At 60.9% G+C, this 229674-nt stretch carries 220 protein-coding genes, 4 tRNA genes and 1 pseudogene (2 of these 225 running past the window's edge); 134 read left to right on the top strand and 91 right to left on the bottom strand.

The genetic code is table 11. The annotated features are described in order from the left end of the window. The 7 genes from murG to lpxC all read left to right on the top strand — a co-directional run. A protein-coding gene (gene murG, locus JH15_RS02740) for an undecaprenyldiphospho-muramoylpentapeptide beta-N-acetylglucosaminyltransferase (RefSeq protein ID WP_422730546.1) crosses the window boundary here: on the top strand, positions 1-466 show its 3' end. The gene continues 626 nt to the left of window position 1, outside the view; 466 of the gene's 1092 nt are visible here — the last part of the coding sequence; its start codon lies beyond the left edge, outside the window; the stop codon is at positions 464-466. 55 nt (positions 467-521) lie between these two features. Further along, positions 522-1934: a UDP-N-acetylmuramate--L-alanine ligase gene (gene murC / locus JH15_RS02735; RefSeq protein ID WP_052383952.1), complete on the top strand. Its 1413-nt coding sequence runs from the start codon at positions 522-524 to the stop codon at positions 1932-1934. Positions 1935-1942: 8 nt separating this feature from the next. Further along, positions 1943-2863, top strand: a complete 921-nt coding sequence (locus JH15_RS02730) for a D-alanine--D-alanine ligase (protein ID WP_197053265.1) — start codon at positions 1943-1945, stop codon at positions 2861-2863. A 6-nt stretch (positions 2864-2869) separates the two neighbouring features. Beyond that, a complete protein-coding gene (locus tag JH15_RS02725; RefSeq protein WP_043526765.1) occupies positions 2870-3598 on the top strand; it encodes a cell division protein FtsQ/DivIB in 729 nt (242 codons plus the stop codon). A 196-nt stretch (positions 3599-3794) separates the two neighbouring features. Next, positions 3795-5069: a cell division protein FtsA gene (ftsA, locus tag JH15_RS02720; protein WP_043526763.1), complete on the top strand. Its 1275-nt coding sequence runs from the start codon at positions 3795-3797 to the stop codon at positions 5067-5069. Between the two features lie 34 nt (positions 5070-5103). Continuing rightward, positions 5104-6267, top strand: a complete 1164-nt coding sequence (gene ftsZ, locus JH15_RS02715) for a cell division protein FtsZ (RefSeq protein WP_043526762.1) — start codon at positions 5104-5106, stop codon at positions 6265-6267. A gap of 115 nt (positions 6268-6382) precedes the next feature. After that, the gene (gene lpxC / locus JH15_RS02710; protein ID WP_043528694.1) at positions 6383-7294 is read left to right on the top strand and encodes a UDP-3-O-acyl-N-acetylglucosamine deacetylase; all 912 of its coding nucleotides are present in this window, start codon (positions 6383-6385) and stop codon (positions 7292-7294) included. A gap of 60 nt (positions 7295-7354) precedes the next feature. Here lpxC and JH15_RS02705 read toward each other — a convergent pair whose 3' ends face one another. Continuing rightward, entirely contained in the window at positions 7355-7837 is a 483-nt protein-coding gene (locus JH15_RS02705) for a DUF721 domain-containing protein (protein ID WP_043528692.1), read from the bottom strand. A 102-nt stretch (positions 7838-7939) separates the two neighbouring features. Between JH15_RS02705 and JH15_RS17705 the strand changes: the two genes are divergently transcribed. The 4 genes from JH15_RS17705 (at position 7940) to JH15_RS02690 (ending at position 13358) form a co-directional block, all read left to right on the top strand. Further along, complete coding sequence (locus JH15_RS17705) at positions 7940-8338, top strand: hypothetical protein (protein WP_081948840.1); 399 nt, start codon at positions 7940-7942, stop codon at positions 8336-8338. 67 nt (positions 8339-8405) lie between these two features. Further along, positions 8406-11138: a preprotein translocase subunit SecA gene (secA, locus tag JH15_RS02700; protein ID WP_043526761.1), complete on the top strand. Its 2733-nt coding sequence runs from the start codon at positions 8406-8408 to the stop codon at positions 11136-11138. A gap of 12 nt (positions 11139-11150) precedes the next feature. Further along, positions 11151-12359, top strand: coding sequence for a bifunctional glutamate N-acetyltransferase/amino-acid acetyltransferase ArgJ (gene argJ / locus JH15_RS02695; protein WP_043526760.1), 1209 nt, complete (start codon positions 11151-11153; stop codon positions 12357-12359). Positions 12360-12407: 48 nt separating this feature from the next. Next, a complete protein-coding gene (locus JH15_RS02690) occupies positions 12408-13358 on the top strand; it encodes a Nudix family hydrolase (RefSeq protein WP_043526758.1) in 951 nt (316 codons plus the stop codon). 63 nt (positions 13359-13421) lie between these two features. On the opposite strand, the gene JH15_RS02685 is transcribed toward JH15_RS02690, so the two are convergent. Continuing rightward, positions 13422-14318 (bottom strand): carbon-nitrogen hydrolase, encoded by an 897-nt coding sequence (locus JH15_RS02685; protein ID WP_043526756.1) that lies wholly within the window; start codon positions 14316-14318, stop codon positions 13422-13424. 3 nt (positions 14319-14321) lie between these two features. Then, positions 14322-15377 carry an agmatine deiminase family protein gene (locus JH15_RS02680; protein WP_043526753.1) on the bottom strand — a complete coding sequence of 352 codons (1056 nt, stop codon included), beginning with the start codon at positions 15375-15377 and terminating at the stop codon, positions 14322-14324. 172 nt (positions 15378-15549) lie between these two features. On the opposite strand from JH15_RS02680, the gene JH15_RS02675 reads away from it, so the two are divergent. Together JH15_RS02675 and JH15_RS02670 are read left to right on the top strand one after the other, a co-directional pair. Beyond that, entirely contained in the window at positions 15550-16791 is a 1242-nt protein-coding gene (locus JH15_RS02675) for a lipoprotein-releasing ABC transporter permease subunit (protein ID WP_043526750.1), read from the top strand. A 72-nt stretch (positions 16792-16863) separates the two neighbouring features. Further along, positions 16864-17532, top strand: coding sequence for an ABC transporter ATP-binding protein (locus JH15_RS02670; RefSeq protein ID WP_043526748.1), 669 nt, complete (start codon positions 16864-16866; stop codon positions 17530-17532). A 24-nt stretch (positions 17533-17556) separates the two neighbouring features. Here the strand turns inward: JH15_RS02670 and JH15_RS02665 are convergent, their stop codons facing one another. After that, positions 17557-18102 carry a DUF2062 domain-containing protein gene (locus JH15_RS02665; RefSeq protein WP_043526745.1) on the bottom strand — a complete coding sequence of 182 codons (546 nt, stop codon included), beginning with the start codon at positions 18100-18102 and terminating at the stop codon, positions 17557-17559. Between the two features lie 121 nt (positions 18103-18223). Between JH15_RS02665 and JH15_RS02660 the strand changes: the two genes are divergently transcribed. From JH15_RS02660 to murB, 7 genes are all read left to right on the top strand, one after another. Then, positions 18224-20503: a DNA internalization-related competence protein ComEC/Rec2 gene (locus JH15_RS02660; protein ID WP_052383864.1), complete on the top strand. Its 2280-nt coding sequence runs from the start codon at positions 18224-18226 to the stop codon at positions 20501-20503. A gap of 90 nt (positions 20504-20593) precedes the next feature. Then, positions 20594-22333, top strand: a complete 1740-nt coding sequence (msbA, locus tag JH15_RS02655; RefSeq protein ID WP_043526743.1) for a lipid A export permease/ATP-binding protein MsbA — start codon at positions 20594-20596, stop codon at positions 22331-22333. Beyond that, positions 22333-23367 carry a tetraacyldisaccharide 4'-kinase gene (gene lpxK, locus JH15_RS02650; RefSeq protein WP_052383863.1) on the top strand — a complete coding sequence of 345 codons (1035 nt, stop codon included), beginning with the start codon at positions 22333-22335 and terminating at the stop codon, positions 23365-23367. The genes msbA and lpxK overlap by 1 nt, the downstream gene beginning before the upstream one ends. 6 nt (positions 23368-23373) lie before the next feature. Then, the gene (locus JH15_RS02645) at positions 23374-23583 is read left to right on the top strand and encodes a Trm112 family protein (RefSeq protein WP_043526741.1); all 210 of its coding nucleotides are present in this window, start codon (positions 23374-23376) and stop codon (positions 23581-23583) included. Next, on the top strand, positions 23576-24382 hold the full coding sequence (gene kdsB, locus JH15_RS02640) for a 3-deoxy-manno-octulosonate cytidylyltransferase (protein ID WP_043526738.1): 807 nt from the start codon (positions 23576-23578) through the stop codon (positions 24380-24382). The genes JH15_RS02645 and kdsB overlap by 8 nt, the downstream gene beginning before the upstream one ends. 3 nt (positions 24383-24385) lie before the next feature. Next, a complete protein-coding gene (locus JH15_RS02635; RefSeq protein ID WP_043526736.1) occupies positions 24386-24862 on the top strand; it encodes a low molecular weight protein-tyrosine-phosphatase in 477 nt (158 codons plus the stop codon). Beyond that, a complete protein-coding gene (gene murB / locus JH15_RS02630; protein WP_043526733.1) occupies positions 24859-25884 on the top strand; it encodes a UDP-N-acetylmuramate dehydrogenase in 1026 nt (341 codons plus the stop codon). Before JH15_RS02635 ends, murB begins: the two co-directional genes overlap by 4 nt. A gap of 82 nt (positions 25885-25966) precedes the next feature. Here the strand turns inward: murB and rne are convergent, their stop codons facing one another. After that, positions 25967-29254: a ribonuclease E gene (gene rne / locus JH15_RS02625; protein WP_043526731.1), complete on the bottom strand. Its 3288-nt coding sequence runs from the start codon at positions 29252-29254 to the stop codon at positions 25967-25969. Between the two features lie 592 nt (positions 29255-29846). Between rne and JH15_RS02620 the strand changes: the two genes are divergently transcribed. Genes JH15_RS02620 through sppA form a run of 3 tightly spaced genes read left to right on the top strand, consistent with a single transcriptional unit; the run spans position 29847 to position 32622 of the window. Then, positions 29847-30791: an RluA family pseudouridine synthase gene (locus tag JH15_RS02620; protein WP_043526729.1), complete on the top strand. Its 945-nt coding sequence runs from the start codon at positions 29847-29849 to the stop codon at positions 30789-30791. 21 nt (positions 30792-30812) lie between these two features. Continuing rightward, positions 30813-31496 carry an HAD family hydrolase gene (locus tag JH15_RS02615; protein WP_052383862.1) on the top strand — a complete coding sequence of 228 codons (684 nt, stop codon included), beginning with the start codon at positions 30813-30815 and terminating at the stop codon, positions 31494-31496. After that, positions 31489-32622, top strand: coding sequence for a signal peptide peptidase SppA (sppA, locus tag JH15_RS02610; RefSeq protein ID WP_043526726.1), 1134 nt, complete (start codon positions 31489-31491; stop codon positions 32620-32622). Before JH15_RS02615 ends, sppA begins: the two co-directional genes overlap by 8 nt. Here sppA and JH15_RS02605 read toward each other — a convergent pair. Next, on the bottom strand, positions 32616-33206 hold the full coding sequence (locus tag JH15_RS02605; RefSeq protein ID WP_043526724.1) for a Maf family protein: 591 nt from the start codon (positions 33204-33206) through the stop codon (positions 32616-32618). The two genes, sppA and JH15_RS02605, sit on opposite strands and share 7 nt — an antisense overlap. Positions 33207-33363: 157 nt before the next feature. Here JH15_RS02605 and JH15_RS02600 point away from each other — a divergent pair, with 157 nt between their 5' ends. The 15 genes from JH15_RS02600 to JH15_RS02530 all read left to right on the top strand — a co-directional run bounded on the left by JH15_RS02600 (position 33364) and on the right by JH15_RS02530 (position 46272). Further along, a complete protein-coding gene (locus JH15_RS02600) occupies positions 33364-33891 on the top strand; it encodes a YceD family protein (RefSeq protein ID WP_043526722.1) in 528 nt (175 codons plus the stop codon). 29 nt (positions 33892-33920) lie between these two features. Further along, complete coding sequence (gene rpmF, locus JH15_RS02595; protein ID WP_043526720.1) at positions 33921-34091, top strand: 50S ribosomal protein L32; 171 nt, start codon at positions 33921-33923, stop codon at positions 34089-34091. A gap of 41 nt (positions 34092-34132) precedes the next feature. Then, the gene (gene plsX / locus JH15_RS02590) at positions 34133-35197 is read left to right on the top strand and encodes a phosphate acyltransferase PlsX (RefSeq protein WP_081948838.1); all 1065 of its coding nucleotides are present in this window, start codon (positions 34133-34135) and stop codon (positions 35195-35197) included. A gap of 5 nt (positions 35198-35202) precedes the next feature. Further along, the gene (gene fabD, locus JH15_RS02585; RefSeq protein ID WP_043526717.1) at positions 35203-36165 is read left to right on the top strand and encodes an ACP S-malonyltransferase; all 963 of its coding nucleotides are present in this window, start codon (positions 35203-35205) and stop codon (positions 36163-36165) included. 43 nt (positions 36166-36208) lie between these two features. Then, on the top strand, positions 36209-36952 hold the full coding sequence (gene fabG / locus JH15_RS02580; RefSeq protein ID WP_043526714.1) for a 3-oxoacyl-ACP reductase FabG: 744 nt from the start codon (positions 36209-36211) through the stop codon (positions 36950-36952). Between the two features lie 103 nt (positions 36953-37055). Next, the gene (gene acpP, locus JH15_RS02575; RefSeq protein ID WP_016414620.1) at positions 37056-37289 is read left to right on the top strand and encodes an acyl carrier protein; all 234 of its coding nucleotides are present in this window, start codon (positions 37056-37058) and stop codon (positions 37287-37289) included. A 226-nt stretch (positions 37290-37515) separates the two neighbouring features. Beyond that, the gene (gene fabF, locus JH15_RS02570) at positions 37516-38754 is read left to right on the top strand and encodes a beta-ketoacyl-ACP synthase II (RefSeq protein ID WP_043526709.1); all 1239 of its coding nucleotides are present in this window, start codon (positions 37516-37518) and stop codon (positions 38752-38754) included. A gap of 15 nt (positions 38755-38769) precedes the next feature. Further along, positions 38770-39582 (top strand): aminodeoxychorismate lyase, encoded by an 813-nt coding sequence (pabC, locus tag JH15_RS02565; RefSeq protein ID WP_043526707.1) that lies wholly within the window; start codon positions 38770-38772, stop codon positions 39580-39582. Between the two features lie 26 nt (positions 39583-39608). Beyond that, positions 39609-40610: an endolytic transglycosylase MltG gene (gene mltG, locus JH15_RS02560; protein WP_197053264.1), complete on the top strand. Its 1002-nt coding sequence runs from the start codon at positions 39609-39611 to the stop codon at positions 40608-40610. Between the two features lie 19 nt (positions 40611-40629). Next, on the top strand, positions 40630-41277 hold the full coding sequence (tmk, locus tag JH15_RS02555) for a dTMP kinase (RefSeq protein ID WP_043526704.1): 648 nt from the start codon (positions 40630-40632) through the stop codon (positions 41275-41277). After that, a complete protein-coding gene (locus JH15_RS02550; protein ID WP_043526702.1) occupies positions 41274-42275 on the top strand; it encodes a DNA polymerase III subunit delta' in 1002 nt (333 codons plus the stop codon). Before tmk ends, JH15_RS02550 begins: the two co-directional genes overlap by 4 nt. A gap of 49 nt (positions 42276-42324) precedes the next feature. Continuing rightward, positions 42325-42660 (top strand): PilZ domain-containing protein, encoded by a 336-nt coding sequence (locus tag JH15_RS02545; protein WP_043526699.1) that lies wholly within the window; start codon positions 42325-42327, stop codon positions 42658-42660. An 8-nt stretch (positions 42661-42668) separates the two neighbouring features. Then, positions 42669-43496: a TatD family hydrolase gene (locus JH15_RS02540; protein WP_043526697.1), complete on the top strand. Its 828-nt coding sequence runs from the start codon at positions 42669-42671 to the stop codon at positions 43494-43496. A gap of 35 nt (positions 43497-43531) precedes the next feature. Further along, positions 43532-44080 (top strand): DUF1285 domain-containing protein, encoded by a 549-nt coding sequence (locus JH15_RS02535; protein WP_043526694.1) that lies wholly within the window; start codon positions 43532-43534, stop codon positions 44078-44080. Continuing rightward, the gene (locus JH15_RS02530) at positions 44077-46272 is read left to right on the top strand and encodes an ATP-dependent helicase (RefSeq protein ID WP_043526691.1); all 2196 of its coding nucleotides are present in this window, start codon (positions 44077-44079) and stop codon (positions 46270-46272) included. Before JH15_RS02535 ends, JH15_RS02530 begins: the two co-directional genes overlap by 4 nt. 55 nt (positions 46273-46327) lie before the next feature. On the opposite strand, the gene JH15_RS02525 is transcribed toward JH15_RS02530, so the two are convergent. Then, positions 46328-47992 carry an electron transfer flavoprotein-ubiquinone oxidoreductase gene (locus tag JH15_RS02525; RefSeq protein WP_043528679.1) on the bottom strand — a complete coding sequence of 555 codons (1665 nt, stop codon included), beginning with the start codon at positions 47990-47992 and terminating at the stop codon, positions 46328-46330. A 387-nt stretch (positions 47993-48379) separates the two neighbouring features. On the opposite strand from JH15_RS02525, the gene JH15_RS02520 reads away from it, so the two are divergent. From JH15_RS02520 to JH15_RS02485, 8 genes are all read left to right on the top strand, one after another. Further along, entirely contained in the window at positions 48380-49129 is a 750-nt protein-coding gene (locus tag JH15_RS02520) for an electron transfer flavoprotein subunit beta/FixA family protein (RefSeq protein WP_043526688.1), read from the top strand. A 14-nt stretch (positions 49130-49143) separates the two neighbouring features. After that, positions 49144-50070 carry an FAD-binding protein gene (locus JH15_RS02515; protein ID WP_043526685.1) on the top strand — a complete coding sequence of 309 codons (927 nt, stop codon included), beginning with the start codon at positions 49144-49146 and terminating at the stop codon, positions 50068-50070. A gap of 133 nt (positions 50071-50203) precedes the next feature. Further along, positions 50204-50986 (top strand): DUF3450 domain-containing protein, encoded by a 783-nt coding sequence (locus tag JH15_RS02510; RefSeq protein ID WP_231566358.1) that lies wholly within the window; start codon positions 50204-50206, stop codon positions 50984-50986. Then, positions 50983-52377, top strand: coding sequence for a MotA/TolQ/ExbB proton channel family protein (locus JH15_RS02505; protein ID WP_043526683.1), 1395 nt, complete (start codon positions 50983-50985; stop codon positions 52375-52377). The genes JH15_RS02510 and JH15_RS02505 overlap by 4 nt, the downstream gene beginning before the upstream one ends. Further along, positions 52358-52894 (top strand): MotA/TolQ/ExbB proton channel family protein, encoded by a 537-nt coding sequence (locus JH15_RS02500; RefSeq protein ID WP_043526679.1) that lies wholly within the window; start codon positions 52358-52360, stop codon positions 52892-52894. Before JH15_RS02505 ends, JH15_RS02500 begins: the two co-directional genes overlap by 20 nt. After that, the gene (locus JH15_RS02495; protein ID WP_043526677.1) at positions 52887-53291 is read left to right on the top strand and encodes an ExbD/TolR family protein; all 405 of its coding nucleotides are present in this window, start codon (positions 52887-52889) and stop codon (positions 53289-53291) included. Before JH15_RS02500 ends, JH15_RS02495 begins: the two co-directional genes overlap by 8 nt. Beyond that, on the top strand, positions 53291-54064 hold the full coding sequence (locus JH15_RS02490) for an energy transducer TonB (RefSeq protein WP_081948836.1): 774 nt from the start codon (positions 53291-53293) through the stop codon (positions 54062-54064). The genes JH15_RS02495 and JH15_RS02490 overlap by 1 nt, the downstream gene beginning before the upstream one ends. Before the next feature lie 2 nt (positions 54065-54066). Next, a complete protein-coding gene (locus tag JH15_RS02485) occupies positions 54067-55185 on the top strand; it encodes a tetratricopeptide repeat protein (protein ID WP_231566357.1) in 1119 nt (372 codons plus the stop codon). 13 nt (positions 55186-55198) lie between these two features. Here JH15_RS02485 and xthA read toward each other — a convergent pair whose 3' ends face one another. Together xthA and JH15_RS02475 are read right to left on the bottom strand one after the other, a co-directional pair. Next, positions 55199-56014 carry an exodeoxyribonuclease III gene (xthA, locus tag JH15_RS02480; RefSeq protein WP_043526671.1) on the bottom strand — a complete coding sequence of 272 codons (816 nt, stop codon included), beginning with the start codon at positions 56012-56014 and terminating at the stop codon, positions 55199-55201. Then, entirely contained in the window at positions 56014-56259 is a 246-nt protein-coding gene (locus JH15_RS02475; RefSeq protein WP_043526669.1) for a hypothetical protein, read from the bottom strand. Before JH15_RS02475 ends, xthA begins: the two co-directional genes overlap by 1 nt. Positions 56260-56451: 192 nt before the next feature. Between JH15_RS02475 and rhlB the strand changes: the two genes are divergently transcribed. Next, on the top strand, positions 56452-57726 hold the full coding sequence (rhlB, locus tag JH15_RS02470; protein ID WP_043526667.1) for an ATP-dependent RNA helicase RhlB: 1275 nt from the start codon (positions 56452-56454) through the stop codon (positions 57724-57726). A 30-nt stretch (positions 57727-57756) separates the two neighbouring features. Beyond that, entirely contained in the window at positions 57757-59913 is a 2157-nt protein-coding gene (gene dinG, locus JH15_RS02465; protein ID WP_043526665.1) for an ATP-dependent DNA helicase DinG, read from the top strand. Positions 59914-59973: 60 nt separating this feature from the next. Here the strand turns inward: dinG and JH15_RS02460 are convergent, their stop codons facing one another. Continuing rightward, complete coding sequence (locus JH15_RS02460) at positions 59974-61053, bottom strand: 3-deoxy-7-phosphoheptulonate synthase (RefSeq protein ID WP_043526662.1); 1080 nt, start codon at positions 61051-61053, stop codon at positions 59974-59976. A gap of 287 nt (positions 61054-61340) precedes the next feature. Between JH15_RS02460 and rpoE the strand changes: the two genes are divergently transcribed. The 12 genes from rpoE (at position 61341) to acpS (ending at position 72276) form a co-directional block, all read left to right on the top strand. Further along, on the top strand, positions 61341-61946 hold the full coding sequence (gene rpoE / locus JH15_RS02455; protein WP_043526660.1) for an RNA polymerase sigma factor RpoE: 606 nt from the start codon (positions 61341-61343) through the stop codon (positions 61944-61946). 129 nt (positions 61947-62075) lie between these two features. Further along, complete coding sequence (locus JH15_RS02450; RefSeq protein WP_043526657.1) at positions 62076-62807, top strand: sigma-E factor negative regulatory protein; 732 nt, start codon at positions 62076-62078, stop codon at positions 62805-62807. A 20-nt stretch (positions 62808-62827) separates the two neighbouring features. Beyond that, complete coding sequence (locus JH15_RS02445) at positions 62828-63838, top strand: MucB/RseB C-terminal domain-containing protein (RefSeq protein WP_231566356.1); 1011 nt, start codon at positions 62828-62830, stop codon at positions 63836-63838. Then, complete coding sequence (locus tag JH15_RS17700; RefSeq protein WP_081948834.1) at positions 63835-64332, top strand: SoxR reducing system RseC family protein; 498 nt, start codon at positions 63835-63837, stop codon at positions 64330-64332. The genes JH15_RS02445 and JH15_RS17700 overlap by 4 nt, the downstream gene beginning before the upstream one ends. A 61-nt stretch (positions 64333-64393) precedes the next feature. Beyond that, complete coding sequence (locus JH15_RS02435; protein WP_043526649.1) at positions 64394-65836, top strand: DegQ family serine endoprotease; 1443 nt, start codon at positions 64394-64396, stop codon at positions 65834-65836. Positions 65837-66033: 197 nt separating this feature from the next. Beyond that, a complete protein-coding gene (gene lepA / locus JH15_RS02430) occupies positions 66034-67851 on the top strand; it encodes a translation elongation factor 4 (RefSeq protein ID WP_043526647.1) in 1818 nt (605 codons plus the stop codon). 17 nt (positions 67852-67868) lie between these two features. Next, a complete protein-coding gene (gene lepB / locus JH15_RS02425) occupies positions 67869-68672 on the top strand; it encodes a signal peptidase I (protein WP_043526645.1) in 804 nt (267 codons plus the stop codon). Between the two features lie 81 nt (positions 68673-68753). After that, positions 68754-69443, top strand: coding sequence for a ribonuclease III (rnc, locus tag JH15_RS02420; RefSeq protein ID WP_043526642.1), 690 nt, complete (start codon positions 68754-68756; stop codon positions 69441-69443). Further along, positions 69440-70339 carry a GTPase Era gene (gene era / locus JH15_RS02415; RefSeq protein ID WP_043526639.1) on the top strand — a complete coding sequence of 300 codons (900 nt, stop codon included), beginning with the start codon at positions 69440-69442 and terminating at the stop codon, positions 70337-70339. Before rnc ends, era begins: the two co-directional genes overlap by 4 nt. Before the next feature lie 3 nt (positions 70340-70342). Next, the gene (recO, locus tag JH15_RS02410; protein ID WP_043526636.1) at positions 70343-71053 is read left to right on the top strand and encodes a DNA repair protein RecO; all 711 of its coding nucleotides are present in this window, start codon (positions 70343-70345) and stop codon (positions 71051-71053) included. Between the two features lie 42 nt (positions 71054-71095). Next, positions 71096-71902: a pyridoxine 5'-phosphate synthase gene (gene pdxJ / locus JH15_RS02405; protein ID WP_043526634.1), complete on the top strand. Its 807-nt coding sequence runs from the start codon at positions 71096-71098 to the stop codon at positions 71900-71902. Next, positions 71899-72276, top strand: coding sequence for a holo-ACP synthase (gene acpS / locus JH15_RS02400; RefSeq protein ID WP_043526631.1), 378 nt, complete (start codon positions 71899-71901; stop codon positions 72274-72276). The genes pdxJ and acpS overlap by 4 nt, the downstream gene beginning before the upstream one ends. Here the strand turns inward: acpS and JH15_RS02395 are convergent. Next, a complete protein-coding gene (locus tag JH15_RS02395; RefSeq protein WP_043528673.1) occupies positions 72216-74960 on the bottom strand; it encodes an ATP-binding protein in 2745 nt (914 codons plus the stop codon). The two genes, acpS and JH15_RS02395, sit on opposite strands and share 61 nt — an antisense overlap. A gap of 116 nt (positions 74961-75076) precedes the next feature. On the opposite strand from JH15_RS02395, the gene cysM reads away from it, so the two are divergent. Genes cysM through ppc form a run of 5 tightly spaced genes read left to right on the top strand, consistent with a single transcriptional unit; the run spans position 75077 to position 83200 of the window. Continuing rightward, positions 75077-75973, top strand: coding sequence for a cysteine synthase CysM (gene cysM, locus JH15_RS02390; RefSeq protein WP_043526628.1), 897 nt, complete (start codon positions 75077-75079; stop codon positions 75971-75973). 1 nt (position 75974) lies between these two features. After that, positions 75975-77405 carry a 23S rRNA (uracil(1939)-C(5))-methyltransferase RlmD gene (gene rlmD / locus JH15_RS02385; protein WP_043526626.1) on the top strand — a complete coding sequence of 477 codons (1431 nt, stop codon included), beginning with the start codon at positions 75975-75977 and terminating at the stop codon, positions 77403-77405. After that, positions 77398-79683, top strand: coding sequence for a GTP diphosphokinase (gene relA / locus JH15_RS02380; protein WP_052383860.1), 2286 nt, complete (start codon positions 77398-77400; stop codon positions 79681-79683). Before rlmD ends, relA begins: the two co-directional genes overlap by 8 nt. After that, positions 79680-80507: a nucleoside triphosphate pyrophosphohydrolase gene (mazG, locus tag JH15_RS02375; RefSeq protein ID WP_043526623.1), complete on the top strand. Its 828-nt coding sequence runs from the start codon at positions 79680-79682 to the stop codon at positions 80505-80507. The genes relA and mazG overlap by 4 nt, the downstream gene beginning before the upstream one ends. Positions 80508-80551: 44 nt before the next feature. After that, a complete protein-coding gene (gene ppc, locus JH15_RS02370; RefSeq protein WP_043526621.1) occupies positions 80552-83200 on the top strand; it encodes a phosphoenolpyruvate carboxylase in 2649 nt (882 codons plus the stop codon). A gap of 70 nt (positions 83201-83270) precedes the next feature. Here the strand turns inward: ppc and JH15_RS02365 are convergent, their stop codons facing one another. The 3 genes from JH15_RS02365 to JH15_RS02355 form a co-directional block, all read right to left on the bottom strand. Continuing rightward, positions 83271-83873, bottom strand: a complete 603-nt coding sequence (locus tag JH15_RS02365; protein WP_052383859.1) for a hypothetical protein — start codon at positions 83871-83873, stop codon at positions 83271-83273. 105 nt (positions 83874-83978) lie between these two features. Further along, complete coding sequence (locus JH15_RS02360; RefSeq protein WP_043526618.1) at positions 83979-84842, bottom strand: sterol desaturase family protein; 864 nt, start codon at positions 84840-84842, stop codon at positions 83979-83981. Positions 84843-84854: 12 nt separating this feature from the next. After that, positions 84855-85514, bottom strand: a complete 660-nt coding sequence (locus tag JH15_RS02355; RefSeq protein WP_043526614.1) for a peroxiredoxin — start codon at positions 85512-85514, stop codon at positions 84855-84857. Between the two features lie 164 nt (positions 85515-85678). Between JH15_RS02355 and JH15_RS02350 the strand changes: the two genes are divergently transcribed. Further along, entirely contained in the window at positions 85679-86587 is a 909-nt protein-coding gene (locus JH15_RS02350; RefSeq protein WP_043526612.1) for a prenyltransferase, read from the top strand. A gap of 49 nt (positions 86588-86636) precedes the next feature. On the opposite strand, the gene JH15_RS02345 is transcribed toward JH15_RS02350, so the two are convergent. Both JH15_RS02345 and JH15_RS02340 read right to left on the bottom strand, forming a co-directional pair. Further along, on the bottom strand, positions 86637-87539 hold the full coding sequence (locus JH15_RS02345; protein ID WP_043526609.1) for a ketopantoate reductase family protein: 903 nt from the start codon (positions 87537-87539) through the stop codon (positions 86637-86639). After that, the gene (locus JH15_RS02340) at positions 87536-89482 is read right to left on the bottom strand and encodes a DNA topoisomerase III (protein ID WP_043526606.1); all 1947 of its coding nucleotides are present in this window, start codon (positions 89480-89482) and stop codon (positions 87536-87538) included. Before JH15_RS02340 ends, JH15_RS02345 begins: the two co-directional genes overlap by 4 nt. A 168-nt stretch (positions 89483-89650) precedes the next feature. Here JH15_RS02340 and JH15_RS02335 point away from each other — a divergent pair, with 168 nt between their 5' ends. After that, a complete protein-coding gene (locus tag JH15_RS02335; RefSeq protein ID WP_043526603.1) occupies positions 89651-91474 on the top strand; it encodes an SEC-C domain-containing protein in 1824 nt (607 codons plus the stop codon). A 35-nt stretch (positions 91475-91509) separates the two neighbouring features. Here JH15_RS02335 and JH15_RS02330 read toward each other — a convergent pair whose 3' ends face one another. Continuing rightward, a complete protein-coding gene (locus JH15_RS02330; protein WP_043526600.1) occupies positions 91510-92877 on the bottom strand; it encodes an AmpG family muropeptide MFS transporter in 1368 nt (455 codons plus the stop codon). Positions 92878-93107: 230 nt separating this feature from the next. Here JH15_RS02330 and rfaH point away from each other — a divergent pair, with 230 nt between their 5' ends. The 3 genes from rfaH (at position 93108) to ccoM (ending at position 94462) form a co-directional block, all read left to right on the top strand. Continuing rightward, complete coding sequence (gene rfaH / locus JH15_RS02325) at positions 93108-93656, top strand: transcription/translation regulatory transformer protein RfaH (protein ID WP_043526598.1); 549 nt, start codon at positions 93108-93110, stop codon at positions 93654-93656. Between the two features lie 31 nt (positions 93657-93687). Continuing rightward, positions 93688-94194, top strand: coding sequence for an FKBP-type peptidyl-prolyl cis-trans isomerase (locus tag JH15_RS02320; RefSeq protein ID WP_043526596.1), 507 nt, complete (start codon positions 93688-93690; stop codon positions 94192-94194). A gap of 145 nt (positions 94195-94339) precedes the next feature. Continuing rightward, a complete protein-coding gene (gene ccoM, locus JH15_RS18430; protein ID WP_269319769.1) occupies positions 94340-94462 on the top strand; it encodes a cytochrome c oxidase subunit CcoM in 123 nt (40 codons plus the stop codon). 118 nt (positions 94463-94580) lie between these two features. Here the strand turns inward: ccoM and JH15_RS02315 are convergent, their stop codons facing one another. The 10 genes from JH15_RS02315 to JH15_RS02270 form a co-directional block, all read right to left on the bottom strand. Next, positions 94581-95153: a transglycosylase SLT domain-containing protein gene (locus JH15_RS02315; protein ID WP_422730545.1), complete on the bottom strand. Its 573-nt coding sequence runs from the start codon at positions 95151-95153 to the stop codon at positions 94581-94583. Continuing rightward, positions 95134-96855, bottom strand: coding sequence for a proline--tRNA ligase (locus JH15_RS02310; protein WP_043526594.1), 1722 nt, complete (start codon positions 96853-96855; stop codon positions 95134-95136). The genes JH15_RS02315 and JH15_RS02310 overlap by 20 nt, the downstream gene beginning before the upstream one ends. Positions 96856-97001: 146 nt before the next feature. Then, entirely contained in the window at positions 97002-97907 is a 906-nt protein-coding gene (locus JH15_RS02305; protein WP_043526591.1) for a carbon-nitrogen hydrolase family protein, read from the bottom strand. Continuing rightward, entirely contained in the window at positions 97904-98500 is a 597-nt protein-coding gene (locus JH15_RS02300) for a GNAT family N-acetyltransferase (RefSeq protein WP_043526588.1), read from the bottom strand. Before JH15_RS02300 ends, JH15_RS02305 begins: the two co-directional genes overlap by 4 nt. Before the next feature lie 98 nt (positions 98501-98598). Beyond that, a complete protein-coding gene (locus JH15_RS02295) occupies positions 98599-99339 on the bottom strand; it encodes a DUF3307 domain-containing protein (RefSeq protein ID WP_043526586.1) in 741 nt (246 codons plus the stop codon). After that, entirely contained in the window at positions 99332-99970 is a 639-nt protein-coding gene (locus tag JH15_RS02290; RefSeq protein WP_043526585.1) for a hypothetical protein, read from the bottom strand. The genes JH15_RS02295 and JH15_RS02290 overlap by 8 nt, the downstream gene beginning before the upstream one ends. A gap of 179 nt (positions 99971-100149) precedes the next feature. Then, positions 100150-101328 (bottom strand): vWA domain-containing protein, encoded by a 1179-nt coding sequence (locus JH15_RS02285; protein WP_043526584.1) that lies wholly within the window; start codon positions 101326-101328, stop codon positions 100150-100152. Positions 101329-101332: 4 nt separating this feature from the next. Beyond that, positions 101333-102187 carry an AAA family ATPase gene (locus JH15_RS02280; protein WP_043526583.1) on the bottom strand — a complete coding sequence of 285 codons (855 nt, stop codon included), beginning with the start codon at positions 102185-102187 and terminating at the stop codon, positions 101333-101335. 59 nt (positions 102188-102246) lie between these two features. Then, on the bottom strand, positions 102247-103032 hold the full coding sequence (locus tag JH15_RS02275) for a GGDEF domain-containing protein (protein WP_052383858.1): 786 nt from the start codon (positions 103030-103032) through the stop codon (positions 102247-102249). Positions 103033-103111: 79 nt separating this feature from the next. Further along, a complete protein-coding gene (locus JH15_RS02270; RefSeq protein ID WP_043526582.1) occupies positions 103112-104911 on the bottom strand; it encodes an ABC transporter transmembrane domain-containing protein in 1800 nt (599 codons plus the stop codon). 126 nt (positions 104912-105037) lie between these two features. On the opposite strand from JH15_RS02270, the gene JH15_RS02265 reads away from it, so the two are divergent. From JH15_RS02265 to JH15_RS02250, 4 genes are all read left to right on the top strand, one after another. Continuing rightward, positions 105038-106009, top strand: a complete 972-nt coding sequence (locus JH15_RS02265; protein ID WP_043526580.1) for an XdhC family protein — start codon at positions 105038-105040, stop codon at positions 106007-106009. Between the two features lie 31 nt (positions 106010-106040). Next, the gene (locus tag JH15_RS02260; RefSeq protein ID WP_231566355.1) at positions 106041-106661 is read left to right on the top strand and encodes a nucleotidyltransferase family protein; all 621 of its coding nucleotides are present in this window, start codon (positions 106041-106043) and stop codon (positions 106659-106661) included. A 67-nt stretch (positions 106662-106728) separates the two neighbouring features. Continuing rightward, positions 106729-107232 carry a hypothetical protein gene (locus tag JH15_RS02255; protein WP_052383857.1) on the top strand — a complete coding sequence of 168 codons (504 nt, stop codon included), beginning with the start codon at positions 106729-106731 and terminating at the stop codon, positions 107230-107232. Positions 107233-107410: 178 nt separating this feature from the next. Further along, the gene (locus tag JH15_RS02250) at positions 107411-109120 is read left to right on the top strand and encodes a cation:proton antiporter (protein WP_043526578.1); all 1710 of its coding nucleotides are present in this window, start codon (positions 107411-107413) and stop codon (positions 109118-109120) included. A gap of 28 nt (positions 109121-109148) precedes the next feature. On the opposite strand, the gene JH15_RS02245 is transcribed toward JH15_RS02250, so the two are convergent. From JH15_RS02245 to JH15_RS02230, 4 genes are all read right to left on the bottom strand, one after another. Beyond that, positions 109149-110702, bottom strand: a complete 1554-nt coding sequence (locus JH15_RS02245) for a cation:proton antiporter family protein (protein ID WP_043526576.1) — start codon at positions 110700-110702, stop codon at positions 109149-109151. A 73-nt stretch (positions 110703-110775) separates the two neighbouring features. Continuing rightward, positions 110776-111168 (bottom strand): gamma-glutamylcyclotransferase family protein, encoded by a 393-nt coding sequence (locus JH15_RS02240; protein WP_052383856.1) that lies wholly within the window; start codon positions 111166-111168, stop codon positions 110776-110778. 106 nt (positions 111169-111274) lie between these two features. Next, entirely contained in the window at positions 111275-112180 is a 906-nt protein-coding gene (locus JH15_RS02235; protein ID WP_043526571.1) for a cation diffusion facilitator family transporter, read from the bottom strand. Positions 112181-112337: 157 nt separating this feature from the next. Further along, positions 112338-112910: a hemerythrin domain-containing protein gene (locus JH15_RS02230; RefSeq protein ID WP_043526569.1), complete on the bottom strand. Its 573-nt coding sequence runs from the start codon at positions 112908-112910 to the stop codon at positions 112338-112340. Positions 112911-113046: 136 nt separating this feature from the next. Here JH15_RS02230 and JH15_RS02225 point away from each other — a divergent pair, with 136 nt between their 5' ends. Both JH15_RS02225 and JH15_RS02220 read left to right on the top strand, forming a co-directional pair. Beyond that, positions 113047-113526, top strand: a complete 480-nt coding sequence (locus tag JH15_RS02225; RefSeq protein ID WP_043526568.1) for a GNAT family N-acetyltransferase — start codon at positions 113047-113049, stop codon at positions 113524-113526. A 36-nt stretch (positions 113527-113562) separates the two neighbouring features. Then, complete coding sequence (locus JH15_RS02220; RefSeq protein ID WP_043526566.1) at positions 113563-114174, top strand: class I SAM-dependent methyltransferase; 612 nt, start codon at positions 113563-113565, stop codon at positions 114172-114174. On the opposite strand, the gene JH15_RS02215 is transcribed toward JH15_RS02220, so the two are convergent. Beyond that, the gene (locus JH15_RS02215; protein WP_052383855.1) at positions 114166-114591 is read right to left on the bottom strand and encodes a DCC1-like thiol-disulfide oxidoreductase family protein; all 426 of its coding nucleotides are present in this window, start codon (positions 114589-114591) and stop codon (positions 114166-114168) included. The genes JH15_RS02220 and JH15_RS02215 overlap by 9 nt on opposite strands. Continuing rightward, on the bottom strand, positions 114575-115081 hold the full coding sequence (locus tag JH15_RS02210) for a CIA30 family protein (RefSeq protein WP_043526564.1): 507 nt from the start codon (positions 115079-115081) through the stop codon (positions 114575-114577). The genes JH15_RS02215 and JH15_RS02210 overlap by 17 nt, the downstream gene beginning before the upstream one ends. A gap of 158 nt (positions 115082-115239) precedes the next feature. Between JH15_RS02210 and JH15_RS02205 the strand changes: the two genes are divergently transcribed. The 4 genes from JH15_RS02205 (at position 115240) to JH15_RS02190 (ending at position 119903) form a co-directional block, all read left to right on the top strand. Beyond that, entirely contained in the window at positions 115240-117435 is a 2196-nt protein-coding gene (locus JH15_RS02205; protein ID WP_043526562.1) for an OsmC domain/YcaO domain-containing protein, read from the top strand. 132 nt (positions 117436-117567) lie between these two features. After that, positions 117568-118044, top strand: coding sequence for a LabA-like NYN domain-containing protein (locus tag JH15_RS02200; RefSeq protein WP_043526560.1), 477 nt, complete (start codon positions 117568-117570; stop codon positions 118042-118044). A 70-nt stretch (positions 118045-118114) separates the two neighbouring features. Next, positions 118115-118534, top strand: coding sequence for a GNAT family acetyltransferase (locus JH15_RS02195; protein ID WP_043526557.1), 420 nt, complete (start codon positions 118115-118117; stop codon positions 118532-118534). Positions 118535-118724: 190 nt separating this feature from the next. Next, complete coding sequence (locus JH15_RS02190) at positions 118725-119903, top strand: endonuclease/exonuclease/phosphatase family protein (RefSeq protein ID WP_043526555.1); 1179 nt, start codon at positions 118725-118727, stop codon at positions 119901-119903. A 142-nt stretch (positions 119904-120045) separates the two neighbouring features. Here JH15_RS02190 and JH15_RS02185 read toward each other — a convergent pair whose 3' ends face one another. Further along, positions 120046-121068 carry a hypothetical protein gene (locus JH15_RS02185; RefSeq protein ID WP_231566354.1) on the bottom strand — a complete coding sequence of 341 codons (1023 nt, stop codon included), beginning with the start codon at positions 121066-121068 and terminating at the stop codon, positions 120046-120048. 21 nt (positions 121069-121089) lie between these two features. On the opposite strand from JH15_RS02185, the gene JH15_RS02180 reads away from it, so the two are divergent. Continuing rightward, complete coding sequence (locus JH15_RS02180) at positions 121090-121272, top strand: VOC family protein (RefSeq protein WP_331280861.1); 183 nt, start codon at positions 121090-121092, stop codon at positions 121270-121272. A gap of 20 nt (positions 121273-121292) precedes the next feature. Here the strand turns inward: JH15_RS02180 and fabF (JH15_RS02175) are convergent. Then, positions 121293-122557, bottom strand: a pseudogene (gene fabF, locus JH15_RS02175) (beta-ketoacyl-ACP synthase II). 91 nt (positions 122558-122648) lie between these two features. Between fabF (JH15_RS02175) and JH15_RS02170 the strand changes: the two are divergent. From JH15_RS02170 to JH15_RS17990, 6 genes are all read left to right on the top strand, one after another. Continuing rightward, positions 122649-123293: a TetR/AcrR family transcriptional regulator gene (locus tag JH15_RS02170; protein WP_043526551.1), complete on the top strand. Its 645-nt coding sequence runs from the start codon at positions 122649-122651 to the stop codon at positions 123291-123293. A gap of 111 nt (positions 123294-123404) precedes the next feature. Next, positions 123405-124088 (top strand): DNA-3-methyladenine glycosylase I, encoded by a 684-nt coding sequence (locus tag JH15_RS02165; RefSeq protein ID WP_043528654.1) that lies wholly within the window; start codon positions 123405-123407, stop codon positions 124086-124088. Between the two features lie 574 nt (positions 124089-124662). After that, positions 124663-125277, top strand: a complete 615-nt coding sequence (locus JH15_RS17695) for a DUF1294 domain-containing protein (protein WP_043526549.1) — start codon at positions 124663-124665, stop codon at positions 125275-125277. A gap of 251 nt (positions 125278-125528) precedes the next feature. Next, positions 125529-126368, top strand: a complete 840-nt coding sequence (locus tag JH15_RS02155; RefSeq protein WP_043526546.1) for a hypothetical protein — start codon at positions 125529-125531, stop codon at positions 126366-126368. Between the two features lie 78 nt (positions 126369-126446). After that, positions 126447-127211 (top strand): hypothetical protein, encoded by a 765-nt coding sequence (locus JH15_RS02150; RefSeq protein WP_156105232.1) that lies wholly within the window; start codon positions 126447-126449, stop codon positions 127209-127211. A gap of 143 nt (positions 127212-127354) precedes the next feature. Continuing rightward, positions 127355-127510 (top strand): hypothetical protein, encoded by a 156-nt coding sequence (locus JH15_RS17990; RefSeq protein WP_156105231.1) that lies wholly within the window; start codon positions 127355-127357, stop codon positions 127508-127510. Positions 127511-127703: 193 nt separating this feature from the next. Here the strand turns inward: JH15_RS17990 and JH15_RS02145 are convergent, their stop codons facing one another. The 7 genes from JH15_RS02145 to JH15_RS02115 form a co-directional block, all read right to left on the bottom strand. Next, positions 127704-128603 carry a hydroxymethylglutaryl-CoA lyase gene (locus JH15_RS02145; RefSeq protein WP_043526541.1) on the bottom strand — a complete coding sequence of 300 codons (900 nt, stop codon included), beginning with the start codon at positions 128601-128603 and terminating at the stop codon, positions 127704-127706. A 219-nt stretch (positions 128604-128822) separates the two neighbouring features. Beyond that, positions 128823-129896, bottom strand: a complete 1074-nt coding sequence (locus JH15_RS02140; RefSeq protein ID WP_043526538.1) for an AI-2E family transporter — start codon at positions 129894-129896, stop codon at positions 128823-128825. A 228-nt stretch (positions 129897-130124) separates the two neighbouring features. After that, complete coding sequence (locus JH15_RS02135) at positions 130125-132212, bottom strand: acetyl/propionyl/methylcrotonyl-CoA carboxylase subunit alpha (protein ID WP_043526536.1); 2088 nt, start codon at positions 132210-132212, stop codon at positions 130125-130127. Then, complete coding sequence (locus JH15_RS02130; protein WP_043526533.1) at positions 132209-133030, bottom strand: enoyl-CoA hydratase-related protein; 822 nt, start codon at positions 133028-133030, stop codon at positions 132209-132211. Before JH15_RS02130 ends, JH15_RS02135 begins: the two co-directional genes overlap by 4 nt. A 267-nt stretch (positions 133031-133297) precedes the next feature. Next, the gene (locus tag JH15_RS02125) at positions 133298-134905 is read right to left on the bottom strand and encodes a carboxyl transferase domain-containing protein (protein ID WP_043526531.1); all 1608 of its coding nucleotides are present in this window, start codon (positions 134903-134905) and stop codon (positions 133298-133300) included. 49 nt (positions 134906-134954) lie between these two features. After that, positions 134955-136124, bottom strand: coding sequence for an isovaleryl-CoA dehydrogenase (locus JH15_RS02120; protein ID WP_043528652.1), 1170 nt, complete (start codon positions 136122-136124; stop codon positions 134955-134957). Positions 136125-136293: 169 nt separating this feature from the next. Beyond that, positions 136294-137235, bottom strand: a complete 942-nt coding sequence (locus JH15_RS02115) for a sodium-dependent bicarbonate transport family permease (RefSeq protein ID WP_043526529.1) — start codon at positions 137233-137235, stop codon at positions 136294-136296. A gap of 119 nt (positions 137236-137354) precedes the next feature. Here JH15_RS02115 and JH15_RS02110 point away from each other — a divergent pair, with 119 nt between their 5' ends. Continuing rightward, complete coding sequence (locus tag JH15_RS02110; RefSeq protein ID WP_422730544.1) at positions 137355-138344, top strand: LysR family transcriptional regulator; 990 nt, start codon at positions 137355-137357, stop codon at positions 138342-138344. On the opposite strand, the gene JH15_RS02105 is transcribed toward JH15_RS02110, so the two are convergent. From JH15_RS02105 to JH15_RS02095, 3 genes are all read right to left on the bottom strand, one after another. Further along, entirely contained in the window at positions 138307-139152 is an 846-nt protein-coding gene (locus JH15_RS02105) for an ABC transporter substrate-binding protein (RefSeq protein ID WP_043526526.1), read from the bottom strand. The genes JH15_RS02110 and JH15_RS02105 overlap by 38 nt on opposite strands. Positions 139153-139229: 77 nt before the next feature. Further along, positions 139230-139955: an ATP-binding cassette domain-containing protein gene (locus tag JH15_RS02100; protein ID WP_043528648.1), complete on the bottom strand. Its 726-nt coding sequence runs from the start codon at positions 139953-139955 to the stop codon at positions 139230-139232. 5 nt (positions 139956-139960) lie between these two features. Then, entirely contained in the window at positions 139961-140668 is a 708-nt protein-coding gene (locus JH15_RS02095) for an ABC transporter permease (RefSeq protein WP_043526523.1), read from the bottom strand. Between the two features lie 93 nt (positions 140669-140761). Between JH15_RS02095 and JH15_RS02090 the strand changes: the two genes are divergently transcribed. The 13 genes from JH15_RS02090 (at position 140762) to JH15_RS02030 (ending at position 153046) form a co-directional block, all read left to right on the top strand. Then, a complete protein-coding gene (locus tag JH15_RS02090) occupies positions 140762-141646 on the top strand; it encodes a helix-turn-helix transcriptional regulator (RefSeq protein WP_043526520.1) in 885 nt (294 codons plus the stop codon). 137 nt (positions 141647-141783) lie between these two features. Continuing rightward, positions 141784-142302 carry an ankyrin repeat domain-containing protein gene (locus tag JH15_RS02085; RefSeq protein ID WP_043526518.1) on the top strand — a complete coding sequence of 173 codons (519 nt, stop codon included), beginning with the start codon at positions 141784-141786 and terminating at the stop codon, positions 142300-142302. 228 nt (positions 142303-142530) lie between these two features. Then, positions 142531-142761: a hypothetical protein gene (locus tag JH15_RS02080; RefSeq protein ID WP_043526516.1), complete on the top strand. Its 231-nt coding sequence runs from the start codon at positions 142531-142533 to the stop codon at positions 142759-142761. Between the two features lie 81 nt (positions 142762-142842). Continuing rightward, on the top strand, positions 142843-143634 hold the full coding sequence (locus JH15_RS02075; protein WP_043526513.1) for an AraC family transcriptional regulator: 792 nt from the start codon (positions 142843-142845) through the stop codon (positions 143632-143634). Between the two features lie 168 nt (positions 143635-143802). After that, positions 143803-144879 (top strand): TRAP transporter substrate-binding protein DctP, encoded by a 1077-nt coding sequence (gene dctP, locus JH15_RS02070; protein ID WP_052383854.1) that lies wholly within the window; start codon positions 143803-143805, stop codon positions 144877-144879. Between the two features lie 5 nt (positions 144880-144884). Then, positions 144885-145430: a TRAP transporter small permease gene (locus JH15_RS02065; protein WP_043526511.1), complete on the top strand. Its 546-nt coding sequence runs from the start codon at positions 144885-144887 to the stop codon at positions 145428-145430. Beyond that, the gene (locus tag JH15_RS02060) at positions 145427-146704 is read left to right on the top strand and encodes a TRAP transporter large permease (RefSeq protein ID WP_043526508.1); all 1278 of its coding nucleotides are present in this window, start codon (positions 145427-145429) and stop codon (positions 146702-146704) included. The genes JH15_RS02065 and JH15_RS02060 overlap by 4 nt, the downstream gene beginning before the upstream one ends. A 93-nt stretch (positions 146705-146797) precedes the next feature. After that, a complete protein-coding gene (locus JH15_RS02055) occupies positions 146798-147871 on the top strand; it encodes a histone deacetylase family protein (RefSeq protein ID WP_052383853.1) in 1074 nt (357 codons plus the stop codon). A gap of 9 nt (positions 147872-147880) precedes the next feature. Further along, a complete protein-coding gene (locus JH15_RS02050) occupies positions 147881-148237 on the top strand; it encodes a RidA family protein (protein WP_043526505.1) in 357 nt (118 codons plus the stop codon). Between the two features lies 1 nt (position 148238). Further along, complete coding sequence (lhpI, locus tag JH15_RS02045; protein ID WP_422730543.1) at positions 148239-149189, top strand: bifunctional Delta(1)-pyrroline-2-carboxylate/Delta(1)-piperideine-2-carboxylate reductase; 951 nt, start codon at positions 148239-148241, stop codon at positions 149187-149189. A gap of 11 nt (positions 149190-149200) precedes the next feature. Next, positions 149201-150322 carry a class II histone deacetylase gene (locus JH15_RS02040; RefSeq protein WP_156105264.1) on the top strand — a complete coding sequence of 374 codons (1122 nt, stop codon included), beginning with the start codon at positions 149201-149203 and terminating at the stop codon, positions 150320-150322. After that, the gene (locus JH15_RS02035; protein WP_043526503.1) at positions 150319-151269 is read left to right on the top strand and encodes a branched-chain amino acid transaminase; all 951 of its coding nucleotides are present in this window, start codon (positions 150319-150321) and stop codon (positions 151267-151269) included. Before JH15_RS02040 ends, JH15_RS02035 begins: the two co-directional genes overlap by 4 nt. A gap of 418 nt (positions 151270-151687) precedes the next feature. Next, positions 151688-153046 (top strand): Na+/H+ antiporter family protein, encoded by a 1359-nt coding sequence (locus JH15_RS02030; protein WP_043526500.1) that lies wholly within the window; start codon positions 151688-151690, stop codon positions 153044-153046. Positions 153047-153095: 49 nt separating this feature from the next. Here the strand turns inward: JH15_RS02030 and JH15_RS02025 are convergent, their stop codons facing one another. From JH15_RS02025 to JH15_RS02005, 5 genes are all read right to left on the bottom strand, one after another. Further along, a complete protein-coding gene (locus JH15_RS02025) occupies positions 153096-153818 on the bottom strand; it encodes an RNA methyltransferase (protein ID WP_043526497.1) in 723 nt (240 codons plus the stop codon). A gap of 54 nt (positions 153819-153872) precedes the next feature. After that, positions 153873-155843, bottom strand: a complete 1971-nt coding sequence (locus tag JH15_RS02020; protein ID WP_043526494.1) for an acyltransferase family protein — start codon at positions 155841-155843, stop codon at positions 153873-153875. Between the two features lie 300 nt (positions 155844-156143). Beyond that, entirely contained in the window at positions 156144-157784 is a 1641-nt protein-coding gene (gene groL, locus JH15_RS02015; protein WP_043526492.1) for a chaperonin GroEL, read from the bottom strand. Positions 157785-157844: 60 nt separating this feature from the next. Further along, the gene (locus JH15_RS02010; protein WP_043526490.1) at positions 157845-158138 is read right to left on the bottom strand and encodes a co-chaperone GroES; all 294 of its coding nucleotides are present in this window, start codon (positions 158136-158138) and stop codon (positions 157845-157847) included. 211 nt (positions 158139-158349) lie between these two features. Beyond that, entirely contained in the window at positions 158350-158877 is a 528-nt protein-coding gene (locus JH15_RS02005; protein ID WP_043526488.1) for an FxsA family protein, read from the bottom strand. 153 nt (positions 158878-159030) lie between these two features. Between JH15_RS02005 and JH15_RS02000 the strand changes: the two genes are divergently transcribed. Next, positions 159031-159792, top strand: a complete 762-nt coding sequence (locus tag JH15_RS02000; protein ID WP_043526486.1) for an SDR family oxidoreductase — start codon at positions 159031-159033, stop codon at positions 159790-159792. A 98-nt stretch (positions 159793-159890) separates the two neighbouring features. Here JH15_RS02000 and JH15_RS01995 read toward each other — a convergent pair whose 3' ends face one another. Further along, positions 159891-160157 (bottom strand): ComEA family DNA-binding protein, encoded by a 267-nt coding sequence (locus tag JH15_RS01995; protein ID WP_043526484.1) that lies wholly within the window; start codon positions 160155-160157, stop codon positions 159891-159893. 228 nt (positions 160158-160385) lie between these two features. Here JH15_RS01995 and pyrF point away from each other — a divergent pair, with 228 nt between their 5' ends. Beyond that, a complete protein-coding gene (gene pyrF / locus JH15_RS01990) occupies positions 160386-161084 on the top strand; it encodes an orotidine-5'-phosphate decarboxylase (protein ID WP_043526481.1) in 699 nt (232 codons plus the stop codon). Here pyrF and lapB read toward each other — a convergent pair whose 3' ends face one another. From lapB to JH15_RS01975, 3 genes are read right to left on the bottom strand one after another with little or no spacing between them, the layout of a single operon-like run. Further along, complete coding sequence (lapB, locus tag JH15_RS01985; protein ID WP_043526478.1) at positions 161085-162266, bottom strand: lipopolysaccharide assembly protein LapB; 1182 nt, start codon at positions 162264-162266, stop codon at positions 161085-161087. It lies immediately after the preceding gene. Continuing rightward, positions 162267-162572, bottom strand: coding sequence for a LapA family protein (locus JH15_RS01980; RefSeq protein WP_043526476.1), 306 nt, complete (start codon positions 162570-162572; stop codon positions 162267-162269). It lies immediately after the preceding gene. A gap of 46 nt (positions 162573-162618) precedes the next feature. Further along, positions 162619-162915: an integration host factor subunit beta gene (locus tag JH15_RS01975; RefSeq protein WP_043526474.1), complete on the bottom strand. Its 297-nt coding sequence runs from the start codon at positions 162913-162915 to the stop codon at positions 162619-162621. A gap of 234 nt (positions 162916-163149) precedes the next feature. On the opposite strand from JH15_RS01975, the gene JH15_RS01970 reads away from it, so the two are divergent. Both JH15_RS01970 and JH15_RS01965 read left to right on the top strand, forming a co-directional pair. After that, a complete protein-coding gene (locus JH15_RS01970; protein WP_156105263.1) occupies positions 163150-163413 on the top strand; it encodes an FAD assembly factor SdhE in 264 nt (87 codons plus the stop codon). A gap of 121 nt (positions 163414-163534) precedes the next feature. Beyond that, positions 163535-163834: a hypothetical protein gene (locus JH15_RS01965; RefSeq protein WP_156105230.1), complete on the top strand. Its 300-nt coding sequence runs from the start codon at positions 163535-163537 to the stop codon at positions 163832-163834. Here JH15_RS01965 and nadB read toward each other — a convergent pair. From nadB to uvrY, 8 genes are all read right to left on the bottom strand, one after another. After that, positions 163822-165402, bottom strand: a complete 1581-nt coding sequence (nadB, locus tag JH15_RS01960; RefSeq protein ID WP_043526467.1) for an L-aspartate oxidase — start codon at positions 165400-165402, stop codon at positions 163822-163824. The genes JH15_RS01965 and nadB overlap by 13 nt on opposite strands. Then, on the bottom strand, positions 165383-166549 hold the full coding sequence (locus tag JH15_RS01955) for an FUSC family protein (protein ID WP_052383851.1): 1167 nt from the start codon (positions 166547-166549) through the stop codon (positions 165383-165385). Before JH15_RS01955 ends, nadB begins: the two co-directional genes overlap by 20 nt. Before the next feature lie 44 nt (positions 166550-166593). After that, a tRNA-Leu gene (locus JH15_RS01950) sits at positions 166594-166680 on the bottom strand. Positions 166681-166714: 34 nt separating this feature from the next. Then, positions 166715-166788: transfer RNA gene (locus JH15_RS01945), tRNA-Cys, on the bottom strand. A gap of 24 nt (positions 166789-166812) precedes the next feature. Continuing rightward, positions 166813-166887, bottom strand: a tRNA-Gly gene (locus JH15_RS01940). A gap of 72 nt (positions 166888-166959) precedes the next feature. Next, entirely contained in the window at positions 166960-167508 is a 549-nt protein-coding gene (gene pgsA, locus JH15_RS01935) for a CDP-diacylglycerol--glycerol-3-phosphate 3-phosphatidyltransferase (RefSeq protein ID WP_043526465.1), read from the bottom strand. A 60-nt stretch (positions 167509-167568) separates the two neighbouring features. After that, positions 167569-169383 carry an excinuclease ABC subunit UvrC gene (gene uvrC, locus JH15_RS01930; RefSeq protein ID WP_043526463.1) on the bottom strand — a complete coding sequence of 605 codons (1815 nt, stop codon included), beginning with the start codon at positions 169381-169383 and terminating at the stop codon, positions 167569-167571. Beyond that, complete coding sequence (uvrY, locus tag JH15_RS01925) at positions 169384-170040, bottom strand: UvrY/SirA/GacA family response regulator transcription factor (RefSeq protein WP_043526460.1); 657 nt, start codon at positions 170038-170040, stop codon at positions 169384-169386. Between the two features lie 233 nt (positions 170041-170273). Here uvrY and JH15_RS01920 point away from each other — a divergent pair. Beyond that, positions 170274-170349, top strand: a tRNA-Ala gene (locus tag JH15_RS01920). Positions 170350-170469: 120 nt separating this feature from the next. Here JH15_RS01920 and JH15_RS01915 read toward each other — a convergent pair. Then, complete coding sequence (locus JH15_RS01915; protein WP_043526458.1) at positions 170470-170679, bottom strand: hypothetical protein; 210 nt, start codon at positions 170677-170679, stop codon at positions 170470-170472. A gap of 369 nt (positions 170680-171048) precedes the next feature. Next, complete coding sequence (gene argF, locus JH15_RS01910) at positions 171049-171969, bottom strand: ornithine carbamoyltransferase (RefSeq protein ID WP_043528637.1); 921 nt, start codon at positions 171967-171969, stop codon at positions 171049-171051. Between the two features lie 157 nt (positions 171970-172126). Between argF and grxD the strand changes: the two genes are divergently transcribed. Next, positions 172127-172477, top strand: coding sequence for a Grx4 family monothiol glutaredoxin (gene grxD, locus JH15_RS01905; RefSeq protein WP_043526456.1), 351 nt, complete (start codon positions 172127-172129; stop codon positions 172475-172477). Positions 172478-172719: 242 nt separating this feature from the next. Then, positions 172720-173361, top strand: coding sequence for an HPF/RaiA family ribosome-associated protein (locus JH15_RS01900; protein WP_043526453.1), 642 nt, complete (start codon positions 172720-172722; stop codon positions 173359-173361). Positions 173362-173421: 60 nt separating this feature from the next. On the opposite strand, the gene rnt is transcribed toward JH15_RS01900, so the two are convergent. After that, positions 173422-174087 (bottom strand): ribonuclease T, encoded by a 666-nt coding sequence (gene rnt / locus JH15_RS01895; RefSeq protein WP_043526450.1) that lies wholly within the window; start codon positions 174085-174087, stop codon positions 173422-173424. Positions 174088-174262: 175 nt separating this feature from the next. On the opposite strand from rnt, the gene JH15_RS01890 reads away from it, so the two are divergent. Both JH15_RS01890 and JH15_RS01885 read left to right on the top strand, forming a co-directional pair. Further along, positions 174263-175483 carry an argininosuccinate synthase gene (locus JH15_RS01890; RefSeq protein ID WP_043526447.1) on the top strand — a complete coding sequence of 407 codons (1221 nt, stop codon included), beginning with the start codon at positions 174263-174265 and terminating at the stop codon, positions 175481-175483. Positions 175484-175498: 15 nt separating this feature from the next. Further along, entirely contained in the window at positions 175499-175795 is a 297-nt protein-coding gene (locus JH15_RS01885; protein ID WP_043526445.1) for an HlyU family transcriptional regulator, read from the top strand. A 123-nt stretch (positions 175796-175918) separates the two neighbouring features. Here the strand turns inward: JH15_RS01885 and JH15_RS01880 are convergent, their stop codons facing one another. Together JH15_RS01880 and JH15_RS01875 are read right to left on the bottom strand one after the other, a co-directional pair. Continuing rightward, the gene (locus JH15_RS01880; RefSeq protein WP_043526442.1) at positions 175919-177979 is read right to left on the bottom strand and encodes an exonuclease domain-containing protein; all 2061 of its coding nucleotides are present in this window, start codon (positions 177977-177979) and stop codon (positions 175919-175921) included. Next, positions 177979-178350 carry a response regulator transcription factor gene (locus tag JH15_RS01875; RefSeq protein ID WP_043526439.1) on the bottom strand — a complete coding sequence of 124 codons (372 nt, stop codon included), beginning with the start codon at positions 178348-178350 and terminating at the stop codon, positions 177979-177981. Before JH15_RS01875 ends, JH15_RS01880 begins: the two co-directional genes overlap by 1 nt. Before the next feature lie 180 nt (positions 178351-178530). Here JH15_RS01875 and JH15_RS01870 point away from each other — a divergent pair, with 180 nt between their 5' ends. The 4 genes from JH15_RS01870 (at position 178531) to JH15_RS01855 (ending at position 182261) form a co-directional block, all read left to right on the top strand. Next, positions 178531-180207, top strand: coding sequence for a carbon starvation CstA family protein (locus JH15_RS01870; protein ID WP_043526437.1), 1677 nt, complete (start codon positions 178531-178533; stop codon positions 180205-180207). A gap of 4 nt (positions 180208-180211) precedes the next feature. After that, positions 180212-180514, top strand: coding sequence for a cory-CC-star protein (locus tag JH15_RS01865; RefSeq protein WP_052383850.1), 303 nt, complete (start codon positions 180212-180214; stop codon positions 180512-180514). Beyond that, positions 180511-181518 carry an ArsA family ATPase gene (locus tag JH15_RS01860; RefSeq protein ID WP_043528633.1) on the top strand — a complete coding sequence of 336 codons (1008 nt, stop codon included), beginning with the start codon at positions 180511-180513 and terminating at the stop codon, positions 181516-181518. The genes JH15_RS01865 and JH15_RS01860 overlap by 4 nt, the downstream gene beginning before the upstream one ends. Positions 181519-181583: 65 nt before the next feature. Then, a complete protein-coding gene (locus JH15_RS01855; protein ID WP_043526435.1) occupies positions 181584-182261 on the top strand; it encodes a glutathione S-transferase family protein in 678 nt (225 codons plus the stop codon). Here JH15_RS01855 and JH15_RS01850 read toward each other — a convergent pair. The 11 genes from JH15_RS01850 to metG all read right to left on the bottom strand — a co-directional run bounded on the left by JH15_RS01850 (position 182258) and on the right by metG (position 194115). Continuing rightward, positions 182258-183007, bottom strand: a complete 750-nt coding sequence (locus tag JH15_RS01850) for a YdcF family protein (RefSeq protein ID WP_043526432.1) — start codon at positions 183005-183007, stop codon at positions 182258-182260. The two genes, JH15_RS01855 and JH15_RS01850, sit on opposite strands and share 4 nt — an antisense overlap. Before the next feature lie 41 nt (positions 183008-183048). Continuing rightward, positions 183049-184128 (bottom strand): hypothetical protein, encoded by a 1080-nt coding sequence (locus JH15_RS01845; RefSeq protein ID WP_043526430.1) that lies wholly within the window; start codon positions 184126-184128, stop codon positions 183049-183051. 59 nt (positions 184129-184187) lie between these two features. After that, positions 184188-184826 carry an endonuclease III gene (nth, locus tag JH15_RS01840; protein WP_043526427.1) on the bottom strand — a complete coding sequence of 213 codons (639 nt, stop codon included), beginning with the start codon at positions 184824-184826 and terminating at the stop codon, positions 184188-184190. A 9-nt stretch (positions 184827-184835) separates the two neighbouring features. Continuing rightward, positions 184836-185540 carry an electron transport complex subunit E gene (locus tag JH15_RS01835; RefSeq protein WP_043526424.1) on the bottom strand — a complete coding sequence of 235 codons (705 nt, stop codon included), beginning with the start codon at positions 185538-185540 and terminating at the stop codon, positions 184836-184838. Next, positions 185537-186196: an electron transport complex subunit RsxG gene (gene rsxG, locus JH15_RS01830; RefSeq protein ID WP_043526422.1), complete on the bottom strand. Its 660-nt coding sequence runs from the start codon at positions 186194-186196 to the stop codon at positions 185537-185539. The genes JH15_RS01835 and rsxG overlap by 4 nt, the downstream gene beginning before the upstream one ends. Then, positions 186193-187272: an RnfABCDGE type electron transport complex subunit D gene (locus tag JH15_RS01825; protein WP_043526419.1), complete on the bottom strand. Its 1080-nt coding sequence runs from the start codon at positions 187270-187272 to the stop codon at positions 186193-186195. Before JH15_RS01825 ends, rsxG begins: the two co-directional genes overlap by 4 nt. Then, positions 187269-188996 carry an electron transport complex subunit RsxC gene (gene rsxC / locus JH15_RS01820; protein WP_043526416.1) on the bottom strand — a complete coding sequence of 576 codons (1728 nt, stop codon included), beginning with the start codon at positions 188994-188996 and terminating at the stop codon, positions 187269-187271. The genes JH15_RS01825 and rsxC overlap by 4 nt, the downstream gene beginning before the upstream one ends. Further along, entirely contained in the window at positions 188993-189634 is a 642-nt protein-coding gene (rsxB, locus tag JH15_RS01815; protein WP_043526414.1) for an electron transport complex subunit RsxB, read from the bottom strand. Before rsxB ends, rsxC begins: the two co-directional genes overlap by 4 nt. Positions 189635-189674: 40 nt before the next feature. Beyond that, positions 189675-190256, bottom strand: coding sequence for an electron transport complex subunit RsxA (gene rsxA / locus JH15_RS01810; protein WP_043526411.1), 582 nt, complete (start codon positions 190254-190256; stop codon positions 189675-189677). A gap of 65 nt (positions 190257-190321) precedes the next feature. Then, entirely contained in the window at positions 190322-191905 is a 1584-nt protein-coding gene (locus JH15_RS01805; RefSeq protein ID WP_052383849.1) for a GGDEF domain-containing protein, read from the bottom strand. Positions 191906-192072: 167 nt separating this feature from the next. Next, a complete protein-coding gene (gene metG, locus JH15_RS01800; protein ID WP_043526408.1) occupies positions 192073-194115 on the bottom strand; it encodes a methionine--tRNA ligase in 2043 nt (680 codons plus the stop codon). 151 nt (positions 194116-194266) lie between these two features. On the opposite strand from metG, the gene JH15_RS01795 reads away from it, so the two are divergent. The 4 genes from JH15_RS01795 to JH15_RS01780 all read left to right on the top strand — a co-directional run bounded on the left by JH15_RS01795 (position 194267) and on the right by JH15_RS01780 (position 199322). Then, positions 194267-195391 (top strand): alpha/beta hydrolase family protein, encoded by a 1125-nt coding sequence (locus tag JH15_RS01795; RefSeq protein WP_231566353.1) that lies wholly within the window; start codon positions 194267-194269, stop codon positions 195389-195391. 53 nt (positions 195392-195444) lie between these two features. Beyond that, positions 195445-196281: a penicillin-insensitive murein endopeptidase gene (gene mepA / locus JH15_RS01790; protein ID WP_081948933.1), complete on the top strand. Its 837-nt coding sequence runs from the start codon at positions 195445-195447 to the stop codon at positions 196279-196281. A 70-nt stretch (positions 196282-196351) separates the two neighbouring features. Next, positions 196352-198721, top strand: coding sequence for a DNA polymerase II (locus JH15_RS01785; RefSeq protein WP_043526406.1), 2370 nt, complete (start codon positions 196352-196354; stop codon positions 198719-198721). A gap of 52 nt (positions 198722-198773) precedes the next feature. Then, positions 198774-199322, top strand: a complete 549-nt coding sequence (locus JH15_RS01780) for a DUF421 domain-containing protein (RefSeq protein WP_043526404.1) — start codon at positions 198774-198776, stop codon at positions 199320-199322. Between the two features lie 80 nt (positions 199323-199402). On the opposite strand, the gene JH15_RS01775 is transcribed toward JH15_RS01780, so the two are convergent. The 4 genes from JH15_RS01775 to JH15_RS01760 form a co-directional block, all read right to left on the bottom strand. Next, entirely contained in the window at positions 199403-200680 is a 1278-nt protein-coding gene (locus JH15_RS01775; protein WP_043526403.1) for a M20/M25/M40 family metallo-hydrolase, read from the bottom strand. 73 nt (positions 200681-200753) lie between these two features. Next, the gene (locus JH15_RS01770) at positions 200754-201893 is read right to left on the bottom strand and encodes an LBF_2804 family protein (protein ID WP_043526401.1); all 1140 of its coding nucleotides are present in this window, start codon (positions 201891-201893) and stop codon (positions 200754-200756) included. A gap of 58 nt (positions 201894-201951) precedes the next feature. Beyond that, positions 201952-203454: a tRNA uracil 4-sulfurtransferase ThiI gene (thiI, locus tag JH15_RS01765; RefSeq protein ID WP_043526399.1), complete on the bottom strand. Its 1503-nt coding sequence runs from the start codon at positions 203452-203454 to the stop codon at positions 201952-201954. Between the two features lie 56 nt (positions 203455-203510). Continuing rightward, complete coding sequence (locus tag JH15_RS01760) at positions 203511-206627, bottom strand: transglycosylase domain-containing protein (RefSeq protein ID WP_081948826.1); 3117 nt, start codon at positions 206625-206627, stop codon at positions 203511-203513. Positions 206628-206841: 214 nt separating this feature from the next. Between JH15_RS01760 and JH15_RS01755 the strand changes: the two genes are divergently transcribed. From JH15_RS01755 to JH15_RS01740, 4 genes are all read left to right on the top strand, one after another. Then, positions 206842-207051 (top strand): DUF6494 family protein, encoded by a 210-nt coding sequence (locus tag JH15_RS01755; RefSeq protein ID WP_043526397.1) that lies wholly within the window; start codon positions 206842-206844, stop codon positions 207049-207051. 164 nt (positions 207052-207215) lie between these two features. After that, complete coding sequence (locus tag JH15_RS01750) at positions 207216-207749, top strand: magnesium transporter (RefSeq protein ID WP_043526395.1); 534 nt, start codon at positions 207216-207218, stop codon at positions 207747-207749. A gap of 74 nt (positions 207750-207823) precedes the next feature. After that, complete coding sequence (locus JH15_RS01745; RefSeq protein WP_043526393.1) at positions 207824-208294, top strand: tellurite resistance TerB family protein; 471 nt, start codon at positions 207824-207826, stop codon at positions 208292-208294. Further along, positions 208287-208904 (top strand): exopolysaccharide biosynthesis protein, encoded by a 618-nt coding sequence (locus tag JH15_RS01740; protein ID WP_231566352.1) that lies wholly within the window; start codon positions 208287-208289, stop codon positions 208902-208904. The genes JH15_RS01745 and JH15_RS01740 overlap by 8 nt, the downstream gene beginning before the upstream one ends. Here the strand turns inward: JH15_RS01740 and JH15_RS01735 are convergent, their stop codons facing one another. Continuing rightward, positions 208905-209831, bottom strand: coding sequence for a YihY/virulence factor BrkB family protein (locus tag JH15_RS01735; protein ID WP_052383848.1), 927 nt, complete (start codon positions 209829-209831; stop codon positions 208905-208907). A 157-nt stretch (positions 209832-209988) separates the two neighbouring features. Between JH15_RS01735 and JH15_RS01730 the strand changes: the two genes are divergently transcribed. The 7 genes from JH15_RS01730 to JH15_RS01700 all read left to right on the top strand — a co-directional run bounded on the left by JH15_RS01730 (position 209989) and on the right by JH15_RS01700 (position 218876). Next, positions 209989-212043, top strand: coding sequence for a sensor histidine kinase (locus JH15_RS01730; RefSeq protein WP_043526391.1), 2055 nt, complete (start codon positions 209989-209991; stop codon positions 212041-212043). Positions 212044-212052: 9 nt separating this feature from the next. Then, positions 212053-212448: a response regulator transcription factor gene (locus JH15_RS01725; RefSeq protein WP_043526389.1), complete on the top strand. Its 396-nt coding sequence runs from the start codon at positions 212053-212055 to the stop codon at positions 212446-212448. Between the two features lie 59 nt (positions 212449-212507). After that, entirely contained in the window at positions 212508-213629 is a 1122-nt protein-coding gene (locus JH15_RS01720; RefSeq protein ID WP_197053263.1) for a YaiO family outer membrane beta-barrel protein, read from the top strand. Next, entirely contained in the window at positions 213619-214734 is a 1116-nt protein-coding gene (locus tag JH15_RS01715) for a HEAT repeat domain-containing protein (RefSeq protein ID WP_197053262.1), read from the top strand. The genes JH15_RS01720 and JH15_RS01715 overlap by 11 nt, the downstream gene beginning before the upstream one ends. Continuing rightward, entirely contained in the window at positions 214731-216158 is a 1428-nt protein-coding gene (locus JH15_RS01710) for a glycosyltransferase family 2 protein (protein ID WP_231566351.1), read from the top strand. The genes JH15_RS01715 and JH15_RS01710 overlap by 4 nt, the downstream gene beginning before the upstream one ends. A gap of 116 nt (positions 216159-216274) precedes the next feature. After that, positions 216275-217456: a M24 family metallopeptidase gene (locus JH15_RS01705; RefSeq protein ID WP_043526387.1), complete on the top strand. Its 1182-nt coding sequence runs from the start codon at positions 216275-216277 to the stop codon at positions 217454-217456. Between the two features lie 139 nt (positions 217457-217595). Further along, a complete protein-coding gene (locus JH15_RS01700) occupies positions 217596-218876 on the top strand; it encodes a coiled-coil domain-containing protein (protein ID WP_043526385.1) in 1281 nt (426 codons plus the stop codon). Positions 218877-218983: 107 nt separating this feature from the next. Here JH15_RS01700 and JH15_RS01695 read toward each other — a convergent pair whose 3' ends face one another. Further along, positions 218984-219628 (bottom strand): phosphoribosyltransferase, encoded by a 645-nt coding sequence (locus tag JH15_RS01695; RefSeq protein ID WP_043526383.1) that lies wholly within the window; start codon positions 219626-219628, stop codon positions 218984-218986. Positions 219629-219784: 156 nt separating this feature from the next. On the opposite strand from JH15_RS01695, the gene apbC reads away from it, so the two are divergent. Then, the gene (gene apbC, locus JH15_RS01690) at positions 219785-220585 is read left to right on the top strand and encodes an iron-sulfur cluster carrier protein ApbC (RefSeq protein WP_197053284.1); all 801 of its coding nucleotides are present in this window, start codon (positions 219785-219787) and stop codon (positions 220583-220585) included. Between the two features lie 103 nt (positions 220586-220688). After that, on the top strand, positions 220689-221255 hold the full coding sequence (gene dcd / locus JH15_RS01685) for a dCTP deaminase (RefSeq protein ID WP_043526381.1): 567 nt from the start codon (positions 220689-220691) through the stop codon (positions 221253-221255). Between the two features lie 72 nt (positions 221256-221327). On the opposite strand, the gene purN is transcribed toward dcd, so the two are convergent. Both purN and purM read right to left on the bottom strand, forming a co-directional pair. Further along, positions 221328-222071 carry a phosphoribosylglycinamide formyltransferase gene (purN, locus tag JH15_RS01680; RefSeq protein WP_043526379.1) on the bottom strand — a complete coding sequence of 248 codons (744 nt, stop codon included), beginning with the start codon at positions 222069-222071 and terminating at the stop codon, positions 221328-221330. Then, a complete protein-coding gene (purM, locus tag JH15_RS01675; RefSeq protein WP_052383846.1) occupies positions 222068-223159 on the bottom strand; it encodes a phosphoribosylformylglycinamidine cyclo-ligase in 1092 nt (363 codons plus the stop codon). Before purM ends, purN begins: the two co-directional genes overlap by 4 nt. Positions 223160-223285: 126 nt before the next feature. Here purM and JH15_RS01670 point away from each other — a divergent pair, with 126 nt between their 5' ends. Then, positions 223286-224365: an AI-2E family transporter gene (locus JH15_RS01670; RefSeq protein WP_043526375.1), complete on the top strand. Its 1080-nt coding sequence runs from the start codon at positions 223286-223288 to the stop codon at positions 224363-224365. Then, positions 224362-225063, top strand: a complete 702-nt coding sequence (gene hda / locus JH15_RS01665; protein WP_043526373.1) for a DnaA regulatory inactivator Hda — start codon at positions 224362-224364, stop codon at positions 225061-225063. The genes JH15_RS01670 and hda overlap by 4 nt, the downstream gene beginning before the upstream one ends. On the opposite strand, the gene JH15_RS01660 is transcribed toward hda, so the two are convergent. The 3 genes from JH15_RS01660 to JH15_RS01650 form a co-directional block, all read right to left on the bottom strand. Beyond that, positions 225064-225495 carry a secondary thiamine-phosphate synthase enzyme YjbQ gene (locus JH15_RS01660; protein WP_043526371.1) on the bottom strand — a complete coding sequence of 144 codons (432 nt, stop codon included), beginning with the start codon at positions 225493-225495 and terminating at the stop codon, positions 225064-225066. It abuts the gene before it with no gap. A 45-nt stretch (positions 225496-225540) separates the two neighbouring features. Further along, on the bottom strand, positions 225541-226086 hold the full coding sequence (locus JH15_RS01655) for a carboxypeptidase-like regulatory domain-containing protein (RefSeq protein WP_043526370.1): 546 nt from the start codon (positions 226084-226086) through the stop codon (positions 225541-225543). A gap of 160 nt (positions 226087-226246) precedes the next feature. Beyond that, positions 226247-226606, bottom strand: coding sequence for a phasin family protein (locus JH15_RS01650; protein WP_043526369.1), 360 nt, complete (start codon positions 226604-226606; stop codon positions 226247-226249). A 186-nt stretch (positions 226607-226792) separates the two neighbouring features. On the opposite strand from JH15_RS01650, the gene JH15_RS01645 reads away from it, so the two are divergent. Continuing rightward, entirely contained in the window at positions 226793-228172 is a 1380-nt protein-coding gene (locus JH15_RS01645) for a class II fumarate hydratase (protein ID WP_043526368.1), read from the top strand. 20 nt (positions 228173-228192) lie between these two features. Here the strand turns inward: JH15_RS01645 and JH15_RS01640 are convergent, their stop codons facing one another. Then, on the bottom strand, positions 228193-229257 hold the full coding sequence (locus JH15_RS01640; RefSeq protein ID WP_043528615.1) for an endonuclease/exonuclease/phosphatase family protein: 1065 nt from the start codon (positions 229255-229257) through the stop codon (positions 228193-228195). A 60-nt stretch (positions 229258-229317) separates the two neighbouring features. Next, positions 229318-229674: the 3' end of a glycerol-3-phosphate dehydrogenase gene (glpD, locus tag JH15_RS01635; RefSeq protein WP_043526367.1), read on the bottom strand. The gene runs 1149 nt beyond the window's last position; the window shows 357 of its 1506 coding nt (coding positions 1150-1506); its start codon lies off the right edge, out of view — the gene reads right to left on this strand; its stop codon occupies positions 229318-229320.

Genomic DNA, 229674 nt, shown 5'->3' with positions numbered 1-229674 from the left:
GGCGCGCCTTCCCGAGGCTATACGTCCGGAAGTGCGTCATCAGGCAGGGCGTGACAAAGAGGATGCCACGCGTGAGCGCTACCGCGACCAGGCCGTTGATGCCGAGGTCACCTCCTTCATCGACGACATGGCCGCTGCCTATGAATGGGCTGACTTGATCGTATGTCGTGCCGGTGCGTTGACGGTCGCCGAGCTTGCGGCGGCGGCGAAGCCCTCGCTGCTGGTTCCCTTCCCGCATGCTGTCGACGATCACCAGACGATCAATGCACGGGTACTGGTCAATGCCGGCGCGGCTCGGCTCATGTCACAATCGGACTTGACCCCCGATACGCTCGGCCAGTGCCTGGAGCAGCTGCTCGAGCCCGATACGCTAGCCCGTATGGCTGCGGCTGCTCGACAGGCAGCGCACCTCGATGCCACACGACTTCTCATGGAAGGCTGTATGGAGACACGTCTTGAGCGATAACCGAGAGGCTGGAGCGCCACCGCGCCAGGCCGCAAACGTACCCACCGGGCTGGGCATGCGACGCATTCGCCGAATTCACTTCGTGGGAATCGGCGGGGCTGGTATGTGTGGCATCGCCGAAGTCCTGGCCAATCAGGGTTACCGGGTGAGCGGCAGCGACTTGAAAGCGTCGGCGGTTGTCGAGCACCTACGTCAGTGCGGCATTCGCATCGCCATTGGGCACGATGCCGAAAACGTGCAGGATGCTGACGTGGTTGTGGTATCGACGGCAGTGGATAGCGAGAATCCTGAAATTCGCTGGGCGCATGACCATCGCGTACCGGTGGTAAGGCGAGCCGAGATGCTGGCCGAGCTGATGCGTTTTCGGCATGGAATCGCCGTGGCCGGTACGCACGGCAAGACCACCACAACCAGTATAACGGCCACCTTGCTCGCCGAGGCTGGGCTCGACCCGACGTTCGTCATCGGTGGGCTGCTGACCAGTGCCGGAACCAATGCTCGACTCGGAGAAGGCGACTATCTCGTGGCCGAGGCCGACGAGTCGGATGCCTCGTTTCTTCACCTTCAGCCCATGGTCGCCATCGTCACCAATATCGATGCCGACCATATGTCGACCTATGAAGGTGACTTCGAGCGGCTCAAGCGTACCTTCTTGGAATTCCTGCACAATCTGCCGTTCTATGGGTTGGCTGTGTTGTGTATCGACGATGAAAACGTACGTGGGCTTCTCGATCGATTGCACCGCCAGTTCGTCACTTATGGCTTCAGTGAGGAAGCTGATTACCGCATTGCCGATTTCAAACAGAGCGCCGGCGAGGTGAGGTTCACGGCCTTGCGCCCAGCGGGGCACGAGGCACTGGAAGTACGTCTGGCGATGCCCGGGGAGCACAATGCGCTCAACGCCCTGGCGGCGATTGCCGTGGCCACTGATGCTGGAGTCGATGACGATGCGGTCCTGCGTGGTCTCGCTGGGTTCGCGGGCGTAGGACGAAGATTCCAGGTCCATGGCGAATTTCCCGACCCCAGCGGGCAAGGCAACGTCATGCTGGTCGATGACTACGGTCATCATCCCCGGGAAGTGGAAATGGTCATTAAGGCAGTGCGCGCCGGTTGGCCCGAACGCCGTCTTGTCATGGCCTACCAGCCCCATCGTTATAGCCGCACCCGTGATCTTTACGAAGATTTCGTCAAGGTTCTATCGGGTGTCGATACGCTGTTACTACTGGATGTCTACAGTGCCGGGGAAACCCCCATCCCCGGAGCGGAAGGTCGTACCCTGGCTGGTTCGATACGCCAGCGTGGACTGATCGACCCCCTGTTTGTCGAGACCAAGGCCGAACTGCCGACCTTGTTGTCCAGGGTGCTGCGTCCGGGCGATATCCTGATCACTCAAGGGGCAGGGGATGTGGGAACCATCGCCCTTAGCCTGGCCCAGGCGCATCTGCAACTCGATGAGGTACACCTATGAGCGCCCAAATGTCAGATCCCTCCACCTACGGTCGGGTCGTCGTTGTCTATGGCGGCAACTCTGCCGAACGTGACGTTTCACTGGTCAGTGGTCGGGCGGTACTCGAGTCGCTGAAGCGTAGTGGAATCGATGCTCATGGCTATGACCTTGCCTCGCAGGGGCTGAGTGGACTCGAAGCCATGCAGCCGGACCGGGTGTTTATTGCGCTACACGGTCGGGGCGGAGAAGATGGCACGCTCCAGGGGGCGCTGGAACTGTTCGGCGTTCCCTACACCGGCAGCGGCGTCCTGGCCTCGGCGCTGGGCATGGACAAGATGCGAACCAAGCAGTTGTGGACTGCGATGGGATTGCCGACCCCAGAGAGCGTGGTGCTCGATGACGGCGCCGATTGGGATGCAGTGTGTCAGGATCTGGGCCTGCCCCTGATCGTCAAGCCGGTCCATGAAGGATCGACGCTCGGTATCTCCATCGTGGCCAGCCGGGAGTCCCTTGTATCCGCTTACCGGGACGCGGCGAAATACGACGCTCAAGTCATGGCCGAGCGCTATATTACCGGCCAGGAATATACCGTATCGCTGCTGGGCGAAAAGGTACTCCCCGCGATTCGCGTGGAAGTGCCGAGCGGATTTTACGATTACGAAGCCAAATATCATTCCACCGAAACGCTCTACCATCTGCCTTGCGGCTTGAATTCGGCAGAAGAGTCGGCGCTTGGCTCGCTTTGTCGGCGCGCATTTGCCGTCATCGGCGGACGTGGTTGGGGGCGCGTGGATGTGATGCGCGACCAGGCCGGGCAGTTCTGGCTTCTGGAGGTCAACACGATTCCGGGCATGACCGATCACAGCCTCGTTCCTCAGGCGGCCGCACATGCGGGGATCGATTTTGACTCGCTGGTGTTGACCATCCTGGCGACGACCCGGGGACTCTAACGCGCCATGTCGACATTGCGGTCCTCCCTTCCAGGGCTGATCCTGTTGCTCGTGCTACTGGTAGCCGGTGGACGCGCCCTATGGTTATGGCTTGATCGCCCCATTGAGCGCGTCTCGATACGCGGCGATCTATCGCACGTCAGCGCCGGTTACTTGCGCGAAGCCTTGGCTCCCTTGATCGAGGGAGAGACATGGCTGTCCGTGGATCTCGGTGAACTCCGTCGGCGTGCACGTGATATCGACTGGATGGCGGAGGTCAGCGTATCACGGGAGTGGCCCGACGCACTGGCTTTTGAGCTCTACGAAGAGGAGCCGGTCGCCCGGTGGAACGATACCCTGCTGCTCAATCCTCAGGGTGAACCCTTCTCTTCAGGACCTGTCACTCCGCCTTCGGGATTGGCGGACCTTGCAGGGCCCGAGGGAAGTGGCGCGGAAGTGCTGGCTTATTATGATTATTTGCGGCCACGATTTGTCACACTTGGTCTCGAAATAACACAACTTCGTCTCGAAGCGCGAGGCGCCTGGCGATTGCAACTTAATGACGGTGTTTGGGTAATGCTGGGTCGGAATGACCGCAATGCCCGGCTTTCGCGATTGACTGCTGCCTGGCAAAGACAGTTGGGGGCCCAGGCCTCGCAGATTCGCTATATCGATTTACGTTATCCCAATGGGGTTGCCGTTGCTTGGCATGGAGAAACGGAAACCGGCCTGGAAGATGAAAGCTCGGGTTCGTAACGGCATATTTCTCGTAAGTCACCGTGAAACGCGGCGCTCAGGTATTTCTTTTGAAGTAAAAGGCTCGTATTCTGGCTCCTGTTTTCCATTGGCACTGGAGAAGCGTGGGCAATTGTTCCTATAATCGCCCCAGCATTTTAAGGTGTCGTTTAATGGACCTGAAACCAGGATTAAGTGTAAGGAGTTAACCCGGCCCATGGCAGGACAAAATAACGCTTCCAATATGGTCGTCGGGCTGGATATCGGAACGTCCAAGGTCGTTGCGATAGTAGGGCAAGCGACAGACGATGGCGGCATAGAAATCGCTGGTATCGGCTCTCACCCGTCGCGAGGAATGAAGAAGGGCGTCGTCATCAATATCGAGTCGACCGTACAGTCGATTCAGCGTGCGGTAGAGGAAGCCGAGTTGATGGCGGGGTGCGACATCCATTCGGTCTACGTCGGCGTGGCGGGTAGTCACATCAGTTCCATGAATTCCGATGGGGTCGTGGCGATAAAAGAGCGGGAAGTGACCCAGTCCGATATTGAGCGTGTCATCGATTCGGCACGTGCTCGCGCCATTTCGGAAGGGCAGCGTGTATTGCATGTTCTGCCCCAGGAATTCGCCATTGACACGCAAGAGGGCATCCGCGAGCCGCTGGGCATGTCGGGTGTCCGTCTCGAAGCGCGGGTGCATCTAGTGACGGCTGCGTTGAATGCCGTGCAGAATATCGAGAAATGTGTGCGTCGTTGCGGTCTCGAAGTCGATGCCATCATTCTTGAGCAATTGGCTTCGAGTCATGCCGTGCTGACCGAAGACGAACGAGAGCTGGGTGTCTGCATGGTCGATATCGGTGGCGGTACGACCGATATCGCTGTGTTTACCGAAGGGGCGATTCGTCATACCGCAGTGATACCCATCGCCGGCGACCAGGTGACAAACGATATCGCCATGGCGCTGCGTACACCGACGCAGTACGCCGAGGACATCAAGGTTAAGTATGCCTGCGCGCTGACTCAGCTGGCGTCGAGCGATGAGATGATCAAGGTGCCCAGCGTGGGTGATCGGCCCGCGCGTGACTTGTCTCGTCAGGCCCTCGCCGAAGTGGTCGAGCCGCGCTACGAGGAGTTGTTCACCTTGGTTCGTGAGGAGCTACGGCGCAGCGGCTACGAAGACCTGGTGGCAGCCGGGGTCGTTCTTACGGGCGGGACCTCACGCATGGAAGGTGTCGTCGAGTTGGCGGAAGAGATATTTCACATGCCGGTGCGCATCGCTTGCCCGCAAAACGTACGTGGACTGGCGGATGTTGTCCGCAACCCGATTTATTCAACGGGTGTAGGTTTGCTACATTATGGTATGCGTGATGCCAGGAACGGGCAAAGCCGCGTCGTTTCGGCCCAGCCGAAGCGGGAGGACGTCTCCCGGCGTGGACACAAGGAAGGCAGCTCGACGTTAGACAAGGTCAAGGGCTGGTTCAAAGGAAATTTCTGACAGGGGCCGCCAAGCGGTCCAGGAGACGGGGCTTATGTTCGAACTGGTAGATAACGCACCCTCAAGCAGCGCCGTTATAAAAGTCATCGGCGTGGGCGGCGGTGGCGGCAATGCCGTCAACCACATGGTCGAGAGCAACATCGAGGGCGTCGAATTCATCTGCGCCAATACCGATGCTCAGGCCTTGAAGCGAGTCGCGGCCAAGACCGTGCTGCAACTCGGCAGCGAAATTACCAAGGGGTTGGGCGCTGGCGCCAACCCTGAAGTCGGTCGCCAAGCTGCGATGGAAGATCGTGAGCGGATCGCCGAGCTGATCAACGGCGCAGACATGGTGTTCATTACTGCCGGAATGGGTGGTGGTACGGGTACCGGCGGTGCGCCTGTCGTGGCCCAGGTGGCCAAGGAACTGGGTATCTTGACGGTGGCCGTCGTGACGCGTCCCTTCCCCTTTGAGGGGCCCAAGCGTATGCGGGCTGCCGAAGAGGGTATGAAGGAGCTCTCGCAGCATGTCGACTCACTGATCACCATACCCAATGAAAAACTGCTTGCCGTGCTTGGCAAGAATGCCAGCCTGCTGTCCGCCTTCAGCGCCGCGAATGACGTCTTGCTGGGTGCCGTGCAGGGGATCGCCGAGCTGATTACCAGCCCCGGCATCATCAACGTCGACTTCGCCGATGTGCGCACCGTCATGTCCGAGATGGGGATGGCCATGATGGGTACCGGTGGCGCGACGGGCGAGAATCGCGCTCGTGAGGCCGCCGAGAAAGCCATCCGGAGCCCGCTGCTCGAGGATATCGATCTGCATGGGGCCCGGGGTATCTTGGTCAACATAACGGCAGGTCCCGATCTGTCGATCGGTGAATTCAACGATGTCGGTGCCACCGTTCAGGAATTTGCTTCTCAGGATGCCACCATCGTCGTGGGTACCTCGATCGATATGGAAATGTCGGACGAGTTGCGTGTGACCGTCGTGGCCGCAGGCCTCGAAGGGCGTCAGCAGAAACCCGTACAGCGCGAATCGGTCGCCAAGCGTCCCGAGTCCACCGACTACCGCAAGCTGCAGCAGCCCACGGTGATGCGTCAGCAATCTGCCAAGGCTGAGCAGGAAGTCGCTGCTGCCCGAGCCGATAAGCGCAAGTCCCAGGAGCTCGACGATTACCTTGATATTCCAGCATTTTTGCGTCGTCAGGCCGACTGACCCATGTCATCGATGAAATAGGAGCCGCTGGGGATCATTTTTTTGTCGAAACACGCGTTCAGTGATATAGTGAACGGTGTTTGATAACTACTTTTTTTACCTGGCGGTATTTTTCATGATCAAACAACGTACCCTCAAGAACACGATCCGCGCTACTGGGGTTGGCCTGCATTCTGGCGAGAAGGTCTACTTGGCCCTGCGCCCGGCGCCGGTCAATACCGGGATCATCTTCGTGCGCACCGATCTTGAGCCCGAGGTGCGTGTGGCAGCGCGTGCCGAGAACGTGACCGACACCACCTTATGCACGGCGCTGTCCCAGAACGGGGCCAAGGTGGCTACCGTCGAGCATCTCATGTCTGCCTTTGCCGGCCTGGGTATAGACAACGCCTTCGTCGAGGTCAGTGCCCCCGAAGTGCCGATCATGGATGGTAGCGCCGGACCGTTCGTGTTCCTCATCCAGTCAGCGGGCATCGAGGAGCAGGATGCCGCCAAAAAATTCATTCGGATCAAGCGTGAGATCGCGGTACGTGAGGACGACAAGGAGGCGGTCTTTTTGCCTCACAACGGTTTCAAGGTATCGTTCGCTATCGACTTCGATCATCCCGTTATCGAGCTGCAGAAGCAGAGCGCTGTCGTCGATTTCTCCACGACCTCCTTCGTCAAGGAAGTGTCACGTGCTCGCACCTTCGGGTTCATGCGTGATCTCGAATTCCTTCGTTCCCATAATCTTGCGCTGGGCGGCAGCCTCGACAATGCCATCGTGGTCGACGACTATCGAATCCTGAACGAAGGTGGATTGCGCTATGAAGACGAGTTCGTCAAGCACAAGGTGCTCGATGCTATCGGTGATCTCTACCAGCTCGGCTACAGCCTGATTGGGGAGTTCCGTGGCGTGAAGTCCGGCCATGCGCTGAATAATCAGTTGTGCCGTGCCGTACTTGCGCAGCCGGATGCCTGGGAGATCGTGACGTTCGAAGAGGCCTCGCAGCGCTCCCCCATCTCTTATGCTGCGCCCGCCATGGTTTGATCCTCTTACTCAGGTTTTTGCAAGTCAGGTATTGACGCCGCCTCTTTAAGGCGGCGTTTTTTATGGCTGGCCTTCGGTATCGCTGGGGGAACGTTCGGCATGCGACGCCAGCCGCTCAAGTGCTTGCCTGAGGCGGGGATCGTCGGTATCCCGCGCGCAGCTACTGATTTCGTCCGCCGCTTGGGCGGGTAACTCGCGCACGTAGCGACGCGGTAACTTGGGGGGGCGCACGGGACGCACCTTGAACTGAAAGCCCAGTACGGCCTCGAATTCCGGGAGACGCTGCAATATGGAAAGTAGACGTGCTTGCTCGTAGCGCAGCCAGGTTAGCCAGACGGCCCCATCGGTGATCAAGGTCAACTTGCCCTGGCGATACCCGCCCACGAATAGGTGCGGACGAACCTCTTCGGGGAGATGGTCCCGCAATTCCTGTTGTGCGCGTTCGATGAGGCTGGCCATGCGCATCAAGCCACTCAGCTCGCCTTTGCCGGAAAGCAGTGCCGACATGGGCTGGGCTCGGAAACGCTTAACCTTTATACTCATGTGCTTGCCCTTGGTGTGCCCGAACGAATATTCCTCGGGCCGATGACGACGATGAGCGCAGTTGCGCACAAAGCCTAGCATGGCCGGGAGCCCGTCAACAGCATGACCCACGTTGATCACAAGCCTGCCTCGATCAAGGGGGAGCGCGTCACGTCACCTCGACGTCGGATGCGTTCACGCTGGTGGCTGGCCGGGTTACTGGTCGGTTGCTTGTTGCCTGCGGGGTTGGTCGGGGCCGATGCCGTTCGTCAGGCTGAACGTATCGTACAGATCTGCCTGTTGGCCCCTTGTGCCATACGTGCCGAGTCACGCCGCGCCGCGCTGCATCGACGATGGCCGGGTCGCCGGCGCCTCGCCTGGCCCCTGCCGCGGAGACTCCTGTCTCGGCAATTCGTATACCGCTCTATTGCGGCCAATCTCACGCCCTGTGCCGCTCACGACGTATTGACCCGGCGAGGTCCCCCGTCACGTGCCTGCTCCGTCGCGTCATTGACGCCCTAGTTACCCGCGGTCCTAGCCGTATAAGGCTTTGTTCGCCGCGTCAGGCACAAACGAAACTGGATCTCTCATGCTCAACACATTGCTACGCAAGGTCGTCGGCTCAAAGAACGACCGTGAAGTGAAACGCTTCGGCAAGACCGTGACCGAAGTCAACGCGCTCGAATCCCGCTTTGAAGCCCTTGATGATGCTGCGCTACAGGCAACGACACCTGAGCTTCGCGAAAGGTTTGCCGCGGGCGAAACGCTGGAGGCCCTGCTTCCCGAAGCGTTTGCCATGGTGCGTGAGGCCAGCAAACGCGTCATGGGCATGCGTCATTTCGATGTCCAGTTGATTGGTGGCATGACCCTTCATCGTGGCCGGATTGCCGAAATGAAGACCGGTGAGGGCAAGACCCTGGTAGCGACCCTGGCCGTGTACCTGAATGCGCTTCCCGGCAAGGGTGTGCATGTCGTCACGGTCAACGATTACCTGGCGACGCGCGATGCCGAGTGGATGCGTCCGCTCTATGAATTCCTGGGCCTCTCGGTGGGAACGATTTTCTCGGGGCAGAGCCAGGACCAGAAGCGCGCCGCCTATGCCTGCGACATCACTTACGGTACCAATAACGAGTTCGGCTTCGATTACCTGCGCGACAACATGGCCTTCTCGCTGGAGGACAAGGTCCAGCGAGAACTCAACTACGCCATCGTCGATGAGGTCGATTCGATCCTGATCGATGAAGCCCGCACGCCGCTGATCATCTCCGGGCCGGTAGACGAGAATACCGACCTCTATAAGGTGGTGGATCGACTGGCGCTGACCCTCGCCGAGTGCACCGATGAAGAAGACCCGGCGAGCGGTGATTTCATCCTCGACGAGAAGCAGAAACAGGTCGAGCTGACTGAAGAGGGGCACAACAAGGTTGAACAGTTGATGCGTGGCGAAGGCCTGCTTGGCGATGAAGATTCGCTTTACTCCGCGCAGAATCTCAATTTGCTTCAGCATATGCACTCTGCACTTCGGGCTCGCCATCTCTATCAACCTGACGTCGACTACATCGTCAGCAATGGCCAGGTTGTCATCGTAGACGAGCATACTGGGCGCACCATGCCGGGGCGGCGCTGGTCGGAAGGTCTACATCAGGCCATCGAGGCCAAGGAAGGGGTCACCATCCAGCGCGAGAGCCAGACGCTAGCCTCGACCACCTTTCAGAACTACTTCCGTCTCTACCAGAAGCTGGCGGGGATGACCGGGACCGCCGACACCGAGGCGTTCGAGTTCCGCCAGATCTACGGCCTCGACGTGATGGTGATTCCCACCAATCGACCGCTGGTTCGCCAGGATCTCAACGACCTTGTCTATCTCTCCGCCGAGGAGAAATACGAGGCAATCATCAAGGATGTTCAGGCAGAGACCGAAAAGGGCCGGCCGGTCCTGGTCGGGACGGCATCGATCGACACCTCCGAATACCTGGCAAGCTTGATGAAAAAGCAGGGCATGGCCTTCAACGTGCTCAATGCCAAGCAACACCAGAGTGAGGCCGAGATCATCGCCCAGGCCGGACGCCCCGGCGCGATTACCATCGCCACCAACATGGCGGGTCGCGGGACGGATATCATGCTTGGCGGTAACTGGGAGGCCGAAGTCGCCAAGCTGGCTAACCCTGATGCCGCTCAGGTCGAGGCTATCAAGGCAGCCTGGCAAGAACGTCACGATGGTGTACTGGCTGCGGGTGGCTTGCACGTGGTGGGCTCGGAACGCCACGAGTCGCGGCGGATCGACAACCAGCTGCGTGGTCGTGCCGGGCGCCAGGGCGATCCGGGGTCGACTCGTTTCTTCCTGTCGCTCGAAGATAACCTGATGCGCCTGTTCGGCTCCGAACGCGTTCAGCGCATGATGAAGGCGTTGGGGATCGAACACGGTGAGGCGATCGAGCACAAGATGGTCTCCAATGCCGTGGAACGGGCCCAGAAGAAGGTAGAAAGCCGGAACTTCGATATCCGTAAGCAGTTGCTTGAATATGATGATGTCGCCAATGCCCAGCGTCGGGTCATCTACGATCAGCGGGATGAAATCCTGGGAGCCGAGGATGTATCCGAGAATGTGATGGGTATCCGCGAGGAAGTGCTGGACGCGGCCATCAGCGACTTCGTCCCGCCCCAGAGTCTTCCTGAACAATGGGACCTCGAGGGGCTCGAAGCGCACCTCAAGAGCGAATTCAACCTGGAGGCACCGGTCGCTCAGTGGGCCGAGGAAGACCCGCACTTCCATGAAGAGCAGCTCCGTGAGCGTCTGCAAGCACAGCATCGGGATGCCTACGTAGACAAGGTGGAATCCGCCGGTCCCGAGCTGATGCGTCGCTTCGAGAAGCAGGTCATGCTCCAGGTGCTGGATACTCGCTGGAAGGAGCATCTGCAATCGATGGATCACCTGCGCCGCGGCATTCATTTGCGAGGCTATGCGCAGAAGAATCCCAAACAAGAGTACAAGCGTGAGTCGTTCGAGCTGTTCCAGACCCTGCTGACCAATATCAAGGCCGATGTGACCCGTATTCTGAGTCATGTCCAGGTGCGTCGTCAGGAAGAGGTCGAAGAACTGGAGCGCAAGCGCCGCGAGGCGTTAGAGCGGGAAAAGGCGACTGCGGCCAGTCATCACGATGCCGTGGACGAAACCAATGCCGAAGATGGCGAAGAGAGCCAGGCCGCCGCGGCCGGCGAGAGCCGTCCGGTACGACGCGAAGGGCCCAAGGTAGGACGCAACGACCCTTGCTCCTGCGGTTCAGGCAAGAAGTACAAGCAGTGTTGCGGCAAACTCAGCTGAGGAGAACGCTAGATGGCAGTAGGTAAAGGGGAGTTTCCGGTACTGCCGGCGATCGACGGAGTTCGGCTCGGCACGGCGTCGGCGGGCATCAAGAAGCCGGGACGTCGCGATCTGGTCGTGATCGAGATCGCCGAAGGCGCTACGGTGGCGGGCACCTTTACCCGTAATGCGTTCTGTGCAGCACCGGTGCATGTGGCCAGACGTCATCTGGGCGATGCCACACCACGTTACCTGGTCATCAATACCGGCAATGCCAATGCCGGGACCGGGAACCCGGGCATGCGAGATGCCGAAGCAACCTGTGAGGCCCTGGGGGAACTGGCCGGGGTGCCCGGCACATCGGTATTGCCATTCTCGACGGGGGTGATCGGCGAGCCGCTGCCTATGGCCAAGCTGACCGGGGCGCTGCCGGATGCGTTGAAATCACTGGCCCCCGATGCCTGGCGTGACGCTGCTGAGGGCATCCTGACGACCGATACGCGGCCCAAGGGGGCTACGGCTAATGTCGAGCTGAACGGAGGCCGAGTCACGCTCAGCGGCATCAGCAAAGGGTCAGGCATGATCAAGCCCAACATGGCGACCATGCTGGGCTTCGTAGCGACGGACGCGACGCTCGAGCCCGAGTTACTTCAAACGTTGTTGCGTGAAGGGGTTGACCGCTCCTTCAACTGCATCACGGTCGATAGCGACACCTCGACCAATGATGCATGCATGCTGATCGCCACGGGGCGCGGAGCGCCGGTTGCCACTGACGACGACATCGAGCGGTTTCGAAAGGCCCTTGATGAGGTTCTGGTCTCTTTGGCCCAGGCGATCATCCGTGATGGGGAAGGGGCCACCAAGTTCATTACCTTGGCAGTTCAGGGGGCCAGGCACCGTCAGGAGGCTCTGGAGGTGGGGTTCACAGTGGCTCACTCCCCCTTGGTCAAAACGGCGCTCTATGCTTCGGATGCCAATTGGGGGCGGATTCTGGCTGCGGTCGGTCGAGCGCCGGTCGAGGACTTCGATGTCTCCCGGGTGGTGATCGATCTGGGAGACGTACGCTTGGTGGAGCAGGGCGGACGCGCCGCGAGTTACACCGAGGAGGCAGGCAGCGCAGTCATGGCTGGGGAGGAGATCGAGATCCGTATCGATCTGGGTCGGGGAGAGGCCGAGGCGACGGTATGGACCTCCGACTTGTCGCATGAGTATGTATCGATCAACGCCGATTATCGTAGTTGAGCCTTACCGGGGAGAAAGGCGTTGTCCATTCGAGAAGAGTCACTGAGCATGAAGGTCAAGAGAAGGGTACATGTGGCGGCTGCCGCCATCGTCAGTCGTGACGCAAGCAAGGTATTGATCGCTCGACGCCCGTCGAATGTCGATCAAGGAGGACTCTGGGAGTTCCCTGGCGGTAAGCTGGCGCCATACGAAACGGGCTTCGAGGCACTCAAGCGGGAGCTGCATGAGGAACTTGGCGTCGAGATCCAGCGCGCCCAGCCGTTGATTCGTGTTCACCATGAATACCCGGACAAGCATATTCTGCTCGACGTATGGCAGGTTCTGGACTTTGCGGGCGAACCCTTTGGCCGCGAAGGGCAAGCCGTACGGTGGGTGCCGATGGACGAACTGTTCAACTACCCATTCCCGGCCGCCAATTTGCCCATTCTGCGCGCGGTGATGTTGCCTACCGAGTACTTGATCAGTGACGAGGAGTCGGATGATGACGTCTTTCTCACCAAGCTGGAACGAGCCATGCGGGAAGATGGCATTCGTCTGGTACAGCTACGGGCCAAGTCGCTGTCCAGCGAGGCTTATCTGATCCGAGCCGAAAAGGTATTGGCCCTGTGTCGGGCGCATGGGGCTCGGCTGTTGCTCAATGGTGAGCCGGAACTGCTCACTCAGGTCGATGCAGATGGCGTTCACCTCACCAGTGAACGTTTGATGAGCCTGGAGCGTCGCCCCATCGAACAAGGTAAATGGCTATCGGCCTCGACGCACGATCGGGCACAGCTAGAGCAGGCAGCGCGGGTCGGTTGTGATTTCGTCACGCTCTCTCCGCTACGTACCACGCCTTCGCATCCCGATGTGGCGCCCTTGGGCTGGCACGACTTCCAGCAGTTGACCGAGGTGGCGGGCATGCCAGTCTTCGCCCTGGGCGGCATGACCAGGCACGATGCCAATCATGCCCGTGCCGTGGGCGCACAAGGTATTGCATCGATTCGCGATTTCTGGAAATAACGACAGTCTCCAACAAAAAACCGCCAGCTGATGCTGGCGGTTTTTTTGGAAGGCTTGGTCCTCTTAATCCCGGTAACGCCGGGTCAGATCGCCATAACCGTCGATACGACGATCGCGCAGATAAGGCCACATACGACGGACATGCTCGCTGCGGCTCATGTCGAGCTTGACCAGCAGACGCTCGGGGCCATCGCCGGCATGAGCGAGGAATTCCCCCTGCGGGCCACAGATGAAACTCCCACCCCAGAAGTTGATACCCTCGGTCACGCCGCTGTGGTCGGGCTCATGCCCGATCCGGTTAGCCACCAATACCGGCAATCCATTGGCGACACCGTGCGCGCGTTGGACGATCGTCCAGGCATCTTTCTGGCGGCCTTTTTCGGGGAGATCATCGGGCGGATGCCAGCCGATCGCCGTGGGATAGAGCAGAAGTTCCGCCCCAGCCAGGGCCATGAGGCGTGCGGCTTCGGGATACCACTGGTCCCAGCACACCAGGACGCCAAGACGCCCCACCGAGGTATCGATAGGCTCGAATCCCCGTGCTTCATCCGCTTCACCGGGGGTGAAATAGAACTTCTCATAGAAACCCGGATCGTCGGGGATGTGCATCTTGCGGTAATGCCCGACCCGACCGCGGTCCCGATCGTAAACCACCGCGGTGTTGTGATAGAGACCTGCCGCCCGGCGCTCGAAAAGGGATCCGACGAGAACGATGTCGAGCTCCTTCGCCAGGTGGGGGAGCCGCTGGCCGGTAGGGCCATCGAGCGGCTCGGCAAGATCGAATAGCTCGGCATCCTCGTACTGGCAGAAATAGTGCGTAGCATGCAGTTCTTGCAGCAGCACTAGCTGCGCACCCTGCGCGGCGAGTTCGCGGATGCCGGCCTCGCTCTCGGCCAGGCTGCGCTCCTTGTCGGGCCAGGCAGCCTGCTGAACCAGGCCGACTGTCAGCGTCTTGCTCATTTGCTACTCCTCGATAGCGGAGGAGGCCGTCAGGCTTCCTCGGGGCAATTGCATGGTGAGGCAGTGTAGGCTGCCATGTTGACGAATCGCACTCCGGCAGTCGATGGGTACGATGTCCCTGTCGGGGAATGCGCTGCCCAACGTAGCCAGGGCCTGGCTGTCTGCCGCATCACCATAGGTAGGTACCAGCACCGCACCGTTGATGATGAGAAAGTTGGCATAAGTGGCCGGCAGGCGGTGACCATCCTCGGGATCGCGACAGGCCCGCGGCCAGGGTAGGGGAACCAGATGGTACGGCATGCCATCGGCTTGACGGAATTCCTGTATCTCCTGCTCCATTGCCTGCAGTGCAGAATAATGCGGATCGTCCCGATCATCGCAGCGTACGTAGGCGATGGTCTGGGGATCACAGAAGCGTGCCAGGGTATCCACGTGGCTGTCCGTGTCGTCGCCTTCCAGATGGCCATGCCGCAGCCACAGCACTCGTTCGATTCCCATTAACTGGTGTAACTCGGTTTCGACCGCCTCGCGGCTGAGACCAGGGTTGCGATTGGGGTTGAGCAGGCAGGCTTCAGTGGTGAGCAGCGTTCCCAATCCATCCGTATCGATGGCACCGCCCTCTAGGACCATGGCATGGGTCTCGACCGGCGCTCGGTAAGCGCCTTGCTCGGCAAGCGTTCGCGTGATGGCATTGTCGCGGTCGGCAGGAAATTTGCCGCCCCAGCCGGTGAAGGCGAAGTCGAGCAGCACGGGATGGCCGTGTCGCTCAACGGCGATCGGGCCGTGATCGCGGCACCAGCTATCGTCAGCGGCCACTACGTGCAGGTGCAGGCGCGACTCGGGTACGCCGAGGTGGCGAAACGTTTCGCCAAGGCGGTGGCGCGTCTCGCTATCGGCCACGCCAATCATGACGTGCTGATAACGTACGATGGCCACGACCATCGCTTCCAGGGTGGCTTCGATACGCTCGAGAAACCCGCTCCAGTCGCTGTCGGGTCTTGGCCAAGTCAATTGAATGGCATCTTGGGGATGCCACTCGGGGAACAAGCGGTTTGCCATGCAGTCTCTCTCTGGCCGGCCGTGATCGGACGGGTTTCGTCGCACGTGAGCCGCGCAATTTAGGACCAGTGCTTCGCCGATGCAAGTAGTCTCGCTGCGGCGTGATCGACACCCGTGCAGGACCCTGTAAAAAACCGTACCATGAGCCCCCGCTGACAAGGAACTGATCGCGATGCTCGACCGTCTCCCTTTCCTGATTGGCTTGCGCTATGTCCGTGCCAAGCGCCGCAATCACTTCATTTCCTTTATCTCGCTTACGTCCATGCTCGGCCTGATGCTTGGCGTGGCGGTGCTCATCCTGGTGCTTTCGGTGATGAATGGTTTCGACCATGAGTTGCGTACTCGCATTCTCGGCATGGTGCCGCATGCGAAGGTCGAAGCGCGCCAAGGGCTCAGCGACTGGCAGGCACTGGCCGAGCGTGTCAGCCAACACGAGCGTGTCATCGGTGTCGCGCCCTACATCGAGCAGCAAGGAATGTTCTCGGTGAATGGCAACAACAAGGGCGCGATGGTCAATGGCATCGATCCCGAATACGAAGGACAGGTTTCGATCATCAACGATCATATGCAGCAGGGGAGCCTCGATGCCCTGGTCCCGGGCGAGTGGAACGTCGTGCTTGGCTCCCTGCTGGCCCGTCAATTGGGGGTCAGGGTCGGTGACCGTGTAACGCTCCTGGTTCCCGAGGCATCGATTACGCCCGGGGGGGTCTTTCCACGCCTCAAGCGCTTCACCGTGAGCGGTATCTTCAGCGTCGGGGCGGATCTTGACGCCAACCTCGCCTACGCCAATATCGACGATATGCAGACGCTGGCTCGCCTGGGCGACAATGTGGGCGGCCTGCGACTGGAACTCGACGACCTGTTTGCGGCCGGTACGGTGACCCGCGAAATCGTCGATGAATTGGGCACGGGCTACCGGGGCATGGACTGGACCTTCTCCCACGGCAACCTGTTCCAGGCGATCCAGATGGAGAAACGCATGATCGGGCTGTTGCTGACGGTGATCGTTGCCGTCGCGGCGTTCAATATCGTCTCGACACTGGTCATGGTGGTTACCGACAAGCATGCCGATATCGCCATCTTGCGTACCATCGGTGCCACCCCGCGCTCTATCATGGGAATCTTCATCGTGCAGGGGTTGGCCATCGGCATCATCGGGATCGTCATCGGAGTGATCGTCGGGGTCGGCCTGGCGCTGACCGTCGCCGACCTGATCCGGGGTGTCGAGACGTTGTTCGGGATTCAGTTCCTCGACGCCGGTGTCTACTTCATCAGTGAACTGCCGTCGCGGCTTCACTGGGGTGATGTCGGCAACATCGTGACGGCGGCCTTCGTGCTGACGTTCCTGTCGACGCTCTATCCTGCCTGGCGTGCCGCTCGCATCCAGCCGGCTGAAGTCCTGCGCTACGAGTGAGGTTCGCATGAACAAGGGAATGGATATGACAGATACCATGAGCCCACCGTCGCATCGGCTGGGGGTGAAGTGATGTTGCAGTGCCAAGGGCTGACTCGCGTTTACCGCGAAGGCCCCCAGGACGTAACGGTGCTCCATGAGCTTTCGTTGGAGGTTCGAGCCGGTGAGCGCGTTGCGGTCGTCGGAAGCTCAGGGTCCGGCAAGACCACGCTGCTTAATCTATTGGGGGGCCTGGACCGGCCCAGTGCCGGCGAGGTTCGTATTGCCGGACAGCGCTTGTCCGATCTCAACGAGGCCAACCTGGGCAAGTTCCGTAATCGACATATTGGTTTCGTTTACCAGTTCCATCATCTGCTGGCGGAATTCACAGCGCTGGAGAACGCCGCGTTACCCCTGATCGTGAGGGGACAGGGCCGCAAGACCGCCATCGCGCGGGCACGAGAAATCCTAGAGCGGGTGGGTATGGGGCCCCGGGGCGATCATAAGCCCGGTGAACTATCCGGGGGTGAGCGGCAGCGGGTGGCCATTGCCCGGGCACTGATCACCGATCCCAGCCTGATGCTGATGGACGAGCCTACCGGTAACCTCGATCAGGCGACCGCAGCCAGTATCCTGGGGTTGATGGACGAGTTGGCGCGCAGCACGGCGTGTGCCTTCGTGGTAGTCACTCACGATACCGGACTGGCCGCCCATCAGGATCGGGTGTTGCGCCTGGACGATGGCAAGCTGATGCCGCATTGATAACCGCTGACTGATGACGTGCCGTCAGAATTCGTCTGGCGGTTGCTTGGGCTGGCGGCGGCGCTTTAGGCGACGCCGTTTCCAGTTACGCAGAACATGCCAGCGCCAGGCCAGCCTCACGATGAGATTGCCGGCCAGCCCCGCAGCGATGGCCACGACCAGTGAACCGACTATCAGCGGGGGCAGGATGTGCATCATCTGTTCCGCCACCCAGCGAGTCGAGACATCCTCGGGGGCATCATAGGCGCGCGTTTGCATCAGCCAGGCCCCGACACGATAGTTGCCGTAGAAGATGAGCGGCATGGTCAAGGGATTGGTGATCCACACCAGGCCTATAGACAAGGGCAGGTTGCAGCGCAACAGCCATGCGCCGAAGGCGGCCACGAGCATCTGAAAGGGAATCGGCAGTAACGCGCTGAACAGCCCCACCATGAACGCGTTCGCCACGGTGCGCCTGGAAAGCACCCACAGTGATGGGTTGCCGATCAAATGGCTGACGAACCGCAGGGAGCGTCTGCGCTTGAGGGCATCTGGGTGAGGCATGTAGCGCTGAAGCAGGCGGCGCGGCATTAATTCGGCTCATCGATTCCTGGTGGACGGTATTATCCATACATGACCGACCCCCTGCCATGTTCTGGCACACCCTTGGACAGATACTACATCGATTTAGCGGGCTAGCAGGAGCAAAGGAATGCAGCTGGGCCTGGCGATGCCGATAGCCATCGCCGCCATCGCAGGGACCATCCTAGGCAACTTGGCGTTGCCGGACAGTTTTGAAATGCTGGGGCTAGCAGTTCTGCTGCTGGCCCGTTCTCGCCTGGCGCTCGGGTTGCTTCTGGTCGCCAGCCTGACGGCCATGCAAATCGGGATGGCGCGAGAGGCGCAACTGCCCCAGGGTCTCTCGGGCGTCGATGTACGCCTTGAAGGCCGTGTACTTTCCTATGAAAGACAAGGGATGCAGTCCAGGATGCTGCTCCAGGTCAGTGACTGTCGTCCTCTCGAAGCGTCACGGCTGCCCTGTGACCGCGTGCGTCGTGTCCGTCTCAGTCTTTATGAGTTCCTTCCGCTCAAGTCAGGCGAAGTATGGCGCCTGACCGCCAGATTGCGGCCCCCGCGGGGCTTTTCCAACCCCCATGCCGTCGACTACGGTGCCTGGCTATGGCGAGAGGGGATCGACGCCACCGGTTACCTGCGTAGCGACCCTGCCCCTCGGCGGCTTCAGCCCGCATCTCCCTCGCTGCGTGATGCTGCATTGAACCACCTGGAAGCCCAGCCGTTATCCGATCTGTCGCGGCGCTGGCTGGCGGCCCTCACATTGGGTGAGGGGGAGCGTCTGGATACACAGGATTGGTCGTTGTTGAATGACAGCGGCACCACGCACCTGGTTGTGGTGTCGGGACTCCACGTGGGCCTGGTCGGCACCTTCTCGCTGCTTCTGGCTCGCCTGGCTGCTCGGGCGCTGACACCGAGGCGGTGGCGAATGGCGGTATGGCCGTGGTGGCTGGCAGCACTGGCATGCATTGGCTACGTGTGGCTCGCCGGCTTCGAGCCGCCGGCGCTCAGGGCGTTGCTTATGACACTGGTGGGATTGTGGGTGGCAAGCGGCCGCCATGCCCCGGGGCCCTGGCAGGGTTGGTGGCTGGCTCTGGGGCTGGTCATTCTTGTCGATCCGCTGGGTGTCTGGCGCCCCGGCCTGTGGCTATCTTTCGTGGCGGTCGCGCTGTTGATTCTGGTTTGGCAGCGCCGGCCGCGTCCCCGGGGCGTGCGAGGTTGGGCTTGGGGACTGCTGCGGACGCAATGGCTGTTGGCCCCGCTCATGACGGCGGCTGTGCTACTGGCTTTCGATCGCATCGCCCTCGCCGGCCCCTTGGTCAACCTGCTGGCGGTCCCCTTGGTCAGTTCGGTGCTGGTTCCCCTGGGGTTGTCGGGGTGGTTGCTAAGCTGGATTCCTCCGCTCTCCCTCATGTGCTGGCGTCTCTTCGGCGGGTTGGTCGCGCTACTGCAAGACCTCCTGGAATCCGCTGTCACCCTGTTCCCTTCCTGGACCCCAGAAGCTTGGCTTCGCATGCCGTTGGCCCTGGCGCTGGTAGCCATGGCGCTGGCGTGGGCACTCCCCGGGGTGGCCATGCGATTGCGCCTTGCGATGACGTGTGTTCTCGCTCTGCTGCCTTTCACCATCGTGGCGCCCCGCATCGAGGGAGGCGACCTGATGCTGCGTGTACACGATGTGGGGCAAGGCCAGCTAATCGATATCCGTACGGCATCCCATCGCCTGCTTTTCGACACCGGCCCGCGTTTTCGCTCAGGGTTCATGCCCCTCGAGTCGCTTTGGCCTGATGGTCAGCACTTCGATCGCGTTGTGGTCAGTCATGCCGATCTCGATCACGCCGGCGGTATCGGGGCGTTGGAATCCCACGATGTCACATCCTGGATGGCCCCGGCACGGGAGTCGCTCGAGATATCCACTGAGCCTTGCCGCGCCGGCGAGCGCTGGACCTGGGATGGAGTGACGTTTCAATTCCTGTGGCCTCCCACGCAAGAGGACGCCTTATGGAAAGGTAATGACGCATCCTGCGTCCTGATGGTGCAAACACAAGGACATCGTGTCCTGATCACCGGTGATGTAGGGCGAGACGTCGAGCGGCGTTTCGTCAGGGAGGTCGGTGGTGTGGTGGATCTCCTCGTGGCCGGCCACCATGGGAGTCGCAGTAGTTCAGGACCGCAGTTGGTGCAGATGCTTTCTCCTCGGCATGTCGTGTTCAGCGCTGGACGCGATAATGCCTTCGGTCACCCTCATCCCAGTGTCGTAAGGCGGTTTCGTCGCCAGGCGAGTTGCCTGTGGAGTACAGCGCTGGATGGCGCCGTTACCTTCGAGTTTTCGGCACAACGGGGAGTGCAGGCCGACACGCGACGCGAGCTACCGGGTAGCGCTGTCGATGGGGCCTGTCATCGGGTAAACTTCGGCACTTGATAGGGCAGTCGGCCTTGCCCTGCTGGCGTTGCTCGGGTTCGCATCGCCTCCCGTGAGTTCACTCATTCACCCCACTCGAGTGGAGACACCGTGACAGAGACATCTGGCTGGGCCCTGTACAAACGCCTGCTGGGCTATGTCAAGCCGTACTGGAAGTCGATGGTGCTGGCGATCGTGGGTTATGGCATCTATGCCGCTTCGAGTACCGCCCTGGCGGAGATGATGAAGCGGCTGATCGATGGCATCGAGAATCCAGACGCCGATTTTCGGCTCTTTCTGCCCTTGTTCGTGGTAGGGATGTTCGCTGCCCGCGGTGTGGGCACGTTTCTGGGCACCTACTTCATGAGCAATGTGGCGCGTAACGTGGTTCACGTACTGCGCTGCAACGTTTTCAATCACATGCTCCACCTGCCTGGTCGTTTCTTCGATTCCCATTCCAGCGGACACCTGATCTCCAGGGTCACTTATCATGTGGAACAGGTCACCGGCGCGGCGACCAATGCGATCACCATCATTCTGCGCGAGGGGCTGTTCGTGGTCGGCCTGGTGAGCTACCTGCTCTGGACGAACTGGCTGCTGACCTTGCTGTTTCTAACGGTGACACCGCTGATAGGCGGCGTAGTCAGCTTCACAAGCAAACGCTTTCGGAGCATTTCCCAGCGCATTCAGCACTCCATGGGTGATGTCACTCATGTCGCGTCGGAAGCGCTATCAGGGTATCGGGTGGTTCGCACCCACGGTGCCGAAGAGTACGAGAAGCGCCGCTTCGCTGCGGTCAGTGATTACAACCGGCAGCAGAGCATGAAGGAAGCCTTGACCAAGGCGACCAGTACGCCGGTCATTCAGTTATTGGTCGCGCTGGCCTTGGCCCTGCTGGTATGGCTAGCGATGTCGCCGGCGCTGATGGATAACATGTCGCCGGGCGAATTCGTGGCGTTTATCACCGCTGCGTCGATGATGGCCAAGCCGGTTCGCCAGTTGACAGAAGTCAACAGCGTCATCCAGAAGGGGCTCGCGGCCTCCGCGGAGCTGTTCGGTCTGCTTGAGGTCCCCCAGGAGCGGGACGACGGGAAGCTGGTTCCCCCGCGTTTTCAGGGTAAGGTGACGCTGGAGGGCGTGCGTTTCGGTTATGGCGAGGGGGGCGCTGAAGTCCTCAAGGGTATCGACCTGGAGGTATCCCCGGGTGAAATGATCGCCATTGTCGGACGCTCGGGTAGCGGCAAGTCGACCCTGGTCAGCCTGCTGCCTCGCTTCTATCGCCCCACGGCGGGACGAATTCTCATCGATGACGTGCCGGTGGAAAACTACCGGCTGGCCCCGTTGCGCCGCCAACTAGCCTTGGTGAATCAGCAGGTCACCCTGTTCAACGCCAGTGTTGCCGACAACATCGCCTACGGTGTCCCCGACGCGAATCGAGAGCATATCGAGGCGGCAGCTCGCGCGGCCTACGCCGATGAATTCATCGATGCGTTGCCTCAAGGCTACGACACGATCGTGGGTGATAATGGCGTCATGCTATCCGGCGGACAACGTCAGCGGCTGGCGATCGCTCGCGCGATCTTCAAGGATGCCCCCATCCTGATTCTGGATGAGGCAACATCGGCGCTGGATACCGAGTCCGAGCGCTACATACAACGGGCGCTTGAGGAAGTCTGTCGGGACCGCACGACCTTCGTGATTGCTCACCGCCTGTCCACGATCGAACGAGCCGACCGAATTCTGGTCATGGATCAAGGCGAGATCGTGGAGCGAGGCTCGCATGCCGAACTGCTCGAACGTGACGGTGTCTATGCATCGCTTCACCGGTTGCAGTTCCAGGAAACGGCCTGATGGGTTTTTTGAGCGATCACCTCGTTTCGGCCTGGTATCGGGGGGCGGGGTGGCTGCGATTGCTCGCTCCGCTGGAATGGCTCTACCGAACCGCAGTCGCCCGGCGTACGCGGGCCTATGCCAATGGCAATAAAGCGACTTGGCGTGCGCCGGTACCAGTGATCGTGGTCGGCAACCTGACCGTCGGGGGGACCGGCAAGTCACCGTTGGTGGCCTGGCTGGTTCGCTGGTTGGGCGAGTGCGGCTATCGCCCCGGTATTCTTTCACGAGGCTACGGTGGGCGTAGTCCCGACTATCCGTTACTGGTGCGTGCGGACATGTCGGTGGCGGAGTGTGGGGACGAGCCACTGATGCTGGCGACTCAGACGGGAGTCCCTGTAGTGGTCGACCCTCAGCGCGTGCGAGGCGCCAAGCGTCTTCTCGAAGAGGGTTGTGACGTACTGGTGGCCGATGATGGCTTGCAACATCTCGCGTTAGGGCGAGATATCGAGTTGGTGGTCGTGGATGGTGCACGAGGCTTCGGCAACCGGCGCTGCCTGCCAGCCGGCCCGTTGCGCGAGCCATTGTCACGGTTACGAAGCTCTGATGCATTGGTCGTCAACGGCGAGCCAGCATCGGCGATGCCCGCAACCTATCACACCATGGAATTGATACCGCGGCATTGGCGCCACCTGGAGGATGGGGCGCTTTTACCGCTGACGCCGATACCCTTTGAGGGGGCTGTGCATGCCGTCGCCGGTATCGGTAACCCAGAGCGCTTCTTTCGCACCCTCAAGAGGCTGGGACTTGATGTGATAGCGCATCCCTTTCCCGACCATCATCGGTTCCAGGCGCAGGAACTGAATTTCGATGATACCGGCGCGATAGTCATGACGGCCAAGGATGCCGTGAAGTGTCGTCATCTCGCCGATACGCGCTGCTGGGCACTCGACGTCGAGGCGCAGCCTGAGCCTGGCTTCGTGGCCTGGCTCTCGTCCAGGCTGGCCTTACTGGCGCAACATGAACCCCTCGATTCACCATCGTTCAGGGAGTAACTACCGATGGACAAGGAACTTTTGGCCATGCTGGTCTGCCCGTCATGCCAGGGCAAACTGAAGTACGATCGCCAGCGAAATGAACTCAAGTGTCACTTTGATGGATTGGCGTTTCCCATCCGTGACGATATCCCGGTCATGCTTCGGGAAGAAGCGCGGGTCATGGATGTCGAGGAGAAGCTGAACAAGTCGACGGGAACGCCCGGGCATGAGTGAGTTCATTGCCGTCATTCCTGCACGGTATGCCTCGACACGATTGCCGGGCAAACCATTGCAGGATATCTGCGGCGAGCCGATGGTGGTGAAAGTGTGGCGCCAAGCCCTGCAGAGCCGCGCACGGCGTGTCGTGGTGGCGACGGACGATGCGCGTATTCAAGAAGCGGTAGAGGCCGTAGGTGGCGAAGCCCTGCTGACTGCGGCCGAACACCCCACCGGGACGGATCGTCTTGCCGAGGTGGCCGAAACCCTGGGGCTGGCTGGTGACGAGATCATCGTCAATGTTCAGGGCGATGAACCGTTGCTGCCCTCGACGCTGATCGATCAGGTGGCGGGTTGCCTGGCCGATGATACGCTCGCATCGATAGGGACACTGGCCGAGACGATCGACACCGCGGACGCCCTCTTCGATGCCAATGTGGTCAAGGTCGTACGCGATGGTCAGGGCAGGGCGTTATATTTTTCCCGGGCGCCCATCCCCTGGGACCGAGATGCTTGGCGAGAGCATTCGCCGAGACGCGGGCAGGACTCGCCTGAGTGGCCGGTTTCAGCAACCGACACCCCTTGGCTTCGGCATATCGGCTTATATGCTTACCGGGTCAGTTTCCTGAACGCTTACCGCGGATGGGCGCCGTCGCCTCTCGAGAAGATCGAACAGCTGGAGCAGTTGCGTGCCCTTCACCATGGTCACCGCATTCAGGTGGCCCTGGCCACTGAGCGGCATCCCGCCGGGGTCGATACTGCCAGCGATCTCGAACGGGTGAGAAGACTCGTCGAACGACAACTGGGCAAGGAGTAATTCATGCACGTCCTGCTGGTCTGTCTGGGGAACATCTGCCGATCCCCGACCGCAGAAGCCATCCTGAGACATAAACTGGAACAGGTCGGCCTGGCTGAGCGAGTCCAAGTGGATTCCTGCGGTACAGGCGATTGGCACGTGGGGGCGCCCCCGGACGAGCGGGCGACTGCGGCAGCTTTGCGCCGAGGGTATCGACTCGATGCCTTGCGTGCCCGACAACTCGCGGAACAGGATTTCACCCGTTTCGACTATCTCTTGGCCATGGATGAAGACAACCTTCGCGTACTCGAGGCGCGTCGCCCCCCCGGCTGCCGGGCTCACGTCGGCCTGTTTCTCGATTTTGCCGGTCTCGAAGATACGCCGGTTCCCGACCCCTATTATGGCGGTGACCGTGGATTCGAGGAGGTGCTCGATCTTGTCGAGGCGGGTGCCGATGGGCTCATCGAGGTCCTCAAGCGACGACTCGGAGAGGCACGTTGACCCTCGAGATCCAGACTGAGCATGATCTGAGCGGTTTCAACACGCTGCGACTTCCTTGTGTTGCCGCCCGATATGTCGCGCCTACTGATCCTGGGGTCCTGACGTCTGCCATCGCCTTGGCGCGACGCAACGACTGGCCGGTGCTGGTGTTGGGGGGAGGCAGCAACCTGATTCTTGGTGAACGCCTCGATGGTTTGGTCATTCAACCGGCTTTCCAGCGATGGCAGTTGGAACCAATCCGCAAGGGGCGGGTAAAGCTGACCGTCGAGGCGGGTATGAACTGGCATCGACTGGTGATGGCCATGGCCGAGCAGGACCTCTGGGGGCTTGAAAACTTGGCATTGATACCCGGCCACTGTGGTGCCGCTCCGATCCAAAACATCGGCGCCTACGGTGTCGAGCTGTCCGATATCCTGGATGCCGTGCATGGCGTCGATCTGCAGGAAGGCTGTGAAGTGGTGTTCAGCCGTGATGAATGTGCGTTCGGCTATCGAGACAGCATCTTCAAGCATGCAATGGAAGGGCGCGTTGCGATCACGCATCTCGAGCTTTCGTTGTCCACGCAAGCCCAGCCTAAGCTGGAGTATGGCGATCTTGCCCGGCGTGTGGGAAATGAACCGACGCCCCTGGAAATCGCGAATACGGTGATCGCTACGCGACAAGAGAAATTACCGGATCCTGCGGTGTTACCCAATGCCGGTAGTTTCTTCAAGAATCCTGTGGTGAACGCCGCCAAGGCCGACCGGTTATTATCAAAGTATCCCGACATGCCGCACTTTCCCCAGTCCCCAGGGGAGATCAAATTGGCGGCCGGGTGGCTCATTGATCAATGTGGCCTGAAGGGTTATAGGAAAGGCGCTTTCGGGGTGCATGAAAAGCAGGCGCTGGTGTTGGTACATCGCGGCGGGGGAAGTGCCCAGGAGCTTATGGTATTCGCCGACGGCATTGCTCGTGACGTCCTGGAGCGTTTCGGTGTGGTTTTGGAAAAAGAACCCAGGGCTATCGGGCTGCACCCCACCTAGCGATAGGGTAAAAAAAGCGCCCATCGAAGGATGGGCGCTTTAGTTGTGCACGCCCTTGGCTGGCCAAGGGCGGGTTGTGAGCTTACTTGTTCTCTTCAGCGCTGGCCTGATGCTGTTCGCGGCGGCGAATTTCGCGCGGATCGTTATGCGCACGGCGACGGCGGCGGGTGGCGGCCTGATCCGACGCCTTTTCAGCCTCGGTCTCGCTGTCCGATCCCGCTACCGTCTCCTGTGCCGATTCGCTGCTCTGGCCGTCATTGGCTGTGCTCTCTGAGCTAGCCTCTGATGCAGCCGGTTGCCGCTCAGGTTGAACGTCCGATGCGTCGGTAACCTGGTCAGCCGCCGTTTCCACTGGGCTTTCTGAAGGAGCCGGTGTGCTCGTTTCGTCGGTGACTTCATGAGTGCGTGCTGAGGCCGGGGGCGTCGGCTGCGCTTTCTCACTGGGCTCGACTTCGCTGGGTGCGACCTGTCCTGCAGGCTGTTCCTGGGCCTCGTTCGGCGTTTCGCTGAGCTTGGCTTGGGTGTCAGCAGCCTCGGTGGCGACTGTCTCTGTTTGGCTCGGCTGATTCTGATCCTCGGGTGCCTGGCCTTGCGTACTGTCGGCACGCTCGGTGCGCTTGGCGCTTTCGCTATCATCGGCCACATGCGCCTGTTCTGAGCCAGATTGCTGACTCGCTTCGGCTGTTTTGCCGGGTGCGCTCTGCTCCACATCGCCATTTTTACGATTGCCGCGCTTGCGGTCACCGGAGCGGGGCTTGGCAGGTTTGGCATTACCGTGTGAAGTTGACGACTGTTCTGCCTGAGCCTCGGTCTTGGGCGCATCAGTGGCCGGCTTATCCGCCTCGGGTGCCTGGGCTGCCTTCGTTGGCTCGGTGCCGGTCTGGTCCGTTGCCTTGTCATCAGCGCCGGTCACTTCCTGGTTCGCCAGCGAGGTGTCGGCGTCCTGTGCCGCTTGCGACACGTCGCGTTGGGCGGGAGCATTGGCAGTTTCCTGCTTGGCAGTTGCAGACTCGTTGGCCTGGCTCGAAGCCGCTTCGGTGCCAGCTGGGGCCGCGTCGCTCATGCCAGTCGCTGCTGCCTGGACCGCCTCTTGCTGCAAGCGTTCCTGCTCGGCCTTGGCTTGCGGGTTCAAAGCATGCTTGCGTGAGCGCTGCCGCGGGTTGTTGCGGGTACGCTTGGGCTTGCCGTCGGTGGCCGGCTTATCGGCATCGGTGGGCTTGGCGGCCTCTGCTGCCTTGTCCGCCTGCTGGCGCGATTCGGGGCTGCGCTGTTCGTCGGCATTGCGTGAGCGGCCTCGCGCAGGGCGGCCTTCGCCCTGATTGCGACGCCCGTTATCGGTACGCGCGTCGGATTTGCTCTCGCTAGCTTTGCCTTCGCTGGACTTGGTATCGCCGGGCTTGCTTTCGTTCGCCTTGCTTTCGGAGGACTTGTTCTCGGAGGACTTGCTATCGCTGCGAGAGCTGTCCTGGCGCTTGTTGCGTGACTGGCGGGTATCGTCACGCGACTCGCCGGAACGGCTGCGGCGCTGGCTGCCATTGCGACCGTTCCGGTTGTCGCTCTCCTGAGCGCGGCCGGAGGCCGGTTGTGGCGTAGATTCCTTATTGTCGCTGGCGGGGGAGCCACGTTCTTCGGTGCCGCCCAGCAGCTTGGCAATACCCTTGACCAGCCGGGACAGCGTGCCTCCGCTTTGGGGAGCCGCAGCGGGGGAGACAGCTTGCTTGGGGGCTTGCTGAGGCGCAGGCTCCTGCTTTAGCGACTCGGGCGCGGGGGCATTGTGCACGACGCTCTTGACGGCTGCCTCGGCTCGCTGGACAGGCTTTGCCAATGCCGGATCGGGTTCCTTGCCGATCTCGGTTTCAGTCGAGAGTTCGTAGCTCGACTTTTCTGTTTCGTCCTCTTCGAGGTGGTCTTCCCGCAAGCGCTGCACGTCATAATGCGGGGTATCCATCTCGGGGCTTGGCAAGACGATCAGCTTGACGCCTTGACGGCGCTCGATCTCGGCGAGCATGGCGCGCTTTTCATTGAGCAGGTACGTCGCCACGGAGACAGGCAGTATCGCGCGGATCTGCGCGCTGCGCTCCTTCATGGCTTCTTCCTCGATGAGGCGCATCACCGACAGCGACAAGGAGCGGACATCGCGAATGGTGCCCTGGCCCACACAGCGTGGGCAGACCACGCCGCTGGTTTCGCCCAGCGAGGGACGCAGGCGCTGGCGCGACATCTCCATCAGGCCGAAGCGAGAGATACGCCCGATCTGCACCCGTGCGCGGTCGAGCTTGAGTGCATCGCGTACGCGGTTTTCCACCTCGCGCTGATTGCGCGCCGGGCTCATGTCGATGAAATCGATGACCACCAGGCCGCCGATATCGCGCAGACGCAGTTGGCGTGCGATTTCGTCAGCGGCTTCGAGGTTGGTCTGCAGCGCGGTCTCTTCGATATCGCTGCCGCGCGTGGCGCGAGCGGAGTTGATATCGATCGACACCAACGCCTCGGTGTGGTCGATGACGATCGAGCCACCGGAAGGCAACTTCACCTCACGCTGATAGGCCGTCTCGATCTGCGACTCGATCTGGAAACGCGAGAAGAGCGGTACCTCGTCGGAATACAGCTTGATCTTCTGCTGATACGAGGGCATGACCTGACGTATGAAACCCAGGGCTTCCTGATGGACCTCGGGACTGTCGATCAGCACCTCGCCAATGTCCTGGCGCAGGTAATCGCGCATTGCGCGGATGATGACATTGGATTCACGGTAGATCAGGAAGGGGGCCGGACGCTTGCCAGCTTCATCGGTGATCGAGTCCCAGACCTGCATCAGGTAGTCGAGATCCCACTGGAGCTCTTCCGGGCTACGGCCGATGCCGGCGGTGCGTACGATCACGCCCATTTTGTCCGGCAGGGTCAGGTTGCCCATGGCTTCCTTGAGCTGGGCGCGCTCTTCGCCTTCGATACGGCGTGAGATGCCCCCGGCACGCGGGTTGTTGGGCATCAAAACCAGGAAGCGACCGGCCAGGCTGATGAAGGTGGTCAGGGCGGCGCCCTTGTTGCCGCGCTCTTCCTTGTCGACCTGAATGATGACTTCCTGGCCTTCCTTGAGCACTTCCTTGATGTTCGGTCGACCGTTGGGCTCCTTGACGAAATACTCGCGCGAGATTTCCTTGAGCGGCAGGAAGCCGTGACGATCTGCGCCGAAGTCCACGAAAGCAGCTTCGAGGGAGGGTTCTACACGAGTGATCTTGCCGCGATAAATATTGGCTTTCTTCTGTTCACGGGCCCCGGATTCGATATCCAGGTCGTAAAGGCGTTGTCCATCGACCAGCGCAACCCGAAGCTCTTCTGGCTGGGTTGCATTGATGAGCATCCGTTTCATGTTGTCTCGCTAACTGAATCTCGCCGGAGGGGCGGCAGTACGCGTCGACGAAGGCGAACCTCTGGTGCTGCGTGCTTGTGCTCAGCGCATGTCGCGGATGCGGTTGCGCCCGGACCGGATCGTGCGGTGGTGCCGCGAGGATCCGGTCAAGATCATGTTGAGTACGTGGCGGCGGCAGGACATGTTTCGGTGGACGCTGTGTTGTCCCCCCGGCCCTACGGACGACCGCCAGACACCTGGCATTCATCGATTCGCCAACGCCGGCCTCCGGCACGGTGTCTAATACCCCGTGGCCTGCAGGCCGTCCGGAATCGTGTGGGATCGGCCCGGGGTCCGGGCGTGGCGTTATTACATTGCGTCTAACATTCTTTGAACTACTTACTTGCTACTGGCTGCATGGCATTGCATGTCTTGTCAGCCTGATTCGTCACTCTGGCCCGCGTGTCAGCGGTGCGGGCGCGTCGTCCGGGCAATCGGTGCCCATTTGAGCGAGTCAGAAATATACCAGTATTGCGGGTTAGCAGCAATTGGCGCAGAAGTGGTCACTCTGCGGTAGAATGCGGCTTTTGTCGCATGTGGAAGGGGGAAGTTCATGGCCGAAGGACGCGACGTCCAGTGGATCGAGGTCACCGAAGGGCAAGTCGGCCAGCGTATCGACAATTTCCTCCGCACGCGCTTGAAAGGAGCGCCAAAGACCTTGATCTATCGCATCGTCCGCAAGGGCGAGGTGCGGGTCAACAAGAAGCGAGTCAAGGTCGATTATCGGCTCGTTGCCGGGGATATGGTGCGTGTCCCGCCTCTGCGACTCGCCCCGGAAGAGGCCGTGCGTGAGGTCAGCGACAATTTGCGAAATCTACTGGCGGGCAGTGTCCTGGTCGAGGGGCCGGAGTGGCTTGTCATCAACAAGCCTTCGGGACTGGCGGTGCATGGCGGCAGCGGGGTCAAGATCGGGCTGATCGAGGCATTGCGACAGGTACGTGAGGATCTCGACTTTCTCGAATTGGTTCATCGGCTCGATCGGGATACGTCCGGGTGCCTGCTGCTTGCCAAGACTCGCCCAGCCTTGCTGACCCTCAATGAAGCCTTGATGAAACGTCAGATGAACAAGCAGTACCTGGCGCTCGTGGCGGGTCGCTGGCCGGCGCGTCGTGATTATGTCAGCGCGCGTCTCGATCGCTTCGAGGCGGGCAACGGCGAGCGCCGCGTCCGTGTCGATCCGGCCGGCAAGGTGTCCCGCACCCAGTTCGCGGTGCGCGAAACCTTCGAGGGCGTGACATTGATCGAAGCGGAACCCATTACCGGCCGCACCCATCAGATCCGGGTCCACGCCGCCCACGCCGGGCATCCGCTTCTTGGCGATGACAAGTACGGAAGCCGCGAAGGAGGGCGACTCGCCGAGCGAATCGGTCTCGAACGCTTGTTCCTGCATGCCTCGGCACTGACTTTTCCGGAGCCGCGGAGCGGGCGTCCCGTGCATATCAAGGCTCCCCTTGGCGATGAACTCGAACGTGTTCTGGTGCGAGCGCGCCAGGCCTAGATGGACAGGATGAGATAACGAATGCGTTACCGACTGGTAATCTTCGATTGGGATGGCACCCTGATGGACTCCGAGGCGCGCATTGTCCAATGCATGCAAGCGGCCGGGCGGGAGGTCGGCCTTGGGGAGCTCGGCCGGGAGCAGGTGCGCGATATCATCGGTCTGGGGTTGCCCGAGGCCATCGATCGGCTATGTCCTGGGATATCCGAGACTCAGTCCAGGCAGTTGCGTGAGTGCTACTCTCGCCATTTCGTGGCAGCGGACCGGACCCCGATGCGCTTCTTCCCCGGTGTCGAGGCAGGCATTCAGCGCCTGCGCCGTAATCCGCTCCAGCGGCTTGCCGTGGCTACAGGCAAGAGTCGTCGCGGTCTGGATAGAGCATTTTCGTCCAACGGTAGCGGTGCCTGGTTTCATGCCAGCCGTACGGCCGACGAAACCCGCTCCAAGCCGCATCCGCAAATGCTTGCGGAACTGCTTGAAGAGCTCGACATCGAGGCTGCCGAAGCGCTGATGGTCGGCGATACCGAATACGATCTTGAGATGGCAAAGGCGCTTGGCATGGATCGCGCGGCTGTCACGTATGGCGTGCATTCCGTGGATCGCCTGATGCGCAGTCAGCCGGCCTGTGTGGCCGAACGGTTCGACGATCTCATCGACTGGCTGCATGATGCGGATAAACCTAGCGAGCAGAAAGCCCATGAGTGACGATAAGCGACAGGACGACCCTCGTTCCCCTGGTCCCGGTGAAAACGCCCGTGAATCGGACAAGTGGACACAGGGACCCGAGTTGAGCCCCGATGAAGCCAGGCGCGAGCGAGAGGCCCGGGCGGCAGGTCGCCCCCAAGCCCCCGCCGGCGATGATGCCGAGACCCTGCGCGAACGTCAGCGGCTGGCACAATTGGAAATGATGGATCGCTGGATCGACGGGGTGCTCGTCGAGCAGCGACGATCCCGCCGCTGGAAACTATTCTTTCGTTTCCTGATGGCGGCACTGCTCCTTTCGCTGCTGGCTACCAGCATTTACAGCATCTATACCGCCACGGCCACACCGGCCTCCACCTCGCCCCACTTGGGTGTCGTCGAGGTCAATGGCGTCATCGATAGCGAGTCGCCCGCCAATGCCGAGCGAATTATCCGTGGGCTGGGGCGGGCCTGGGAAAGCGAGACGGCCGCTGCCGTCGTATTGCACATTAATAGCCCAGGGGGTAGCCCGGTACAATCGCAAAGAATCTACCAGGAAATCATGCGCCTGCGGGAGCAAGGCGACAAGCCGATCATTGCCGTGGTCGAGGATCTGGGCGCGAGCGGGGCGTACTATATCGCCTCAGCCGCCGATGAAATCGTATCTGCACCGGCCAGCATGGTGGGCTCGATCGGCGTGATTTTCGCTAGCTTCGGCCTGGAGGATGCCATCGGGCGCTTCGGCGTCGAGCGGCGAATCTTCACTGCGGGGGAAAACAAGGCTTTCCTCGATCCATTCTCGGAAATCAGCCCTGATCAGCAGGCATTCTGGCAGGATGTGCTCGACACCACGCACCGGCAGTTCACCGACGATGTCCGTGCCGGGCGTGGCGATCGTCTTTCCGCGGATGACGAGCAATTGTTTTCCGGCTTGATCTGGACGGGTGAGCAGGCCCTCGAGCTGGGCTTGGTCGACCGACTGGGAAGCCTGAATGGCCTGGCTCGCGAGATGCTGGAAGAGCCTCGTCTACGCGATTACACGCCGCAGCTCGACCCCTTTGAGCGATTCTCGCGTCGGTTCGGACGCATGGCGGCGGAATGGCTCGGCATACCCTCCAGTCAAACCCCTCTTCGCTATCAGCTTTATTGAGTGTCGCCGAGTGGGTCCAGGCCGGCGTCACGCAGCATCTGACATAGCCGGATCAGAGGGAGACCGATCAGGGTATTGGGGTCGTCTCCCTCCAGCTTGTCGAATAGCGTGATGCCGAGGCCTTCCATGCGAAAGCTGCCGGCACTATCCAGAGGTTGCTCGCGGGCCACGTAGTTGGTTATTTCACGGTCGCTGAGCCGGCGAAAGACCACATCGTACTGTTCATGACAGACCGTATGCATGCCCTGGGCGGTATCTAGCAGGGCCAGACCAGTCAGAAAGTGGACGCGTTGCCCCGAGAAGCGAGTCAGCGTCTCCCTGGCCTTGGCCTCGCTTCCCGGCTTGCCAAGAATTTCACCCTCGAATACGGCGACTTGATCCGAGCCGATGATCAAGTGGGAAGGGTAGTCCTGTGCCAGCCGGCTGGCCTTGCTCAGGGCCAGGCGGTGTATCAAGGCTTCCGGCGATTCATCGGGACGCGGTGTTTCATCGATGTCGGGGCTGGCGCAGACATAGGGCAGGCCTAGGCGATCCAGCAATTGACGTCGCCAACGTGAGCTCGAAGCGAGTACCAGGGCTGACATGGGCGTTTTCCTCCTTGATGAACGAGTACCGTCAGGTGGTGACGTCAGCGAGTCTGCCTCGCGCTCCATGGCCTTGTACAGTCAAGGTGTAAAACCCGCGACAAGGCGTCATCCGTGCTTTGACAGAGGGTTGGCGAGTGCCTATCATTGCGCGCCTATGATGACCACACGACTCCCATTACAGGTCGAGCCTTACCGGCTCGCCGCGCAGCGCGAAAGGCTCGAGGGCCTCGTGCCTCTCGACGCCTTCGAGCGGCTGGCTCTAGAGGCCGGGCCGCAGCAGGGCGATTGCCGCGTTCGACTCGACTTCGACATCGATAGCCAGGGCCGACGTGTCATAGAGGGGTGGCTCGAGACAGAGGCTCAATTGCCCTGTCGACGATGTCTGGAACCGATGCCGGTGGCGATCGAAAGTCGCTTCCTGTTGGGGTTGGTCACCCACGATTCACTGGCGGCAGAATTGCCAAGCACGCACGAGCCGGTGTTGGTGGAAAACGAACAGCTGAACCTTCTGACCTTGCTCGAGGATGAACTCATCCTTAGCTTGCCTCAGGTGGTTTACCACGACGAGGCGCACTGCGCTGTCTCTCGCGACCAGCTGACCAGTGGCGAGGACGCCGAAACATCGGCTGAACCCGCTGCGAGTCCCTTCGAGGTGTTGCGCCACCTCAAGGGCAAATCCTGAATAGTCGATTCACTCTGGAGTGATCTCTCATGGCAGTTCAACAGAACCGCAAGACCCGTTCCAAGCGCGGCATGCGCCGTAGCCACGATGCCCTTTCTGCCCCGACCCTGTCCCAGGACAAGGAAACCGGCACCACGCATCGTCGCCATCACGTGGCAGCCGATGGGTTCTATCGCGGCCGTAAGGTCATCGACGTTTGAGTCGATGATGGCTTCGGCGACGCTCGATAGCTGACGCTCCCGTGCGACTCGCCATTGATGCGATGGGCGGGGACTTCGGTCCCCGCGCAACCGTTATGGGTGCAGCCCAGGCATTGCAGGTCCATCCATCGCTCGAGGTTCGACTGTTCGGTCGTCGTGTCGACATGGAGGAGGTGCTTGCTCATCTCCCGTCACGTTTTACGTCCGTTCTCTCTCGCCTCTCCCTCGCAGACTCCCCCACGATCATTGCTGAAGACATGAAGCCCTCGAGCGCTCTTCGTGCGCCGCGTGATTCAAGTCTTGCGATGATGCTTGAATGCGTAGTCGCGGGCGAGGCCGATGCAGCGGTGAGTGCTGGCAACACCGGGGCGCTGATGGCGTTGTCGCGACAGGCCCTGGGCACCGTGGCCGACATACCGCGTCCCGCGATCAGTACGGCCATACCTACGCGAGCTGGAGGACGGTGCTATCTCCTCGATCTCGGAGCCAATGTCGAGGCCAGTGCCGAGCGCCTGGTCGACTTTGCCTTGATGGGAGACGTCATGGCGCGTGAGGTGGATGGCGTCGTGCGGCCCCGGGTCGCCCTGCTCAATGTCGGCGTCGAGGGAACCAAGGGCACGGCCAGCGTGCGTCAGGCCGATGCCTGGCTACGCGATCTGGACGACCTGGGTTATCTCGGTTTCGTCGAGGGGGATGGCGTATTCTCCGGCGAGGTGGATGTCGTCGTCTGCGATGGCTTTGTCGGCAATGCCGTGCTCAAGGCCAGTGAAGGCTTGGCACGCATGCTGATCGAACGAGTTCAGCAGACGTTCGAAGCCCACTGGACCAGTCGTCTCGTTGGGCTATTGGCGCAACCGGCGCTGCGTCGCCTCAAGGGGCAGCTCGATCCGGTGCGCTACAATGGAGCTAGCCTGTTAGGGCTTGGCGGTATCGTGGTGAAAAGCCATGGTGGTGCTGACGCTACCGGTTTCGCTCATGCGGTTTCTCGTGCAGTGCTCGAAGTCGAACAGGCGCTGCCGGCACGGCTAGCCTGTGAGCTTGCCAAGCGGCGGCCGGCCATTCCCTACCGGATGGCCCGAGCCGATAGGACGCAAATAGAAAGGTGAAAGTCATGACTCAATCCCTGGCCCTGGTCTTTCCGGGACAGGGCTCCCAGCATGTTGGAATGATGCGGGAGCTTGCCGAACGCTACAGCGTGGTGCGTACGACCTTCGAGGAGGCCTCGGACGCCCTCGGCTACGACCTGTGGAACGTAGTGCAGGAGGGGCCTGAGGACGCGCTGAATGCGACCGCCTGTACCCAGCCTGCCTTATTGACGTCCAGCGTTGCTATCTGGCGTGTCTGGCAGGAACTGGAGGGGCCACGTCCACTGGCCATGGCTGGGCATAGTCTCGGCGAGTACAGTGCCATGGTCTGTGCCGGAGTAATGAGCTTTGCCGAGGGGGTTCGTCTCGTTCGCTTGCGTGGTGAGGCGATGCAGGCAGCCGTTCCGGCAGGCCAGGGCGCGATGGCAGCCATATTGGGGTTGGATGATGCTGCGGTCGAGAGCGCCTGTTCCGACGCTGTCCCGGATGGCTCGTCTGAGGTGGTGGCTGCCGTCAACTACAATGCGCCCGGGCAGGTCGTGATTGCCGGTAGCAAAGCTGCCGTGGATCGTGCCATCGCGCGTTGCCAGGAAGCGGGTGCGAAACGGGCATTGCCGCTGCCCGTCTCGGTGCCTTCGCACTGCGAACTGATGCGTCCTGCAGCGGATCGCCTGGCGAGTGCCATGCAGGAGATCGACATTCGTCCGCCGCGCTACACGGTCGTCCAGAATGTCGACGCTCAGGCCCATGCGGATGTCGAAACGCTGCGCCTACGCCTGCTCGAGCAGCTATATCGGCCGGTTCGCTGGACATCCTGCATCGAAACCATGCAGGGTCTTGGGGCGGAAGTATTCATTGAGTGTGGTCCGGGTAAGGTGCTCACCGGACTCAACAAGCGCATTGCAAAAGGCAGCAAGGGCCTGGCCATCAATGATCCGGAGAGCCTGTCTGCCGCACTCGAACTGGCGCGGGACACGGCCAGCCAATAGGGCTTCAGGCCTGATAACGATCTAGACGGATTCGGGATGGATTATGACTAGTGAGCGTAGAGTGGCTCTGGTGACCGGTGCGAGCCGGGGAATCGGTCGTGCGATAGCGCATGAGCTGGCACGTCAGGGACGTATCGTGATCGGAACGGCGACGACGGCTCAAGGGGCCGAAAAAATCGATGCCGACCTCAAGGATCACGACTTCGAGGGGGCTGGTCGTCAGCTTGACGTGACCGATCAGGCGAGCGTCGATGCTCTGCTCAAGGCCATCGGCGAAGCGTTCGACGCACCGACCATTCTGGTCAACAATGCAGGCATCACCCGCGACAATCTGTTGATGCGCATGAAGGAAGAGGAGTGGGATTCCGTCCTCGATACCAATCTCAAGTCCGTCTATCGTGTGTCCAAGGCTTGTCTACGCGGCATGACCAAGGCACGCTTTGGCCGAATCGTCAGTATCAGTTCGGTAGTGGCGACCATGGGCAACCTTGGACAAAGCAACTATGCTGCGGCCAAGGCGGGTATGGAAGGGTTCTCTCGCGCTCTGGCGCGTGAAGTGGCGTCTCGCAATATCACGGTCAATTCCGTGGCGCCTGGCTTCATTGCCACGGACATGACGCATGCACTGCCCGAGGCGCAGCATGAGGCTCTTCTGGCGCAGATCCCGCTGTCCCGGCTGGGCCAGCCCGAAGAGATTGCTGCTGCCGTCGGGTTTTTGACCAGCGATGGGGCGAGCTACATTACGGGTGAAACCCTGCAGGTCAATGGCGGCATGAATATGCGCTGACGGCTCGGTCGAGGCTTGTATTGCATCGGCTTGGGGCGGTCTATAAACTACCCCGCAGCATTTTTTGGCTTGCGGATTTCGTACGACTAGGAGTGACGACATAATGAGCACCATCGAAGAGCGCGTGAAGAAGGTTGTGGCCGAGCGTCTGAACGTCAAGGAAGAGGACATCCAGAACACTTCTTCCTTCACCGAGGACCTCGGCGCGGATTCCCTGGATACCGTCGAGCTGGTGATGGCGCTTGAAGAGGAATTCGATACCGAAATCCCTGATGAAGAAGCCGAGAAGATCACCACCGTTCAGGAAGCGATCGACTACGTCAACGCGCATCAGTAAGTCGTGACGTCACGTTCGCATCCCTAGCGAGACGCATCGTCGCCATAGAGCGCTCGCCGCGAGAGCCGTCCTGGTAACAGGGCGGCTCTCGCTTTTTATGGAGCGCGCGAGGCAATACATGACATGACTGGGCACACGTACCGGTTTGATAAGGTATAATGCGCCAAAACGCGGCAGCTTCCGTTGAGTGGAAGGGCATGCCAAGAGTAAGTCGGGAGGAGTACTGATGCCTCGTAAAAGGGTCGTGGTGACCGGGCTCGGATTGGTAACGCCGGTCGGCAACACCGTCAAAGAAAGCTGGGACAATATCCTGGCAGGCAAGAGCGGTATCGCCGCCATCGAGCACTTCGATACCACCGGGTTCAACACCCGCTTCGGGGGATCGGTAAAAGGGTTCGATATCAGCCCTTACCTTAATCCCAAGGATGCACGGAAGATGGATCTGTTCATCCAGTACGGTATTGCAGCCGGTGCGCAGGCGATGCAGGACTCGGGGTTGGAATGCACCGAGGAGAACGCGCATCGCATCGGTGTGGCGATCGGTTCGGGTATCGGCGGGCTGCCGATGATCGAACATAATCATCACGTCATGCTTAAAGGCGGCGCTCGGCGGATCTCGCCTTTCTTCGTGCCTGGCTCGATCATCAACATGATCTCGGGAAACCTGGCGATCCAGCATGGTTTCAAGGGTCCCAATATCGCTATCACTACCGCGTGCACCACGGGCACCCACAATATCGGTTACAGCGCTCGTACGATCGCCTATGGCGACGCCGACGTGATGTTGTGCGGTGGGGCCGAGATGGCTACCACGCCGCTGGGACTGGGGGGCTTCTCGGCCGCACGTGCCTTGTCAACGCGCAACGACGATCCCGCTGCCGCGAGCCGCCCCTGGGATCGCGATCGCGACGGGTTCGTACTGTCGGACGGGGCCGGTGTGCTGGTATTGGAAGAGTACGAGCATGCCAAGCGTCGTGGTGCGACTATCTATGCCGAGCTGACCGGCTTTGGCATGAGCGATGATGCCTACCACATGACAGCGCCGCCCGAGGATGGCAGTGGGGCAGCCTTGGCCATGGAAAACGCCATTCGGGATGCTGAGATCGACGCCTCTCAGGTGCATTATATCAATGCCCATGGCACGTCTACCGCAGCCGGTGATCTGGCCGAGACCCGAGCCATCAAACGGGTGCTTGGCGACGCTGCCAATCACGTTGCGGTCAGCTCGACCAAATCGATGATAGGCCACCTGCTGGGTGCTGCGGGTGCCGTTGAAGCCGTGTTCAGTATCTTGGCCATTCGAGATCAGGTCGCGCCGCCGACGATCAATCTGGATAATCCCCAGGAGGGATGCGATCTCGATTACGTGCCGCATGCGGCACGTGAGATGAAGATCGACGTCGCTCTGTCGAATTCGTTCGGCTTCGGTGGCACCAACGGTTCGCTGATCTTCAAGCGAGTGTGAACGGCGACACGCAACATGGCCCATGACACGGCAGTACCCTTCGACGATCGGGGGCTCGCCTACGGCGATGGCGTGTTCGAGACCGTGCTCGTTCGCGACGGGGTGCCCCTGCTCTGGGAGCATCACCTGGCGCGTCTGACACGAGGCTGCCATCGCCTGGGAATTACCCTGCCAACCCCGGAGGCGCTCAACGCGCCTTTCGCTCACGCGGAACGGGGGTTGGCCGTGCTCAAGCTCATCGTGACGCGGGGGAGTGGTGGGCGTGGCTATGCCCTGCCGGAAGCGCCGGAGTGCCGGTTGCGCTGGCGGATTGTGCCGTTCACACCCAATACCTCCGCCTGGCATGGGGGTGTCCGGATTCGTCATTGCGCCCTGCGCCTTTCCCGTCAGCCCGCCTTGGCGGGGCTCAAGCACCTCAATCGTCTGGAAAATGTCCTGGCGCGGGCGGAGTGGACCGATGACCGCGTTGAGGAAGGGCTGCTGTGTGACGAGAAGGGCTGGATTGTCGAGGCTACAAGCATGAATCTGTTCTGGCAGCGCGAGGGCCGCCTGGAAACGCCTTCGCTCACCGCCTGCGGTGTGGCGGGAACGCTAAGGGCCGCGTTGCGCAAAGAGCTTGCTATCGATGAAGTCGAGAGAGGGCCTGAGGCGCTGTCTCTAAGCGAAGCCTTATGGGTTGGCAATTCCGTGCAAGGCTTATGGCCGGTAACCCGGCTCGACGACACCCAGGGTAACGTTGTGGCGACCTGGTCACTTTCGCCTAGCCATAGACGCTTTCAGAATGTCGGCCAGCGGCTTCTGGGCTACCCGGCACTGCCACTGATTTGAAGAATGCAGTGTATGAGAGGTGAAGAATGCGCGTGGTAAAAGGCTTGCTTCTGGTGGCGCTGCTGTTGGGCGCTACCGCCTTCGGTGCCTATAAATATTGGGACAGTCGCCTGACGGCCCCGGTAGCGCTGGACGAACCCATGCTCTATGAGGTGCCTCGTGGGGCAGGCTATCATCGCGTGATTGCCGAATTGGCCGAGCAGAACGTGATCGAGGATCCCTGGGCGTTTCGGCTGATGTCGCGTCTCGAACCCGACACTGTGCCGCAGCTTCGTGCCGGCGAGTACCGGATAACACCCGGGATGACGGGGCGGGAACTCGTCGCATTGCTGGGTAGCAATGAGATCGTCACGTATCCGTTGACCTTTCCCGAAGGCTGGACCTTTCGCCAGATGCGTGACCATCTCGCCAACGCCCCCAAGCTGGAGCAGCGGGCCACCGACATGAGCGGTGACGAAATCATGGCTGAGCTGGGCCGCGAAGGGATGCATCCCGAAGGCTGGTTTTTCCCCGACACGTATCGCTATCACAAGGGAATGAGCGACTGGGATATCCTTCAGCAGGCCTATCGGCGCATGGTATCTCAGCTTGAAGAAGTCTGGGCCCAGCGCGACGATGATCTTCCCTTCGATACGCCCTACGAAGCGCTCATCATGGCCTCGCTGATCGAGCGGGAGACAGGAGCCCCGGAAGAGCGGCGTGAAATTGCCGGAGTCTTCAAGCGTCGCCTGGAAAGCGGCATGCGCCTGCAGACCGATCCCACCGTGATCTACGGGATGGGAGAGCGATACGAGGGCAACATAACACGAGCCGATTTACGGGAATCGACGCCATACAATACGTATACCATTGATGGACTACCGCCGACCCCGATAGCCATGCCTGGAAGAGCCGCGCTCGAGGCAGCGGTCAACCCCGCGTCCGGCGATACCCTGTATTTCGTCTCGAAGGGGGATGGTACGCACCATTTCTCACGTACGCTGCGCGAGCACAATAACGCAGTCAACCGCTACATTCGTAATCGATGAACGCATCGTCGGGAGCCTCATGACCAGTCGAGGACGCTTCATTACGCTGGAGGGCGGCGAGGGAGTGGGCAAGAGTACCAACCTCGCCTGGGTGTGCGACTGGCTCGAAAGCAGGGACATCGACATCGTTCGCACCCGGGAGCCGGGCGGTACGCCGCGTGCCGAGGCCATCCGTGAGCTTCTTCTCGATCCTTCTTCGTCGGAACCGCTGGACGACGATGCCGAGCTGCTGCTGGTGTTTGCGGCCCGAGCCCAACACTTGTCGCAAGTGATCCGGCCCGCCTTGGCTCGTGGGGCATGGGTCGTTTGCGATCGCTTCACGGACGCCACCTTTGCCTACCAGGGAGGCGGCCGCGGTCTGAATACCGCACGCATTGCTTCCCTCGAGTCTCTGGTACAGCGAGGACTGACACCTGACCTGACACTATTGCTCGATATGCCGGTTGAGGAAGCTCAAGCCCGGCTCGAGGGACGTTTGAGCGAGCAGGGCGGTCAGCGCGATCGCTTCGAGCAGGAGCGATCGGCTTTCTTCGAGCGCGTTCGGGAAGCCTATCTTGCCCGAGCCACTCAAGATTCCTCACGTATCCGCGTGGTAGATGCCTCGCGTGCGCTGTCCGAAGTACGGAGCGAGCTCGAGAAGCATCTCGATAGGTTGTTGAACTCATGAGTACTGCTGGCTCCGTCCCGTATCAGCCCTACCCCTGGCAGCAATCTCTCTGGGATACGCTGGTGTCGCTGCAGGACGAGGGGCGTCTTCCCCACGCGCTCCTGCTGTCCGGGCCGCAGGGACTCGGGAAGCAGACCTTGGCCGATGCCCTGGTATCGCGCACCCTTTGCCAGGCGCCTGGGCCGGTAGCCTGCGGGCATTGCCATAGCTGCGCCATGTTGGCCGCCGGTTACCATCCCGATCTGATGCGTATCAGTCCCACCGAAAAGAGCCGCCAGATTCGTATCGACCCGATCCGGGAGGTCAATACCTTCGTCTCGCAGACCGCGCAGCAGGGCGGCTATCGTGTGATCGTCCTCAAGCCGGCGGAGGCCATGAACGTTGCCGCGTCGAATGCCTTGCTGAAGAGTCTCGAAGAGCCCGGGGATCGTACCCTGTTCATTTTGCTTGCCGATACCCCATCGCGGATGCTGCCGACCATTCGTTCCCGATGCCAGCACTGGAGCCTGGCTGTACCCAGCGAGCCGGCGAGCCTGCCTTGGCTTACCCAGAAATTGGGAGACGGCCAGGAGGGTGCCTTCTGGCTGCGGGTCGCCGGTGGCCGGCCCCTGTTGGCCGTGGACATGGCGGGTGCCGAGGCACGAGGGCTCCGTCAGGAGCTGCACGAATTATTCGATGCCCTGGTGCGTGGCGCTGAGCCGGTCGCCGAGGCGTCACGCCTGACCCGGCATCCCGTCGAGCAGGTCCTGTGGTACGGTATCGCCTGGCTGGAAGATCTGATACGCCTGGGGTTGTCGGGAGACAGCCGGCAGGTGCGTAACACCGATCTACTGCCCCTGTACCGTCAGGCAATCAAGAATGCACGGGTTCGCGACTGGTTCCGTTTGCTCGACTATGCCAGGGAACAGCGGCGATTATTGGCCATTGGGGGCAACCCCAACCCCCAGTTGGTCTTGGAAGCATGGCTGGTTCGTTGGTCGGCCCTGCTGCGTTCATAGCAGTATATTGTCTCGACCCCCATAAGACCGATAGCCCAGGAGGCGTGGCATGGTAGGACAGAAAGCCCTGTCGTTGACCATACAGGACATCCCCACCCTGTTATCAGCCTATATGCCCTCGCTGGAGCGCGGCGGTATCTTCGTTCCCACCAAGGAGCGCTACCCCTTGGGCCAGGAGGTGTTCCTGCTGCTGACCCTGCCCGGCGAGAGTGAACGGATGCCGGTGACGGGACATGTTGTCTGGGTTTCACCCCCCGGTGTGTCCGGTCGCCGTAGGCCGGGTATCGGCATACACTTTCGTGCCGAGGATCAGATCGTGCGCGACCGGATCGAGACATTGCTGGCCGGCCAGCTCGACAAGGGCGCACCCACCTACACGCTGTAAGGTAAGCCATGTTCGTTGACTCACACTGCCATCTCGACCGCCTCGACTTGAGTGCCTATGGGGGTGAGCTAGACGCTGCCCTCGATGCGGCACGTGCGCGAGACGTCCATCAGTTCCTGGCCATTGCCGTTTGCCTGGATGACGTTCCCGGCCTGGCACGCATCGCCAGACAGCATGACGATGTCGTGATTTCCGCTGGGCTGCATCCGTTGCATGTCGTCGAACAGGAGCCCTCGGTGGAGGCGATCGTCGAATGTGCCGAGCAGCACGAGGCCGTGGCGATTGGAGAGACTGGCCTCGATTATCACTATGACGGCGTCTCCCGCGAGGCCCAGTTCGAACGATTCAAGCGCCATCTGATCGCAGCTACCGAATTGGAACTGCCAGTGAGCGTGCACACGCGCGAGGCACGCGACGACACCCTGTCCCTGATCCGCGAGTATAGCGATCCGGCAATCGGGGGTGTATTGCACTGTTTTACCGAAGATCTGGACATGGCCCGGGAAGCGGTACGGTTGGGTTTCTTCATCTCCCTGTCGGGGATCGTGACCTTTCGCAACGCCAATAGCCTTCGCGAGCTCGCACGCCAGATTCCACTAGACCGGCTCCTGATCGAGACCGATAGCCCCTATCTCGCGCCGGTGCCTCACCGCGGCAAGCCCAATGAGCCGCAATGGGTGGTCGAAGTCGCTGACTGCATTGCCCGAGAACGGGGTATCAGCCTCGATGAGGTTGCCATGCAGACGACGGTTAATTTCTACCGGTTATTCCGTGCGGCGGCCCCTCAAGCCAGTGAAGAGATCAGAGCCTCATTGGCGCAGGCCGGTCTAATCTAAGCTCTACGTCGCAAGACCCGTCGAGGAGAGCGCGCATGTCCCTGGAACCCTTGCTCAGTCATATCGATCCGCAGGGCGCGATACCGCCTCTGGAGCGCTGGAATCCTCCCTTGTCCGGCGACATGGATCTAGTCATCGCAGCGGATGGACGCTGGATTCATGAGGGGGCGGCGATCTCCCGGCCACAGCTGGCGCGTCTTTTGTCGACGCTGCTTCGGCGTGAGGACGATGGAGAATACTATCTCGTCTCACCCCAGGAAAAGTGGCATGTTCGGGTCGAGGATCGACCGTTCTTGATCGTGCTTGCCGAATATGAGCACGATGTCTGGCATATGACCACCAATGTTGGCGATCGAGTCACGCTGGATGCGTCGCATGGCTTGCAGTTGAGCGATACACGTCGCGGCGAGCAGATACCTGAGGTCGCCATTCGCTTTGGCCTGACGGCCCGGCTCAATCGCAATGTCTTCTATCGCTTGTCGGATGTGGCTGAAACGCGCCGGATGGGTGCTCGGATCGAGATGGGCTTCATGAGTGCTGGCGCATGGCAGCTGCTCGGTTACCTGGATGACGACGGCTCGTGAAGCTGACCTCAGAGCAGCGTGCCGTCGTCCGGCACGCACAAGGCCATGCACGTGTCGCGGCCGTGGCGGGCGCGGGCAAGACTACCACCATGGTCGCGCGGGTTCTCTACCTGTTGCGCCAGGGTGTGCCGGCGCCCCGCATCCTGATTTTGATGTTCAATCGCGCCGCCCGTGAGGATTTTGCGGGCAAGCTGGCGCGGCTGGCGCCGTCCGGACAGGCGTTACCGGATGTGCGCACCTTCCATTCCATAGGACATCGTCTCACCCAGAGTCTTACTCGCTGGGGGGCCTTGCCGCCCCGCCAGTTGCTGACCCAGGACTGGCAACAGGAGCGCCTGCTTCGTCAGGCTACGCTGACTGCCCTGCAGGGGGACGATCCTGCTGTCGAAGCGGCCCTGGAGGCCGATCGCCTTGAAGCGCTTGGCCACTTCTGTGAATTGGTCAAGGCCGAGATGGCAACGCCCGCCGAGCTCTATGAACGACTCGACTTTGGTGACGACACGGGGTACTTCATCGAGGCCTATGACCTTTTCGAGGCCTACCTCGAGGAGCATGGCCTGATGACCTATGCTGATCTGCTCTATCGTCCCTTGCGCGTCCTAGAGCGTGATGCCGCGCTTCGGTCCCGGGTGCAAGGGTTTCTCGACCATGTCATTGTCGATGAATATCAGGACATCAATCACGCCCAGCAGCGCTTGCTGGCGTTGCTGGCTGGCGAGCGCGCCGATGTCATGGCGGTCGGGGACGCCAACCAGTGCATTTACGAATGGCGCGGTGCGCGGCCCGACACCATGCTCGAGGACTTCATCGCAACCTTCGGCGCCGCCACGGACTTTCCCTTATCGACCACCTTTCGACACGGTCATTCCCTGGCACTGGCGGCCAATCATGCCATTGCCGCCAATCGGCGTCGGCCCGAGCAGTTGTGCCTGGCAGCGCCGGGCAATCCGAACACCCGTGTCGATGTCGGACAGGGTGGGGCGTGCCTGGTCGAAGCCTTGCAGCAGTGGCAGGGCAAGGGGAGGGCCTTGGGCGAGGCATGTATCCTGGTTCGGAGTTGGGCCTTGTCGGTGTCGGTGCAATTGCAGCTGTTGCGGGCAGGGATCCCCTTCCGCCTGACACGAGACGACCGCTTCGTGTTTCGCCTCCCTTTGGTTCAGGCCCTTGCCGGCTATCTGCGCTTGGCCGTTTCGCCTTCTCTGCTCACGGATCCAGGGCATCTTCAGCTGTTGTTGTCCCAGCCCACTTCCTTCGTGGCCAGGGAACGATTGGAGCGCATTGCCCAACGCTTGGCCGCGCATCAGCAGTGGCCCGAACGACATGATCCGATACTCGAGGGGTTGAAACCGATTCAACGACGCAATCTCAAGCGTCGCTGGTCGCTCCTATGCGAATTGCCCCGCCTGGCCGCATGGCCTCCCGCCAGGTTGCTGGCCCATGTGGTCGAGCAGTTGGACGCCGAGAAGGTCTTGAAGCGGGCAGCGGCCAGGCGAGAAAAGGGGGCGGAAGATGTCCGCTTGCTGGATGTGCTCATCGAGCAGGCCGGCGAGTTCGGGCAGGATCCCGAGGAGTTCATTGCCTTGTTGGAGCGCCCGGTGGAAAACCATCATGATGGCGTGCTGATCAACACCGTACACGGGGCAAAGGGCCTGGAATGGCCCTGGGTGGCAGTATGGGGGACCAACGAGGAGGATTTCCCCCATTACAGCCGTGAAAACCCCCTGGATGCCGATCGGCTGGAGGAGGAGAGGCGGCTGTTTTATGTCGCGATCACTCGCGCCCGGGAACAGCTCTGGATCATGCACGATACCGGTGAACATCGCCCCAGCCGATTCATTGGCGAGACCGCCTGGACACACTGCCAGGCGATAAGCGATGCCCTTGAAACGACACCAGACGGAGCCATCGAGGTGCCCCTGCCTGGTCTGGTAGAGACCTATCTGGAGCGAGTGGGTGAACGGCTGACGATCAAGCCGTTGTCTCGAGAGTCCAGCATGGCTGCCGGCGGGCTAGCATCATGGTCGGGGCCGGGCTTCGATGTCGGTCAACGCGTGCGTCATGCCGTGTTCGGGGAGGGAGAAATCCAGATCGTCGAGGGCGATCCTGCCAATCCGGTCATCGAAGTGCGCTTCGACCATGCCGGGCGACGTCGTCTCATTGCCCAGCGGGCGCCCCTGGAAATCATGGGGTGAGAACGAAATGCGCCCCTGTAACAGGGGCGCTCGTTTCTTGTGCCGGGAAAGCCGATTACATATTCGGGTAGTTCGGCCCACCGCCACCTTCCGGGGCCACCCAGGTAATGTTCTGGGCCGGATCCTTGATGTCGCAGGTCTTGCAATGAATGCAGTTTTGGAAATTGATCTGGAACCGTGGCCGGCCCTCATCGTCCTCTACGACTTCATACACGCCGACAGGGCAGTAGCGCTGGGCAGGTTCGTCGAACTTCGGCAAGTTGTCGCGGATCGGCACCTCGGGGTCCTTGAGGCGCAGATGACATGGCTGATCTTCTTCATGATTGGTATTCGACAGAAAGACCGAGGAGGGCTTGTCGAAGGAGAGCTTGCCATCCGGCTTGGGGTAGTCGATTTTTGTGCTCTGTGCCGCAGGCCGCAACGTGGCGTGATCCGGTGTGTTGTCGTGTACGGTCGGCAGCTTGCCGCCAATCAGCTGGTCGAGGAAGTTATAGGCACCACCCCCTACCGTGCCGTATTTGTGGATCGCCGGACCGAAGCTGCGTGTCTCGTCGAGTTCCTGGTAGGCCCAGCTTTTCTCCCAACGACGCGTGTATTCGTCGAGCTCCTTGCCTCCCTCATCGTCCGCTGCAATGGCCTCGAATACCGTCTCGGCAGCCAGCAACCCGGATTTCATGGCGGTATGCAGGCCCTTGATCTTCGCAAAATTCAGCGTGCCGGCATCGCAACCGATCAGCAATCCACCGGGGAAGGTCATCTTCGGTAGGCAATTGAGGCCGCCCTTGGTAATGGCACGGGCCCCATAGGCAACCCGGGAACCACCTTCCAGGTACTGGCGCAGTTGGGGGTGATGCTTCATGCGCTGGAATTCATCGAAGGGCGACAGGTGAGGGTTGCTATAGGCCAGATCGATTATCAGGCCCACCACGACCTGCTGGTTCTCGGCATGATAGAGAAACCAGCCGCCAGGCGCCTGGTTACCCAGCGGCCAGCCCGAGCCATGCAGGACCAGACCCGGCTCGTGCTTATCCGCCGAGACATCCCAGAGCTCCTTGATGCCGATGCCGTAATGCTGGGAGTCGCGGCCTTGCGCCAGGTCGAAGCATTCTATCAGTCGCTTGCCCAGATGGCCTCGTGAGCCTTCGGCAAAAAGCGTATATTTGGCACGTAATTCCATGCCCGGCATGTGGCCATCCTTGGGTTGGCCATCCGCACCTACACCCATGTCTCCGGTAATGATACCGCGCACCACACCGTCATCGTCGACCAGCACTTCCTGCGCCGAAAAACCGGGAAAAATCTCGACACCCAGGGCCTCGGCCTGCTCGCCGAGCCAACGGCAAAGATTACCGGCACTGATGACGAAGCGTTCGTCGCCCCCGGTATTGTGCATGGTCTTTGGGACCAGGGCATTGGGAAGCTTCTGCGCTTTCTCGGCATCCTTGAGTAGGTAGACTTCGTCACGGATGGCCGGGGTATTCAGCGGTGCGCCACGCTCTTTCCAGTCAGGGAAAAGTTCGTTCAACGCCCGAGGCTCGAATACCGCACCTGACAGGATATGGGCACCGACTTCCGACCCTTTCTCGACAACACAGACGGTCAATTCACGGCCAGCTTCCTGCGCCTGCTGCATGAGACGACAGGCCGCTGAAAGACCCGAGGGGCCGGCACCGACGATGACCACGTCGAAGTCCATTGATTCACGTTCTACCTGATCCACGATTGTTATCTCCTCATCCTCGACACCCCGCACGTGGCTGCCGATGCCAGTGATGTAGCAATTGTGCGACATTCCAGTCAGGCTTGATACCCGCCTGGGCGCGTTTCGGGTCTCAAACGGTCGTTTGCTTCAGAAGTTAGCACATGGTATGCATAATAGGTGGCCTAGAATACCCTACCAAGGGCGATTTCAGGGGCGAACACGCCAAACCGAGCCCACAGCACTGCAATGGCCAATCGTGGATTGTTCCCATTTCGGTGCTGTGGCAGATTAACTGGCTGCTCTTATTCCGGCCTGGCCTTCAAGCGCTTGCGATCCGCCTTGATGACCGTTCGGCCTTGATGAACATAGCTTAGCGGTTTCGATACTGAACCTAGCGAGGACACCATGAAAGTACTCGTCGCGGTCAAACGCGTCATCGACTACAACGTCAAGATTCGCGTCAAGGCGGATCACTCCGACGTTGACCTCACCAACGTCAAGATGGCCATGAACCCCTTCTGCGAGATCGCCGTGGAAGAAGCGGTACGGCTCAAGGAAAAGGGCGTAGCCACCGAGGTGGTTGCCGTGACCGTCGGCCCCAAGGCCGCCCAGGAACAGCTGCGCACTGCGCTGGCGCTGGGTGCCGATCGTGCGATTCACGTCGAGACCGACGACAAGGTCGAGTCGCTGGCCGTGGCCAAGCTGCTCAAGGGCGTGGTCGACGAGGAGCAGCCGGGCCTGGTGATCCTTGGTAAGCAGGCCATCGATACCGACAACAACCAGACCGGGCAGATGCTGGCGGCCCTTTCCGGTATGCCCCAGGGCACCTTCGCCTCCGAGGTCAAGGTCGAGGGCGACTCGCTCCAGGTGACTCGCGAGATCGACGGCGGTCTGCAGACCGTATCGCTTTCCCTGCCTGCCATCGTGACCACCGACCTGCGCCTCAACGAGCCGCGCTACGCCAAGCTGCCCGACATCATGAAGGCCAAGAAGAAGCCCCTGGAGACCAAGACTCCGGCCGATTACGGCGTCGACACCGGCTCCAGGGTCACGCTGCTCAAGGTCGAATCCCCGGCTGAGCGCAAGGGCGGTATCAAGGTGGGCTCCGTCGATGAGCTCGTGGACAAGTTGAAGAACGAAGCCAAAGTGCTTTGAAAGGAGCGGATCGCATGAGCATTCTGGTAATCGCCGAACATCACGACGGCCAGCTGGCCGCCGGCATCGCCCATGTCGTCGCTGCGGCCAAGGCCATTGGCGGCGACATCCACGTGCTGGTCGCCGGGGAAAACGTCTCCACCGTGGCCGAGCAGGCCGCCAAGCTCGACAGCGTGGCCAAGGTGCGTGTCGCCGACAATGCCGTCTACGCCTACCCGCTCGCCGAGCCGTTGGCCGACCTGATCGTGAGCCTGGCCGACGACTACAGTCATATCCTTGCCGCCGCCTCGACCCACGGGAAGAACGTGCTGCCGCGCGTGGCCGCGCTCAAGGACGTGTCGCAGCTCTCCGAAGTGCTCGAGGTGGTCGACGCCGATACCTTCAAGCGCCCGATCTATGCCGGCAACGCCATCGCCACCGTGCAGAGTGCGGATAGCCTCAAGGTCATGACCGTGCGCACCACCGCCTTCGATGCGGTCAGCGAGGGCAATAGCGCCGAGGTCGAGAGCGTCGATAACGTGGTCGACAATACCCTGTCGCGCTTCGTCAATGAGGAGCTCGCCGCGAGCGACCGGCCTGAATTGGGGGGCGCCCGGGTGGTCATCTCGGGTGGTCGTGGCATGGGCAATGGCGACAACTTCAAGCTGCTCGAAGGCATTGCCGACAAGTTGGGTGCCGCCATCGGCGCATCACGCGCCGCGGTGGATGCCGGTTTCGTCCCCAACGACATGCAGGTCGGTCAGACCGGCAAGATCGTCGCACCGGAACTCTACATTGCCGTAGGCATCAGCGGGGCGATCCAGCACCTGGCGGGCATGAAGGACTCCAAGGTGATCGTGGCGATCAACAAGGACGAGGAAGCACCAATTTTCCAGGTCGCGGATTATGGATTGGTCGGTGACCTCTTCGAGGTGCTGCCGGAGCTTGAACAGAAGCTGTAACCGCTGTCGTGCCAGACGATGATGCCGGCCCTACGGGGCCGGTTTTTTTATGAGGCGGGGCAAGCTATTATTGATAATTATTATTGTTTGAGATAGCGTGCAGTTCCTATTCCCCTTGTGATTGGAGACCCCTGTGCAGGACAAGCGAAACAGGTTTCGCTGGGCCCTGTTGCTGTCGAGTTGTCTGGCCTTACCGGCCATGGCCAGCGAGCCTTTGCTGGAAGAGACGCAGCAGGCACAGCAACGTCAGGCGGAGCTTCAGGCGCGTATCGATGCGGCGGATGAAGAAACACGGAAGCGCCTGGAGACACTGCGCCAGGCACGACGAGAAGCCCGTCAACTTGAAGCCTACAATGCCGAACTCGAACCCTTGGTCGAACGTCAGGCCGAGACATTGGCCCGGCGCGAACGCGCTATCGAGACCCTGGAATATACGCGTGATGCGCTTCCACCCTTGATGCGTAGCCTGGTGTCTCGTCTCGAGCGTTTCGTCGATCAGGATCTGCCATTCCTGCATGCAGAGCGCCTCTCGCGGGTAGAGAGTCTCGAGGCCATGCTCAGCGACAGCCAGCTCTCCACGTCGGACAAGCTGGATCGCGTGCTTTCCGCCTGGCGTGCTGAGCTCGATTATGGCCAGGAGATGGATGCCTGGAGCGGTCGACTCGATACGGATACGCCTCTGGATGTAGATTTCCTGCGAATCGGCAGGGTGGGTTACTACTACCTGACACCGGATGGGCGTCGAGGGGGCGTCTGGAAATCGGGGGCCAGCGAATGGCAGTCGCTCGACGACGATGCCTTGAAGGAGCTTCGTAAAGGAATTCGAATCGCTCGCGATCAACGCGCTCCTGAGTTATTGGCGCTGCCGGTCTCTATCGAGGTGACGGAAGCGACGGGCGAGGAGAGCGCTTCATGAGACTTACTAGTTTCAAAATGGTGAGTGGGTTGCTGCTGGTCGCGACCGTGCTGATGGCAGGGGCGCCGGTACATGCTCAGGAGCAGGGTGAGCCGAGACAGGGGGTCTCACCCGAAACGCTTCGAATGGAGCGTGAAGCTGCCGAGTCACGCGATCTGCAACGTCTTGCCGAGTTGGCCGACGATGGCGAGGCGTTGGAGGGTGCGTTGGAAGCGGCCATCACCGAGAGGGATGCGGCCCGTGAGCGACGCCAGGCCCTCGAGGCGCGCCATCAGGCGTTACAGGACGACCTGCAGGCACTCGAGGAACGCCGGCAATCACAGGGAGAGGGCCTTGAGGGCGTGATGTCGGTCGTCACACGGCACAGCAGTGAGCTGCGTGATCAACTCGCTCAAAGCTGGCTCACGCTAGGAGGCGCGTCGTTACCTGATCGTGTTGACGAGCAGGAAGTACTCGAGCGCGAGCACATCGAACATTTGGCCGACCGTCTGATGGCCTTGAATGCCGAGAGTGCTCGCGGGGTGCGTGTGACCTATCCAGTGGCCGATCAAGGAGGTGTCGTCGAGCCCCGTGAGGTCATACGCCTGGGCGATGTCGTCGCCTTCACCGAGCGCAGCCTGCTACGGCTGGACGGCGAAGGATCTGAGCAGCGCCTGGCCATGGCAGAGCGGACGCCATCGTCCGTGGCACGTCAACTGGAAGCCTTTCATGCGGGGCAGGGCGATCGGGTCGCCTTCGATCCGACGCGCGGTCAAGTTCTGGATGCCTTGGCACAACAGCCCAGCCTTGCCGAACGCTTTCACCAGGGCGGTGCCGTAGGTTACGTCGTCGTTGCTCTGGGGCTTCTGGGGCTTCTCGTTGCGTTAGGACAGTACGCTTATCTGCTTCGGGTGTCTGCCGCCCTACGTCGTCAAGTAGGCAACCTGCAGCAGTTGCGGGACGACAATCCGCTGGGGCGCGTGCTGGGACGTTTCCGTGCCTTGGGCACCGGTCATGCCCCCGAGGCCCTGGAAGCGCGACTCGATGAGGCGCTGCTCGCGGAGCAGCCGCGCCTTGAGCGTGGCCAGCCCCTGGTCAAGCTGCTGGCTGCCATCGCGCCGCTGCTCGGCCTGTTGGGCACCGTCACGGGGATGATCGTCACGTTCCAATCGATCACCGTATTCGGCACCGGCGATCCACAACTGATGGCCGGGGGCATCAGCCAGGCGTTGGTGACGACCGTGCTCGGCTTGATCACTGCAGTCCCGCTGCTATTTGCGCATACCGCATTGGCAAGCCGCAGTCGCCACCTCATCGGGATTGTGGAAGGGCGCGCCAGTGCCGAGCTGGCCGAGCATCTCGAAGCTCAACGCAAGACGGAGCCACGTGTTCATGATACCGCTCTGGCTTGAGCCACTGGCCCGGTTGATCGATGCCGGGGGCGAAGTGTTGGTCGTCATCGCATTGGTCGCCATGTTGCTGTTTAGCCTGGGACTGGAGCGCTGGTGGTATTTCCGCTTTATCCATCGACCGGCCAGGCATGCACTGATTCAGCGTTGGGCGGCACGTCCCGATCGCACCAGTTGGAGTGCGTTGACGCTTCGCGAGGTCTGGACGCGTGAATTGATCGCCCGATTGCGCATGCCACTGCCCTGGCTGAGGTTGTTGGTGGGCCTGTGTCCACTGTTGGGGCTGCTTGGCACCGTGACCGGCATGATCAGCGTGTTCGACAGTCTGTCCTTGAGTGAGCTCAACCAGGCCCGGGCCATGGCAGATGGTGTAGCGCGCGCCACGTTACCCACACTGGCCGGCATGGCCGTCGCCGTGTCGGGCCTGTTATTCACCACGCGGCTCGAGCACATCATTCGTCGCGAGGATCAAAATCTGCACGACCGCATGGCTCGTGCCGTGGAGGAAGCGCATGCGTAGACGTCGCCTGAATGCCGAGGCCGGCGATAGCGAAGTCAACTTGACTCCGATGCTGGACGTCGTCTTCATCATGCTCATCTTCTTTATCGTGACCACCAGCTTCATCAAGGAAAGTGGTGTCGAGATCGAGCGACCCGAGTCGTCGTCGGCATCGCCGCGGCCCGACGCGCAGGTGATGGTCGCCATCACGCCTGAAAATGCTGTCTGGGTCGATGGGCACCCGGTAGATGTGCACCGGGTCGGTGGTGAAGTGGCCAGCTTGGTCTCGGATAGCGGCGGGGTGGTCATCCAGGCCGATCGGAATTCGACCACGGGCTTGCTGATCGAAGTCATGGACCGTATCCGCGAAGCTGGCGTGGACAATGTCGCGGTTGCCGCTCAACGGGGTTCTTCCTGATGCGAGGGGTATTTGCTGCGTGCGGTGGGGTCCTGCTGACATTGGTACTCTTCTTGCTGCTGGCACTGCTGGTCGCTCCGCCAGAGGCGGAGCGTGAAATCGAGATGACGACCCTATCGATGTCCATGGTCGAAGCGCCTGAGATCATCGAAGAGCAAGCTTCTCCGGCGGCGGCTGAGCCTCCTCCACCGCCGCCCACCCAACCGCCCCCGCCTCCTGCTCCTTCGCCAGCCCCTTCGTTCGAGGCGGATGTCGCGATACCCGAACCGGAACTGCCGGCGATGGATGCACCCGAGGTAGCGCTGGATACGGCACTACCGGAGTTGAGTGAGGTCGAGCCCGAACCCGTTCCGGAACCCGAACCGCAGCCTGAGCCTCAGCCCAGGGAAGAGCCGCTCGAGCCCTTGCCGATGCCAGATGCGCCGGCTCAGGCCGCCGAGGCTCAACCCACTGAGGAGAGCGCGGACACCGCAATCAGTGGGGCGCAGGAAACGCAGCAGGCCGATCAGACCGCCGCGAACGCGACGCGCCCGACACGCCGTGTGCCACCGCAATACCCGGCTCAGGCACAGCGCCGCGGGCTGGAAGGCTATGTCGAGATGCGTTTTACCATCAACGCCCAAGGTCAGGTCGAGCCAGATACCATAGAAGTGATCGAAGCACGGCCGAGAAATGTCTTCGAGCGCGCGGCACGCCAGGCGATCTCCCGCTGGGAGTTTCCCGAGGGCGAGCCCCGCCAGGCCCGACAGCGGCTGGAATTCCAATTGAGGTAGGCATGCGCATAAAGCCCCAGGTCATGCGACATTCACTGCGCGGGATAGTGGGACTGAGCCTGTTGTTGCTCTGGTCCGTTTCAGGGTGGACGGCACCGCCGCCGCTGACTGCCGATCGGATTCGCGATCTGCGAGCGCTCGAGGAGCGCCTGGAGGCGGGGGAGCGTGCGCAGGTGGCGGCAACCGCTCAGCAGCAGGCCCAGCGACTGGAAGGGGGGAATGCTGCTGACCGGTGGGCACGGGCCCTGTACCTTCAACTGGCCTCGGTGGCCCTGGCGAGAAAAGGGCAACTGGAAGAAGCCGCGGAGCGTCTGAGCGAGGCGCGTGCGATCGATGAGGCCGATGAGGCGCAGCAGGTGCGATGGCTGAATCAGGAAGCGCGCCTGAGACTGCGTGCGGGGCAGCTGCAAAACGGTAGCGAACTGTTGGCTCGATGGTTACAGGACAACCCCTCCGAGGCAGAGGCGCTGTGGCTGATGGCTCAAGCCAGGGCTTCGCTCGAGGAGTGGCAAGACGCTGCGACCTGGCTTGATCGCGCCTTGGAGCGCACGTCATCTCCCTCTGAATCCCAGCTCTCTTTGGCCGCCACTATCTATCAACGGACCGAGCGGGACGGGAAAGCCTTGCAAATGCTCGACGCGTTGCTGGACGAAGCCCCGGATGATCCCGCACAGTGGCGTCGGGCTGCGGGCCTGGCACAGCGCATGGGCGCAGATGGCCAGGCTGCGGCCTTATGGGAAGCCGGTTGGCGGCAGGGCGTCCTCAAGGGGGCGGACGATCTGATGAAGCGGGTGCAGTTGCATCTCGCCAGCGGTACGCCCGCTCGGGCGGCTGAAATATTGTCTGCGGCACTTGAAGAAGGTGAACTCGAGGACACGCTGGAGCGCCGGCGACTGCTGGCTCAGGCTTGGACGGCGGCGCGTGATCGGGATCACGCCCTGGCGGCCTGGCAGTACGTGGCCAGGCATAGCGATCAGGGCGAGGATTGGCTGCAACTGGGCCAGTTGGCCCATCGCTGGGGCCGGGATGAAATCGCTCGCGAGGCACTGCTCGAGGCTCAATCGCAGGGGATCGAGGCCGCAAAGGCCTGGCTAGGCACGCTCGATACGGATACCCAGTGAGCCGATATCCGGCTCATGCCTTGAGTTCGACCCAGACCGGGGCATGGTCGGACGGACGCTCCATGCTACGGATACCGTAATCGATATCTGCGGCCGCCACGCGCTCGCCAAGCGAAGGGGTCACGAGGATATAGTCGATACGCAATCCCCGGCGCGGGTCTCGCTCGAAGCCACGTGAGCGGTAGTCGAACCAGCTGAAGCGATCATCGACATGAGGGTGGCAGCGCCGGTAGCTATCCTCGAGCCCCCAGGCCTTTAGACGACCCAACCATTCACGTTCGATAGGTTGGAAGCTGGTTTTTCCCTCCCGCAGCCAGCGTTTGCGGCTGGCCTCGCCGATACCGATATCGATATCTTCGGGCGAGATATTGAAGTCGCCCATGATGGCGACAGCTTCCTCGGGACGATGGCGTTTCTCCAGCATTGCGGAGACGCTCGCATAGAACGCCCGTTTATTGGGAAACTTGGTCGGGTGCTCGATATTTTCGCCTTGAGGAAAATAACCGTTCCACACGGTCAGAACCGATCCATTCGGTGATTTCAGCCGAGCGCCAATCATGCGCCGCTGGGCTTCCTCGCCATCGTCGGGCAAGCCGTAGTACACCTCTTCAGGGGTATCGCGACATAGTAACGCTACCCCGTAATGGCCCTTCTGGCCGTGATAGTAGACGTGGTAGCCAAGTTCGCGAATCGCCGCTTCCGGGAATTCGCTATCCTGAACCTTGGTTTCCTGCAGGCCGATCACTGCGGGGTGGTGGGCTTCGATCAGCGCTTCAAGCTGATGAAGCCGGGCACGTACACCATTGATATTGAACGAGACCAGTCGCATCATTCATCCTTGCCATGTTGCTCGGTAGTGCGGGAGGGATGAAGCTCCAAGGTCTTCGCCTCCTCCTGTCGCGCCATCTTGCGGGCTGCCTGAAGTTTGCGCTGTTGCGCCTTTTTCTGAGTATATCGCCGTGACGAGGTGATCTCATCGGGATGCTCGTGGCGCCACTTCTTGTAGTCCTTGCGCTTGCCGGTGCGTATCGTCACCTTGTCGGCCAGCGAACGGGTCTTCTTCCTGCGCGTCATGGTGCCGGACTCCTGGGGCAATTTGGGGGTATTCTAACAGGGCTGCACAAGGGCACGAAGCGCCATGCGCATCGACGCCACACCCGGGCGCGCCCTCGGCGACAATGACTGGTACAATAGCCGGCTCGAAAACGCCCGGGCGGTTACCGCCAACGCAGTACATCCACTGAAATCGGGAACCAAGCACAGCCTATGAGCGAGTCGGAAAAGACCCCAGCACCGGCCCAGAATCGCAAGCCCAAGCGGCGGCGCCGCAAGCCGCGCAAGTCCCAATCCAATTGGGACCTGCGTCAATTCCAGGTCCCGCCGGTTGCGGGCAAGTGGCGCTTCCATGACTTTGATTTGCCGCTGCCACTAATGCGAGCGATTCATTCCCAGGGGTTCGAATACTGCACACCCATTCAGGCCGAGGCGCTTCGCGAGACCCTGTTGGGTGGCGATGTGGTGGGCAAGGCCCAGACAGGCACCGGCAAGACCGCGGCCTTTCTGATCTCCATCCTGGCCTACTTTCTCGAAGAGCCTGCGCCGGATGGCCAGAAGCCCGGCGCCCCACGTGCGCTGATCATCGCGCCGACCCGTGAGCTGGCGCTGCAGATCGAGAAGGACGCCAAGGCATTGGCACGCTTCACGTCGTTGAATGTCGCCAGTGTCGTGGGTGGCATGGATTATCAGAAGCAGCGCGATAGCCTGGGCAAGTCCCTGGATATTCTCGTCGCCACACCGGGACGACTGCTGGACTTCCATGAGAAGCGGGACGTCGATCTCACCCAGGTCGAGATATTGGTGCTCGACGAGGCAGACAGAATGTTGTCGATGGGCTTCATTCCGGACGTGAAGCGCATCATTCGCCACACGCCAAAGACGGAAGAGCGCCAGACATTCCTGTTCTCTGCCACCTTCACCGAAGACATCCTCAATCTGGCCAGTCAGTGGACTCGCGAGCCCAGTCACGTCGAGATCGAGGTGACGGTTGAGAATGCCGCCAATATCGACCAGCGTGTCTACCTGGTCGGCGATGATGACAAGCAGCGTCTACTGGTCAACCTGCTCCAGCAGGAGAGTTTCGATCGGGTCATGGTCTTCGGTAACCGCCGCGACCTGGTGCGCAAGCTCGAAGAGGTTTTGAAGAAGGCCGGCATCAACGTGGCCATGCTGTCGGGGGACGTCCCCCAGGCACAGCGTATCAAGACCCTGGAACGTTTCCGCGAAGGCGAGATCCAGGTGTTGGTGGCGACCGATGTCGCAGGGCGTGGCATTCATATCGACGATGTCAGTCATGTCATCAACTACACGTTGCCCGAAGACCCCGAGGACTACGTCCATCGCATCGGGCGGACCGGCCGTGCCGGCGCCAAAGGCGTGTCGATCAGCTTCGTCGGTGAGGAGGATGCGTTCTCGCTCCCCGAAATCGAGCGCTACATCAACGATAAGCTGCCCTGCGAACATCCCCCGGAAGGCATGCTGTAAGGCGGTTTTGACCGCAAGGAAACAGGCTCGATGCTCGATGAGGCACTCAAGGGCGAGATTCAGGGGGCGTATCGCCGGGTGCTTGAACGGCTCGACTTGACGCCGCGCTACGGCCAGCGCCTGATGATCGCCGAGATCGCCCGAACCCTGGCCGGAATCCAGACCGATGACGCCGGCCGGCGCACCTCGGATGAGCATGTCTGCGTACTCGAGGCGGGCACCGGCACGGGCAAGACGCTGGCCTATCTCCTGGCGGCGCTGCCCGTCGCCAAGGCGCATGGCAAGCGATTGATCATCTCTACCGCGACGGTGGCCCTGCAGGAGCAGGTGTTGCTGCACGACCTGCCGGCACTGGTCGAACACAGCGGCCTGGATTTCGACTATGCGCTGGCCAAGGGGCGCGGTCGCTATCTGTGTGTCGCCAAGCTCGACCAGGCGCTTGACGGCGTCGAGGACAATCCTACGCTGTCGCTATTCGAGCAGGCCCTCGAATCCCGTGACGGCGATGACTTCCATGGCCTGGTAAAGGAACTTGCCGAGGCCTACGGTAGTGGGCGCTGGGAAGGCGATCGCGATAGCTGGCCCCAGGCCATCGGCGATCCTCAATGGCGCCGTCTCACTACCGATCATCGGCAATGTACCAACCGGCGGTGCGGTCATTTCAATGCGTGTGCCTTCTTTCGGGCCCGACGCCATCTCGATAGTGCCGATATCATCGTCGCCAACCACGATCTGGTCCTGGCCGACCTGGCGCTGGGCGGCGGGATGGTGCTGCCCAAGCCGGCCGAATGCATCTATGTCTTCGATGAAGGGCATCATCTGCCGGACAAGGCGATCGAGCATTTCACTCATCGTTTTGCAGTCAACGGGGCACTACGCTGGCTGCGTACCCTCAAGAAATCCCTGACCGAACTCAACACGGCATTGGGCGTTCAGCCTACCGTGGCGCGCCTGCTGGCCACGCTTCCCGAGGCCATCGCTGCGCTCGAGCCGCGGCTGGGTGAAGCGTTCTCGCTGGGTCACCAATTGGGCGAACTGCCCAATGGCCTGCCCGGGGATGGCAGTGAGGAGAGCCGCCACTTTCGCTTCGATATGGGTTGCGTGCCGCTAGCCCTGCGTGAGCACGCCGGTGCCCTCACGGTCAGCTTTGCCGAGCTCTCGCGTACCCTCGAGACGTTAGCCGATATCCTGCGCGAGAGCCTGGACCCAGAGAAGCACACTGGCTTGCCGCGCGAACAGGCCGAGCCTTGGCTTCCCCTGGTGGCGTTATTGCATGGCCGGGCCCTCGAGGCACACGCGCTATGGCTCGCCATGAGCGAGGAGGATGACCCCAAGGAGCCGCCCCGGGCACGATGGCTCACGTTCGAGCGTTTCCAGGGCGAGCCTGAGCTAACCTTCTCGGCGAGTCCGGTGTCTGCGGCCTCCACCCTGGCACGCTACTTGTGGGGTACCTGCCACGGTGCCGTGGTCACCTCAGCCACCTTGACGGCGCTGGGCCGCTTCGAGCGGCTACAGGAGCGTGCAGGACTGGCCAACCGTTATCGTTACCAGCGTCTGCCCAGTCCTTTCGACTATTCTCGGGCGGTGCTCAGTGTGCCGCGCGAGGCCGTCGACCCGGGGGACCGGGATGCGCATGAGCGGGCCATTGTCATGTTCCTTGAGGGGCTATCTTCCTCTGAGGCCGTACTGATGCTCTTTTCGTCACGCGCCCAACTGCGGGCCGTGGAGAAGGCGCTCCCCAAGGGGCTGCGAGAACGGGTGCTGGCCCAGGACCGGCTACCCAAGCGAGAGCTGATCGAGCGGCATCGAGCGCGCGTCGATGCTAAAGAGGGCAGCATCATCTTCGGATTGGCGAGCTTTGCCGAAGGCATCGATTTGCCGGGTGATTACCTGACCCATGTCGTGATTACGCGCCTGCCTTTCGCGGTGCCCGACGACCCGGTCGGCGCCACTCTGGCAGAGTGGATAGAGAGCCGCGGGGGGAATGCCTTCATGCGAATCGCCGTTCCGGACGCCTCGATCAAGTTGGTGCAAGCCTGCGGTCGGTTGATTCGCAAGGAGGCCGACCACGGACGTATCACGCTGCTGGATCGTCGAGTACTGACTCGACGTTACGGCAAGGCGCTGCTGGATTCGCTACCACCGTTCACCCGTGAGATAGACGGTCAGCGCGTCACGGTGGATTGAAACGCAGGCAATCCAAAACGAAAGCGCCCGCCGATGGCGGGCGCGAATCAGGGGCGGTCATCACTGGATCGGCTTGCGTTCACGAAGCACTGGGGCCAATTTTTCATTCATCTGGTGGAAGGTGCGTTCAGTCGTATCCCAGTCGATGCAGGCGTCGGTAATCGATACCCCATAGGCAAGATCCGCCAGATCGTCGGGAATCGGTTGGTTCCCCCAGCCCAGATGGGATTCCACCATCAAGCCGATGATCGAGCGATTGCCATCGAGTATCTGGTTGGTGACGTTTTCCAGAACCAGGGGCTGTAGCGCAGGGTCCTTGTTTGAATTGGCGTGCGAGCAGTCGACCATGATATTGGGTTGGATGCCGGCTTTGCTCAATTCCTGTTCAGCGAGTGTCACACTCACGCTGTCGTAATTAGGCTTCCCGTTCCCGCCACGCAGCACTACGTGACCGTAAGCGTTGCCTCGGGTCCGTATGATGGCGACCTGACCTGCCTGATCGATACCCAGGAAGTTGTGGGGATGCGATACCGATTTCAATGCATTTACGGCCACATCCAGGGAGCCGTCCGTTCCGTTCTTGAAACCTACCGGACTGGAGAGGCCCGATGCCATTTCGCGGTGAGTCTGCGATTCGGTCGTACGGGCGCCGATGGCGGACCAGCTGATGCAATCCTGTAGATACTGCGGGGAAATTGGATCGAGCGCCTCGGTCGCCAATGGAAGACCCATCTCGGATAGCTCCACCAGCAGGCCTCGCGCGATATGCAGCCCTTCTTCAATTTCGAATGAGTCGTTGATGTGCGGGTCGTTGATCAGACCCTTCCAGCCTACGGTCGTACGCGGCTTCTCGAAATAGACGCGCATGACGATATACAGGCTATCCTTCACCTCTTCGGCCAGGCGCTTGAGGTGTCGGGCATAGTCCAGTGCAGCATCGACATCGTGGATAGAACAAGGTCCGACGACCACGACCAGGCGCGGATCAACACCATCCAAAATACGCTGAATGGTCTCACGACCTTCGATGACCGTACGTTCGGCCGCCTCGGTCAAGGGCACTGCTTGCTTGAGTGCCTCGGGGGTGATCAGTACATCCTGGGCCAGGACGTTGAGATTGTTGACCTGCTGTTGTGACATGCCGCTACCTGTAAAAGTGTACGCGCGTGGACGATGGGGTTGCCTACTATCGCCTGTGAGTGCAAAAAAAATCAACGCCCACCAGGAACCGTCTCGTCTCGGTCGGGTCAGAGCGCATCGTTGCCATCGGCACTGTCGCTTGATGGAAGTCGAAGAAACAGGAACACTGACGCCTATATAACCCTCAAGGGCAGATCAATCGCTATGCATCGTTCATCCCGCATATTACTTGCGTTGTCTTCGGCATATCCCGAGCTCGTTCCGTTTTCCCGGCCCGGGAGGGATTGATGGCGTCCAGTGAGACAGACCAGCAGCTTGTTGAGCGTGCCCAGAAGGGGGACACGCGCGCCTTCGATCTTCTGGTGAAGAAGTATCAGCACAAGATCATTGGCCTGATCGGACGCTACATACACGATCATGCCGAGGTTCAGGACGTTGCCCAGGAAGCCTTTATCAAGGCCTATCGTGCCTTGGGCAAGTTTCGCTCTGAAAGCGCTTTCTATACCTGGATGTACCGCATCGCCATCAACACGGCAAAGAATCACCTGGTTTCGCGGGGACGTCGCCCCCCGGGGAGCGATCTGGATATCAGCGACGCCGAAATCATCGATCACAGCGGCCGGCTTTCCGATATCGAGTCGCCTGAGTCGAGCATCGCGCGAGACCAGCTCGAGGCCGCGGTATTCGAGGCCATTGCGAATCTTCCGGAGGATTTGCGGACCGCCATTACCCTGCGTGAGTTGGACGGCCTTTCCTATGAAGATATCGCCCAGGTCATGCAGTGCCCCGTGGGAACGGTTCGCTCACGAATCTTCCGGGCACGCGAGGCGGTCGACAAGCACATCGAGCCCTTGCTCAGCACGAAGCGCTCGCAGGACACAATCAAGGAATGAACGTGCAATATTTTCATGTCATGAGTGAACTGTCGCGAGCAGTAGACGTCTTATGAAATGGTTGCACTTCAAGCAGGGCACCTTGCCAGCTTTCCGATAATGGCACCAAGTGACGATGAGGGTGTACGAATGAACCAGAATGCACGGGAATCGCTATCTGCGTTGATGGATAACGAGGGCGATGAGCTTGAGCTACGCCGCGTTCTCAAGACGTTGGATGAGTCTCCCGATGATGCCGAGGCCTGGCGTCGCTACCATTTGGCGCGCAGCCTGATGCAGCGAGACCGCTGGCTCGATGTCAGTACCGACCTGTCGGCCGGCATCATGCGCAAGCTGCAGGACGAGCCCTTGCCTGAAATGGAAAAGGTGTCTACGAAACGTTCCGGCACCTTCTCCTTTGCGGGCAGTGCGGCAATCGCGGCTGCCGTATCACTGATGGTGATCACTGGCGTCCAGTTCTATAACGGTGACGGCGATGAACCGGCCTCGATGGCGGGTACGTCAACCCAGGCTCCGCAAACGGGCACGGGGGCAGACGCTTCAGCAACGCTGGCGGCCTCAAGCAGCGGTGCGGCCCGTAGCATGCAGCGTCCGTCGCTGGTAGATCTGCCCTTGTTCCAGACGCCGGCCAACGGCCGTGGCGCCATGACGGTCGGAGCGACGACAGAGAGCCCCATGTTCATGGCGCCAAGCAGCCGTCAAGGTATGGTCAGCCGTGAATCGTTGAGCAATGATCAGGAACAGGCACGGCTGCTTCAATCCTATCTGGATCGTCATGCCGAAGGTGCATCATATCGTAGCGGGGATGCCTGGATGCCCCTGTTGCGGGCGTCCGGTTACGAGACGCTGGGTCAGCGCTGATGCGGGTAGGGGAAGTTGCATTGCGTCTACCGGCATTCATCCTGGCTTTGACACTTGGGGTTCCCGCCCTGGCTCAGGAGGGGCAGGAGCTCGACGAATCCTGGTCCGACGCTGAAGGGTATGATTGCCAGCGACTCGACAATCAACCCATTCCCGAGGCCGCCATCGATTGGTTCGAGCGCAGCTTGTGGGCCAATCACTGTTATATTTTTCAGGCTAGGGCCGTGCGCATCAGTAGTGATGGGGTGCGCACCTTGGCCCTATCCCACGACGTACAGGACGGTGTGGAGCGGGAAGTCGCTCGGTTCCTGGATGGACCCCCCGTCGTTTTCGAGCGCCGAGGGCGCATCGGGCGAGCGGGTTGGTCGGGGGAAGGAGGGCAGGTCACGGCATCCCCGACAGCCATTGTCGAGCATATCGAAAAGCACTACCGCCTGAGCCTGGGAGGGGAAGAGCGTATCGCCGGACGCCGCACGGTGCGTCTGGATATCGAGCCCCTCGATGAGATGCGTTATGGGCATAGGATGTGGCTCGATAAACGCTCAGCGCTTCCGCTCAAGCAGGTGCTCCTGAATGCCGATAACCGAGTACTTGAAACCTTCCAGCTCACGGAACTCGATCCTCCGTCCCTGCATCAGGGGCGCGTCAATCTCGATGAGATGCGCTCACCCCCCACGACACCCTGGCGTCCTGGCTGGCTGCCTGATGGATTTACCGTTCAGCCGGTGAAAACGACGAGTCATATCCACGACGTCAATGTCGGTCACCGCCTGTTCAGCGACGGCCTGTCGAGCATCAGTCTGTTCGTTGAGCCTATCGATGGTCAGCATCCTCTGTTGGCGCAAGGTATGCACCGTCTGGGTATTTCGTTTGCCGCCGTTCGCCATGTCGAACTGGCAGGAAAACCGCTTCAGGTCGTGGTGATGGGGGAGACCCCACCCCAGGTCTTGCAGCGAGTGGCCGAGGCGGTGGAGTGGCGGCCTGACATGGCGACTGAGCCTGCTGGCAATGTTCAGGCACCGCAGCAATGACACTCAGGCGCAACCCACCACCCATTTCCGTTTTATGTGAACGTGGTCGTGTCGTTGACCTCGGGCCGGGCGGTGTCTGGGTCGAGACCGAGAAACCCCGTTCATGTTCCGCCTGTTCCGCGTCCTCGGGTTGCACGACGGCTTTGTTGTCTCGATTTTCAAGAACTACTTCACGTCAGGCCTGGGTGAGTTGCGACACGCCACTGCAGCGTGGCGATGCCGTGACCCTCAGTTTGCCGGCCTCGCGGTTCTTGCAGGGCACGGCCATCGTTTATGGTTTGCCCCTGGGCTCTGCCCTCGTCCTGGGCGGGCTGGCCGATGCCTGGTCAGGGAGTGCGACCTGGGTCGTTACGCTGGCCTTCCTGCTCGGCCTGGCCCTGGGCGCAAGTGGCGCTGGATGGTATGCCCGGCATCGCGGATCACAATTTGTCCTACGCTTGCAGGACGATGCGTCATCCGAAGGGAACCTCAGCACTAATGGCAGGTCTTTCTAGTCGATACTTCTCGCAGTGAACACGCTTTACCGCATCAATTTTGTTGCTCAGGGAGCACCTCATGTCAAACAAGACTCGCTACCTCGCTTACGGGCTGGTGATGCTGCTCAGCGTCCTCGTCGGGCATTCGGCGATGGCGCAGGAGACAAGCAATCAGCGGTTGCCTGATTTCACTCTACTGGTCGAGTCGGCTGCCCCCGGGGTGGTCAATATCTCCTCGACGCGTATGGTGTCCTCGCGCGGGACACAGTTCCAAGGCCCGGGCGGCCAGGAAATGCCTGAGTTCTTCCGCCGTTTCTTTGGCGATCAATTTCCAATGCCTCCCGGTGGCGGTGGTGGCGGCGGCGGCAGTCAGGAGCGCCACTCCCTGGGGTCCGGGTTCATCATCAGTGAAGACGGGTATGTGCTGACCAATGCGCATGTCGTCGAAGGCGCCGAGGAGATCGTGGTTCGTCTGAACGACCGCCGCGAGTTACAGGCTGAGCTGGTCGGTGCAGACGCCAAGACCGACGTTGCCGTGCTCAAGGTCGATGCCTCGGATCTGCCGACATTGAATATCGGTAATTCCGAAGATCTACGGGTGGGTGAATGGGTGGCGGCCATCGGCTCACCGTTCGGCTTCGATCATTCCGTCACTGCCGGTATCGTCAGCGCCATCAACCGTACACTACCCAGCGATGCGTATGTCCCCTTCATACAGACCGACGTGGCCATCAACCCGGGCAACTCGGGGGGGCCATTGTTCAATCTCGAAGGGGAAGTGGTGGGTATCAATTCGCAGATATTTACCCGCAGCGGCGGCTTCATGGGGGTGTCGTTCGCGATTCCGATCAGCGTCGCCATGGATATCGCCGAGCAACTTCGTGAAGACGGCCGTGTCAGCCGGGGTTGGCTGGGTGTCGTCATTCAGCCGGTATCACGGGATCTTGCCGAATCGTTCGGGCTCGATGGACCGCAAGGCGCCTTGATTGCCGATCTCGACCCCGAGGGGCCGGCGGCGAGCTCCGGGCTGGAAGCGGGTGACGTGATACTCGAAGTCAATGGTGAGGAAGTCGATCGTTCCAGCACGCTTCCTCGTCTGATCGGGCGTGTTAGCCCGGGCTCGGAGGTCGAGCTGACGCTCATGCGTGATGGCGAACGTCTCAGCGAGACCGTGCAGGTCGGCGATTGGCCCGACGCAGCCCAGGGGCAGGGCGGCGCGTCCTCCGACGAGTCCGGCAACCAGGAGCGTCTGGGGCTTTCGGTCAGCGAACTCAGTCCCAGCGAGCAGCAGCGGCTGGAGATCGACTCGGGGGTTCTGGTACGTGGAGTGCGTCCCGACGGCGCGGCCGCTGCGGCCGGCATTCGTCCGGGGGATGTGATCGTTTCGGTGGATCATCAGCGTATCGACACGCCGCAGCAGCTTGTCGATATCGTCGAAGGGCTTGGCGAGGATCGCGCTGTGCCGGTGCGTTTGTATCGTGAAGGACGCTCGCTGTTCGTGGCGCTACGCCTGAATCAGTGATCCGATATATCACGCAAGTGGAACGGGGCCTGCGGGCCCCGTTTTCGTTGCGATAGGGTTAACAGCGAGGTTCGCTGTTTTTGCCCGCCGCATCCCGCTACAATAGGCGCAATTTGCACACCCGCGCTCGGCATGTCCGTGACCACGCCTCCCGCAGGCGGCCCCGGCGCTTTTCGCTAAAGGCAGAATCGACCTCAATGGCCAACGACGTATCCCACGACAAGCTCAAGCACATCCGTAACTTCTCGATCATCGCCCATATCGACCACGGCAAATCCACGCTGTCGGATCGCATCATTCAGATTTGCGGCGGGTTATCGGATCGCGAACTCAAGGAGCAGGTGCTCGATTCGATGGATATCGAGCGTGAGCGCGGTATCACCATCAAGGCGCAATCCGTCACCCTCGATTACAATGCCCAGGATGGCAAGACCTACCAGCTGAATTTCATCGATACACCGGGGCACGTCGATTTTTCCTACGAGGTGTCGCGTTCGCTGTATGCCTGCGAAGGGGCCCTGTTGGTCGTGGACGCAGCGCAGGGGGTCGAGGCGCAATCGGTCGCCAACTGCTACACCGCTGTGGAGCAGGGGCTGGAAGTATTGCCGGTGCTCAACAAGATGGACCTGCCCCAGGCGGATCCCGACAAGGTCGCTCAGGAAATCGAGGAGATCATCGGGATCGATGCCACCGATGCCTGTCAGGTCTCGGCCAAGAGCGGCCTGGGCATGGAGGCACTGCTCGAGCGGCTGGTGCGCGACATTCCTCCGCCCAAGGGCGACCCCGATGCTCCGCTGCAGGCCCTGATCGTCGACTCCTGGTTCGATAATTACCTGGGTGTGGTCTCGTTGGTGCGCCTCTTCGACGGTACCCTGCGCAAGGGTGAAAAGATTCGCATGAAATCGACCGGTCGTGATTGGCAGGTCAATGAGGTGGGAATCTTCACGCCGCTGCGCAAGGAGACCGGTATCCTGCGTGCCGGCGAAGTCGGATTCGTGGTTGCCGGCATCAAGGAAATCCAGGGGGCGCCGGTGGGGGATACCATCACCCATGCCAAGACCCCGGACGTACCGCGCCTACCGGGCTTCCAGAAGGTCAAGCCACAGGTCTATGCCGGGATGTTCCCGGTCAGTGCCGACGATTACGAAGACTTCCGCGACGCATTGGAAAAGCTGGCGCTCAACGATGCGTCGCTGGCGTATGAACCGGAAAACTCCGACGCTCTGGGCTTCGGTTTCCGTGTGGGGTTCCTGGGTACCCTGCACATGGAAATCATCCAGGAGCGCCTGGAGCGCGAGTACGATCTCGACCTGCTGACCACGGCGCCTACCGTGGTTTATGAGCTGGCCATGGACAATGGCGACATCATTTATGTCTCCAACCCGTCAAAGCTCCCCGACATGGCCAATGTCGACGAGATGCGCGAACCGATCGTGCGCGCGAGTATCCTGGTCCCCCAGGAGTATGTCGGTAATGTCATTGCCGAATGCGAGCAGCGCCGGGGCAGCCAGCTCGACATGCAATTCCTGGGCAGCCAGATCCAGCTCACCTATGAATTGCCCATGAGCGAAGTGGTCATGGATTTCTTCGATCGGCTGAAGTCGATCTCGAAGGGGTATGCGTCGCTGGACTACAGCTTTGAGCGCTTCCAGGCGTCCAAGCTGGTGCGTCTCGACGTGCTGATCAATGGCGACAAGGTCGATGCGCTGGCCGTGATCATCCATCGCGACCACGCCCATGGGCGGGGCAGGTTACTGGTAGAGAAGATGAAGGAACTGATTCCTCGCCAGATGTTCGATGTGGCCATCCAGGCAGCCATCGGTGGGCAGGTCGTGGCACGTTCCACCGTCAAGGCGCTGCGCAAGAACGTGACAGCAAAATGTTATGGCGGTGACGTCAGCCGCAAGAAGAAGCTTCTCGAGAAGCAGAAAGCGGGCAAGAAGCGCATGAAACAAGTCGGCAAGGTGGAAATTCCGCAGGACGCCTTCCTCGCCGTGCTCAAGGTGAATGACTAGTCGGGACGAGGACTTCGATGGATTTTTCGCTGTTGCTGGTGGTGGCCGTGGCCGTCACGGGACTGATATGGCTGCTCGATGCCGTTTGGCTGGGCAAGGCAAGGCGGGCGCACGGGGCAGGCGGGGAGGCGCACACCGGCGAACGGCCCGAAGGTACGGCCCGCCAAGCGGGGGCTCGGGAACCTTGGTATGTGGATTACGCACGATCTTTTTTCCCGGTCTTGCTGGTCGTGCTGCTGCTGCGCAGCTTTCTGGTCGAGCCCTTCCAGATTCCCTCAGGGTCGATGCGACCCACGCTCGAGGTAGGTGATTTCATCCTGGTCAACAAATTCACCTACGGATTGCGGCTGCCGGTGGTCAACACCCGTTTCGTCGAGGTGGGAGAGCCAGAACGGGGCGATGTCATGGTGTTTCGCTTCCCGCAGGAGCCCTCGGTCAACTTCATCAAGCGAGTGGTGGGGCTGCCCGGTGATCGGATCCGTTACGAGGGTAAGCAACTTTACGTCAATGGCGAGGCCGTCCCCAAATCACTCCTTGCGGAGGGGCCCTTGGAAGCGCCTAGTGAGTGGCTTCTCGAGGAGCAATTGGGCGAGTTCAGCCATCAGATCTACAATAATCCTCGCGATCCTGGCCCTCAGCTGCGTGAGTTGGAAGTCCCTGAAGGCCATTATTTCACCATGGGCGATAATCGGGATCACTCCAACGACAGCCGTTACTGGGGCTTCGTACCGGAGGAAAATATCGTCGGCAAGGCCTTCGCCGTGTGGATGCACTGGGATGGCGGGCTGCCCAGCTTCACCTCGATTCGGCAAATACAATGAACCCCTCCGTACCAGGGCGATGAGGCACGTTTCGTCCTGGTGCGCAGCATCGTTCGCAACACGCAATAGCGCAGGAGTTTCGTGAGCAATCCCTTGAATGCCTTCAGTCGTCGAGTCGGCCATGAGTTCGCCGATATCGGTCTGCTGGAATTGGCCATGACCCACCGCAGCTATGGTGGTCAGAACAACGAGCGACTTGAGTTCCTGGGCGACTCCATCGTCAATTTCGTCATTGCCGAGGCGCTCTATCGCCGTTTCCCTGCAGCTCGTGAAGGTCAGCTTTCCCGGCTGCGTGCGCGCCTGGTCAAGGGCCAGACCTTGGCCGAACTGGCGCGTGAGTTCGAGCTGGGCCAATGCCTGCGCCTCGGCTCGGGTGAAATGAAGAGCGGTGGGCACCGGCGTGATTCGATCCTGGCCGATGCCGTCGAGGCAGTCATCGGGGCGATCTATCTGGATGCCGGTATGGAGGTAGCCAAGGTACGTGTCCTCTCATGGTATGCCGAGCGGCTCGAATCCATCGACCTTCAGGATACCCAGAAGGACCCCAAGACCCGGCTCCAGGAATTCCTTCAATCGCGTCAGTCTCCCTTGCCCCGCTACGATGTGGTATCGGTGGAAGGTGAAGCTCACGCACAGACCTTTACAATCGAGTGCCATATCGAAATGCTCAGTCAACATACCCTGGGCGTCGGCCCGAGTCGGCGCCATGCCGAGCAACAGGCAGCAGCCAAGGCCCTCGAATTGCTTGAAACCAAGGGAGCTCGCCCATGACGCAACGCTGTGGTTTCGTCGCCATCATCGGGCGGCCCAACGTCGGCAAGTCGACCCTGATGAACCGCATCCTGGGTCAGAAGATCTCGATCACGTCGCGCCGCCCCCAGACCACACGTCACCAGGTCATGGGCATCAAGACCGAAGGGGACGACCAGTTCATCTACGTCGATACCCCGGGCATGCACATCATGTCGAAAGATCGCAACAAGGCCATCAACCGCTTCATGAACCAGGCGGCAACGCATGCCTTGCGGGATGTAAATTGCGTTGTCTTGATCATTGATCGTACACGCTGGACCGCCGAGGACCAGGCCGTTCTCGACAAGCTGACACACGTGAAGGCGCCCGTCGTGCTGGCCATCAATAAGGTCGACTGGCTCGAGGACAAGGCCGCCTTGCTGCCCTGGCTGGAAGAGGTCGGCGCCAAGCGTGATTTTGCAGCTATCCTTCCGCTCTCGGCCAAGCACGGAACCAATGTGGACGCGCTTGAAGAGGAAGTGGCCAAGCACCTGCCCGAGAGCATCCACTTCTTCCCTGAAGACCAGGTGACCAACAAGAGTCAGCGCTTCCTGGCCGCGGAATTGGTACGCGAAAAGGTCATGCGCCAACTGGGCGACGAACTGCCCTACCAGATGACGGTGGAAATCGAGGAGTTCCGTGACGAGGGGCGGGTCATCCATATCAGTGCGCTGATGCTCGTCGAGCGTCCGGGGCAGAAGAAGATATTGATCGGCGAGAATGGCGACCGCATCAAGAAGATCGGCCGTGAAGCCCGCCTGGAGATGGAAAGTGCTCTTGGGGCGAAGGTGATGCTCAACCTGTGGGTCAAGGTCAAGCGGGGCTGGTCGGATGATGATCGGGCTTTGAAAAGCTTGGGTTATGACCTCGACTGACGTATGCAGCCTCAACCGGCCTTTCTGCTACACAAGCAACCCTACCGCGAAACCAGCGCTCTGGTTGAGCTGTTGACCCTGGAGCTGGGGCGGATCAGGGCGGTGGCCCAGGGAGTACAACGCCCCAGCAGCCGCTCGCGCTCTCGCTTGCAACCCTTCGCACCACTACATGTCACGTGGACGGGCGAGGGTGATCTCAAACGGCTACGACTGATGGAGATGCATGGCAGCGCTGCCATGTTGGTGGGCGAGGGGCTGTTGTGTGGCTTCTATGCCAATGAGCTACTCACACGAGCGCTTCCCCTGCAATTCCCGGTACGCGATGTCTTTGCCTATTACGGTGCGCTACTCAATGCCTTGCCGCGCCCCGACGCCAGGGCGCCTGCATTGAGGCAGCTGGAATATGCAGTACTCGAAGCGCTCGATGCCGAACCGCGATTCACCGATACCCAGGGCGTTTCGCTGGATCCTCAGCGCCACTATGTCTATCGTGCCGAGCTGCGTAGTTTCGAAGCACAAGCCTCGCCGACCTCCGGCAGTATCGATGGGCGAACCTTGCGCTTGCTGGCCCAGGGGGACTGGGGGGCTCCAGGTCTGGCGGGCCCGGCCAAGGGGATCGCCCGTGCAGCATTGGCGCCACTGCTTGGTGGAAAACCGCTGCGTTCGCGGGAATTGATGCAACGGCTTGCCGCCCGCCGGCGTAGTAAGGAATAGTGTGCCCCTCTCAATTTCCATTTCCTACAGGGAGAGAATCGAATGCATCCCCCCCGGATTCTGCTCGGTGTAAATATCGATCACGTGGCTACGCTGCGCCAGGCACGCAGCACGCGCTATCCGGACCCCGTCCAGGCGGCGCTGCTTGCCGAAGAGGCGGGAGCGGATGGCATCACCGTCCATCTGCGGGAAGATCGCCGTCATATCCAGGACCGGGACGTGCGAATCCTCGACGAGGTACTGGCGACCCGCATGAATCTGGAAATGGCGATTACCGAGGAGATGCTTGCGCTAGCCGAATCGCTGCGTCCGGCTCATGTCTGCCTGGTTCCAGAGAAACGCGAGGAACTGACGACGGAAGGCGGCTTGGATGTGGTCGGTCAACGAGAGGCTATCGAAGCGGCCTGTCGACGCCTGGCTGAGGCGGGCTGCGAGGTCTCGTTGTTCATCGACCCCGACCCCGATCAGATCCGTGCCGCTCAGGCGGCGGGGGCCCCCGTGGTGGAGCTGCATACCGGTGCGTACGCCGAGGCTAACGGCAAGGCGGCGGACATCGAGTACAGCCGGATTGCGGCGGCGGCAGAGCTGGCCGGCGAATTGGGGCTGACCGTCAATGCCGGCCATGGGCTCAACTACCACAATGTCGAGGCGATCGCTGCGATTCCGGGGCTGCATGAACTCAATATAGGTCATGCCATTATCGCCAGGGCGCTATTCGTCGGCTTAAAGGAGGCCGTGGCCGAGATGAAGCGGTTGATCATCGCCGGTCAGGAGGCGGGTTTCGTTGCCGCCCTTGAGTCGCATGATCATGAGCACGACCATGACGCCCCAGGAGGCTGTTGTTCGTGATCGTGGGCATTGGTACCGATCTCGCGCGAGTGGCGCGCTTTGCCGATGCCATGGCTCGCCATGGCGATCGCTTCCCGCGCCGTATCCTGGGCGAGATTGAGTATGCCCGCTTCATGGAGCATCCAGCGCCTTCCGCCTTTCTAGCCAAGCGTTTTGCGGCCAAGGAAGCGTTCGTCAAGGCGTTGGGGTTGGGGCTTCGCCAAGGCATGCGCTGGACCGATATCCAGGTCAGCAACGATACCCTCGGGCGTCCTTCCTTGATGCTAACCGGAGAGGCGGATCGACTGGCCCAGCGTGCCGGTGTGGCCCGGGTTCACTTGTCATTGAGTGATGAAGAGGAATTCGCTTGCGCATTCGTGGTGCTCGAGGCGTGAGCCGGACACACTGACTGCCAGGTGCGTAGGCGATCCATGGCATCGAAAAGTTCGCCAAGCAGTGGCCCCACCTGGGGTAGACCGCGCGTCCGGAGGCGAGTTTCCAGGGTTTCTGCAACCAGCGCCAGTTGGGGAACGCCGCAATAGCGGCAGGCCCCATTGAGTCCATGAACGATATCCAGGAATCGCTCGGTATCCTGTGTTTCCCAGGCGTCGCGTAGATCGGCTTCGCTTTGGTCCAGGCTCTCGAGCAGGCGATCCAGGGTGTCTTCGGCCAGTTTTACATGCCCTCCAGCGAGACTGATGCCCAAACCCATGTCGACGATCGGTAGCTCACTTTCCAGGCTCGCTTCCGGAACGTCAGGCAGGGTATCAAGCGTATGGATTGGCAGTTGCAGCGGCTGATTGAGATGCTGGCTCAGCAACCGGGCGAGCGCATGCCCATCGATCGGCTTGATCAACACATCGTGCATCCCCTGCTGCAGCAGTCGCTTGCGCTCTTCTTCCAGGGCATGGGCCGTCACGGCAATGATTGGACAGTGGCGCCAGCTCCCCCCCAGACGCCGCAGGGCATGGGCCGTGGCGACACCGTCGATCCCAGGCAAGCGGATATCCATGAGCACCAGGTCGACGGGCTCGCTCTGGGCCACCGCCAAGGCTTCTTCACCACTGGCAGCGAGTAGCGGCTCGAGTCCCAGATCGGTCAGCAGCTCCTTGACCAGCAAGCGGTTGGAGACCGTGTCATCGACCACCATGATCCGCAACGAACGCGAAGGGGCGTTGGAATGGCGCACCTCCGCGGCCTCATGCGGCACCAGAAGACGCTTTATCGTTGCGGCAAGTGCAGCCCGCGAAAGGGGCCGTGTCAGGATTTCTCCCCCCTGGGGCAGGCGTAAGTTGGGCAATTCAAGCGAATTGGCATTGACCAGCAGTACCGCGGGGCAGTCGATACCATCCAGACAGGCTTGCCAGTTCTTCAAGGCTTCGCCGTCCAGTTCATCATTCTGCAAGCCGGCGAGTAGCAGGGCAGGCGTCTGCTCTGGATTGGCCGCCGGTGTGTCGAGCTGCAACACCGTTGCACCCCAGCACTCGAGCAAATGCTCAAGTGCATGGCAGGTCGGCGCATGGGTTTCGTAAAGCGCGATCGGTGCCCCTTGCAGCGAGAGTTCGGGTTTGCGTTCTTCGAAGCTCCTCGCGCGTAGGGGAAGCGTGAAAGCAAAGGTCGTGCCCTTTCCCAGCTGGCTGTCCACGTCGATGGTGCCGCCCATCTGTTCGACCAACTGTCGGCAGATCAGAAGGCCCAGCCCGGTACCGCCATATTGCCGCGAATCACTGATACTGGCTTGGCTGAAGGCCTTGAAAAGCCGCTCACGACTTTCGGGATCGAGGCCGATGCCGGTATCGCTGACGCTCACCTTGAGGATGACCTGCGATGTCTGGTACTCCTCGACCATGACCCGCACGATGACCTCGCCGTGCTCGGTGAACTTGATGGCGTTGTGTACCAGGTTGGTCAGTACCTGCTTGATACGCAGGGGATCGCCTTGCAGGTTGGCGGGTACGTCGTCGTACACCAATCCGAGCAATTGGAGCCGTTTCTGGTGAGCCTCGGGCGCCTGGAGTCCCAGCACTTCATCCACCAGGTCCAGAATGTCGAGATCGAGGGCTTCCAATTCCATCTTGCCCGCCTCGATCTTGGAAAAGTCGAGTATGTCATTGATCAAGGACAACAGGCTGTCGGACGCCTTGTGCACGTGCTCGAGCCATTCCTGTTGACGATTATCCAGTCGCGAGCGCGACAGCAATTGGCAGAAGCCGATGATCCCGTTGAGCGGGGTGCGTATTTCATGGCTCATGTTGGCCAGGAATTCGGTCTTGATGCGGTTGGCTTCCAGGGCGCGGCGGTGAGCCAGGTCGAGCTCGATGTTCTTGATCTCGATGGTCTCCATCGACTCCTGAAGGTCCTGGGTCGTCTGCTCGATGTGCCGATGCATATCCTCCTGGGCGTGCTGCATGTGCTCTGCCAGGGTATTGATTCCCGAGGCCAATCTGTCTGCCTCCCTGGGTGCCTGGGGCGTCATGCGGTGGTGGTAGTCACCCTTGGCCAGGCGCTGCAGCGTCTGATTGGCCTCATGGAATGGGCGGACCAGGTGCCGGCTCAGTTGGTAGGCCATCAGGAACAGGACCATGCCCAACACCAGGCCGATGAGGGCGGCCACGATCAGGCGCTGGTAGGTTCCCAGGGTCAACGAGGCGGTATCGACACTGACGATCAACCAGCGTGGCAGGGACGAATCGTAGGCCGAGGTAGGGAGAGGCACCTGGACCTGCCAATGATCACTGGATTTAACCACCTGTGAGGCCGATGTGGGGGGCAGGGCGACATTACCCAGACGTTGGCCGCGCGACAACAGGACCTCACCCCGGTTGTCCTGCAGGCGAAGTCCGCGCACTTCATTGATATCGAGGAGCTGTTGTACCGACCTCTCTACTGCGGGCGTGGCCTGCCGTGACAGGGCATCCGACAATGCAGGTGCCACCAGTTCCGCAGCGGTGACCATACGCGAGGCCAATGCGTTTTCCCTCACCTGCGCATCCTGCCGGATGGACAGGAAGAACAGCAGCATCATTACCAGTAGAGGGGCGCTCAGCAGCATGAGCAGCAGGCGCGTGCGCATCGCCATGGGAACATCCGTCATATCTAATCGTGGGTGCAGTATGCCACAGTCATGGGCAATACCTGTCACCTGCCCCTTGGCGGGGATATAATGAATAAAGGCTATTCCAGAAGGAAGGTTAGATGGATTTTCCAACGCTCGAGGATGTGGTCGGCCACACGCCACTGGTGCGTCTCAAGCGCCTGTCGGCAGGGCGCAACAACACGCTGCTGGCCAAACTCGAAGGCAACAATCCTGCAGGGTCGGTCAAGGATCGTCCGGCATTGTCGATGATCAACGAAGCCGAGGCACGCGGCGAGATTCGCCCCGGGGATACGCTGATCGAGGCCACTTCCGGCAATACCGGTATTGCCATGGCCATGGCCGCCGCGATCAAGGGCTATCGCATGATCCTGATCATGCCTGAAAATGCCTCCAGTGAGCGCAAGCAGGCCATGGCGGCCTTCGGTGCCGAATTGATCCCGGTTTCCAAGGAAGCGGGAATGGAGGGCGCCCGCGATCTTGCCGATACCATGATTGCGAAGGGCGAGGGTAAGCCGCTCAACCAGTTCGCCAACCCGGACAATCCGCTGGCGCATTATCGCACCACGGGGCCTGAGCTGTGGGAGCAGACCGGCGGGCGCATTACCCATTTCATCAGCTCCATGGGTACGACTGGCACCATCATGGGCGTGTCACGCTACCTCAAGGAGCGCAATCCGGCCATCCAGATCGTCGGGCTGCAACCCGAAGACGGCGCGAGTATCGCTGGAATCCGCCGCTGGCCTCAGGAATACCTGCCCAGCATCTTCGATGCGTCGCGCGTCGATCAGGTCCTGGATATTGGCCAGCACGAGGCAGAGGAGTACATGCGTCGCCTGGCTCGGGAAGAGGGCATCCTGGCAGGCGTTTCTTCCGGCGGCGCGCTGGCCGGTGCGCTGCGCATTGCCGAGCAGGTCGAGAATGCCGTGATCGCATTCATCGTCTGTGATCGGGGGGATCGCTACCTGTCCACCGGTCTATTCGCCCCGGAGGCCTGATATGGCCATGCTGGGCAAGCGCCGACCACCCCGGACGGCGCAGAATCGATTGCGTCGCGAGTCCTCCCCACAGGCGAAGCAGTCTGGCGAGGGCGCGGATGATGGCACTGATGTCGAGATCCTTCGTCTGGCCCATGATGGGCGAGGTGTTGCCAAGGACGCATCGGGCAAGACCGTATTCGTCGAGCGTACGCTGCCGGGAGAGCGTGTCGACATCGCCGTCCATCGGTCACGCAAGCGCTTCGATGAAGCCCATCCACGCGAGATTCTTGTAGCCTCGCCGCAGCGTGTAGCGCCTGTCTGCGACCATTTCGGCCTTTGTGGCGGGTGCGACATACAGCACCAGGCGCTCGATGCACAGCGCCGTCACAAGCGTGACGTTTTGACCGATCATCTGGCTCGCCAGGGGATGGAATTGCTCGCCGCGCCCGAGATGCTTGCTGGCGAGGGAACGGGCTATCGTCGCCGTGCCCGGCTTGGGGTCAAGGTCGATGCCCAGGGCGAGGTACATCTTGGTTTTCGCTCCCGCGATAGTCATCATCTTGTCGATATCCTGCATTGTCCTGTCATCGACGTCTCGCTCGAGTCGTTGCTGGGAGCTTTGCGTCAGCTCCTGGCCGGGCTCGATGCGCCGCGGCAGGTGGGACATCTGGAGTTGGTCATTGGCCAGCAGAGCCGTGTCGTGGTGGTGCGTCAATTACGCGACAGCCCCGCCGATGCGGCACGCTGGCGCGCCTTCGCCGACGATCAGGGGGTGCATGTCGCCTGGATGCTGGGCCGGGAGACCCCCGCGCTTTCATGGCTGGGTGATGAGCCCTCCCTGGAATATTCCCTGACGGTAGGCGCCCAAGAGCTCTCACTGGGATTCGCGCCGGGCGATTTCCTTCAGGTCAACGGCGAGATCAATCAGCGCCTTGTCGATACCGCCCTGGCCTGGCTGGCGCCCGTGGGCAACGAATACGTACTCGACTTGTTCGCGGGGGTGGGGAACTTCAGCCTGGCACTGGCGCCACGGGTCAGTCGTGTCTCGGGAATCGAAGGCAATCCGGCCATGGTCGAGCGGCTCCAGGCCAATGCCCGGCGCAACGGGCTGGACAATGTCGAGGCGCATCAGGCCAACCTCAACGCGCCGGATGAATGGGACCCGCTGACCGGCAGCCATCCCGACGTGGTGATCCTCGATCCTCCTCGCGAAGGCGCCGAACGGGTCTGCCATTGGCTCGCCAATGCCGCGGTGCCGCGTATCCTTTATGTTTCATGCGATCCGGCCACCCTCGCGCGGGATGCGTCACATCTCGTCCAGGCGGGCTATCGCATCGAACGTGCAGCCATGGCGGACATGTTTCCCCAGACAGCGCATCTAGAGTCGATGCTACTCTTCGTACATCACGGCACGCGCAATACTCAGGGAGGAGCGCCGGCACATGGTTAAGGTCCGTGAGGAACAGCCGTTGAAGCAGGACGGCAGTATCGATATCGACGAATGGCTGTCGCGTTTGCAAGAAGACGTCACGCTACGTGACGTGACCCGGATGCGTGAGGCGTGTGTCCTGTCCGAGCGCCTGGCGCGCGAAGCCGATCGTCCTCACAAGGCTTGGTTGATGGACGGTTCGAGCTTCCGCACCGGGCTCGAGATGGCCGATATCCTGAGTGAATTGCGGCTCGACCAGGCCACGCTCGAGGCCGCCGTCCTGTATCGCGCGGTTCGCGAGGGGCAGATCGGCATCGACGCCATTGCCAAGTTGTTCGGCGACGAGGTGGCCGGCCTGATCGCCGGTGTCCTGCAGATGGCGGCCATCAGTCACCAGGCGCCCAGTCATGGCCTGTCGCAGCACAATCAGCAGGACAACCTGCGCAAGATGCTGGTGAACATGATCGATGACGTTCGCGTCGCGTTGATCAAGATTGCCGAACGAACCTGCGCGCTGCGCCAGGTTCGCGAAGCCACCCGCGAGAAGCGGCTGCGCGTGGCGCGGGAGGTTTTCGACATCTACGCGCCGCTGGCACACCGTCTCGGTGTCGGTCACTTGAAATGGGAGCTCGAGGATCTCTCCTTCCGTTACCTTCACGAGGACGACTACAAGGCCATCGCCAAGCTGCTGGCCGAGAAGCGTCTGGACCGCGATCGCTACATCAACGATGTGGTAGAGACCCTCAAGACACTGCTCGAGGCCCAGCACATCACGCGCTACGATGTCGATGGCCGGGCAAAGCATATCTATTCGATCTGGCGCAAGATGCAGCGTAAGCGGATCGACTTTTCTCAGGTATACGACGTGCGTGCGGTTCGTATCCTGGTCCCCGAGGTGGCCGATTGCTATACCGCGCTGGGAATCGTGCACTCGCGGTGGCATCACGTGCCCAATGAATTCGATGACTATATCGCCAATCCCAAGAAGAATGGCTACCAGTCTCTTCATACGGCGGTGATGGGCCCCGAGAACAAGGTACTCGAGATACAGATCCGTACCTTCGCCATGCATGAGGAAGCCGAACTGGGCGTATGTGCCCACTGGCGCTACAAGGGGCACGACACCAACGCCAAGAGTCGCAGCTACGAAGAGAAGATCGCCTGGCTGCGCCAAGTACTCGAATGGCAGGAGGAAGTCGGCGATATCGGCGATCTGCGCGAGGGGTTGGCCAGCGATGTCGCCCCCGATCGCATCTATGTCTTCACACCGGATGGCCATGTCATCGACCTGCCCAGGGTGGCGACGCCGATCGACTTCGCCTATCGCGTGCATACCGAGATCGGCCACCGTTGTCGTGGCGCCAAGGTCAATGGTCGTATCGTGCCGCTGACCTACAAGCTCAAGACCGGCCAGCAGGTCGAGATCCTCGCCGCCACCCAGGGCGGCCCGAGCCGAGATTGGTTGAATCCCACGCTGGGCTTCGTGCGCACCTCACGGGCGCGCTCCAAGATCCAGGCCTGGTTCAAGCAGCAGGCACGGGACCAGAACCTGGAAGAGGGGCGGACCCTGTTCGAGCGGGAAATGCGCCGGCTGGATATCGAGGATATCGACCATGAGCGTCTGGCCGCTGCGGTGAACTACACCACGCCCGACGACATGTATGCGGCTATAGGGGCGGGTGACCTGCGTATCGGCCAGGTACTCCACCAGGCCCAGCAGCTGTTCGGTGAGCACGACGACCAGGAGCAGCTCGATCGCCTGCTGGCCAAGCCTCGGCGCCCCGTCGGCAAGGATCCCAGCGACGGTATTACCGTTCTTGGCGTCGGCAACCTCAAGACCAGCATGGCCCAATGCTGTCACCCGGTCCCGGGGGATCAGATCGTTGGCTTCATCACCCAAGGGCGCGGTGTGACCATCCACCGCCAGGACTGCCCCAACATTCTCCAACTGCGTGTTGACGAGCCCCAGCGTATTGTCGATGTCGAATGGGGGGAGCGCGCCCATACCCAGTATCCCGTGGATATCGAGATTGAAGCCTGGGATCGCTCGGGCCTGTTGCGTGACGTCACCAGCGTGCTCAGTCAGGACAAGGTCAACGTATTGTCGGTCAATACCCGGACCGATACCCATGACGGCATTGCACGCTTGAAGATCACCGCCGAAGTCGATGGCCTCGAGACACTGGGGCGGCTGTTTTCACGCATTCAACAACTGCCCAACGTGATCGATTTGAAACGGCTGCGCAATGGCGGGGCCAGTCATGGACACAAGGAAAAACGGCACAGGAAGTCAACATGAGTGACCCCCGACATTCGCTGGATGACCTGTTGACACTGATGGCCGTGCTTCGCGATGCGCGTGAAGGGTGTCCCTGGGACGTCAAGCAGGACTGGGACACCATCGTGCCGCATACCCTCGAGGAAGCCTACGAGGTGGCGGATGCCATCGAGCGGCGAGCCTTCGACGAACTGCCCGGTGAACTCGGCGATTTGCTGTTTCAGGTCGTTTACTACTGCCAGTTCGGGCGTGAGGAAGGGCGATTCGATTTCCATGATGTCGTCGATACGCTGACCCGCAAGATGCTGCGTCGACATCCTCATGTCTTTCCGGAGGGCACCCTGGCATCACGACGCGATGCTCTGACTGCAGCCGAGGTCGAGACCCGGCAGGTGAATTCGCGTTGGGAGCAGCTCAAGGAGGGCGAGCGAGCCGAACGTGACGCCACGTCGGTGCTCGATGACGTACCGCGTGCGCTCCCGGCCCTGTCGCGTGCCGCCAAGCTTTCCAAGCGGGCGGCACGAATCGGTTTCGACTGGCCCGATTCCCGCGGAGTGATCGCCAAGATCCGCGAGGAGCTCGATGAGGTCGAGGAGGCGCTGGCAGCAGGGGATGCCGAGCATGCCAGCGAAGAGGTGGGCGACCTGTTGTTTGCGGTAGTCAACCTGTCGCGCACCCTCGGTGCCGACCCCGAGAAGCGCCTACGTGACACCAATGTCAAGTTCGAACGTCGCTTCCGTCATGTAGAGTCGAGCTTGAAGGCGGAACAGCGGTTGGAGCACGCCGACCTGGACGAAATGGAGCGACATTGGCAACGCGCCAAACAGACTGAAACCAAACGCTGATTGCCACAGGCCGGCTTGCCTGCGGTGCCAAAAGGAGGGATGCCATGAGTCATGACCTGCACGAATCCCTGCGAGACAATGTACGCATTCTTGGCGACAGCCTCGGACGTACCATTGGTGATGACCAGGGGATGGGGTTCGTCGACAAGATCGAGATGATACGCGACTACGCCAAGCGCGGACGACAGGGGGACCAGAAGGCGCGCCGCGAGCTGATCGAGTACTTGCGCCGTCTCCCTGATAGCGAACTTCTTCCGGTCACTCGGGCATTCAACCAATTTCTCAATCTGGCCAACATTGCCGAACAACATTATCGGGCGCGCTTTCGTCGGGTGGAGGACTACAAGCCCGGCTCCCAGCCCGTGCTGGGGGAATTACTCGAGCGTGCCCAGCGTGAGGGTACGTCACCGCGTCAATTGGTCGAGACCCTCGCCGCCATGCGTGTCGAGCTGGTGCTCACCGCCCATCCCACCGAAGTCATCCGACGTACGTTGATCCAGAAATACGATGCCGTCGATGAGTGCCTTACGGCGCTCGAATCATCACTGGATTACCCCGAGAAGGTCGACCGTGTATATAGCCGCCTCGAGGAGTTGATCAGCCAGGCGTGGCATACCGACGAGATTCGGCACGAGCGTCCCACGCCCGTCGATGAAGCCAAGTGGGGCTTTGCGGTGATCGAAAACTCACTATGGCAGGCCGTGCCTGATTTCCACCGTGATCTCGATACCCTGCTACTCGAAAAGGCCGGCGAGCGACTGCCGCTGGATGCCGCGCCACTGCGTTTTGCGTCGTGGATGGGCGGCGACCGCGACGGCAACCCCAACGTCACGGCGAAGGTGACCCGGGAAGTCCTGTTGCTGGGACGCTGGATGGCCGCGGACCTCTACCTCAGGGACCTGGACCAGTTGAAGTCCGAGCTCTCGATGTGGAAGGCAAATAGCGCCTTGCGTGCCGAAGTGGGCGATGAAGCGGAGCCCTATCGGGTCCTGCTCAAGCGCTTGTCGACGCGGGTCGAGGCCACTCGCGACTGGGCCAAGGCCTGCCTGGACGACCGACCGTACGAGGGTGGGCCGATCATCGAAAGTCGCGACCAGCTCTACGCGCCGTTGCTCACCTGCTACCGTTCGCTATGCGATGTTGGCCTGGACACCATTGCCAATGGGGCGCTGCTCGATACACTGCGTCGCGTTGCCGTATTCGGGGTCAGCCTGACCAAGCTCGACATTCGTCAGGAATCGTCGCGTCATACGCAGGTATTCGATGAGCTCACCAGTTTCCTGGGGGTGGGCCATTACCAGACCTGGGACGAGGAGAAGCGGCAGGAATTCCTGCTTTCCGAACTCGAATCGCCGCGGCCGTTGATTCCCCGGCGCTGGGAGTGCTCTACCGAAACCCGGGAAGTGATCGATACCTTCCGAGTCATTGCCCGCGAGCAGCCAGAGGCACTGGGAACCTACATCATCTCGATGGCCGGACAACCCTCCGATGTGTTGGCAGTGGCCCTGTTGATGAAGGAAGTGGGGGGCGATGTCAGGCTACCCATTGCACCGCTATTCGAGACACTCGACGATCTCAACCGTGCCGGTGGCGTCATCGACCGACTGCTGGCCTTGCCGGGGTATCGGCAACTGGCCGGTGACGGCCAGGAGGTGATGATCGGTTACTCCGATTCGGCCAAGGATGCCGGCCAGCTGGCGGCAGCCTGGGCGCAATACCGAGCGCAGGAAACCCTGGTACAGGTATGCCAGTCGCACGGGGTCGATCTGACGCTTTTCCATGGTCGAGGCGGCACGGTAGGCCGTGGCGGCGGCCCGGCCCATGCGGCCATCCTGTCCCAGCCTCCCGGCTCGGTGAATGGCAGCCTGCGGGTTACCGAACAGGGCGAGATGATTCGTTTCAAGTTTGGCCAGCCGGACATTGCGCTGCGCTCGATGGAAATCTATACCTGTGCGGTACTCGAGGCGACGCTACTGCCACCGCCGGCACCCCAGCCCGAGTGGCGAGAAGAGATGGATCGTCTTGCCGACATCGCGCATCGTGGCTATGTCAGTGTGGTCCGTGAGAATCCCGATTTCGTCCCGTACTTTCGGGCGGTCACCCCCGAAGGGGCATTGGGTCGGTTGCCTTTGGGTTCGCGTCCCACCAAGCGGCGTCAGGACGGCGGTGTCGAGACACTGCGAGCCATTCCCTGGATTTTCGCCTGGACGCAGACGCGGCTCATGCTTCCTGCCTGGCTCGGTAGCGGTGACGCGTTCACGACGCGACTCGCTGAAGAAGGGGGGCTTGCGCGTCTTCGTGAAATGCGTGAGCAATGGCCGTTCTTCGGCACCTACCTGGACATGCTGGAGATGTTGCTGGCCAAGGGGGACGTCGAGATCACGGCCTACTATGAGCACCGTCTGGTCGATGAGCCCGCCTTACAGGAGCTCGGCCAGGATTTACGCGATCGGTTCGTCAGGTTGCAGCAGGTATTGCTGGAGATACTGGACCAACCGGCACTGCTTGAGGAGACGCCTTTGATTCGCCAGGCCATCGAGGTGCGTAACCCCTACATCGACCCCTTGCATGGGCTGCAGGCGGAACTGCTGCAGCGCAATCGCGATGCCGATGGGGCGATCAGTCCGGAACTGTCACGGGCTCTAATGGTAACCATGGCCGGGATAGCCGCAGGGCTGCGCAACACCGGATAAGCCATTGGCCCTGGGAAGGCCGGCTGTAAAGCCGGCCGGTTCGCTTGGCGAGGGAATCGCCGGCAAGGTATCAGAAGGGGAAATGAATCGAGGCGGTGATGAGATTCAGATGCGCCATGCTGGGTGCTGAAATTTCCTCGTATTCCAGGCGACTGACCAAACGCCGAAACTGCATTCGGGCGCCTAGCCCCTGTACACGACTGGTGCCGCCGGTTTCCCTTTCCATGCCTTCGGCATGGGTGACGGCGTTGCCCTCCCATTCGGCAAATCCTGACTTGGCATAGACACCAAAGCGTCCTAACCGAAGACCTGCAACCAGGGCACCGCCCATGGTGACGGTATCCACGATAACGCTGTGTCGGCCCATCGAGCTGGGTACATCGTCACTTTCGCGATAGGCGAATTCGGCCCCGAAATCCAAATGAGGGAAATTGTGAGGGCTCATGCCGGCAGTGACTCGAAAGCCCGAGGTATAGCCATCGGGAGAAGCAAGGCCTGCGCCTTCCACAGTAATGCCACTGTCCTGTGCGATGATCTCGGAATCCTTGGCGGCATAAATAGGGAGGGCGGTCTCGCGCTCGAATTCGAACTCACTTGCCGAGACAGCGTGGCTTGCCAACAGAGTCGTCGAAGTGATGGCCAGCCACGTAAAAGAACGGATGAAGTGCGGCATGTTGATGAACCTGCCTACCTGCGTACTTGATTATATCGCCTTAACCTAGCAAGTGTGTGCGTTGACTACCAGCAACGCCGTTGAGTTTCACGTATCGGAGGGTATCTATTTGCTACGTTCGGTGGGTTTCGTGTCGGTGGGTTCGCGTTGATTGATAGGATAGCTGTGAGTCGGTCCGATCATGGGTTGAATCAGCAATCGATCGAGGCGTGATGCAGCGGGATCGCGAAACAGGTTAAGCCCCAAGGTCATGGATTCATGCCCCTCACGCGGCTGCCCCTGGTAAGTCCCGAGCAGGCGGTCCCACCAGGGCAGGTTGAAACCGAAGTTGCTGTTGGTTTCGTTGGGATGCCAGGAATGGTGCACACGATGCATATCCGGCGTGACGACGAGCCAACGCACGACACGGTCGATATGCCTGGGGAGGCGCACATTACTGTGGTTGAACATCGAAGTGGCGTTGAGCAGTACCTCGAACAACAGTACCGCAACGGCGGGTGCGCCGAGCATGAGAATCACGCCCGCCTTGATAACCATCGAGAGCACGATTTCCAGGGGATGGAAGCGCAGCCCTGTAGTAACGTCGAAATCCAGGTCGGCATGATGCATACGATGTAACCGCCATAGAGCAGGCACGGCATGAAACATGACGTGTTGGGCCCAGATGGTGAAGTCGAGCACGATCATGCTCAGGACGACCTTGAGCCAGAAGGGGAACTCCAGGAGATGCCAGAATCCCCATTCCCGCGTTTCCGCGAGCAGCGCCACCCCCACGGCGGCCGTGGGAAAGATCAGCCGAACCGCCAGGGTATCGAGGGCGACGATACCCAGGTTATTGAACCAGCGGTAGGGCTTGCTGATGCTTAAGGATCGTCGTGGCGCCAGGATTTCCCAGATCGCCAGGGCGGCCAACACACCGGTAAAACCGCCAAGGCGAATCCAGGGCTCCTGTTCGAGCAGCCAGTTCATGCCAGGATCAGATCACGAGGGCTGCTTGACCGTACGCAGGTAAGGCTTGAGCGTCGTGAATCCTTCAGGATACTTTTGGCGGGCATCATCATCGCTCACGGACGGTGGAATGATGACATCGTCGCCCGGTTGCCAGTTTACCGGCGTGGCGACAGTGTGCTTGAGCGACAGTTGCACCGAGTCGAGCAGACGCAACACTTCGTTGAAGTCACGGCCTGAGGTCATCGGGTAGATGAGCATGGCCTTGATCTTCTTGTCCGGCCCGATGATAAAGACGGCACGAACCGTGGCATTGTCAGCGGGAGTGCGTCCCTCTGCAGTCGCTTCGAGATCGGCTGGCAGCATGTCGTAAAGCTTGGCGACTTCAAGCTGGGTATCGCCGATCATCGGGTAATTGGGTGCGGTGCCCTGGGTCTCTTCGATGTCCTTGGCCCACGAGGCGTGATTGTCCACGGCATCGATGGAGAGACCGATGATCTTGGTATCGCGCTTGTCGAACTCGGGCTTGAGCTTGGCCATATAGCCCAGCTCCGTGGTGCAGACCGGCGTGAAATCCTTCGGATGGGAGAACAGAATGCACCAGCTATCACCAATCCACTCGTGGAAATTCAAGGTGCCTTGGGTGGTTTCTGCGGTGAAGTCCGGAGCGATATCGCCAATTCTAAGGCCCATGGTCATGACTCCCGGTAGGCAGGGTTAACGTCTTTGTGACGGAGATACGGCAACCGCCGTGTCGGACTATAGAGCATACGCCCTGAGGCCGCTGCCAGGTCAAGATATAAGTGAGCGGTTTCTTATATCGCTTTGGTCTTGCTCATGAACCGGAAAGCATCTCGATGAATTGTAAATCCATTACCGGTATTGCCCTGTTGCGTGCGAGCCGCCCTAACTTTCTCATCCTGTCGCTGCTGTGTGCTTGGCTGGGAATTGTTCTGGCACAAGGCCAAGGGGTTAGGCCAGGCTTTCTCGAAAGCGCCTTGGTGCTTACCGGAGCCCTCCTGGCGCATGCTGCCGTCAACCTCCTCAATGAATACGAGGATTTCCGCTCTGGTCTCGATCTACGGACCGCACGAACGCGATTCTCGGGCGGTAGCGGGGCATTGCCAACCCGTCCCCAGGCCGCGTCGTATGTGGCGGTCTCGGCGTATGGCTGTGTTGTACTGACGGCCGTTATCGGGGTTTTCTTCATAAAACGCCAAGGGCTGGCTCTGCTTGGCTTAGGGGGTGTCGGCATGGCATTGGTCATGGGTTACACCCGCTGGGCAACACGCTCGCCCTGGGTGTGCCTCTTGGCACCGGGTGTGGGCTTTGGTCCCGTCATGCTTCTCGGTAGCGTACTGGCGCTGGGAGGCAAGCTGGATCCTGCCGTCGTGGTGGTGGCCGTGGTGGTGATGTGCCTGGCCAGCGAATTGCTGCTGCTTAATCAACTACCGGATATCGAGGCCGACCGCAGCGTAGGGCGTCGGCATCTAGCGATCGCCCATGGCGCTCGTGTTGCAGCGCAGGGCGTTGTGGTGCTGCTCGTGTCGGCTTACTCGATCATTGCTGTGGCCATAATGATGGAAGGTTTGCTCCTATCGGCCGGCCTGGCGCTCATACCGCTTCCCGGAGCGCTCTGGGTCGCACGAGCGCTGTCACAAACGGTGAAGGCCTACGCGCCGCTCACGCCAATTCTGGGCGCTAACGTGGCCACGATACTCGCTACCTTGGGGCTTTTGGGCCTGGGTCTCAGCCTGGCTGAATAGGCAAGGCTAGGCCCAAGCCTTGGCCAGGTGCCCCCAACCCAGTTGGTGGTCATGACAGTTGGGAGAGCGAGCGATCCAGGGCCTCCAGCGTCGGGCAGGGCAACTGATGCCGCCTGGCAGCATCAAGCAGCGGTCCCAGTATCGCTTCACGCTCGGTTGGGCGACCGACCAGCACGTCCTGAAGCATCGAGGCCCGATTGTTGGCTGTTCCTTCGATCACCTGCCATACGCGAGCGTGCAACCCTTCTGCCGGGGCCAGGATCGCTTCGGCGTCGAGCAGTCTCGTCACTTCTTCGATCACGGCGTCGACCATGGGACGGTATTGGCGCTCCCGGAGTTCGCCGTTGCGAATGCGATAGCGTGCAACCAGGGGATTGATCGCTGCATTCACGGCCAGTTTGTGCCATAGGCGCTGCCGCATGTCAGCGACCGACAGGCTAGGCAGCCCCACCGACGTCAGCGTCTCGGCCAGGTGAAACGCGAAATCAGTATATTCTCCATCGAGGTGGCCGAGGAACGTCTGCCCGTGGCCGGCATGCGTCACGGTCGCCAGGCTTGGCTCTTCGAGATAGGCGCCCTCGGAGGTGGAGGCACAGACCACCGGGCCGGGCCAATGACGAGTAAGTGTCTCCTGAACCCCATAGCCGTTCTGCCACAGTACCAGGGGAGGCGAGGTCTCTAGCCCCGCCAACAGCTGACCGACGGCGGCTTCGGCCGCGTAGGCCTTGGTCGTCAGATGGATGACGTCGAGTGTGGATAGATCCGTGGTCAAGGGGCCCGGGCCGAGCGTGCCGACGCTCACCTGGCGGGTCAGCCGCTCACCCGCTGGGGTCGTCAGCGTAATGCTGGACGGTGGGGCGCGCCGTCCCAGCAGGCTCACGTCGAGCTTTCCCGCCAGGTAGACGGCAAGCATACGTCCCAAGGCACCCGGGCCGACGATCCAATGACTCATGAGGGCGCCTTGGCTGTGCGACGACGTCTGGAGCCTGGTTTGCCGCCTGTACTTTTTGAGCGTGTGCCGGAGCGTCGCCCTTTGGTGCCCGAACGCTTGCGGGCGGTCGGCTCGACACCTTGGGCGGAGCCAAGGGCGTCGCGCATTCGCTGGGCATCGGCCGCTGCTAGCAGATCGCGTAGATCGGCAATCAGGCCGTCGAGAAACGCGGCGGGGGCGTCGCCTTGCTCGGCAATGGCGGTGAGCGTCTGTTCCCACAAGGCGGTTCGTTCCGGGCGGCTGGCGGCCTCGGGAAGCGCCTGGATCAAGGCATGGCCCGTCCGTGTGGCACGCAACGCACTTTGCTGTCTTACCAGATAGCCCCGGTCGAGCAAGGTCTCGATGATGCCAGCGCGAGTCGCTTCGGTCCCCAAGCCGTCCGTATCGCGCAGAGTGCGCTTGACGGCCGGGTCCTCGACGTAGCGCGCGATGTTCATCATTGCCTTGATCAAGCTGGCATCGGTGAACGGCTCGGGGGGACGGGTTTCGCGGTCTTCGACCCCCTGATCGAGTACGCGTGCGGTCTCGCCCTGGGTCAATGGCGGTAAAGGCGCCGGCTCGTCGCGTGTGGTAAACAGCGGTTTCCAGCCCGGCTCGATGATGGCGCGCCCCTGGGCGCGAAATACTTCTCCGACGAGCTCGAACTCGGCCTTGACCTCGTGGTAGCTCAGCGCGGGATAGAACTGCGCCAACACGTTGCGAGCGATCAATTGGAAGACCTGGGCTTCGGCAGACGTCAGCCGTGACATGTCGGCCCGGGTGCCGGTGGGCGATAGGGCGTGGTGCGCCCCGACCTGCTTATCGTTCCAGGCTTTGCTGCGCCGCGTGAAATCCGCCCCTTCGCACCACGCCTGGAGCGTGGCGTCACCGCTGCAGGCACTTTGCAGTGTCTTGCGGGCCAGGGCGAAATGCGCCTCGGGCAGGTATCGACAATCGCTGCGCGGGTACGTGATCAGCTTATGCCGCTCGTACAGGCTCTGGCAGGCATCGAGCACGCCCTTGGCCGAGAGCTTGTAGCGCCGCGCGGCGTCGACCTGCAGCGCCGATAGCGAGTAGGGCAATGGGGCCGCCTGTCGCTTGTGCTGAGTCTCGAGTTTGGCGAGATGCCCTTCGGCGCCGGGAAGCTGGGCGGCAATAAGCTCGGCCGGAGCGCGCTCGAGCAACCGGCCCTGCTCGTCAAGGCGATGCCGTTCGCCGGGCTGCCACCAGGCCCTCAATTGTCCATGTTCGGTGGCGAGGTCGGCCCAAAGCACATAAAAAGGGCGTGGCACGAAAGCGGCTATTTCCGCATCGCGTCGCACGATCAGGCCGAGCACCGGGGTCTGCACCCGGCCTACCGAAAGTACGCCGTCATGGCCGGCCTGGCGCCCCACCAGTGTCCAGGCGCGGGAGAGATTGATGCCATACAGCCAATCGGCACGCGAGCGCGCCTCAGCGGCAAGATAAAGCGGCCGATAGCGGGCATTGTCCTCGAGTTGCGCCAGGGCCTTGGCAACGGCGGGGCGGTTCAGGTCGCTGACCAACAGCCGCGATACCGGGCCCTTCCAGCCGAGCTCTTCGATCACCTCCTGAACCAGCAATTGTCCCTCGCGATCGGGGTCCCCCGCATGAACGACCTGATCGGCCTGCTTGAGCAAGCGGCGAATCACGCCCAACTGGCCTCGCGCCTTGGGTCGGGGAATCAGTCTCCAGCGCTGGGGCAGGATCGGGAGATGGTCGAGCCGCCATTGCTTGTAGGCCGGATCGTAGGCATCGGGTGGGGCCTGCTCGAGCAGATGTCCCAGGCACCAGGTCACGGTCGTGTCGCCCGCGACCAGGGCCCCCTCTTCACGGCGTGACGACCCCGGCAGGGCGTCGGCGATGGCCCGGGCCAGGCTGGGCTTTTCGGCAATGATCAAGCGCATCTCGCATCCCCAGGACGAAAGTGGATATTCTTACAGTATTGGCGGGTTGTCGCCAGGGGGAGGCTCATCAGGGCATGTGTACCTGACAGGCGGGAACCTGTCCCCTGCGGGTGAGCGACGGGGCGCCGTCATGGTAAACTGGATCGATTTCAGGTGGCGGAGAACGCGATGCTGGCGGCATGGGTGGAACAATTGCTGGGATTTGCCACTGGGGCGCTGGAAGCGATTCGCGAGGACGAACACTACCCGGCGTTCATGGGGTGGACGCGAGCGCGGGGCAAGAACATCCTGGGTAACGATCTCGCCATGGCCCAGGCCCTGGCACCGGAGATCTGGTCCCAGACACCCCTCGAACGATTGGATTTCGCCTGCGAGCCTTTGGCGCGTCCGGGGCGTAACGAGCCCTGCTGGTGCGATTCGGGGCGCAAGACCAAGCAGTGCTGCGGGGCGGTCACGTTGCCAGGCCCGATCCCGGATCACCTGATGTGGATGCTGTCCCTGCGTGACTGGAAAGGGAGCACGCTCAAGGCGGCCCTGGCCAGCGGTCGCGCCCCAGCCCAGGCACTACTTGAGGCTGGCCTGATTGCCGCCGAAAGCGATCAGCGAGGGCGCGCCCAGTCGATCCTCGAAGCGCTGTTTGCGACGGGCGATTGGTCGCGCTTGCCGGAGCAGGCCGAGCCCGCATTCGAACTGTTGATCGATCTGTATCAAGAGCGTGGCTTTCACCGCAAGCGTACAGCCTTGCTCGACGAGGTGCTCGACCATGGGCCGCTGTTCCTGCGCGGCGTGGCCCTCGAGCGACTGTGTCTGATGCACCTCGACGCTGACGACCTGGCCAGTGCCCGCGAAACCTTCGTGCGCGCCCAGCAGGCCCTGCCGGATTCGCCGACCCTGGCCTACATCGAGGCCATGCTGCTGCTGCATGAAGGCAACACCGAGGAGGCTGCCGAGCGGGCCCGTTTCTGGTTCCGCCGCTTGGCTAGGCAGGGCGATCTGGAGCCCGAACAACTGGCGTTCCTGGCCGAACTTGCCGAGAACCCAGGCGCCACCCTGGCCGAGCAGATGGTCAATTCCGAAGAGGATCTCGCCGAGCCATTGGCATCGCTGCAGGCACTGCTCGAGGCGATGCCTACGGCACCGGTGCTCGATTTTCGCCGCAATGCGAAGGGCCAGCTCGAGTATCACACCACAGCGCGTGAAGATACGCTGTTCGCCGCCTGGCAAGAGCATTTCCAGGTGCTGATCGACGAGGATGCCGCAATGGGGTTCGAAGCCGACCCCTGGCCCCATGGCGGTGAATGGCTGGGTGCATTGTGTTCTCACCCGGAGTGGTTGGACTCGCCTCAGGTCGTGCAGTCTCTGACGTTGGCACTGACCAGTCGTTTCGGCAGTTTGCCGTGGATGGCGCCCAGCCTGTTTGAACCGTTGGCGATGCGCCTCGAGCGCTGGTTGACGCAACTCGAAGGGCAGGGCGAGGGGGCGTTTGTCTGGGATGTGGCCGATAACGCTATCTTGCTGCGCACCGGCCTGGCACTGGTCGTCGGTATGGAGCGGGGCGCCCGCGAACGCTCCCGCCAACTGGCCGAGCGGCTGTTGGTGCTTGACGCACAGGATAGCCTCGGGCTGCGTGAGCTGGTGCTGGATCAACTGTTGCGTGAAGGTCGCGATGAACGCGCCCTGGAGGTCAGCCAGCAGACCGGCGATACGCCGCTACTTGGCTTGCTGATGGGCCAGGCCCTGGCCCTGTTTCGGCTGGAGCGTCGCGATGAGGCGAGCCAGGCCCTCAGGGAGGCGAGCACGTTGAACCCCCATATCCTCGATATGCTGTGTGCCGAAAACCCGCGGTCGGCCAACAGCATGGGAGATGTCCCCGAAACCGGTAGCCGTGCCGAGGCGTGGCAATACCGCATCCTGATGCGCGATCAGTGGACCAACACGCGCAATGCGCTGGCTTGGCTCTGCGAGCAGCGTAACCAGCTGACCCGTCATTGACGGGTCAGGCGCGTCAAGATGCCAACCTTGCGAACTCAAGAGGCGCGAACGGGCCGCGTCGCCGCCAGGTTGGGGTCCCGGCTGACCCACCAGGCCAGCAGGATGGCCGGCACCCCCAGCAGGGTCGAGATCAGGAAAAACGTGGCGTAGCCTTCGGCGGCCACGACCATCCCACCGAACCCGCTCAAGAACTTGCCCGGTAGCGTCATCAGCGAGGAGAACAGCGCATACTGCGTGGCGGTATAGGCACGCGAGGTCAGGCTCGACAGGAATGCGATGAAGACGGCACTGGCCAGCCCGTTGGCGAGGTTATCGCCAATGATGGCCAGGACCAGCAGCGGCAGGCTTTCGCCCGCCAGCGCCAGGGCGGCGAAGAGTAGGTTGGTCAGGGTCGCAGCTGCGGCACCCAGGATCAGGATCGGGCCGACGCCATAGCGCACCGTCAACAGGCCGCCAAGGATCCCCCCGCCAATACTCATGGCGATACCGAAGATATTGGTGACGCTGGCTATCGTGGAGAGAGAGAAGCCCAGGTCGATGTATAGCGGGTTGGCCATCGATGCCATGGCCAAATCGCTGATACGAAATACCGCCACGAAGATCAACAGCCATAGGGCCTTGCTGCGGTGGCGGGTGAAAAAATCCGTGAACGGGCAGACGATGGCGCCAATCACCCAGGCCCCCAGGCGCCGCAGAACACGGGGCTTACCCCGGCTGGCGCGCACGAACTGACGAACGCGAGGTTCGTGGATCAGTTGTATGGTGAGCGAGAGCCGTTTTGGTTCGGGGCGCAGCAGCACGGTGATCGCACCGACACCGACCAGGGCCGCCATGCATAGGTAGGCTGCTTCCCATGATGCCAGCGAGGCGACATAGAGCGCGCCCGCGCCGGCCGCCAGCAGGCCGCCGCGGTAGCCGATGATATAGGTCGAGGCCATGGCGGCCTGAACATCGTCCTCCGCCGACTCGATTCGAAAGGCATCGATGGCAATATCCTGCGTGGCTGAGCCGAAGGCCACCAGCAGCGCGAACAACGCTACCCACCACAGGTTCTGCTGCGGCTCGAGTGTCGATAGAGCCACCAGACCCGTAGCGATCAAAGCCTGGGCAAACAGCATCCAACCCCGTCGCTGGCCCAAACGCCGGGTCAATATCGGCAACGCCAGCCGATCGACGACCGGCGCCCAGAAGAACTTGATCGAATAGAGCATGCCGATCCAGGCAAAGAAGCCGATTGCCGCGACCTCGACCCCATCGCTGCGCAGCCATGCCGATAGGGTCGAGAACACCAGCAGGAAAGGCAGGCCTGCCGAAAACCCCAGGAACAGCATGGTGATCACCGTGGGCTTCAGGTAGATGCCCACTGCGCTGCGCCAACTGCGCTGTGGTTCCGGTGACTTCATGCGGCCTCCTGTGTGGGTTGGGCAAGATAGAACGGTGAGAATCTCACGGGCCGGACAGGCTGGGAGGATGACTGATAAACTTGAGGGTCCACGTGCATGACGTCTTCCTGGGTCGTGTAATCGGATGGCGCCGTTGCGATGCCGAGAGGCCGGGCGCGTCGATTGTTGCAGAGCAGTGGGCGGTAAACCAGCCTACGGGCGGGATGTAGGTAATAAATTTCGGGGACGACATGAGCGAGCAATTCAACGACTTTCTCGATGACGAACGGGAAGCGAATGCCATCCCCCGTTGGTATGTCATTCAATGCAAGGGCGGGGAGTCGTTTCGCGCTGCCGAGAACCTGGGTAATCAGGGCTATGAGGTCCTGCATCCCATTCTCGAAGTACAACACAAGCGACGTCAGAAACTGGTTTGGGTACCGGAACCGCTTTTTCCCTATTACCTGTTCATACGCCTGGATCGCCTGGCCAGCAACTGGCGTCCGATTCGTTCCACGCGCGGCGTGCTGAAGCTCGTCACCTTCGGGCAGGAGCCCGTGGCGGTCGCCGATGCCCTGGTCGAGACTCTGCGAGAGCATCCGGCGGGCGAACACCGCGAAGCGACGAACGTCTATTTCCGAGCGGGCGAGCCAGTGGAAATCACCGAAGGACCGTTTCGTGATCTACAGGCCGTCTTCGCCGATCAAAAAGGCGAGGCGCGTGCCATCGTTTTGCTCAATATGCTGCACAAGCAACAGCGACTCGAATTACCCATTTCTCAATTGCGTCGGCGGGATTAGCACCCGCTGGCCGAGCCGCTATGGAGATTGCATGAACATCGCCCCCCAACGGGTCGTGACCCTTCATTACCTTCTGCAGGACGCGCGAGGTAACGTCCTGGATGACTCCCGGTCGCGAGACACGCCCCTCGAGTACCTGCATGGTCACGACAATATCGTGGCCGGTCTTGAACGCGCGCTGGATGGTCAACCCGAGGACGCGGTGCTCGACGTGACCCTGACGCCCCACGAGGCGTACGGCGAGCGTGACGAGGCACGCGTTCAGCAGGTCGGCCGTGATGCCTTCCCCTCAGATCGGCTGGCGCCCGGCATGCGCTTCCAGACCCAGGGCGACGCGGGACCTGAGATCGTGACGATCGTTGCCATCGATGGCGATCGCGTCACGGTGGATACCAATCATCCCCTGGCGGGCGAAACGCTGAGCTATCGGTTGGACGTGCTCGAGGTTCGCGACGCCACACGTGCCGAGCTGGCCAAGGGCCACCCCCTCCCGCCGGATACCGATCATTCACAAGTGGAAGATCGCAAGCTGATCTGAGCCGATGCCCCCTCGAAATCTGATCTGGATCAAGTCCTGTCGCGCCATATCCGCTGCGCATGAGCGATTTTGATCCAGGTCACGATTTGACCGGCCGCTGATGGGTACATTGGACTCATCACATCAGGGCGAGGGGAGACGAGCCATGTACTGGGATGACGCAGTGATTTTCGGTCTGGTGACCGTCGCCATGATGATCGCTTTCATGGGCGGATGGATCGCCTTCGTGGTACGCGATGCCAAGCGCAAGAACAAGCCGCGGCATTGATTCAGAATTCGGAGGGCGACGCTAGACGTCGCTGTCCACCAAGTCGTCAGGGGAGGGGGCTCTGCCCCCGCTAGCCGGCCTTCGGGCCGGCATTTTTATGTCTGTCTATCAGCTGCGTTCATTGGCCTACCCACCATTGCCGGGTCCAGGCCTGCAACACGCGTTCGGGATACCAGGTCTGTCCGCGACTACCGTTGTAACGCGCCAGGGCCCGTGTCAGGTCGCCGCCCTCCACGGCCAAGTAGTGAGCGAGTATCGTGCAGCCGTAGCGCAGGTTGAGCCGGGGATCGAACAGGTCGTCGGCGGGGCGGCCGAGTTCGGCGACCCAGAACGGCATGACCTGCATCAACCCCTGGGCACCGGCAGACGAGACCGCGTCAGACTTGAAGGCGCTTTCGACCTGGATGACGGCCAGCACGATTCCCGGTGCCAATCCGGCCAGTTGGGCTTCCTGATGGATGTTGCGCAGAAGATGCTGACGCTCGGCAGGGTCAGGGACAAATCGCGCCAGGCGGGGCTCCATCGCGTTGAGCCACTGGCGCGAGTGCCAGATCGCCTCTGGAGTGACGGCCAGCTCGAGCACATGCTCGAGCGTATCGTGCAGGGCCGAAGCTTGCGCCACTCCCGGGACGGGTAGGGTCAGGCAGGCCGCCAGACAGGCGGCCGCCCAATCAGTGCGACGCCTTCTCACACAGGAAGTCGACGATACTATCGGCGGGAACCATGGTCGCCTCGCTGTCGCGGCGTCCCTTGTATTCGAGTTCGCCGTTGTCGAGGCTGCGATCGCCGATCACCAGGCGATGGGGAATCCCCATCAACTCCTGGTCGGCGAACTTGACGCCCGGGCGCAGATCGCGGTCATCCAGCAATACATCCAGCCCGGCTGCGGTCAGTTCGGCGTGGAGCCGTTCGCCGGTTTCACGCACGCGTTCCGACTTGTGCGCGTTCATCGGCACGATCATGACCTGGAACGGGGCGATGGCGTTGGGCCAGATGATGCCGCCATCGTCATGGTTCTGCTCGATGGCCGCCGCCACCACACGGGTCACACCGATGCCGTAGCAGCCCATCCAGGGGTGGGTTGCCTTGCCGTTATCGTCGAGGACCGTGGCGTTCATCGCTTCGGAATACTTCCTGCCCAACTGGAACACATGACCGACTTCGATCCCACGCTTGATGGACAGGGTGCCCTGGCCATCCGGCGAGGGGTCGCCCTCGACCACCTTGCGAAGATCGGCGACCCGGGGCAGGGCCACGTCACGCTCCCAATTGATGCCGAAATAGTGCTTGCCGTCGATATTGGCGCCGGCGCCGAAGTCGCTCATCAGGGCCACGCTGCGGTCGATGATGATCGGCATGTCGAGGTTGACGGGACCCAGCGAGCCAGGGCCGGCACCGACAGCGGCGCGAATTTCCTCTTCGCTGGCCATGGTCAGCGGTGCTGCGACGGCATCCAGGTTCTCCGCCTTGACCTCGTTGAGCTCATGATCGCCACGAATCAGCAGCGCAACCAGACCGCCTTCCGAGGCATGCACCATCAATGTCTTGATGGTCTTCTCGATGGGCAGGCCGTGCTGCTGGACCAGTGCGGCTATGGTCTTGGCATCGGGGGTCTCGATCAGACGCAACTCCTCGCCGGGCGCGGCACGCTCGGGCTGTGAACCCAGCGGGGCCGGCAGGGCTTCGGCCTTCTCGATGTTGGCTGCGTAGTCGGATGCGTTGGAAAAGACGATATCGTCCTCGCCGGAGTCGGCCAGTACGTGGAACTCGTGAGAGCCGGTACCGCCGATCGAGCCGTTGTCGGCCAGCACGGGACGGAAATCGAGCCCCAGTCGCGTGAAGATACGCACATAGGTGTCATACATCGTCTGGTACGTCTCGAGTAGCGAGGCTTCATCGATATGGAAGGAGTAGGCATCCTTCATGATGAACTCGCGCGAGCGCATCACCCCGAAGCGCGGACGAATTTCGTCTCGAAACTTGGTCTGGATCTGATAGAAGTTGGACGGCAACTGCTTGTAGCTGTTGATCTCGCGGCGGATCAGGTCGGTGATGACTTCCTCGTGGGTCGGGCCCACGCAGTAATCACGGTCGTGGCGATCCTTGAGACGCAGCAGTTCAGGGCCGTATTGCTCCCAGCGGCCGGATTCCTGCCACAGCTCGGCCGGTTGGACGGCGGGCATCAATACTTCCTGGGCACCGGCACGGTCCATTTCCTCGCGCACGATGCGTTCCACCTTGCGCAGGGTGCGTAGGCCGATCGGCAGCCAGGTATACAGCCCCGAGGTCAGACGACGGATCATGCCGGCCCGCAGCATCAGCTGATGGCTGACGACTTCGGCATCGGCAGGCGTTTCCTTCAGGGTGGAGATCAGCAGTTCACTGGCGCGCATGAGTCCGGCGTTCCCTTCGCAAAATCATTGAGTGGCGAGGCCACGGCGTAGCGGCACGTGGCGTTTGAGGCATTGTACGGCCAAGCCCCGTCGGCGGCAAAAGCGCTCACGCCAATGCGGGGCCTGCCATCGCATCACTGGCATGGTTAGAACGTGACACGTTCGATCGCCAGGTTAAGCCGCGCGGGCTGGAGCGACCAATCGGCATAGTTATTGACCTGGCCATGGCTGCGCAAGCGCCGGATCTGATCGAGATCGAGGCGGGCGACCTGCCAGCCGGGCGTGGCGTCCTGGCTCATGCACAGCACACCATTGGCCGGCAGGCCATGGTCGCAGGGGGTATAGATAGCGGCATGTCCGACATTGATATCCACGGCAGGCGACCATAAGGCCTCGCCGACCGTGGGGGAGTGAACCACCGCGATCTGTTGTTCGATGGCTCGGGCCTGGCAGGAATGGCGAACCCGGTAATAGCCGGCTTCGGTATCCGTGCAACTGGGCACCAGCAACAGGTCGACATCGGCTTCCGCCAGCGCCCGAGCCAGTTCGGGAAACTCGCTGTCGTAGCAGATCAACACCCCGAGGCGGCCGACCGGGGTATCGAAGATCTTCAGGCCTTCGCCCGAGGAGATTCCCCATTCGTCATTCTCGAAGCGCGTCATGATCTGCTTGTCCTGATAGTCGACGCTTCCGTTCGGCGTCATCAGCCAGGCGCGATTGACGAAGCGTCCATCCTCGACCTGCCACGGTAGAGAAGGCGCGAGCAGGGTGACGCCATGCGTCTCGGCAAGCTCACGCCATACCTTGACGAACGGCTCGCGTAGCGGCTGCATCGCGTGGAGCTGCGCTTCCAGGTCGTCCTGTATGTCATCGGGTAGTAAGGAGGCCAGCTCGATGGCACCGTATTCGGGAAACACCAGCAATTGCGCGCCGCGAGCGACGGCGTCATGTACCCAGCGCGAAGCCTTGGCCTTGAAATCATCGAAGCTTGCGAAGGCATCGATGGGGTACTGGGCTGTCGCCACGGTGATCACCCGAGAGGCGTCGGTCATTGGCTGAGCTCCTTGAGCCAGAACATCATCGGCTTATAAGTTTCATGGGTATCGTCTAGATCCTTCCACGCAAAACGGGTTTGCAGCGCCGGAACGCGACGGTAGCCCTGAGCATGCCAGAAGCCATCAAGAGGCTGGTACCCGACAGGCCGACGAGGGTGGTCATCGGGGCGCTGCACGGCACAGAAGGCCACGGTGTCAAAGCCTTCGCCTCGCGCATGCCGCTCCCGCTCTGCCATGAACGCCTTCCCGATACCCTGGCCTCGTTGATCGCGCTGCAGTACCGATTCGCCGTAGTAGAAGATTGAATCGATAGCGTAACCGGCTTGTTCGAATGGGGTCCGAAACGCTTCGACTTCATCCGCCAAGGGCATGCCAGTCGCCGCCCCGACGACTTGCTCGCCCTGGACTGCCAGAACGAACAGGCTGCGCGGGCATTCGGCATAGCGCCGGAGATAATCGGTCTCATAATCGTAGGAGCCGTCATACAGATAGGGGTAATCGCGGAATACCTCGATGCGTAATTGGGCCAGGTCGTCGAGGTAGGGCGCGATGTGCTGCCCCTGGCAGGCGAAAACACGAAGGTCTGGCATCGATTCCTCCTCTAGGCTGGCCAGGCTGAGCAAGAACGGCACATTAGCAGCGACACAGTCTTTTTTCGATGACACTCAACTCAGGCTAGTGCCATCCCTTAAGGCGCTACCGCCACCAGGCGTACCAGTAACCCCAGTACCATGGCAATCGACACACTCAGCAGGGTGCCCATGAGCACGTACTCGGTGAGCTTGCGATCCTGACTGCCACGCAGCTCGCCAAAGCGCAGCACCGATTTGGCTGCCAACAGGAAACCGATGGCGGTCAGTTGGTCAAGCAGCACCAGGGTCAGTACCAGGACCCGCTCGGCCATGCCGATTCGCGCACCGGCAGCAATCAACGTACCGGGATTGTCGATTTCCTGGCTCCAGCGCTGCATGGCGAGGGCCATCACGATCGACAGGGGGCGAGTGACCAGCAAGTAGGCCATGACGACGGCAAGCACGGGGGGTGTAAACAGCCAGTGTGAAAACTGGGCCAGTGCCCCCCAGCTGCCTTGCCAGGCAAGCCATACGCCCAGTATCACCAGGGCATGCAGTGCCTGGTCGAGCAGGAACCAGCGCAACTGCTGGCTGGGAAGATAGGATTTGCCCAAGTCGATCATGGCATGGCTCGCCGCAATGGCGATTGCAAGCAGTGTGGCTTGCAGCGGTCTGTCAGGGTCGGCCAGCAGCAATACGGCCAGGGCCAGGACGCCGTGTATGCCGGCATGCAGATAAAGGGCGCCGGCCCGTGCCTTCTGTCGGTATCGCGCCTCGACCCAGCGCACCGGCTGGAGCAGGAAATCGCCGATCAAGTGAACCAGCAGCAAGCCGAGCAATAGCGAAAGATCATTCATGGGGGGCCTCGATGCGGTGCTGCACGTAATCGAGATAATCGGAAAGCAGCGGCCAACGGGCCGAGCGCAGGCGCTTGTGAACACTAGGCTGGCTGATGCCGAGCCGTTCGGCCAGGGCGTGCTGCGACTCGGCATGCCATAACGTGCAATAGACGACTTCTGCCGAATAATGAGACCAGCCGGCCACCAGCTCATCGGCGAAACGGGTCAGTAGATTCAAGCCTCTGTCGTCGGCTTCATCGACCAACTCAATGGCCAGCTGTGCCTGTCGTGAATCGAGGGCATCCAGCTGACGGCCCGAATGTACGAATGGCTTGCCGGTCGCTTCCGCGATCGGCGCGTCATGCTGCCAGTCGTCGTCTCCCACCGCCACGGCGATGCGTGCATCCCAGCGCTGATCGGCTTCGGAGTGCCGAATCAGTGCCGCCCGCAACAGAATAGCGGCCTGCATCGCGTGCCCTGCCTGGGGCAGGGCGAGTTGAAAACCGTCGCCCCGATAGCGTTCGCCGCGGCCACCGAAACGATCGGCGACCGCATCGAGCGCGGTATCGAGTACCTCAAAGAGTCGCTTCGGATCGCTGGCCTTGCGTGAGTCGACAAGGTCGCCGGTGAGTACGGCGATTCGCTGCATGACTTACCTGCCTGAGGCTGTCGGAACGATAGCCTTCAAAGGTTATTTTTCATGATAATAGCGCAATAGGGCTATTGCGAATACGTGGTTATCCGCTAGTTGGTTACGGGTACTGTATAAATAAACAGTATAGTGGGCATGACAGGCTTGGACAAGACGCCGCTGGAAGACTCAGCCGATCAGCGCGCCAATTCGCGCATTGCCGCTTCCAGCCCGGCGAGGGTCATCGGGTACATGCGATCTTCGATCAGGTCGCGGATCAGTTGGGTCGAATGGGTGTAGTCCCAGCGTTGTTCGGGCATCGGGTTGAGCCACACCAGATGCGGAAAGGCATCTACAAGGCGCTTGAGCCAGACGCCGCCGGCTTCCTGGTTGAAATGTTCCACGCTACCGCCGGGATGGGTGATCTCGTAGGGTGACATGGCGGCGTCGCCAACCACCACGACCTGGTAATCGCTACCATAGGTGCGCAGCACCTCTTGAGTCGGTATGCGCTCGTCGTGACGGCGACGGTTGTTCTTCCATACGCCTTCATACAGGCAGTTATGAAAGTAAAAGTGCTCAAGATGCTTGAACTCGCTTCGCGCCGCCGAGAACAGCTCCTCGCAGACCTGGACGTGATCATCCATCGACCCCCCGGCATCCAGGAAGAGCAGGACCTTCACCGCATTGTGACGCTCGGGGCGCATGCGCACATTCAGCATCCCACCATCACGGGCGGTGGCATCGATGGTGGCGTCGATATCGAACTCTTCCGCAGCGCCCTGGCGGGCGAACTTGCGCAATCGACGCAAGGCCATCTTGATATTGCGAGTGCCAAGTTCAAGATCGTCGTCATAATCACGGAAGCGGCGCTCATCCCAGACCTTCACCGCTCGCCGATGGCGAGAGCCATCCTGGCCGATACGAATCCCCTCGGGATTGTAGCCGTAGGCGCCGAAGGGGCTGGTACCGCCGGTACCGATCCACTTGTTACCGCCGGCATGGCGTTCTTTCTGTTCGTCCAGGCGTTGCTTGAAGGTTTCGATCAGCTTCTCGAGGCCACCCAGCGACTCGATCTGGGCTTTCTCTTCTTCGCTCAGCGATTTTTCGAATTCCCGGCGCAGCCAGTCCTCGGGAATCAACGCCTCGATAGCCGCATCCAGCGCTTCGATGCCTTCGAACCACGCCGAGAAGGCGCGATCGAAGCGGTCATAGTGGCGTTCATCCTTGACCAGGATGGCGCGCGCGACCTGGTAGAAACCTTCGAGATCGGCGAACACCACGCCACGCTCGACGGCGGCATGCAGATCGAGCAGTTCGCGAAGCGATACCGGTACGCCGTGGCGTTTCAATGTGTCGAACAGGCCCAGGAACATGGCGTCAGCGTCTCGTATTGCCTTGGCGACGCAGCATGAACGCCAGCCGCTCGAGCAGATGGGTATCCTGTTCGTTCTTTACCAGCGCGCCGGCAAGGGGCGGCAGGGCATCGGCCGGGTCGCGGCTGTACAGGGCCTCGCGCGCCAGGTCATCGGCCATCAGCAGTTTCAGCCAATCGACCAGCTCCGAGGTCGAGGGCTTTTTCTTCAAACCCGGCGCTTGCCTTAGATCGAAGAAGACTTCCAAGGCCTGCTGGACCAGCCGTGCTTCGATATCGGGGAAGTGCACGTCGACGATACGCCCCATCGTCTCGCGATCGGGAAAGTCGATGTAATGGAAAAAGCAGCGGCGCAGGAAGGCGTCGGGGAGCTCCTTTTCGTTATTGGAGGTGATGACGATGATCGGGCGATGACGGGCACGAACGGTACGATCGGTCTCGTAGACATAGAATTCCATCCGATCCAGCTCCTGGAGCAGGTCGTTGGGAAATTCGATGTCGGCCTTGTCGATTTCGTCGATCAGCAGCACGACGCGCTCATCGGCCTCGAAGGCTTCCCACAGCTTGCCGGGGCGAATGTAGTTGGCGACGTCGCCGACCCCCTCGATACCCAACTGCGAATCGCGCAAGCGGCTCACGGCGTCGTATTCATAAAGCCCTTGGGCGGCCTTGGTGGTCGACTTGACATGCCAGGTGATCAGCCGCGTGCCGAGCGAACTGGCCAACTCCTCGGCCAGCAGCGTCTTGCCTGTGCCGGGTTCGCCCTTGATGAGCAGTGGGCGCTCGAGGGTGACGGCGGCATTGACCGCCTGACGTAACGCATCCGTTGCGACATAGCTGGAAGTGCCTTGGAAGGCCATTGGTTTGCCTCTCGTACATCGTCATTAATTCAAACGAGTGTACGTAAGGCCTCCGGTGATCACAATTGTGCCGGTGCCGAAGACAGCGGCTGGGGGTGGGCATGCGCGGCGAGGGCGACACGCCGGCTGATGACACAGTTCCGTCCATGGGCCTTGCATTCATAGAGCGCGGCATCGGCCGTGGCGATCATGTCCTCGACGCTGACCGGCTCGCCGGGTGCCGTGGTGGAGACCCCGATACTGACCGTGACGACATCGGCCACCAGCGACCCCTGGTGCGGAAGCCCCGCGGCTTGCAGCATGCCACGCATGGCCTCGGCGAGGCGGGTGGCGTCATCCTCGCCGGCATCGAGCAGTACCACAAGAAACTCTTCGCCGCCCAGGCGAACGACGATATCCGTATCGCGGCGAAAGGTGTCGCGGAGTACATTAGCGATCACGCGCAGGCAATCGTCGCCGGCCTGGTGCCCGTAGAGGTCGTTGTAATCCTTGAAGTGATCGACATCGATCATCAACGCCGATACGGCATGCATCCATCGGCGGCTCATCGGCAGGGCGATCTCGAGACGTTGCTCGAGCAGACGCCGATTTCCCAACCCGGTCAGCGGGTCCTTGATGGTCTGCTGATGCAGACGATAATTGCTGTCCCTGAGCGCCTGCACCTTGTTGGCCAGGCGAGCGACCACGGGAGCGGCGCCAGGGGCACCGGGCAATTCGCCATACCCTGATTCGATTCCCGCCAGGAGCGCATGAAGGGGACGCCGGTAGCGCAAATGGACCACGACACCGGCCACCGCAGAGACCAAGACGGTAGCAATAAGTGCCACGATCAACGAAATAGGCATGGGCATCGGCTCGTTGGTGCCAGCGAAGTCTTCATAAAGGCTATCGGCGAGGGGGCAGCAAACTTAAATTAACAATTTATTACATGTTGCTGTCATCAGCCAGCGCGTCGACGTCACCATGGGCAAACTGCAAGGCGGCCAGATGCCGATACAAGGGGCTGGTGTCCAGAAGTTCACGGTGGGTACCCGCAGCCACGACACGACCCTGGTCGAACACCAGCAATCGATCGGCCGCGATGACGGTGGCCAGCCGATGGGCAACGACCAGGCTGGTGCGGTTTCGCATCAAACGATCGAGGGCGATCTGGACGATGCGCTCGCTCTCTGCATCGAGCGCACTGGTCGCCTCGTCGAGTAGCAAGACACGGGGGTTACGCAGCAGGGCACGGGCAATCGCCAGGCGTTGGCGTTGTCCGCCTGAAAGCTGAATTCCTCCGGGGCCCAGCGAGGTGTTGAACCCGTGAGGCAGGGCCTCGATGAAATCCAGGGCGTTGGCGTCGCGGGCGGCTTTCTCCAAGGCGCCAAGGCTGGCGGAGGGATCGCCGTAACGTAGGTTGTCGGCCACGCTGCCGGTGAACAGCACCGGCTCCTGTGACACCAGGCCAATCTCACGGCGCAGCACCTGGGGGTCCAGCTCGCGCAGGTCGATGCCATCCAGCGTTACTCGACCGCTATCGGGATCGTAGAAGCGCAGCAGTAATTGCAGCAAGGTGCTCTTGCCCGCGCCCGACGGCCCGACCAGCGCCACGCGCTCGCCCGGGGCGATGCTGATGTCCAGGTCCTGAATGGCAGGGCTCTCGGGGCGGCTGGGGTAGGCAAAACTCACCTGCTCGAAGGCGATGGCGCCGCGTGTCGGATGAGGCAAGGGGCGGGGGTGGTCCGGCGGCTGGATATGCGGCTCGGCATCGAGCAGCTCCAGCAGGCGTTCCGCCGCCCCCGCTGCCCGCTGCACGTCGCCGGCCACTTCAGCCAGGGAGGCGACGGCACCCGCAGCCAGCACGGCGTAAAACACGAAGGCCGAGAGTTCACCGGCGCTCATGCGTCCGGCAAGGACCTCATGGCCCCCTTGCCAGAGCATCACACCCACGGCACTGAACACCACCAGCATGGCAATTCCCGTCAGCCAGGCACGTTGCTGGGTGCGTTCCACGGCGGCGTCGAAGGCCGACTCGACGCGTTGGCCATACGCCTGGCGATCGGTGTCCTCGTGACCGAAGGCCTGGACGGTGCGTATACCGGTCATGGCTTCGCCGGCGTAGCGGCCGAGTTCGGCGATGCGGTCCTGACTGTCCCGTGACAGCCGCCTGACGCGACGGCCGTACCAGAGTATCGGCAGCACAGTAGCGGGAATGCCCAGGAGAACCAGCGCCGATAACCACGGCTGGGTCAACACCATGAGCACGATGGCGCCGATCAGCATCAGGGCGTTGCGCAGCGCCACCGAAAGCGAGGAGCCGAACAGGGTCTGAATGATGCCGGTATCCGCCGTCAGGCGGGACTGGATCTCGCCGGCGCCTTTCAAGGCCAGCGAGTCGCGCTCGAAGAAGTCGGGTTCGAGGGTCAGTATGTGATCGAAGACCTGGCGGCGAAGATCGGCCGCCAGGCGCTCGCCGATCCAGGTGATCAGGTAATAGCGTCCCGCCGAGGCGACCGCCAGGATCGAGACCACGACCAGCACGCCGAGCAGCGCCTGGTTCAGGCGTGAGGCGTTCTCGGCCATGAAGCCCTGATCGATCACCAGACGCAGCCCCTGGCCCATGAGGAGGACGCTGCCCGAGGCGATCAGCAAGGCGATTCCGGCTAGTGTCAGGCGTAGGCGATACGGTTTTAACAGCCCGAGCAGGCGAAACAGGACGCGGGGATTCGAGCGTGAACGCATGAGGCAATCCTGATGAAGGTGAGGGCTGAATACTAGCAACCGGTGGGCCGGGATGCAGGTCCAAGGTAAAACCCTGCTATCGTGATGGCCACTGGATACCGTCAGGGACGAACGGATGAATTCGACATGCAGCATCTAGATGTGCAGGTCATCGAGCAGGCCCTTGCCTGGGCCAGGGACGGTGACCCTGTGTGGTTATGTACGGTACTCGCAACCTTCGGCTCGTCACCCCGCGAGCCGGGATCGCTGTTGGTCGCGCGTCGCGATGGTCAGCATGTGGGGTCGCTTTCGGGGGGGTGTGTCGAAGAGAATTTCCTGGCGCGGTTGCGTGACGGTGCGTTCGATACGCCCATCACCACACATCGCTATGGCGAGGGAGGCGATAGCGGTGTCGAACTGCCGTGTGGCGGTCGTCTCGACGTGCTCATCGAGCGTCTCGAACCGACACCGGCTACCTTGACTCACCTTGAAGTTCTACATGCCACCTTGTTGGGCCGGCGCCCCCTGGTTCGCCATGTCGCGCTGGATTCCGGGCGCGTCTATCTGCGTGAAGACGAGGGTTTGGGGCCACGGGTCGAGCGGATAGAGAGTGGGGATAAGGTCAGGATACGCATCGGTCCGGCCGCCCGATTGATCATAGCGGGGATCTCTCCAGTGTCGCGGGCCTGTGCCGAGTTCGCGCTGGGACTTGGCTTTGAGGTCATCGTCTGCGATCCGCGTGCCGAGGCTCGGCGCGGGTTCGACCTGCCCGGCGTCGAAGTGCAGTCGGTGCTCCCTTCGCTATTCATTGCCTCGGGGGCCTGCCACGCCGCTACCGCCGTCGTGGCACTGACCCACGATCCACGCATCGACGACCTGGCGATGATCGAAGCCGTGCGTACCGAGGCGTTCTACATCGGTGTGATGGGGTCTCGCCAGACCTCCGAGGCGCGTGCCGAGCGCCTGGGCCGGTCCGGCGGGCTGGACGATGATGCCCTGAAGAAAATTCAGATGCCCATCGGCCTGGCGCTGGGAAGCAAGACCCCCGCCGAGATCGCCCTGGCGGTGATGGCCGACATCGTTCGCGTCCGACGTGGCCGCCCCCGCGATGCCCTCTAGCCAGGTAACGCAGCCGCTAGTCGGACTGATCATGGCCGCAGGCCGCTCGCGGCGCTTTGGCGAACGGGACAAACGCCTGGCGCAATTGCCCAATGGCGCTTCATTGCTCGAATCCGTGCTCGTCCTGGCGCAACGACACTATGCCTCGGTCAGGGTGGTGGTGCGTGCCGATGACGATCTCGCTGCCCTCGGCCTGCGTGACGATACGCCTGTGGTTATAAGTGCCCATGCCGATCGAGGCCTGGGCGCCAGCCTGGCCGCGGCCTTCGAGGCCCTACAGCGTGACCCCACGCTGGCCGATAGCCAGGCCGCTGCCGTCATGCTCGCCGACATGCCTTTCCTGCAAGGAACGACGCTGCAGGAGCTCAACTGCGCTGCGTCTGCGTCGCGTATTGTCAGGCCGGTTCGTGCCGGACGAGCGGGGCATCCCGTCCTCTTCGGGCGGGATCTGTGGGCTTCGCTAAGCCTATTGAAAGACGGGCGAGGGGGGCGCAGCGTGATTCAGGCAAACCAGGCGCGCCTCATCGAGATCGAGGTAGACGATCCAGCGATCCATCAGGATATCGATGTGCCTGCCGATCTTCCCACTGGCAACGACCCTTCCCAGGCCCCCACTAGCGTGGAAAGCCCGCCGACACCGCAAGGTTTGTAACGACTCTGTTTCTGGCTATGATTCGCTTCGTTATCGCCACAGGGGCGGTATACGCAGGGAAACACGAATGAATAACCAGAAAAATCGCCACCGTCACTGCCGTCTTGCTGGAACTGTCCTGGGCGTGATCGCACTGGGCATGACGGCTACCGTCTCGGCCGATCCCGACTGGAGGGCCGCACCAACCTACGACACCGTCACGCTGTCTGCCGGGTTCTCGCCTGACCCTAGCCAGATATGGCTGGACGCCGGCGGCAGCAGCCCGGTCACCTCGAACCTGGGGCCCAATTGCACCGGCTACATCCATCAGGAAGCGCCGGATGTCGACCTGAATTACACCGCCGGCAGCTATCCGCTTTACATCTACGTGAAGTCCGGCGGCGACACGACACTGGTGGTCAATGCGCCCGACGGTCGCTGGTACTGCAACGACGACTTCATGGACCTGGACCCCATGGTGGTGTTCTCCAACCCGGCCAGCGGCATGTATAACATCTGGATCGGCGTGCATGGCAGCGACGAACTCGAGGATGCACTGCTCAACATCAGTGAAAATAACCCGTCGCGTTGAAGGCAAACGACGCGGGGCTCGGTTGCTGACTACCCTACGACAACAGGCGGCCCCTGTGCTCCTGCCGAGCGGTTACTGTTGTCGTGGGCCTTGATACCCATCAAGACACGCCCATACCGATACGGTAGGCTCGCACTATCAGGAATTCTGGCAGCACAGGGAGGAATGGAACGCCGCCATGCCTATCGACTTCTCTTTTTTACACGGCTCACCCTTCTTCGAAGTCACCGGCCTGTTGGTACTGGTGGCTTTCATCGGATTCATTGGCATATTGCTACGCCAACCATTGATCGTCGGCATGATCGCTGCCGGGGTCTTGGCTGGTCCAGCGGCGCTGGGCATCGTCGAATCCCATGAAAGCATCGAACTGCTGGCCGAACTAGGCATTGCCGTTCTGCTGTTCCTGGTTGGCCTCAAGCTCGATCTGAATTTGATCCGCACCCTCGGGGTCGTCTCGCTGGCAACGGGGCTGGGCCAGGTCATGTTCACGTCGCTGTTCGGCTTCGGTATCGGTCTGGCCATGGGACTGGACGTGGTCACCGCGCTCTACGTGGCCGTCGCGCTGACCTTCTCCAGCACCATCATCATCGTCAAGCTGTTGTCGGATAAGCGTGAAGTCGACTCACTGCATGGGCGTATCGCCATCGGCTTCCTGATCGTCCAGGACCTGTTCGTTGTCGTGGCCATGATGGTGCTGTCAGCATTTGGCGTGGGTTCCCAGGCAGAAACCGGGGGGTCGGGCTGGGGTCAGATTGCCTTGTTGTTCGTCTATGGGGGCGTCGCGTTGGTGCTGGTGGGGCTGTTCATTCGCTACCTGGCGACGCCATTGGTGTCGCGAATGGCGCGTTCGACGGAACTCTTGATCACCTTCGCGCTGGCTTGGGCAGCGCTGCTTGCCGCGCTGGCCGAGTCGCTTGGCTTCGGCAAGGAACTCGGGGGGCTGCTGGCAGGCATCTCCTTGGCCTCCACGCCGTTTCGTGAAGCCATCGTGTCGCGTCTCTCGCCCCTGCGTGATTTCCTGTTGCTGTTCTTCTTCATCGATCTCGGTTCCCAACTCGATCTGGGTCTGTTGGGAGCGCAGGTCGCTCCGTCGCTGGTATTTTCGCTATTCGTTCTGATCGGCAACCCGCTGATCGTGGTAGCGATCATGGGTTACATGGGGTACCGCAAGCGCACGGGCTTTCTGGCCGGCCTGACGGTCGCCCAGATTAGCGAATTCTCGCTGATCTTCATTTCGATGGGGGTCGCGCTAGGTCATGTGACATCCGAGTCACTAGGCCTGGTAACGCTGGTTGGGCTGATTACCATCGCCTTGTCGGTCTACATGATTACCTACTCGCATCGTTTATATCGCTGGGTCGAGCCGGTGCTCGGCATCTTCGAGCGCCGCGATCCAGTGCGCGAGTTGCGTGTAGAAGAGCAGATCGACAATGCGCAGCCCTACGATGCGATTCTCTTTGGCCTGGGGCGCTACGGTAATGCCATTGCCCACTTCCTCGGTGAGCGCGGCTGGCGCCTGCTGGCCATCGACTTCAATCCCGATGAGGTACGTCGTTGGCGAAAGCGGGGTATCGATGCCATGTATGGCGATGCCTTCGATCAGGAGTTCCTCGGCTCCCTGCCGTTGGGGGAGGTGAACTGGGTCATTTCGGCCATGCCTCAGCATGACCTGGGTCTGACCCATGAAGATCCGCGGTTGGTACTCATAGATAGCCTCAAACAACAACACTATGCAGGCCGGATTGCCGTCTCAACTCAGCAGTTGCATGACCACGAGACACTCCGCAAGCGCGGTGCAGATGTCGTGTTGCTACCGTTCTATGATGCCGCCGAACGTGCCGTGGAGCGGATCATGACCACGGCGGAGCGTGACTCAAACGAGCGGTGAAGGAAGAGCAACGCGCTAGTCAACGAGGTCAGCGGTCTCCAGTGGGCAGGGCCTCCCATGTCTTTTCGGCAAGGCCGATGCCAGCGCCCGTCATGGTCAGGTAAGTCTCGCTGGCCCCGGCCTCGAGTAGCTTGGCCGTTTCATCGTCATACATCGAGTGTGTCACGATGGGGCCGGTAAACCCGAGCCTGCGCAGTTGCCGGGCGGCGATCAGCTTACCTTCGAGCTCCGGCATGGTCAGTACCACGCCACGCAAACGGGAGATGTCCACGCCATGCCAGAAGCTGACATCCTCGGCATCGGCATACACCACGTTTCGTCCCGCCTTTCTGTGATGCTCAGCCTTATCCGGATCGGCATCCAGACCGATCAGCTGTTGCCCATGACCGGCGAGAAAATCATACGCTGCGGTACCGGTGCGTCCCATGCCCATGATCATCAAATCGGCGTCGCCGAGTGATGCAGGTTGCTCGTCCGGATGCATCGAGCTGGTCTCGAAGCGCTTCAGGAATCTCTCAAGGCGGTCGAACAGTGGGTGAGCCAGACGATTCAATGGTGCGGCCACTACGAAGGAGAGCGCGACGGTAAGTGCCAGCGGAACGAGCCATTCTTCCAGCACATTGGCCGCGACGATCAGGCCGAATTCGCTGTAGCAGGTCAGGCTCAACGCCCCTAGGAAGGCATTGCGAGCCCGCAAGCGGAACAAGGTGAGCAGGAAGAAGAACAACAGTCCCTTGATGGGGAGTGCCAACGCCATGATCACTGCAAAGGTCAAAGCCCGCTCATCTGGCAATCCGGCCATGCCGATCTGCAGGAAGAAGCCGACCAATAGCATCTCCTTCAGCCCCCACAACGACTGATAAAGCTCTTGCGCACGTGAATGGCCGGAAAGCATGGCCCCCATGACCAGCGCTCCAAGCTCTGAACTCAGGCCGACCGATTCGAAGCCCATACCGCCCACCGCGATGGCCAGCACAACACCGGCCAGCAATAGCAACTCCTCGTGGCCGGCGATATCCATGAGCTTATAAAGCAGTGGCTTGAACAAGGGTAAGGCAAAGACCAGCACAGCCCAGATCGAGGGGGAGTGGCCCCCGGCGACGCTGAGTACGGCCAGGGCGATCAAGTCCTGAATGATCAGGATGCCGATGGCCACCCGGCCGTGAAATGCGCGCAACTCACGTTTGGATTCCAGTACCTTGGCGGCCAGCACCGTGCTGGAAAAGGCCAGTGCGATCGCCAGCATCAGCGCCGTCTGACGTTCCAGATCCATGAAGAAATAGATGCCCAGGCCGAAGATGACCACGGTCAGCGTGAAGTGCAGCAGCGCGCCGCCTAGTACGACTGGTTGGGCCAGGCTTTTCACTTTTAACTTCAGGCCCACCGTGAACAGCAGCAGCAATACCCCCAGATGGGCGACGTGCTCCAGTACCTCTCCCGTTTCGCTGGGTAGGCCCACCGCAGGGCCATAGGCGTTGAGTGCGAAGCCGGCGACCAGGAAACCCACCAATGGCGGGAGCCCGATCTGGCGCACCAGCACGCCGAACACAAAGGCAAACGAAAGCGAGATGACTTCTATCAAGGTGATCTTCCCTGTCAGGAATCAGGACGTTAGGTGCCCCCAGTGTACGCCATGGCAGGGGGCGGCTGTAGCGTCACGCCGAGTTCGGCCAGCCTCCGGCACGAATGGCGCGGCGGCCTCGAACGTCGGGGTTATATAGATAAAGCCAGGCGGGCCCGAAGGCGGTGCGATGGATGGCGCGATCGTACATTCCCTGGGCAGGGGCACGTACGCGGTAGTCCTCCAGGAGGTCCAGGGCCGTCATCAAGCGGGCATTGACCTTGAAGACCTCGACCTCGATGCCTCTGGAGCGCTCGGGCTTGGCGCCGGGGTAAGGCCCCAGGTCGTAGAGGGTGGCGGATGTGATGACGTCGGGCCCGACGAACTCGGCACCGTCCAGAACATGGTGGTTGCTCAGGCCGCGCTTCAAGGTGCCGTAGACGGCTACCAGGGGCGTGCGCTGAATGGCAAGGGTCGGCGAATGCATAGTGAATTAGCGTGTCCGTATCCGTGTTCGTCGATTGATGAGCCCACATCTTAGCAAGCCTTGCCAGGGTCGCCGTCAAGCCAGAGCACTGGCGTCCTGCACCCGGTCAGGTCCACCTGGGATCGGCCGTAAACGACACCGTGAACCACCGCCGTTCGGGCGGAATCGAGAACCCGGCGGTGATCTGTTCGCGAATCTCGTCGAGCAGGGCGACGCCGGCATCAGCGGCGAATTCCGGCGCGGTGACGATATGAATCTCGATGAAGTGACCCCGTCCGCTCTTGGCCACATGGCTGAAGTAATCCAGGAGTCCCTCGCGCTGCATCACCGGCAGCATGGCGTCATGTACCTCTCGATCCAGACCGCTGGGAGCGACCAGGAAGATCTCGCGTAGGGCGCGACGAACGATGCCGATGGGCACTGGGATGAAGCAGAGCGTGAGAATCGACAGCAGCAGGGAGTCCACATAGGGCGTCAGGTGGGCATAAGCGGTGCGTTCCAGCACCAGCGCGATGGCAAAGGCCACGATCAACGCCGCGGTGATCAGCCCCGCCATCAACCAGCCCTGCATATCGATACGCAGGAATTCGGAATCCACCCGCTTGTTGATGCGTCTTTCATAGGCATAAAGCGTGAAGCAGGCGCAGGTCACCACCACCGCATAAACCATCGCCAGGCCGAAGGCGAGCTCGCGGCCTCCCTCCATCAAGCCTTGGAGGCCATTCAGGAAGGCATAAAAACACAGCAATAGCAGAATGCTGCCGTTGAGTGCCGCTGCCATGGGTTCGATATGCCAGAAGCCGTGCTGAAAGCGCTGGCTCGCCTCGCGCATCGCCAGCCGTGCAACCAGCAGAGCCAGCCCTGACATTGCCGCGTCGATGGTCGAGAACACCCCGTCGAAGAGGATCGATTGGGAGCCGGCCAGCAAGCCGAACGTGACCCCCAGGGCCGATACGGCCAGGGTGGTGACGATGGATAGCTTCAGAGTGCGTTGTTCGAGCGCGGCAGACATGGCATTTCGCCTGGAGAAAAGCCTATCAGTCTAGCCGAGTGACGTAGGCCGGGGAATGGACATGACGAATGGCGCTGGCAGTGGGGAAAGGCGAGGAGGCGCTGATACACGAAAGTGGCCAGCGCCATGCCAAGGCATGGGCTGGCCAATGCTGTTATCAGCCGGTACGTCCGGTGAGTTTGTCACGCAGCCGATCGATCATGCCCACGCCTGCGCCGACGCTCTTGTGAAAGAGTTCGGAGTGCGGCGCGCTGGGGTGCGGGCGGGTCGGGGCCATTTTCTTGGCTTTCTCCACCTTGTTGCCCATCTCGACGAGTTCCTCGGCGGGGATATGCGCACGAAGCTTGGGAAACTGATCCGACTCCTCGTCATCAGCATGGTGATCCAGCTTGTCCTTAAGCTCCCGCACCCGCTGCATGAACTCCGGGGTGGAGGCGTCGGCATCTTCCAACTGCTTCATCACCTTGACGATCTCGTCGTGCTCTTCCTTGTCGTGCTCGACCTCTTCGGTCCCGTTGGTCAGCCGTTTCTCCATGACCGGGTAGACATACATCTCCTCGGCCACGGAGTGGCGCATGACCTCGGCAATCAGCGTGTCGGCAAGCTCCCGACGCTGGTCCGGCTGTGTCGCATGTTCGATCTGCGCGATCAGGTCCAGCATGTCGCGGTGATCGCTGGTAAGAATATGAACGACATCCGCGTTGGTCTGACTTCCGTTGTGCTCTGCCATGAGTTCTCCTCCTTTGAGTCACGTCACGGGCTTCGCCCGTCCCCTCAAGCTAGCAGTGAGGCTCGGCAGGGGCCAAGTAAGACGGCGATATGCGGCTGCGCTGGCAGCAGGCGACGAATATCGGGATACTATCGGCATGACGAGACCTATACACATCGCCCGCATCGAGCCCGATTCCCCGCATCTTTCCACCCTGGCCGAGTGGGGCCATGCGACCTGGGGCTACCTCAACCCCCAGCAGAGCCTGGCTGCCGCCCGAGTGGTCCTGCGTTCCGAGTGCGGCAGCGCTGGCGTGCCCTCGGTATTCGCCGCCATGGACGGTGAAACGCCGGTCGGCATGGCCAGCCTGATTGCCGACGACATGAACGACCGGGACGAACTGGGCCCGTGGCTCGCCTCGGTCTTCGTGCTGCCCGAGCGGCGGCGCCAAGGCATCGCTTCGCAGCTGGTGCGTCGTGTCGAGGAAGAAGCGTGGGACAACGGCTACGACCGTGTCTACCTGTTCACGCCCGACCAGCAAGCGCTTTATCGCCGGTTGGGGTGGCGCGACATGGAGAAGGATGAATACCGCGGTCAGGCGGTGACGATCATGTTTCGTGAGTTCATTGAGACCTGACTGGCCGTCTGCGTTCGATAAGCCATAGGAGCCTCGATGCGAAGCTTCATTTATGACGCGCTGATCCTGAAGCTCACCTCACGCTGGTATGCCGAGGTGCTGAGGCGCGTACCCCAAGACACGACACTATTGGATGTAGGGATCGGTACTGCCGGCGCCTTGCTGGCGAACGCCAAGCTCGTCGAGCAGAAGCGCCTGCGGATTACCGGCATCGATATCGATGCCGACTACATCGAACGCGCCCGGCAACGGCTCGATGGTTCATCCATTGCCGACCGGGCCGAGGTACGTCTCGAGTCCGTCTACGATCACCGGGGCGGGCCCTACGACGCCGTGTATTTCTCCGCCAGCTTCATGCTGCTGCCCGAGCCCGAGAAAGCGTTGCGTCTTTGCTGCGGGTTGTTGCGTCCCGGTGGACGCATCTTCTTCACGCAAACCATTCAACAGAAGCCCGACCGGTGGATGGAATCACTCAAGCCGCTGCTCAAGCGTGTCACGACCATCGATTTCGGCCATGTGACCTACGAGGCGGACTTCAAGGCACAGGTCCGCGCCGCCGGCCTGGAGCTCGAGGAATTCACCACCCTGACGAACCACGGAAGTCGGGCTTCGTGTCTGGCCGTAGCAAGTCAAAAGCAGTCAACGTAGGTTTCCGATTCGTGATTTCCTGAGCACCTTCAACAACCCGTTCCGACCTGCCTTGAGGAGCGGATAGATTCTTGCCGTACGACGCGGGTCGGCAAACAGGCGATACATCAGTCGGTTGAACACGCCGCTGCGGGTGCCGAGCAGGGTGAGGCGGTGCAGGGCCTCGCTGCCGTGGTACCAGCGATCGCCGACTTGCAGGGCGAAACCCTGGTCCAGGTCGATACCCAGCTCGGCTAGCTCCCGGCGTGCTTCGCTGTCCTGCCGGGCATCGATCAATTCGAGTTCTCCGACGTCGCGGCGAACGCGCTGCCAGCGAACGTATCGACTGCAGATGGGGCATTCGCCGTCATACACCAGGCGCAGCCGGGAATGCGACGAGGGCTCGCTGCCTGTCGTTGCTTCAGGAGCGTTTGGCATCAAGCGTACTCACTCGTGAAATTTCCAGACGGAAGGGGCCATCCGTGCGGTCGGCGATAAGGAGTCCGATCTGCTGGATGTCGTTCGGCTCCAGGGGTGGGGCGTCTTGTATCAAGCGACCCCGGAACACCGCTTCGAAGGCGCTCCAAGGGAGTGCGATACGCTGCCATTCGTCACCCTGTGGCTGGAACACGGCGCGGTAGGCACCCCCGTCGGTGAGCTGAGGGGTATAGACACGCAGTTGGTAGCGGCGCCCATCCCCTCGCACCTCGACGCACAGCCCGGCATGGTCTCCCAATCGAAAGGGCTCGGGTGTGCGGCGAGCCGAGGCAAAGCCGCCGCCGTTGGTCAGCGTCATTTCTCCTGCGAAGACCACATATCCCGATTCGGCGTGCAGGGCGCTGTCTGACTGACCGCCCATGATACCGTCGTTGATGGGCCGCCAGCGCGTGGCTTCCTCCGTGTCGCTGAAATCGATCAGAATTGGCATCGTACGTTCATCCCTTGGCCTCTTTCCCCCAGCATGAAGGCTATGTGAGGTAGGGCCAAGCCGCTTCGCTTTAGTGACCGATAGCCAGGTGGTACCATCGCGCCCCATACGACAGCCACACCCCCGCCTGTCTCGCAGTCAACGCCCGGTACCCCGTCATGGAAATCAAAGTCAATTTTCTCGAGAATCTCAGACTTGAAGCCAAGTTTGACGATTTCACCGTCATCACCGATCAGCCCATCCGCTACAAGGGCGATGGCTCCGCGCCGAGTCCCTTCGACTATTTCCTGGCGTCTTCCGCGCTGTGTGCAGCCTACTTCGTGCGGGTGTACTGCAAGGCGCGGGATATCCCGACCGAGAACATCCGGCTTTCCCAGAACAATATCGTCGATCCCGAAAACCGCTATAACCAGATATTCAAGATCCAGGTCGAGCTGCCGGAAGATATCTCCGAGAAGGACCGCGAAGGCATCCTGCGCTCGATCGATCGCTGTACGGTCAAGAAGGTGGTGCAGACCGGTCCCGACTTCCAGATCGAGACCGTGGAGAACCTCGACGAGGACGCCCAGGCCCTGTTGATCGCCACGCCCGACGAGGCGGCCTACACCTGGATCGAGGGCAAGGACCTGCCGCTGGAGCAGACCATCGCCAATATGTCCGGGATCCTGGCGGACCTGGGCATGAAGATCGAGATCGCCTCGTGGCGCAACATCGTGCCGCACGTATGGTCGCTGCACATCCGCGATGCCGCTTCGCCGATGTGCTTTACCAACGGCAAGGGCGCCACCAAGGAGAGCGCGCTGTGCTCCGCGCTGGGCGAGTTCATCGAGCGTTTGAGCTGCAACTTCTTCTACAACGACCAGTTCTTCGGTGAAGAGATCGCCAATAGCGCCTTCGTTCACTACCCGAACGAGAAGTGGTTCCAGCCGGGCCCCAACGATGAGCTGCCCGAAGGCATCCTGGATGACTACTGCCTGGGCATCTACGACCCGGATGGCGAGCTGAGCGGCTCCAACCTGATCGACACCAATTCCGGCCGGGAAGACCGGGGCATCGTTGCCTTGCCTTTCGTGCGGCGCTCTGACGGCGAGACGGTGTATTTCCCCTCGAACCTGATCGAGAACCTCTACCTCAGCAACGGCATGAGTGCCGGCAATACGCTGCCTGAGGCGCAGGTACAGTGCCTCTCGGAAATCTTCGAGCGGGCGGTGAAGAAGCAGATTCTCGAAGACGAGCTGGCGCTGCCCGACGTGCCCCAGCACGTCCTTGAACAGTACCCCAGTATCCTCGAAGGCATTAACGCGCTGGAAGCCCAGGGCTTCCCCGTTCTGGTGAAGGACGCCTCGCTGGGCGGTCAGTTCCCGGTCATGTGCGTCACGCTGATGAACCCCAGAACCGGAGGTGTGTTCGCCTCGTTCGGGGCGCACCCGAGCTTCGAGGTGGCGCTGGAGCGCAGCCTGACCGAACTGCTGCAAGGCCGCAGCTTCGAAGGACTGAACGACGTGCCGCCGCCCACCTTCAACGGGCTTGCCGTTTCCGAGCCGAACAACTTCGTCGAGCACTTCATCGATTCGACCGGCGTGGTCTCCTGGCGCTTCTTCAGTGCCCAGCACGATTTCGACTTCTGCGAGTGGGATTTCTCCGGCAGCACGGCGGAAGAAGCGGCGACCCTGTTCGGTATCCTCGACGATATGAGCAAGGAAGTGTACGTGGCTTCCCACGACGATCTGGGCGCACCGGTATGCCGCATCCTGGTGCCGGGCTATTCCGAGGTGTACCCGGTCGACGATTTGATCTGGGACAACACCAACAAGGCGCTGGACTACCGGGAAGACATCCTCAACCTGCACGCCCTGGATGACGACCAGCTGGCCGACCTTCTGGAACGCCTGGAAGAGAGCCAGATCGACGACCATCTGGATGTCATCACGCTGATCGGTATCGAGTTTGACGAGAACACCGAATGGGGCCAGCTCACCATTCTCGAGCTGAAACTGTTGATCAACCTGGCCCTGCAGCAGCACGAAGAAGCACTCGAGCGTGTCGAGATGTTCCTGCAGTACAACGACAACACCGTCGAGCGTGGCCTGTTCTACCAGGCGGTGAACGCGGTGCTGGAAATCGTGCTCGACGACGAGCTGGAGCTCGACGACTATCTCTACAATCTGCGCCGCATGTTCGGCGAAGCGACCATGGAGGCGGTCGTCGGCTCAGTGGTCACCGGCGATGTTCGCTTCCATGGCCTGACGCCCACCAGCATGAAGCTGGAAGGCCTGGAAAAGCATCAACGCCTGATCGAGAGCTACAAGAAGCTGCACGCCCATCGTGCCAGAAGGGCAGGGGTCGCGGTTTAGGTGGATAGATGCCACGCTCGATAATCTAGCAACGCCCTGGGCCGGTCTCTGGCCCGGGGCGTTTTTAAATAGACATAGGCGAGGGTGGTCAGTGCTTTTCGGCCCTGGAGTCGCTATGAACGAATCGTTGTTATGATAACCGTGACGATACTTGTCGACGTGCAGAATGTTTATTACACGGTCAGGGACGCCTATAAAAGCAATTTTGACTATAACGCGTTCTGGCGAAAGGCGACCGCGGGTAGAAAGGTCGTTAAAGCCTATGCCTATGCGATTGATAAGGGCGACCAAAAGCAGCGCGAGTTTCAGAACATACTGCGGGCCATTGGTTTCGAGGTGAAGCTGAAGCCGTTTATCAAACGAGCGGACGGCTCCGCAAAAGGCGATTGGGATGTGGGCATCACACTCGATGCCATAGAATATGCCGAACACTCCGATGTCATCGTGTTGGTCTCGGGAGACGGAGACTTTGAGCTTCTGGTCGATAAAATACGTGCTGTGCACGGTAAAAAAGTCGAAGTCTACGGCGTGCCTCAGTTGACAGCCAATGCGCTGAAGAACGCGGCTGATGAGTTCATTTCCATCGACGAACGGCTTTTACTGGTTTGATTTTTCGACCGCTCGCCCTGGGCGCCTAGCAAAATCGATTTTGGCAAAAAGCCCGCCTAGAGAACGCCACATGACGATACGACCGTTTCGAGAAGCTGACCGTCAAGCCGTAATTGCGCTATGGCGTGTGTGCGGTCTGCTCCGCCCGTGGAACGATCCTGACAAGGACATCGACAGAAAGTTGGCGGTACAGCCCGGCTTGCTCATCGTTGTCGAGCAGGAAGGGCACCTCATCGCGACGGCAATGGCGGGTTACGATGGGCACCGTGGCTCCGTTTATTACCTGGCCGTCGATCCCAGCTATCAATACCAAGGCATCGGGCGGCGCTTGATGGAACGTATCGAAGAAACGCTGCACGCCCTGGGCTGCCCGAAGCTGAATATTCTGATTCGCACCTCGAACGAAGAGGTCTTGTCGTTCTACCGCAAGCTCGGCTATTCCGTGGATGAGGCAGTCAGCCTAGGCAAGCGATTGATCCCCGATGAGTGAAGCGTAGATTCGCGCAAAGAATCGAAGTACAGAGGAGGCTAGGGGCCCTGAATTGACTGTAACCCTCGGTAATTCTAAGGTGAGCATCACCCGGTCCGTGGCGTTGCGTTAGCGTCCCAGGCTATTCACAGGACGAAAAAGACGGTACGAACGGGGCGTTTCTCGTTACCCCCGCCACGATTAAGGTGCCATGGCTTCCAAACTGCTTTTATGGTTTATCCGACTACTGACGCTCTTCATGGTAGTGGTGAGCGTATTGCCGATGATTCCCAGCGGGCAGTGGTGGGTCAGGCTGTGGGATTTCCCACGGCTTCAGCTGGCTTGGGCGCTGCTCGTGCCCCTGGTACTGCTTGCGGTGCATGCGTGGTGGAAACGGCCTCGAAAAGAGCATGCTACGTGGTTGGTGATGCTCCTGGCGGCGGGTGCCTGGCAGCTGTCGCATATCCTGCCGTTTACGCCGGTTTGGTCAATAGAAGTGCCAGCCGCTGAGGCTCAGCCCGACGGGCCCGGGGTGGCGTTAAAGGTCATGACGGCGAACGTCACCTACACCAACGATCGCTATGCCGAGCTACTGTCACTGGTTCAGCGAGAGGATCCTGACCTTCTGCTACTGATTGAAATCGATAGTGAATGGGCCGACGGGTTGGCACCGCTTGATGAGCACTACGATTATCGCATCGGGGAGGTGCGTGGCGAGGGGCTGGGGATGGTGCTCTGGTCTCGTTTCCCGCTGTTGGAACAAGAGGTCAAGCACCTCGTCTCCGAACGCCGACCTTCGATTTTCACGACGCTGGATGTGCCGGGAATCGGCCCGGTACGTTATATCGGCACCCATCCGGTCCCGCCGGGGTTGCAGGACCGGATCGCCCATAACGATGAAACCTCCGAGCGCCGAGACAGCCGCGTCCGCGACGCGGAGCTGATGCTCGTTGCTCACCATGTTCAGGAGGACGCAGACAACCGCTGGATCGTCACCGGCGATTTCAATGACGTCGCGTGGTCCGATACGACCCTGCTGTTCAGTGACCTGACCGACCTGAAGGACCCGCGCCGCGGCCGAAGCCTGTTGAGCACCTACCATTCGCAGTATCCGCTATGGCGTTATCCTATCGACCATCTGTTTGTCTCAGACGGATTCCACCTGATCGATCTAAACCGATTGACGGTACCCGGCTCCGACCACTTCGCCATTACCGCGACCCTATCAGTGGCGAACGAGGACAACACGAAGCCGGAGGCCTCTGAAAAGAAAGAAGAGAAGGCCGAGGAAATGGTCGAGGAGGGTGCCGAAGACGCCGCCGAGCACGAGGTGAGCGCAACGCAGGAAGGCCAAAGCGGGCAAGAGTCGACCTCACCCAATTTCAATTGAGGCCGGCGGAAGAGGGGAGATGCGTGCATACGTCTGCCCTCCAGTGGATTGTGGATTTTCTGAAAGACCGAAATGTCCGCCAAAACCGAAGCCGTTGCCCAGAACGCATTGGCTGCGGTGCTTGCTTTCGCTGCGTTAAATCTCACACTTCCACATGGATAGTCCCCAGCGCAACACTGGCGTTGCTAGTTTCAGTGGCGAGCATTTGACCTAACGAGGAATAGAGACCGTTGGCGGTTGACTGGGCAAGCTTGCGGTCGAGCTTGATCATGCTTTCTTCCGCTTTGTTGAGTTCGCGGCGTGCCTCTTCATCCTTGTCGCTTAGCCGAGACTTAAGCTCATTGATCGCTTCTTTAAGGGCCTTTTTGGCCTCTACCAATATACCGCGTAACGCATCCTCACTCCCGCTCACCCTCAGGGTGCGGTTGTCTCTTTCTTGCGGGGGAGGGGCTAGTAGCGACTCATCCATACCTTCGCTGTTAGATACGCCTGGTTCGTCGTGTCCGTGCGGCTCGCCGCTTTTCTCGTCACCCGCCTCAGCGTTGGCTTCTGCTTCAATACTGGCCAGCTGCGCATTAGCGTCCTGAGTCTCGGCTTCAGCGCTGGCGCCTTCGCTTACTGCCTGCGGTGCGCTCGGGGCGCTCCTAGCAGGCTGGGCGGTAGTGACCGTTGGCGCGGATGTTTGGCCGACGTTGTTGCCGCCTGCACCGCTTAATTGTCGAGCCGCCACCCCAAGCTCCCGCGCGATACTCTTGAGTTCCTTGGCCATGGATTTAAGCTGTTCCGGCGATGCAAAGCGCATCATCGATTTCAGCGTCTCCAAGCGCTGTTTCAAGAAGCCGACTTTCTGCGAGGCACTCTGCAACGACGATTCCTTGGGGCTGGGCAGGGCCGCCAGTTGCTCAAACGCGTCCTTTTGCTTTCTGAGGCGCTTGACCATTGGATCTTCTGCAGAAGACATCGTAGCCAAACCATGGCCTTGGCCGACGATGCGCGGCGTCATCCGGTTGGATAGCGTATCGAGTCGTTTATTCAACGTAATAAAGTTGGAAAATCCGATTTTCACTGTCGTTCCCTCATTCACGTGGGAATAACCATCGGCCAATATTGCAAAAGCTTTAGTAAACCCACCGGCTAGGACATCGGGCTGTGCGTCTCCGCTCAAGCAAGTTTCTCTGATGTCACGTTGGCCCAGAATGTGGCCAGTGAGTCAGAAGTCGATGCGCTGCTTGATCAGGCGGTTTCCGCCGGCGCCAAGCTGGTCAAACCGGCCCACGCCGTTTTCTGGGGTGGCTACTCAGGATACTTTCAAGACCCGGAAGGGCATTACTGGGAAGTGGCTTACAACCCTTACCAAGACCTGACGTAATGCCGCTGGCTTGGACACCCCTACACCTTGCTAACGATCAGCGCTGCATTCACCCCACCAAACCCGAAGCCGTTGCACAGCACATGTTGGCTGCGATGTTCTCGCGGCGAGCCGCTGACGATATCCAGGTCATGCAGGTCCGCGTCGGGATTCTCCAGGTTCAGGGTAGGAGGCAGACGGTCATGCATCACCGACAGAGCGGAAAAGATGCTCTCCACACCGCCGGCGGCACCGAGCAGATGGCCGGTGGCCGATTTGGTCGCGGAAATCGGAATACCCGCGAGTGCATCGCCGAAGGCGTTGCGCAAAGAGGCGATCTCGGCCCGGTCGCCGACCGGCGTAGAGGTGGCGTGAGCGTTGATATGGTCGATCGCCTCGGGAGCTAGCCCCGCCATTCTTAGCGCTGCACGAATGGCCGCTGCCGCGCCGGCGCCATCTTCGGGGCCAGCGGTGATGTGGTGAGCATCCGCGCTGGTGCCATAGCCACTGAGGATGGCCAGCGGTGTTGCCCCGCGTGCCTCGGCGTGGGCCAGGGTTTCTAACACCAGCATCCCCGCGCCTTCCCCCATGACGAAGCCATTGCGTGCCTGGTCGAAGGGCCGCGAGGCCTTGGCAGGAGCGTCCTGCTCGGTAGAGAGCGCCTTCATGGCATGGAAGCTGGCCAGCGCGAGAGGGTCGATACAAGCTTCGGCGCCGCCTACCAGCGCTACGTCGGCCTCGCCGCTGCGTATCATGCGCATACCATCACCGATGGCTTGTACGCCAGCCGCGCAGGCCGTCACCGGCAGCCCAGCGGCCCCCTAAAGCCATAACGAATCGACACATTGCCCGCCGCCAGGTTGGCCAGGAACGCCGGCACGGTGAAAGGGGAGAGCCGGCGGTGGCCGCGTGTCGAGAGCGTATTCTGCGCCTGGGTGATGGTGGGGAAGCCACCGATGCCGGAGCCCACGATGGTTGCCGTGGCCAGGCGCTGTGCATCGCTCGAGGGGAACCAGTTGGCCTGGGTCAGCGCCTCTTCGGCAGCGGCCATCGCATAGAGGCTGAACAGCTCCATCTTGCGACGTTCCTTGACGTCGACCACATGGTCCGGATCGAAGCCGGCTTCCGGATCGTCGGCGATATCAGGCACCGAGCCCGCGACCTTGATCGGCAGCTCGCCGGTATCGAAGCGAGTGATCGAAGCAATGCCGGAGCGTCCGGCAAGTAGGCGATTCCAGCCTGCCTTGACGCCGCAACCAAGCGGGCTGATCATGCCCATGCCGGTGATGACGAGCGGTGATTGCATGGTAGTTTCCTGAACAGCTTAGGGTTGTGCCACGCTAGCACCGGGCGTTATATGATCAAGATAATATTCAGCGCGGGAGCGTGAGGTCGCTATGCCTTACTCGACGAACCACAAGGCCAAGTCGCGGGAGCGCATTCTCACGTCTGCCATCGAGCTGTTCAGTCGCAAGGGCTTCGAGAAGGTCTCCATCGGCCAGATCATGAAACTGGCGAAGATGACCCACGGCGCCTTCTACGCGCACTTTTCATCCAAGGAAGCGCTCTATCATGCCTCGGTGCGCGAAACCTTGGAGAGCAGTCGTGCGGCCCGGCTGGTGAAAGGGCCGCTCTCGGTGAAGCATCTGACGGAGCTGGTCACCAACTGCTGGAACCTCCAGGAGCTTGAACGCAAGCACAAGCCGGGGCCCGAGTCGGTGCTGTTTAACGAGATCGGCAACGAGAACGCCGAGATCCGAACACTCTTCGAAGCCTCCTACCTGCGCATGAGAAAAATGCTTGAAACCCGTCTCATCGCCCTGAGCCGCCTCAAGAAACTGCCCTTCGAACCCGACCGCGAGGTCATCGTCGATAAATCCCGCGCCATTCTCGCCTCCCTGGTGGGCGCCGTAGCCATCGCCAAGAGCCTGCCCGGCGAGCAGGAACGTCAGCACATCCTCAACGCTGCCCAGCGCAACATTTTGCAGATGCTTGGCGTCAGTGAGAGCGAACTGGAAAGCATGCTGAATGCGGAAGGGTAGGAACGATATTGACGGCTAGGGGCGGTAGCGGGCCGGATCGAGGTCTTGGGACCTTGTTCGTCGCCTTGGGGATCTTGAACCCGTGCCAGGTAATTTAGGTGAGCAATGTTCATGTCAATTGACTACCGCTGGCTTTACGACATCGTACGACGGCGGTTTGAGTCCGACGAAGCCCTGGAAGCCTTCCTGCCCAAGGCGCTTACCCCTGAAGAGCTGAAGCAGAAGGGGGATGATCGTTACCTTTCCGCCATGAGCCAGCGGGTATTCCGGGCTGGGATGCAGCATTCGGTAGTCGATGCCAAGTGGCCTGCCTTTGAAGAAGCGTTCTGGGGCTTTGTGCCCGAGACACTGGTACTGCTCAGCCCTGAACAGATCGACGGTTATATGAAGAACGACCGAATCATCCGCCACCGCACCAAATTGCAGACCATCCCCAAGAACGCCCAGTTCATTCTGGATATTCACCAGGAGCAGGGCAGTAGTTTCGGCGAGTTCATTGCCAGCTGGCCGAGCGGTGACATTGTCGGCCTGTGGCGTTTACTGGCCAAGCGCGGCGCTCGCCTGGGCGGGCGCTCGGCTGCGGCATTTTTACGCTTGGCCGGAAAGGATACGTTCTTGTTGACCAGCGATGTGGTCGCTCGCCTGATTGCTGCAGGCATCGTTGACCAAACCCCTACCAGTCAGCGTGACCTGCAAGTCGTACAGGGCGCGTTCAATGAGTTGCAGCAGCGTTCGGGAAGGCCGTTGTGTCAGCTATCGGCCATGCTGTCTTTGAGTATCAACCCAAGGTTTTGAGGCACGCGGCTCAGTGGCCAAGGCGTCGAGAAGGATCAGAAGTAGATCTCGCCCCGCATCGACCCCAGCTACGGCTCCAACTTTCTGCTACGCGCCATCGCCAAGGAGTAAGCCACAGACGGTGGCGAAGAGTGAATGATCGACCGCTTCGCGAAAGGCTGGGTCAAGGTCATGGTGAACGACCGCTTCGACCTGCACCGCTGAACGACAGGGCCGCGGTAGTAACGCGGGCTATCGGCAGAAATAAACACCGAGGGCGGGATAACCCCTCGGTTTTTTTTGTGTTCGCATCATGCTTTGGTTGACGTTGCTCTCAACGTTACGCCCGGTTACGGTATGGAAAAAGCCGCCTAAGACGGCTTAGGACATCACAGGGTACGCAGGGACTGCCGCACAAGGGAGGATGCAACTCATCGTCCATTCTGCCAGCAGGGGCGGTAGCGTGCCCCGACTCCCCAACTCCCCGCCAGACGAAATCAGTCCTATTTACATTTTCCAGTAACTTACTGAATTCAAATAGTTTCGACCGTGCATGGTATTCTTTGACAATGGATTGATGCAGAAGAGATAACCCATGCGCCATGAAGGCAAACTCACCGAGTGGAACGACGCCAAGGGTTTCGGATTCATCACGCCAGTCGCTGGTGGCCCTCGCGTGTTCGTCCACATCAGCGCCTTTCCCCGCGATGGGCGCCGCCCAAGAATCAACGAGCCGATTACCTACCACCTGGCAAAAGACAGCCAGAACAGACCGAGAGCCCAGAACGCGGGCTACGTAAAAGCGGCACGTCATATATCCCCGCGCTCCAGAGGGTTGATGACGGCATGCAGTGTAGCCGCTGCGTTCTTCGCGCTCCTGGCAGCCCTGAGCGCTGCCGGCCACGTGCCAATGCAGCTCCTGGCGGCATACGCGCTGTTGAGCGTGATCACCTTCGCCATGTACGGCATCGACAAAGCCGCAGCAGGGAAGGGCAGTAGGCGCACACCGGAAGCCACGCTGCTCTTCGCAGGATTGATCGGTGGATGGCCCGGCGCGCTGGTGGCGCAGCGGCTGTTTCGGCACAAAACCAAGAAGCAGCCATTTCAGGCCATATTTTGGTGTGGGGTGGCGGTGAATTGTGGGGTGGTTGGGTGGCTGGTTTATACAGGAGAGGCTGTGAGAGTTTGGGTTAGTTTTGGGATCGGTTAATTGTAACTAGGGCTATTGTGCAAAAGGTACTCGGCTACATACCAGCATATTAGGTAAGCCGCAAACAGGATATTGGAGCCGGCAAAGCACGCACGTACGCGAATTCTGCATAAGTGGCCGAGCTATACTTAGGCGTTTGAAAAATCAACGAGTTGGAAGAAATGAAGCGCGTCAGATAATATTGTTGAACGCGCAGGATGCTCATTGAATATCAGGACGTGCAGTCCAATCACTGTTAAGTAGGTACAAGGATGGCACACACTTTTTATTCGGTCAGAACCGGGAAGAACAAAAACACTGAGGGTTTTGAGTTTCCAGAGTTTCTGGGTCTCTTCTTCAGAGCATTCCAGAATTTCCGAGAGGGCGGCTATTTTGACGAGTATCTAGGTACGGCCTGTGTTGATATGGGGCCAGTCCCGGGGAAGGTTCCAGATGTAGAGTTGGATATCCTTTTAAAAGTGAGGAAGAACGGTATCTGGCCTATTGCAAGTAATCTGCCAGATCTAGGCGAGGATGATGTTTTCGATCTTATCGAGTATCTCTATCAAAATGTTTCCAAGCCAATAGACGGCACCTACCACGATTTTGCGGGTTGCGGCATGCACTGGGAAACGTTCAATAAATCTGAAGGTCAGGCTGAATTTGCCCAAAGCATGAATGAGTTATTGGCCTTGTATAAAGGGTCGTTTGAGCTTTCGCCACAAGGTGAAATATTGCACAAGCCTGAAAAAGGCTTTGAGCCAATTTTCGAAGCAGATGTTCCCTCCAATGACGACAATATAATGTCGAGGGTAAGCTCCGCTGTATTGAGATATCGCAGGCATGGCTCGACCATTGATGATAGGCGTCAGGCCGTTCGGGATTTGGCCGATGTGTTGGAGTATTTAAGGCCGCAGGTTAAATCTGTCCTCACAAAACAAGATGAAAAGGATCTTTTTAACCTGGCCAATAATTTTGGGATTCGTCATCACAACGATCAACAGAAAACGGGCTATGACGCGGCATTATGGCTGAGTTGGATGTTTTACTACTATTTGTCAACGATTCATGTGCTGCTTCGTAAGCTGGGGCATGATTCACTTAACCAGTAGGTGAAGCCGACCGGTACTACGCTGCGCTCCGTCCCGGCGGCTTACCTTGGCGTTAGTTGCCAGATAGGGTCAGAGATAGTGGTAGAAAGAATATACTTTAATCACATCAAGGAAAAGACTGACGGCTACTTTCTGGAGTATTCGCCGCCTGTCGGTTCAATTCCTTTTGCTTCTCTCACTGTGACATATGTTTCGGACATTACGGCTGAGAGGGCAGCCACAGACTTGGAAGATCTAACCAAAGAATGGATCACTCGGTATCCAGTGCCTGTCATGGCTAGCGCATTTGATAGACAAGGAGATCTTGTAGATCTTGAAAGCGTCCGCCCTATCAGCCACCTGATCACTACTATGGAGAAAGGTAAGCCGCGCCACAGATGGGATCTGTTTAAAGACGAAGAATTTCCAGAGGCACTGAAAGATCCGGAGTATTTAATACAAATTTATTCCGACTTGAATTACAGAACCCAGAGCGAAGTTAGTGCCCAGGCACGAGAAAATATGAAGCCAATACGAACAGCCAGACGGTTGTTGATAGTCTGGTCTGTCTTTGTACCGCTAGTTATTGCACTGCTTGAGTTCTTTAGTCCCGTGTGGCTTTCGGTAATTGCTCTGGCTTATAGTTTCTGGAAAGCCTACCAGCAGTGGTTAAAAATGACCGGCCGGAAGAAAAAATCAGATAGAGAGATCGAACGAGAAGAGGACGCCCGTTTGAAAGAGCACCATCACTATCACTGCAAGCTAAATCCTGATGGCTTTTTGAAACTGAAAATTGACAACCTCAGAAAAATGGAAGAAGACCAAATACAGCAGGAATATGATTCAATATCCAGCAGTAACTAACCAGTGCAGGTTGTCGGACAGGTACTCCGCTGCGCTACGTACCTGCCGCAACTGCAGGCGTTACATGGCTATTCGCATATTTACTCGCACTTATAGAATTTAAGGAAAAACGTTGTCATATCGAGGAGATGGAGAGCGCCCGCGTGCTGATCCAGCTGCATGCCGTGGCGGCCGATCCCTCGTCGCTGGCGAGCTGGGTGCAGCATTTCGGCGTTAGCCTGGCGGAAGGGGGCACGGCGCTGTTCGGCCTGCCCCGTGCTTACCGTAGCGATGCGCAGCGCGGCCTGGAAACTGGCTGAACAAATACTTATTGTCCAGAAGCCAGCCGCCGCCGTTTGAGAAGCTCATTGGTGATATTGCATGGGCCTGTTCACGCCGCATCAACATTCAGCATCGCAAAGCTACGCATTAACCATGAGTCAATTAAAGCGATCGGTACAAAGCCCCTGAGCCAGTCACCTGCCTCAGGGGCTTTGCATTTCTATCACCTGATCACTTCGCCGCCAGCCCCACGCTCACCTTCGACCGGTTCGGCCGCCCAATCGCTTGGGTGATCCAGGTGCCGGTTCCCGCCAGTTTGTTCAGATCGATTCCCGTTTCGATGCCTAACCCATCCAGCAGATACACCACGTCTTCACTGGCTACGTTGCCGGAGGCGCCCTTGGCGTAGGGGCAGCCGCCGAGGCCGGCGACGGAGCTGTCGATGACCGCGATGCCTTCTTCCAGCACGGCGTAGAGATTGGCGATTGCCTGGCCGTAGGTGTCGTGGAAATGGGCGGCGAGCTTGTTCATGGGGATGTCGCGGCTCACGGCTTCGATCATGCGCTTGGCCTTGAGCGGGGTGCCGGTACCGATGGTGTCACCCAGCGAGACTTCATAGCAGCCCATCTCAAATAGCGCCTTGGAGACCTCGGCGACCTTGGCCGGGGCGATCTCGCCTTCGTAGGGGCAGCCGAGCACGCAGGAGACGTAGCCGCGTACGCGCACATTGGCTTCTTTGGCGCGTTCCAGCACCGGGGCGAAGCGCTCCAGGGATTCGGCGAGGGAGCAGTTGATGTTCTTTTGCGAGAAGGCTTCGCTCGCCGCGCCGAATACCGCCACTTCCTCCACGCCGCAATCCAATGCCGCTTCCAGCCCCTTGAGGTTGGGGGTGAGGGCGGCGTAGGTCACGCCGTTGCGGCGCGTGAGGCCGGTCATTACCTCGCGGTGGTCGGCCATTTGCGGCACCCACTTGGGCGAGACGAAGCTGGCCGCTTCGATGTATTTGATGCCAGCGGCGCCCAGGCGGTCGATCAGTTCCAGTTTGGTGGCCGTGTCGATCGGGTTGGGTTCGTTCTGTAGCCCGTCGCGGGGGCCGACCTCGACCAGGCGAACGGATTTGGGGAATGCCATGGGGGCTCCTGGAAATATTTGATACCAGTGGATCCTGACAATCGCGCAGAAATCTGCGCTCCTACACCTTCTTTTCTATAATTTTGGCTACCTGCCAATCGCGCAGCACAGTCGGGACGCCGAACCGTGCGCTCCTACACCTTCTTTTCTTGGATACCTGCCAATCGCGCAGCAATTAGTCGGGACGCCGAACCGTGCGCTCCTACATCGTTTTACCTATCACTCGGCATACTTATCTGCCGCCACATCATTTTTCTCCAGCCAGCCATGGATATACACCCGGCTAACGATGACCATCGTCAGAACGGTGATTGGCCCCGCAAGGAGTAGCCCCAACAATCCGCCGATCAAGCTGAGCCAGAACTGCACGACGATCAGCAGGGCGGGTGGGATCTGCACCGCCTTTTTCTGGATATACGGCGTCACGAGATAGCTTTCGATGAACTGCACCAGCACGAACAGAATGGCTACGTACATGAGTTCCGCGTAGCCGACGGTGAAGCCAACCAGCAGGGCGGGAATGGCGGAGAGTATCGGGCCCAGGTAAGGGATGAACGCCAGTGCCCCTGCCAGCAACCCCAGAGAAAGGGCCAGGGGGATACCGATGATCCAGAGGCCGATGCCCGTGATCACCCCGATGACCAGCATCGAGGCGAGCCGGCCCAGGAGCCACCAGCTCATCTTGTCGCCAATGGCGGCCAGGTGGTTCGAGGCGGCGTCGCGATGCTCGGGGAATACGAGCTGCACCAATCCACGGCGATAGGTCCAGGGTTCGAAGGCGACGTACAGCCCCACGAATAGGATCACGATCAGGTTGGTCAGCGCGCCTAACGTGGTCGAAAAGACCGACGTCATCCTGAAGATAAAGTTGCCGAGCGCCCCTTGGATCGATTGGCCCTCTTCCATCTGGCTGAGTAGTTGTTCTCCCATCGGCCAGTTACGGATTTGGCTCTCCAGCGCATCCAGCGATCCGGGGATGATCTCGGTGAACTGCTGGGATTGCTGGGCGATATTGGACGAGAAATTGAGGCTGAATAGCGCCGTCAGGATGATCAGGAGCAACAGCACAAGGGCCAATGCCCAACGGTAGCTCAGGAAGCTGTGGCGGTGAATGAAGTTAGAAGGGATATACAGGAACAGGGCGAGCAATAGCCCGACCATGCTCATCAGTATGATCTCGAGCCCTGACCACACGAACCACGTCAACAGCATGGCCGAGCCAACGATGCCTACGGCGATCCATACCTTGCGGGCAAATACATTATACGGCGGATCGCTGCTAGGTGGCGGCATGCCTCACTCCTTTGAGGTTAGGATTCCAATGCGCCTCACTATAGTTGGCCACGCTCGCGCTCGCTTGCGAATGGCAAAGCACAGGTCACTGCGCAACATTCTGACGTGGCCCAGACCAGCAGGGCTAATATAGGCGCGCAGATTTTCTGCTCGGTAGCGGCGCATACGGCTCCCCCCTCGCGCAGAAAATCTGCGCTCCTACAACCCCAGCGAGTGATTCAAGCCACACTATTGCTTCACATTGAATTCCAGCAGCACGTCCCCTTGGCCCACCGTATCGCCGGCAGCGAAGTGGAAGCTTTCCACGTGTCCGTCTGCGGGGGCGCTCAGGGTGTGCTCCATCTTCATCGCTTCCATGACCATCAGCGGCATGCCTTTCTCGACCGGGGTGCCGGGTTCGACGAGTAGCGCCACCACGGTGCCGTGCATGGGCGCGGTGAGGGTCGATTCGGCTTCGTGGTGGCCGTGGTCGACGGCGTCCAGGCGGCGCCAGGTGAGCCGAGTTTCGCCCTGGGCGTCGGTCATCACGATGTCGTGGCCCTGGGCGGTGCGTTCCAGCCGGGCCTGCACGCGCTTGCGGTAGCCTTCGAGCGTGATCGCCACGGCGTCGCCGCTCAGTCGCGCCAATCGGCCTTCGAGGGGGGTGTCACCGAGAATGAGCCGCCAGGGGGCGTCCACGCCGTCGCGCTGGGCGTCGACGGTGACGATGCTATCCGACGTTTCATCATCGGACGCTTCGCCGGGCGGGCACAGCGCGACCCGGATGCGATGCGGGGCGTTGAGCCGGAAGCCGTCATGCCGGTTCCATGGAGAGCGGTGCCATGAAGCGTCTTCCCGTGGCGCGCGGCTGTCCTGCTCGCGACCCAGCTGTTCCAGAGCAACCAGTGCGGCGGCGGCGTAATCGTCGTTGCGGTACTGCTTGGCCGCGAATAGCTCATCGTGATGGTGTTCGATGAAGCGGGTATCCAGCTCGGCAGCCTGGAAGGCGGGGTGACTGGCCAGCCGCTGCAGGAAGCCGCGGTTGGTGACCACGCCCTGCACGTCGAGCGCGGCGAGTGCCCGGTTGAGGGTGGCCAGCGCCTGGGCGCGGTCGTCGCCGTGCACGATCAGCTTGGCAAGCATCGGGTCGTAGTGCATCGAGACCGTATCACCGCTGTCCACGCCGCTATCCAGCCGGACCTTGTCGGCGTTCAGCCCGGCGCCGAGCAGGTCGAGGTCGAAGCGTTCCAGCGTGCCGGTGGCGGGCAGGAAATCGTGCTCCGGGTCTTCGGCGTACAGGCGCGCTTCGAAGCTGTGGCCGGTGAGGGTCAGTTCGTTCTGGGCCAGCGGAAGTGGCTCGCCCATGGCCACGCGCAGCTGCCACTCGACCAGGTCCTGGCCGGTGATCATCTCGGTGACAGGGTGCTCCACCTGCAGGCGGGTATTCATCTCCATGAAGTAGAAGCGGCCATCCGCATCTAACAAAAACTCGACGGTGCCGGCACCCACGTAGCCGATCTCCTGGGCGGCACGCACGGCGGCCTCGCCCATTTCGCGGCGCAGCTCGGCGGTCATGCCGGGGGCGGGGGCTTCCTCGAGCACCTTCTGATGGCGGCGCTGCACGGAGCAGTCACGCTCGAACAGGTACACGCCGTTGCCGTGGGCATCGCAGAAGACCTGTACTTCGACGTGGCGCGGCTGGGTCAGGTACTTCTCGATCAGCATGCGGTCGTCGTTGAAGGCGGCGCGGGATTCGCGGCGGCAGCCGTCCAGCGCGGCCTGGAACTGGTCGGGCGCCTCGACCACGCGCATGCCCTTGCCGCCGCCCCCGGCGCTGGCCTTGAGCAGCACCGGGTAGCCGATGGCATCGGCTTCGCGCTTGAGCAGGTCGTCCGTCTGGTCGTCGCCGTGGTAGCCCGGCACCAGCGGCACGCCGGCGTTGGCCATGCGGGCCTTGGCGGCGGACTTGTCGCCCATGGCGGCAATCGCCGAGGCGGGCGGCCCGATGAAGACGATGCCGGCCTTCGCACAGGCCTCGACGAACTCGGCGTTTTCTGAGAGAAAGCCGTAGCCGGGGTGAACGGCGCCGGCACCACTGCGCTTGGCGGCGTCGAGCACGGCCGCCACGTTCAGGTAGCTTTCACGGGCGGCAGCAGGGCCGATGCGAATCGCTTCGTCGGCCTCGCGCACGTGGCGAGCGTTGGCATCGGCATCGGAGTAGACCGCCACGGTGGCCAGGCCCATGTGCCGCGCGGTGCGCATTACGCGGCAGGCAATCTCGCCGCGGTTGGCCACCAGGACCTTGGTGAAACGGGCCGTATCGATTGGCTGGCTCATCGCGGATTCCTTGTATCGTGGTTCCAGCGCGGGGCGCGCTTGTCGAAGAAGGCGGCAAGGCCCTCCTGGCCTTCATCGCTCACGCGCAGTTCGCTGATCACCTGACAGCAGCGTTCGCGGGTGGCCTCGGAATCCGGGTCACGGGCGACCTCGGCAAGCAGTGCCTTGGTGGCCCGGCTGGCCTGGGGCGAGGTAGCCAGCAGGCTGTCGAGTACGCTGTCGGTTTCGCGGTCCAGGTGGCCGCTTTCCACCACGCGATGCACCAGGCCGAGTTCCAGGGCCTGGGCCGCTTCGATGACTTCGGCCGTCAGAGCGTAGCGGCGCATCTGGCGGACGCCGATGGCGCGCTGCACGTAGGGGCTGATGACTGCCGGCGACAGGCCGATCTTGACTTCGGAAAGGCAGAATTTGGCTTTCTCGGAGGCGATGACGATGTCGCAGCAGGCGGCGAGGCCCACGGCGCCGCCGAACGCCGCGCCCTGTACCTGGCACAGCGTGGGGCAGGGCAGGGTGTCGAGGCCGTGCATGAGCCGTGAAAGCTCGCGTGAGTCGGCGAGGTTATCGTCGAAGCTGTAGTCGAGCATGCGCTTCATCCAGCCGAGGTCGGCCCCGGCGGAAAAGTGCTTGCCATGGGAGCCGAGCACCAGCGCACGGACGTTGCCGCGTTCGGCGGCGTCCCGGACGCGGTCGAGATGGGTGTTGAGTTCGGCGATCAGCGCGTCGTCGAAGGCGTTATGCACGTCAGGCTTGTCGAGCGTCAGCCAGGCGACGCCGCGATCGTCGATGGTCAAATGGGCATGGTGCTGTGAGTCGGTCATGTCGGTCTCACTTGTCGTATTCGTCTGGCTAATTCTGTAATCGTGAATACCTTCCAATCGCGCAGAAAAATCTGCGCTCCTACAGGCGTTTTCCTGTCTCGCTGAACCTGTCAATTGTGCAGCGATTAGTCCCCACCATGGGGGCCTACAGGCAATCATTTGCCGGCTGTGGCTGTGGCTGTGGCTGTGGCTGTTGGGTTTTGTGGGAGCGCAGATCTTTCTGCGCGATGGCCGAGTCACCATTGCCACCCAAGCCGGCTGTCTCGCCTACATCCGGAACACGCCGAATCTGGTTTCTTCAATCTCTGCGTTCATTGCCGCCGACAGGGCCAGGCCCAGTACATCGCGGGTCTGCAGCGGGTCGATCACGCCGTCATCCCACAGCCGCGCGCTGGCGTAGTAGGGGTGGCCCTGGTGCTCGTACTGATCGCGGGTGGGTTTCTTGAAGGCGTCTTCGTCCTCGGCGCTCCATGCCTGGCCGTCGCGTTCGTACTGCTCGCGCTTGACCTGGGCCAGCACGTTGGCGGCTTGTTCGCCGCCCATGACCGAGATGCGCGCGTTGGGCCACATGAACAGGAGATTGGGGTCATAGGCGCGGCCGCACATGCCGTAGTTGCCGGCGCCGAAGCTGCCGCCGATGAGCACGGTGAACTTGGGCACCTTGGCACAGGCCACGGCGGTAACCAGCTTGGCGCCGTGCTTGGCGATACCTTCATGCTCGTACTTGGAGCCGACCATGAAGCCGGTGATGTTCTGCAGGAACAGCAGCGGGATCTTGCGCTGGGCGCAGAGTTCGATGAAATGCGCTCCCTTCACGGCGGATTCCGAGAACAGCACGCCGTTGTTGGCGACGATGCCCACCGGGTGACCGTGCAGGTGGGCGAAGCCGGTGACCAGGGTGTCGCCGTAGTAGCGCTTGAATTCGTCGAACTCGGAGCCGTCGACGAGACGGCCGATTACCTCGCGCACGTCATAGGGCTTCTTGAGGTCGGTACCGACGATGCCGTAGATCTCGCTGGGGTCGAGCTGTGGCGGCCTCGATTCCTTGAGTGCCAGTTGGCCTCGCTTCTGCCAGTTGAGGTTGGCGACACAGCGCCGCGCCAGTTGCAGGGCGTGGGCGTCGTTGTCGGCGTAGTGGTCGGCCACACCGCTGATCCTGGCGTGTACATCGGCGCCACCCAGCGCTTCGGCGCTGATGCTCTCGCCGGTAGCCGCTTTCACCAGAGGCGGGCCGCCGAGGAAAATGGTGCCCTGTTCACGCACGATGATCGATTCGTCGGCCATGGCGGGGACGTAGGCGCCGCCGGCGGTACACGAGCCCATCACCACCGCGATCTGGGGAATGCCTTCGGCCGAGAGCGTGGCCTGGTTGTAGAAGATGCGCCCGAAGTGGTCGCGGTCGGGGAACACTTCATCCTGGTGGGGCAGGTGGGCGCCACCGGAATCGACCAGGTAGATGCACGGCAGGCGATGCTTGCGGGCGATTTCCTGGGCGCGCAGGTGCTTCTTCACCGTGAGAGGATGGTAGGTGCCGCCCTTGACGGTGGCGTCGTTGGCGACGATGACGCACTCCACACCCGAGACACGGCCGATGCCGGTCACGATACCCGCGGCGGGCACCGGGCCGTCGTAGACCTCATGCGCGGCCAGCGCCGAAAGCTCGAGAAACGGCGAGCCCTCGTCGAGCAGATGATCGATACGATCGCGCACGAACAACTTGCCGCGCGATTCGTGGCGGGCCCGCGCCTTCTCGCCGCCACCCTGGGCAATCGCCGCGGTCAGTTCGCGCAGCTTGCCCACTTCGGCACGCATGGCGTCGGCGTTGGCCTGGAAGGCCTCGCTGCGCGGGTTGATGTGTGTGGTTATGGTAGCCATTGGGGCCTCTTGTTCTTCAGACTCTGAAAATAGGCGAGCGCAGCCATTTTCATTCGGATTCGGCGAAAATTTCTCGACCGATCAACATCCGCCGAATCTCGCTCGTTCCAGCGCCGATCTCGTAGAGTTTGGCGTCGCGCAGCAGGCGCCCGGTGGGGTATTCGTTGATATAGCCATTGCCGCCAAGCAACTGGATGGCGTCCAGCGCCACCTGGGTGGCCTTCTCGGCGCAGTAGAGGATCACCCCGGCGGCATCCTTGCGTGAGGTACGGCCGCGGTCGCAGGCAGCGGCCACCGTATAGAGGTAGGCGCGGCAGGCGTTCAGGGTGGTGTACATGTCGGCGACCTTGCCCTGCACCAACTGGAACTCGCCGATCGACTGGCCGAACTGCTTGCGCTCGTGCAGGTAGGGCACCACGACGTCCATGGCGGCCTGCATGATGCCGATGGGGCCGGCGGCGAGCACAGTGCGCTCGTAATCCAGCCCGCTCATCAGCACCCGTACGCCCTTGCCTTCCTCGCCCAGCACGTTCTCGGCCGGCACCTCGCAATCCTGGAAGACCAGCTCGCAGGTGTTGGAACCGCGCATGCCCAGCTTGTCGAGCTTCTGGGCGGTGGAGAACCCGGGAAAGTCCCTCTCGATCAGAAACGCGGTAATCCCCTTGGAGCCGGCGGCAGGGTCGGTCTTGGCGTAGACCACCAGCACGTGGGCATCCGGGCCGTTGGTGATCCACATCTTGTTGCCGTTGAGCACGTAGCGGTCGCCGCGCTTCTCGGCACGCAGCTTCATCGAGACCACATCCGACCCGGCGCCGGGCTCGGACATCGCCAATGCGCCGACATGCTCGCCGCTGATCAGCCTGGGCAGGTATTTCTCTTTCTGTGCGTCGTTGCCGTTGAGCTTGATCTGGTTCACGCACAGGTTGGAGTGGGCGCCGTAGGAAAGCCCTACCGAGGCGCTGGCCCGGGAGATCTCCTCCATGGCGATGCAGTGGGCAAGATAGCCCATGTCGCTGCCGCCGTACGCTTCCGGTGCGGTGATGCCGAGCAGCCCCATGTCGCCAAACTTCTGCCACAGTGCGTTGGGGAATTCATTGTTGGCATCGATCTCGGCGGCCCGCGGGGCGATCTCGTCGCGGGCGAAGGCGTTGACCTGCTCGCGCAGCATGACCAGCGTCTCGTCGAGGCCGAAGTCGAGCGGGGTGAAAGGCGTTTGCATGGTGGGCTCCCGTTCCTGTCCGGCGGTGGCGTTCGCATCGGGTGTTGCGGACGCCACCGTCAGGCTCATCGCTTCGTTTGGCGGATGGCTCAAGACTAGGGCAGCTTTACGTTAACGTAAAGTGCAGGTGAGGAGCTTTCGACGAATGGTTGAGATCCTCAACTGTGGCTCAGCCGGTGAGCCACAGGATCAACTGGTGGTAGAGCGGGATCGCGACGATGACGTTGAGCGGGAAGGTGAATCCGAGCGAGGCGAGCATGGCCAGCCCGATGTTGGCTTCGGGAATCGCGGTACGCATGGCGGCGGGGGCGGCGATGTAGGAGGCACTGGCGGCCAGGGCGGTCAGTATCAACAGCGAACCGGTCGGCAGGCCCAGTGCCAGGCCAACCCCGAGCCCGGCCATGGCCAACGCCGGCGGCGCGAGCAGGGCGAAGGTCAGCAGGCGCCAATGCCGCCACGGAATGGGGCGCAGGGTCTCGGCGGCGGTCAGGCCCATTTCGAGCAGGAACAGGGCCAGCACGGCATGGAATGCGCCGGTGAGCAGATCGGTGACCGCAGCGCCTTCCTGAGGGCCATACATGGCGCCGATCACCACGCCACCGGCAAGCAGGATCACGCCCCGGTTGGTCAGGGTTTCATGCCACAGCCCCGGCATCGCCTCGCTGGAGTGCGCGCCCTTGTAACGACGGTAAATGGCGATGGCCACCATGATGGCGGGCAGTTCCATCATCACCAGGTAGAGGGTGACTTCGGCGCCGATATCCAGCCCGCGCCCCTCGGCGAAGGCCAAGGCTACCGCAAACGTACCCGCGCTCACCGAGCCGTAATGCGCGGCAATACTGGCACTATCCGCCGGGGAAAGGCGTATGACCTTGCGCAGGATCGGCATCAGGGCCAGGGGAATCAAGCCGCCCAGCGCCGCGACGGCGGCAAGCTCCGGAATCAGCGAGAGGCTCAGGTTACCGTACAGGGCCATGCCGCCCTTGAGCCCGATGGTCAGCATCAGCAGCAGGCTCAGCGTATCGTAGGCGGCCTTGGGAATGGTCAGGTCGGACTTGACGACCCCGGCCAGCAGGCCGAGCAGGAAGAACATCACGACGATATCAGGCATGCACGTCTCGCAGTCAAAGGAATCAGGGCCGTGGGCTGGGAACGGCAGCGATTGTGCTGACACAGCGGTATTGATTCCAATAACATGTTGGCGAAGCAGTTATAGATAATGGTCTATGCATGGCTGAATTGAACGTGCGTCATCTCACGTTTCGCCTGTTGCAGGTCTACGTGACGGTGGTACGAAGTGGCTCGGTGAGTGAAGCGGCCCGCCAACTACACCTCACCCAGCCGACGGTGTCCCAACAGTTGAAACGCTTGGGCGAAGCGGTGGGGGAGCCGCTGCTCGAAAACCAGCGGGGACGTCTCGTGCCCACTGAAGCGGGCCGCGAGCTGTACCGAGCCAGTCGTGAAGTGCTGGGACGGTTCGAGGATTTCGACGAATACCTCACTGCCCTGCGTGGCGGTGAGCGCGGGCGCTTCAGCATTGCCCTGGTCAATACTGCCCAATACGTTCTTCCCCGTTTGCTGGGGCCGTATAGTCAGGCGCATCCCGAGGTCGAAGTCACCGTGCACTTCGGCAATCGGCGGCAGATGCTGACGCGCTTCGAGCGCCAGGAAGACGATCTTTATGTGTTCAGCCATCCGCCGCCGCTGACCCACGCCATGGCGGGGCGTTTTCTGCGCAACCCGTTGGTGGTGGTGGCACCTGTGGGGCATGCATTGGCCGGGCGTGAGCGTATCGCCATGAGCGAATTGCTTCACGAGCGATTTCTGTTGCGAGAGCCCGGCTCGGCCACACGCATGCTGTTCGACAATTGGCTGCATGAGCAGGGACGGGTACTTGGCCCGACCTTGCAGATGGCTAGTAACGAGGCGATTCGTATCGGCGTGGCATCGGGCATGGGCCTGGCAGTGCTCTCGGAGCATGTTTTGCCGCCTGAGCATCCCGATCTGGTGATCCTGCCTGTGGAGGGCCTACCCCTGGAAAGCCATTGGCAGTTCATCGTGCGCCGGGACCGACGCTTGCCCCATGCGGCCCAGGGCTTTCTGCGCTTTGCTTCTGAGCATCTGGATAAGTGTGTCGAGACTCGTTTTCTGTGCAACGAGCTCGACACCTTGTTGGAGGGACTCAGTCGGCATTGGGAAAGAACAGCTGCTGGCCCTTGAGCTCGTAATCGGCGATGGCCTGCTGGCCTTCCTCGGAAAGCAGCCATTCGTGCCACTGTTCGGCCAGGTCGTGCTTGAGGTGCGGGTGGCGCTCCTCGCTGAGCAACAGGCTGCCGTACTGGTTGAACAGCGCTTCGTCGCCAGCGTACAGCAGTTCGAGATCCTGGCGGTTGTCGAAGGCGATCCAAGTGGCGCGATCGGCAAAGACGTAGGCATTCATCCCGGCTGCGGTATTCAGAGTAGGGCCCATGCCACTGCCGAGCTCACGATACCAACTCACCGAGGCCTCGACACCTGCCTCCTGCCACTGACGCTGCTCGGCCCGGTGAGTCCCGCTGTCATCACCGCGTGAGGCAAACGGCGCTTCGGCTTCGGCAATGCGGCTGAACGCCTCCTGTGCCGAGCCGGCGTCACGGATACCGGCCGGGTCGTCAGCCGGGCCGATCAGCACGAAGTCGTTGTACATCACGTCGCGGCGTTCGCTGGCATATCCCTCGGCCACGAACGTTTCTTCCCCGGCCGTATCGTGCACCAACAGGCTGTCGGCATCGCCGCGGCGGCCAAGTTCGAAGGCCTGCCCCGTACCGACCGCGACCACACGTACCTCGATACCGCTAGATTCCTTGAACTTGGGAAGGAGGGCATCGAACAGGCCCGACTGTTCGGTAGAGGTGGTCGAGGCCAGGATGATGAAGCGCTCGTTCTGGCTGTCCTGGCTTGAGCTCTGGTCTTGGGCTGAATCCTGGGCAAGCGCGGACCCGGCGAGGGTCAGGAGCAGTCCGGTCCCAGCAAACAGGTGGCGTAGCATTGGCGTGTCTCTCTTCGGTTGATGGTCTGTTGGGTTATTGCATGCCTGCTTGGGGCTCTGGCAGCGCTGGGCCATTGCTACCAGATCAGTTCCCCTTGGATGAAAGCCTGGGCCTGGCGGGTGTCCGGGCTGGCAAAGAAACGTTCGGCCGGGGTGTGCTCGATCAATTGACCGCCAGACAGGAACACCACGTTATCGGCGAGCCGCCGGGCCTGGTGCAGGTCATGGCTGGTCATCACGATGCGAATACCCTGATGATTGAATTCGTTGACCGCGTCCTCGACTGCCTTGATGGCCGCCGGATCGAGGGCCGACGTGGGTTCGTCGAGAAATAGCACCTGGGGCTCGAGCAGCCAGGCTCGGGCCAGGGCCAGGCGCTGCTGTTCGCCACCGGAGAGGACCCGGGCCGGGCGCTGCGCGATGGTCGTCAGGCCAAAGCGTTCCAGGGCGTCCCAGGCGCGGCGCCGCCGCTGCGAGAATGGCGTGCCGATGGTCGCCAGGGCGTAGGTCAGGTTGGCCAGTGCCGAACGACGCAGCAGCACTGGACGCTGGAAGACCATCGCCTGCCGGGGCGGACGGTGCGGGGCCGGCGTCGTCCAATGCACTCGGCCCGCGGTGGGCTGGAGCAAGCCATGACACAGACGCAGCAAGAGGCTCTTGCCGGCGCCGTTGGGCCCCATGACCAGCGTTTTGCCTGGCCCCGCCAAACGCAGAGAAATTTCCCCGAGCAGGCGTTGGCCACGATGCGTGAAGCTCACCCGGTCAAGCGTGAGGGCTGGAGCGGTATGACAGGGTGTCGCCATGGTATTCATCCCAGCCTCCGACGGGCGGATTCGCCAATCAGGTACGCAGCGGCATTGACCAGCGCCACCAGCGTAAGCAGCACGATACCCAGGCCGAGTGCCAAGGCCAGGTTGCCCTTGTTGGTTTCCAGGGCAATGGCGGTGGTCATGACCCGCGTGACGCCGTCGATGTTCCCCCCCACGATGAGCACGGCCCCCACCTCGGCGCTGGCGCGACCGAAGCCAGCCAGGATGACCGTGATCAGGCCGAAGCGGGCATCCCATAGCAGGGTGGGAATGGCCCGCAGCCGACCGTGGCCGAAGGAGGTCAGTTGTTCCCCGTATTCGGCCCAGAGCGCTTCGATCTGCTGACGTGTCAGGGCGGCGATGATCGGTAATACGAGGACGACCTGGGCAATGACCATGGCGGCAGGGGTGAACAGGAGCCCCAGCTCGCCAAAAGGCCCGGCCCGGGATAGCAGCAGATAGACGGTGAGCCCCGCCACCACCGGGGGCAAGCCCATCAGCGCATTGAGGGCCACCACGATCAGGCCGCGGCCGGGAAAGTGCCACAGGGCCAGGGCCGCGCCAAGCGGCAGGGCGATCAGGCTGGCAACGACCACGGCCGTCAGGGAAATACGTAACGACAGCACCACGATGTCTCGGAGTGCCGGGTCCAGGTCGATGACCAGCGTCAGGGCATTGGCTAGCGCGTTCTCTATCAAGGCAGGCATCGCCACGTTGTTGTTCGTTCCTGCATCCTCTGTGTTAACTGGACGTAACGCACGCTATGCTGAAATCAATGCAGCCAAACGACACTAAACGACATGAGCCTTGCCCAATACCTCACCACGGCCGAGGTCGCCGAGTATTTACGCCTCAAGGAGCGCAAGATTTACGACCTGGTGCGTCAAGGGCAGATCCCCTGTACCCGGGTCACCGGGAAGTTGCTGTTTCCCCGCCAGAGCATCGATCTATGGCTCATGAATCATCTGGAAGGCGATCAGCGATCGCGGCGGACGGTGCCGGAGGTGCTGGCTGGCAGCCAGGACCCGCTGCTCGAGTGGGCGCTGCGCGAGAGCGATAGCGGCCTGGCGACCCTGTGCCGTGGCAGCGGCGATGGGGTGCGCCGATTGCTCGAGGGCACGGCGATGCTGGTCGGCGTCCATGTGATCGACCCGGAAACAGGGCGCTACAACGAACCGCCGCACCTGGGGCTTGGCGGCATGCGCGATCTGGTGATGATTCGCTGGGCGCTGCGCCGGCAAGGTTTGATGGTGTCGCCCGGCAACCCCAAGCAGGTCGCGACGCTACGCGATTTGGGACGCAAGGGGCTGCTTGTCGCTCATCGCCAGGCCGGGGCCGGTGCCGAGCGGCTGCTGACGTACCTCTTACGTCGTGCCTCGGTCCCGCTTGAAACGCTCAAGCTGTCTCCGCATCCCGCATTGAGTGAGGACGACCTCGCGCTTTCGATCCGCCATGGCGAGGCGGATGTCGGGCTGGGGGTCGAAGCGGCGGCTCGACGCCAGGGGTTGGATTTCATTCCGCTTCATCAGGAGGCGTTCGATCTTGCCATGCGACGCCACAGCTATTTCGAGCCTGCCGTGCAACGCCTGATCGCGTTCCTGGGGGCGCCTCGCTTTCAGGAGCGGGCTGCAGCGATGGGCGGCTATGACCTGAGCCCATGCGGGCAGGTCGTGTATAACGCATGAGCCTGCCACGTGCGAAAGGCACCGCTGCGCAGCGCCGTTGTTTTTAGCTATCGAAGCGATTGCGCTGTCGGGGTTGTCCGCGCCGTCGTACATGGGATGATGCTCTATAGCATCGACTATTCGTACAAGGAGGTTATATGTCCGACGCCGCCAATCCCAAGCCCCCCGAGATGGATGAAGAAACGCTGGCGTTTGCCCAGAAGGTGCTGGACCTGGCCCGGCAGGGCGAGGCCGAGGAACTGGAAACCCTGCTGGCGCAGGGCCTGCCACCCAACCTCCTGACCCATAAGGGCGAGAGCCTGCTGATGCTGGCCAGCTATCATGGCCATCTCGAGGCCTCGCGTGCGCTGCTCAAGCATGGGGCCGACCCCGCGATCCGCAACGACAATGGCCAGACGCCCATTGCCGGGGCGGCCTACAAGGGCAACACCGCCATGATCGAGCTGTTGCTGGAGCACGGTGCGGATGTGGAAGGCGTCTCGCCGGATGGCAAGACGGCGCTGATGTTCGCGGCCATGTTCGACCGCGTCGAGGTCATCGAATTGCTGCTGCGCCATGGCGCCGACCCGGACGCCAGGAACGCCAGCGGCATGACGGCCCAGGCGCTGGCCACGGCGATGGGCGCAGAAAATGCGGCGGCTCGCCTGGCCTGGTAAGACGCGTCCAGCGATCTCGCTTCTCTCGTCATAATGACGCCCGGTGGCCTCGACTGACGTTGCGCATTTGTTGCGTATTGTTAGCCGAGCGATGGTGTAGTATGTTTGGAAACGCTGTTCGAGTTGCCCGCCGCTGCCAGGCCATGAGGCTTGACGCTACGCAGCCAAGAGAGGCAACGATGTGAGTCGCAGGGACCCGTATACAATCGTGTCCCGTGAGGTAGTCGAATGAAACGTTACAACGCTTTGCTCATCATCGCCGGGTTGGCTTCCGTCATGCTGATCTCCGGTTGCAGTTATCAACCTGCCCGAATCAAGTCGGAGCCGTTGTTCGAAATCGGCGACGATCATGGCCACCGTCATCATGATAAGCGTCACTACGACGGACATTACGATGATCGTCGGGATCGTCGTGGCAGCTTCTGTCCTCCCGGCCAGGCCAAGAAGGGGCGCTGCTGACACGACAACGCTTCCCATTGGCATGATCGCCCGGCTGGCGTAAGGTAAACAGTTCCGATGACACTGGAACCTCCTTGCGCCATGTCATTCTTTCAGCTTCGTACCTGTACATTGACGCCACAGTTCGTCTCGCATGAGCACAGTTTTCACCAGTTGATACTGGCGACGTCGGGATGCACTGAGCTCAGTATCGAAGGGCGGGGCGAGCGTATTACCCGTGAGCGCGGCTGTATCATTCCCACGGCCTACCACCACGATTACCAGGGCGATGGCAATAACCAGACCCTGGTGCTCGATGTACCCCTGGCCAACCTGACCGCATTGACCTGTGCCGGTGAAATCGAGCGCTTGTTCGAGCGTCCGCGTTTCTTCTCCGTTCCCCGACAGCTTCAGGATCTGGCCGAGTCGATGGCGACCCAGGTCGAGCATTATCCCGCACTGCAAAGCGAGATTGCCGCCTTGATCCTGCGGGCTATCTATCAGGGCCTGCACGATGCCCGCCTGCCGGAGGCCATGCCCGAGTTTCGCTCTCGCGAACGTCTGGACCTGGCACGTATCGACGCCTATATCGACACCCATCTCGCCGATACGATCCGGGTCGAGCGCCTGGCCGAACTCTGCGCCATGAGTGTCGGTCACTTCCATGCCTGTTTTCGCGATGCCACCGGCCTGACGCCGTCGAGCCATGTACAGCTTCGCCGGCTCGACCATGCCCGTGCATTGGTCCGCACGTCCGAGCTTCCGCTGGGTCAGATTGCGCTGATGGTCGGCTTCCGCGACCAGGGCAGCTTCACCCGCGCCTATCGGCGGCGCTTCGATGTGCCGCCCCTGGCCGATCGGCGGGGCCTGAACGTCAGTCCCAGCCTTGTCTGAAGCCCGATCCTGCCTGGAGCCTGCTACTGCCGGCTTCCTCCTCATCTGCTTAGCCTGGGGCAAATAGTGCTCAGTTTCGGGCAAGCGGCTCGCCTCTTCCTGCCCTAGGCTCTAGGTTGCGGTCGATAATTATCATCGCCACCCCATAACAACAGTAAGGAAGGGATCATGAGCATTCACGCGTTCCTGCCACGCACGATGGCCCTGGCGGCCATTCCCTTGGCCTTGGCAGCCTCACATGCGCAGGCGCAGTCCTACGAGATGGTGATTGCCACGCAGTTGCCCGAGGACATGAGCAATAACGCCATTTATCCGGCACTGGTGCATTTCAAGAATCTGGTCGAAACACGTACCGAGGGCGACCTCACCGTGACGATCTTTGGCGGCGGTCAGCTTGGTTCGGAAGTCGAGAATGGCTCCGAAGTCCAGGGCGGGCGCACCCTGCAATCGACCATCATGTCGACGGGGGCCATGTCATCGTTCTATGACGACTATCAGTTGGTCACCGCACCGTTCCTGTTCAACAACTGGCGGCAGGCCTGGAGCTTCTTCGACGGCGAATGGTTCGCCGATTTCATGTCGGGCACCGTCGAAGAGGCCGACATGCGCTACCTGGGCACCTTCGACGATGGCGGCGGTTTCGTGGCCTTCACCAACAACGAGCGCCTGATTCGCACTGTCGAAGACCTGGAAGGCCTGAATATCCGGACCGAGGAAAACCCCGCCCATGTCGCCATCATGCGCGCGTTGGGGGCGTCGGCCACGCCGCTGCCCTGGGGCGAGTTGATCACGGCACTGGAAACCGGGCTGGCCGATGGCCAATTCAACGCGCCGGTGCTCAATACCACCTTCAACTTCGATGAAGTCACCGATTACACCACCCTGACCGGGCACGTCTACAACAGTGCGCCCTGGGTCGTCAGTGAGTCCTGGTATCAGGAGCTGCCCGAGGACCACAAGCGTGCCATCGTCACGTCGGCCCGCGAAGCGGTCGCCATGAGCCATGGCATGTCCGGTGCCCTGGCCACGGCCAGTTGGGAAGAGTCCTGCGAGCGCTTCGAAGAGTGCTACCTGATGCCCGAGGACGAGCGCAATCGCATGGCCGAGATCGCACGTCCCGCTTGGCAGGAGTGGATCGTCGACGACTTCGGCATGGACGAAGCGCGTGTCGATGAGATGCTCTCGGAAGTCGCTCGTGTGGGGGATGAACTCGCCGAGACGGATTACCAGCGTTACGGCGAGTAGCGCAGATGGCACTGCTCGCGCGCCTACGCCGTGTCAGTGATGCCGTGAATCAGGGGGCCATCGTCGTTTCGGTGGCCTGCGTTCTGATCATGCTCGGCATCTCGTTCACGGCCTTCGTCTACAAGCTGGCCACGGGCAATGCCCTGAGCTGGACCTATTCGCTGGCCCGGCTGTTCCTGCCCTGGATCGGCTTTCTTTCCATGACGGTCTCGCTACGCTATGGCGAGCACGTCGCCATGACGCTCCTGGTCAAGAGCCTGCCGCGCAGCCTGCTCAAGGTGGCTGCCGGGGCATGCCTGGCGATCATCGCGCTATTCGCCTTGATGCTGGTCTGGTACGGCTGGGGCTTTTTCATGAACGCCACCCAAATGTACATGATCTCCGACAATATTCAGCTCTCGAATCGCTACACGGCGATCGTGGTGCCGCTGAGTGGCGTCATCATTCTGCTGCACCTCGTGCATGGCTTTGCCTTGCTGGAGCACTTCATCGACGACGACGGGATGATCGACGATCTGATCGAGACGACCGATCTGGAGGAACGCGCATGACCCCGGCCATCGTGGTATTCGTTGTGGTGCTGTTGCTGGGGGCGCCGGTAGCTGTGGTCATGGCCATGTCGGGGCTGGCCGGCGGCTTCGCCCTGGGCGGCGAGCGCATGCTGGGCATCCTTGCCGACCGCATGTTCTCCGGCGTCTCGGGCTTTTTGCTCATCGCCGTGCCGTATTTCATCTTTACCGCCGAATTGATGAACCAGGGCGGCCTGACCCATAAACTGATCGCCTTTAATAATGCCCTGTTCGGTCGGGTGCGCGGTGCGCTATCCCACGTCAACGTGACGGTATCGGTGTTCTTCGCCGGGCTGACCGGTGCGGCGATCACCGATACCGTGGCCATCGGCAAGATCATGATTCCGGAAATGAAGAAACAGGGCTACGACGCGGAGTATGCCGCAGCGATCACGGCCTGCTCGTCGATCATCGGTCCGATCATTCCGCCCAGCGTGGTGATGGTGGTCTATGCGACCCTGCTGCGCGATATCTCGGTGATCGACCTGTTTGCCGGGGGCATCATCCCGGGGCTGCTCATGGCCGGGGCGTTATTGGTGACCAGCCTGGTGCTGGCCTGGCGGCGCGGTTATCCCAAGCAGGCGCCCACCCCCTTGAAAATGGCGGTGTGGTCGTTCCTTGCCGCCTTGCCGGCGCTCATCGTGCCGTTGATCATCCTCGGCGGGATACTCTCCGGCTTGACTACCATTACTGAGGCGTCGGGGTTTGCCGCGGTCTACGCAATGCTCATCGGGGTGGTGTTCTATCGCAATCTGACCCTGGCCAGGATCTGGCAGGCGCTGGTGGTCACGGTGCGTTTCTCGGGCGTGGTGTTCTTCCTGCTGGCGACCTCGGCGGTCCTCGGCTGGTTCGTGACGCGCTCGGGTATCGCCCGCGATGCGGCCTCGATCATCACCACCTTCAGCGACTCCGCGTTCGTGCAATTGATGCTGGTCTGCCTGCTGTTGATCGTGATCGGCACCGTGATGGACGTTCTCCCTGCGCTGGTGGTCGTGGCGCCGGTCATCGTGCCGGCCATGATCCAGCTCGGTTTCGATCCGCTGCACTTTGCAATCCTGATGATCGTGGTGCTGAACATTTCCAATGTCACCCCACCGGTGGGCATGACACTGATGACGGCGGCGCGCATCGCCCAGGTGCCGTACGAGCGGGCGATAGTGGCATCACTGCCGTTTTACCTGTCATTCTTGACGGTCATCGTCCTGTTGGCGGCCTTTCCCGCCTTGTCGACCTGGATTCCGTCGCTGATCCGATGACCGGACATCATTTACGTCGTTAGCAAGCGCGGCTAGTCATGGAGCCAGCTAGCCATGGACCCTAGCCCTAGAGAGTGAGGAGAGCCTTAGCCCATGAAGCTGTTCTATAGCGAGGCCCAGAGTGCCCATTCGCCTGCCACCTTCCTGCTGCGTGGCAAGCCGGCGCCTTCACCCGAACGGCCGGAGCGGGCCGACAAGCTCAGGGCTGCCCTCGATGAGCTGGCGCTGCAACTCGAAGCACCGGAAACCCTGGACAGCGATAGGCTGCGTGAACGTCTGGCGCGTATCCACACGCCGCGCTACCTGACCTTTCTCGAGACCATCCATCGCCGTTGGCGCGAGTTGCCGGGCGCCGCCGAACTGGTCGCGCCCAACATTCATCCGTGCGGGGGTGGGCACCATTATCCCGAGCATCCGGTCGGCCAGGTGGGGTGGCACATGCACGACATGGCCTGCCCGATCGATGCGGACAGTTTCACCGGGATCCTCGCCAGCGCGGCAACCGCTGAAGCGGCGGCGGATGCGGTACTCGGCGGCGAGCGGGTCGCCTATGCCCTGTGTCGCCCACCCGGCCACCACGCTGGGCCGGATCGTGCAGGGGGGTTCTGCTTCCTGAACAATTCCGCCCTGGCCGCAACGGTACTGCGTGAGCGGCACGAGCGTGTGGCCATCCTCGATGTCGACCTGCACCACGGCAACGGTACTCAGGACATCTTCTATGCCCGCGGCGATGTCTGGACAGGCTCGCTGCATGCCGACCCTGCGCATTTCTACCCGTTCTTCTGGGGTGGGGCCGACGAGTGCGGCATCGGCCAGGGGCGGGGTGCCAATGTCAACATTCCCCTGCCGTTGGGCAGCCAGGGCGATGCCTTCATGGCGGCGCTCGAGACGCTGATCGGACACCTGGACGCGTTCGATCCCGGTGCCGTCGTGGTGGCGCTCGGACTGGATGCGCACAAGGATGACCCGTTGGCCGGCCTGGCCCTCGAAACCGACGACTTCGTGCGCATCGGCGAGCGCCTGGGCCAGCTCGATACACCTGTGGTTCTGGTACAGGAGGGGGGCTATCCCACCGACAGCCTGGGCCCCAATCTCGCAGCGTTCTTTACCGGTTTTCGTCGCTCGTGTCAGACCGACACGGCAAAAGCCCTCAATACCACTGACTGAGACGTAACGATGAGCATTCAATATACCGACGCCAATGCCCGCATGAGCCAGGTCACCGTCCACAATGGCACCGTTTACCTGGCCGGCCAGGTCGCCAAGGACTCCAGCGCCGACATGCGCGGCCAGACCGAGCAGATTCTCGAACAGATCGATCGCTTGTTAGCCGAGGCGGGAACGTCCAAGGAGAACCTGCTTTCCGCCCAGATCTGGGTAACAAGCATGGCCGAGTTCGACCAGATGAATGCCGCCTGGGACGCATGGGTCGTGCCGGGTCGTCCCCCGGTTCGTGCCGCGGTGGAAGCCAACCTGGCCAAGCCCGAATGGAAGGTCGAAATCATGATCATCGCCGCACTGCCGGAGGGCTGAGATGAGCGACATTCGCATGATCGGCGCCGATCAGGTGGCAGTGTCACTGCCGTGGGCGTCGCTGGTCGATCGGCTGGGGCGGACCTTTCGCGAGGGCGTCGAGGCGCCCCCGCGTCACCATCACGCCATGCATCGCCACGATGGCGAAGCCACCATGCTGCTGATGCCGGCCTGGGAGTCGCGGGGCTACATCGGTGTAAAGATGGTCAATGTCTTCCCGCAGAACGCCGATCATGGTCTGCCGGCCATTGCCGGCGTTTATCTGCTCAGCGAGGGGGAGCACGGTCGTCCCCTGGCCTGCCTGGAAGGGAGTGAGCTGACCCGGCGTCGTACGGCGGCGGCCTCGGCGCTGGCGGCGCGCGAGCTGGCCCGCGAAGATGCCGAATCGCTATTGGTGGTAGGGACCGGCAAGCTGGCTCCGATGCTGATCGAGGCCCATGCCGCGGTACGTCCGATCAAGCGCGTGCGCATCTGGGGGCGCAATCCGGACAAGGCCGAGGAGATCGCCCAGATTTACGCCGACCGCTTCGACTGCGCGGCGGTGACCGATCTTGCCGCCGCCACCCCCGAGGCGGATATCGTGAGCTGTGCCACGCTATCCACCGAGCCGTTGATTCACGGCGAGTGGCTGGCCCCGGGCACGCATCTCGATCTGGTCGGGGCGTTTCGTCCCTCCATGCGCGAGAGCGATGCGGCCTGTCTCGAGCGTGGGGAGGTCTTCGTCGACACCTACGCCGGGGCGAAGGGCGAAGCCGGCGACGTGCTGCAGGCCGTCGACGAGGGGCGTTTCAGCCTCGATGACATTCGCGCCGAACTCGCCGAATTGATGCGGGACGAACGGCCGGGGCGCAGTAGCGCGCAAGCGATTACCGTATTCAAGTCGGTGGGTGCCTCCCTGGAAGACCTGGCGGCAGCCATTGAGGTGTGGGAGCAGCTCGAGGGGCAGCGATGACGTCACCCGGTATCCAGCGCACGGGATTCTTCTGGCACGAGCGCTGTTTCTGGCACGATCCGGGCGCGATTGGCGTTTTTTCCTCGCCCGGGGAGTACCTGCAGCCGCAACCCGCATCGGAAAGCCCAGAGAGCAAGCGGCGACTCAAGAATCTGCTCGAGGTATCGGGGCTGATCGATGCCCTTGAAGTGCGCAAGCCGCCCGCCGCCGATAATGAGGCACTGGCGCGTTTTCATACGCCCCGCTATCTGGAGGCGCTCGAGGCGGGGAGCCAGGTCGGGATTGGCGACGGCGGCGACTGCGCGCCGTTTACCGCTGGTAGCCTGGCCGCCGCGAAACAGTCGGCAGGGCTCGCCATCGCTGCCGTCGACGCGGTGGCGCGGGGGGAGTTGCGCTCGGCTTATGCATTGTGTCGCCCCCCGGGGCATCACGCCGAGGCCGATCTTGGCCGCGGTTTCTGCCTGTTGGGGAACATTCCGGTAGCGGTCATGCACGCCCGGGCCTTGGGTCTGGTTCGCCGGGTGGCGATTCTCGATTGGGACGTACATCACGGCAATGGTCAGCAGGCCGCGTTCTATGACGATCCCGACGTCTTTACGGTCTCGGTTCACCAAGCGGGTAATTACCCGCTGGAAACGGGTAACTTTGAGGAGCGCGGTGAAGGCGAGGGCAGGGGCGCCAACCTCAATCTTCCGTTACCGCCCGGCTGTGGTATTGGGGCCTATCGTTACGCCATGAGCGAATTGATATTGCCTGCCCTGGAGGCCTTCGAGCCGGATCTTATCGTAGTTGCCTGTGGCTACGATGCCTGTGCCAAGGACCCGTTAGGCAAGATGCTGTTGAACAGTGCCGCGTTCGGAGAAATGACCCGGCAGGTCAAGGCTGTGGCCGAGCGCTGCTGTGATGGACGGCTCGTCATGGTTCACGAAGGGGGGTATTCCGAGGGCTATGTCCCGTTTTGCGGTCATGCCGTCATCGCCGAGCTGGCAGGCAGCGCTATCGTGGTGCCCGATCCCCAGAATGACGAGATCGCCGCCTGGGCCTATCAGGACCTGCAACCGCATCAAAAGGCGCTGATGGATGAGTGGCATGCCTATCTTCACCGAGATTCTGATCCCGAGGAGCCCCAATGACACCGCTTTACGATCGCGATGGCTGGATATGGAACAATGGCGAGTGGCTACCGTGGCGTGACGCCACCACGCACATACTGACGCATACCCTGCATTACGGCATGGGGTGCTTCGAGGGCGTGCGTGCCTATGCCGGCCCGAACGGCACGCACCTGTTTCGGGTGGCCGAACACACCCGCAGGCTGCGAGACAGCGCGCACGCTTTGGACATGCCGCTGACCTGGTCGGCGGAGCAGTTGATCGAGGCACAGCGAGAGTGCCTGCGGCGCAATTCGCTGACCAATGCCTACCTCAAGCCGACGGTTTATTTCGGCGCCGAGAGCATGGGGTTGCGGGCCAAGGGCCTGACGACCAATGCGATGATCGCTGCCTGGGACCTGGGGGACTACATCTCGGCTGAGGCGTCGAGCCAGGGCCTGCGTGCCCTGACCTCGTCATGGGCGCGGCATCACGTCAACATCAGCCTGTGCCGTGCCAAGACCAACGGCCATTACGTCAACTCGATGCTGGCGCTCAACACGGCGATCAAGGCCGGCTTCGACGAAGCGTTGATGCTGGATCCCGAGGGGTATGTCGCCGAAGCGTCGGCCGCCAACGTGTTTTTCCTGCGAGACGGCGTCATGCATTCTCCCGAGATCACCTCCTGCCTGCAGGGAATCACACGCGACAGCGTCATTCGCCTGGCTCGCGATGTCCTGGGGTTGGAAGTGCAAGAGCGACGCATCACGCGAGACGAACTGTATACCGCCGATGAGGCGTTCCTGACAGGCACGGCGGCGGAAATACTGCCCTTGCGGGAACTCGATGGTCGACGAATCGGCTCGTCAGCGGAGCGCATTGCCGACGATTCGGTCACAGCCACACTGCAGTCGCTCTACCGGCGTGTCACGCGCGGTGACCTGGGGGACGACCTGGGGGCATTCAGTGATTGGCTCACGCCGGTATGACGTGCATCCGATCTACGTATTAACCGTTCCGCAATCGAGTCTTCATGAACAAAGACGCCACGGAGCAAGCAACTCCGTGGCGGCATGATCCCCTCCCTGGCCATCGTCCCGATGTCGCGGCCTATGACCGCTCCTTTTGGTACGTCCTGTACCCATGCTTCCTTGGCACGCTTAACGACAGTGTCCGTTGTCTAGTAAGTCATCCGTCTTGCGACGTATCTTTCGTGGCGTGGTCAGCCCCCCCGACCTCGCACGTCCTTTTTTAGCGTAGCGGTGTTACATGGCAATAGCGATGTGATGACGATTGCATGACTGGATGAGGCTAGGTAAGTACCAGGTGAATGCTCCGTCTCAGCAAGAAATCTGCTAGTATCGCCGCCTTTCGACTCTTTCTGCTGACAATTGGGCGATAAAAAGCATGAATGCGGTGATTCTAGCGGTAGTGGTAATGGTCGGCCTTTCCCTGGCCCGCGTATCGGTGGTGTTTGCATTGGTGGTGGGCGCCCTGGTCGGGGGCCTGGTGGGAGGACTCTCGCTCGAGGATACCCTGGGCGCCTTCAACGAGGGGGTCGGTGGCGGCGCCCAGGTGGCCCTGGCCTATGCGACACTCGGCGCATTCGCCGTAGCGATTTCTCGATCCGGCTTGCCGGACCTTTTGGCGCAACGCCTCATTCGCCTGCTGGGGCACGAGGCATCGGCCCAGCGCCAGGCCGTGGTGAAGTCGGTCTTGCTGGGGTCGGTGCTGTTGGTCGCCGTGTCGTCCCAGAATCTGATTCCTGTGCACATTGCCTTCATTCCGATACTGATTCCGCCGCTTCTGAAAATCATGAACCAGCTGAGCCTGGATCGGCGCGCCGTCGCCTGTGCCTTGACCTTCGGCCTGACGGCGCCCTACATGTTGCTTCCCGTCGGCTTCGGCGCCATCTTCCTCAACGACATCCTGATGGCAAACATCAACGGAGCGGGCGAAGCTCTGGGCCTGGAGATTTCTCGTGGCATGTTGCCTCTGGCCATGGGCGTTCCGGTGGGGGGCATGGCGCTTGGCCTGTTGGTGGCGCTGTTCATCAGTTACCGAAAGCCGCGCACCTACGATGCCGTGGATATTGCCACTCATCATTCGTTACAGCGTTCCGAAGCTGATACCGAGCAGGCCTCCATTCGCGGCTGGGGCTTGGCCATGTCGCTGGTGGCGATTGCCGCGGCGTTGGGTATCCAGCTTTATAGCGGATCGATGGTATTGGGGGGGCTTGTCGGGTTTGCACTGCTTTCGGTCGGCGGTATCTTCAAGTGGCGCGAAGCCGATGATCTGTTTACCAGCGGCATGCGCATGATGGCGCTGATCGGCTTCATCATGATTTCCGCCTCGGGGTTTGCCTCGGTGATGAATGCTACCGGGGAGATCGACCTCCTGGTCGAGAACGCCTTCGCCATCATCGGCGATAACCAGGGCCTTGCCGCGCTGGTCATGTTGCTGGTCGGTCTGTTCATCACGTTAGGGATCGGTTCGTCGTTCTCGACCATCCCGATCATTGCGGCAATTTTTGTGCCGTTGGCAGTTCAATTCGGCTTCTCGCCATTGGCGACCGTCGCACTGGTAGGAACGGCTGCGGCGCTGGGCGATGCCGGTTCGCCGGCTTCCGATTCGACTCTGGGACCGACCTCGGGGCTCAACGTCGACCGCCAGCACGATCATATCTGGGATAGCGTGGTGCCCACGTTCCTGCATTACAACATTCCGTTGATTGCCTTTGGCTGGTTGGCGGCCATGGTGCTCTAAGCGGTTCAAGCGCCTGCTTAGCCCGGCTGCCTCATGAGGCAGCCGATGGCTACTTGGGCGCCACTGCGCTCAGGAACCCCCGCAATAGCGACAGTTCCCGCCGAGACGGCTGAGCGCGGGCGAACAAGGCCTGCAACTGGGCTTCAGTGCGCGCGTGTGGCTGGGTCAGGAAGCCGCTCTCCTGCATGACCTGCTGAAGGTGGGCATGAAAGTGCTCGAGCTGTTCCCGTGTAGGTGGGCGACCGTTCGAAGGTGTCTGGTGCTGGAAGCTACTATCGGGACGATGACGCCAAGCACGAAACACCTCGTAGGCCAGTACTTGAACGGCTTGTGAGAGGTTAAGAATCCCATACTCGGGGTTAGCCGGAATGCTGACCTGGTGACTGCAGCAGTTGATCTCGTCGTTGGTCAGCCCAGAGCGCTCACGGCCGAAGACCAGGGCCACCGGATCGTGAGCGGCGTTATGGGTCACTTCGCGCGCCATATCTTCGGGTTCTGCATAATGCGGCAGCGGCATGCTGCGAAGGCGTGCACTGGCGCCGACCACCTGTACGCAATCGGCCACCGCATCCTTCAGGTCGCTGACGACGCGTGCCGACTCGACGACATCCTCGGCACCGGCAGCCAGCCGCGTGGCTTCGGCATCGGGAAAACAGCGGGGATTGACCAGTACGAGGTTTGTCAGACCCATGGTCTTCATGGCGCGGGCGGCCTGACCGATATTGCCGGGATGAAAGGTCTGAACGAGGACGATGCGAATATTATCGAGCATACACTAGCCGTGACGGTGAGCAGTTTGGCTCGTAGTGTACCGTAAACTCTCATTTCACATGAATTTTTCGAGATGGGGTGCGAGAACAAGCGCCGCCCCGGTATTGGATAAGTGGTCCTTGTCCAAGTAATAGGATAGTTCTTGATTTCCGATCAGGCAGAGTCCCTCAGGGCATAACGCTTCTGAGAAATCGATTGTGGTGACACCCTCGAAAAGACTGGCCTTATCATCAATGGTTTCCTTTAATCGCTGGTAGCGCCTGTCATGTACGCTTTGTTGGAGGCTGGCGTTGATCATGATGTTATCCGCCTCCTCCTTCCCAAACAAAGCTAGCCAGTTGTACACGTTTCTAGCGTCAAGTTCCTGAAACGGAGGTTGGTGGAACACATACACTTCTATGCCTTTTTCCTGGAAGAATCTCAATGTTTCCTCAAGCTGTGACGCGAATACGTTGAATGATGCGTTTCGGTCTTTCTTGATATCGTATTCCAGTCCTATATGACGAAACTGGTTGGTAATATCGCCGGTCGAGTAGTAGGTCCACCTTGAAATAAGAACCACCTTCGTGATTCCTTTGTCTACGATCTGCTGAAAGCCTTCATGATTTCTCGAGTTGCATGTCTCTCGCTTATTATCATTTCTCAATACGTAGGTGTTCAAAAGCGAGGGACAGCCTGAGATACCCGAAAATATGAGGGCGTTGTTAGTTTTCGAGAACGCATCATGAAACGGTCCCAGGAAGGACAACGCATGACTATCACCCACAATGGCCAAGTCTGGCTCGGATTGGGGATTCCCCAGGGTGCAGAAGAACCCATGCCTCCTTATATGCTTCATTGAAAAATCGAAGCACTCTTTATTGAATTCCTTGACAAAAAGATCCTTAACAATAGCAGAGGGTAAATTGATTCTGTGATCGGCCCCATTGGTTATATGGCCGTATAGGCCCGAAGCGAAAAAAGCGGAACTGGCGATTGCAGAGGTAGCGAAGATCTTGGCTCGGGATTTCATGAAGGCGAATGAGCAGGTTCTAAAGGGCTGTTCAATGTATTTCCAGCTCAGGTAGGCGAGCATGATCGAAAGACAAGACAGGCTGGCCATGGTTACCCAGGAGGGGTCCCATAGGGTGCGGATACGTGCGAAAGCGAATAACGGCTGGTGCCAGAGATAGGCGCTAAAGCTGATGACGCCGATGCCTACCAGCGCTTGAGTAGAGAGCAACCGTGCGGTGAATGTCCCCTTGCTTGCGAACAGGATGATTAGTGATGTGCCTACGACCGGCAATAACGTATAGACCGAGGGGAACGGCACCTGATCATCGTAGCCAAAAATAGAAAAGAGTAGGCATCCTAAACCTATTGCAGCTAATGTCTGGTTTCCTCTTGGCGTTTTGCGATGCAGGAGAAATGCGCAGAGGGCGCCTGCGCCCAACTCCCATGCGCGTGTAGGAAGAAGATAAAACGTTGCAGTGGCATGGTTACGCCAGCCATATTCAGCCAGTAGTAGGCTAACGCAAGAGAGGGCCAGGATAATGTGAAAGAGGGGGCGCCTCCCGATGCCCCAAAGAACTAATAACAAAAGTGGGAAAAATATATAGAACTGCTCCTCTACTGCAAGACTCCATGTATGCAATAAAGGGCTCTCTTCCGCCGCCGGCGCGAAGTAATTGCTTTTTCTCCAGAATAGGATATTAGAAGAAAATAGACTGACTGCGATCAGCGAGTCGGTAAAATCTAGGAACTGATAGGGTAGCATCCAATGCCAGGCAAAAGGGATACAGCACACCATGACGAAGAATAACGCGGGTAGTATTCTGCGTGCCCTACGTTCATAGAACTTGGCTATTGAGAACGTGCCACTCTCCAGCTCATTAATAAGTATGGTGGTGATCAGGTAGCCGCTGATCACGAAAAACACATCCACACCGACATAACCGCCGGCAAACCAGGTGAAACCAGCATGAAAAAGTATGACGGGCAAAACAGCTACTGCTCTTAGTCCGTCAATCTCGCGTCTGTACTCCATGTATTGTACTACTCCTTTAATGGCTCAAGATGAGAGTTCTAATCCATTATTTACCAATAAATTGACGGGTAGGGCTTTGCTCACTCACATTGTTTTCGAGTCTGAAGTGAGGGTGGGCTTCAGCCTTTTAATAAAGCCAGGCATTTATAAGCCAAGATAGCACTTCGTGGGAGTTGTGTGCTGATAAAACAAAAAAAACCCCGGGGTTATCCCAGGGGTCTTTATTTGCTTCTGTCTTCTTATCGCTCCGGTGTCATGACAGGCACCGAAGCGAACAGCGCAGAAACGGTAGGGGCGATATTACATCATGCCGCCCATGCCGCCCATGCCGCCCATATCGGGGGCGCCGCCGGCATCCTTCTCTTCAGGATCGTCAGCGATCATGCACTCGGTGGTGATCATCAGGCCAGCCACGGAGCCAGCAGACTGCAGGGCAGAGCGGGTCACCTTGGCGGGGTCGATGACACCCATTTCGAACAAGTCGCCGTACTCGCCGGTCTGGGCGTTGTAGCCGTAGTTGCCTGAGCCGTCCTTCACGTTGTTAACGATCACGGAGGCTTCCTGGCCGGCGTTAGTCACGATCTGACGCAGCGGGGCTTCCATTGCGCGAACGGCGATAGCGATACCATGGGTCTGGTCTTCGTTGTCGCCCTTCATGCCCTTGATCTTGGTCAGGACACGCACCAGGGCAGTACCACCGCCAGGCACCACGCCTTCTTCGACGGCTGCGCGAGTGGAGTGAAGGGCGTCTTCGACGCGGGCCTTCTTCTCCTTCATTTCGACTTCAGTCGCAGCACCCACGCGGATCACGGCGACACCGCCGGCCAGCTTGGCGACACGCTCCTGCAGCTTCTCGCGGTCGTAGTCGGAAGAGGTCTCTTCGATCTGGGCGCGGATCTGGCCAACGCGCGCTTCGATGTCCCCTTCGGCACCGGCCCCATCGATGATGGTGGTGTTTTCCTTGGACATGGTGATGCGCTTGGCGCTGCCCAGGTGATCCAGATTGGCCTGCTCGAGGGTCAGACCGACTTCTTCGGAAATCACGGTGCCGTTGGTCAGGATAGCGATATCCTGCAGCATGGCCTTGCGACGATCGCCGAAACCGGGTGCCTTGGCGGCAGCTACCTTGACGATACCGCGCATAGTGTTGACGACCAGGGTCGCCAGCGCTTCGCCTTCGATATCTTCAGCAATGATGGCCAGCGGCTTGCCTGCTTTGGCGACGGCTTCCAGCACCGGCAGCAGTTCGCGGATGTTGGAAATCTTCTTGTCGACCAGCAGCAGGTACGGATCTTCCAGTTCCACCGCCATGGTGTCCTGGTTGGTCACGAAGTAGGGCGACAGGTAGCCGCGGTCGAACTGCATGCCTTCGACCACTTCCAGCTCGTCTTCGAGGCCACGGCCTTCGTCGACGGTGATTACGCCTTCCTTACCGACTTTCTGCATGGCGTCGGCAATGATCTCACCGATACGCTCGTCGCCGTTGGCAGAGATGGTGCCAACCTGGGCGATGGATTTCTGCTCGGTGCAAGGCACGGCGAGCTGACGGATCTCTTCGACAGCGGCGATCACGGCCTTGTCGATGCCGCGCTTCAGATCCATCGGGTTCATGCCGGCAGTCACACCCTTCATGCCTTCTGTGACGATGGCCTGAGCCAGCACGGTTGCAGTGGTGGTACCGTCACCGGCGACGTCGGAAGTCTTGGAAGCGACTTCCTTGACCATCTGAGCACCCATATTCTCGAACTTGTCCTTCAGTTCGATTTCCTTGGCAACGGAAACGCCGTCCTTGGTGACGGTCGGTGCGCCGAAGGATTTCTCGAGAACGACGTTACGGCCTTTGGGACCCAGGGTCGCCTTGACGGCATTGGCGAGAACGTCGACACCACGGGCCATGCGCTTACGGGCGTCGTCAGAGAACTTGACCTGTTTTGCTGCCATTTTCGGATCTTCCTACGTTTAGTTCGTTAAACTTGAGCAGTCAGTGCAAGAGGAGGCGGCTTAGCCTTCGACCACGGCGAGGATATCGCTCTCGCTCATGATCAGGACTTCTTCACCGTCGATCTTTTGCTTTTCGACGCCGAAGCCTTCCTTGAAGATCACGGTGTCGCCGACCTTGACGTCAAGCGGACGCACTTCGCCGTTGTCGAGAATCCGGCCGTTACCGACGGCGAGGACTTCACCACGTGTCGGTTTTTCCTGGGCGTTGCCCGGAAGCACGATGCCGCCAGCGGTTTTTTGCTCTTCCTCGACGCGACGGACGACGACGCGATCGTGCAAGGGACGGATGTTCATTGCTCACGTTCTCCTGATGGTTGCTGTGTCATGTCTTTGCATGACGGTTCCATACCAGTTCCGGAAGCCTCGCTTCCGGTCGAAGGCACAAGCCTTCCATGTTGATGGCAGCAGGCGTTCACCTACTGCCGGAGCTTGTCTCTAGCCCCATCAGTGGGGGCTACTAAAGCCCTTTCAAGGGCCGCCGATAAAAAAAATAACCGGCTGTAATTCAACGGTGTGGCTCGTCCCGCGAGATGAAGTCGCCTTCAAGGGGAGGTTTGTCGCCACGGGATTGTCCTGGCTCCTCCCGGGAGCGGGATGTTTCGGGGTCTTGCGGGTTGTCGGCGCGCTCTGGGCGAGGGGATTGCCGAGCGTTGAAGTCGTACTGGCGATACTCGAACCCCTTGAGCTTGAGGCTTGCGCGCGTCAGCCATTTTCCCAGCAGCCGTCGGGAAGTGGGTATCAAACACAGGAAGCCGAGGGTATCCGAGAGAAACCCCGGCGCCATCAACAACGCACCACCAAAGATCAGTGCAGCGCCGGTGAGTAATTCCTGCGAAGGAAGCTCGCCTTGGGCCAGGCGCTGCTGGGCTCGCTGAAACGTGGCGACGCCTTCACGACGTACTAGATGCAAGCCGATGAAGCCGGTGGCCAGCACCATGAGCAGTGTCGTGAGCAAGCCGATATGGCTGCCGACGCTGAACAGAACGACGAAATCGAGCAGGGCGAAGACGGTAAATATCAACAGGAAAGGCATGCGGACTCCGCTAACGGTGACTCATGGCTAAATGGTGACATTCGCTTCGATTTCAAGCTATCCCTTCGCCAAGGGGCGATCTGGGCTGTTGTATTGTATATGCTGCGATGCACAATGAAGGACGCGAATTTTTGCCACGCTCCAGGAGAGATTATGCAAATCGACAAGGCGGTTATCGCGATTACCGGCGGCGCGCGCGGGCTGGGGCTTGCCATGGCTCATCTGCTAGGAGAGAAGGGCGCTCGCCTGGCGCTGCTGGACCGGGATCGAGAACCTCTCGATCAAGCCGTAGACACCTTGCGGGACAAGGGGGTCGATGCGCGGGCCTTCGACATGGATGTCGCTGACGAAATGTCGGTTCGTGAGGCGTTCGCTGCGATTGCCCGTGACCTCGGGCCTGTCCAGGGCCTGGTCAACAATGCGGGCATTACCCGGGACGGGCTGATGGTCAAGGCGCGCGAGGGCAAGGTGGAGAAAACGTTATCCCTGGCCGATTGGCAACAGGTCATCGACGTCAACCTGACGGGGGTCTTCCTGTGTGGCCGGGAGGCGGCCAGTCAGATGATCGAGGCGGGCAATGGCGGCGTCATCGTCAATATTTCGAGTATTTCGCGTGCTGGCAACATGGGACAGAGCAACTACGCCGCCGCCAAGGCGGGGGTGGCCGCACTGACCGTGACCTGGGCGAAGGAGTATGCCCGTTATGGAATTCGAGTGGGTGGGGTGGCGCCAGGGTTCATCGAGACAGAGATGACGGCTTCGATGCGGCCCGAGATGCTGGAAAAAATCACCCGTGGCGTACCGCTTGGTCAGCTGGGCCAGCCTGACGATATCGCCTTCAGCGTGGCGTTTATTTTCGAGAACGATTACTACACGGGGCGAATTCTGGAATGCGACGGCGGGCTGCGGATTTGAAGTCCAGCCCGTCAATCAGTGCCCCAACGCGACTGCATCCGCTAATGGCGCATCAGCAGTCTGTCCTGCTGATGCGCCTCGCGTACCTGCTTCGCTGATTAGATCTCTGCCTGGTCGCGCAGATTATTGACGGTCGCCTCGCCGATGCCGGGCACCCGGCTCAGTTCATCGACGCTCTCGTAAGGGCCATTGGCGTCACGGTCATCGACGATGGCTTGTGCCTTGGCGCTTCCGATACCGGGGAGCTCCGACAGCAATTCGGCATCTGCCGTGTTCAGGTTGATCGGCGCGACATCCTGCGCCAGGGCCAGTGAGGCGATACCCAACATCAGTGACAGTGCCAGCACTTGGAAAGCTTTTTTCACGTCGTTCCCTCGAGAATGGTTTTAGTCGTTCATGGTTGGCCTGGGTTGCAGGCGCTTTTTAAACTAACGCTAATTGAGATTTTTTTAATGAGTCGATCGCTGACAGCCGTGTGAGAAATTGCCGTCATTTCGGCGAGGAAATCAGCTACATAGGCTGTACCCGGCACACTCGACAGGCTGTGGTACACTGCGCCGGTTTCCCTCAATCCCGCCAGGACCCGTCAGGCCATGTCGACTGCTTCGCCCTTGATCATCGCCCTTGATTACCCTTCGATGGACGCTGCCCTGTGCATGGCCGATCGTCTCGATCCTTCGCGTTGCCGTGTCAAGGTCGGCAAGGAGTTGTTTGCCCGCGGGGGACCCGAGATCGTCGAGGCGCTGCATGGGCGTGGGTTCGAGGTCTTCCTCGACCTCAAGTTCCACGACATTCCCAACACCGTGGCGGGCGCGGTCCAAGCTGCTGCGGAGCAGGGCGTATGGATGGTCAATGTTCACGCCAGCGGGGGGCGGCGCATGATGGAGGCGGCACGCGAGCGGTTGGATAGTCAACGCCTCGAGACCCGGCTGATTGCCGTTACGGTGCTGACCAGCATGAGTGATGCCGACCTCGCCGAGGTGGGCGTGAGTTCTTCCGCTGCTGACCACGTCGAACGGCTGGCCAGGTTGGCGCAGGCAAGCGGCATGCACGGCGTCGTCTGTTCGGCCCAGGAATCGGCGCGTTTACGCGATATCTGTGGCGACGATTTCCTCAAGGTAACGCCGGGTATTCGTCCCTCGTTCGCATCAACGGACGATCAACAACGCATCCTGACACCGGCCGAGGCCATGCAGGCGGGCAGTACGCACCTGGTAATCGGCCGCCCGGTCACTCAGGCAGACGAGCCGATGGCCGCCCTGTCTGCCATCGAGAACGAACTCGGCCTCTGATTATTCGCCTTCGATGCCGGTGATCGGTTTGGTCGTGCCCCAGCTCCGGCAGCTTGGGCATCGCCAATGCAACTGACCGCCCGAGTATCCGCAGCGATGACAGCGGTAACGCGGCCGGGCTTCCAGCAGCGAATGCGTATGCTGCTTGAGCAGGTCGATACGCTCGCGCTCTTCGCTGTCGGCGCGCTGGCGGTAGAGATCCATGAGGTAGTCCACACCTCGTAGGCTGGGCTCGATGAAGAGTTGCTCTCTGATGAACGCCAGGGCGGCCTCGTCACCGTCACGCTGCTGGAGCGTCTCGGCGAGCATGATAATGGCGCTGGTGGTGGGGGTGGCGTCGATCAGCTCACGCAGGTAGCGCTCCAGCCCCTTTTCGTCGTCGAGCAGGCGATAGGCGCTACGCAGGGGCTCGAGAACGATCGGCGTGAAATCGCGATCCTGTTGCGGGATGCGTTTGAGGATCTTGATTTCGGCTTTGTAGTGTCCCGTATCGTGTTCCAGCTTCGCCAGCAACCAATTGGCACGAACGCATTGTTCGTCGGTGGAGAGCGCCTGGCGAAGTCGTTTGCGTGCCATTGATGGGCTGGCGGAGCGACGGTCCTGCTCGGCCAGTTCACATAACCAGTGGGCCGCCGCGCGGCGAATGTCCTGATGCTGATTGACCAGACTTGGCTGGGCCACGTCGAGTGCTGCCTGCCATTCCTGCTCCTGTTCGAGCAGGTCGACCAGGCGCCGCTTTGCCGATTGTCGAATGGCCTCGTCCTGGGTCTCGCGTATTACGGTCTGCAGCAGGCGTTCGGCGCGATCGAGCAGACCCAGATTCAGGAAGTCGCGTGCCAGCTCGAGCTGCACCTGACTCCCCTGGGCCGCACTCAGCGACGGACGGGCGAGGAGGTTCTGATGGATCTTCACGGCCCGATCGGCTTCACCCCGTGAGCGAAACAGATTGCCCAGGGCGATGTGCGTCTCGATGGTGTCGCTGTTGACTTCAAGGGCGGCTACGAAGGTTTCGATCGCACGGTCGGGCTGTTCGTTGAGCAGATAATTCAACCCGACGAAATATTCGCGCGAGAGTGAAGGCTGCTGTGTCGTGTTGTTATCCCGCTTCCTTTCGTGGCGCCCCAGCCACCAGCCAATGCCGAGCGCTGCCACAAGCAGGCCCAGCAGCTGTAGATCGGGCATTTAGGGGATTTCCTTGAGCTCCTGGACGCGCAGCCGATCGAGTTCCTTGCGCTGCTGCTGATTGTGGCGCTGGACGCGAGTCAGCAGGGTGCGCAACCTCAGGTAGACCCCAAGCATGGCCAGCATGCCCAGCAGGACCCCACAGGCCAGGGCGCCCAATAGCCAGACCGAGAGCGACGCCGAAGGCAGCTCGACCCAGATCAGGTTCAGCGGCAACGATTGCTGGTTGTTCACGGCAAACAGGATGCCGATCAGCAATACCGCGATAAGAATAATGGCCAGGATCACACCTTTGAGCCAACGCATCATGAATGTCCTTTTTCGCTACGGTTAAGCCCGACCCCGTGACCGTTCAGTAGCCTAGGGCGCGGCTGGCATTGACCTGCTCGCGCAGTTCCTTGCCAGGTTTGAAGTGTGGCACGAACTTGCCGGTAAGTTCGACCGGATCGCCGGTCTTTGGATTGCGTCCGACGCGGGGCTCCCGGTAGTGGAGGGAGAAACTCCCGAAACCACGAATCTCGACACGTCCTCCCTCGGCCAGGGCATCGGTGATGTCATCCAGGATGATGCGTACGGCGGCTTCGACTTCCTTGACTGACAGCTCGGGCTGTCGCATCGCTATCTGCTCGATCAACTCGGATTTGGTCATCGGCTTCTCTCCATGCGGCGGTGCCAGGCCAGTAAGGGCGACCAGCCTTGTTATTTCTCACCAGCATACTTCGCAAACCGTGCCAAAACAACGCACTACACGACGAAGGAAGCATTTGGTCCAAACGGGACGGGGTTGGGTGTCGTGCGGGGGCGGCTCACGTATACTAGGACAGACATCCATTCGATTCTTTCGAGGTCACCGTTGAGCGAACAAACCTCCGCCGATGAGATCATGCGCAAGCGTCTCTATTGGCACTCCCGTCGCGGTATGTGGGAGCTCGACCTGCTGTTGATTCCCTTCCTCGATCATTGCTATGACGGCCTCGCCCCTGAGGACCAGGCGGCGTATCGCGACTTGATCACCGAAGAGGATCAGGACCTGTTCATGTGGCTGATGCGTCGTGAATGGCCCGAGGATCCCACCCGCCGCCGAATCGTCAAGATGATCGTCGAGTATGCCGAGAGCACCGGTAACGATCAGTATCGTACCCTCTAGGATTGCGGCGGCGAGTCAGTTCGCTGGGGTCGTATCGGTCCTCGGCCTGCTTGCCGTATATGCACCGCCGTGGCTAATCGCTGCGGCGTTCTTGCTTCTAGGGGTGGCGTACTGGAGTGAGTTGAGGAAGGAAGATTGGCCCAGGAGGCATGGCCAATCCGGCTGGCAGCTGCGCTGGGTGCCCGACGCAAGTGGCATCGAGGGCAACGGGGGCTGGCAGATGCGTGACGATACTGCCGCCCCCTGGCAAGCAACGCCAGTGACCATCGACTATCTCGGGCCCTGGCTCATTGGCTTGCGCCTGGGGCGGCGCCGTTATTGGCTGTGGCCGGATAGCGCCTCCCCGGAAGCGCTACACCGCTTGAGGCGTCATTTGCTGGGGCAGATGCAGGCGTCTTCTCCTGCGTCTCAGCTCAAGTAGCTCATGCTGGGCAATGCGCCCACATTCCTGTCGGGGCAATCCACGGAAAAATGCAGGCCACGCGATTCGCGACGTCGATACGCAGCGTCGACGGTCAGGCGGGCAAGACGGACGGCGTGGTGTAGTGTGATCAGGTCTGGCGTCGTAGCGTACTTCAGGCAAGCCTCGGTGACCTCGGCATGAAGTGACTTCAACGTCGTATCGGCACGTTTCAGACTAGTGTCGCTGCGTACGATGCCGACCTGTTGACTCATGGTTCGGCGTAGCTGGCAGCGCCAGCGTTCGATCGCGGTATCGTCGAGTCGTGGCAACAGGTCGCTGCTACGCCGCGCGAACTGCCCAGGGCGTAGTGGCGTGTTGGGGCCGGGCTCGGGGATGCGCAGGGCCTCGGCTGCCGCATGAGCGAAGACCAGGCATTCCAGAAGGGAGTTGCTGGCCATGCGGTTGGCACCGTGCAGACCGGTATAGGCGACCTCACCGATAGCGTAGAGGTGCGGTACGCTGGTGGCGCCATGCAGGTCGGTGCCGATACCTCCGCAGCTGTAGTGTGCCGCGGGAACCACCGGAATAGGCTCGCGGGCCATATCGATGCCGCGCGTATGGCAGTGGGCCTTGATGGTAGGGAACAGGCGTTCCAGGGCATCGACAGGTAAGTGGGTCATATCGAGCCAGACGTGGTCGCTTCCCGCACGCTTCATTTCGGCATCGATGGCACGGGCCACGATATCGCGGGGTGCCAGTTCGCCGCGCGGATCGATATTTGGCATGAAGCGATGTCCCGCCAGGCTCCTGAGAACTCCACCTTCACCCCGCAAGGCTTCACTGACCAGGAAGGGCGCCCCGTCAGGATCATAGAGACAGGTTGGGTGAAACTGCTGAAACTCGAGATTGACCAGCGGGGCACCGAGCTCCGCAGCCATGATCATGCCTTCTCCCCAGGCCGGCGCCGGGCTGGTGGTGTGCGCATATATTCCACTAGCCCCGCCCGTGGCCAACACCACATCCTGGGCAAGCAGCTTCTCTCCGCGGCCAGAGGCGTCGAGTGCGAAGGCACCGCGACAGTGGCCTCGCGCGTCGCTCAGCAATTCCACGACAGTGAGGCCGTGACGCACGACGATGCGCGGGTGACACGTGACCTGTTCCCATAGGGTGCGCACCAGGGCCTGCCCGGTGGCATCGGCGGCATGGATGACGCGTCGTTCCCCATGACCCCCTTCGCGGGTCAGGTGAAAAGGGTAGGCGGCTTGCGGGGCTGTGTCCGGCGTGAAGGGCATGCCTAGTGCGAGGAGCCGGTCGATGGCTTCGGGGCCGTGCGCGACCGTGAAGCGTACGGCAGCTTCATCGCAGAGGCCGTCCCCGGCACGAAGGGTATCCGCGACATGGGCTTCGAGGTCGTCCTGGGGAGAGAGTACGGCCGCAATGCCACCCTGGGCCCACTGGCTGGCCCCATGGGTCTCGGTGCCAGGCGATATCAGTGTGATACGTCGGTAGTCGGCCAATTCGAGCGCCAGAGAGAGCCCCGCTGCCCCGGCACCGACCACCAGTACCTCATGATCGCTGATTGTCATGGTCCGATGCCTTGTCATGCGAATTCGATCCACTATCGGGCAGCGCGGCGGTGTCGACCAGCTTGTGATGCGGTGCACGGCGGCGAAGGCGCTTGCTGGGGAGTCTTCGCAGGCTACCCAGCCGCTCCACCAATGATTCGGTCAGTCTGGCAAGCTCGCGGTTCAGCCATAGATACCCGCCGGGACTGAACAGAACGCGGCCATCTTCGGCGCGTGCCCCTTCGATCTTGCCCGCGTAGCGCTGTAGGTCAAACGGGGCGATTTCAACATCGATGGGGTGGCCGGTACGGATCTGGAAGGCCAGGGTGCCAAGCGAGCGCGCCAACCGATGCTGCTGGTCTCGCAGCCCTTCCAGCGCCTCGATGCGGTCGTGGCCCGCCAGCGTCGTCCAATGGGTTTCGAGCAGCAGCTCGATGGTCGAGAGCATGCGGCGCTGGAGTGACAGCAGGTCGTCCATTTCGCCACGCTTCAGGCGACGCTCACTATGGATGGCATCGACCAGGCCGCGCTGCTTGATGAGCAGGGCGCTGGTTGCCTTGAGCAGCTCGCGGGCATCGATGTCATCGCCGGAGCTCGAGGTGGTATGCGCTCGGTAGAGGCGCGCCATCTTGTCGAGATTATCGGCCAGCAGAAAACGCAGCATGTCGGTCGCTTTCTGGGGAAGGATCAGAATGGTTGCAGCGATTCCCACCAGCGTACCGAGAATCACGTCGAAGGAGCGCCAGAGTGCCACGCTCAGTTCACGATTGTCTTCGCCCAGCACCAGCAGAAGGCTGATGCCGAACATCAGTCCAGCGTAACCGTGACGATTGGCAAAGGTGATATAGGTGGCAGCGGCGATCCCGAGCAGGGCGCCGAGTGGGATCAGGCCGGGTAACGGTAGCGGAATCAGGATCAGTACCACGCCCCATGCCGCGCCGGCCAGGGTGCCCAGCAAACGCTGCTTGGCCTTGTCGAGTACGCCGCCGATGTGTGGCAGGTTGCCCATGACCATGATGGTGCTGACAAGTGCCCAGCCGCTATGCGGAATCGGGAACACATGGATAATGCCATACGTGATTGCCAGGGCGAGCGATACCCTGACCACATGCAGCACATGCCGGTAACGATAATTGAAATAGGGGTCGCGAAGTCGCGGCAGAATCATGTCGCGTAGGCTCTCAGAATCTCGAGTAGCGCCAGCGAGGGGATTGGTGCCCGGAGCCGGGCTCGAACCGGCACGGTGTTACCACCGAGAGATTTTAAGTCTCTTGCGTCTACCAATTTCGCCATCCGGGCGGGGTTCGAGCGGGCAGGATACAAGCTAGATAAGTGGAGGCTGGAGTCGGAATCGAACCGGCGTACACGGAGTTGCAGTCCGCTGCATAACCACTCTGCCATCCAGCCTCATGGAGTCGAAGCCACATAATATGGAGCGGGAAACGAGATTCGAACTCGCGACCCTCGCCTTGGCAAGGCGATGCTCTACCACTGAGCTATTCCCGCTCGACTCGGTGCGCATTATAAGGATAAGTGCGTGTATGTCAACCGGTTTTCTCGCGCCGGTTGATGCGACAGTCACATCGAGCGGCTCAGATGCGGCCAGGCTGCGCTCAGGTATTGAATCATCGACCACAGCGTCAACACCGCAGCCACGAACAAAGTCACGACACCGAGATTGGCAATCATGGTGCCGGGGGCGGCGCCCAGCAACAAGAAGATCGAGACCATCTGTAGCGTGGTCTTGACCTTGCCGATCCATGACACGGCGATCATGCTGCGTTTGCCCATTTCCGCCATCCACTCGCGTAGCGCCGAAATCACGATTTCCCGACCGATGATCACAAGGGCGGGTAGGGTCAGCCATACGGCTTCGTAACGCTCGATCAGCAGTGCCAGGGCCACGGCGACCATGAGCTTGTCGGCGACGGGGTCGAGGAAGGCCCCGAAAGGAGTGCTCTGGTTCCAGCGACGGGCCAGATAGCCGTCGAGCCAGTCGGTGATGGCTGCCAGGGCAAACAGGACCGCGGCCAGCAGCATGCTCCAGCGGAAAGGAAGATAAAAGACGATCACCAGCAGCGGTATGAACGCGATACGGGCCAACGTAAGAATGTTCGGGATGTTCATGTTACGCCACGTGTCCTTGCGGGTGGTCGGGAGGCTTCATTCTATCCCTCTTGGTGCACTTCATCCATGCAGGGCTTGGTGGATTGCGGTGGCCAGGCTGACATTGATACCGGGAACGCGAGCCAGTTCTTCTCGCGTGGCCTGGCGTACGCCTTGCAAACCCCCGAAGAAGCGCAGCAGTTCACGGCGGCGCTTGGGGCCGACGCCGGGGATATCCTGAAGCGCCGAAGTTCGGCGTTGCTTGTCACGGCGCGCACGGTGTCCGGTGATGGCGAACCGGTGGGCCTCGTCGCGAATGTGCTGAACGAGATGCAGGGCCGGTGAGCCGTTATCGAGGTTGAGGGTGCGATTTACCGTTTCGAGGAATAGCGTTTCCAACCCGGGCTTGCGCGTCGTCCCCTTGGCCACGCCGAGTAATTGGATGTCCTCGATGCCCAGTTCTTCGAAAACGCTGCGGGCCATGTTGAGCTGGCCCTTGCCGCCGTCGACGATCAGGATGTCGGGTCGTTTCCCCTCGCCGTTGACCAGTCGCTTGAAGCGTCGATTCAATGCCTGTCGCATGGCGCCGTAATCGTCGCCGGCGGCCACCCCCTCGATATTGAAGCGACGGTAATCCGATTTGACGGGCCCCTGCTGGTCAAAGACCACACAGGACGCCACCGTGGCTTCCCCATGGCTATGACTGATGTCGAAGCATTCCAGCCGTTGAGGCGCGGTCTCAGCCCCCAAGGCCTCGCGCAGGGCCTCGAAGCGCCGCGTCAATTGGGCTTGGTCCGCGAGCCGCGTGGCCAGGTACTGCTCGGCATTGGTCCTGGCCAACTGCAACCATTGGGCGCGATGACCGCGCACCTGGTGGGCGACTCGAACCCGCTTGCCGGCACGTTCGGCGAGTGCGTCTTGGAGCAGGCTCGCATCGGGCAGGGCCAGGGAGGTCAGCACTTCCTCGGGAGGGTCGCGCTCCTGGCCGAGATAGAATTGGCTGACGAACTCGCCAAGGAGCTCTTCGCTGCCGAGGTCGAGCTCGTTGTCGGGGCTGTGATGGCGGGCACCGAGCATGCGCCCCTGGCGCACGGTAATGACAGACACGCATAGGCCGCCGGGACGCTCGGCAAGTGCGAACAGGTCGGCATCCCCAGCATCGGTATCGACGAACTGGCGCTCCTGCATGCGTCGCAGTTGCTGAATCTGATCGCGTAATCGAGCGGCCTCCTCGAAATCCAGCGTCTGGCTCGCGGCTTCCATTTGCCGGGTGAGTTCGGCCGTGACCTGCTCGCTCTTGCCCTCGAGACACATGATGGCGTGCTCGACGTCGCGCCGGTAATCGGCCTCGCTGATGAAGTCGACACACGGGGCACTGCAACGTTGGATTTGATGTTGAAGGCAGGGGCGCGACCGATTGGAAAATACGCTGTCTTCACAATTGCGGATACGAAAGATCTTCTGCATGAGCGACAGGCTTTCCCGCACTGCCGTGCTGCTGGGATAGGGGCCCAGGTAGCGGCCATCGTTCCGGCGTACCCGTGCCCGCTTGTACTCCAGCGCGGGGTAGGGGTGACGGTCGCTGACGAATACGAACGGGTACGACTTGTCGTCACGCAGCAGGATATTATAAGGGGGACGCAGTTCCTTGATCAGGGACTGTTCCATCAACAGCGCTTCGGTTTCGCTTCGGGTGACGGTGACCTCAATCGAAGCGATGCGGCCGACCAGCGCCTGGGTCTTGGCATTGAGCGCGCCGCGGAAGTAACTGGCCAGGCGCGCCTTGAGTCGTTTGGCCTTGCCGATGTAGAGGGTGTCACCGCGTTCATCCAGCATGCGGTAAACCCCGGGCGAGGCGCTGACGGTCTTAAGGAATTGCTTGGGGTCGAAACTCATCTAACCTTCGGCTTCTTCGCTACGGTAGCCGTCCACGAGTCCATAACGAAGTCCGAGGTGGGTCAGTTCCACGTCGGAATTCACGCCGAGCTTCTCGAAGATGTGGTAGCGATAGGTATTCACGGTCTTGGGGCTTAGGAACAGGCGGTCAGAGATATCGCTGACTTTCTGGCAATTGATGATCATTATCGCCACCTGAAGCTCGCGTTGCGAGAGATTATCGAAGGGATTTTCCTGAGCATCCATCTTGGCCAGCACCAGCCGCTGGGCAATTTCGGGGCTGATGTAGCGTTGCCCTGCGAAGATGGCGCGGATGGCGACCACCATGTCGCCGAGCTCCGTTCCCTTGCTGATGAAACCGCTTGCCCCGGCATCCAGCAGGCGCTGGGCAAAGGTCTCTTCCAGAAAGGCCGTCAAAACCACGACCTTGATATCTGGCATGCCACGCGCAATCTTGCGCGTGGCTTCGAGGCCACCGATGCCGGGCATGCGAATATCCATCAGCACGATATCGGGATGGTGCTTGCGTGCCAGATTGATGGCTTCTTCGCCATCGGCCGCTTCACCTACGACTGAGAGGCCTTCCTCGGCATCCAACATGCGCGCAATGCTGGTGCGCACAAGGTGGTGGTCATCTGCGACTAGAACCTTGATCAAGGGCGCCCCCGGTGGACTCACATTAGTTGTTGCTTATCAGGAGACATGTAATTTTGCCTCGGTTGTTACCGATTATCCAGCGCTGCATGCTGCGAGGCGCCCGTTAATTTGGTGCCTGGCGCACAGGGCTTGACCTTGTGAAGGTGCTTCGATAGAGTACGCCTCGTCTCGACGGCGTCAACGTAGACGTCATCGGAACTGCACGTCAGCCAGGCCATGCCCGGCATGACTTTGGGGCCTTAGCTCAGCTGGGAGAGCGCAACACTGGCAGTGTTGAGGTCAGCGGTTCGATCCCGCTAGGCTCCACCAAGAATGCCCTATGAATCAGCCGCTTGACGCTTTGCGCCAGGCGGCTTTTTCGTGTGCCCGTAAAAGTTCGAAGATTCCCGTAAACACGTCACGGTCTTAAGCCCGAGGCCTGAGATAGGCTCAGCTCGGCGGCAAATTGGGCTTGGGAAACGGGGGAGTATCCCGCGGTCGCTTCTTGTCGGCGTCGTCTTCGGGGCGGGGTGGCTGCTGGGGCTGCCCTTCTTCCGGAAAGGCATCGGGCTGCCTTGGGTCGTCGCCAGGGTGGGGAGGCTGCTGGGGTTGCTCCTCCTTCGGGTCTCGATCGTGAGAGTCGGATTTTTCGTTGCGCATATTTCGCCGCTCCATTCGCTTGGTGTCAGCTCACAAGGTAGTGCATCGCCAGGCAGGCTGGCTCTGTCTTGTCTGGTGGTGGTGCAAGGGGCGACTCAGTTAACGTGAGATACAGCTCTTTTTTTCGGGCCAGACGGGAATTTCCGGTCGAGTTTGCCAGTACGCTGCCCACGGCCAATGAAATAGCCTTCAAAAGACGCTTACCTCGTCATTTAGCGAGCGCTAATCCAACGTATGCTTGTCGTGGGACGCCAGTTTGGCGGCGAGTCGACTGCGGGCTCGTACGAAGTAAGCGTCCCTATCGCGCTGCCCCGACTCGTCGGGGCTTTTTTTTGCCTTGCGAGTGCTGGGGCAGGGCTTGAGTGAAGATCAGCTCTCGACGCGGCCCAGCATCAGGAACTCGAGCAGGGCTTTCTGTGCATGCAAACGGTTGCCCGCTTCCTGCCAGACTACGGCACGAGGGTCGTCGAGTAATGTCTCGCTGATCTCTTCTCCGCGATGCGCAGGCAGGCAGTGCAGGAAGAGAACGTCACGGGCGGCACGATCCAATAGCGCTTCGGTGACCTGGAAACCGGCGAAGTCGGCTTCTCGCTTGGCCTGTTCCTCTTCCTGTCCCATCGAGGCCCATACATCCGTGGTCACCAGGTCGGCATCCGCCACGGCCTGCTCCGGATCGCGCAGCAGGCTCACCCGTTCGCCCGCCGCAGCGAGAATCGCGGGATCGGGATCGTAGCCTTCGGGGCAGCAGATGCGCAGTTGGAAATCGAACTGGCGCGCCGCATTGATCCATGAGTGACACATGTTATTGCCGTCGCCGATCCATACGGCCGTCTTGCCCCGCACGTTACCGCGCAATTCCGTCCAGGTCATGACATCCGCCAGCAGCTGGCATGGATGATAATCGTCGGTCAGGGCATTGATGACCGGTACTGAGCTGGCAGCGGCGAAGGCTTCGAGACCGGCATGCGAGAAGGTGCGGATCATTACGGCGTCGACCATCTCGGAAAGGACCCGGGCTGTGTCACCGATCGGTTCGCCACGGCCGAGTTGCGTATCGCGGGAGGACAGAAACAGCGCATGACCGCCAAATTGGGCCATGGCGGTCTCGAACGACACCCGGGTCCGGGTCGAGGACTTCTCGAAGATCATCGCCAGGGTACGGTTGGAAAACGGCGTGTAGGTAGGACCCTGCGTTTTCAGGCCGTTCTTGATCGTAATCGCCCGGCGAATCAGGTAAACCAACTCATCGGGGGAGAGATCCAACAAGGTCAGGAAATGGCGAGTCGCCATGATGTCGCTCCGCGCAAAAGCAAACATCCTAGCCACGCGGCGTTCGCGGCGCAATGCATGCATAAGTGTGGGGACTATCCTGGGTCAGGGCTGTTTTCGATGCGCCGTCATCAGTAGAATGGTCGAAACTCCAGGTGGCCGACGGAAGGATTTCCCCATGAGCGATACCATCGAGAACATCAAGAAGCAGATCAACGACAACCCTATCCTGATCTACATGAAGGGTACTCCCCAGCTGCCACAGTGCGGCTTTTCCGCCCAGACGGTACAGGCCCTGATGGCGTGCGGCGAACGCTTCGCCTTCGTCAACGTACTGGATAACCCCGATATCCGTGCCGAGCTGCCGAAGGTCGGCAACTGGCCGACGTTCCCCCAGTTGTGGGTCGAAGGCGAACTGGTGGGTGGCTGCGACATCATCGTCGAAATGTACCAGAACGGTGAACTCGAGCCGCTGGTAAAGGAAGCGGCTGCCCGCGCCAATGACGGTAACGAGCAACCCAGCGCATGAAATGAGACCTGGGCGCCGTCCCGGTGACAGACCCCGCGAGCCTTTATCGGCCGCGGGGTTTTTTATGCGCTTCTGGGACGTCATGGATACGCAAGGATACGAAATCATCCTTCTAACACATTGAAATCTGGGAAAAGCCCTACCACGCTGAGTAGGTAGATGGGTTATGGGATGAGCCTTGAACACGGCTCGCCCGCCACGAACGGATTGAACGCTCACCAAGGACGACTAGGGGGTGCACCATGCAGGTACCACTGGAAATCACCTATCACCATCTTGACCGCAGTGAATGGCTCGACGATTACGTCAAGTCGCGTGTCGCCAAGCTAGAGCAGTTCAGCCCCGATATGGTGTCGTGCCGGGTAACCATCGAACAGGCCCAGCATCAGCACCGTACCGGTAATCCGCACCGCGCACTGGTTGAGGTTTCGCTTCCTGCCAAGCGTGAACTGGTTGCCGAAAAGACCGAACGCGTCACCGATCCTCAGGTCCAGTTGCGTCCCATTCTACGTCATGCCTTCGAGGCCATGGAAAAGCAGCTCAAGAAGGAAAATGGCAAGCGCAGCAACAAGACCCAGGCACAGCCGCGTAATGGCGATGATCCGCTACCACCCATCGCCACTGTGGTGCGCATCTTCGAAGGGGATGGCTACGGCTTCATCAAGAGCCTGAGCGGCGAGGAGTTCTATTTCCACAAGAACGCCGTGCTGCATGACGATTTTGAGCGACTGACGGTAGGCACCCGCGTGCGCTTCGAACCCGAAGAAGGTGAGGAAGGCCTCCAGGCCAGTACGGTGCAGATTGTCGATAAGCCGGGCGTCGGCGGCTCCGAGAACGATGACGACGCTATCGACATGCCTGCCGGCTGGGAGACCCGCCACTGACGAATCAGTGACGGCAGGAAAACCAGTCGTAACGAATGTGAGGCTCGCCGGGTGCGGGCCTCACGCGTCTTCGATGCCCTGCTCGCGTTGGGCGAGGTTCCAGCCACCAAGGTCCTTGTATCGATTGACGATGGTGCAGAACAATTCCGCGGTACGTTCGGTATCGTAGCGGGCGGAATGGGCCGAGGAATTGTCGAATTCGATACCGGCTGCCCGACACGCACGTGCCAGCACCGTTTGCCCATAGACCAGGCCGGACAGGGTGGCGGTATCGAAGCTCGAGAAGGGGTGGAAGGGATTGCGTTTGATACCGCAGCGATTCACGGCAGCATTGAGGAAGCCATGATCGAAGGCAGCATTGTGGCCCACCAGGATGGCGCGCGTGCAATTATTGGCCTTGATCGCCTTTCGCACGGGCCGAAAGATCTCGCCCAGGGCTTCAGCCTCGGATAACGCCACTTTCTTGCGCAGCGGATCGTCGAGATTGATCCCGGTGAAGTCCAGTGCCGACTGCTCGACGTTCGAGCCTTCGAAGGGCTCGATATGATACGCATAGGTCGCATCCGGCATCAGGTTCCCCTCCGGATCCATGCTCAACGTAACGGCAGCTATTTCCAGGATGGCATCCTGTTGGGCATTGAAGCCCCCGGTTTCGATATCCATCACCACCGGCAGGTAACTGCGAAAGCGGTGGGCCATCAGATCGCGGGCGATCGCCTCGCTCATGCGGCTCTCCCTTGTCTTGTGCGGGCTCCCCTGGCGTTTCCCGCGCCGTCGCGGCAGAGTCTAGCACTTTTCGCCCAGCCTCGTCCCGGCATGGCGGTATTCTCGCGTCGGCATCGACGCTATACTCATGGGCTGGTTTAACGCCACCCGAATCATCAAGCAAGGAGCCCTCAGAATGTCCGATGTCAAGAAGGTCGTTCTCGCCTATTCCGGCGGCCTGGACACATCCGTGATCGTCAAGTGGTTGCAAGAGACCTACGATTGCGAGGTCGTGACCTTCACCGCTGACATCGGCCAGGGCGAAGAAGTCGAGCCGGCACGCACCAAGGCGCAGGCGCTAGGCGTCAAGGAGATCTATATCGAGGATCTTCGCGAAGAGTTCGTTCGCGATTACGTCTACCCGATGTTCCGCGCCAACACTATTTACGAAGGCGAGTACCTGCTGGGTACCTCCATCGCGCGTCCTTTGATTGCCAAGCGCTTGATCGAAATCGCCAACGAGACCGGCGCCGACGCCATCTCGCACGGTGCCACCGGCAAGGGTAACGACCAGGTACGCTTTGAGCTGGGGGCCTACGCGTTGAAGCCGGGAGTCAAGGTCATCGCCCCGTGGCGTGAATGGAACCTGACATCGCGTGAAAAGCTCATGAACTATTGCGAGCAGCACGATATCCCGGTCGATTTCTCCAAGAGCAAGAAGAAGTCACCGTACTCGATGGATGCCAACCTCCTGCATATCTCGTATGAAGGGGGCGTCCTCGAAGACCCATGGGCCGAGGCCGAAGAGGACATGTGGCGTTGGAGCGTCTCGCCCGAGGCGGCGCCGGACACCCCGACCTACCTGGAACTGACCTTCGAGAAGGGCGACATCGTGGCCATCGACGGCGAGCGCCTGGCACCGCACGATGTGCTGGCCAAGCTCAACAAGATGGGCGGTGATAACGGCATCGGCCGCCTCGACATCGTCGAGAATCGCTACGTCGGCATGAAATCGCGCGGATGCTACGAGACACCGGGGGGCACCATCATGCTGCGCGCGCATCGTGCCATCGAGTCGATCACGCTCGATCGCGAAGCGGCGCATCTGAAGGATGAGCTGATGCCGCGCTACGCCGAGACCATCTACAACGGTTACTGGTGGAGCCCCGAACGCAAGATGCTTCAGGCGGCGATCGACGAGACCCAGCAGTACGTCAACGGCGTGGTGCGCATGAAGCTCTACAAAGGCAGCGCCAGTGTGGTGGGACGCAAGTCGGAGCAGTCGTTGTTCGACGAATCCATCGCGACCTTCGAGGACGATGCGGGCGCGTACGATCAGAAAGACGCAGAGGGCTTCATCAAGCTCAACGCATTGCGCTTGCGCATCGCCGCCGGCAAGGGCCGCGACCAAGGCTGATCGAGGGCAAACGCCATGTTCAAGAAGCTGTTATCGGGGCTGATGGGGGGCGGCGCCAAGCCGGCTCCCGAAGCTGAGCCGGTCGAGTACAAGGGCTATCTGATCGTGCCCGATCCGCAGGATACGGGAGGCCAGTACCGAGTCAGTGGCTGGATACGCAAGCCCGTCAGCAACGGCGAGCAAGCCGAAACCCTGGAACATCGCTTCGAGCGTTCCGACATGGTGCCAGGCCGCGAGGCATGCGAAACGCTGACGGTCAGCAAGGCTCAGCGTTTCATCGACGATTTGGGCGACGATATCTTCAAACGCTGAAGACCCGCTTAAACCCCCTCATTGCCCGGCCTAGGCCGGGCAATGTCGTTTTAGTTTAAGGCAATCAGTAACCGTCGACGGTAGCCTCCGGCATACACTCGGCGAAGCATCCCGAGGAGTGGCCTATGCACTGGCATCTTCACGGTCGAAGGCACCCGCTTGAAGCGTCAGCAGGTCGGCCAGCGTATCGATACCGCGGGCCTCCAGGCGAGGTAGCAGCGCCAGCCACAACTGGGCGGTCATTCGTGCGTCCCCCAGCGCGGTATGACGGGCGCCCTGGGGTGCGTTGAGATCATACCGGTCGATAAGGCTGTCCAGGTCGTGGCCATCGAGCCCTTCGTCCAGGGCTCGGGAGATCAGCAAGGTATCGAGCACCGGCATGCGAAACTCGACGCCCGCGCCGGTAGGTTGCAACGCCAGGAGATCGAAGGCGGCATTGTGCGCCAGTAGCACGGCATCGCCGACATAGTCGCGAAAACGGGGCAGTATTTCGGGGAGTGGCGGTGCACCTGCAACATCGCTGTCCGTTAGCCCATGGATGGCGGTGCTTTCCGGCGGTATGGGCCGCTGGGGATCCACGCGTTGATCGAAAGTATCGTCAGCCAGCAAGCGGGCGTTGACGATGCGGCAGGCACCGAGGCTGATGATGGTATCGTGCTGGCGCAGCTCGAGGCCGGTGGTTTCGGTATCGAACGAGACGATCTCGAGCTGGCGGAGGGGGCAGGCGGCCAGCTCGGCATCCGGCGGTGGCAATTCGGCGATGCCGAAGTCATGAAACTCGGGACGCGGGGCAGGGCGTGAGGGGGGAGGACCGACCCGCTCGTCTGCTGGTAGCGGAAGCCGTAGACGAGCATGCCTGCCGTCTTCGTCAGCCAGGCTCCAGATCTCGCTGTCATGCTGGCGGAGCAGGTCACCGACACACGGTGAAAGCGGTAGCCGCTCGAGACGCTGTTCGCACCATTGGGCGAGTTGCGACTGCCTTAGCGGACCGCCGCGCCAGACAATATCCAGATAGACACGCGTGTTGCCTAGACGTACCTCGATCTCATATCGACTATTGCCGGTATGCGCCTTCAGTCGCTCCAGCAGCGACAACAACATCTCGAGCAAGGCAGGGGCATCGGCCTTCAGCCAGGCGGGAGTGCCGATCGGGAGGGTCGTCAGCGACACGCCATCCAGGCGCTCGTTGAGTGCCCGGAACAGGTCGTTCGACCAGAGCGGCATCATCCGTTCGCCCTGGCGCTGAAGATCCTGTAGCAGTGTCCCCAGTTCGCTTATGCCGGCACCCAGTCGTTGGCCTTCCTCATCGATGGCCTGTTCGAGGCGTTGGCGCAGTGAGGCGTGCTTGGGAGTGGGGCTCAATTGGCTGAGGGCCTCGGCGGCGCTCGACAATCCGGCACTGTGCCGGCGCAGCGAAGGTAACACTTCGGTCAGTCCGGCACGCGCGCCCCGTTCACTGGACCAGGCCGCCGTGGCATCGCTCAGGGTCAGCAGTATTTCGCCATGGCCGTTGGGTACACGCCGTATCATGCAGCGTAGCCAACGCTGCTCATAGGGAAGCAGCAGCTCGCGGGAGGTACCATCGTGCGGTAGTCGCTGGAGGGCATCCTGCAGGCTACCCAGTTCGATCAGCGTATCGAGACGCTTGCCCAATCCCAGGCCCGGGTGCCCATCGAAAAGCGATTCGGCCGCCTGGTTGAAAAGCATGACACGACGATGCCGGTCACATAACAGTAACGGCATGTCCAATACCTGAAGCAGTGTCTCGAGTTCCTGGCGAATCCTTGCGGCACTGCGAGCACCGTCGGTATGGGCTGTGTCCAGGCGCTCGCGATCGCCCCGCCATGCTTCACGAATCCGGTCGATATCGGGCCCGAGGCCTCGCAGCCAGCCTTCGGGCGGATGGTCCGACCGCGCGTCGGGGTTGGCGGCAAGGCGGGCCAGCTGCGCGTGGAGATGACGCAGTGGCATGAAAAGGACGCGTTCCAGCAGCAGACCAACCATGAAAATCGTCAGCCCGCCCGAAAGGCAGCCCAGCCACAACGCCGCCCGGGCCAGCCCGGCAGGGCCGAGTTGGACGTCTAGCCAACTGGCAAACAGCACGCCGCCCAGCAGACTGATGCCGCTCAGCAGTAACCATAGCCCGACCAGTCGCTGGCGCTTGGGTAGCGAACCACGCGCCATCAGCGTGTCTCGTCGAGAAGTGCCCTGACCTTGTCGAGCAGGGCTTGGGTGGAGAAGGGCTTGGTCACGTAGTCGTCGGCGCCCAGCGCCAGCCCCTTTTCACGTTCGACGTCGCGACCGTGGGCCGTGAGCATGATGATAGGAAGGCGTGCATGTGCCGGGATCTCACGTAAGCGCTCCAGAACATCGAAACCGCTGATGCCAGGCAGGCTGATTTCCAACAGCACCAGATCGGGGGGCTGTTCTGAAATCCGGGACAGGGCTTCCTCGCCATCGAAGGCCGTGGCGACCTCGAAGCCTGCCTGTTGCATGAGGAATTCGAGAGACAGGACGATGTTGGGTTCATCGTCGACCACCAATACCCGGGCCATGTGCCTTTCCTATCCTGTCGTTTCGAGCAGTCTAACGAGGCTGACAGCCAGCGAACAGACGACCTTGGCACAATGATGTTACGTGAAAAAACGCAGCGGGGGATTGGCAAGCCGGCGTGAATATCCCACCCTTTCAGCTACGCTGCGAATCGTTTGTCCACCTACCAAGGAGAGCGCTGCATGAGTGCCATCGTGCTGCTGGTCATAGGTCTGGGAGGAATGGCGTTAGGTTACTTCGTCTATTCGAAGCTGATTGCCGAACGGATCTATCGACTCGACCCTCGCTTCAAGACGCCGGCCCATGAATTCGAGGACGGTGTCGACTTCGTGCCTACCAACCCCTTTGTGCTGTGGGGTCATCACTTTACCTCGGTTGCCGGGGCCGCCCCTATCGTGGGGCCGGCGATTGCGGTGATCTGGGGATGGCTGCCGGCCTTTCTGTGGGTGATCCTGGGCACGATCTTCTTTGCGGGGGTGCACGATGCCGGGGCGATATGGGCGAGCGTACGCAACAAGGCACGTTCGGTTGGGGCGCTGACGGGCGATGTGGTTGGCAAGCGGGCCAGAAGCCTGTTCATGGTCGTCATCTTCCTGGTCCTGCTGATGGTCAATGCGGTCTTCGCCGTCGTTATCTCACGCCTGATGATGGACTTTTCCAGCGCTGTCGTTCCGGTATGGGGAGCCATTCTCGTGGCGCTGGTGATAGGGCAACTCATTTATCGGCGCATGTTGAGCCTGCCCGTTGTCTCGATCCTTGGCGTGGTGGCGCTCTATGGCCTGATCTTCATGGGCCCGTCCGTGCCGATACAAATGCCGGAGAGCGTAGGCGGCATGTCGGGCAATGCGATCTGGATCCTCATTCTGTTTGGCTATGCGGCCATCGCGTCGCTATTGCCGGTATGGGTATTACTGCAGCCCCGTGATTACATCAATGGATTACAGCTGTTCATTGGTTTGCTTGTGCTTTACGGAGCGATCGTGCTGCTCAATCCCACCATGGTGGCACCCATGGTCAACGACAATGTCCCCGAGGGAACCCCTTCGTTGATTCCGCTCCTGTTCGTCACCATCGCTTGTGGTGCCATTTCGGGGTTCCACGGTCTGGTAGCCTCGGGCACCACCTCCAAGCAGCTGGACAAGGAGACCCATGCCCGCTTCGTGGGGTATTTCGGTGCCGTGGGCGAAGGTGCCTTGGCCTTGGCAGCGATCCTGGCGGCGACGGCGGGCTTTGCTTCGCTGGGCGATTGGCAGGCAATGTATGCCGGGTTCGGTCAAGGCGGGGTTACCGCCTTCGTCGAAGGTGGGGCCTTCATCATCCATAACGGCCTGGGGCTGCCTGAAGCCACGGCGGCGACGCTATTGACGGTCATGGCTGCATTGTTTGCCGGCACCACCATGGACACCGGCCTTCGCCTGCAGCGCTATATCTTCCAGGAATGGGGGATGATCTATGGCATCGGCTGGATGCAAAAGGGGGCGCCAGCCACGCTGCTCGCCGTTGGGACCTGCCTATTGCTGGCCTTTGGTGCGGGCGGCGCCGATGGTTCAGGCGGCATGATTATCTGGCCCCTGTTCGGCACCACGAACCAGCTCCTGGCAGGGCTGACCCTGCTGGTGGTGACCGTCATGCTGGTACGCCTCAAGCGGCCCATGTGGTACACCCTGGCACCGTTGTGCTTCCTATTGGTGATGACCGTGGCAGCCTTGTTGACGCAACTGCGAAGCTTCTACAACGAGGGGAACTATTTCCTGCTGTTCCTGGACCTCGTGGTGCTGGTTGCTGCCATTCTCGTGGCGCTGGAGTGCGCTGCGACCTTGAAACAGCAGCGCCGTACGGCCGCCCGACAACAGGAGTGATTGTATGCATGAAGATGGCCACGATTCCGGTAAGGCGACTCTGTCGACATGGCAGGCCTGGCTGCGTCAGGCGCGCTTTTTCGCCGAGGAGGCTTATTCGGCCCGCTATCGCGGCGCCATCGCTCGGGCGCGTCGTGACGAGGACGATCTGTTCATGCTGATGGTATTTTCCGAAGTGATGGGCGTTCCCAATCCCGCCAGTTACTACACCCTGGAGTTGCAACCTTTGATGCTGGAACGCTTCCACGATTGGCACCGTCGGATGGGCATGGAGCGTTCCCCCCTGGATCACTTCACGTGCTGTTGAGCAGTGTGCTCGAGCGGCGCCTGCTCTGGGTGGGGGGCAAGGGGGGCGTCGGAAAGACGACCATCGCCGCTGCCCTGGCGGTCCTGGCGGCGCGCGACGGCCGCCGGGTCCTACTGATCTCGACGGACCCCGCGCATAGCTTGGGCGATGTCTTCGACCAATCGCTGGGCGACCGGGCACGCCGACTACTGCCCGGGCTTGATGCGATGGAGATAGACCCGGACAGTGAGGTCGATGCGCATCTATCGCGGGTGACCGAGCAAATGCGCCGGTTCGCCGCGCCGACGATGATGGCCGAACTCGAGCGTCAGATGCGCCTCACCCGGCAATCTCCCGGGACTCAGGAAGCGGCCTTGCTGGAGCGCTTGGCCCGGTTGATGGTGAGCGAGGCTGAAGAGTACGACCTGGTGATTTTCGATACCGCCCCCACAGGCCATACGCTACGGCTTTTGAGCCTTCCTGAGGCGATGGCGGCATGGACCGATGGATTGTTGTCGCACAATAAACGTTCCGAGGAGTTGGGCAAGGTGCTCAAACACCTCACCCCCAAGTCCGGCGACCGAATCGATACCCCTTTCGATGAACCCGAAGACGTGCCCTTCGAGGGGTTGGACGAGCGTACCCGTGAGGTCGCCCGGACGCTGCTGGACCGACGCCGGCTCTTTCACCGCGCCCGGCGACGCATCGAGAACCCTCGGGAGAACAGTTTCCTGTTCGTGCTGACCCCGGAGCGTTTGCCGATTCTCGAAACGGCGCGGGCCGTGGAGACCCTCGAAGCTGCACATATTCCGGTGGCGGCGACATTGGTCAATCGTGTGCTGCCCGAGACGGTGGATGGTGAGTTCCTGCAGCGTCGCCGCGAGCAGGAATCGAGCTACCTGGCACGAATCGATGCGACTTTCGCTCACCTGCCGAGACCGAGATTGTCGCTCATGGCAGGGGACATCCAGGGAATCGAGGATCTCGAAGCCCTGGCCCAGCAGTTGCGCAGTGCGGGGTTCTAAGGCTGAAGAGCAAGGCATGAGCGGAAGCTGATACGCTCGGGGACCCAGACACAAGGAGACCTGACATGCTCAAGGTGCATCATCTCGAGAACTCGCGCTCGCAACGAGTGGTTTGGCTACTCGAGGAACTTGGTATCGAGTATGAGCTCATCACCTACCAGCGCGATCCCAAGACCATGTTGGCACCCGCGTCGCTGAAACGCGTCCATCCGTTAGGCAAGTCACCTGTGGTCGAGGACGGCTCGCGGGTCATGGCGGAATCGGGTGCCATTATCGAGAGCATCCTCGAGCAGGCCGGCGAGACCAGTTTACTTCCAGAAGCGGGCAGCGATGCCCGGTTTCGTTATCGTTTCTGGCTCCATCATGCCGAGGGGACCGCAATGCCGCCACTGGTCATGCGATTGGTGTTTTCTCGCCTCGACAAGCCTCCGGTCCCGGCCCTCATCAGGCCGGTGGCTCGGCTACTTTCCAAGGGCGTGGAGCGCAATTTCCTGACGCCGCAGATTCGTGAGCTCACCCGCTTCTGGGATCAGGAACTGGCTCGGGACGGCTGGTTCGCGGGGGATAACTTCACGGCTGCCGACATCCAGATGAGTTTTCCGGTCTTGGCGCTGGAAAGCCGTGGAGGCGTGGAGGCATGCCCAAACGTGGCGGCATTCCTGACAAAAATCCGTGAACGGCCGGCCTATCAGCGCACGGTTGCACGTATCGGGGAGTTCGGCATGGGCACTGCGACGCGTTAACGGTGGATTCGGTTACGCAGCGCATAGGCGGCCCGACCCAGCCACTCTTCCAGGGCGCGAGCGCTGTGTCGTAAATGGTAGGCCCGAGGGAGCCAGGCGCGTAGACCTGCCGGGGGCGGACTGGTGAACTCGGTGGGGGCTGGCATGACATCCAAACCGGCCTGGCGAAATACGGGGACGGCACGCGGCAGGTGCCAGGCCTGAGAGACCAGTGCAATGCGTTGGATCCCCGCGTCTCGCAATAGATCGGCACTGAAGCGGGCGTTTTCCAGGGTATTGCGGCTTTGGGTCTCTCGCCACTTCACCGGGATACCAAACACATCTTCGAGTGCGCGCGCCATCAGCTCGGCTTCGGCCATGGATTCACCATGCACTCGTCCCCCGCTGACCAAGATGGGCCACTGGCCATCTCGATGCAGCTTGGCGCCGTAAGCCAGCCTCCGCCAGGTGGCGTTGCTCGGGGTATCGTCCCAACCGAATTCGGGATTGTCGAAATCACGGCCACCACCCAGGATGACGATGGCCTCGATCCGTGCCAAGTCCTCTTTGCGCAAGGGTGGATACGGCTCCAGCCCTTGGCGCAGCCAATGGCTGGCTGCAGGCGTTGCCAACCATAGCAGCCCCAGTAGCCCGAGAACGACCAGCGGTATGCCCACCCAAGGCATGCGACGCCAGAGCAGGGCGCCCAGCACCGCGAGGATGACGTTGGCCAAGGGGGGCAACAGCAGGGTTTTCAGCCAGATCACACGATTTCACCTTGAATACGGATGTGCAGAACGCTGTCGAGCTATACGCCGTGACGCGGTGTGAAAGTCTCGAGAACCTCCAGGCGACGCGTTGGCCAGTGCACCACGGCCGTACACCGTACCATGCGCTGGGAGAGTTTCGGGTGATCCCGGCGAATCACGTCACGGGCGAAATCTGAGAGGAAGCGGGACTTGAGCTCCGCACGTGCCCGGTCGACACCAGGCTCCTGATATGGCGTGGACGCCAACAGCATGAAGCCATCGTCCGGTATGCGTCCGGCCTGCATGTTACTGGCAATGATGGTCGCGGCAGTACCGATCGGCTCCGCGAGGTCAGGGCTGTAGGGGCCCACAATGAGTGCCGTGTTGGGGACATGCAAGAAGTCGAAACCACGCCCCACGCAGACGGCCCATTCACGATGCTCGATATCCAGTTCGCGAGGCTGGTGGCGCAAGGCGGCCACGTGGGCGAGGTTGCCTTCCAGCAAGGGCAGCAGGTCACGACGTACATCGGCCGGCATGTCGGGGCATAGGCTGACCAGCCGGTGTCCGAGACTCGCCGCATCGTCGAGGCTGAGCGTCGTCATGTCGAGAAGGGCGTCATCCGCTCCATGGACGATCAGGCCGTCGCTGTCGGTCTCGAAGCCGCAGACCAGGGGATAAACCTGGCGATGATTCTCGCCAAACAGTGACTGGGCCTGCGCACGGATTTCATAGGCGTGGGCCAGGGCGGCCTGGCTATCGCACTGAAAACCGGCACATCCCCGCAGGCGCTCTCCGCGGGAAAAGTGGTAGGTGATGATCATCAGGACCGCGTTGCCCGCCCGGGTGGCCTCGGCGACGGTATCGGCCAGCATCTCGCCGAGGTAGGGCCATCCCAGGTGGAAGATTCCACCCAGGTTTCGGAAAGGGCGGATGATGCCGAGCGGTGTTCGGGTGGCGTGTGGAATATGGATGCGCCCATCCATGCATTTCATCACCACGATGCGGGTCGGGTGATTGGCCAGGTAACGCTCTCGCGCCAGCCAGGCGGAGGGGCTGCAATAGGTCGCGGCGTGCTCGCGCGAGAGTGTCATTAGCCAGTCGATGCGCTCATCGATGGGGCGGTCGTGTATATGCATGGCCGTTAGCCTGGAAGCGGATTGTTATTGTTGGTCTCATCCTGCCACGCTCATCGAGCTTAGGCGATATCGACCTTGTCGGGATATTCGCAGAGATCCTCGATGACGCAGCTGCCACAGCGTGGCTTGCGCGCCACGCATGTATAACGGCCATGCAGGATCAGCCAGTGATGAGCATCGTGGCGAAATTCCCGCGGGACATGACGCATCAGCTTCTTCTCCACCTCGATGACATCCTTGCCCGGGGCGATGCGTGTGCGGTTGGAAACCCGATAGATATGGGTGTCCACGGCGATGGTCGGCTGTCCGAAGGCGGTGTTGAGGATCACATTGGCCGTCTTGCGGCCCACGCCGGGCAGCGATTCGAGTGCCTTGCGTGTCTGGGGAACCTCACCATTGTAGTTTTCGACCAGGATGCGACAGGTTTTCATCAGGTTTTCGGCCTTGGTGTTGTAAAGGCCGATCGTCCTGATGTGTTCCTTTAGCCCATCGATGCCCAAATCGATGATGCCTTGGGGGGTATTGGCGACCGGGAAAAGGCGTGCCGTGGCCTTGTTGACGCCCACATCGGTGGCCTGGGCCGAGAGGAGCACGGCAGCGAGTAACTCGAAGGGCGTCGACCAGTGCAATTCGGTCGTTGGTTCAGGCATGTGCTCGCGCAGGCGGGCAAATATCTCGTGGCGTTTCTGGACGTTCATGGGGGTCCGTTATCGTATCGTGCCGGTGACGCGAACGCGGCGGCTCTCTCTCGGCTTGTCAGTCATCTGTTGCCGGCGCCGCTGTTCCAGGCGTGCGTCGATGACGTTCTTGAGTGCGATCAGCAGGCCGGTCGCGAAGAAGGCGCCCGGCGGAAGCACCAAAAACAGGAAATCGTATTTGGCAAATAGCGTCAATTGCCAGCGCTCGGCGACCGGGCCCAACAGCAGGTCGAGATTGGCAAATAGCGTGCCCTGGCCGAACAACTCGCGTAAACCACCCAGCACGATCAATACCCCGCCGAAGCCCAGACCCATCATCAGACCGTCGGTGGCGGAGGGCAGCAGGGGCTGTTTGGAAGCGAAAGCATCGGCCCGTCCGAGGATGGCGCAATTGGTAACAATCAATGGAATGAAGATACCCAGGATCTGATGAAGCTCGAAGGTATAGGCTTGCATGAGAAGATCGGCACAGGTCACGAAGGCAGCAATGATCATGACGAACGCGGGTAGCCGCAAGTGATTCGCGACGTGGCGGCGGATCAACGAGACCGAGACGTTCGAGCCGACCAGCACCAGGAGCGTGGCGAGCCCTAGACCCAGCGCATTGACCACACTGCTGGTCACAGCCAAAAGCGGGCAAAGGCCCAGCATTTGAACCAGCGCGGGATTGTTGGACCACAGGCCATCGCGGGCCAAGGTATTGAACTGGCTCACGGTGTTCCCTCCTCGTTTTCTGGGATGTCGAAGAGCAAAGCATGATGCTCGGCGCTGAACTCAAGGCTACGCCGTACGGCACCGATTACGGCACGTGGCGTGACCGTGGCGCCAGTGAACGCATCGAACTCGCCGCCTTGCTTGCCGACAGTCCAGCGCTCTGGGGCGGGATCGCCCAGCGAACGACCTTCGAAGGATTCGACCCAGTCGCTCTTGCGCCGTTCGATCTTGTCGCCCAGGCCAGGCGTCTCCTGATGCCGAATGACCCGGACCCCGGTGACATGACGTTGTCGATCGATGCCGACCAATAGCGCGATGTCGCCGCTGTAGCCATCACGCGCCACCACCGGCAGTATGGCCACTTGCGCCTCGCCCTGGCCCGCCCGCCATACCGTGAACGCATCGGGTTGGCCCAGCGCCTCGCTAGCGGGGAGTGTCGCGGTATTGGCAAGCAGTTGCTCGACGTCGACTTGCGCCAACGCCTCCGGCAACACCTCTTCGAGCACGCGGTACTGGCTTTCCAGGCGATTCTCGGCGATGCGCTCGGCGGTCAGGGCGCGGGTGCCTGAAACGACGCCGGCAGTGACGATAGCGAACAGTCCCAGGCCGAGGGCGCCCCGCCACATGCTCTCCAGAACTGGACGTGGCCCGTTCATGGCAATCGCTCCTGATCGTCATCGATAGGATCGAGTCGAATGCCGCGCTGCGGCGCGGCATGCCCATAGGTGCGTGGCTGGGTGTAGTAATCGATGAAAGGCACGGCGAAATTCATCAGCAATACGGCAAAGGCGACCGCATCGGGGTAGGCCCCCGCGGAGCGAATCAGCATCACCAGAATGCCGATGGCCGCACCGTAGTAGAGCTTGCCCTTGCGGCTGGTGGCGGCACTCACCGGATCGGTGGCGATGAAGAAGGCACCGAATAGGGCGGCACCGCCAAGAAGATGGAAGAGGGGGGAGCCGTAATGGCTGGGGTCGATGGCATAGAGCAGGGTGGTGAGCACCAACATGGCACCCAACATGGCGATCGGGATATGCCAAGTGATGAGCCGCTTATAGAGCAGCAACGCGCCACCGGCCAGCCAGGCCAGCGCCACGCTGCGCCACGCTGCCAAGGACCCTGCGGGGAGCGGATCGCTGGCCCAGAACTCGCTCGCCATGACGGCCTCGGGCTTGTGCTTGAAGGCGTCCAGCGGCGTGGCACCGCTCATGCTGTCCAGAGACGAGGCCTCGGCCAACCCTGCCCAGCGAACCAGGACATCCCCCAGCGACAGCGCCTCGGGACCGAACAGGCCCTGCGGGGAAAGCCACTGCGTCATCGCTACCGGAAACGAGATCAATAGCAGGGCGTAGCCCACCATGGCCGGGTTGAACGGATTCTGTCCCAGCCCGCCGAACAGGTGCTTGGCGACGACTATGGCCGCCACGGTACCGACCAGGATCAACCACCAGGCCGATCCCGGCGGCAGCGATATGCCAAGCAGCACGCCGCTGAGCAGGGCGCTGTTATCGCGAAGTGCGACCAGCGGCGCTCGGCCTCGCAAGCGGACCATCAGTGCTTCGAGTCCCACCGCCAACCCTGCGGCAGTCACTACATTGGTGATGACCCCCCAGCCGAAATGCCAGGTCAGCATGAGGATGCCGGGGAAGGTGGCGACCAGCACCCAGCCCATGAGCGTTCCTGAGGCGGTAGGCCGACGGGTGGGGGCCGTACTGGCATGCATGAGGCTCATGTGGAAGAGGCTTCCTTGGCACTGGCCAGTCGGGTCTCGATGGCTTGCAGATTCTCCTGGGCCGTGGCGACCTGCACTTCCAGGTCTGCGGTATCGTCGTTACCGCTCTCGCCGGCACGGGCGAGCGCTTTTTCGGCCTTGCGCAGCGATGCCTTGGCGGCAGCCTGGGCGATACGAAGCTGCTTGAGCTGCTCCTTGGAATCGGGCCCTAGTGCCGGCTTGCCACGAGGGCTCGGTTCGGCCTCCGCGTTATGAGCGGTTACACGACTTGCCGCCTTGGCCCGGGCCTGTCGCCTGGCTTCCTTCTCGGCCGCTTCACGCTCGATGCGGGCCTGGCGAAACTCGAAGCGATGCCGGGCGTGTTCGGCACGTTGCGCTTCGAGGCGATGCGCCCGTATTTCCCCCTTTGTGGCCCGATAATACTGTACGAGCGGAATATGACTGGGGCAGACATAGGCACAGGCACCGCACTCGATACAGTCGAACAGGTTGAATAGCTGGGCCTTGTCGTGCTCTCGGCCGCGGGCGAACCAGTAGAGCTGTTGAGGTAACAGCGACGCCGGACACACCTCCTCGCAGGCCCCGCAACGGATGCAGGGCTGCTCGACTGGCGGTGGGGGGAGCTCCGTTCGCGTCGCGGCGACCAGGCAGTTGGTCGTCTTGACGATCGGTAGCGCCGTGGAGGCCAGCGGGAATCCCATCAATGGCCCGCCCATCAACAGTTGGCCGAGTTCGCGCTCCTTAAGGCCCGCCTCCTCGAGTAGCGAGTGAATCGGCGTGCCGAGCCTGGCTTCGACATTACCAGGGTGCGCCAAGGCCTCTCCGGTCAGTGTGACGATACGCGATACCAGCGGCTGGCCGTCACGTACCGCCTGTAGTGTGGCGCGCAGCGTGCCCGGGTTGTGGCACAGCACTCCGATGTCAGCGGGCAGGCCGCCACTGGGCACCTCACGGTCGAGCAGGCGTTTGATGAGCTGCTTTTCGCCCCCACTGGGGTAACGTGTCGTGACGACCCTGATCTCGATGGGACAGGTATCGCGCTCAGGGCTCGAATCGGCCAGAGCCGCCTGCAGGGCCGCGATGGCTTCCGGCTTGTTGTCCTCGATACCGACCAGGATACGCTCGGCCCCGGCGAGTCTGGCGAGCAGGCGCGCCCCGTCGAGAACCTCCTGCGGATAGGTGCGCAGCAGCAGGTCGTCGGCGGTGATATAGGGCTCGCATTCGGCGGCGTTGACGATCAGCGTGTCGATTCGGTGGCGTTCATGAACGCGGGCCTTGATCTGGGTGGGAAAGCCCGCGCCGCCAAGGCCGACTACACCGGAACGGGTCAGTCGCTCGGTCAAGGTGTCGCTATCGGCACTGCGCCAATCAAGGGCGGGCATTCGCTGCCAGGTTTCGGGGGCGTCAGGATCGCGCTCGATCACCACCGCCAGGTAGCGCCCCTGCGAAGGGTGGGGAATCGGACACGCCTCGATGGCGGTCACGGTGCCCGTGATGCTGGCATGCAGGTCGGCGGTCAGCATGCCTTGGCCGATCGCCACCGGCTCGCCGGTCTTCACTGCCTGTCCGACCCGGACGCAAGGTTCGGCGGCCTGGCCAATGTGCTGATCGAGCGGCAGCACCACGCGTGTTGGCAGTGCCGCTTCCCTCAAGAGCTGACGCGTCGAGATGATCTTGCGTTCAGGTGGGAAGATCCCCCCGGGGAAATCAAAGCTGCGGGTCATGCCGCGCCTCGTTGGCTACGCCTGTCTTCGCTGAGTTGGCGGTCGCTGGCGATGAGCGACAGTGAAGTGGCCTGTTGAGGCAAGCCCGGCCCGGCTGGCTGCGGCCAGTGCCACTCGTCGAGCGAACGCGGACGGGGCAGCATATCAATGCAATCGACAGGGCACGGATCCACACAGAGATCGCAACCGGTGCATTCGTCCACGATCACGGTATGCATGTGCTTGGCTGCGCCGAGAATGGCATCCACCGGGCAGGCCTGAATGCACTTGGTACACCCGATACACTCGGCTTCTCGAATGTAAGCCACCTTGGGGCTCTGCTGGGCTTCGCCATCGAGGGGCTTGGGCTCGCGCCCCAACAGGTCGGCCAGCGCTTCGATGGTGGTATCACCCCCCGGGGGGCATTTATTGATCTCGTCACCCTGATTAATTGCCTCGGCGTAGGGGCGACAACCGGGATAGCCGCACTGCCCGCACTGGGTCTGTGGCAGTAGCGCATCGATGCGCTCGACGACCGGGTCGCCCTCGACGCGAAAGCGCTCGCCGGCGAAGCCCAGCAGCGCGCCAAAGCCGGCAGCCAGCACCACCAGGGCGACGATGGCAGCCAAAATCCCGTTGTCGGCAATTACCTCGAACATGTCACTCCAGAAACGTCACTTGGAACCCGGATCGTACGAATCAGACTTGCACCAGGCCGGTGAAGCCCATGAAGGCCAGCGACATCAGGCTGGCCGTGATCATGGCGATGGCGGCGCCACGAAAGGGGCGCGGCACATCGGCCACGGCGATGCGTTCACGCATGGCGGCAAACAGGACCAGCACCAGAGAAAAGCCGAGCGCTGCGCCAAAGCCGTAGATAGTGGCTTCCATGAATGTCGATTCGCGATTGAGCGATAGCAGAGCCACCCCCAGGACGGCGCAGTTTGTGGTGATCAACGGCAGGAATATTCCCAGCACCTGGTGCAAGAGGGGGCTGGTCTTGCGAACCATCATTTCGGTGAACTGGACCACGCCAGCAATGACCACGATGAAGGCGATGATCCTGAGGTACTCGAGGTTCAGCGGGGCGAGCAGGCCATGATATACGAGATGACTCGCCACCGAGGACAACGTGAGCACGAATGTCGTCGCCATCGCCATACCCATGGCCGATTCCAGCTTGTTCGAGACGCCCATGAAAGGGCACAAGCCGAGAAACTGTACGAGCACGAAGTTATTGACGAGCGCCGTGCTGACGAGGATCAGGAAAAAATCGGTCATCGTAGCCGTTGGCCTGGCCGTTGGGTGGGCAGCGATTATACGCCCACGACCCCCCTGGCGTCAGGTCAGGCTTCTGCATGTTGGTGATATACACGGTTGCGCCCAGCTTGCTTTGCGGCATACAGCGCTTCGTCGGCCTGACGCATCATCTGGGAAGGGGCGATCTCGGTATGACCTCGGCCGGGCCTGAAAGTCGCCACGCCAACGCTGACAGTCACGACCGGCTGTACTTGCGACATGACATGGGGCAAGCCCAATGCCTCAATGGCGGCGCGCAGCGCTTCAGCTTGTTGCGTCGCCTCGAACATGTCGCTCTTGGGCAAGAGTGCGCTGAATTCCTCGCCTCCCGTGCGTGCCACAAGCTGGCCTGCCTGATCGAAGCACTGTTCCATGCAGCGCGCCAGCACGATCAGACACTCATCGCCGGCTGGATGTCCATAGTGGTCGTTGTAGGCCTTGAAATGATCGACATCGACCATCAGCACCGAAACGCAGGCGCCTTTGAAGCGAGCGCCCTGGAGTGTCTGGGCTAGGCGCTCATCGTACAGGCGGCGGTTGGCCAGCCCGGTGAGGTGATCGTGCTGGGAAAGATCGAGGAGCAGCTTCTGTTGGCGCTGCTGATGGTCGCGAAGCTGGTGAAACTCCCGTGCCAAGGTGCCGATTTCGTCCTGGCGGGCCAGAAGATCGCTTGGGGTCGTCGTCGAATCCTGCGATTGCAGCTTTTGGGTGAACGCTGCAAAACGGCGTAGCGGCCCAAGAACCATGCGTTCGAGAAGGAACAGCACGACCACCAGCGTGATGACCAGTACGATGCCGGTCCAGTAAAGCGCGAACTTGAATGTTTCCAAGTTGGCCTGATAGCGCTGGCGGGGTAGCACCGCTTCCAGGCGCAGCATATGACTGGGGGGGACGGCATCCAGAAAGCGTCCGGCACGCATTTCGCTGGGGGACAAGCGCTCGAGGGTCTCCTCGAGCAGTGAAATATCGGCTTCATGGGTGGTCAAGGAAAGATCGATGCCGGTGGTTTCGCGCAACCCGTCGATCCAGTTAGCGGAAAGCGGCCTGACCATGGCCAGCCAACCGGCAGCGGGTGAGTCTTCGTTACTCTTGTAGACAGGCGACAGCCCCACCATTGCCAGGCGGGGATAAGTCATCAACCAGGTATGGGTCCCTTCTTCCAGCGCTTCGATCTGTGCAGTGATCTGTTCGATCATCTCCGAGGCCCATGTGCATTCTTCTGAGACGCCTGCACAGGAATGATATGCGCCATCTCGGTCGAAGCCGACGATACGGTGGGGTTGGAGTCGGATATTGAAGAAGGCCATCAACTGCAGATCGAGTGTCTCGAGTGTCGTATCGTAGAGGTTGGAGTCGATGTACTCAGGACGTTCGCCTTGCACGAATTCGTAGGTATCGTCCCAGTAGGACCAGTCCTCGACCAGTCGCTGCATGTGACTGGATTCGCTGGCAAAGGCCCGTTCGGCACGATCCAGTTCTGCGGTAGCGAACTGGCTCTCGTCGGCGAGCAGGATGGGTGTGACCTGATACCGCGCAATCAGCGCAAGCGCCAGCAACGCCAGACAAAGCACGCCTCCCAACGCCAGCATGAACCGAATGCGCAGAGATGAGAGTACCGAGATCATGGGCATGCCTTGTCTGGCCTGTCATGGACAGGCACCTTTCGTTGCGAGACGCGTGTAAGCGATATCTTACAAGCCTTATCGGCGCTAGCGCGTCTGGCTTTAGGTAAATCAAGTCGGTAAACGAAAAGAGGCGCGCAGCGTGGCTGCGCGCCTCTTGCCTAAGGCACCGGGGATCAGGTGACTCGCTGGCCCGGTTCGGCGCCCGAGTGTGGCTCGAGCAGGTAGATACCTTCATCGCTCCCTGCAGCCAATACCATGCCTTCCGACATACCAAACCGCATCTTGCGCGGTGCCAGGTTGGCGACCATGACTGTAAGATGGCCTTCCAGGGCTTCGGGAGCATAGGCCGAACGAATCCCGGAAAATACCGTGCGCGTTTCGCCGCCGAGATCCAATGTCAGCTTGAGCAGCTTGTCGGCCCCTTCGACATACTCGGCCTTGGCGATACGGGCGATGCGCAAGTCCACCTTGGCGAACTCGTCGAAACCGATTTCAGGTGCGATGGGATTGTCGGCCAGCGGGCCCTTGGCAGCATCCTTCATCTTCTTTTCCTCGGCGAGGTCCTCCTTTGACGCCTCGATCATGGCATCGATCCGGTCACGTTCGACACGCGTCATCAACGGCTTGAACTTGGCGATCTCGTGACCGAGCAGCACGTCGTGGCGGGTATGCCAATCGAGGCTTTGAAGCTGCAGGAAGGCCTGTGCGTCGCTGGCCATCTGGGGAACCACCGGCGCCAGGTAGACCATCAGTTGGCGGAAAAGATTGATGCCCACAGAGCATATGTCCAGCACCTCCTGTTCCCGCCCAGCCTGCTTTGCCAGGACCCAGGGCTCCTTGTCGGCAATGTATGTATTGGCTTCGTCGGCCAGTTCCATGATCTTGCGCATTGCACGGCCGAATTCGCGGTTCTCGAAGTCTTCGGCAATGGCGTCGCCAGCGGCAATGAAGCGCGCGACCAGCTCCGGCTCAGCGCAGTGAGTCGATAGCTTGCCTTCACCGAGTTTCTTGACGAACCCGGCGCAGCGGCTGGCGATGTTGACGACCTTGCCCACCAGGTCGGCATTGACGCGGAAGGCAAAGTCATCGAGGTTCAGGTCGAGGTCGTCGACACCGGCGGTCAGCTTGGCGGCGAAGTAATAGCGCAGGTACTCGGGATTCAAGTACTCGGCGTAGGTTTCGGCCTTGATGAAGGTGCCCCGCGACTTGGACATCTTGGCGCCGTTGACGGTCACGAAGCCATGGCAGTTGATGGCGGTCGGGGTGCGCATGCCTGCGCCCTCCAGCATGGCCGGCCAGAACAGCGCGTGGAAGTAAACGATATCCTTGCCGATGAAGTGGTACACCTCGGCATCGGAGTCCTTCCGCCAGTAGCTGTCGAAATCGATGCCCTCGCGGTCGCAGAGATTCTGGAAACTGGCCAGGTAGCCGATAGGGGCGTCGAGCCAGACATAGAAATACTTGCCGGGCGCATCGGGAATCTCGAACCCGAAGTAGGGCGCATCCCGTGAGATGTCCCATTCGTTGAGCCCCGCTTCGAACCATTCCTGCAACTTGTTGGCGATCTGGTGTTGGACGTGACCTTCACGCGTCCAGCGTGCGAGGAATTCCTCGAAGTCGGGCAGCTTGAAGAAATAGTGCGTTGAACTTCTCACTTCGGGCGTGGCACCGCTGATGGCCGACACCGGATCGATCAGGTCGGCCGGGGTATAGGTCGCGCCACACGCCTCGCAGTTGTCGCCGTATTGATCGGCCGTCTTGCACTTGGGGCAGGTGCCCTTGATAAAGCGATCGGCCAGGAACAGGCCCTTGATCGGATCGTACATCTGCTCGATGTCGCGCGTGGCAATATGCCCGGCATCGCGAAGCGCGGTGTAGATCCGCTCGCTATGCACGCGGTTCTCGCTGGAGTGCGTCGAATGATAATTGTCGAAAGCGACGCCGAAGCGGGCGAAATCCGCCTGGTGCTCCTGCGAAACGCGCTCGATCAACTGTTCCGAAGTGATCCCTTCCATCTCGGCACGCAGCATGATGGCGGTGCCATGGGCGTCATCGGCACACACATAATGGCACTGGTTGCCGCGGCTCTTCTGAAAGCGTACCCAGATGTCGGTCTGGATGTACTCGAGCAGATGGCCCAGGTGAATCGAGCCGTTGGCGTAGGGCAGGGCACTGGTAACCAGGATCTTGCGCTGGGCGCTTTCGCTATTCGACATGTCGGCTCTGGAATTCCCAAGAAAATCAGACCCCAGATTGTAGCCGTGTTAAGGCATCGGTGCACCCGCGATCCGGCGCTCCTCTACTGGCAACCCCTCGCTTGGCAACTAGACTGAGCAAGACACAAGCACAATGCCAGGAGACGCAGACATGGAAGAGTTACGTCAAGCGCGGTCGTCCTTCACCAACGTTGCGATAAGCCTCGCCTTGATCGGCTCGGCCTTTGTGTCCGGGGCGGCCTGGGCGGCCGACGCTGAAAATCCTGCGTTAGGTACTGGCGATAGCGAGGCTGCCGGTGTCGAACATCCAAGCCCACATTTACGCGTCAACGACTTCCCAACCGTCGATGAGGATCTCGAGAGTTGGCAGCGGAACGTGACCGATATTCAGCACATCGAAATCCCGGCCTCTGCCGATGACAGCGATCAAAAAGCGCTTTATTACGATTCGGAATCTGAGCAAGAAAAGCCGCTATTGCTCGTATTGCATAGCTGGAGCAGCGACTACCTGCAGAGCATCGATATCCCTCTCGCTCAGTTTGCGGTCGCCAATGACTGGGTTTTCCTGCATCCCAATTTTCGTGGCCAGAACGATGGGCGACCGGAGGCGATGGCCTCGGAACTCGCCATTTCCGACATGCAGGATGCCCTCGACTATGCGCTCGAGAATGCAGCCATCGACGAAAACCGCATCTACGTGCTGGGGTATTCGGGGGGTGCCATGAATGCGCTGCATCTGGCGAGCCGACAGCCGGAAGTGTTCGCCGGTGTCTCTGCCTGGGTGCCCGTTTACCATCTGCCTACCTGGTATCAATGGAATGAAGCGCGTGGCGAAAAGTACGCCGGTGAGATTGTCGAAGGATGTGGGGGAGAGCCCGGCGAAGGCAATCCAGGCCATGAAGAGTGCGTGAAGCGTAGCCCCAGCGCTCACGTACCCGACGTGGCAGGCCAGATGCGTGTTCTCATTGCCCATGGTATCGAGGATGAGACAGTGCCCCCCGAGCAGGCGTTGAATGCATTCAACGATCTAGCAAGCGAAGAGGACCGGATCGCTCAGGAGCATATCGATCAGCTCATGGAGACCCGGCAAGTTCCCGATGCCTTGAGCGAGCGTTCCACCCATCAGGATCGCGATTTTCATCATTTTGAGGAAGCCGGTGCCGAGGTGGTGCTGCTCCTTCAGTCGGGGCCGGCCGAGCTGGTATTGTTTGAAGGTGGCCACGATATGCTCTACCGGCCTGGCCTGGAATGGCTGTCGCAACAGACGCGTCAATGACGCGGCGCACCGATACTTCAGTATTGATTAAGAACGACTTCAAGGAAGAGGACATGCTTTTCACCCCCTTACCGTGCATGGCAAGACACGCCATTGTCGGGCTCCTGAACGCGACGCTGTTGATGGGCCTGGGCCATTCCAGTGCATTCGGCCAGGAAAACTGGGCGGCAGTGCCGGGACCCTTGGACGGCGAGCCGCGGATCATCGGACATCATGGAGGCGCCTGCCTGGTCGGCGCCGAGCAACTGCCCGCCGATGGTGTGGGGTACCAGGCGGTCGACCTGCAGCGTCATCGCCATTATGGTCATCCTTCCCTGGTCGATTACATCGAACAGCTCGGGCAGCGTGTCGATGAGGCAGGCTTCGGTCCGATCCTCGTGGGAGACATGGCACAGCCTCGCGGTGGGCCAATGCCCACGGGGCACGTTAGCCATCAGAGCGGGCTTGATGTCGATATCTGGTTCCGCCTCGATCTGCCCCAGCTCGAGCATCAAGACAGAGAAGGCCTGGAGCAGCCCATCCTTGTCGACCCGGCTACCCAGCGGGTCGATGAGCGCTGGACCGAACAGCACGCCGAATTGATTCGTCACGCCGCAGACGACCCCCGTGTGGCGCGTATCTTCGTCGACGGTGCGGTAAAGCGCGATCTTTGCAGTCGCGAATGGGACGACCGGTCGTGGTTGCGTCGGGTACGCCCCTGGCATTCCCATGACGAACATCTTCATGTGCGCCTCCGCTGTCCGCCCGGTCAAACGGAGTGTGTCGATCAGCCCGCCCCGCCGGCGGGAGAGGGTTGTCAGTCGATCCCCAATACACCCCGCCCCCCGGTCTATCCCAGCCCGAGCCGCAAGCTGCCACCTGCCTGCCAGGCTGTCCTGGATGCCGAGTGAATCAGGCCGGCGACAACCCTGCGCATAGCCGATACCATGCTCTCTCTTTCGACAAGCCGAGAGCCAGGCAGTGCAGCAGGGTTTCGTCCTCACCCGTCACTGGCGGGATACGCCGTCGGGTACTGAAGTCTCCTTCTGGTTGGCGACCGATAGCGGCCCATGCCATGTGCGGTTGCCAGCTCAACCGTCGGTAGCGTTTATACCCCAGGAGCAGCGGATACACGCAGACGCCTTGCTACTGGGCGAGACTGGCGTCGAGTTACGCGACCTGGCGCTGCGTGATTTCGACCATCGTCCGGTGGTTGGGCTTTACTGCAAGCACTATCGTCATCTACTGGCATTGGAAAAACGCCTGCGCAACGCAGGCATCGATGTCTATGAGGCGGACGTTCGTCCGCCAGACCGCTACCTCATGGAGCGTTTCATTACGGCGCCGGTGTCCATAACCGGGCGGGTCGCCGCCGATGGCAGCGTGGTCGAGGCTCAGCTCAAGCCGATCGATCATTATCGGCCCACCTTGAGACTGGCCTCACTGGATATAGAAACCAGTGAGCGGGGCGATCTCTATTCGATCGCGATCGAAGGATGTGGCAGCCGTCAGGTCTTAATGTTGGGTCCGGCCCCTGATGGGCAAGGCGGCGATGCAAGTGACGCGAGCCTGAGTTTCAGCCTGGTCTACTGCACCCACCGTGCTGAGCTTCTCGAATCCCTGAATGAGTGGATGGCCCACCATGATCCAGATGCCATCATCGGTTGGAACCTGGTCCAGTTCGACCTACGAATCCTGCAGAAACATGCCGAACAGCTTGGTGTGCCGCTGCGCCTCGGGCGGGGCGGTGAGCCCATGGAGTGGCGGGCCCATGCTCATGCGAATCACTTCTTCGCGTCGGCAGCCGGCCGGCTCATCGTCGATGGCATCGAAGGGTTACGTCAGGCGACCTGGCTCTTTGCCTCCTTCAGCCTGGAAAGTGTGGCGCAGGAAGTGCTGGGGGAAGGCAAGGCCATCGACAATCCCTACCAGCGGATGGACGAGATCAACCGCATGTTCGCCGAGGATAAGCCCGCTTTGGCACGCTATAACCTCAAGGATTGTGAGCTGGTCACTCGGATTGTCGCCAAGACCCAACTGATCGAGTTCTTGCTCGAGCGGGCCACGGTGACGGGGTTACCTGCCGATCGCAGCGGGGGATCGGTAGCTGCGTTTTCTCACCTCTATCTGCCGCGAATGCATCGACTGGGTCATGTGGCGCCCAATTTGGGGGAGCGACCGGGTGCCGACAGCCCGGGAGGCTTCGTCATGGATTCTCGCCCGGGCCTCTACGATTCCGTGCTGGTTCTCGATTACAAGAGTCTTTACCCCTCGATCATTCGCACTTTTCTGATCGACCCGGTAGGGCTGGTGACAGGCCTGTCCGACCCACAGGAGCCGGCTGTGCCCGGATTCATCGGGGCACGCTTCTCCCGCACGCAGCATGCCTTGCCCGGCATGATCGAGCGGGTCTGGGCGGGGCGTGAAGCGGCCAAACAGGCGGGAAACGCGCCCCTGTCCCAAGCGCTGAAGATCATCATGAATGCGTTCTATGGTGTGCTAGGGTCTCGCGGTTGCCGCTTCTTCGACCCAAGGCTCGCCTCGTCCATCACGCTGCGTGGCCACCAGATCATGCGCCAGACCAGGGAATTGATCGAAGCCGAGGGTTATACCGTTATCTACGGTGACACCGATTCTACATTCGTCTGGCTTGGGCGCACACATTCTACACAGGAAGCCGCTGCCATCGGGGAAAGATTGGTCAGCCACGTCAATCGGTGGTGGCAACAGACGCTTCTACACGACCTTGCGCTGACCAGTGCCCTCGAGCTCCAGTTCGAGACTCACTTCAGTCGCTTTCTGATGCCTACGATTCGTGGTGCGGAGGAGGGCAGCAAGAAGCGATATGCCGGTCTGGTGCGCGGCGAGGATGGCAGCGAACGCCTTATCTTCAAAGGGCTGGAAACAGTACGTGCCGATTGGTCGCCCTTGGCCAAGGTATTCCAGCAGGAGCTCTATCGGCGCATTTTCTGCGGTGAACCGCATCGGGACTATGTCCGCGATTATGTGCAGCGCACCCTGAACGGCGAGTTCGACGATCGCTTGATCTATCGCAAACGCTTGCGACGGCGGCTCGATCACTACACACGCAACGTACCGCCCCATGTGCGTGCGGCTCGGTTGGCCGACGAGTACAACACCCTCCACGGCAGGCCGCGGCAGTATCAGAACGGTGGCTGGATCAGTTATGTCATGTCTCTGGCAGGGCCCGAGCCTCTGGAAGCCCGTCGCTCGGCAATCGACTACGAGCACTACGTGACTCGCCAGTTGCAGCCCGTGGCAGACGCTATCCTGCCCTTCGTCGGGGACGATTTTACTGCTTTGATCGATCAGCAGTTGGGGTTGTTCTAGAGTCGTCTAGGCTATAGACGGTGATCTTTCATGGACCGAAGTGGGGTAGGCGATGGAACCGATAATTTTCGATACCTGGACGGCGCTATTTCGCACGCTGGTACTAGGGGTGACAGGGTATGTCAGCCTGGTATTTCTATTACGTATTTCGGGGCGTAGAACGCTCTCCAAGATGAATGCGTTTGACCTCGTGGTGACCGTGGCCCTGGGCTCGACGCTGGCCACGGTCATTCTCAGCAAGGACGTGACGCTAGCCCAGGGCAGTCTGGCGTTTGCCCTGCTGATCGGCATGCAATATCTGGTGACCTGGTTGAGCGTGCGCCACCGTTGGGTGCGCCAGGTGGTCACGGGAGAACCTGCACTGTTGTTCTATCGCGGCGAATACCTCACTTCCTCGCTCCGGCATGCCCGGGTCACCGAGGATGAGATACGTGCGGCGATGCGTTCGGAGGGCAAGACCGACATGACCCAGGTCGAGGCGGTAGTAATGGAAACCGATGGCTCGTTTAGCGTGATCGATCAGGATCTTGCGAGTGAGGAATCCAGTCTGGAGGGTGTCACCGCGCCGGGGCCTGGTCGGGTGCGCAATACCTCGGTTTAATTATTGCGACAATGGGGACGAGGACAAGATTGCCCGGCACCATGTAGTGCCGGGCCGAGCCTGCGAGAATCGGTTCCGTATCATTCCGCCTTGCCGGACCTTTTTTCTTCCGCCTTACTTTCGTCGGGTTTGCCTGCTCCCTGATGAGCCAGGGTCGCTGCACGATCGAGACGTGGATGATTGTCACGGAATTCGCGGTGCGGGTCCGGCAGGGCATCGAGCGCCTGCAACGTGCGGGTCAGCCCATGGATCGCGGCAAGCAGGTCCTGCGTATTTCCGGTTTCGGAAATGGTGTGCATGTTCCGGATCGGGAAACCGATCGACGTCGCTGCGCAATCCACGGCAGCCAATACGCCAGCCATGCCGTCCGTCCCGGTGTCCGCGCCGACGATATCGCGCTGCATGGGGATGCCATGCTCCTTGGCCGTGCTCTCGAACAGGCGATTCAACTGCTCGCTGGCGATCGCCCCGACAGATAGCGTAAAGCCCTTGCCCATCTCCAACGGCTGCATGCGGCGATCGCCAATACCGGGCGCAGCCACGTAATCGTGATTGACATCCACCCCGATGAGCGCGTCCGGCTTCAGCTCGCCGGCCAGCACACGACTCCCGAAGCGACCGATCTCCTCATAGCTGGCTATGGCAAAGAGCAGACGCACATTCTGGGTGCCGCCGGCCTCGGCAATCAGGCGCGCCACTTCGGCAGTCACGAAGCAGCCCAGGCCATTGTCGAGGTAGGCGCCGTAGAACGTATTGGGACTGAACCCAGGACGAATCGGGCGATCCAGCAGTATGGTGTCGCCCGGCCGGACGCCCAGATTCAGCACCTGCTGCTTCTTGTTCTCGCCATGTATCTGCAGATCCAAGTAGATCTGTTCCTTCTTGATGCCCTTGTCACCGGTGCGCACGGCGGGGTCGGAGAAGTGAATGGCCCCGAGCGCTTCCACCGTACCGCCCTGGATGATGCGGTACTGTCCTGGCGCTTCGGGATCCTCACTGAACAGCTTTACTTCATGACCGATCAATACCGTGGGCAGGAACGAATCGGTATTGATCCAGATCTTGCCATCTTCTCCAATGCTGCGTACCTGCATGCGAATCTTGTCGGCATGCCCGATGAGCATCACCTTGAAGAGATCGTCTCGCCCAGGATGGCTGTCCAGGACGATGCCCGCATGGCCCTTGAACTGGTGGGTATGCCAGCCATCGGGTGCGAACGATTCGAAATGGGGCTTGAGCACACCGTAGGTCATGGCGCCTTCGAGTCCCACGGGGCTGGGCGCGTCGAGGATGCGCTTCATCAGTTCGAATTGCTGCTCCGGCATGGGACGGGCCCAGGGGTGATCCACTTCACTCATGATTCAACTCCGTTTGGTTCGCGCTGTCCGCCCAGTCTGACAGATTTTTCGTCATTTTAGGTACGTAGCAGTCCTACCCCCAGCCTTCGCCGACCTCGATCCGCTGCCCTGCAAGCATTTTGCTGCGCATGGCCTTTAGCCGCGTTACGTCATACTGCGCGTCACACATAGCATGCACTTGCTTCAGAAAGGTGCGTTTGCGACGGTTCAATGGGCCGGCCATGACACAGGCCATGTCGAGGACATGCAGGACGAGGCTCTTTTCTGCGCCGCCCAGGGTACCCAAGCGAGCGGTATGTTGAGTCCATTCGGCCTGGATCTCATCGTCATCACGGCCGAATGCCTCGAGTAGGTGGTAGAGCAGGAGAACATGATTGGGGTGAGCTTGTGCATTTTGCATGACTATCTCGCCCACGCCTTGTAGGACGATTTCTTGCGACCGTTTTCCCAGCGTTTCACGGGCAGACTCGAGTTGCTCGACCAGGGTATGGATTGCAAAGGGCCCCAAGGCGGCCTCATGGGCTTCCTTCAGCATTTTCCGTGTAATGACACCATTCCAGACGGCATACAGCGGGCCGGTGATCAGCGGTACCAAGCCACGCAGGGCGGCTCGGCCGAGCACGCGGCGCAGCACCACGCGTAGCAGAAAGCTGCTGACGCCTACTTTCATGCGATATAGCACTGCCTGAAGAGAGAGCTTCCAGGTGCTGACATAGGCGAATGGGTCGATTCCATAGATGTGCTGGCGTGGACTGGGGAATTCCAGGGCAGCGCGTGCCAGGCTGCGATTGACGACTCGGGCATGACCGCTGGGTTGCAAGGGAACGCCGGCGAGTCGACTGATGGTGCCGATGGCACGCAACGCATTCCAATAGAGAAACAGGATCTCAACCAGGCTGATGAGACCGGCCACGACCGAGAATACAAGCCAGTAAGGCGCTTGCTCCCACAGGCTCATGTCCTGCATGCCATCAAGAAGGCCCTGACGCATATACACTTCGCCACCGCCTATCAGGCCGCCCGAGACGATTCCGGCAAGGCCAGCGTAGATGATGGCCTGCTTGTGGACTCGACGCAGTGCGATCCGCTCCTTCGCGCTGCGCTCACGTGAAGAAAAACGATCCAGGTCATTGTAGCGCTGGAGAAAACGTGAGGCCCAGCGTTCAAGCAAGCTTGGGCGCGGGACGTAGTGATGGTCGGGGCTCGAAGGCATGGAGTAGGGCGCGATTCCATAAACGATGCAGTACAAGGACGACGCTTGGAAACACAGCCTAGTCGATAGGCTGCATCGATGCGCTGGCGCTGCCGCGATACACGCCGATATGGGGGTAGCCTTCATCTGCCAGGCGCAGCGCCTGCATCTTGCTCATGACGCCTTGATCACAATACAGGAGATAATGCCTGCCCTGAGAGAGGTTGCTGATCTCGTCTGACAAGGCGTAGAAGGGGATCTCCAGCAGCTCGACCTGCGCGGGCACGCTCAGGGGGGAGCGTTCGCGCTCGTCGGGCGATCGGATGTCGATCACACTGCAGTTGCCTTGCTGCGCCAGGGCATCGGCCGAATGGACCTCGCGAATCTCGGCAAAAGGCGCCGAGGGGGTGGCTAAGGCGTCGACTCGGGTGCGTTCGGTCTGCGCCAGGGCTTGTTCGAGCACGCTGAAATCGAAACCGGCTTCTGCAGCTTCGATCTGGTCACGCCGCGCACGGGTATTGGGGCGTTTCGATATGACCCCGCAATATTCGGGCATTCTTTCTGCAAATTCGGCCGTTCCGATCTGGCGGGCTTCGGTGATGATGTCCTGCTTGTCGCTGGCAACGAGGGGGCGCAGCACGGGGCGCTCAATCACCGCATCGATCAGAGCCAGGTTGGTCAGGCTCTGGCTCGAGACTTGGGCGATAGCGTCGCCAGTCACCAAGGCTGGGATTCTGGCCTGGGAAGCGATCCGGTCCGCCACTCTAAGCATCATGCGCTTGAGTACCACGCCCATGTGGCTATCTGGCACGTTGGTAAGAATCTCGCGCACGACAGCTTCGAAAGGCACCGAGATGAAGTCGACGCGATGGGACGAACCGTAACGTTGCCACAGATGGTGGGTCACTTCGCGAACCCCGGCTTCATGGGCGGGGCCACCCAAGTTAAAGAATAGAAAGTGGGTCTTGAGGCCGCGCCGTATAAACCGGTAGGCAGCAACCGGGGAATCGAATCCTCCCGATATCAGCGCCAGTGCCGTGCCCTGTGTGCCTAGGGGGTAGCCTCCCAGTCCCGGGCGACGTTGCGTGACCAGGATCAAACGGTCGTCTCTAAGCTCGATGCCGACCTTGACGTCGGGATGCTTCAAGTCGACACGTGCGCTGGGCACGGCACCCTGCAGCACCGTTCCCAGGTAGCGTTCAAGGTCGGAGGAACGAAACGCGTGGCTTCCGCTGCGCTTCACCCGGACACAGAAGCGCCGGTTCGAGATCAACGGTGCCCATAGGGGAACGACCTCATCGGCCGCCTGGGCGAATGATTCGAAGTGGCGCTCTTCGATACTCAGGATTTCATGGAGCCCGGGGATACGGGTCATGAGTTCGGCGAGCTCTTCCTGGGCTTCCAGTGGTAGATGGGCGCTGGGCCTGACCTCCAGCGCGTCCCATTGTCCCGTGACACGTACGCCAGCATCGACTCTGAGTAGCGTATTGCGCACGTTGGCACGCAGGCAGCGGATCATTTCCTTGCGCACCGATCGTGACTTGATGGTGATTTCGGGAAAGAGCTTGAGTAAATATTTCATTAACTAAACTTTATAAAACAATTAATTATTATTATAGCTTCCGTTACGTACTGCGGCTACCCGGCACTGAGTTGTAGGCCGGGCGTCGGTGTGCCACACGCCGTAGGTCCCAGGAGATCGAGATGGGGCCGCAATATCGGCTCCATGCCCTTGAGCACCTGAACCGGCAGTGCCGAAGTGAACCGGAAACTCCCCGATTGGCTACCGATGACGTAAGCGGTCAATGTCCCGAAATGGTGATCCCCCAGGTAAAAGACGAATGTAGCGGTTCGATTGCGTGCCTGGGAATCGATCACCTGGCCGGACCGTGAGACGCTCTCGATACGGTTGTCTCCCGTGCCGGTTTTCCCACCCAGAACCAGGGGCGTGCCATCGGCAAGAGTGAAGCTGCCTTGGAGTCGCCGCGCGGTTCCCCCTTCGACGACATGCGATAGCGCTTCGCGCAGTACCCGGGCGACTTCCGGCGCCATGACTCGCTTGCCGGGTTGGTCCGAGCGCCTCATTCGCGTCTCGTAGGGCGTCCCTTCGGCAAAGTGCAGCATGTCGATGCGCTGGGTCGGCAGTCGAATGCCCTCATTGAGGATGATACCCATGAGTTCTGCCAAGGCGGCCGGTCGGTCCCCCGAGCTTCCCAGGGCGGTGGCCAGCGAGGGAACGAGATGGTCGAATGGATAGCCAAGCCGTGCCCAACGCTGATGAATATCCAGAAACGCCTCGACTTCGAGCATGGTGCGAATACGTACGTCGCGGGCATTACGGTGCCGCGTCTTGAATAGCCAGCCATACACCTCCTGGCGCTCGCCCTGGCTGGCCTCTGCGGCTTCCTGAAAGCGCGCTTCAGGGTGATTGAGCATGTATCCCACCAGCCACAATTCCAGCGGATGGACTCGCGCGATGTAACCCTGGTCGGTCAACGGAAACGCTTCGGGGGCATAATGCGAATACAGCTCATCGATGCGCTTGTCGCTGAGCGCCAGGTTAGGGAGCCGTTGGGCGAGGAAGCCGGCGAATTCCGAACGCGTGGCGTTGGGGAACAGATAGCGATGAACCGTGGCCAGGCGTGAATCGATGGGTTGGATCCCCTCAAGGAACGTTTCGAGCCGCTGATCGCTATCCTGGTCGCGATACTTGTTCCAGAAACGCATCAGGAACACGCGGCCTTCGCGTTCGGCGAAACGCTGCAGGTACGCCACCCGGCGAGGGTCATTGTCGTCTTCGAGAAGCTGTGCCCCGTTATCGTTGGCATGCGTGGTATAGCGCACCAGATCACGCATGACACGAACGAAAGGCAGGTTGATCGACTCGCGCAGCGACTCGTTAAGGGTCGGATTGCGGCCATTGTCCTCGCGACGGAAGTTATTGAAGGTGTGCCTGCCTCCACCCGTAAAGAACCCTTCGTTGGGACTGGCTGAGTAGCGACGCTCCATGGCGGCCTGAAGCATCCGAACCAGATCCCGATCCTCCGAGGCTGACAGATACTCGATGACCCATCGGGTCAGGGCGTCGGGCTGTGTAGCGGCGTGCTGACGCAGCACATCGATTGGCTGGTCGGCGTAGCGTGCGTGCAATTCGGCCATCACTTCGAGGTAGGTCGCAAGGACACGTAGCTTGGCGGTCGAGCCGAGTTCGAGTTTGCTGCCTTCATTGATATCGAACGGCTGCTGGGTATTATCCGTCTGTACCCGGACATGTAGCCCATCTGGACGACGCTCGAAAAGAGTGAAGCTGTAACGCACGTCCTGGGTCTTTTCGGGCGAAAGCAGGCGGTCCCCGAGCAGGCCGATTTCCTTGGCAAATGCGGGATCGGCCAGGCGGTCCAGATACGCACTGATCTGGTGTTGGAGTTCACCGTGCAGCGTGGTGGTAGCCGTCAGGTCGAGCCGGTCCAAATCATAGAAGGGAAGCCCCAGCAGGCCGGCCAATCGGCTACGGGCCACCTGGATTCCCTTGTCGCTTTCGATAGTGACACTGGCCGGGTCTTGAGCGAAATGGCGGAAGGTGAGTCGTTGCTCCAAGGCGGCATCCCGGAGAGCCGCATCGACGATACCGGCTTCAGTGAACAGCCGCAGGTGACTATCGGTGAGTTGCTCCAGTGCCTGGCGACCCTGCGACAGGTAATAGGAAGGGCGGCGCTGGGCAATCATCAGCGCAACGACCTGGCGTAGCGCCAGGCCTTGCTGGGGTAGGGCGTGCAAGTCGCTGGAGCCAGACACCAGCAGTCGATTGACCTCATCGAAGTCCGCGCCGAACCAGACCCATAGGCCATCCCCGATCCCATGCACTTCACCATAGCCGGGCGCGGCAGACAGCGGGACCGTGTTGAGGTAATCGAGAGCGACGTCCTGTCGGGCCCCGAGCGTGTTCGGCCCGTCCTGGTAGCTTCGTACGCTGGCCGAGATCATCTGGCGCAGCTTGTCGCTGGCGGAACGGGTAAGGCCATCCGGCGAATGACGGTACTTTTCCACCTGCGTGGCCAAGGTGCTGCCCCCGGCCGACTGGTCCTGGAGTTCGAGTGCCTTACCCACTTGTGACACCGCGGCCATGGCAAAGCGGGGCCAATCCACTGCCGGGTTGGCATACGGCTGGGCATCATTGAGCAACTCACGGTTTTCGATGAAAAGCAGGGCCTGGAGTATCCGGGGTGGCACCGCATCGAAATGCGGATAATGCCGCTGGGGATGGCGAAACGTATACAGCGGTTCGCCACGGCATTCCTGGATGGTCAATCCCGCCCGCGTTTTCTCGTGATAAGGGGGGTAGAACCCGTGCTGGGTGTAATCCATCAATGCGGGCGAAAAGCGGGCCTGACGGTCGACGGCAAAGCCTCGCTCAAGCAGTCGCTGCTGGAAGGCCGGTAATTGGGTATAGCCCAGGCGCGTATCGAAGGGGCCCTGCTTGGGAAAGGCGACTTGGTCGGTGGCACCTGCCCCCAAAGCGAAGGTCAATGTAGCCGCATAGCGGGACAATTCCTGCGACTGGATGCGCGAGGTTCGCGCTTCTGCCACCAATAGGGAACTCAGGACAGCGGCGAGTGCCATCAGGATCCAGGGGAGAAGATCGCGCTTGCGCCAACGGGGTCTGGTGCCCTGGGGCTCAGCCTCTTGGGAATCGACGACTCCCTCATGTTGAGCGCGATCGAAATCGTGTTGCGTAGAAACCTCGAATGCGCCCATCTTTCACCCCACTGCACTTTCGTCACCCTGCTTATCGGCCAGCTTAGCGCCAGCTGCAGCAAAGCGGGGCAGATTCGTGAAAAATAATTAGTCGAGGTCTAAGCCGACGCCATTTGCACTCGCGAGCTTGCCCTCGTCATGCCTCGTGGACTGGTCAAGAGGTGTAAATTCGCGTATCGGTGGTAGGGACACTTACATTGAACAGGACGCTGTGATGAATCAGGACACCTTCAACATGAGCCTGCGCAAGTTTCTCAAGACCGTTGGCGTAGGCTCCCAGCGAGAAATCGAGCAGGCGGTGGAAAAGGCGCTGAGCGAAGGCCGGCTCCAAGGCGATGAGACCCTGCCTGCCAGAGTCACCCTGAGCGTCGATGGCATCGATCTCAAGGTCGATTTCACTAGCGACATCAAGCTCGAGGAGTAAACGAGGGGCGCAGGACGACGCCATCAGGTGGGTTGGAGTGTCAGGATTTGCCGTATCCATGGTTATCGTCAACCTTTGTGACAGGTCATCCTCTTCTTCCCACCTGCATGTATCGATGATCGGGCCGAGAGGATGCAAGACACCGCTAGCTGCAAGGAGGGTCTATGCAACGGCTATATTTCATCAGTCCAAACCAGGATATCACTGTCAAGATCGCGCAAGAACTTGAGGCGCTTGGCCTGACCAAGGATGAGGTGCACGTCCTGGGGCGTGACTGGAAGGGACTCGAACAGCGTGGCGTGAACAGTGCCACGCTGATCAACACCTCCGATGTCGCCAATGCTGCAGTTAGAGGGCTCAAGTTCGGCGTTCCATTGGGTGTCGTTATCGGCATCGTGGCCTTCTTCGTGCTTGGCTTCGATAGTGTCTTGAGCTTCCTGGGGCTGGTCGTCGGCCTGGCGATCTTTGGCGGCTTGTTCGGTATCTGGACCAGTACCATGATCGGTGTCTCGGTGCGCGACGTGAAAATCAACAAGTACAAGCGGGCGATCGATAAGGAGGATGCCTACCTGATGCTCGTCGATGTGCCGGAAAACCAAGAGCATGAGATCGATGCGGCCATTCGCCGTCACCACCCGGAAGTCGCCATCGAGAAAGCCAGCGTCCGGGAGAAACAGCAGCAGGGGGCTGGTGTATAACGAAGCGCGACCTTTTTGTGAACCCCAACGCGACCGCCATGTCGGAATCGAGTAGATAGAAAAGGAGATTCTCGATGCTCGATGCCGTACAGCAGTTCTTTCAGCGGGCCTTGGCCAACCCCGCAAACGCAGAAGATCGCAACTTGACGCTGGAACTGGCGACCGCGGCCTTGCTCTGCGAGATCGTGCGTGCCGATTACCACACCAGCGATGCCGAGCTCGGGACGTTGAGGGCGCTGCTCATGCGTCGGTTCGGCTTGAGTGACGAGGCCGTGGGTGAGCTCATGGCGCTAGCCGAGCAGGAGGCCGAGGACGCCGTCGACCACTATCAGTTCGTCAGCCTGGTCAAGGAGCACTATGGCTATGAGGAGCGCGTCGAACTGGTGCGTATGATGTGGCAGCTCGCCTTCTCCGACAATGAGCTGGATACCTTCGAGGAGCATCGCATTCGCCGTCTGGCGGGCTTGCTGCATGTCAGCCACGGTGATTTCATCAAGACCAAGTTGGATGTTCAGTCACACGCAACAGGATCTGCCAGTGAATGACGAAACGGCCAGGAGGGGCCAAGAACCACCGCAAGCTCACAATCTGAATGAATTGCTCGACAACATCGAACGCTTCGCGCCCGATTGCGATCAGGTCACGCTGGACGATCTGCTCAGTGCCGTCGGGAGACGATCGTTCGGTCCGTTCCTGCTCGTGGCAGGGTTGATCACGTTGGCGCCCATCATCAGTGGCATCCCAGGCGTACCCTCGTTGATGGCGATCATGGTGCTTCTGGTCGCGGTACAGTTGCTGATGCGACGAGAGCATTTCTGGTTGCCTGCCTGGCTACTCAAGCGCTCGGTATCCAAGCGCAACATGCACAAGACGATTCGGTGGCTGCGGAAACCGGCAAGCTATGTCGATGGCCTGTTGCGTCCACGCCTGGTCATGCTCACGGGCGATGTCGGTATTGTCGTCATCGCCATCAGTTGCGTCGTCATCGCCATTGCCATGCCCCCCATGGAGCTGGTGCCCTTTTCGGTCAATGGTGCCGGGGTGGCCCTGGTCGCGTTCGGGTTGGCCCTGATCGCTCGCGACGGGTTGCTGGCCTTGCTTGCGTTCCTCGCGGCGGGTGGAACGTTCACAGCGGTAGCGGTCAACGTCTTCTAGTCACTCCACCCGGGTCACGGGCTCTCTGCTTGGGTCGACATGCCAGGGAAGGCCGGCCCTCGCATTGCGCTCGAGCTCAGCGATGACCTGGCCGCCAAGCAGAAGGATGACGGCTCCGATTTCCAGACTCAGCAACAGTATGATGAGTGTCGCCAGCGAGCCGTAGACGGCATTCACCACCGACAAATGCGAGAAATAGAACATCAGGAACAGGCGCACCCCTTCCCATAGAAGCGCTGCAACGAACCCGCCTATCAGGGCGCGGCGCAGTGATATCCGTACCACCGGCAGGACCTTGTAGATAGCGCTGAACAAGGCAAACATGCCGATGAACCCGATCAGGTAGAGTAGGCCCAATGATGCGCCGGCAAATGGCAGGCCATACCCGAAAATGGCGATAGCCAAGTCGTTGGCGGCATTGGTGAGCGATACCAGTAGCGTCAGCAAGAGCAGTCCCACGCCCAAAACCAGCATGAAACCGTAGGGGAGCAGGGCCGAGACCCATGCACTGCGCTTGGCGGGGTCATCGGGCAGGTGAAAGATGATGGCCATGGCATCTTCCAGCATTCGAAACGCCAGCGAGCTGAACAAGACCAGCACCAGGGTGCCGACGACCCCGATAACGTCCCGTGAATCGAGTACTGTTCGCACGGCATCGAGTATCACATCCGCATGGGCGGGCGCGAGGTGGCGAGCCTGAATGGCGAGAATCTCGAGTAATTGGGCTTCGTTGACCACATGAGTCAACAACACGCAGAGCAGGGCGAACAGCGGTACGATCGACAGCAGGAAATTATAGCCAATCCCTCCGGCCAACAGCAGGCCGCGGTTTCGAAAGAACGCTTTCAAAACGCGCCACGCAAAGCGGCCAGTGTGCCTCAATAGCGTCAAAGTGAGGCGGTCTTGCCCGCGTATCGACTTCCTCATTCGTCACCCCTGGCGATCATGCTTCCTGATGATACGCCTGTAATCGGTTGCGATACCATGACGGCCTTGGCACGGTAATGGCTAAGGTGGCGCGCTGGACGCCGATAACGCTGTGGTCGATTATCGTTAATAGTATGACTCCCTTAAGGAGAATGTATTGCCGCGTATTCCCGACACGACCTGGCATAACCTGGCCTTCATTCTGGCGTTCGTCATGTTGATTGGCCTGGGTTGGCAGGCGGCACGCACCCAACAAGCTCTGCTCGAGGCCAATCAGGCCGTTACCGGCAGCCTCGAATTGATTTCGGCAGTACAGAACGTATTGTCTACCGTACAGGACGTGGAAACCGGTGAACGTGGCTACGTCATCACTGGCGAAGTGACCTACCTTCGGCCCTACCATCAGGCCTTGACGCGGCTCCCCGAGGATAGTCAATCCCTGCAGCGCTTGCTGCAACAACGCGGCAACATCGAGCCGGAATGGTACGCGCGCCTCGAGTTTCTGATGCTACGCCGGTTATCGATCGCCGAGGCCAATGTCGCCGTTCGTGAACTCGAGGGGCGCGAGGCGGCCTCGTTACGCCTACTGGCGGCGGGTGGGCGCCAGACCATGGACCAGATCCGAGGGCAACTCGGGGCGCTTGAAGCCAAAGAGCGCTCAGAGCTGGCAAGGGATAACCGCCGCCTCGAGCGTCAGGTAGTCCGATCGCGCTGGCTGGGCGGTATCGGTGTGGCAACGGTCATCCTGATCTTCTGTGCCGCCTTGTGGTCGGTCAACCGTAATCTGGCGCTGCGCCGTAAATTGGCCCGCGAGGCCCAGCAGGGCGAAGCAAGGGTGGCAGCCCTGCTACGCGCCGTTCCTGATGAGCTCTTTTCGATTCACCCCCCGGACAGCGTGGAGCGGCTCGACCGTAACGCAAAGCCCGCTGCGGTACCCGCAGGCCTTAAAGGGGAGTTCCTGTCCCGTCTCGCGGCCGATGATGACCGGGATAGGCTGCACAGCTTCGTATGGCATGACGACCACGGCAACGAGTTCGAGGTGCGCATGGTACCGGCAGGGGAGGCCACCCATCTGGCCATCGTGCGCGACGTGACCGAGCGACTGCGCACCCGGCGGCGGCTGCTGGATCAACGCACCTTCCTACGTAGCGTGGTCGATGCCGACGAGAACCTGATTTTCGCCCGTGACATCCAGGGGCGTTTTCAGCTTACCAATATCGCCTTTGCAGAGTTCCTCGGACTCGAACCCGGCCAATTGGAAGGAAAGCGTCCCGCGGAGCTTCGCAGCGGCCATCTGTTGGTACCGCTACTCAGTGGCGATAGTGAGCTGCTTGCCGGCCGGCCCGAGCTACGCGTGCCTGAAGTCGAGGTCGAGTCGGCCCGGGGTGAGATACGCTGTCTACAACTTCTCAAGCGTCCCCTGACACTCTCGGATGGAAGTCGCTACCTTCTCGCTGTCGCCGTCGATATTACCCAGCGAAGGGAGATCGAGAAGGTGAAAGCGGAATTCATCTCGACGGTAAGCCATGAATTGCGCACGCCACTGACGGCCATTCGTGGTGCCATGGGCATGCTCGCGCAAGGCATGGCCGGCGACTTTCCCCGAGAGGCACGTCCGCTTATCGATATAGCCAACAAGAACAGCGAGCGGCTGTCACGCCTGATCAATGACATTCTGGACATCGAGAAGCTCGAGTCCGGTCGTCTCGACTTCAACCTGCAGCCGATGCGACTCCTGCCACTGGTGCGGCAGGCGATCCATGATAACGATCCCTACGCCGCCACGTTCGGTGTATCCCTTGAGCTGCACGAGGATCCCGCCGATGGCTGGGTGCGGGTCGACGCGGATCGTCTTGCCCAGGTCATGGCAAACCTCCTGTCCAATGCCTGCAAATTTTCTCCACGTGAAGGCATCGTGACCCTGGAGGTCCTCGAAGTGAATATGGCAGGAAAGCCCATGCTCGAAGTGGGCGTCAGCGATCGAGGACCGGGCATTCCCGAGGCCTATCATCACAGGATTTTCGAGCGTTTCGTCCAGGTCGATTCGTCGGATCGTCGGCGGTTGGGCGGTACAGGGTTGGGCCTGGCAATCACCCAGACCTTGATGGCCGAAATGGATGGCGAGGTAGGGTTCACCTCCGAGTCAGGGCAGGGCACCCGCTTCTATGTTCGCTTCCCCTGTATCGCGGGTTTGGAAACACATGAGCCATAAGGAGCAGCCATGAATCAGCCCGAAGCGGATGGCAAGCCACGCATCCTGATGATCGAGGATGAGGAAGACATCGCGTTCTTGATTCGTTACCTCCTCGAGCGTCAAGGATTCATGGTCGAGCATGCTGCCGATGGTCGGCAGGCGCTCGAGCGGTTCGAGAGCCCGGAGGTACCGCAGCTGGTGCTGATGGATATCATGTTGCCCTATCACGATGGGCTCGAGTTGCTCGAGCATCTCCGCCACCTGGCCCCATGGCAGGAGGTGCCCGTTTTGATGCTGACCGCCAAGACACGTGAGTCGGATATCGTTCGCGCACTGGAGCTGGGCGCTGATGATTATGTGACCAAGCCCTTCCAGCCGGAGGAGCTACTGGCACGCATCCGTCGTTTTATGAGGAGGCGCTAATGGTGTGGTGTGGGTATCGAAGTCAGCGACGGGGCTCGCGTCATCGCCTGGCAGCTCTGATGCTCATGTTAGGTAGCGTCGCTGGACCCGCCTTTGCCTCACCGGCGCTGGATCGAGCCCGGGAGTACATAGAAGCCGATAACCTTCCGGTTGCCGAGACGTTGCTGGCCAGGCATTTGGAGACGTCGCCCGAGGATCGTCCGGGACGGCTGCTGTATGGTCAGGTGCTGGCTTGGCAGGGCAACTACTCGGCTGCCCTGGCCCAGTTCGACCGGCTCCTGGCCGAGCAGCCTGAAGACGTCGATGCGCTTCTGGCTCGGGGACAGGCACTGCTTTGGTCAGGGCAACCCGAGCGTGCCCTGGCGCCGCTGGAGAAAGCCGAGACCCTGGCACCGGATTATGCCTTGGTGTCGACGGTGGTCACCCAGGCGCGAGAGGCCCTCAACCCGACCCAGCCGATGCCCGCGGCTCCTTCACAGACGCCTGGCCGACGAGTGCATGAACTCGAGGCGTCGTGGCGCCATGAACGACTCGATGGCGGGTATGCCGACTGGCAAACCCAGCGCATCGATTACGCTTCCTCGCGTGCGGGGGCTCCGACGTGGTATGCAGCGGCCCTGAGGGAGCAGCGGTACGATGCCTGGGATACCGGTATTGAGGCAGGGGCGGTGTTTCCCCTGGATGAGCGCTGGTCGTTACAACCCGAGATAGGAATCGCCTCCTCACCGACATTTCTACCTGAGCATTACCTCGACCTCGCCATCCAACGAGTGCTGCCGCGCGGTGTCGTGAGCAACGCCAGTCTGCGGCGAACCCAGTACGAAGCGTCCCATGTCGACCGGCTGGCGTTGGGCCTGGAGCGCTACTGGGGTGTGTGGCGTGCCGCCTACACGCTCAACGTGAGTGACGTCGAAGGTGCGGGTCGCCCCGTCGGTCACGATCTGGGGCTGGATTACTACTACTCTGGGCCAAGCTCGGTGGGCCTTAGGGCCAGCCTGGGGCGAGAAGAAGAGGCTGTCCCCGGGGGTGATGTGGTGACGACTGACGTTCATTCCTTGAGTTTGCGTGGCCGCCACTGGCTGACACCGCAGTGGGCCATGAGCTGGGAGTTGGGCCATCTCAGTCAGGGAAGACTCTACGACCGACGTGGAATCCAACTGGGGATCCGTCATGCCTTCTGAGGGCACCCCCTTTTCCCTTCTGGCGAGCCTGCCCGAGGATGCCATCCTGCGGGCTGCACTTTATAGCGCGATTGGCCTGGTAATCCTGACCCTGGCCATCATGGGCCAGATACTCATCCTTTCCGAGCTGGCCGCACGTCGCGAACGACGGCGCCGCGCATTCCAGGCGTTCTGGCGTCCGCGCCTGGCGATGGCTAGCCTGGGCGAGGGCGAGCCTGATGCCGCCAGTCACGCAACGCTTGGGTCGCGCCAGGCGCGATTGTGGTTTCTATTGTTGTGGCTCAAGACACAGCGGCAACTGAAAGGAAGCGCCCGGGAACGCCTCAATGTTCTATTGGGAGATCTCGGGCTCGTCGACTCCCTCTTGCGGCTATTGGAGGGCGCGGCAGTACACCACACATTGGTGGCACTGAGCTGCTTGCGCTACCTGGCCGACCCTGGCCATTGGGCTGCCGTCGTGCCGCTACTCGCGTCGCGCAACACCGTGGTTTCCATGGCTGCAGTTCAGACTTTGGTTAGCCTGGATGCCTCGCGCGCCATGTGGCTGATCATGCCGCAGGTCGCGCAGCGTACCGATTGGGCGTTGCCGCGGCTCGTGGCGGTATGTCGCCAGGCGGGTCGGGAAGTGGTGACCGGCCCGCTGCTCGAATCGCTCGAAGCCGGAGACGATCAAGAGCGTCGGCGGCTCGTCGAGCTCCTTGCCTGGGCGGAACCCTCGAAGGCGGCGCCCTGGGCACGCAGAATCCTGGATGTCGATGGTGAGGAAGTCATGGAGCCAGGACGACAGGAGGCGGCGCTCCGTTGCCTGGGCGAGCTGGGCGACCCCCGTGACCGCCCTCGTTTGTGCGAGGCACTGGCGCATGCGCTTCCCCAGGTCAGGCATGCCGCCGTCCTGGCGTTTGGTAAGCAATCCTTGGCAGAAGACGACGAGATCCTGGCGCCACTCCTGGCCGATCAAAGTTGGTGGGTTCGCCAAGCGGCCGCGGATACACTCGTTGCGCTGCCAGGCATGTCATCCGACCGGCTCGATACCTTGCTGGACTCCATCGAGGATCGTTATGGGCAGGATGCGCTCCGGCGTGCCAGGATCGAGGGCGGGCAATGATGGATTCGATTCAGGCTGCGTTGGCTGGTATCGACTGGGCGTGGTGGGCCCAGGTGGGCTTCATTGGCTACTTCCTTCTGCTCAACGGGGGCTACCTGGCCCTCAACCTGTTGTCGATGGTCAGCCTGCGTCGCTATATGCGCCAGCGCGCCGAATTGGGCGAGGAGGCCCCTTACCTGGGGATCGAACCGCCGGTCTCATTGCTGGTTCCCGCCTACAACGAGGAAGCGACGATCCGCACCTCGATACGCTCGTTGCTGCAGTTGCAGTATCCGGACTATGAGGTCGTCATTATCAATGACGGCTCGAAGGACGCGACTCTGGCGGTACTGATCGAGGCATTCGAACTGGCCGAGCACCCGGAGCCGATGCGTCTGGTGGTACCCCACCAGGAGGTGCGAGGGGTCTATCTTTCCCGGCGCTACCCGAACCTGAAAGTGATCGACAAGGCCAATGGTGGCAAGGCGGATGCCTTGAATGCGGGGATCAATTCCGCCCGTCATGGCCTGTTCTGTGCCGTGGATGCCGATTCCATCCTGCAGCGAGACAGCTTGCTGCGGGTCGTGCAGCCGTTCCTCGAGGACGAGCGAACCATTGCCGCGGGCGGTACCGTGCGTATCGCCAATGGGTCGCAAGTTCGTGGCGGGTTCCTGCTCGAAGCGGGTATACCCGAGAGCCTGCTCGCCCGATTCCAGATCGTCGAGTACCTGCGTGCCTTCTTGTTCGGTCGCCTGGGCTGGTCACCCATGAATGCGGTGCTGATCATCTCGGGGGCCTTCGGCCTGTTCGACCGTGAGCGCGTCATGGCGGTCGGGGGCTATAGTACCGCAACGGTAGGCGAGGACATGGAGTTGGTAGTCAGGTTGCATCGTCACCATCGCCTGGCGGGTATCCCGTATCGCATACGCTACCTGCCCGACCCGATCTGCTGGACCGAAGCCCCGGAAGACCTGGGCACGCTGGGTCGTCAACGAAGCCGATGGCAGCGCGGCTTGGCTGAAAGCCTCACGACACATTTTCGGCTGGCCTTCAGCCCCCGCGGGGGCGCTGCCGGTCACCTGGCCTGGCCCTTCATGGCTTTGTTCGAATGGCTGGGTCCCTTGGTGGAACTGGCCGGTTATGCATTCATGCTGTTCGGTTTCGTCACTGGACTGGTATCACCGCTGGCGTTGGCCGTCTTTCTGACAGTGGCGATCGGCATGGGTATCTTGCTGTCGGTCAATGGCTTGCTGCTCGAGACACTCTCGTTTCGTGTCTATCAACGACGCCGGGACATGCTGCGTTTATTCCTGATGGCCGTTCTCGAAAATTTCGGCTATCGCCAGCTCAACACCCTTTGGCGCTGCCGCGGTCTGTGGCAATGGTTTTCTCGCCGCAAGCATCAGTGGGGCCAGATGAAACGCAGTGGCCAATGGGGACAATAGGCCGGAAGTCGGCGAGTCGGGTCGTGGCGGTCGGCAACGTTCTCTTCCATGCTGTGAGAGGCTCCCCCGTGTCGGGAGTCGAGCACGTATCGTGAGCCAGCCTGGGAGACGTATCGATGAACCACAATGACTACCGTGCCTGGCTTCAGCAGGATCTGGCGGGCTCGGAATGCCCTTTCCCAGAAGAAGAATTTCAGCGACGTCGTTCGGCCTTGCTTGCCGCCATGAAGGCTCAATCGTTGGATGCGCTGCTGCTGACCGACCCCGCCGATATCTTTTACTTGACCGGCTATCACACCTTCGAGGTTGCGGTGCACGTCGCCCTGGTATTCGGCCCACGACAGCTGATGCTTCAGGTGCCCTCCATCGAGACCGGGCCGGCCGTGGCAACGACCCGGGTCAGGGATATTGTCGGCTATCGCTGGGAGGGGGTGGACGAAGTGCTCGTCCCGCTGGCAGATTGCCTCGCCGATGCCGGAAAGCGCATCGGCATCGACACCTGGCATGGGTCGTTGCGTCATGGCGTGATTCAAGGCCTGATGGAGCGGCTGCCGGGGCATCGTTTCGTGGACGCGGGCCCCGTCATCGATGGGGTGCGCTTGGTCAAGACGTCATTGGAACTCGATGCGCTGGGGGAGAGCGCCCGGCTGACGGGACTCGGCATCGAAGCGGCGGCGCAGGCGGTGCGTCCCGGCATTACCGATTGTGAATTGGCCGCCATCGGTTGCCAGGCCATGCATTCGGCGGGCAGCGAGTTCATGAGCATGCAGCCCATCGTCACCAGCGGACGGCGCAGCAGCATTATCCATGTCAATCATCAGCGTCACCGTATCGAGGAGGGCGATCCGGTATTCCTCGAGTTCGGCAGTGCCTGGAAGCGATACACCGCGCCGATGATGCGAACCGTCACTGCCGGTACACCCAGTGCTCGCATGCAGGCCATCTTCGATACTACCCACAGACTCTATGAAGCGCTGACCGAGGCCATGCGTCCAGGCCGCTCTTTCGACGATGCGGCCCGGGCCGGTGAGCAGGTTCTGGCTCCCGTGGCCTCGGATGTCTTCTTTTCGGGGGTATTCGGCTACAGCGTCGGGGCCCAATTCCCCCCGTCCTGGGTCGAGGGAACCGGCTTTATCGCCCGTGGCCAGCGGCGACAATTCGAACCGGACATGGTGTTTCACCTGCCACTCTGCTTGCGGCTTCCCGGCCTTTGGGGGATCGGATGCAGCGATACCGTGCGGGTCACGGAGAATGGCGCCGTACCGCTGACGTCGAATCCCTGGTCCCTCGCCCGATAGTATGAAATTCGTTACGTAACCCCGTGTATTCAAGTTTCTGACTTTCGTGTTTCGGTGAGCCGTCTATGCTGAAAGCGAAGCTTGAAGGATGCCGCCGGAACCGCGGCATCGATTTGCCACCTAGCGAGGGAAACGTCACATGTCGGATCTATCGATGACCGAGCTGTCCCGGGATACCCGTGTCCGCATTCTCGGGGCCATCGCCATCGTTGCGATCATCTATGCCATTATCGTAACGTCGAGTGTCAGTTCCGCACGTGAAGAGCGTGACCAGCTTGAAGCCCGGGTCGATACACTCCAGAGCGAAAACAGGGCGCTGAACCAGGAAGTCGAGGTATTCAGCGAAACCTATAACTCGATCGAAGAGGCCGAGTCGGAGCTTGTGTCGCTCCAGGAGCAGCGCCGGGCCGCCGAGCAGGAACTTTCCACCCTGCAGGAGCAGGTCTCCGAAGTGGAAACGCAGCTTGCTTCGATCGAGGAACAGTATCAGCAGCAGCGCGAGGAGAAGCAGGCGCAACTCGAGGAGCTGGAATCCCGCCTCGCCGAGGTCGAGCAGCAGCGGTCGCAGCATGAAGCCGAAGTCGAAACGCTACAGCAGCAAGCCGAAGAGGCCCGCCAGAGCCGTGACGATGCGCAATCGAAGCTCGATGAAATTCAAGACAGTATTGCCAACGCTGAAGGCCGCCAGGCGGAGTTGGCCAGCCAGATCGAAAATCGTCAGTCACGCTTGGAAACGCTTGAGGGTGAGATCCAGGAGCGCGAATCACGCCTTGAGGAGCTCGAGGGTGAGGTCGCCACGGCTGACGAGACGCTATCCAACGTGAAGCAGGATCTCGAAGAGACCTCCAACGAATATGAGACGGTTCAAAGTGAATTGGAGAGTACTCAGCAGCGTCTCGAAGAGTTGACCCAGCAGACGCAAACGCGTCGCGAGCAGCTCAACCGCCTGGAATCCCAGCTGATGGAATGGCGTAACCAGCTCAACAGCCTGGAGATTTCTGCGGACCAGTCGGGCACAGACCAGCAAGAGGGTGGCCAACAGCAAGGTGGCCAGCAGTCTGGCGGTCAACAGGAATCGAGCCAGAGCCCGGCATCCCCGGCTGTACAGAGCAACGCCCGCGCTCAATCCAGCGACTCGGCCCAGGGTGATAGTTCCAACCAGGCAGGCGAGAGCCAGCAGACCCAGCAGGGCGGCACGTCTCAGGGTGCAGCCTCGCAAGGCGAGACTACCCAGGGCCAGCGCGCTCAAGGCACGTCCTCGTCGCAAGCCAGTTCATCTCAGAATGGCGACGCCGCGAATGACAGCAACGGCGGCCAGGCAGCCTCGGAAGAGGGTGGCAACCAGGACGAGGAAAATAGCCAGGGTGACGAGGAAAGCGCTGAGGGCGAAAGCCAATCCCAGCAGCAATCACAACAGTAACGCCATTGCGCCTAGTAGGCGTATGTAAAAGGAACGGCGGGCTACGGCCCGCCGTTCCTTTTTTCTGTTTGCCTTCCCTTCTATCTAACAGTCCGTCTATTGGTCTATCACTTGCTAGCCGTCCCCAGCAGGCGCATGACTTCCTCGTCGCTGGTCTGATCGAAGCGTTCGTACCACTGGCCGACGGCCATGAATCTCTCTGGGGTGAGTAGGCAGATCGTCTCGTCGGTCAATGTCTTGAGCATGTCGATCGTCTCGGGCGGCGCCACCGGCACGGCGACGATCAGGCGTGATGGCTCCTGCGTACGTAGCGCTTCGATAGCTGCCTGCATGGTTGCACCGGTGGCCAGGCCGTCATCGACGACCACGACGGGACGGCCCGTCATCCGAACTGGCGGGCGGTCGCCACGATAGGCCGTTTCTCGCCGGGCCAGCTCTTTGCCCTCGTCCCGTGCGACGGCCTCGATAGCATCGGCTGGCAGGTTTAGGGCCTGGATCCTGTCCTCATGCAGGACGCGGATGCCGTTCCCCGCGATAGCACCTATGGCCACTTCGGGCTGCCAGGGAATCCCCAATTTCCTGACCACGAGGATATCGAGTTCGGCATCCAGGGCTTGGGCGACTTCCCAGGCCAGCGGTACACCGCCCCTGGGCAGTCCAAGAACCAGCAGGTCACTGGTCCCACGCAAGTGGGTTAGCGCTTCGGCAAGGGCCTGGCCGGCCTCCTTGCGGTCGTGGAATCGTTGAACCATGAAACGCTCCTCGATGGATGGAGGTAATCGCGATGCCACCATGAGCGTAGCAAGGCACGCAAGAAAAGGCTGAGCGCAGCGCTTGGGGATAGGGGGGGCGAGCGGGTTATACTGCATTGAGGCAAACCGAGACGACCAGGACAGGAGAGCATCGTGATCGAAGGGGTTAAGCATATCGTCGCCGTGGCATCCGGCAAGGGCGGGGTCGGTAAGTCGACCGTGACTGCCAACCTGGCGTTGGCAATGGCGGCGGAAGGATACCGTGTCGGTCTTCTGGATGCCGATATCTATGGTCCAAGTCAGGCCCAGATGTTGGGAATCGCCGAAGGGGTACGGCCCGAGCAGGCGGGCGAGAATCGTTTCAAGCCGCTGGAGGCGCACGGCATCCAGGCTATGTCGATGGCCTTCATGGTCGATGTCACCGAACCGATGGTTTGGCGTGGCCCTATGGTATCAGGCGCGTTCCAGCAATTACTCAACCAGACGGTCTGGGACGATGTTGATTTCCTCTTCATCGACATGCCGCCGGGTACCGGTGACATCCAGTTGACCCTGGCGCAGAAGGTACCGGTTTCCGGGGCGGTGATCGTGACGACGCCGCAGGATATTGCCCTGCTCGACGCTCGCAAGGGGATCGAGATGTTCCGCAAGGTCAACGTTCCGGTACTGGGCGTGGTCGAGAACATGAGTCTGCATGTCTGCTCGAATTGCGGACACAGCGAGCCGATTTTCGGTCAAGGGGGCGGTGAGCGTATCGCAGCCCAGTACGGCACCACGCTGCTGGGGCAACTGCCGTTGACTCTGGCGATTCGCGAACAGTCCGATGGGGGGCGGCCCACCGTGGTTTCCGAGCCGGACGGCGAGGTTGCCCAGACATTCCGCTCGGTGGCCAGAGCCGTCGCTCAAGGCGTGAGTCAGCAGGACGGTGATGGGCCCAGCATCTCGTTTGGCGATTGATATCGCTGACTCTGTATTGACGAGAGCGTTGGTAATCTGAAGAGGGGCCGTTATGATAGCGGCCTCTTTTTCATTAATCGTACGTCGCAGCCAAGGACGCCCCATGAGCATTAAAGCCGACAAATGGATTCGCCGCATGGCGGAAAGCCAGGGCATGATCGAACCGTTCGAACCTGGCCAGGTGCGTCATATCGATGAACGGCGGGTGATCTCCTACGGGACGTCGAGCTACGGGTATGACGTGCGCTGCTCGGACGAGTTCAAGGTGTTCACCAACATTCATTCGGCGGTAGTCGACCCCAAGGCGTTCGATGAAAAGAGTTTCGTCGACATCAAGGGCGACGTCTGCGTGATCCCTCCGAACTCCTTCGCATTGGCGCGTACGGTGGAATATTTCCGGATTCCCCGCAGTGTGCTGACGATCTGCCTGGGCAAGTCGACCTACGCGCGGTGTGGGATCATCGTCAATGTCACACCGTTGGAGCCGGAATGGGAAGGGCACGTGACCCTGGAGTTTTCCAATACCACGAACCTGCCGGCCAAGATCTATGCCAATGAAGGGGTCGCCCAGATGCTCTTCCTGGAGTCCGACGAAGAGTGTGACGTCTCCTACAAGGATCGCGGCGGCAAATACATGGGCCAGCGGGGCGTGACGCTGCCTCGTGCATGATGTTAGCTGTATGCCGCTCCTGTCCTGAGGCTTCGTGCGGGACAGGGGCGACATAGCCCTTCATGGCGTTTGTCAGGCCTCGTCGAGATCCTCGTCCAGCTCTTCCGCTGCATCGGCGTGCGACATGCGCAGCCCTTGAGGGGGCAGGTCGATCCCATCGAACGTGGCTCCCTGCGCTGCCAGGCGTAGCCGGCCCTGCAAGAACCACTTGACCGCGATCGGGTAGATCAAGTGCTCACGCGCATGCACTTTCTGCTGCAGGCTCTCGACGCTTTCACCCTCGGCGATATCGACGGCTGCCTGGATGACCACCGGACCCCCATCCAGCTCTTCCGTAACGAAGTGGACGCTGGCGCCGTGTTCCTTGCCCCCGTCCACCAGCACCTTGGCATGCGTGTTCAATCCACGATAGGCGGGAAGTAGGGAGGGGTGGATATTGAGCATCCGCCCATGGAAGCGGTGAATGAACAATGGGCTCAGAATCCGCATGAAGCCTGCCATCACGATCAGGTCGGGCTCATGACGCTCGATGACTTTGATCAAGGCGCCATCGTAGGCTTCGCGACTGTCGTATTCTCCGTGGGGTAGAACCACCGCATCGATACCCGCATCTCGGGCACGCTGTAGGCCATAAGCATCGGCAACATTGGAAATCACCGCAACGATTTGGCCCCCGAGCTCATCATAGGACTGGGCATCGATGAGGGCCTGCAGGTTGCTGCCGTTGCCCGAGATCAACACGACTACCCGCCGAGGCTCGGCAGCCTCGGGTTCGAAGTCGCTGATTGTATCGCTCTGGTAGGTGTCGCTACTCATTGTTCCAGATTCTCCAGGCGCACCTGCTCTTCCGTTCCTTCTCGTGTCACGATCTTGCCCAACCGGTAAACGATCTCGCCCTGGGCTTCGAGGTGCGCCTGAGCGGCCTGGGCGTCGGATTCGGCAACCACCACGACCATGCCAATGCCACAGTTGAGGACACGGTGCATCTCGCGCTCGTCGACGTTGCCTTGTGACTGCAACCAGTCGAATACGGCGGGACGCGTCCAGGCCTTGGCGTCGATTCGAGCGGTCAACGTGTCGGGAAGCACGCGGGGGATGTTTTCGAGCAGCCCGCCGCCAGTGATATGCGACAGGGCATGAACTGTGACGCCACTTTGCTTGATCAACGAAAGCAACGACTTGACGTAGATACGTGTCGGACTCAACAGGGCATCGCGCAACGATACGCCATCAACCGGGGCATCCAGGTCGGCCTGGCTGATTTCGAGAATCTTGCGGATCAACGAGTAACCGTTCGAGTGCGGGCCGGACGACGCCAGACCGAGCAGGACGTCGCCCTCACCGACACGCGAGCCATCCAGAATCTCGCTCTTTTCGACCACGCCCACACAGAAGCCGGCCAGGTCGTAATCGCTACCCTCGTACATGCCGGGCATTTCAGCGGTTTCACCGCCCACCAGGGCACAGCCAGCCTGGGCACACCCCTCGCCAATCCCGGTAACCACGTCAGCCGCGATATCCACGTCGAGCTTGCCCGTGGCATAGTAGTCGAGGAAAAACAGCGGCTCGGCACCGGCAACCACCAGGTCGTTGACACACATGGCGACCAGGTCGATGCCGATGGTGTCATGCTTGTCCAGGTCCATGGCCAGGCGCAGCTTTGTGCCGACGCCATCTGTGCCGGAGACCAGCACGGGCTCCCGGTAACCGGTGGGCAATTGGCAGAGCGCGCCGAAGCCGCCCAGTCCGCCCATGACTTCGGGACGTGTGGTTCGCTTGGCCACACCCTTGATACGCTCGACCAGCGCATTGCCGGCATCGATGTCCACGCCGGCATCCTTATAGCTTAGGGATGTCTTGGGGGTAGACGGGGGTTGGGAGGAATCGGACGTGCTGCGGGTCATGACGAGTCCTGTCGAAACGGCGGGATAGGTAATGGAAGGCGCCGATTGTATCATTGCCCTGCGTCGCTCGCATCGCCGAGACGTGGACAAGGAGGGCGGAATGCCAAGTCATGAATAGGGGGTGCGATGCGTAGTAGTCACTGGTGGGCTCTGGCGGCTGGGGTCGCGGTGGTCTGGCTGCTGATTCAGCTCGAGTCGATTCTCATGCCTTTCTTTGCGGGCATGATCATTGCCTATCTCGGCGATCCCTTGGCGGATCGCTTCGAAAGCTGGGGCATGTCTCGGCCGGTGGCGGTGTCTGGTGTATTCCTGATTCTTCTACTTGTCTTTGCCTTGGCGTTGCTGATCCTGATTCCGCTCGTGGCCCAGCAGATTCGCCAACTGGGCCAGGTCGTTCCGAACATTTTCGATTGGGTGCAGAATGTGGCCGCGCCCGAAATCCAAGACTGGACCGGCTACGACTTCCGTCCCGAGCTAGGGGGTATCCAGCGGGTGCTTGGAGAGCATTGGCAGCAAGCGGGGGGGACCGCTGCCGAGGTGCTGGCGCGGGTCGGTCGTTCCAGCATGGCCTTCGTGACCTGGATCACCTATGTCTCGTTGATTCCGGTCGTGGCGTTCTATCTATTGCTCGACTGGGATCGGCTCATGGAAAGCCTGCGCAACATGACCCCGCGGCAGTGGGCTCCCGATGTGGTACGGCTGGCCAGACGGTGCGATGAGGTACTTTCCGCCTTTCTGCGGGGACAGTTGCTGGTCATGCTGTGCCTGGGCATCATTTACGCGGTGGGTCTGACCCTGCTCGGTGTCCGCTTTGGGCTGCTGATTGGCCTGGTATCGGGGTTGGTCAGCATCGTGCCGTTCCTGGGCTTTATCGTCGGGATCAGCATTGCCTTGCTCGTGGCCTTCTTTCAGGGAGACACCTGGGTTCTGATGCTCGGTGTGGTCGGTGTCTTTGCCATCGGGCAGGTGGCGGAAAGCACGGTACTGCAGCCCAAGCTGCTCGGTGACAAGATCGGTCTGCATCCGGTGGCGGTGATCTTTGCCGTTCTGGCGGGGGGCAAGCTGTTCGGCCTGACCGGCGTTCTTCTCGCATTGCCGGTTGCCGCAGTAATCATGGTACTCTTGCGGGAAGTCCATGATCGCTATAAAAACAGTAGCTTATACAATTCTGCCCAGGAGGGCGGTCGAGAAGAGGATGCCCCATGAGTTCCGGTCCTGCGCAGCTTCCTCTGGGAGTAGGCTTGCGCGACGACGCGACATTCTCGAGCTTTCTCGCTGGCGGCAATGCCTCGCTGGTGGAGCGGCTGCGTAGTCAGCTCGATGCCTCGGGTGAACCGCTGCTGTTTCTATGGGGCGCCGAGGGGGTGGGGCGTAGTCATCTTCTCCAGGCGGCATGTCACGAAGCGACGGACCGTGACCTGCGCGCGCTTTACCTGCCTCTTGCAGAGTTAGGACATTTCCCGCCGCACATGCTCGAGGATATCGAACGCCTGGATCTGGTGGCCATCGACGACCTCGAGCAGGTCCTTGGGCGCAAGCGCTGGGAAGAGGCACTATTCCATTGTTACAACCGCCTTCGCGATGCGAACAAGCGGTTGGTGGTAGCCGCCAATGCTTCGCCTCGCCAGCTCGAGGTGCGCCTTCCCGATTTGGCCTCGCGACTTTCCTGGGGCATGACCTTTCATATCAAGCCTCTCGACGACCAAGGTCGCGCCGATGCGTTGAAGCTGCGCGCCCGTGTGCGGGGTATGCAACTCCCCGACGAGGTGGCTCGCTATATTCTGCATCGCGGGCCTCGCCGGCTGGACGAGCTTTTCGAGGCCTTGGAAACCCTTGATCGTGCCTCGCTGTCAGCCAAGCGCAAATTGACGATTCCCTTCGTCAAACAGGCGCTGGGCTGGTAGCTAGGGTGTGCTGTCCTGCCCATTGATCGTGGCAAGCAGTCGCCGCTCGCCGCCATGGTCGCGATGCTCACCCAGCCAGATTCCCTGCCAGGTTCCCAGTACCAGGCCTCCCGAGCCCACGGCCAACGTGAGTTGCGTGCCGAGCAGGCTGGCCGCCACATGGGCCGGCATGTCGTCCGGTCCTTCCAGGGTATGTCGAAAGTAGGGCAGATCGCCGGGAATCCGGTCTCTCAGGAAAGCGTCCATGTCATGGCGCACATCGGGATCGGCATTTTCATTGAGCGTCAATGAAGCCGAGGTATGCATGAGCTGAAGATGCAGCAGGCCCACCTCGAGGTTGGCCAACCCCGGCAGCGCCTCGATGATGTCCGGCGTGATCAAGTGAAAGCCTCGGTGGCGAGGCTTCAACGTAATCTGCGTTTGCTGCCACATGAAGTTCCCCTTGATTTCAATCGCGTGAGCGCAGAGCGGCCCAGGTCATCGCTTCAATGTGACGCGCTTGGTTTGCCCGCTTCCTACGTGGACTTGATGCAAAATGATCGGGCTTCGTTGCTCACTTCCGGGCAGCCGCACACTCCCGGCAACATAATAATCTCCTGCCGGGAGTCCAGAGGCAGTGAAGCGCCCTTGTGAATCGGTGCGGACCGTGTGCGTATAGGCTTGGGCGCGCGGATCGGCGGGTTCGACCTGCTTGCCGGCAAGTGCGGCTTCGGCCGCTTCGGCAGAATAGGTCGTGACAGGGGCGATGGAGACCGTTTCATGGGCTCCACGGATTCGCTCACCGGCCGGCGTGGTGTAGTAGAGCTCGCCACTGATCGTGGCATTGCCCTGTTTTTCAAGCGCAGCATACTCCTGCTCGGGGAACTCGACTTGCCGAGCGACGCGGCCGGGCCGGTCCGGACGAACGCCTGGCTCGGTTTCCCTTTCGATCACTTCAGGGGGAGTGGAGTCCGTATCCGGCGATATTGCCTGGCAGCCGGCGAGGAAGAGTACGCTCAGCAAAAGCCCTGTCCACCGCAGCATGTCATTCTCCTTGGCTTACGTGCTGGTCGCAGGATAGCGCATCGCCGACACCATGACAGGCCTGAGTAGGTCCGGCATGACGAAATTGGCCGCCGGATGTCCGGCGGCCAATAGGAGGATCGACTCAGTGCCTAGTGGTCATTGAGTCCGACAACACATCTCAGGCAGTAGTAACCTGGGTCGCCGACTTGACGTTGTCTTCGACCAACTTCTGCCCTTTCTGGGCGAATTCCTGGTTGAGGGCCACGACTTTCTCGGCATCGCCCTTGATCTGTTCGCCCAGGTCGCGCGCCACTTTCTTCTGGTCTTCGACATAGGCGGTCATGCCGTCGGCATCCTTGATGCTGAACAGGGCACGGGTCTGCGAAAGCCAGGCATTGCTGTATGTCTGGTAGGCCTCAAGCTGTGCACTCATCAGCTTTTCGCTGTAATCGAGCATCAGCGAGGCATAAGCCCGTGCCGGGGCGAAGAACAAGGAGTCGACCTGCTGATTGCTTTTGGCGGTATTGTCTTTAGTCATGATAAACCTCCTGCGGTGGGTATCACGCGGATGTCTCCGTCGCTGCAATGCACAATAGACCATCCTATGTTGCACTGCAATATGGGATGGGCGCTAGCGACGCTTTCAATTTCTACCTTGAAAGCCGGCCCTCGGGTCGTCGATGCTGTGAGCTCAGCACATCAAGGACAAGCCGCAGGAGGCGCCATGAACGACACGCGTATCGAGCGAGATAGCATGGGGGAACTGGAAGTTCCGGCCAGTGCCCTTTACGGAGCCCAGACCCAGCGGGCCGTCAATAACTTCCCTGTCAGCGGGCACGCGATGCCGAGTGCCTTCGTACATGCGGTGGCTCGTATCAAGTGGGCCGCAGCCGAAGTGAATGCCGAGCTCGGCTTGCTGGATTCGCAACGCGCCGAGGCTATCGTGAAGGCGGCCAAGGCGATCGTTGACGGTCAGCATGACGATCAGTTTCCCATCGATGTATTCCAGACGGGATCAGGGACCTCCACCAACATGAATGTCAATGAGGTCATTGCCCACCTGGCCTCACGCGACGGGCTCGAGGTCGGCCCCAACGATCACGTCAACATGGGGCAGTCGAGCAATGACGTCATTCCCACGGCAATACACCTGTCCGCGGCAATAGCCGTCAAGCAATCGCTGATACCGGCTCTTGAGCACCTGCGGCAGGCCATCGATACTAAGGCCGGTGAAGTTGATGATGTGGTAAAGACGGGGCGCACCCACTTGATGGATGCCATGCCCATACGGATGAGCCAGGAACTGAGAGGGTGGTCGAGCCAGGTCGCTTTGGCCGTTGAGCGCTTCGACGCCGTCCTGCCGCGTCTCGGGCGGCTAGCCCAGGGCGGGACAGCTGTAGGGACGGGCATCAATGCGCATCCCGAGTTTGCCGAGCGCATGGCCCGGGCATTGAGCCAGCAGACGAGACTTTCTTTCGCGCCTAACGACAGTTTTTTTGCCAGCCTGGCGTCACAGGATACGGCCGTCGAGCTCTCGGGCCATCTGCGTACGTATGCCTGCAGCGTGATGAAAATTGCCAACGATCTACGCTGGATGAACTCGGGTCCATTGGCCGGCTTGGGTGAGATCGAACTCGAAGCCCTGCAACCGGGCAGTTCGATCATGCCGGGCAAGGTCAACCCGGTGATACCCGAATCGGCAGCCCAGGCGGCAGCACAGGTCATGGGTCTGGATAGCGCGATCACCGTGGCGGGGCAAAGCGGGAATTTTCAGCTGAACGTCATGCTACCGCTGATTGCCAATAACCTGCTCTCGTCCATTACCTTGTTGAGCCATATCAGTCATCTCCTGGCCGACCGTGCCATTGCGACGTTCACCGTGCGCAAGGACAACATCGAGGCACCGCTGGCGCGCAACCCGATCCTGGTGACCGCATTGAATTCGGTGATTGGCTATAACGCGGCAGCGGCCGTGGCCAAGAAGGCCTACCAGGCTGGTCGCCCCATCCTGGATGTGGCCGAGGAAGAAACCGATTTGGAACGTGATGAACTCGAGCGCCTTCTCGACCCCGCCAAGCTGACTCAAGGCGGCATACCCGAGTGAGGTGAAGGCTGGCGCAGGGCTCAGTCGTCCTGGTCCCTGCGCTTCGCTTCGTGGATCGTATCGCGAGCTTTCTCCCTATCATCGCCGTCGGCTTCGGGCGGCTCATGCTCATCGGCCCGAGACGGGCGGAAACAGACCTTGGCCAGGATCGGCAGGTGGTCCGAGCCGAACGGTTTCAAGCGCTGCATATGGTTGAGTGTGAAGTGTTCGCTGACGAACAAGTGATCCAGGGGCCAGCGAAGCCAGGGGTAGCTTGCGTGAAAGGTACTGAACATCCCCCGGCCCCGCCGAGGGTCGAGCATACCGCTTACGCGGCAGAAGCGTCGGGTCGTTCGCGACCATGCAACATCGTTCAAGTCGCCCGCCAGTAATGTGGGCTCCTCGCTCTGGTGGATATGTTTCCCTACCAGTAACAGCTCAGCGTCCCGCCATAACGATTCTTCGCTCTCGTTGGGTGCAGGCGGCCTTGGGTGGAGGGTATGCAGTCGAACCTGGTCGCCGCAGGGGAGCGCTACCCACATGTGAAATGAGGGAATGTCGTCCTGAATCAGCCATTCGATCTTGGCCTCTTCGAGGGGCAGGCGAGAATAGAGATGCATTCCATAGAGATTGTCGAGTGGCACCTTGAGGGTGTAGGGCCACTTGGCTTCGAGCGCGGCATCGAGCTGGTCCTGCCACCATTGGTCCGACTCCAGGGTCAAGACGATATCGGGGTCCTGGGCAAGAATCTGGTCGACCAGTCCCTTGGCATTCCGGTTGGGGGTGAGCACGTTGGCAATCAGCAGTGTCACGCAACGCTCATCCATACCCGGCACGGCCTTCTTCACCTGGATCGGCCAGAGCCATGTCCAGGGCAGTATGCGATAGGTTTGTACCGCAATGACGATGGCACATCCCGCCAGCCCCCATGCCCGCCATTGCGGGTCGGCGAATAGCCAGGCTATGCCCGTCAGCAGGGCTAGCGTAGCGAGTTGAAGCCGGGGGAACTCGCAGGCACGCGCCCACCATTGGAAGGTGGGAAGTCTGCCAAGCGTGGTCAATGCCAGCAGCAGGAAGGTTGGCACGGCAAGTGCTATGGCTAACATTCCCGCCCCCCCGACCAGGCATACCATAGCCGTCATCCCTCCGAAACGAAACCGGCCGACCTAGGCTGCTACCGATTGGCGGTGCCGAACGATATGATCGGCAAGGCGCTGACGCTCGGCTGAGTTGAGGCGAAGGCCGAGTTTTGTGCGCCGCAACAGGACGTCATCGACCTCTCTGGCCCATTCATGATCGGTGAGATAGTCCACTTCGGCTCGGGTCAGCCCGCTCCCGAACGATTCGCCCAGCTCTTCGATGGAACGACACCCTTCCAGGAAGCGCAGGCAGAGGCTACCGTAGCTCGTGGCAAAACGACGTGCGCGCTCCTCACCGAGGAAAGGATAATCTCGCACCAACCGAGCAGCGAAGCTTTCACGGTCATCGATGTCGCCGCCGGGCAATCGGCTGGAGGCCGTCCA

Source organism: Litchfieldella xinjiangensis (assembly GCF_000759345.1).
GTDB classification, from domain to species: Bacteria; Pseudomonadota; Gammaproteobacteria; order Pseudomonadales; family Halomonadaceae; genus Litchfieldella_A; species Litchfieldella_A xinjiangensis.
Note: the sequence above shows the minus strand (reverse complement) of the source record. Positions and strands in the feature narration are given on the sequence as shown.

Coding starts and splice junctions, on each gene's coding strand:
- JH15_RS02095 (WP_043526523.1), bottom strand. CDS start 140,668: ATGCCTGCCTTGATAGAGAACGCGCTAGCCAATGCCCTGACGCTGGTC.
- JH15_RS02260 (WP_231566355.1), top strand. CDS start 106,041: ATGGCCGCAGGCCGCTCGCGGCGCTTTGGCGAACGGGACAAACGCCTG.
- JH15_RS02280 (WP_043526583.1), bottom strand. CDS start 102,187: ATGGCCTTCCAAGGCACTTCCAGCTATGTCGCAACGGATGCGTTACGT.
- pdxJ (WP_043526634.1), top strand. CDS start 71,096: ATGCATCCCCCCCGGATTCTGCTCGGTGTAAATATCGATCACGTGGCT.
- nadB (WP_043526467.1), bottom strand. CDS start 165,402: ATGACAATCAGCGATCATGAGGTACTGGTGGTCGGTGCCGGGGCAGCG.
- JH15_RS02705 (WP_043528692.1), bottom strand. CDS start 7,837: ATGAGTATAAAGGTTAAGCGTTTCCGAGCCCAGCCCATGTCGGCACTG.
- JH15_RS02065 (WP_043526511.1), top strand. CDS start 144,885: ATGGCACTGCTCGCGCGCCTACGCCGTGTCAGTGATGCCGTGAATCAG.
- rsxB (WP_043526414.1), bottom strand. CDS start 189,634: ATGTTCGAGGTAATTGCCGACAACGGGATTTTGGCTGCCATCGTCGCC.
- JH15_RS02305 (WP_043526591.1), bottom strand. CDS start 97,907: ATGACCGACGCCTCTCGGGTGATCACCGTGGCGACAGCCCAGTACCCC.
- JH15_RS02225 (WP_043526568.1), top strand. CDS start 113,047: ATGACGAGACCTATACACATCGCCCGCATCGAGCCCGATTCCCCGCAT.
- mepA (WP_081948933.1), top strand. CDS start 195,445: ATGCTTTTCACCCCCTTACCGTGCATGGCAAGACACGCCATTGTCGGG.
- JH15_RS02690 (WP_043526758.1), top strand. CDS start 12,408: ATGAAGGTCAAGAGAAGGGTACATGTGGCGGCTGCCGCCATCGTCAGT.
- JH15_RS02090 (WP_043526520.1), top strand. CDS start 140,762: ATGAGCCTTGCCCAATACCTCACCACGGCCGAGGTCGCCGAGTATTTA.
- JH15_RS01845 (WP_043526430.1), bottom strand. CDS start 184,128: ATGCATATACACGACCGCCCCATCGATGAGCGCATCGACTGGCTAATG.
- dcd (WP_043526381.1), top strand. CDS start 220,689: ATGAGCATTAAAGCCGACAAATGGATTCGCCGCATGGCGGAAAGCCAG.
- JH15_RS01715 (WP_197053262.1), top strand. CDS start 213,619: ATGCCTTCTGAGGGCACCCCCTTTTCCCTTCTGGCGAGCCTGCCCGAG.
- JH15_RS02540 (WP_043526697.1), top strand. CDS start 42,669: ATGTTCGTTGACTCACACTGCCATCTCGACCGCCTCGACTTGAGTGCC.
- JH15_RS02050 (WP_043526505.1), top strand. CDS start 147,881: ATGAGCATTCAATATACCGACGCCAATGCCCGCATGAGCCAGGTCACC.
- grxD (WP_043526456.1), top strand. CDS start 172,127: ATGAGCGATACCATCGAGAACATCAAGAAGCAGATCAACGACAACCCT.
- JH15_RS02730 (WP_197053265.1), top strand. CDS start 1,943: ATGTCAGATCCCTCCACCTACGGTCGGGTCGTCGTTGTCTATGGCGGC.
- JH15_RS02265 (WP_043526580.1), top strand. CDS start 105,038: ATGCAGCATCTAGATGTGCAGGTCATCGAGCAGGCCCTTGCCTGGGCC.
- rsxA (WP_043526411.1), bottom strand. CDS start 190,256: ATGACCGATTTTTTCCTGATCCTCGTCAGCACGGCGCTCGTCAATAAC.
- JH15_RS02605 (WP_043526724.1), bottom strand. CDS start 33,206: ATGTCAGCCCTGGTACTCGCTTCGAGCTCACGTTGGCGACGTCAATTG.
- JH15_RS02085 (WP_043526518.1), top strand. CDS start 141,784: ATGTCCGACGCCGCCAATCCCAAGCCCCCCGAGATGGATGAAGAAACG.
- JH15_RS02035 (WP_043526503.1), top strand. CDS start 150,319: ATGACACCGCTTTACGATCGCGATGGCTGGATATGGAACAATGGCGAG.
- JH15_RS01805 (WP_052383849.1), bottom strand. CDS start 191,905: ATGCCCATGATCTCGGTACTCTCATCTCTGCGCATTCGGTTCATGCTG.
- JH15_RS01655 (WP_043526370.1), bottom strand. CDS start 226,086: ATGCTGCGGTGGACAGGGCTTTTGCTGAGCGTACTCTTCCTCGCCGGC.
- cysM (WP_043526628.1), top strand. CDS start 75,077: ATGGATTTTCCAACGCTCGAGGATGTGGTCGGCCACACGCCACTGGTG.
- JH15_RS02450 (WP_043526657.1), top strand. CDS start 62,076: ATGAACCAGAATGCACGGGAATCGCTATCTGCGTTGATGGATAACGAG.
- JH15_RS02335 (WP_043526603.1), top strand. CDS start 89,651: ATGCTGGCGGCATGGGTGGAACAATTGCTGGGATTTGCCACTGGGGCG.
- JH15_RS01660 (WP_043526371.1), bottom strand. CDS start 225,495: ATGTGGCAGCAAACGCAGATTACGTTGAAGCCTCGCCACCGAGGCTTT.
- JH15_RS01870 (WP_043526437.1), top strand. CDS start 178,531: ATGAGTGCCATCGTGCTGCTGGTCATAGGTCTGGGAGGAATGGCGTTA.
- JH15_RS01865 (WP_052383850.1), top strand. CDS start 180,212: ATGCATGAAGATGGCCACGATTCCGGTAAGGCGACTCTGTCGACATGG.
- ftsA (WP_043526763.1), top strand. CDS start 3,795: ATGGCAGGACAAAATAACGCTTCCAATATGGTCGTCGGGCTGGATATC.
- JH15_RS01700 (WP_043526385.1), top strand. CDS start 217,596: ATGTCGGATCTATCGATGACCGAGCTGTCCCGGGATACCCGTGTCCGC.
- JH15_RS01890 (WP_043526447.1), top strand. CDS start 174,263: ATGTCCGATGTCAAGAAGGTCGTTCTCGCCTATTCCGGCGGCCTGGAC.
- JH15_RS02250 (WP_043526578.1), top strand. CDS start 107,411: ATGCCTATCGACTTCTCTTTTTTACACGGCTCACCCTTCTTCGAAGTC.
- JH15_RS01885 (WP_043526445.1), top strand. CDS start 175,499: ATGTTCAAGAAGCTGTTATCGGGGCTGATGGGGGGCGGCGCCAAGCCG.
- lpxK (WP_052383863.1), top strand. CDS start 22,333: ATGGGTTTTTTGAGCGATCACCTCGTTTCGGCCTGGTATCGGGGGGCG.
- JH15_RS02320 (WP_043526596.1), top strand. CDS start 93,688: ATGAACATCGCCCCCCAACGGGTCGTGACCCTTCATTACCTTCTGCAG.
- JH15_RS02190 (WP_043526555.1), top strand. CDS start 118,725: ATGGCTTCCAAACTGCTTTTATGGTTTATCCGACTACTGACGCTCTTC.
- JH15_RS01745 (WP_043526393.1), top strand. CDS start 207,824: ATGCTCGATGCCGTACAGCAGTTCTTTCAGCGGGCCTTGGCCAACCCC.
- murC (WP_052383952.1), top strand. CDS start 522: ATGCGACGCATTCGCCGAATTCACTTCGTGGGAATCGGCGGGGCTGGT.
- JH15_RS02170 (WP_043526551.1), top strand. CDS start 122,649: ATGCCTTACTCGACGAACCACAAGGCCAAGTCGCGGGAGCGCATTCTC.
- sppA (WP_043526726.1), top strand. CDS start 31,489: ATGAGTGACGATAAGCGACAGGACGACCCTCGTTCCCCTGGTCCCGGT.
- pabC (WP_043526707.1), top strand. CDS start 38,770: ATGGCCCATGACACGGCAGTACCCTTCGACGATCGGGGGCTCGCCTAC.
- rfaH (WP_043526598.1), top strand. CDS start 93,108: ATGAGCGAGCAATTCAACGACTTTCTCGATGACGAACGGGAAGCGAAT.
- JH15_RS02120 (WP_043528652.1), bottom strand. CDS start 136,124: ATGCAAACGCCTTTCACCCCGCTCGACTTCGGCCTCGACGAGACGCTG.
- JH15_RS02235 (WP_043526571.1), bottom strand. CDS start 112,180: ATGTCTGCCGCGCTCGAACAACGCACTCTGAAGCTATCCATCGTCACC.
- JH15_RS01695 (WP_043526383.1), bottom strand. CDS start 219,628: ATGGTTCAACGATTCCACGACCGCAAGGAGGCCGGCCAGGCCCTTGCC.
- JH15_RS02030 (WP_043526500.1), top strand. CDS start 151,688: ATGAATGCGGTGATTCTAGCGGTAGTGGTAATGGTCGGCCTTTCCCTG.
- era (WP_043526639.1), top strand. CDS start 69,440: ATGACGCAACGCTGTGGTTTCGTCGCCATCATCGGGCGGCCCAACGTC.
- JH15_RS01670 (WP_043526375.1), top strand. CDS start 223,286: ATGCGTAGTAGTCACTGGTGGGCTCTGGCGGCTGGGGTCGCGGTGGTC.
- lepB (WP_043526645.1), top strand. CDS start 67,869: ATGGATTTTTCGCTGTTGCTGGTGGTGGCCGTGGCCGTCACGGGACTG.
- JH15_RS02290 (WP_043526585.1), bottom strand. CDS start 99,970: ATGCAGCGAATCGCCGTACTCACCGGCGACCTTGTCGACTCACGCAAG.
- JH15_RS02520 (WP_043526688.1), top strand. CDS start 48,380: ATGAAAGTACTCGTCGCGGTCAAACGCGTCATCGACTACAACGTCAAG.
- argJ (WP_043526760.1), top strand. CDS start 11,151: ATGGCAGTAGGTAAAGGGGAGTTTCCGGTACTGCCGGCGATCGACGGA.
- JH15_RS01720 (WP_197053263.1), top strand. CDS start 212,508: ATGCTCATGTTAGGTAGCGTCGCTGGACCCGCCTTTGCCTCACCGGCG.
- pgsA (WP_043526465.1), bottom strand. CDS start 167,508: ATGAACATCCCGAACATTCTTACGTTGGCCCGTATCGCGTTCATACCG.
- JH15_RS02350 (WP_043526612.1), top strand. CDS start 85,679: ATGAATTGTAAATCCATTACCGGTATTGCCCTGTTGCGTGCGAGCCGC.
- recO (WP_043526636.1), top strand. CDS start 70,343: ATGCAGCCTCAACCGGCCTTTCTGCTACACAAGCAACCCTACCGCGAA.
- JH15_RS01710 (WP_231566351.1), top strand. CDS start 214,731: ATGATGGATTCGATTCAGGCTGCGTTGGCTGGTATCGACTGGGCGTGG.
- JH15_RS01760 (WP_081948826.1), bottom strand. CDS start 206,627: ATGGGCGCATTCGAGGTTTCTACGCAACACGATTTCGATCGCGCTCAA.
- JH15_RS02345 (WP_043526609.1), bottom strand. CDS start 87,539: ATGAGTCATTGGATCGTCGGCCCGGGTGCCTTGGGACGTATGCTTGCC.
- JH15_RS02680 (WP_043526753.1), bottom strand. CDS start 15,377: ATGGCAAACCGCTTGTTCCCCGAGTGGCATCCCCAAGATGCCATTCAA.
- dinG (WP_043526665.1), top strand. CDS start 57,757: ATGCTCGATGAGGCACTCAAGGGCGAGATTCAGGGGGCGTATCGCCGG.
- rnt (WP_043526450.1), bottom strand. CDS start 174,087: ATGAGCGAGGCGATCGCCCGCGATCTGATGGCCCACCGCTTTCGCAGT.
- JH15_RS02535 (WP_043526694.1), top strand. CDS start 43,532: ATGTCCCTGGAACCCTTGCTCAGTCATATCGATCCGCAGGGCGCGATA.
- fabG (WP_043526714.1), top strand. CDS start 36,209: ATGACTAGTGAGCGTAGAGTGGCTCTGGTGACCGGTGCGAGCCGGGGA.
- JH15_RS01955 (WP_052383851.1), bottom strand. CDS start 166,549: ATGATTCTGCCGCGACTTCGCGACCCCTATTTCAATTATCGTTACCGG.
- JH15_RS02490 (WP_081948836.1), top strand. CDS start 53,291: ATGCGAGGGGTATTTGCTGCGTGCGGTGGGGTCCTGCTGACATTGGTA.
- JH15_RS02060 (WP_043526508.1), top strand. CDS start 145,427: ATGACCCCGGCCATCGTGGTATTCGTTGTGGTGCTGTTGCTGGGGGCG.
- JH15_RS01645 (WP_043526368.1), top strand. CDS start 226,793: ATGAACGACACGCGTATCGAGCGAGATAGCATGGGGGAACTGGAAGTT.
- tmk (WP_043526704.1), top strand. CDS start 40,630: ATGACCAGTCGAGGACGCTTCATTACGCTGGAGGGCGGCGAGGGAGTG.
- JH15_RS01915 (WP_043526458.1), bottom strand. CDS start 170,679: ATGCGCAACGAAAAATCCGACTCTCACGATCGAGACCCGAAGGAGGAG.
- hda (WP_043526373.1), top strand. CDS start 224,362: ATGAGTTCCGGTCCTGCGCAGCTTCCTCTGGGAGTAGGCTTGCGCGAC.
- JH15_RS02155 (WP_043526546.1), top strand. CDS start 125,529: ATGGCACACACTTTTTATTCGGTCAGAACCGGGAAGAACAAAAACACT.
- relA (WP_052383860.1), top strand. CDS start 77,398: ATGGTTAAGGTCCGTGAGGAACAGCCGTTGAAGCAGGACGGCAGTATC.
- purN (WP_043526379.1), bottom strand. CDS start 222,071: ATGAGTAGCGACACCTACCAGAGCGATACAATCAGCGACTTCGAACCC.
- uvrC (WP_043526463.1), bottom strand. CDS start 169,383: ATGAGTTTCGACCCCAAGCAATTCCTTAAGACCGTCAGCGCCTCGCCC.
- JH15_RS02645 (WP_043526741.1), top strand. CDS start 23,374: ATGGACAAGGAACTTTTGGCCATGCTGGTCTGCCCGTCATGCCAGGGC.
- rhlB (WP_043526667.1), top strand. CDS start 56,452: ATGAGCGAGTCGGAAAAGACCCCAGCACCGGCCCAGAATCGCAAGCCC.
- rsxC (WP_043526416.1), bottom strand. CDS start 188,996: ATGACCCGCAGCTTTGATTTCCCCGGGGGGATCTTCCCACCTGAACGC.
- JH15_RS02215 (WP_052383855.1), bottom strand. CDS start 114,591: ATGCCAAACGCTCCTGAAGCAACGACAGGCAGCGAGCCCTCGTCGCAT.
- JH15_RS01775 (WP_043526403.1), bottom strand. CDS start 200,680: ATGAGTGAAGTGGATCACCCCTGGGCCCGTCCCATGCCGGAGCAGCAA.
- JH15_RS02620 (WP_043526729.1), top strand. CDS start 29,847: ATGGCCGAAGGACGCGACGTCCAGTGGATCGAGGTCACCGAAGGGCAA.
- rlmD (WP_043526626.1), top strand. CDS start 75,975: ATGGCCATGCTGGGCAAGCGCCGACCACCCCGGACGGCGCAGAATCGA.
- JH15_RS01705 (WP_043526387.1), top strand. CDS start 216,275: ATGAACCACAATGACTACCGTGCCTGGCTTCAGCAGGATCTGGCGGGC.
- JH15_RS01795 (WP_231566353.1), top strand. CDS start 194,267: ATGGAAGAGTTACGTCAAGCGCGGTCGTCCTTCACCAACGTTGCGATA.
- fabF (WP_043526709.1), top strand. CDS start 37,516: ATGCCTCGTAAAAGGGTCGTGGTGACCGGGCTCGGATTGGTAACGCCG.
- JH15_RS01900 (WP_043526453.1), top strand. CDS start 172,720: ATGCAGGTACCACTGGAAATCACCTATCACCATCTTGACCGCAGTGAA.
- kdsB (WP_043526738.1), top strand. CDS start 23,576: ATGAGTGAGTTCATTGCCGTCATTCCTGCACGGTATGCCTCGACACGA.
- thiI (WP_043526399.1), bottom strand. CDS start 203,454: ATGAAATATTTACTCAAGCTCTTTCCCGAAATCACCATCAAGTCACGA.
- JH15_RS02675 (WP_043526750.1), top strand. CDS start 15,550: ATGCTCGACCGTCTCCCTTTCCTGATTGGCTTGCGCTATGTCCGTGCC.
- JH15_RS02000 (WP_043526486.1), top strand. CDS start 159,031: ATGCAAATCGACAAGGCGGTTATCGCGATTACCGGCGGCGCGCGCGGG.
- JH15_RS01980 (WP_043526476.1), bottom strand. CDS start 162,572: ATGCGTTGGCTCAAAGGTGTGATCCTGGCCATTATTCTTATCGCGGTA.
- rpmF (WP_043526720.1), top strand. CDS start 33,921: ATGGCAGTTCAACAGAACCGCAAGACCCGTTCCAAGCGCGGCATGCGC.
- JH15_RS02310 (WP_043526594.1), bottom strand. CDS start 96,855: ATGCGCGCCAGTGAACTGCTGATCTCCACCCTGAAGGAAACGCCTGCC.
- JH15_RS02435 (WP_043526649.1), top strand. CDS start 64,394: ATGTCAAACAAGACTCGCTACCTCGCTTACGGGCTGGTGATGCTGCTC.
- JH15_RS02340 (WP_043526606.1), bottom strand. CDS start 89,482: ATGCGCTTGATCATTGCCGAAAAGCCCAGCCTGGCCCGGGCCATCGCC.
- ppc (WP_043526621.1), top strand. CDS start 80,552: ATGAGTCATGACCTGCACGAATCCCTGCGAGACAATGTACGCATTCTT.
- JH15_RS02270 (WP_043526582.1), bottom strand. CDS start 104,911: ATGCGTTCACGCTCGAATCCCCGCGTCCTGTTTCGCCTGCTCGGGCTG.
- JH15_RS02285 (WP_043526584.1), bottom strand. CDS start 101,328: ATGTTCCTGGGCCTGTTCGACACATTGAAACGCCACGGCGTACCGGTA.
- groL (WP_043526492.1), bottom strand. CDS start 157,784: ATGGCAGCAAAACAGGTCAAGTTCTCTGACGACGCCCGTAAGCGCATG.
- JH15_RS01640 (WP_043528615.1), bottom strand. CDS start 229,257: ATGTTAGCCATAGCACTTGCCGTGCCAACCTTCCTGCTGCTGGCATTG.
- JH15_RS02105 (WP_043526526.1), bottom strand. CDS start 139,152: ATGCTACGCCACCTGTTTGCTGGGACCGGACTGCTCCTGACCCTCGCC.
- JH15_RS02475 (WP_043526669.1), bottom strand. CDS start 56,259: ATGACGCGCAGGAAGAAGACCCGTTCGCTGGCCGACAAGGTGACGATA.
- JH15_RS01855 (WP_043526435.1), top strand. CDS start 181,584: ATGCTCAAGGTGCATCATCTCGAGAACTCGCGCTCGCAACGAGTGGTT.
- JH15_RS02075 (WP_043526513.1), top strand. CDS start 142,843: ATGTCATTCTTTCAGCTTCGTACCTGTACATTGACGCCACAGTTCGTC.
- JH15_RS02660 (WP_052383864.1), top strand. CDS start 18,224: ATGCAGCTGGGCCTGGCGATGCCGATAGCCATCGCCGCCATCGCAGGG.
- JH15_RS01750 (WP_043526395.1), top strand. CDS start 207,216: ATGCAACGGCTATATTTCATCAGTCCAAACCAGGATATCACTGTCAAG.
- rsxG (WP_043526422.1), bottom strand. CDS start 186,196: ATGAACGGGCCACGTCCAGTTCTGGAGAGCATGTGGCGGGGCGCCCTC.
- JH15_RS02485 (WP_231566357.1), top strand. CDS start 54,067: ATGCGCATAAAGCCCCAGGTCATGCGACATTCACTGCGCGGGATAGTG.
- secA (WP_043526761.1), top strand. CDS start 8,406: ATGCTCAACACATTGCTACGCAAGGTCGTCGGCTCAAAGAACGACCGT.
- JH15_RS02365 (WP_052383859.1), bottom strand. CDS start 83,873: ATGCCGCACTTCATCCGTTCTTTTACGTGGCTGGCCATCACTTCGACG.
- JH15_RS02500 (WP_043526679.1), top strand. CDS start 52,358: ATGATACCGCTCTGGCTTGAGCCACTGGCCCGGTTGATCGATGCCGGG.
- JH15_RS02135 (WP_043526536.1), bottom strand. CDS start 132,212: ATGAGCCAGCCAATCGATACGGCCCGTTTCACCAAGGTCCTGGTGGCC.
- ccoM (WP_269319769.1), top strand. CDS start 94,340: ATGTACTGGGATGACGCAGTGATTTTCGGTCTGGTGACCGTCGCCATG.
- JH15_RS02020 (WP_043526494.1), bottom strand. CDS start 155,843: ATGGAGTACAGACGCGAGATTGACGGACTAAGAGCAGTAGCTGTTTTG.
- JH15_RS02130 (WP_043526533.1), bottom strand. CDS start 133,030: ATGACCGACTCACAGCACCATGCCCATTTGACCATCGACGATCGCGGC.
- JH15_RS02255 (WP_052383857.1), top strand. CDS start 106,729: ATGAATAACCAGAAAAATCGCCACCGTCACTGCCGTCTTGCTGGAACT.
- JH15_RS02355 (WP_043526614.1), bottom strand. CDS start 85,514: ATGGGCCTTAGAATTGGCGATATCGCTCCGGACTTCACCGCAGAAACC.
- JH15_RS17705 (WP_081948840.1), top strand. CDS start 7,940: ATGACCCACGTTGATCACAAGCCTGCCTCGATCAAGGGGGAGCGCGTC.
- JH15_RS02685 (WP_043526756.1), bottom strand. CDS start 14,318: ATGAGCAAGACGCTGACAGTCGGCCTGGTTCAGCAGGCTGCCTGGCCC.
- xthA (WP_043526671.1), bottom strand. CDS start 56,014: ATGCGACTGGTCTCGTTCAATATCAATGGTGTACGTGCCCGGCTTCAT.
- JH15_RS02110 (WP_422730544.1), top strand. CDS start 137,355: ATGGCTGAATTGAACGTGCGTCATCTCACGTTTCGCCTGTTGCAGGTC.
- JH15_RS02670 (WP_043526748.1), top strand. CDS start 16,864: ATGTTGCAGTGCCAAGGGCTGACTCGCGTTTACCGCGAAGGCCCCCAG.
- JH15_RS02515 (WP_043526685.1), top strand. CDS start 49,144: ATGAGCATTCTGGTAATCGCCGAACATCACGACGGCCAGCTGGCCGCC.
- JH15_RS02125 (WP_043526531.1), bottom strand. CDS start 134,905: ATGGCTACCATAACCACACACATCAACCCGCGCAGCGAGGCCTTCCAG.
- pyrF (WP_043526481.1), top strand. CDS start 160,386: ATGTCGACTGCTTCGCCCTTGATCATCGCCCTTGATTACCCTTCGATG.
- JH15_RS02165 (WP_043528654.1), top strand. CDS start 123,405: ATGTCAATTGACTACCGCTGGCTTTACGACATCGTACGACGGCGGTTT.
- JH15_RS02145 (WP_043526541.1), bottom strand. CDS start 128,603: ATGGCATTCCCCAAATCCGTTCGCCTGGTCGAGGTCGGCCCCCGCGAC.
- JH15_RS02665 (WP_043526745.1), bottom strand. CDS start 18,102: ATGCCGCGCCGCCTGCTTCAGCGCTACATGCCTCACCCAGATGCCCTC.
- purM (WP_052383846.1), bottom strand. CDS start 223,159: ATGACCCGCAGCACGTCCGATTCCTCCCAACCCCCGTCTACCCCCAAG.
- lpxC (WP_043528694.1), top strand. CDS start 6,383: ATGATCAAACAACGTACCCTCAAGAACACGATCCGCGCTACTGGGGTT.
- JH15_RS02275 (WP_052383858.1), bottom strand. CDS start 103,032: ATGCCTATTTCGTTGATCGTGGCACTTATTGCTACCGTCTTGGTCTCT.
- nth (WP_043526427.1), bottom strand. CDS start 184,826: ATGAACGTCCAGAAACGCCACGAGATATTTGCCCGCCTGCGCGAGCAC.
- JH15_RS02205 (WP_043526562.1), top strand. CDS start 115,240: ATGGAAATCAAAGTCAATTTTCTCGAGAATCTCAGACTTGAAGCCAAG.
- lapB (WP_043526478.1), bottom strand. CDS start 162,266: ATGCCCGATCTACAGCTGCTGGGCCTGCTTGTGGCAGCGCTCGGCATT.
- JH15_RS02210 (WP_043526564.1), bottom strand. CDS start 115,081: ATGCCAATTCTGATCGATTTCAGCGACACGGAGGAAGCCACGCGCTGG.
- JH15_RS02460 (WP_043526662.1), bottom strand. CDS start 61,053: ATGTCACAACAGCAGGTCAACAATCTCAACGTCCTGGCCCAGGATGTA.
- JH15_RS01770 (WP_043526401.1), bottom strand. CDS start 201,893: ATGCCTTCGAGCCCCGACCATCACTACGTCCCGCGCCCAAGCTTGCTT.
- dctP (WP_052383854.1), top strand. CDS start 143,803: ATGAGCATTCACGCGTTCCTGCCACGCACGATGGCCCTGGCGGCCATT.
- acpP (WP_016414620.1), top strand. CDS start 37,056: ATGAGCACCATCGAAGAGCGCGTGAAGAAGGTTGTGGCCGAGCGTCTG.
- JH15_RS02240 (WP_052383856.1), bottom strand. CDS start 111,168: ATGCATTCGCCGACCCTTGCCATTCAGCGCACGCCCCTGGTAGCCGTC.
- JH15_RS01875 (WP_043526439.1), bottom strand. CDS start 178,350: ATGGCCCGGGTATTGGTGGTCGACGATGAACCCAACATCGTCCTGTCT.
- JH15_RS02300 (WP_043526588.1), bottom strand. CDS start 98,500: ATGCCAGACCTTCGTGTTTTCGCCTGCCAGGGGCAGCACATCGCGCCC.
- JH15_RS01825 (WP_043526419.1), bottom strand. CDS start 187,272: ATGAGCCTCATGCATGCCAGTACGGCCCCCACCCGTCGGCCTACCGCC.
- mazG (WP_043526623.1), top strand. CDS start 79,680: ATGAGTGACCCCCGACATTCGCTGGATGACCTGTTGACACTGATGGCC.
- JH15_RS17695 (WP_043526549.1), top strand. CDS start 124,663: ATGCGCCATGAAGGCAAACTCACCGAGTGGAACGACGCCAAGGGTTTC.
- JH15_RS01970 (WP_156105263.1), top strand. CDS start 163,150: ATGCGCAAGCGTCTCTATTGGCACTCCCGTCGCGGTATGTGGGAGCTC.
- JH15_RS01975 (WP_043526474.1), bottom strand. CDS start 162,915: ATGACCAAATCCGAGTTGATCGAGCAGATAGCGATGCGACAGCCCGAG.
- JH15_RS02600 (WP_043526722.1), top strand. CDS start 33,364: ATGATGACCACACGACTCCCATTACAGGTCGAGCCTTACCGGCTCGCC.
- JH15_RS02725 (WP_043526765.1), top strand. CDS start 2,870: ATGTCGACATTGCGGTCCTCCCTTCCAGGGCTGATCCTGTTGCTCGTG.
- lepA (WP_043526647.1), top strand. CDS start 66,034: ATGGCCAACGACGTATCCCACGACAAGCTCAAGCACATCCGTAACTTC.
- JH15_RS02100 (WP_043528648.1), bottom strand. CDS start 139,955: ATGGCGACACCCTGTCATACCGCTCCAGCCCTCACGCTTGACCGGGTG.
- JH15_RS02195 (WP_043526557.1), top strand. CDS start 118,115: ATGACGATACGACCGTTTCGAGAAGCTGACCGTCAAGCCGTAATTGCG.
- mltG (WP_197053264.1), top strand. CDS start 39,609: ATGCGCGTGGTAAAAGGCTTGCTTCTGGTGGCGCTGCTGTTGGGCGCT.
- rne (WP_043526731.1), bottom strand. CDS start 29,254: ATGAAACGGATGCTCATCAATGCAACCCAGCCAGAAGAGCTTCGGGTT.
- JH15_RS02635 (WP_043526736.1), top strand. CDS start 24,386: ATGCACGTCCTGCTGGTCTGTCTGGGGAACATCTGCCGATCCCCGACC.
- argF (WP_043528637.1), bottom strand. CDS start 171,969: ATGGCGACTCGCCATTTCCTGACCTTGTTGGATCTCTCCCCCGATGAG.
- JH15_RS02010 (WP_043526490.1), bottom strand. CDS start 158,138: ATGAACATCCGTCCCTTGCACGATCGCGTCGTCGTCCGTCGCGTCGAG.
- JH15_RS02025 (WP_043526497.1), bottom strand. CDS start 153,818: ATGCTCGATAATATTCGCATCGTCCTCGTTCAGACCTTTCATCCCGGC.
- JH15_RS02200 (WP_043526560.1), top strand. CDS start 117,568: ATGATAACCGTGACGATACTTGTCGACGTGCAGAATGTTTATTACACG.
- JH15_RS17700 (WP_081948834.1), top strand. CDS start 63,835: ATGACACTCAGGCGCAACCCACCACCCATTTCCGTTTTATGTGAACGT.
- JH15_RS02055 (WP_052383853.1), top strand. CDS start 146,798: ATGAAGCTGTTCTATAGCGAGGCCCAGAGTGCCCATTCGCCTGCCACC.
- ftsZ (WP_043526762.1), top strand. CDS start 5,104: ATGTTCGAACTGGTAGATAACGCACCCTCAAGCAGCGCCGTTATAAAA.
- JH15_RS02615 (WP_052383862.1), top strand. CDS start 30,813: ATGCGTTACCGACTGGTAATCTTCGATTGGGATGGCACCCTGATGGAC.
- JH15_RS02140 (WP_043526538.1), bottom strand. CDS start 129,896: ATGCCGCCACCTAGCAGCGATCCGCCGTATAATGTATTTGCCCGCAAG.
- JH15_RS02230 (WP_043526569.1), bottom strand. CDS start 112,910: ATGGCAGAGCACAACGGAAGTCAGACCAACGCGGATGTCGTTCATATT.
- fabD (WP_043526717.1), top strand. CDS start 35,203: ATGACTCAATCCCTGGCCCTGGTCTTTCCGGGACAGGGCTCCCAGCAT.
- JH15_RS01780 (WP_043526404.1), top strand. CDS start 198,774: ATGGAACCGATAATTTTCGATACCTGGACGGCGCTATTTCGCACGCTG.
- JH15_RS02295 (WP_043526586.1), bottom strand. CDS start 99,339: ATGAATGATCTTTCGCTATTGCTCGGCTTGCTGCTGGTTCACTTGATC.
- JH15_RS02505 (WP_043526683.1), top strand. CDS start 50,983: ATGAGACTTACTAGTTTCAAAATGGTGAGTGGGTTGCTGCTGGTCGCG.
- metG (WP_043526408.1), bottom strand. CDS start 194,115: ATGTCGAATAGCGAAAGCGCCCAGCGCAAGATCCTGGTTACCAGTGCC.
- JH15_RS01880 (WP_043526442.1), bottom strand. CDS start 177,979: ATGGCGCGTGGTTCGCTACCCAAGCGCCAGCGACTGGTCGGGCTATGG.
- JH15_RS01725 (WP_043526389.1), top strand. CDS start 212,053: ATGAATCAGCCCGAAGCGGATGGCAAGCCACGCATCCTGATGATCGAG.
- JH15_RS02360 (WP_043526618.1), bottom strand. CDS start 84,842: ATGAACTGGCTGCTCGAACAGGAGCCCTGGATTCGCCTTGGCGGTTTT.
- lhpI (WP_422730543.1), top strand. CDS start 148,239: ATGAGCGACATTCGCATGATCGGCGCCGATCAGGTGGCAGTGTCACTG.
- JH15_RS02220 (WP_043526566.1), top strand. CDS start 113,563: ATGCGAAGCTTCATTTATGACGCGCTGATCCTGAAGCTCACCTCACGC.
- JH15_RS02115 (WP_043526529.1), bottom strand. CDS start 137,235: ATGCCTGATATCGTCGTGATGTTCTTCCTGCTCGGCCTGCTGGCCGGG.
- JH15_RS02495 (WP_043526677.1), top strand. CDS start 52,887: ATGCGTAGACGTCGCCTGAATGCCGAGGCCGGCGATAGCGAAGTCAAC.
- JH15_RS02395 (WP_043528673.1), bottom strand. CDS start 74,960: ATGGCGATGCGCACGCGCCTGCTGCTCATGCTGCTGAGCGCCCCTCTA.
- JH15_RS02330 (WP_043526600.1), bottom strand. CDS start 92,877: ATGAAGTCACCGGAACCACAGCGCAGTTGGCGCAGCGCAGTGGGCATC.
- JH15_RS01650 (WP_043526369.1), bottom strand. CDS start 226,606: ATGACTAAAGACAATACCGCCAAAAGCAATCAGCAGGTCGACTCCTTG.
- JH15_RS01735 (WP_052383848.1), bottom strand. CDS start 209,831: ATGAGGAAGTCGATACGCGGGCAAGACCGCCTCACTTTGACGCTATTG.
- JH15_RS02080 (WP_043526516.1), top strand. CDS start 142,531: ATGAAACGTTACAACGCTTTGCTCATCATCGCCGGGTTGGCTTCCGTC.
- rpoE (WP_043526660.1), top strand. CDS start 61,341: ATGGCGTCCAGTGAGACAGACCAGCAGCTTGTTGAGCGTGCCCAGAAG.
- JH15_RS02005 (WP_043526488.1), bottom strand. CDS start 158,877: ATGCCTTTCCTGTTGATATTTACCGTCTTCGCCCTGCTCGATTTCGTC.
- JH15_RS02550 (WP_043526702.1), top strand. CDS start 41,274: ATGAGTACTGCTGGCTCCGTCCCGTATCAGCCCTACCCCTGGCAGCAA.
- JH15_RS02545 (WP_043526699.1), top strand. CDS start 42,325: ATGGTAGGACAGAAAGCCCTGTCGTTGACCATACAGGACATCCCCACC.
- JH15_RS01755 (WP_043526397.1), top strand. CDS start 206,842: ATGAATCAGGACACCTTCAACATGAGCCTGCGCAAGTTTCTCAAGACC.